Source organism: Streptomyces sp. SN-593, assembly GCF_016756395.1.
Classification (GTDB): domain Bacteria; phylum Actinomycetota; class Actinomycetes; order Streptomycetales; family Streptomycetaceae; genus Actinacidiphila; species Actinacidiphila reveromycinica.
In genome coordinates, this window is the sequence record NZ_AP018365.1 from 1,257,934 (window position 1) to 1,486,691 (window position 228,758).

General features: G+C 74.5%; 198 protein-coding genes and 3 pseudogenes (2 of these 201 only partly in view). 106 read left to right on the forward strand and 95 right to left on the reverse strand.

Going from position 1 to position 228,758, the window contains the following annotated elements; translation table 11 throughout:
* A protein-coding gene (locus RVR_RS05290) for a YybH family protein (protein ID WP_202232729.1) crosses the window boundary here: on the reverse strand, positions 1–55 show its 5' portion. 332 nt of this gene lie to the left of the window's left edge; 55 of the gene's 387 nt are visible here — the first part of the coding sequence; its start codon is at positions 53–55; its stop codon lies beyond the left edge, outside the window.
* A gap of 125 nt (positions 56–180) precedes the next feature.
* Between RVR_RS05290 and RVR_RS05295 the strand changes: the two genes are divergently transcribed.
* Positions 181–1,107 (forward strand): LysR family transcriptional regulator, encoded by a 927-nt coding sequence (locus tag RVR_RS05295; protein WP_202232730.1) that lies wholly within the window; start codon positions 181–183, stop codon positions 1,105–1,107.
* Here RVR_RS05295 and RVR_RS05300 read toward each other — a convergent pair.
* Entirely contained in the window at positions 1,089–1,781 is a 693-nt protein-coding gene (locus RVR_RS05300) for a response regulator (protein ID WP_202232731.1), read from the reverse strand. The genes RVR_RS05295 and RVR_RS05300 overlap by 19 nt on opposite strands.
* The gene (locus tag RVR_RS37340) at positions 1,778–4,531 is read right to left on the reverse strand and encodes a DUF4118 domain-containing protein (protein ID WP_272933055.1); all 2,754 of its coding nucleotides are present in this window, start codon (positions 4,529–4,531) and stop codon (positions 1,778–1,780) included. Before RVR_RS37340 ends, RVR_RS05300 begins: the two co-directional genes overlap by 4 nt.
* Positions 4,532–4,824: 293 nt before the next feature.
* Between RVR_RS37340 and RVR_RS05310 the strand changes: the two genes are divergently transcribed.
* From RVR_RS05310 to RVR_RS05325, 4 genes are all read left to right on the forward strand, one after another.
* Positions 4,825–6,822, forward strand: a complete 1,998-nt coding sequence (locus tag RVR_RS05310; protein ID WP_202232732.1) for an APC family permease — start codon at positions 4,825–4,827, stop codon at positions 6,820–6,822.
* Positions 6,823–6,861: 39 nt separating this feature from the next.
* Positions 6,862–7,455: a TetR/AcrR family transcriptional regulator gene (locus tag RVR_RS05315; protein WP_202232733.1), complete on the forward strand. Its 594-nt coding sequence runs from the start codon at positions 6,862–6,864 to the stop codon at positions 7,453–7,455.
* Between the two features lie 70 nt (positions 7,456–7,525).
* Entirely contained in the window at positions 7,526–7,903 is a 378-nt protein-coding gene (locus RVR_RS05320) for a DUF6221 family protein (protein ID WP_202232734.1), read from the forward strand.
* Between the two features lie 556 nt (positions 7,904–8,459).
* Positions 8,460–10,037: an MFS transporter gene (locus tag RVR_RS05325; protein ID WP_202232735.1), complete on the forward strand. Its 1,578-nt coding sequence runs from the start codon at positions 8,460–8,462 to the stop codon at positions 10,035–10,037.
* A 100-nt stretch (positions 10,038–10,137) separates the two neighbouring features.
* Here RVR_RS05325 and RVR_RS05330 read toward each other — a convergent pair whose 3' ends face one another.
* A complete protein-coding gene (locus RVR_RS05330; protein WP_202232736.1) occupies positions 10,138–10,305 on the reverse strand; it encodes a hydrophobic protein in 168 nt (55 codons plus the stop codon).
* A 103-nt stretch (positions 10,306–10,408) separates the two neighbouring features.
* On the opposite strand from RVR_RS05330, the gene RVR_RS05335 reads away from it, so the two are divergent.
* Entirely contained in the window at positions 10,409–11,179 is a 771-nt protein-coding gene (locus RVR_RS05335) for an AraC family transcriptional regulator (RefSeq protein WP_202232737.1), read from the forward strand.
* Here the strand turns inward: RVR_RS05335 and RVR_RS05340 are convergent.
* On the reverse strand, positions 11,166–12,221 hold the full coding sequence (locus RVR_RS05340; RefSeq protein ID WP_202232738.1) for an ABC transporter substrate-binding protein: 1,056 nt from the start codon (positions 12,219–12,221) through the stop codon (positions 11,166–11,168). The genes RVR_RS05335 and RVR_RS05340 overlap by 14 nt on opposite strands.
* Positions 12,222–12,648: 427 nt before the next feature.
* Between RVR_RS05340 and RVR_RS05345 the strand changes: the two genes are divergently transcribed.
* The 4 genes from RVR_RS05345 to RVR_RS05360 all read left to right on the forward strand — a co-directional run bounded on the left by RVR_RS05345 (position 12,649) and on the right by RVR_RS05360 (position 18,673).
* A complete protein-coding gene (locus tag RVR_RS05345) occupies positions 12,649–13,767 on the forward strand; it encodes a FecCD family ABC transporter permease (protein ID WP_202232739.1) in 1,119 nt (372 codons plus the stop codon).
* The gene (locus tag RVR_RS05350) at positions 13,768–14,910 is read left to right on the forward strand and encodes a FecCD family ABC transporter permease (protein ID WP_202232740.1); all 1,143 of its coding nucleotides are present in this window, start codon (positions 13,768–13,770) and stop codon (positions 14,908–14,910) included. It abuts the gene before it with no gap.
* A 64-nt stretch (positions 14,911–14,974) separates the two neighbouring features.
* A complete protein-coding gene (locus tag RVR_RS05355; RefSeq protein ID WP_202238403.1) occupies positions 14,975–15,817 on the forward strand; it encodes an ABC transporter ATP-binding protein in 843 nt (280 codons plus the stop codon).
* Positions 15,818–16,291: 474 nt separating this feature from the next.
* Complete coding sequence (locus tag RVR_RS05360) at positions 16,292–18,673, forward strand: phosphoketolase family protein (RefSeq protein WP_202232741.1); 2,382 nt, start codon at positions 16,292–16,294, stop codon at positions 18,671–18,673.
* Positions 18,674–18,747: 74 nt separating this feature from the next.
* Here RVR_RS05360 and RVR_RS05365 read toward each other — a convergent pair whose 3' ends face one another.
* The 3 genes from RVR_RS05365 to RVR_RS05375 all read right to left on the reverse strand — a co-directional run bounded on the left by RVR_RS05365 (position 18,748) and on the right by RVR_RS05375 (position 21,950).
* Positions 18,748–19,647, reverse strand: a complete 900-nt coding sequence (locus RVR_RS05365; protein WP_202232742.1) for a substrate-binding domain-containing protein — start codon at positions 19,645–19,647, stop codon at positions 18,748–18,750.
* Positions 19,648–19,869: 222 nt separating this feature from the next.
* Entirely contained in the window at positions 19,870–20,952 is a 1,083-nt protein-coding gene (locus RVR_RS05370; RefSeq protein WP_202232743.1) for an ABC transporter substrate-binding protein, read from the reverse strand.
* A gap of 41 nt (positions 20,953–20,993) precedes the next feature.
* Entirely contained in the window at positions 20,994–21,950 is a 957-nt protein-coding gene (locus RVR_RS05375; RefSeq protein WP_202232744.1) for a DMT family transporter, read from the reverse strand.
* A 39-nt stretch (positions 21,951–21,989) separates the two neighbouring features.
* On the opposite strand from RVR_RS05375, the gene RVR_RS05380 reads away from it, so the two are divergent.
* Positions 21,990–22,520, forward strand: a complete 531-nt coding sequence (locus RVR_RS05380) for a MarR family winged helix-turn-helix transcriptional regulator (protein WP_202232745.1) — start codon at positions 21,990–21,992, stop codon at positions 22,518–22,520.
* A 400-nt stretch (positions 22,521–22,920) separates the two neighbouring features.
* Here RVR_RS05380 and RVR_RS05385 read toward each other — a convergent pair whose 3' ends face one another.
* Positions 22,921–23,436 (reverse strand): hypothetical protein, encoded by a 516-nt coding sequence (locus tag RVR_RS05385; RefSeq protein ID WP_202232746.1) that lies wholly within the window; start codon positions 23,434–23,436, stop codon positions 22,921–22,923.
* 241 nt (positions 23,437–23,677) lie between these two features.
* Here RVR_RS05385 and RVR_RS05390 point away from each other — a divergent pair, with 241 nt between their 5' ends.
* Positions 23,678–24,733, forward strand: a complete 1,056-nt coding sequence (locus RVR_RS05390; RefSeq protein WP_202232747.1) for a LacI family DNA-binding transcriptional regulator — start codon at positions 23,678–23,680, stop codon at positions 24,731–24,733.
* Here RVR_RS05390 and RVR_RS05395 read toward each other — a convergent pair.
* Positions 24,696–25,214 (reverse strand): ArsI/CadI family heavy metal resistance metalloenzyme, encoded by a 519-nt coding sequence (locus RVR_RS05395; RefSeq protein WP_202232748.1) that lies wholly within the window; start codon positions 25,212–25,214, stop codon positions 24,696–24,698. The genes RVR_RS05390 and RVR_RS05395 overlap by 38 nt on opposite strands.
* Positions 25,215–25,294: 80 nt before the next feature.
* Between RVR_RS05395 and RVR_RS05400 the strand changes: the two genes are divergently transcribed.
* From RVR_RS05400 to RVR_RS05410, 3 genes are all read left to right on the forward strand, one after another.
* A complete protein-coding gene (locus RVR_RS05400) occupies positions 25,295–25,669 on the forward strand; it encodes an ArsR/SmtB family transcription factor (protein ID WP_202232749.1) in 375 nt (124 codons plus the stop codon).
* Positions 25,670–25,746: 77 nt separating this feature from the next.
* Positions 25,747–26,760 (forward strand): ACR3 family arsenite efflux transporter, encoded by a 1,014-nt coding sequence (arsB, locus tag RVR_RS05405; protein WP_237405242.1) that lies wholly within the window; start codon positions 25,747–25,749, stop codon positions 26,758–26,760.
* The gene (locus tag RVR_RS05410; protein WP_272933056.1) at positions 26,753–27,181 is read left to right on the forward strand and encodes an arsenate reductase ArsC; all 429 of its coding nucleotides are present in this window, start codon (positions 26,753–26,755) and stop codon (positions 27,179–27,181) included. Before arsB ends, RVR_RS05410 begins: the two co-directional genes overlap by 8 nt.
* Positions 27,182–27,286: 105 nt before the next feature.
* Here RVR_RS05410 and RVR_RS38850 read toward each other — a convergent pair whose 3' ends face one another.
* The 6 genes from RVR_RS38850 to RVR_RS05440 all read right to left on the reverse strand — a co-directional run bounded on the left by RVR_RS38850 (position 27,287) and on the right by RVR_RS05440 (position 34,253).
* A complete protein-coding gene (locus tag RVR_RS38850; protein WP_202232750.1) occupies positions 27,287–28,615 on the reverse strand; it encodes a GH25 family lysozyme in 1,329 nt (442 codons plus the stop codon).
* Positions 28,616–28,936: 321 nt separating this feature from the next.
* Positions 28,937–30,667, reverse strand: a complete 1,731-nt coding sequence (locus tag RVR_RS05420) for a penicillin-binding transpeptidase domain-containing protein (RefSeq protein ID WP_202232751.1) — start codon at positions 30,665–30,667, stop codon at positions 28,937–28,939.
* A gap of 283 nt (positions 30,668–30,950) precedes the next feature.
* Positions 30,951–31,427, reverse strand: a complete 477-nt coding sequence (locus RVR_RS05425) for a pyridoxamine 5'-phosphate oxidase family protein (RefSeq protein WP_202232752.1) — start codon at positions 31,425–31,427, stop codon at positions 30,951–30,953.
* A 261-nt stretch (positions 31,428–31,688) separates the two neighbouring features.
* Entirely contained in the window at positions 31,689–32,447 is a 759-nt protein-coding gene (locus RVR_RS05430) for a WbqC family protein (RefSeq protein WP_237404582.1), read from the reverse strand.
* Positions 32,448–32,466: 19 nt separating this feature from the next.
* The gene (locus tag RVR_RS05435; RefSeq protein ID WP_202232754.1) at positions 32,467–33,135 is read right to left on the reverse strand and encodes a YdcF family protein; all 669 of its coding nucleotides are present in this window, start codon (positions 33,133–33,135) and stop codon (positions 32,467–32,469) included.
* On the reverse strand, positions 33,132–34,253 hold the full coding sequence (locus tag RVR_RS05440) for a hypothetical protein (protein WP_202232755.1): 1,122 nt from the start codon (positions 34,251–34,253) through the stop codon (positions 33,132–33,134). Before RVR_RS05440 ends, RVR_RS05435 begins: the two co-directional genes overlap by 4 nt.
* 67 nt (positions 34,254–34,320) lie before the next feature.
* Between RVR_RS05440 and RVR_RS05445 the strand changes: the two genes are divergently transcribed.
* The 4 genes from RVR_RS05445 (at position 34,321) to RVR_RS05460 (ending at position 37,268) form a co-directional block, all read left to right on the forward strand.
* On the forward strand, positions 34,321–34,926 hold the full coding sequence (locus tag RVR_RS05445; RefSeq protein ID WP_202232756.1) for a hypothetical protein: 606 nt from the start codon (positions 34,321–34,323) through the stop codon (positions 34,924–34,926).
* Entirely contained in the window at positions 34,856–35,977 is a 1,122-nt protein-coding gene (locus tag RVR_RS05450) for an adenosylhomocysteinase (protein ID WP_202232757.1), read from the forward strand. The genes RVR_RS05445 and RVR_RS05450 overlap by 71 nt, the downstream gene beginning before the upstream one ends.
* Before the next feature lie 5 nt (positions 35,978–35,982).
* Complete coding sequence (locus RVR_RS05455) at positions 35,983–36,525, forward strand: NUDIX hydrolase (RefSeq protein WP_202232758.1); 543 nt, start codon at positions 35,983–35,985, stop codon at positions 36,523–36,525.
* A 581-nt stretch (positions 36,526–37,106) separates the two neighbouring features.
* On the forward strand, positions 37,107–37,268 hold the full coding sequence (locus RVR_RS05460; protein ID WP_202232759.1) for a hypothetical protein: 162 nt from the start codon (positions 37,107–37,109) through the stop codon (positions 37,266–37,268).
* A gap of 200 nt (positions 37,269–37,468) precedes the next feature.
* Here RVR_RS05460 and RVR_RS05465 read toward each other — a convergent pair whose 3' ends face one another.
* Positions 37,469–37,918: an SRPBCC family protein gene (locus RVR_RS05465; protein ID WP_202232760.1), complete on the reverse strand. Its 450-nt coding sequence runs from the start codon at positions 37,916–37,918 to the stop codon at positions 37,469–37,471.
* Positions 37,919–38,012: 94 nt separating this feature from the next.
* A complete protein-coding gene (locus RVR_RS05470) occupies positions 38,013–39,479 on the reverse strand; it encodes an SDR family oxidoreductase (protein WP_202232761.1) in 1,467 nt (488 codons plus the stop codon).
* A gap of 618 nt (positions 39,480–40,097) precedes the next feature.
* On the opposite strand from RVR_RS05470, the gene fahA reads away from it, so the two are divergent.
* Together fahA and RVR_RS05480 are read left to right on the forward strand one after the other, a co-directional pair.
* Positions 40,098–41,333, forward strand: a complete 1,236-nt coding sequence (gene fahA, locus RVR_RS05475; RefSeq protein WP_202232762.1) for a fumarylacetoacetase — start codon at positions 40,098–40,100, stop codon at positions 41,331–41,333.
* A 436-nt stretch (positions 41,334–41,769) separates the two neighbouring features.
* On the forward strand, positions 41,770–42,009 hold the full coding sequence (locus RVR_RS05480) for a DUF6059 family protein (RefSeq protein WP_202232763.1): 240 nt from the start codon (positions 41,770–41,772) through the stop codon (positions 42,007–42,009).
* Between the two features lie 114 nt (positions 42,010–42,123).
* Here RVR_RS05480 and RVR_RS05485 read toward each other — a convergent pair whose 3' ends face one another.
* Entirely contained in the window at positions 42,124–42,648 is a 525-nt protein-coding gene (locus RVR_RS05485) for a COG4315 family predicted lipoprotein (protein ID WP_202232764.1), read from the reverse strand.
* A 269-nt stretch (positions 42,649–42,917) separates the two neighbouring features.
* Here RVR_RS05485 and msrA point away from each other — a divergent pair, with 269 nt between their 5' ends.
* Positions 42,918–43,433: a peptide-methionine (S)-S-oxide reductase MsrA gene (gene msrA, locus RVR_RS05490; protein ID WP_202238406.1), complete on the forward strand. Its 516-nt coding sequence runs from the start codon at positions 42,918–42,920 to the stop codon at positions 43,431–43,433.
* A 41-nt stretch (positions 43,434–43,474) separates the two neighbouring features.
* Here the strand turns inward: msrA and RVR_RS05495 are convergent, their stop codons facing one another.
* The 3 genes from RVR_RS05495 to RVR_RS05505 form a co-directional block, all read right to left on the reverse strand.
* On the reverse strand, positions 43,475–44,362 hold the full coding sequence (locus tag RVR_RS05495) for a discoidin domain-containing protein (RefSeq protein ID WP_202232765.1): 888 nt from the start codon (positions 44,360–44,362) through the stop codon (positions 43,475–43,477).
* Between the two features lie 8 nt (positions 44,363–44,370).
* Positions 44,371–46,029 (reverse strand): alkaline phosphatase D family protein, encoded by a 1,659-nt coding sequence (locus tag RVR_RS05500; RefSeq protein ID WP_202232766.1) that lies wholly within the window; start codon positions 46,027–46,029, stop codon positions 44,371–44,373.
* A gap of 204 nt (positions 46,030–46,233) precedes the next feature.
* The gene (locus RVR_RS05505; RefSeq protein ID WP_237404583.1) at positions 46,234–48,006 is read right to left on the reverse strand and encodes a glycosyl hydrolase family 28-related protein; all 1,773 of its coding nucleotides are present in this window, start codon (positions 48,004–48,006) and stop codon (positions 46,234–46,236) included.
* A gap of 397 nt (positions 48,007–48,403) precedes the next feature.
* Between RVR_RS05505 and RVR_RS05510 the strand changes: the two genes are divergently transcribed.
* Both RVR_RS05510 and RVR_RS05515 read left to right on the forward strand, forming a co-directional pair.
* A complete protein-coding gene (locus tag RVR_RS05510; RefSeq protein ID WP_202232767.1) occupies positions 48,404–49,054 on the forward strand; it encodes a VOC family protein in 651 nt (216 codons plus the stop codon).
* A gap of 754 nt (positions 49,055–49,808) precedes the next feature.
* Positions 49,809–50,006 carry a DUF397 domain-containing protein gene (locus tag RVR_RS05515; protein ID WP_237404584.1) on the forward strand — a complete coding sequence of 66 codons (198 nt, stop codon included), beginning with the start codon at positions 49,809–49,811 and terminating at the stop codon, positions 50,004–50,006.
* Between the two features lie 332 nt (positions 50,007–50,338).
* Here RVR_RS05515 and RVR_RS05520 read toward each other — a convergent pair whose 3' ends face one another.
* The 4 genes from RVR_RS05520 to RVR_RS05535 all read right to left on the reverse strand — a co-directional run bounded on the left by RVR_RS05520 (position 50,339) and on the right by RVR_RS05535 (position 54,885).
* Complete coding sequence (locus RVR_RS05520; RefSeq protein WP_202232769.1) at positions 50,339–51,097, reverse strand: hypothetical protein; 759 nt, start codon at positions 51,095–51,097, stop codon at positions 50,339–50,341.
* Positions 51,098–51,149: 52 nt separating this feature from the next.
* Positions 51,150–52,007: a helix-turn-helix domain-containing protein gene (locus RVR_RS05525; RefSeq protein ID WP_202232770.1), complete on the reverse strand. Its 858-nt coding sequence runs from the start codon at positions 52,005–52,007 to the stop codon at positions 51,150–51,152.
* A gap of 474 nt (positions 52,008–52,481) precedes the next feature.
* On the reverse strand, positions 52,482–53,702 hold the full coding sequence (locus tag RVR_RS05530) for an IS110 family RNA-guided transposase (RefSeq protein WP_202232771.1): 1,221 nt from the start codon (positions 53,700–53,702) through the stop codon (positions 52,482–52,484).
* 286 nt (positions 53,703–53,988) lie between these two features.
* Positions 53,989–54,885: a LysR family transcriptional regulator gene (locus RVR_RS05535; protein WP_202232772.1), complete on the reverse strand. Its 897-nt coding sequence runs from the start codon at positions 54,883–54,885 to the stop codon at positions 53,989–53,991.
* Positions 54,886–54,960: 75 nt separating this feature from the next.
* Here RVR_RS05535 and RVR_RS05540 point away from each other — a divergent pair, with 75 nt between their 5' ends.
* The 3 genes from RVR_RS05540 (at position 54,961) to RVR_RS05550 (ending at position 58,777) form a co-directional block, all read left to right on the forward strand.
* The gene (locus tag RVR_RS05540; protein WP_202232773.1) at positions 54,961–56,478 is read left to right on the forward strand and encodes an MFS transporter; all 1,518 of its coding nucleotides are present in this window, start codon (positions 54,961–54,963) and stop codon (positions 56,476–56,478) included.
* A gap of 186 nt (positions 56,479–56,664) precedes the next feature.
* Entirely contained in the window at positions 56,665–57,561 is an 897-nt protein-coding gene (locus tag RVR_RS05545) for an NAD-dependent epimerase/dehydratase family protein (protein ID WP_202232774.1), read from the forward strand.
* 505 nt (positions 57,562–58,066) lie between these two features.
* A complete protein-coding gene (locus tag RVR_RS05550; protein WP_202232775.1) occupies positions 58,067–58,777 on the forward strand; it encodes a G1 family glutamic endopeptidase in 711 nt (236 codons plus the stop codon).
* Positions 58,778–58,990: 213 nt separating this feature from the next.
* On the opposite strand, the gene RVR_RS05555 is transcribed toward RVR_RS05550, so the two are convergent.
* Positions 58,991–59,782: an SDR family NAD(P)-dependent oxidoreductase gene (locus RVR_RS05555; RefSeq protein WP_202232776.1), complete on the reverse strand. Its 792-nt coding sequence runs from the start codon at positions 59,780–59,782 to the stop codon at positions 58,991–58,993.
* 261 nt (positions 59,783–60,043) lie between these two features.
* Positions 60,044–60,712: an SGNH/GDSL hydrolase family protein gene (locus tag RVR_RS05560; RefSeq protein ID WP_202232777.1), complete on the reverse strand. Its 669-nt coding sequence runs from the start codon at positions 60,710–60,712 to the stop codon at positions 60,044–60,046.
* 309 nt (positions 60,713–61,021) lie between these two features.
* On the opposite strand from RVR_RS05560, the gene RVR_RS05565 reads away from it, so the two are divergent.
* A complete protein-coding gene (locus RVR_RS05565) occupies positions 61,022–62,077 on the forward strand; it encodes a zinc-binding alcohol dehydrogenase family protein (protein WP_202232778.1) in 1,056 nt (351 codons plus the stop codon).
* 128 nt (positions 62,078–62,205) lie between these two features.
* On the opposite strand, the gene RVR_RS05570 is transcribed toward RVR_RS05565, so the two are convergent.
* Together RVR_RS05570 and RVR_RS05575 are read right to left on the reverse strand one after the other, a co-directional pair.
* The gene (locus tag RVR_RS05570; protein WP_430393216.1) at positions 62,206–62,928 is read right to left on the reverse strand and encodes an alpha/beta hydrolase family protein; all 723 of its coding nucleotides are present in this window, start codon (positions 62,926–62,928) and stop codon (positions 62,206–62,208) included.
* Between the two features lie 501 nt (positions 62,929–63,429).
* Complete coding sequence (locus RVR_RS05575; RefSeq protein ID WP_237404585.1) at positions 63,430–64,170, reverse strand: flavodoxin family protein; 741 nt, start codon at positions 64,168–64,170, stop codon at positions 63,430–63,432.
* A gap of 127 nt (positions 64,171–64,297) precedes the next feature.
* Between RVR_RS05575 and RVR_RS38540 the strand changes: the two genes are divergently transcribed.
* Both RVR_RS38540 and RVR_RS05590 read left to right on the forward strand, forming a co-directional pair.
* Positions 64,298–65,185 (forward strand): LysR family transcriptional regulator, encoded by an 888-nt coding sequence (locus RVR_RS38540; RefSeq protein ID WP_272933057.1) that lies wholly within the window; start codon positions 64,298–64,300, stop codon positions 65,183–65,185.
* A 249-nt stretch (positions 65,186–65,434) separates the two neighbouring features.
* Positions 65,435–65,758, forward strand: a complete 324-nt coding sequence (locus RVR_RS05590; RefSeq protein ID WP_202232780.1) for a helix-turn-helix domain-containing protein — start codon at positions 65,435–65,437, stop codon at positions 65,756–65,758.
* A gap of 175 nt (positions 65,759–65,933) precedes the next feature.
* On the opposite strand, the gene RVR_RS05595 is transcribed toward RVR_RS05590, so the two are convergent.
* The 3 genes from RVR_RS05595 to RVR_RS05605 form a co-directional block, all read right to left on the reverse strand.
* Entirely contained in the window at positions 65,934–66,725 is a 792-nt protein-coding gene (locus RVR_RS05595) for a hypothetical protein (protein ID WP_202232781.1), read from the reverse strand.
* Positions 66,726–67,093: 368 nt separating this feature from the next.
* The gene (locus RVR_RS05600; protein WP_202232782.1) at positions 67,094–67,876 is read right to left on the reverse strand and encodes a hypothetical protein; all 783 of its coding nucleotides are present in this window, start codon (positions 67,874–67,876) and stop codon (positions 67,094–67,096) included.
* Complete coding sequence (locus tag RVR_RS05605) at positions 67,854–68,450, reverse strand: sigma-70 family RNA polymerase sigma factor (RefSeq protein ID WP_237404586.1); 597 nt, start codon at positions 68,448–68,450, stop codon at positions 67,854–67,856. Before RVR_RS05605 ends, RVR_RS05600 begins: the two co-directional genes overlap by 23 nt.
* 759 nt (positions 68,451–69,209) lie before the next feature.
* On the opposite strand from RVR_RS05605, the gene RVR_RS05610 reads away from it, so the two are divergent.
* On the forward strand, positions 69,210–70,769 hold the full coding sequence (locus tag RVR_RS05610) for an MFS transporter (RefSeq protein WP_237404587.1): 1,560 nt from the start codon (positions 69,210–69,212) through the stop codon (positions 70,767–70,769).
* Positions 70,770–71,056: 287 nt separating this feature from the next.
* Here RVR_RS05610 and RVR_RS05615 read toward each other — a convergent pair whose 3' ends face one another.
* Positions 71,057–71,989: a LacI family DNA-binding transcriptional regulator gene (locus RVR_RS05615; protein ID WP_202232784.1), complete on the reverse strand. Its 933-nt coding sequence runs from the start codon at positions 71,987–71,989 to the stop codon at positions 71,057–71,059.
* 352 nt (positions 71,990–72,341) lie between these two features.
* Positions 72,342–73,547, reverse strand: a complete 1,206-nt coding sequence (locus RVR_RS05620) for an IS110 family RNA-guided transposase (protein WP_202231855.1) — start codon at positions 73,545–73,547, stop codon at positions 72,342–72,344.
* A gap of 211 nt (positions 73,548–73,758) precedes the next feature.
* Between RVR_RS05620 and RVR_RS05625 the strand changes: the two genes are divergently transcribed.
* The 4 genes from RVR_RS05625 (at position 73,759) to RVR_RS05640 (ending at position 78,038) form a co-directional block, all read left to right on the forward strand.
* Positions 73,759–75,105: an aminomethyltransferase family protein gene (locus tag RVR_RS05625; protein WP_202232785.1), complete on the forward strand. Its 1,347-nt coding sequence runs from the start codon at positions 73,759–73,761 to the stop codon at positions 75,103–75,105.
* A gap of 24 nt (positions 75,106–75,129) precedes the next feature.
* A complete protein-coding gene (locus tag RVR_RS05630; RefSeq protein WP_202232786.1) occupies positions 75,130–76,002 on the forward strand; it encodes a methylenetetrahydrofolate reductase in 873 nt (290 codons plus the stop codon).
* Entirely contained in the window at positions 75,999–76,907 is a 909-nt protein-coding gene (purU, locus tag RVR_RS05635; RefSeq protein ID WP_202232787.1) for a formyltetrahydrofolate deformylase, read from the forward strand. Before RVR_RS05630 ends, purU begins: the two co-directional genes overlap by 4 nt.
* Positions 76,908–77,174: 267 nt before the next feature.
* The gene (locus RVR_RS05640; protein WP_202232788.1) at positions 77,175–78,038 is read left to right on the forward strand and encodes a bifunctional 5,10-methylenetetrahydrofolate dehydrogenase/5,10-methenyltetrahydrofolate cyclohydrolase; all 864 of its coding nucleotides are present in this window, start codon (positions 77,175–77,177) and stop codon (positions 78,036–78,038) included.
* A 57-nt stretch (positions 78,039–78,095) separates the two neighbouring features.
* On the opposite strand, the gene RVR_RS05645 is transcribed toward RVR_RS05640, so the two are convergent.
* The 5 genes from RVR_RS05645 to RVR_RS05665 form a co-directional block, all read right to left on the reverse strand.
* A complete protein-coding gene (locus tag RVR_RS05645; protein WP_202232789.1) occupies positions 78,096–79,061 on the reverse strand; it encodes a LysR family transcriptional regulator in 966 nt (321 codons plus the stop codon).
* 115 nt (positions 79,062–79,176) lie between these two features.
* A complete protein-coding gene (locus tag RVR_RS05650) occupies positions 79,177–80,007 on the reverse strand; it encodes an aldolase/citrate lyase family protein (RefSeq protein ID WP_202232790.1) in 831 nt (276 codons plus the stop codon).
* Positions 79,992–80,777 (reverse strand): fumarylacetoacetate hydrolase family protein, encoded by a 786-nt coding sequence (locus tag RVR_RS05655; protein WP_202232791.1) that lies wholly within the window; start codon positions 80,775–80,777, stop codon positions 79,992–79,994. Before RVR_RS05655 ends, RVR_RS05650 begins: the two co-directional genes overlap by 16 nt.
* A complete protein-coding gene (locus RVR_RS05660) occupies positions 80,778–81,473 on the reverse strand; it encodes a GntR family transcriptional regulator (protein ID WP_237404588.1) in 696 nt (231 codons plus the stop codon).
* On the reverse strand, positions 81,470–82,888 hold the full coding sequence (locus RVR_RS05665; RefSeq protein WP_202232793.1) for a fumarylacetoacetate hydrolase family protein: 1,419 nt from the start codon (positions 82,886–82,888) through the stop codon (positions 81,470–81,472). The genes RVR_RS05660 and RVR_RS05665 overlap by 4 nt, the downstream gene beginning before the upstream one ends.
* A gap of 29 nt (positions 82,889–82,917) precedes the next feature.
* Here RVR_RS05665 and RVR_RS05670 point away from each other — a divergent pair, with 29 nt between their 5' ends.
* Positions 82,918–83,577, forward strand: a complete 660-nt coding sequence (locus RVR_RS05670; RefSeq protein WP_202232794.1) for a GntR family transcriptional regulator — start codon at positions 82,918–82,920, stop codon at positions 83,575–83,577.
* 8 nt (positions 83,578–83,585) lie between these two features.
* Here the strand turns inward: RVR_RS05670 and RVR_RS05675 are convergent, their stop codons facing one another.
* Entirely contained in the window at positions 83,586–85,094 is a 1,509-nt protein-coding gene (locus tag RVR_RS05675) for a DUF3500 domain-containing protein (RefSeq protein WP_202232795.1), read from the reverse strand.
* A 26-nt stretch (positions 85,095–85,120) separates the two neighbouring features.
* Positions 85,121–86,170: an amidohydrolase family protein gene (locus RVR_RS05680; RefSeq protein ID WP_202232796.1), complete on the reverse strand. Its 1,050-nt coding sequence runs from the start codon at positions 86,168–86,170 to the stop codon at positions 85,121–85,123.
* 155 nt (positions 86,171–86,325) lie between these two features.
* Here RVR_RS05680 and RVR_RS05685 point away from each other — a divergent pair, with 155 nt between their 5' ends.
* From RVR_RS05685 to RVR_RS05710, 5 genes are read left to right on the forward strand one after another with little or no spacing between them, the layout of a single operon-like run.
* Positions 86,326–87,126 (forward strand): dienelactone hydrolase family protein, encoded by an 801-nt coding sequence (locus tag RVR_RS05685; protein WP_202232797.1) that lies wholly within the window; start codon positions 86,326–86,328, stop codon positions 87,124–87,126.
* A gap of 42 nt (positions 87,127–87,168) precedes the next feature.
* Positions 87,169–88,929 (forward strand): FAD-dependent monooxygenase, encoded by a 1,761-nt coding sequence (locus RVR_RS05690; protein WP_237404589.1) that lies wholly within the window; start codon positions 87,169–87,171, stop codon positions 88,927–88,929.
* A complete protein-coding gene (locus tag RVR_RS05700; protein ID WP_202232798.1) occupies positions 88,926–89,774 on the forward strand; it encodes a fumarylacetoacetate hydrolase family protein in 849 nt (282 codons plus the stop codon). Before RVR_RS05690 ends, RVR_RS05700 begins: the two co-directional genes overlap by 4 nt.
* 3 nt (positions 89,775–89,777) lie before the next feature.
* Entirely contained in the window at positions 89,778–90,290 is a 513-nt protein-coding gene (locus tag RVR_RS05705) for a RidA family protein (RefSeq protein ID WP_237404590.1), read from the forward strand.
* A gap of 38 nt (positions 90,291–90,328) precedes the next feature.
* On the forward strand, positions 90,329–91,513 hold the full coding sequence (locus RVR_RS05710) for a DUF3500 domain-containing protein (protein WP_202232799.1): 1,185 nt from the start codon (positions 90,329–90,331) through the stop codon (positions 91,511–91,513).
* 147 nt (positions 91,514–91,660) lie between these two features.
* On the opposite strand, the gene RVR_RS05715 is transcribed toward RVR_RS05710, so the two are convergent.
* Complete coding sequence (locus tag RVR_RS05715) at positions 91,661–92,461, reverse strand: TetR/AcrR family transcriptional regulator (RefSeq protein ID WP_202232800.1); 801 nt, start codon at positions 92,459–92,461, stop codon at positions 91,661–91,663.
* A 292-nt stretch (positions 92,462–92,753) separates the two neighbouring features.
* On the opposite strand from RVR_RS05715, the gene RVR_RS05720 reads away from it, so the two are divergent.
* Complete coding sequence (locus RVR_RS05720) at positions 92,754–94,982, forward strand: MMPL family transporter (RefSeq protein WP_202232801.1); 2,229 nt, start codon at positions 92,754–92,756, stop codon at positions 94,980–94,982.
* 69 nt (positions 94,983–95,051) lie between these two features.
* On the opposite strand, the gene RVR_RS05725 is transcribed toward RVR_RS05720, so the two are convergent.
* On the reverse strand, positions 95,052–95,513 hold the full coding sequence (locus RVR_RS05725; RefSeq protein WP_202232802.1) for an RrF2 family transcriptional regulator: 462 nt from the start codon (positions 95,511–95,513) through the stop codon (positions 95,052–95,054).
* A 254-nt stretch (positions 95,514–95,767) separates the two neighbouring features.
* On the opposite strand from RVR_RS05725, the gene RVR_RS05730 reads away from it, so the two are divergent.
* Both RVR_RS05730 and RVR_RS05735 read left to right on the forward strand, forming a co-directional pair.
* Complete coding sequence (locus RVR_RS05730; RefSeq protein WP_202232803.1) at positions 95,768–98,494, forward strand: FAD/NAD(P)-binding protein; 2,727 nt, start codon at positions 95,768–95,770, stop codon at positions 98,492–98,494.
* A 160-nt stretch (positions 98,495–98,654) separates the two neighbouring features.
* The gene (locus RVR_RS05735) at positions 98,655–99,707 is read left to right on the forward strand and encodes a ParB/RepB/Spo0J family partition protein (protein ID WP_202232804.1); all 1,053 of its coding nucleotides are present in this window, start codon (positions 98,655–98,657) and stop codon (positions 99,705–99,707) included.
* Between the two features lie 184 nt (positions 99,708–99,891).
* Here the strand turns inward: RVR_RS05735 and RVR_RS05740 are convergent, their stop codons facing one another.
* The gene (locus tag RVR_RS05740; RefSeq protein ID WP_202232805.1) at positions 99,892–100,713 is read right to left on the reverse strand and encodes an AfsR/SARP family transcriptional regulator; all 822 of its coding nucleotides are present in this window, start codon (positions 100,711–100,713) and stop codon (positions 99,892–99,894) included.
* 702 nt (positions 100,714–101,415) lie between these two features.
* Between RVR_RS05740 and RVR_RS05745 the strand changes: the two genes are divergently transcribed.
* Complete coding sequence (locus tag RVR_RS05745; protein ID WP_237404591.1) at positions 101,416–103,596, forward strand: MMPL family transporter; 2,181 nt, start codon at positions 101,416–101,418, stop codon at positions 103,594–103,596.
* A 193-nt stretch (positions 103,597–103,789) separates the two neighbouring features.
* Positions 103,790–104,242 (forward strand): carboxymuconolactone decarboxylase family protein, encoded by a 453-nt coding sequence (locus RVR_RS05750; RefSeq protein WP_202232806.1) that lies wholly within the window; start codon positions 103,790–103,792, stop codon positions 104,240–104,242.
* Positions 104,243–104,310: 68 nt separating this feature from the next.
* Here the strand turns inward: RVR_RS05750 and RVR_RS38545 are convergent, their stop codons facing one another.
* Positions 104,311–104,436: a hypothetical protein gene (locus RVR_RS38545; RefSeq protein WP_272933058.1), complete on the reverse strand. Its 126-nt coding sequence runs from the start codon at positions 104,434–104,436 to the stop codon at positions 104,311–104,313.
* A 211-nt stretch (positions 104,437–104,647) separates the two neighbouring features.
* Here RVR_RS38545 and RVR_RS05755 point away from each other — a divergent pair, with 211 nt between their 5' ends.
* A complete protein-coding gene (locus RVR_RS05755) occupies positions 104,648–104,893 on the forward strand; it encodes a DUF6059 family protein (protein WP_237404592.1) in 246 nt (81 codons plus the stop codon).
* Positions 104,894–104,948: 55 nt separating this feature from the next.
* Here RVR_RS05755 and RVR_RS05760 read toward each other — a convergent pair whose 3' ends face one another.
* The 3 genes from RVR_RS05760 to hemG form a co-directional block, all read right to left on the reverse strand.
* Positions 104,949–105,395 carry a YdeI/OmpD-associated family protein gene (locus RVR_RS05760; RefSeq protein WP_237404593.1) on the reverse strand — a complete coding sequence of 149 codons (447 nt, stop codon included), beginning with the start codon at positions 105,393–105,395 and terminating at the stop codon, positions 104,949–104,951.
* A gap of 216 nt (positions 105,396–105,611) precedes the next feature.
* Positions 105,612–106,220, reverse strand: a complete 609-nt coding sequence (locus tag RVR_RS05765) for a mycothiol-dependent nitroreductase Rv2466c family protein (RefSeq protein WP_202232807.1) — start codon at positions 106,218–106,220, stop codon at positions 105,612–105,614.
* Between the two features lie 47 nt (positions 106,221–106,267).
* Positions 106,268–107,740 carry a protoporphyrinogen oxidase gene (gene hemG / locus RVR_RS05770; protein ID WP_202232808.1) on the reverse strand — a complete coding sequence of 491 codons (1,473 nt, stop codon included), beginning with the start codon at positions 107,738–107,740 and terminating at the stop codon, positions 106,268–106,270.
* Between the two features lie 204 nt (positions 107,741–107,944).
* Between hemG and RVR_RS05775 the strand changes: the two genes are divergently transcribed.
* On the forward strand, positions 107,945–108,721 hold the full coding sequence (locus RVR_RS05775; protein ID WP_202232809.1) for an alpha/beta fold hydrolase: 777 nt from the start codon (positions 107,945–107,947) through the stop codon (positions 108,719–108,721).
* Between the two features lie 216 nt (positions 108,722–108,937).
* On the opposite strand, the gene RVR_RS05780 is transcribed toward RVR_RS05775, so the two are convergent.
* The 5 genes from RVR_RS05780 to RVR_RS05800 form a co-directional block, all read right to left on the reverse strand.
* A complete protein-coding gene (locus tag RVR_RS05780) occupies positions 108,938–109,813 on the reverse strand; it encodes an NmrA/HSCARG family protein (RefSeq protein WP_202232810.1) in 876 nt (291 codons plus the stop codon).
* Between the two features lie 173 nt (positions 109,814–109,986).
* Positions 109,987–111,765 carry an FAD-dependent monooxygenase gene (locus RVR_RS05785; protein WP_202232811.1) on the reverse strand — a complete coding sequence of 593 codons (1,779 nt, stop codon included), beginning with the start codon at positions 111,763–111,765 and terminating at the stop codon, positions 109,987–109,989.
* 173 nt (positions 111,766–111,938) lie between these two features.
* Entirely contained in the window at positions 111,939–112,718 is a 780-nt protein-coding gene (locus RVR_RS05790) for a gamma-glutamyl-gamma-aminobutyrate hydrolase family protein (RefSeq protein WP_202232812.1), read from the reverse strand.
* Positions 112,715–113,038, reverse strand: coding sequence for a non-heme iron oxygenase ferredoxin subunit (locus RVR_RS05795; protein ID WP_202232813.1), 324 nt, complete (start codon positions 113,036–113,038; stop codon positions 112,715–112,717). Before RVR_RS05795 ends, RVR_RS05790 begins: the two co-directional genes overlap by 4 nt.
* 193 nt (positions 113,039–113,231) lie before the next feature.
* Entirely contained in the window at positions 113,232–113,981 is a 750-nt protein-coding gene (locus RVR_RS05800; RefSeq protein WP_202232814.1) for an SDR family oxidoreductase, read from the reverse strand.
* Between the two features lie 495 nt (positions 113,982–114,476).
* Between RVR_RS05800 and RVR_RS05805 the strand changes: the two genes are divergently transcribed.
* From RVR_RS05805 to RVR_RS05850, 10 genes are all read left to right on the forward strand, one after another.
* The gene (locus RVR_RS05805; RefSeq protein WP_202232815.1) at positions 114,477–114,923 is read left to right on the forward strand and encodes a carboxymuconolactone decarboxylase family protein; all 447 of its coding nucleotides are present in this window, start codon (positions 114,477–114,479) and stop codon (positions 114,921–114,923) included.
* A 146-nt stretch (positions 114,924–115,069) separates the two neighbouring features.
* Positions 115,070–115,774: a sulfotransferase family protein gene (locus tag RVR_RS05810; RefSeq protein WP_202232816.1), complete on the forward strand. Its 705-nt coding sequence runs from the start codon at positions 115,070–115,072 to the stop codon at positions 115,772–115,774.
* A 438-nt stretch (positions 115,775–116,212) separates the two neighbouring features.
* The gene (locus RVR_RS05815) at positions 116,213–117,775 is read left to right on the forward strand and encodes an alpha/beta fold hydrolase (RefSeq protein WP_202232817.1); all 1,563 of its coding nucleotides are present in this window, start codon (positions 116,213–116,215) and stop codon (positions 117,773–117,775) included.
* Between the two features lie 181 nt (positions 117,776–117,956).
* Positions 117,957–119,480, forward strand: a complete 1,524-nt coding sequence (locus RVR_RS05820; protein ID WP_202232818.1) for an FAD-dependent monooxygenase — start codon at positions 117,957–117,959, stop codon at positions 119,478–119,480.
* 2 nt (positions 119,481–119,482) lie between these two features.
* Positions 119,483–120,970 (forward strand): FAD-dependent monooxygenase, encoded by a 1,488-nt coding sequence (locus tag RVR_RS05825; protein WP_202238415.1) that lies wholly within the window; start codon positions 119,483–119,485, stop codon positions 120,968–120,970.
* A 107-nt stretch (positions 120,971–121,077) separates the two neighbouring features.
* Positions 121,078–121,614, forward strand: a complete 537-nt coding sequence (gene cysC, locus RVR_RS05830; protein WP_202232819.1) for an adenylyl-sulfate kinase — start codon at positions 121,078–121,080, stop codon at positions 121,612–121,614.
* Complete coding sequence (cysD, locus tag RVR_RS05835) at positions 121,611–122,558, forward strand: sulfate adenylyltransferase subunit CysD (protein WP_202232820.1); 948 nt, start codon at positions 121,611–121,613, stop codon at positions 122,556–122,558. Before cysC ends, cysD begins: the two co-directional genes overlap by 4 nt.
* Before the next feature lie 2 nt (positions 122,559–122,560).
* Complete coding sequence (locus RVR_RS05840; RefSeq protein ID WP_202232821.1) at positions 122,561–123,898, forward strand: sulfate adenylyltransferase subunit 1; 1,338 nt, start codon at positions 122,561–122,563, stop codon at positions 123,896–123,898.
* A gap of 52 nt (positions 123,899–123,950) precedes the next feature.
* Positions 123,951–125,291, forward strand: coding sequence for a ParB N-terminal domain-containing protein (locus RVR_RS05845; RefSeq protein ID WP_202232822.1), 1,341 nt, complete (start codon positions 123,951–123,953; stop codon positions 125,289–125,291).
* Positions 125,292–125,380: 89 nt separating this feature from the next.
* A complete protein-coding gene (locus RVR_RS05850; RefSeq protein ID WP_202232823.1) occupies positions 125,381–125,797 on the forward strand; it encodes a pyridoxamine 5'-phosphate oxidase family protein in 417 nt (138 codons plus the stop codon).
* 142 nt (positions 125,798–125,939) lie between these two features.
* Here RVR_RS05850 and RVR_RS05855 read toward each other — a convergent pair whose 3' ends face one another.
* Positions 125,940–126,401 (reverse strand): nuclear transport factor 2 family protein, encoded by a 462-nt coding sequence (locus RVR_RS05855; protein WP_202232824.1) that lies wholly within the window; start codon positions 126,399–126,401, stop codon positions 125,940–125,942.
* Positions 126,402–126,575: 174 nt separating this feature from the next.
* Between RVR_RS05855 and RVR_RS05860 the strand changes: the two genes are divergently transcribed.
* The 11 genes from RVR_RS05860 (at position 126,576) to RVR_RS05910 (ending at position 137,992) form a co-directional block, all read left to right on the forward strand.
* Entirely contained in the window at positions 126,576–128,039 is a 1,464-nt protein-coding gene (locus RVR_RS05860; protein ID WP_202232825.1) for an FAD-dependent monooxygenase, read from the forward strand.
* Positions 128,040–128,091: 52 nt separating this feature from the next.
* The gene (locus tag RVR_RS05865; protein ID WP_202232826.1) at positions 128,092–128,787 is read left to right on the forward strand and encodes an antibiotic biosynthesis monooxygenase family protein; all 696 of its coding nucleotides are present in this window, start codon (positions 128,092–128,094) and stop codon (positions 128,785–128,787) included.
* A 108-nt stretch (positions 128,788–128,895) separates the two neighbouring features.
* A complete protein-coding gene (locus tag RVR_RS05870) occupies positions 128,896–129,225 on the forward strand; it encodes a TcmI family type II polyketide cyclase (protein WP_202232827.1) in 330 nt (109 codons plus the stop codon).
* A complete protein-coding gene (locus RVR_RS05875) occupies positions 129,222–130,493 on the forward strand; it encodes a beta-ketoacyl-[acyl-carrier-protein] synthase family protein (RefSeq protein ID WP_202232828.1) in 1,272 nt (423 codons plus the stop codon). Before RVR_RS05870 ends, RVR_RS05875 begins: the two co-directional genes overlap by 4 nt.
* Positions 130,490–131,701: a ketosynthase chain-length factor gene (locus RVR_RS05880; RefSeq protein WP_202232829.1), complete on the forward strand. Its 1,212-nt coding sequence runs from the start codon at positions 130,490–130,492 to the stop codon at positions 131,699–131,701. The genes RVR_RS05875 and RVR_RS05880 overlap by 4 nt, the downstream gene beginning before the upstream one ends.
* Before the next feature lie 87 nt (positions 131,702–131,788).
* The gene (locus tag RVR_RS05885) at positions 131,789–132,058 is read left to right on the forward strand and encodes an acyl carrier protein (RefSeq protein ID WP_202232830.1); all 270 of its coding nucleotides are present in this window, start codon (positions 131,789–131,791) and stop codon (positions 132,056–132,058) included.
* Positions 132,059–132,072: 14 nt separating this feature from the next.
* Positions 132,073–132,858, forward strand: a complete 786-nt coding sequence (gene fabG, locus RVR_RS05890; protein ID WP_202232831.1) for a 3-oxoacyl-ACP reductase FabG — start codon at positions 132,073–132,075, stop codon at positions 132,856–132,858.
* 41 nt (positions 132,859–132,899) lie between these two features.
* Positions 132,900–133,844: an aromatase/cyclase gene (locus RVR_RS05895; protein WP_202232832.1), complete on the forward strand. Its 945-nt coding sequence runs from the start codon at positions 132,900–132,902 to the stop codon at positions 133,842–133,844.
* Between the two features lies 1 nt (position 133,845).
* Positions 133,846–135,393: an FAD-dependent monooxygenase gene (locus RVR_RS05900; RefSeq protein WP_202232833.1), complete on the forward strand. Its 1,548-nt coding sequence runs from the start codon at positions 133,846–133,848 to the stop codon at positions 135,391–135,393.
* Positions 135,394–135,554: 161 nt separating this feature from the next.
* Positions 135,555–137,087 carry an FAD-dependent monooxygenase gene (locus RVR_RS05905; protein ID WP_202232834.1) on the forward strand — a complete coding sequence of 511 codons (1,533 nt, stop codon included), beginning with the start codon at positions 135,555–135,557 and terminating at the stop codon, positions 137,085–137,087.
* Positions 137,087–137,992, forward strand: a complete 906-nt coding sequence (locus RVR_RS05910) for an alpha/beta hydrolase (protein ID WP_237404595.1) — start codon at positions 137,087–137,089, stop codon at positions 137,990–137,992. The genes RVR_RS05905 and RVR_RS05910 overlap by 1 nt, the downstream gene beginning before the upstream one ends.
* Positions 137,993–138,073: 81 nt before the next feature.
* Here the strand turns inward: RVR_RS05910 and RVR_RS05915 are convergent, their stop codons facing one another.
* Positions 138,074–138,943 (reverse strand): sigma-70 family RNA polymerase sigma factor, encoded by an 870-nt coding sequence (locus RVR_RS05915; protein ID WP_202232835.1) that lies wholly within the window; start codon positions 138,941–138,943, stop codon positions 138,074–138,076.
* A 249-nt stretch (positions 138,944–139,192) separates the two neighbouring features.
* On the opposite strand from RVR_RS05915, the gene RVR_RS05920 reads away from it, so the two are divergent.
* Entirely contained in the window at positions 139,193–139,645 is a 453-nt protein-coding gene (locus tag RVR_RS05920) for a carboxymuconolactone decarboxylase family protein (RefSeq protein WP_202232836.1), read from the forward strand.
* Positions 139,646–139,727: 82 nt separating this feature from the next.
* Here the strand turns inward: RVR_RS05920 and RVR_RS05925 are convergent, their stop codons facing one another.
* Complete coding sequence (locus RVR_RS05925) at positions 139,728–140,192, reverse strand: VOC family protein (protein ID WP_202232837.1); 465 nt, start codon at positions 140,190–140,192, stop codon at positions 139,728–139,730.
* 208 nt (positions 140,193–140,400) lie between these two features.
* Between RVR_RS05925 and RVR_RS05930 the strand changes: the two genes are divergently transcribed.
* The 8 genes from RVR_RS05930 to RVR_RS05965 all read left to right on the forward strand — a co-directional run bounded on the left by RVR_RS05930 (position 140,401) and on the right by RVR_RS05965 (position 149,869).
* Positions 140,401–140,727 (forward strand): 4Fe-4S dicluster domain-containing protein, encoded by a 327-nt coding sequence (locus RVR_RS05930; RefSeq protein ID WP_202232838.1) that lies wholly within the window; start codon positions 140,401–140,403, stop codon positions 140,725–140,727.
* The gene (locus tag RVR_RS05935; protein ID WP_202232839.1) at positions 140,724–142,712 is read left to right on the forward strand and encodes a hypothetical protein; all 1,989 of its coding nucleotides are present in this window, start codon (positions 140,724–140,726) and stop codon (positions 142,710–142,712) included. The genes RVR_RS05930 and RVR_RS05935 overlap by 4 nt, the downstream gene beginning before the upstream one ends.
* Complete coding sequence (locus tag RVR_RS05940) at positions 142,709–144,106, forward strand: amidase (RefSeq protein ID WP_202232840.1); 1,398 nt, start codon at positions 142,709–142,711, stop codon at positions 144,104–144,106. The genes RVR_RS05935 and RVR_RS05940 overlap by 4 nt, the downstream gene beginning before the upstream one ends.
* Before the next feature lie 3 nt (positions 144,107–144,109).
* Entirely contained in the window at positions 144,110–145,618 is a 1,509-nt protein-coding gene (locus RVR_RS05945; RefSeq protein WP_202232841.1) for a type I glutamate--ammonia ligase, read from the forward strand.
* A gap of 113 nt (positions 145,619–145,731) precedes the next feature.
* Entirely contained in the window at positions 145,732–147,021 is a 1,290-nt protein-coding gene (gene purB / locus RVR_RS05950; RefSeq protein WP_202232842.1) for an adenylosuccinate lyase, read from the forward strand.
* Positions 147,005–147,484, forward strand: a complete 480-nt coding sequence (locus RVR_RS05955) for a GNAT family N-acetyltransferase (RefSeq protein WP_202232843.1) — start codon at positions 147,005–147,007, stop codon at positions 147,482–147,484. Before purB ends, RVR_RS05955 begins: the two co-directional genes overlap by 17 nt.
* A 63-nt stretch (positions 147,485–147,547) precedes the next feature.
* Complete coding sequence (locus RVR_RS05960) at positions 147,548–148,282, forward strand: response regulator transcription factor (RefSeq protein WP_202232844.1); 735 nt, start codon at positions 147,548–147,550, stop codon at positions 148,280–148,282.
* Between the two features lie 69 nt (positions 148,283–148,351).
* Complete coding sequence (locus tag RVR_RS05965; protein WP_202238417.1) at positions 148,352–149,869, forward strand: DHA2 family efflux MFS transporter permease subunit; 1,518 nt, start codon at positions 148,352–148,354, stop codon at positions 149,867–149,869.
* Positions 149,870–150,041: 172 nt separating this feature from the next.
* Here the strand turns inward: RVR_RS05965 and RVR_RS05970 are convergent, their stop codons facing one another.
* From RVR_RS05970 to RVR_RS06010, 9 genes are all read right to left on the reverse strand, one after another.
* A complete protein-coding gene (locus RVR_RS05970) occupies positions 150,042–151,127 on the reverse strand; it encodes a methyltransferase (protein ID WP_202232845.1) in 1,086 nt (361 codons plus the stop codon).
* A 148-nt stretch (positions 151,128–151,275) separates the two neighbouring features.
* Positions 151,276–152,763 carry a nitrosuccinate lyase gene (locus RVR_RS05975; protein ID WP_237405245.1) on the reverse strand — a complete coding sequence of 496 codons (1,488 nt, stop codon included), beginning with the start codon at positions 152,761–152,763 and terminating at the stop codon, positions 151,276–151,278.
* Positions 152,764–152,873: 110 nt separating this feature from the next.
* Entirely contained in the window at positions 152,874–154,997 is a 2,124-nt protein-coding gene (locus RVR_RS05980) for an FAD/NAD(P)-binding protein (protein ID WP_202232846.1), read from the reverse strand.
* A gap of 718 nt (positions 154,998–155,715) precedes the next feature.
* Positions 155,716–156,885 (reverse strand): bifunctional 3-oxoadipate enol-lactonase/4-carboxymuconolactone decarboxylase PcaDC, encoded by a 1,170-nt coding sequence (gene pcaDC / locus RVR_RS05985; RefSeq protein ID WP_202232847.1) that lies wholly within the window; start codon positions 156,883–156,885, stop codon positions 155,716–155,718.
* On the reverse strand, positions 156,882–158,243 hold the full coding sequence (pcaB, locus tag RVR_RS05990) for a 3-carboxy-cis,cis-muconate cycloisomerase (RefSeq protein ID WP_237404596.1): 1,362 nt from the start codon (positions 158,241–158,243) through the stop codon (positions 156,882–156,884). Before pcaB ends, pcaDC begins: the two co-directional genes overlap by 4 nt.
* Positions 158,230–158,763, reverse strand: coding sequence for a protocatechuate 3,4-dioxygenase subunit alpha (gene pcaG, locus RVR_RS05995; RefSeq protein ID WP_237405246.1), 534 nt, complete (start codon positions 158,761–158,763; stop codon positions 158,230–158,232). The genes pcaB and pcaG overlap by 14 nt, the downstream gene beginning before the upstream one ends.
* A 107-nt stretch (positions 158,764–158,870) precedes the next feature.
* On the reverse strand, positions 158,871–159,668 hold the full coding sequence (pcaH, locus tag RVR_RS06000; RefSeq protein ID WP_202232849.1) for a protocatechuate 3,4-dioxygenase subunit beta: 798 nt from the start codon (positions 159,666–159,668) through the stop codon (positions 158,871–158,873).
* Positions 159,669–159,814: 146 nt separating this feature from the next.
* Positions 159,815–160,591 (reverse strand): CoA transferase subunit B, encoded by a 777-nt coding sequence (locus RVR_RS06005; RefSeq protein WP_202232850.1) that lies wholly within the window; start codon positions 160,589–160,591, stop codon positions 159,815–159,817.
* Between the two features lie 3 nt (positions 160,592–160,594).
* Positions 160,595–161,374 carry a CoA transferase subunit A gene (locus RVR_RS06010; protein ID WP_202232851.1) on the reverse strand — a complete coding sequence of 260 codons (780 nt, stop codon included), beginning with the start codon at positions 161,372–161,374 and terminating at the stop codon, positions 160,595–160,597.
* Between the two features lie 425 nt (positions 161,375–161,799).
* On the opposite strand from RVR_RS06010, the gene RVR_RS06015 reads away from it, so the two are divergent.
* From RVR_RS06015 to RVR_RS06025, 3 genes are all read left to right on the forward strand, one after another.
* Positions 161,800–163,983 (forward strand): outer membrane protein assembly factor BamB family protein, encoded by a 2,184-nt coding sequence (locus RVR_RS06015; RefSeq protein WP_202232852.1) that lies wholly within the window; start codon positions 161,800–161,802, stop codon positions 163,981–163,983.
* Between the two features lie 113 nt (positions 163,984–164,096).
* The gene (locus RVR_RS06020; protein WP_202232853.1) at positions 164,097–165,206 is read left to right on the forward strand and encodes a TIM barrel protein; all 1,110 of its coding nucleotides are present in this window, start codon (positions 164,097–164,099) and stop codon (positions 165,204–165,206) included.
* Positions 165,207–165,355: 149 nt separating this feature from the next.
* The gene (locus RVR_RS06025) at positions 165,356–166,126 is read left to right on the forward strand and encodes an IclR family transcriptional regulator domain-containing protein (RefSeq protein ID WP_202232854.1); all 771 of its coding nucleotides are present in this window, start codon (positions 165,356–165,358) and stop codon (positions 166,124–166,126) included.
* 112 nt (positions 166,127–166,238) lie between these two features.
* On the opposite strand, the gene RVR_RS06030 is transcribed toward RVR_RS06025, so the two are convergent.
* The 6 genes from RVR_RS06030 to RVR_RS06055 all read right to left on the reverse strand — a co-directional run bounded on the left by RVR_RS06030 (position 166,239) and on the right by RVR_RS06055 (position 173,162).
* Entirely contained in the window at positions 166,239–167,837 is a 1,599-nt protein-coding gene (locus RVR_RS06030) for an MFS transporter (protein ID WP_202232855.1), read from the reverse strand.
* A 74-nt stretch (positions 167,838–167,911) separates the two neighbouring features.
* Positions 167,912–169,360, reverse strand: a complete 1,449-nt coding sequence (locus RVR_RS06035; RefSeq protein ID WP_202232856.1) for a right-handed parallel beta-helix repeat-containing protein — start codon at positions 169,358–169,360, stop codon at positions 167,912–167,914.
* Positions 169,361–169,800: 440 nt separating this feature from the next.
* Positions 169,801–170,235, reverse strand: a complete 435-nt coding sequence (locus RVR_RS06040; RefSeq protein WP_202232857.1) for an ATP-binding protein — start codon at positions 170,233–170,235, stop codon at positions 169,801–169,803.
* Positions 170,236–170,344: 109 nt separating this feature from the next.
* Complete coding sequence (locus tag RVR_RS06045; RefSeq protein WP_202232858.1) at positions 170,345–170,515, reverse strand: hydrophobic protein; 171 nt, start codon at positions 170,513–170,515, stop codon at positions 170,345–170,347.
* Positions 170,516–170,563: 48 nt separating this feature from the next.
* Entirely contained in the window at positions 170,564–172,459 is a 1,896-nt protein-coding gene (gene dxs, locus RVR_RS06050) for a 1-deoxy-D-xylulose-5-phosphate synthase (RefSeq protein ID WP_202232859.1), read from the reverse strand.
* A gap of 76 nt (positions 172,460–172,535) precedes the next feature.
* Positions 172,536–173,162 (reverse strand): TetR/AcrR family transcriptional regulator, encoded by a 627-nt coding sequence (locus RVR_RS06055; RefSeq protein WP_202232860.1) that lies wholly within the window; start codon positions 173,160–173,162, stop codon positions 172,536–172,538.
* Between the two features lie 173 nt (positions 173,163–173,335).
* Here RVR_RS06055 and pdhA point away from each other — a divergent pair, with 173 nt between their 5' ends.
* Genes pdhA through RVR_RS06070 form a run of 3 tightly spaced genes read left to right on the forward strand, consistent with a single transcriptional unit; the run spans position 173,336 to position 177,044 of the window.
* Positions 173,336–174,589: a pyruvate dehydrogenase (acetyl-transferring) E1 component subunit alpha gene (gene pdhA, locus RVR_RS06060; protein WP_202232861.1), complete on the forward strand. Its 1,254-nt coding sequence runs from the start codon at positions 173,336–173,338 to the stop codon at positions 174,587–174,589.
* Positions 174,586–175,578 carry an alpha-ketoacid dehydrogenase subunit beta gene (locus tag RVR_RS06065; RefSeq protein WP_202232862.1) on the forward strand — a complete coding sequence of 331 codons (993 nt, stop codon included), beginning with the start codon at positions 174,586–174,588 and terminating at the stop codon, positions 175,576–175,578. The genes pdhA and RVR_RS06065 overlap by 4 nt, the downstream gene beginning before the upstream one ends.
* Before the next feature lie 26 nt (positions 175,579–175,604).
* Positions 175,605–177,044, forward strand: a complete 1,440-nt coding sequence (locus RVR_RS06070) for a dihydrolipoamide acetyltransferase family protein (protein WP_202232863.1) — start codon at positions 175,605–175,607, stop codon at positions 177,042–177,044.
* 97 nt (positions 177,045–177,141) lie between these two features.
* On the opposite strand, the gene RVR_RS06075 is transcribed toward RVR_RS06070, so the two are convergent.
* The gene (locus tag RVR_RS06075) at positions 177,142–177,498 is read right to left on the reverse strand and encodes a hypothetical protein (RefSeq protein WP_202232864.1); all 357 of its coding nucleotides are present in this window, start codon (positions 177,496–177,498) and stop codon (positions 177,142–177,144) included.
* Between the two features lie 156 nt (positions 177,499–177,654).
* Positions 177,655–178,224, reverse strand: a complete 570-nt coding sequence (locus RVR_RS06080; RefSeq protein WP_202232865.1) for a hypothetical protein — start codon at positions 178,222–178,224, stop codon at positions 177,655–177,657.
* 1,012 nt (positions 178,225–179,236) lie between these two features.
* On the opposite strand from RVR_RS06080, the gene RVR_RS06085 reads away from it, so the two are divergent.
* Positions 179,237–179,407 (forward strand): DUF5670 family protein, encoded by a 171-nt coding sequence (locus RVR_RS06085; RefSeq protein WP_202232866.1) that lies wholly within the window; start codon positions 179,237–179,239, stop codon positions 179,405–179,407.
* 197 nt (positions 179,408–179,604) lie between these two features.
* Positions 179,605–179,790: a CsbD family protein gene (locus RVR_RS06090; protein WP_202232867.1), complete on the forward strand. Its 186-nt coding sequence runs from the start codon at positions 179,605–179,607 to the stop codon at positions 179,788–179,790.
* Between the two features lie 108 nt (positions 179,791–179,898).
* Here RVR_RS06090 and RVR_RS37355 read toward each other — a convergent pair whose 3' ends face one another.
* Positions 179,899–180,231, reverse strand: coding sequence for a hypothetical protein (locus RVR_RS37355; RefSeq protein ID WP_237404597.1), 333 nt, complete (start codon positions 180,229–180,231; stop codon positions 179,899–179,901).
* Between RVR_RS37355 and RVR_RS39070 the strand changes: the two genes are divergently transcribed.
* The 7 genes and pseudogenes from RVR_RS39070 to RVR_RS06130 form a co-directional block, all read left to right on the forward strand.
* Positions 180,140–180,865 carry an LLM class flavin-dependent oxidoreductase gene (locus RVR_RS39070; protein ID WP_430393217.1) on the forward strand — a complete coding sequence of 242 codons (726 nt, stop codon included), beginning with the start codon at positions 180,140–180,142 and terminating at the stop codon, positions 180,863–180,865. The genes RVR_RS37355 and RVR_RS39070 overlap by 92 nt on opposite strands.
* A 195-nt stretch (positions 180,866–181,060) precedes the next feature.
* Positions 181,061–181,297 (forward strand): annotated as a pseudogene (locus RVR_RS06105) (thiol-disulfide oxidoreductase DCC family protein); the annotation flags it as partial.
* 684 nt (positions 181,298–181,981) lie between these two features.
* Positions 181,982–182,548, forward strand: a complete 567-nt coding sequence (locus tag RVR_RS06110; RefSeq protein WP_202232870.1) for a DUF5819 family protein — start codon at positions 181,982–181,984, stop codon at positions 182,546–182,548.
* 25 nt (positions 182,549–182,573) lie between these two features.
* On the forward strand, positions 182,574–183,707 hold the full coding sequence (locus tag RVR_RS06115) for an HTTM domain-containing protein (protein WP_202238420.1): 1,134 nt from the start codon (positions 182,574–182,576) through the stop codon (positions 183,705–183,707).
* Positions 183,708–184,303: 596 nt separating this feature from the next.
* The gene (locus tag RVR_RS06120; protein ID WP_202232871.1) at positions 184,304–184,462 is read left to right on the forward strand and encodes a hypothetical protein; all 159 of its coding nucleotides are present in this window, start codon (positions 184,304–184,306) and stop codon (positions 184,460–184,462) included.
* An 8-nt stretch (positions 184,463–184,470) separates the two neighbouring features.
* Positions 184,471–184,647 (forward strand): annotated as a pseudogene (locus RVR_RS38855) (electron transfer flavoprotein subunit beta); the annotation flags it as partial.
* Positions 184,607–184,870 (forward strand): annotated as a pseudogene (locus RVR_RS06130) (adenine nucleotide alpha hydrolase family protein); the annotation flags it as partial. The pseudogenes RVR_RS38855 and RVR_RS06130, both read left to right, overlap by 41 nt.
* A 334-nt stretch (positions 184,871–185,204) precedes the next feature.
* On the opposite strand, the gene RVR_RS06135 reads toward RVR_RS06130, so the two are convergent.
* Positions 185,205–185,918, reverse strand: a complete 714-nt coding sequence (locus RVR_RS06135; RefSeq protein WP_202232872.1) for a G1 family glutamic endopeptidase — start codon at positions 185,916–185,918, stop codon at positions 185,205–185,207.
* A gap of 178 nt (positions 185,919–186,096) precedes the next feature.
* Here RVR_RS06135 and RVR_RS06140 point away from each other — a divergent pair, with 178 nt between their 5' ends.
* On the forward strand, positions 186,097–186,453 hold the full coding sequence (locus RVR_RS06140) for a hypothetical protein (RefSeq protein ID WP_202232873.1): 357 nt from the start codon (positions 186,097–186,099) through the stop codon (positions 186,451–186,453).
* 473 nt (positions 186,454–186,926) lie between these two features.
* On the opposite strand, the gene RVR_RS06145 is transcribed toward RVR_RS06140, so the two are convergent.
* Complete coding sequence (locus RVR_RS06145) at positions 186,927–187,892, reverse strand: pirin family protein (protein ID WP_202232874.1); 966 nt, start codon at positions 187,890–187,892, stop codon at positions 186,927–186,929.
* 7 nt (positions 187,893–187,899) lie between these two features.
* Positions 187,900–189,924: an acyclic terpene utilization AtuA family protein gene (locus RVR_RS06150; protein ID WP_430393218.1), complete on the reverse strand. Its 2,025-nt coding sequence runs from the start codon at positions 189,922–189,924 to the stop codon at positions 187,900–187,902.
* Positions 189,925–190,066: 142 nt separating this feature from the next.
* On the opposite strand from RVR_RS06150, the gene RVR_RS06155 reads away from it, so the two are divergent.
* Positions 190,067–190,675, forward strand: coding sequence for an NUDIX hydrolase (locus RVR_RS06155; RefSeq protein WP_202232875.1), 609 nt, complete (start codon positions 190,067–190,069; stop codon positions 190,673–190,675).
* A gap of 52 nt (positions 190,676–190,727) precedes the next feature.
* Here RVR_RS06155 and RVR_RS06160 read toward each other — a convergent pair whose 3' ends face one another.
* From RVR_RS06160 to RVR_RS06175, 4 genes are all read right to left on the reverse strand, one after another.
* Entirely contained in the window at positions 190,728–191,741 is a 1,014-nt protein-coding gene (locus RVR_RS06160) for an alpha/beta hydrolase (protein WP_202232876.1), read from the reverse strand.
* A gap of 157 nt (positions 191,742–191,898) precedes the next feature.
* A complete protein-coding gene (locus RVR_RS06165; protein WP_202232877.1) occupies positions 191,899–197,061 on the reverse strand; it encodes a type I polyketide synthase in 5,163 nt (1,720 codons plus the stop codon).
* Between the two features lie 217 nt (positions 197,062–197,278).
* Positions 197,279–199,144, reverse strand: a complete 1,866-nt coding sequence (locus tag RVR_RS06170) for a fatty acyl-AMP ligase (RefSeq protein ID WP_202232878.1) — start codon at positions 199,142–199,144, stop codon at positions 197,279–197,281.
* 189 nt (positions 199,145–199,333) lie between these two features.
* Positions 199,334–200,881 carry an acyl-CoA carboxylase subunit beta gene (locus RVR_RS06175; protein ID WP_202232879.1) on the reverse strand — a complete coding sequence of 516 codons (1,548 nt, stop codon included), beginning with the start codon at positions 200,879–200,881 and terminating at the stop codon, positions 199,334–199,336.
* A gap of 319 nt (positions 200,882–201,200) precedes the next feature.
* Here RVR_RS06175 and RVR_RS06180 point away from each other — a divergent pair, with 319 nt between their 5' ends.
* From RVR_RS06180 to RVR_RS06190, 3 genes are all read left to right on the forward strand, one after another.
* Positions 201,201–202,409 (forward strand): PucR family transcriptional regulator, encoded by a 1,209-nt coding sequence (locus tag RVR_RS06180; RefSeq protein ID WP_237404598.1) that lies wholly within the window; start codon positions 201,201–201,203, stop codon positions 202,407–202,409.
* A gap of 291 nt (positions 202,410–202,700) precedes the next feature.
* Positions 202,701–203,645 carry an acyl-CoA desaturase gene (locus RVR_RS06185; RefSeq protein ID WP_202232880.1) on the forward strand — a complete coding sequence of 315 codons (945 nt, stop codon included), beginning with the start codon at positions 202,701–202,703 and terminating at the stop codon, positions 203,643–203,645.
* 300 nt (positions 203,646–203,945) lie between these two features.
* The gene (locus RVR_RS06190; RefSeq protein WP_202232881.1) at positions 203,946–204,461 is read left to right on the forward strand and encodes a gluconokinase; all 516 of its coding nucleotides are present in this window, start codon (positions 203,946–203,948) and stop codon (positions 204,459–204,461) included.
* A gap of 7 nt (positions 204,462–204,468) precedes the next feature.
* Here the strand turns inward: RVR_RS06190 and RVR_RS06195 are convergent, their stop codons facing one another.
* On the reverse strand, positions 204,469–205,806 hold the full coding sequence (locus tag RVR_RS06195) for a glucarate dehydratase family protein (protein ID WP_202232882.1): 1,338 nt from the start codon (positions 205,804–205,806) through the stop codon (positions 204,469–204,471).
* 142 nt (positions 205,807–205,948) lie between these two features.
* Here RVR_RS06195 and RVR_RS06200 point away from each other — a divergent pair, with 142 nt between their 5' ends.
* Together RVR_RS06200 and RVR_RS06205 are read left to right on the forward strand one after the other, a co-directional pair.
* Positions 205,949–207,010: a phosphotransferase family protein gene (locus tag RVR_RS06200; protein ID WP_202232883.1), complete on the forward strand. Its 1,062-nt coding sequence runs from the start codon at positions 205,949–205,951 to the stop codon at positions 207,008–207,010.
* 6 nt (positions 207,011–207,016) lie between these two features.
* Complete coding sequence (locus RVR_RS06205) at positions 207,017–208,231, forward strand: acyl-CoA dehydrogenase family protein (protein WP_202232884.1); 1,215 nt, start codon at positions 207,017–207,019, stop codon at positions 208,229–208,231.
* Between the two features lie 137 nt (positions 208,232–208,368).
* On the opposite strand, the gene RVR_RS06210 is transcribed toward RVR_RS06205, so the two are convergent.
* The 7 genes from RVR_RS06210 to RVR_RS06240 all read right to left on the reverse strand — a co-directional run bounded on the left by RVR_RS06210 (position 208,369) and on the right by RVR_RS06240 (position 217,911).
* Entirely contained in the window at positions 208,369–209,352 is a 984-nt protein-coding gene (locus tag RVR_RS06210) for an NADPH:quinone oxidoreductase family protein (RefSeq protein WP_202232885.1), read from the reverse strand.
* Positions 209,349–210,044: a TetR/AcrR family transcriptional regulator gene (locus tag RVR_RS06215; protein ID WP_202232886.1), complete on the reverse strand. Its 696-nt coding sequence runs from the start codon at positions 210,042–210,044 to the stop codon at positions 209,349–209,351. Before RVR_RS06215 ends, RVR_RS06210 begins: the two co-directional genes overlap by 4 nt.
* A gap of 57 nt (positions 210,045–210,101) precedes the next feature.
* Positions 210,102–211,841, reverse strand: a complete 1,740-nt coding sequence (locus RVR_RS06220) for an AMP-binding protein (protein WP_202232887.1) — start codon at positions 211,839–211,841, stop codon at positions 210,102–210,104.
* Entirely contained in the window at positions 211,838–212,656 is an 819-nt protein-coding gene (locus tag RVR_RS06225; protein WP_237405248.1) for an SDR family oxidoreductase, read from the reverse strand. The genes RVR_RS06220 and RVR_RS06225 overlap by 4 nt, the downstream gene beginning before the upstream one ends.
* A gap of 273 nt (positions 212,657–212,929) precedes the next feature.
* Positions 212,930–215,704 (reverse strand): penicillin acylase family protein, encoded by a 2,775-nt coding sequence (locus RVR_RS06230; RefSeq protein WP_202232889.1) that lies wholly within the window; start codon positions 215,702–215,704, stop codon positions 212,930–212,932.
* Positions 215,705–215,860: 156 nt separating this feature from the next.
* Entirely contained in the window at positions 215,861–216,604 is a 744-nt protein-coding gene (locus RVR_RS06235; RefSeq protein WP_202232890.1) for an SAM-dependent methyltransferase, read from the reverse strand.
* Between the two features lie 209 nt (positions 216,605–216,813).
* A complete protein-coding gene (locus RVR_RS06240; protein ID WP_202232891.1) occupies positions 216,814–217,911 on the reverse strand; it encodes an SDR family oxidoreductase in 1,098 nt (365 codons plus the stop codon).
* A gap of 152 nt (positions 217,912–218,063) precedes the next feature.
* Here RVR_RS06240 and RVR_RS06245 point away from each other — a divergent pair, with 152 nt between their 5' ends.
* Complete coding sequence (locus tag RVR_RS06245; protein ID WP_202232892.1) at positions 218,064–219,062, forward strand: helix-turn-helix domain-containing protein; 999 nt, start codon at positions 218,064–218,066, stop codon at positions 219,060–219,062.
* 149 nt (positions 219,063–219,211) lie between these two features.
* Positions 219,212–219,673: a MaoC family dehydratase gene (locus RVR_RS06250; protein ID WP_202232893.1), complete on the forward strand. Its 462-nt coding sequence runs from the start codon at positions 219,212–219,214 to the stop codon at positions 219,671–219,673.
* 147 nt (positions 219,674–219,820) lie between these two features.
* On the opposite strand, the gene RVR_RS06255 is transcribed toward RVR_RS06250, so the two are convergent.
* Both RVR_RS06255 and RVR_RS06260 read right to left on the reverse strand, forming a co-directional pair.
* Complete coding sequence (locus RVR_RS06255; RefSeq protein WP_202232894.1) at positions 219,821–220,438, reverse strand: TetR/AcrR family transcriptional regulator; 618 nt, start codon at positions 220,436–220,438, stop codon at positions 219,821–219,823.
* A gap of 167 nt (positions 220,439–220,605) precedes the next feature.
* Positions 220,606–221,754 carry an acyl-CoA dehydrogenase family protein gene (locus RVR_RS06260; protein ID WP_202238423.1) on the reverse strand — a complete coding sequence of 383 codons (1,149 nt, stop codon included), beginning with the start codon at positions 221,752–221,754 and terminating at the stop codon, positions 220,606–220,608.
* 68 nt (positions 221,755–221,822) lie between these two features.
* Between RVR_RS06260 and RVR_RS06265 the strand changes: the two genes are divergently transcribed.
* Both RVR_RS06265 and RVR_RS06270 read left to right on the forward strand, forming a co-directional pair.
* Positions 221,823–222,467 carry a TetR/AcrR family transcriptional regulator gene (locus RVR_RS06265; protein WP_202232895.1) on the forward strand — a complete coding sequence of 215 codons (645 nt, stop codon included), beginning with the start codon at positions 221,823–221,825 and terminating at the stop codon, positions 222,465–222,467.
* A 33-nt stretch (positions 222,468–222,500) separates the two neighbouring features.
* The gene (locus RVR_RS06270) at positions 222,501–223,040 is read left to right on the forward strand and encodes a DUF402 domain-containing protein (RefSeq protein WP_202232896.1); all 540 of its coding nucleotides are present in this window, start codon (positions 222,501–222,503) and stop codon (positions 223,038–223,040) included.
* Positions 223,041–223,123: 83 nt separating this feature from the next.
* Here the strand turns inward: RVR_RS06270 and RVR_RS06275 are convergent, their stop codons facing one another.
* From RVR_RS06275 to RVR_RS06285, 3 genes are all read right to left on the reverse strand, one after another.
* Positions 223,124–224,206: a zinc-binding dehydrogenase gene (locus RVR_RS06275; RefSeq protein ID WP_202238424.1), complete on the reverse strand. Its 1,083-nt coding sequence runs from the start codon at positions 224,204–224,206 to the stop codon at positions 223,124–223,126.
* A 34-nt stretch (positions 224,207–224,240) separates the two neighbouring features.
* Positions 224,241–225,623 carry an aldehyde dehydrogenase family protein gene (locus tag RVR_RS06280; RefSeq protein ID WP_202238425.1) on the reverse strand — a complete coding sequence of 461 codons (1,383 nt, stop codon included), beginning with the start codon at positions 225,621–225,623 and terminating at the stop codon, positions 224,241–224,243.
* 280 nt (positions 225,624–225,903) lie between these two features.
* Positions 225,904–226,536 carry a TetR/AcrR family transcriptional regulator gene (locus tag RVR_RS06285; protein ID WP_202232897.1) on the reverse strand — a complete coding sequence of 211 codons (633 nt, stop codon included), beginning with the start codon at positions 226,534–226,536 and terminating at the stop codon, positions 225,904–225,906.
* A 283-nt stretch (positions 226,537–226,819) separates the two neighbouring features.
* Between RVR_RS06285 and hmgA the strand changes: the two genes are divergently transcribed.
* Both hmgA and RVR_RS06295 read left to right on the forward strand, forming a co-directional pair.
* Entirely contained in the window at positions 226,820–228,142 is a 1,323-nt protein-coding gene (gene hmgA / locus RVR_RS06290) for a homogentisate 1,2-dioxygenase (protein ID WP_202238426.1), read from the forward strand.
* Between the two features lie 5 nt (positions 228,143–228,147).
* Positions 228,148–228,758, forward strand: partial view of a GntR family transcriptional regulator gene (locus RVR_RS06295; protein ID WP_202238427.1) — the 5' portion only. It continues 136 nt past the right edge of the window; the window shows 611 of its 747 coding nt (coding positions 1–611); the start codon lies at positions 228,148–228,150; the stop codon falls past the right edge of the window.

Below are 228,758 nucleotides of genomic sequence, written 5' to 3' on the forward strand. Positions count from 1 at the left end.
CGACGAACAGGCGGGTGAGGTCCTCGGGCCGCATGGCCCGGGCGTACTGCGTCATGGTGTTCCTCCTCGCGTACGGCGCCGGGGCGCCGCTCCTGCGGACGTGTTCCTCTCCCACCAGCCTGGTTCGGCCCCGATGAGAAGTCCAACAGATGGTTCTGATGCGAACTAGAATCACCGGTCATGGATCTCAGGCAGCTGGAGTACTTCGTCGCGGTCGCGGAGGAGCGGAACTTCACGCGGGCGGCCGCGCGCGTCCACATCAGCCAGTCGGGGGTGAGCGCGCAGGTCCGCCGCCTGGAACAGGAGCTGGGCGCGGAGCTGTTCGACCGCTCCGCGCGCACCGTGGCGCTCACGGTCGCCGGCAAGGCCGCCCTCGACCACGCGCGGGCCGCCCTCGCGGCCGCAGGCGCCGTGGCACAGGCGGTCGGCGAGGTCACGGAGGTGATCCGGGGGCGGTTGGCGGTGGGGATGGTCATCGGCTGCACCCTCACCCCGCTCTTCGACGCGCTCGCCGCCTTCCACCGCGCCCACCCCGGCGTCGGGATCTCGCTGCTGGAGGAGAACTCCGAGCTGCTGGTCGAGCAGGTCCGGTCCGGCGCGCTCGACCTCGCGCTGGTCGGCACGGCCAGCGCCGCGCCGGACGGGCTGGAGGCGCTGACCGTCGTCGGCGAACGGCTGGTCGCCGTGGTCCCGGCCGGGCACCCGCTGGCCGGCCGGCGCCGGCTCGCGCTGCGCGACGTCGCCGCGCACCCGGTCATCTGCATGCCGCCGGGGACCGGGCTGCGCACCGTTCTGGACCGGGCGTGCGCCGCGGGCGGCCTGCGCCCGGTGATCGCCTTCCAGGCGAGCGCGGCCGACGCGATCGCGGATCTGGCCGCGCGCGGGCTCGGCGTGGGGGTGCTCAGCGCGTCCATGGCCGCGCGCTACCGCGACCGCCTGGAGGCCCACCCGATCGACGGCGCCGCCGACCCGGCGTACCTCTGCCTCCTCTGGCGCCCCTCCCCCGCGCCCGCCCTGCGCGCCCTGCTCCCGCACGCCCGCGCCGCCTTCGGCGCGGGCGCCGGTCCCGCAGGCACCGCTCCCCCGGGCTACGGCTCGAAGCGGTAGCCCATCCCGGGCTCGGTGATGAGGTGGCGGGGCCGGGCCGGGTCCGGTTCGAGCTTGCGGCGCAACTGCGCCAGGTAGACCCGCAGGTAGTTGGTCTCGGAGCGGTAGGAGGGGCCCCACACCTCCTGGAGCAACTGCGTCTGGGTGACCAGCCGTCCGGGGTTGCGGACCAGGATCTCCAGCAGGTGCCACTCGGTGGGGGTGAGGCGCACGTCGGCCCCGCCGCTGCCGTGCACCTTCTTCGCGGCCAGGTCCACGGTGAACGCGTCGGTGACCACGACGGCCTGGTCGTCCGCGCCCCCGCCCGTGCCGGGCTCGGCGCGGCGGACCGCGGCGCGCAGCCGGGCCAGCAGCTCGTCCATGCCGAACGGCTTGGTGACGTAGTCGTCGGCGCCCGCGTCGAGTGCCTGGACCTTCTCCTTGGAGGCGTGCCGGGCCGACAGCACGATGATCGGCACCCGGGTCCAGCCGCGCAGCCCGCGGATCACCTCGGCGCCGTCCATGTCGGGCAGGCTCAGGTCGAGCAGCACCACGTCGGGGTTGTGGGCGGCGGCCAGCCGCAGCGCGCCCGCGCCGTCCGGAGCGGCGTCCACGTCGTAGTGGCGGGCCCGGAGGTTGATCACCAGCGCTCGGACGAGCTGGGGTTCGTCGTCCACTACCAGGACCCGGGTCATCGTTCGGGCTCTGCCTCTCGCAGGTCGGGATCGGGGGTGGGGCCGGGGGCGGCGGGCAGTGTGAAGACCATGCTCAGGCCGCCCCCGGGGGTGTCCTCGGCGGTCAGGGTTCCGCCCGTCGCCTCGGTGAAGCCGCGGGCGACGGCCAGGCCGAGGCCGACACCGGTCCCGGCGGTGGGCGCGTCGCCGTAGCGCTGGAACGGTTCGAACACCAGGTCCTTCGCCTCCTCCGGCACGCCGGGGCCGCGGTCGATCACCCGCACCTCCACCCGGGTGCCCTCCGGCAGCGCCACCGGGTCGGCCCGGATCACCACCGGGCGGCCGGGCGGGCTGTACTTGACGGCGTTCTCCACCACGTTGGCCACCGCCCGCTCCAGCAGCCCGGCGTCCACCCGCACCAGCGGCAGCGCCTCCGGGAGTTCCAGGCGTACGGTGCCGGCCGGCACCTCGGCGAGCGCGGCCGGCACCACCTCCTCCAACGCGACCTCCCGCAGCAGGGCGTTGACCGCGCCGGTGCGCAGGCGGCTCATGTCGAGCAGGTTGCCGATGAGGTGGTTGAGGCGGTCGGCACCGGTCTCGATCCCGGCGAGCAGTTCCGCCTCGTCCTCGGCGCTCCAGTCCACCTCGTCGGAACGCAGCGACGTGACCGCCGCCTTGATGCCGGCGAGCGGGGTGCGCAGGTCGTGGGAGACCGCGGCGAGCAGCGCGGTGCGGATGCGGTTGCCCTCGGCGAGCCGCCGGGCCCGGGCGGCCTGCTCGGCCAGCCGCCTGCGCTCCAGCAGCGCGGCGGTCTGCGCCGCGAACGCGACCAGCACCCGGCGGTCCTGGGCGGGCAGCACCCGTCCGTTGAGGGCCAGTACCAGCCGCTCCCCCGCCGGCACCTCCACGTCGGCCGCCTCGGGCTCCACGGCCGGGTTCGGCCCGACCGACGCGGCGGTGGACCACCCGCCGCTCCCCGACCCGCCCTCGACCGGGCCCGCGCCGGACCCCGACCCGCCCCCGACCAGGCCCACGCCGGACCCCGACCCGCCCCCGACCAGGCCCGCGCCGGACCCGGCGGACCCCTCCGCGGCGCCCGTCCGCGCCTCCCCGCCCGCGCCGCCGGAGGCCGCCGCCTGTCCCGGGTCGGGCTCCCCGGTGAACTCCAGCAGCGCCGCCGACTCCATGGCGAAGGTCTCCCGGACCCGGTCCAGCAGTGCGGTGATGCTGTCGGTGCCGTCCTCCCCGCGGAGCACGGCGCCGGCGAGGTACCCGAGGATCTCCGTCTCCGCGCGGCTGCGCGCGGCCTGGTGGGCGCGCCGGGCCGCGAGGTCGACGACGGAGGCGACCGCGATCCCGACGGCGACGAAGATCGCCAGCGCCAGCAGGTTCTGCGGGTCGGAGATGGTGAACGTGTGGGTGGGCGGCGCGAAGAAGTAGTTGAGCAGGAGGGAGCCGAGCAGCGCGGCCGCGATCGCCGGGAAGACCCCGCCGACGAGGGCGGCGGCGACGGTGAGGGTGAGGAAGAGCAGCAGCGGCGTGGTGAGCCCGGGGGTGCCGGTGCCGGCCCGCAGCAGCAGGGTGAGCAGCGGCGGGCCGCCGAGGCCGACCAGCCAGCCGCCGACCGCGCGGGCCCGCCCGAGCCCGATCGGCAGCCGCCCGGGCAGCCGGGGGCGGCCGCCGGCCACGTGCTCGTGGGTGACGATGTGCACGTCGATGTCGCCGGACTCGCGGGCCACCGTCGCGCCGACGCCGGGCCCCAGGACGTACTGCCACGCCTTGCGGCGGCTGGAGCCGAGCACGACCTGCGTGGCGTCCACGCCGCGCGCGAAGTCGAGCAGCGCGGCGGGGATGTCGCCGCCGACCACGGAGTGGTAGCTGCCGCCCAGGTCCTCGACCAGCCGGCGCTGTCCGGCGAGGTCGCCCGCGGCCGGGCCGGCCAGGCCGTCGGAGCGCACCACGTGCACCGCCAGCAGTTCGCTGCCGGAGCCCTTCGCCGCGATCCGGGCGGCCCGCCGGACCAGGGTGGCGCCCTCGGGGCCGCCGGTCAGGCCGACCACGATGCGCTCGCGGGTCTGCCAGGTCGCGGCGATGCCGTGCTCGGCGCGGTAGCGCAGCAGGTACTCGTCGACCCGGTCGGCGGTCCACAGCAGCGCCAGTTCGCGCAGCGCGGTGAGGTTGCCGGGCCGGAAGTAGTGCGACAGGGCGGCGTCGACCCGTTCGGGGGTGTAGACGTTGCCGTGCGCGAGGCGGCGGCGCAGCGCGTCGGGGTCCATGTCCACCAGGTGGATCTGCGCGGCGCGGCGCACCACCTCGTCGGGCACGGTCTCCTGCTGCCGCACCCCGGTGATCCCCTCGACCACGTCGCCCAGGGACTCCAGGTGCTGGATGTTGACGGTGGAGACCACGTCGACGCCCGCCCGCAGCAGCTCCTCGACGTCCTGCCAGCGCTTGGCGTGACGGCCGCCGGGCACGTTGGTGTGGGCCAGCTCGTCCACCAGCGCGACCTTGGGGCGGCGGGCGAGCACCGCGTCGAGGTCCATCTCGGTGAACTCCGCGCCGCGGTGCGTCACGCGGCGCCGGGGCACGGTCTCCAGCCCGGCGAGCAGTTCGCGGGTGCGCGGCCGGGCGTGGTCCTCGACGTACGCGGCGACCACGTCGGTGCCGCGGGCGATGCGGCGGTGCGCCTCGCCGAGCATGGCGTACGTCTTGCCCACCCCGGGTGCGGCGCCGAGGTAGATCCGCAGACTGCCGCCGTGCGACGTGCCCACCGCTGCCTCTCCCTTCCGACGACGTGGCCGGCGGCGCTGCTGCGTACCGCGCGGACACCTTGAGCATAGGCCGCCCGAGGGCGCCGCAGGGCCCTTGACCAGCAGCGGGGCGGGGGCGGGGCGGCCGGTTCGCGCCCTGCCCGCGGCGGCGGGCGGCCCGGGGACGGAGCGCCAGGCGGAAAGGCGTTAAGGACGCGCTAAGATCCCGGGCCCGCACCGCCGGATGTCCGTTTCGCCCCGACTGCGTGCAGTACTCATGAGGAGGCCAGAACTCCTTCCCGAACGGACCGCCCATGCTGTCGTCCTCCACCCGGCCCGCGGCCGCGGCGCTGCCCGAGAGCCCCGGGTACCGGGTGAAGAAGCACCTGCTGGGCAGGCCGCTGGTCACCGAGCAGTTGTCGGCCGAGCGGCTGTCCAACCCGATCGCGCTGGGCGTGCTCGCCTCGGACTGCATCTCCTCGATGGCCTACGGCTCGGAGCAGATGCTGGTGGTGCTGATCCCGGCGATCGGCGTCGCCGCGTTCACCGCGCTCATACCCCTGACCGCCGCCATCCTGTGCGTCCTGCTGCTGCTGACGCTCTCCTACCGCGACGTGGTGACGGCCTACACCCGGGCCGGCGGGTCCTACGTCGTGGCGCGGGAGAACTTCGGGCCGCGGGTCGCCCAGGTCGCGGCGGTCGCCCTGCTGATCGACTACATCGTCACCGTGGCGGTCCAGGCGGCCGCGGGCACGGACGCGCTGGTCTCGCTGGTCCACCTGCTGTGGGGCGACGGCCGGCTGACGGCCCTGGACGACAACAAGCTCCTCATCACCGTCGGGGTGGTGCTGCTGCTGTGCTGGGGCAACCTGCGCGGCATCCGTGAGGCCGGCCGCTCCTTCGCGCTGCCCGCCTACCTGTTCATGAGCGCGATGGCCCTGCTCGTCGTGACCGGCTTCACCCGCTTCCTGCTGGGCGACCACTCCCGCATCGACGTCCACACCCCGGGCATGGTCGGCCTCGGCGGCGACACCCACGGCTTCTTCTACGGCGCGTCGCTGCTGATCCTGCTGCGCGCCTTCGCCAACGGCGGCTCCTCGCTGACCGGGCTGGAGGCGATCTCCAACGGCGTCAGCGTCTTCCGCAGCCCGCAGGGCCCCAACGCCCGCCGCACCATGGTCGCGATGTCCTGCATCCTGGGCACCGGGGTGCTCGGGGTCTCCCTGCTCGCGCACATCACCCACGCCACGCCCTACGTCGCGCAGACCCCGACCGTCGTGTCGCAGGAGGCGCGTTGGGCCTTCGGCGAGAGCTGGTACGGCACCGCGGGCCTGGTCTTCGTGCAGTTGGCGACGGCGCTGATCCTGTACATGGGCGCGAACACCTCCTTCAACGGCTTCCCGTTCCTGGCCAGTTTCGTCGCCGAGGACTCCTTCCTGCCCCGCCAGCTCACGCGCCGCGGGCACCGGTTGGCGTTCTCCAACGGCATCGTGGTGCTGACCGTGGTGTCGCTGACGCTGCTGGTCGCCACCAAGGGCAGCCTCAACTCGCTCGTCGGGCTCTACGCGATCGGGGTGTTCTCCGGGTTCACCATGGCCGGGGCCGGCCTGGTCCGGCACCACTGGCGGTCGCGCGCGGGCCGGTGGCGGGCGAAGCTCGCCCTCAACGGCCTGGCCTGCGGGGTGTCGCTGCTGGTCGCGCTGATCTTCGCGGTCACGAAGTTCACCGAGGGCGCGTGGGTGGTGGTGCTGGTCTTCCCGGTCGGCGTGTGGGCGCTGATCAAGGTGAACCAGCGCTACCGCGAGGAGGCCGCGGCGCTGGCGGCCGCACCCGCGGACGCGACGGTGCCGGGGGCCAGCACCCAGGTGATGTACATCCTGGTGGACCGGGTGGACCTGGCCGTGCTCAAGGCGATCCGGTACGCCCGCGCGCTGCGGCCGGCCGAGATCCGCGCGGTGCACGTCATGGTCGACGCACAGGAGGCGAGGCGGCTGGCGGCACGCTGGGACCGCACCGAGGTCGGCGACCTGCCGCTGGAGATGGTGGAGTGTCCCGACCGCCGGATCAGCCGCGCGGTGCTCGAACTGGTCGACCGCCGCGTCCGCGAGCAGGGGGCTCAGGTCACGCTGCTCATCCCCGAGCGCACCTACTCGCCGGTGCTGGGGCGCCTGCTGCACCGGCGCACCGCCGACCACATCGCCCGCGCGGTCGGCCGGCTCCCGGACGTCGTGGCCACGATCGTCCCGTTCGACGTCGCCGAGCCGCACGAGCGGCGCGCGCCCGACGGTTCGGCCGCCGTCCGCCGCGGCTGACCGCGGGCCCGGGCCGGCCGGGGCCCGTACGATGGCGCCATGGCGACCGCACGGACCCGGCCCCAGCCCGGACGGCCGGCCCAGATCAGCCGGGAGCAGATCGTCGCGGCCGCCCTGGAGGGCAACCTCGACACGCTGACCATGCGCGAGCTGGCCGCGCGGCTCGGCGTCACGCACAGCGCGCTGTACCGGTGGGTGCGCGGGCGGGACGAACTGCTCGACATGGTGGGCGAGTCGATCGTGGCGCGGGTGCTGCCCGCCGACGAGCCGGACGCCCGGACCTGGGCGGACTGGCTGCGCCGGCTCGCGTGGGCGATGCACGACGAGTTCCTGGCGGTCCCCGGCTACGCCACCCGCACCGCCCGCCCGCACCGGCACCACCCCGAGGCGTTCGACCGGCTGCGCTCTGGCGTCACCGGGGCGTTCACGGCGGCCGGCGCGCCGCCCGATCTCGCCGAGCAGAGCTGGTACGTGTTCGGCACGTGCCTGGTGAGCTGGCTCGCCGGGCAGGAGTCCTCGCTCGGTCTGGGCGCCGCCGCGCCCCGCTTCGACCTCTTCCTGGACGCGCTGCTGCGCGGTCTGCCGGTGCGCGAACCGGCCGTCGCCCGCCCCGGGCAGGCGCCGCCGGCGTAGCGTGTCCGGGCACGCGCCGCGTCGGGGGCCGCACCCGGTCGCCGGCGCGCGGAACCGTGGAAGGGGCACCGTGATCGAGGAGTTGGCGGCCTTCGTGCGCGCCCGGCTGACCGAGGACCTGGCCTACGCGTGGGGCGGCGCCGTGGCGGGCGGCCGGTGGACGGCCGAGGGGACGCGGCTGGTCGTCGACTCCGGCGCCGCGTTCGAGGTGGGCGCGCCGGTCGCCGCGCACGCCGCCCACCACGACCCGGCCCGGGTGGTCCGCGCGGTCGCGGCCAAGCAGGCGCTCCTCGCCCGGTGCGAGCGCCACCTCGCGCGGCCGGAACCCGGGGACGGCACCCGCGACGGCGACCTCCTCGTCGCCCAGATCCTGGTCGCCCTGGCCGCGGAGTGGGCCGCCCACCCCGACCACCGCGAGGAGTGGACCGGCTCGCCACCCGAGCAGTAGCCGCGCCGGAGCGCGACCCGCCGTGGCCCGTCCCCCCATCCCGGCGCCACCGCGCCCCGTGTCGGCGGCCGGGGTCGTACGACGCGCCTCCGTGAACAGCCCGGCCCGCCCGCAACCGCCCACCCGCCCGCGGCATGTCGCCCGCGCGGTCCCAGCCGGAGGTCAAGTTCCCCCGAGCCCGGCGGCACCCGCGCCGACCGGGTACAGCGGGGTGCCGGCCCGCCCGGAGGCGATGCCTGCCGACGCCCCGGGCCCCGCGGCACGCGGCCGCTCCGCCGTGACCGAGCGCGAAGTGACGTCGCCGCGACCGCCCATGAACCGGCGCCCGACCCGACCCGCCCGACCCCGAGCCGACGCCCGCCTGCGCCCGTCGGTACCCGGGCGCGGCGCCTCGGTTCGGCCTGAGCGCCACGAAGGCCGTCGGCGAGCGGTCCGAGGCCCGACAGACCGCTCCCACCCAGCAGCTTAGGTAAGCCTTACATATTAGTGACCATTGGTCTTATACTCGGGGCCCGCGCGGCCGCGCTGCCGCTTCCCCGATCCGAAGGGCACCCCCATGACCTCTCCGCAGCGGCACCCGGCCGACCGGACCGCCCCACACCCCGCCGCCCCCGACCAGGCCCCGGACCCGGCCGGGGGCCGGCACCCCGCCGGACGCTTGGCCGTCGCGGCGCTGCTCGCCGCCGCGTTCGGCGTCAGCCTCGCCCAGACCGTGGTCATCACCGCGCTGCCCGCCCTCCAGGGCGACCTGGACACGTCGTCGACCGGCGTCGCGTGGGTGCTGACCTCCTTCATGCTCGCCAGCGCCATCGCCACCCCCATCGCCGGCCGGCTGGGCGACGCCCGCGGCTACCGCCGGGTCCTGGTGTGGTGCCTGGGCTCCTTCGCGGTGGGCGCGCTCGTGGCCGCGCTCGGCACCCGCGCCGGTTCGCCCGGCGTCCTGGTCACGGGCCGGGCGCTGCAAGGCGTGGCGGGCGGCGTCTTCCCGCTCGCGGTCGGCATCGTCCGCACGTCGGTGGCCGCCGCGCGCGTGCCGCGCGTCGTGGCGGTGCTCAGCGCGATGTTCGGCGTCGGCGGCTCGGCCGGGATGATCGTCGCCGGCCCGCTCGTGGACGCGTTCGGCACCCAGGCGCCGTCCTGGACCACGCTCGCCCTGGCGCTCGCCGCGCTGGCGGGTGTGCGCGTCCTGCCGGCCGGAGCGCCCGCCGCCGTGTCCACCGCCGCGTCCGGCGCCCCGTCGCCGCACGGGCGGCGCACGGCGGGCGGCGCCGTCGGCGGGTCCGTGGACCTGGGCGGCGCCGGGACGCTGTCGGCGGCACTGGTCTGCCTGCTGCTGGGCATCAGCCAGGGCAACGCGTGGGGGTGGGGCTCGCCGCGGGTGGCGGGCCTGCTGGCGGGCGCGGCCGTCCTGCTGTGCGCGTTCGGCGCGGTCGAACTGCGCGTCGCCGATCCGCTGGTGGACCTGCGGCTGCTGCGCCGCCCGGCCTTCGCCGCCGCGAACGTGCTCGCGTTCCTCGTCGGCGGGGCGATGTTCGGTTCGATCACCCTGATCCCGCGCTTCGTCCAGACCCCGGCGGACAGCGGGTACGGCTTCGGGGCGTCGCCGACCGGCGCCGGGCTGGTGATGGTGCCGGTGGCCGCGCTGATGCTGGCCTTCAGCCCGCTCGCGGGCCGGATGACCGTACGGTTCGGGGCGCGGGCACCGCTCCAGGCGGGTGCGGGCTGCGCGGTCGTCGCGTTCTGCTGGCTGGCCGCCGCGCACGGCAGCCGGTGGGACTTCTACCTGACGGGGGCGCTCATCGGCGCGGGGTACGGGCTGGCCTTCGCCGCGCTCGGCAACCTCGTGGTGGACGCGGTCGAGCCGCGGTCGACGGGCGTGGCGATCGGCGTCAACACCATCGCCCGCACCGTGGGCGGCGCGCTGGGCGCCCAGGTCGCCTCCGCGCTGCTGACCTCGCGCAGCAGCAGCGGCGACGGCGGGACGGCGGGCGCGGCGCTGCCGTCCGAGTCGGGTTACACGCTCGGCTTCGTCGTCTTCGCGGCGGTGGCCGCACTGGCCCTGGCCGGCGTACGGGTCATGCCGGCCGCAGGCGCGCCGCGAGCGGGAGCCCCGGCGGGGGCCACGGCACCGTAGGGCTTGTCCGTACGGACGGCGGTGGGCCGCCCCGGGTTGATCGGAGCGGCCCACCATGGCGCGCGGAACGCCTACGCCGGAGCGTCGGCCCGCGCGCGTCTCACCACCGGTACCAGCGGCCCCGGCCCGAACCGGACCCCGGCCGCACCAGGAATCCGAGCAGCCAGACCACCAGGACGACCACCGCGACCCACCAGAGGATCTTGACGGCGAACCCGATGCCGAAGAGCAGCAGCGCCAACAGAAGAACAGCGAGCAACGGTCCCATGGTTATCAGCCTCCTTGACGACCGCTTGCCCCTGTTCGCAGGGCCTACGCAGGGCCGCACCGGCGGGTTCGGCCGTGGCCGCCATGCGCTATGTTCGGTGACCATGTCGCCGAACAGCCAGCCCGCCCCGCGCTCCGCGGCCCCGCCCGCCGAGGCGCTGCGGGTGATCAACTTCGACCTGGCCCGCGGCCAGCGGTTCGGCGAGCACGAGCACAGCACCCACCAGCTCGTCTGGTCGCCGGCGAGCGTGCTGACCGTGGACATCGGGGACCACTCGTGGGTGCTGCCGCCGACGCTGGCACTGTGGATACCGGCCGGGGTGCCGCACACCACGGGGGCGACCCGGCAGGCGCAGATGCGCAGCGTCTACCTGCTGCCGGACCGCTGCCCGGTGCGCTGGACCCAGCCGACGGTGGTCGGGGTGCCGCCGCTGCTGCGCGAGCTGATCACGCACCTGGGCGACCCGGACGTCGGAGCGCAGCCGCGGGCCCGGGCCGAGGCGGTCCTCTTCGACCTGGTGCGGCCGGTGGCGGTGACCACGATCGAGCTGCCGATGCCGGTGGACGCGCGGGCCCGCAAGGTCGCCGAGGCGCTGCTGGCCCGCCCGTCGGACCACCGCGCGCTGGAGGAGTGGGGGCGGGAGGTGGGCGCCAGCGCCCGTACCCTGGCCCGGCTGTTCAGCGCCGAGACCGGGATGTCCTTCGGCCGCTGGCGCACCCGGGCGCGGCTGCGGGCCGGGCTGGAGCACATGGCGGCCAACCGCCCGCTGGCGGCGGTCGCCCACCATGTCGGCTACACCACCCCGAGTTCGTTCATCGCGGCCTTCCGCCAGGAGACCGGCCGTACCCCGGGCGCCTACTTCACAGCGCGGTGAGCGCCTTCTCGAAGTCGCCGAGCGCCGCGATCGCGTCCTCGTACCCGCCGGGCAGGAAGTAGATGCTGCCGTAGAGGTGGTCGGCCTTGGTGGCGGCGAGCTGCTGGAAGGACTTCTGGGCGAAGAGCTTGGGGCCGAGGTTGGCGGGCTTCCCGTCGTTGGTCGTGTAGTAGAAGATCGCGTCGGCGTCCGCGAGCTTGCCCGTCACCAGCTCGTAGGAGACGGACTGCTGGACCGCGAGCCGGGCGCTGCCGGTGGCGAAGACCGCGCCGGCGTCCGCGAGGATGCCGCCGATCGGCGAACCGTGGCCGTACAGCCACCAGTTGCCCGCGTCGAAGCCGCCCTGGAGCAGGTCCCAGCGGGTGCGGGCGAGCACGGCGGCGTGCGCCTTCCTGATGGCCGCGGCGCGGTCGGCGTAGCGCTTCTTGAGCCCGGCCAGCGCGTCCGGGACGCCGAGGACGGCCGCGGTCTGGTCGGACATGTCGCGCCAGGGCGCCTTCGACTTGCTGAACGGCAGCAGGACGGTGGGGGCGAGCGCGGTGAACTGGTCGTAGGGGACGGTGGTCTGGGCGTCGATGCCGATGATCAGGTCGGGCTTGAGTTCGGCGACCTTCTCCACCTGGATCGCGCCGCCGACGCCGTCGGAGACCTTGGGGATCGCCTTCCAGCGGGCGAGGTCGCGCTGCGGGACGTACTCCTCGCCCGCGTCGAACACGCCGGCCGGGGTGAGCCCGAGGTCGAACATCGCGGACATCGGGAAGTCGTTGATGGCCACCACGCGCTTGGGCGAGGCCGGCACCTTCACCGGGCCCTTGGCGGTGTCCACGGTGCGGGTGCCCGAACTCTTGGCGGACTTCGCGCCGGACCCCGAGCCGGAACCGGACGTGGAGCCGGAGCCGCAGGCGGCCAGCCCGAAGAGCGCGGCCCCGGCGGCGCCCGCGGTGAGCAGCCCGCGCCGGGTCGGCCGGCCGGAGGGGCGCCCGGATCCGGGCGCCGGAGCTGCGGCGGGGGGCTCGGCGAGCGGGCGGGACGGCAGGGACATCGGGACCTCCGGTACGGCGACGGGCCAGGCCGACGAGCGGACCGAGCCGGGACTTAGGGTGACCTAACTTTGGCCACCCTAAGTGGCCTCCGCGCCGACGAGATCTCGACCAGGACGCGAAATGTCGCCAGAAGGACACCTCCGCCGCAGGCCGACGCCACCGCGGGGCCGACCCGGATTCCGGCAACACCCCCGCGCCGCAAGACCTTTCACCCCCGATGGAGGCCGGTCCACACCCGCCCGCCCCGGCCACCCCACCTCCGGTTCCCGCGCCGACGTGTCCGTTCGGCGACACATTATGGCCGCCTGTCGCGGGAAGGACGCCGCCTCCCGCGGCACCGGGCGAGGGGAGGGTGCGGACGGCCGCGAAATTGTAGGTTAGCCTCCCCTTACTTCCCAGCGAGGGAATTCCGCCGAGGAGAGCTTCATGAACGTCTCGCGCGCCCGTGTCGGGCCCGCCCCGGCCGCCGGGTCCGACGGGTCCGCAGGCCCCGGCCGGCGCGCTCCCGCCGCGGCCCGGGCCGCGGCCCCGGCCCCGGGGCGGCACCGCGCCGCCACCTTGTCCGCAGGGCTGCTGGTCGCCGCCGCCGTCCTCCTCCTCGCGGTCCTGGCCAGCCTCGCCATCGGCGCCAAGTCGGTTCCGGCGGGCACCGTCTGGGACACCGTGTTCCACCACGACCCGAACAACCCCGACCAGATCATCGTCACCTCGCTGCGGCTGCCGCGCACCGTGATCGGGCTGCTCGCCGGGGCCGCGCTGGGCCTGTCCGGCACCCTCATGCAGGGCCTGACCCGCAACCCGCTCGCCGACCCCGGGCTGCTCGGCGTCAACGCGGGCGCCTCGCTCGCCGTGGTCGCCGCGATCAGCGTCTTCGGCGTCACCTCCTTCACCGGCTACGTGTGGTTCGGCTTCGTCGGCGCCGCGGCCGCCGCGCTGCTCGTCTACGCCGTGGGGTCGCTCGGCCGCGAGGGCGCCACCCCGGTCAAACTCGCCCTCGCCGGGGCCGCGGTCAGCGCGGGGCTGTCCTCGCTGACCACCGCGGTGCTGCTCACCGACACCGCGACCTTCGACCAGTTCCGGTTCTGGGAGGTCGGCTCGCTGGCCGGGCGCGGGCTGTCCACCGCCGCCCAGGCCGGGCCCTTCATGCTCGTCGGCGCGGTGTGCGCGCTCGGCTCCGGACGGCTGCTCAACACCCTCGGCCTGGGCGACGACACCGCGCGCGGCCTGGGCCAGAACGTGGCGGCGGCACGGCTGTTCTGCGCGCTGTCGGTGGTGCTGCTGTGCGGGTCGGCCACCGCGCTGGCCGGCCCGATCGCCTTCGTCGGCCTCACCGTTCCGCACACCGTGCGCTTCTTCACCGGGCCCGACCACCGCTGGATCCTGCCGTACTCCCTGCTGATCGCGCCCGCGCTGCTGCTCGTCTCCGACGTGGTGGGCCGGGTCGTCGCCCGCCCGGGCGAGGTGCAGGTCGGCATCGTGACGGCCGTGATCGGGGCGCCGGTCCTCGTCGTCCTGGTACGCCGCAGCCGATTGGCGGGACTGTAGATGGCCGCGAACACCTCCGGCGGCAGCCGGACCGGTCCGCCCGCGCGGGCCCTCGGCGCGGGCGCGGGCAAGCCGTCCGGCGGCGGCGCGGCGCGGGGGCGGGGTGCCTCCGCCGAGGCGCTGCGCACCGTACGGGCCGCGCGCCGTCGACCGCGGGCGCGGGCGACCGCGGTCACGGCGGTCATGGCGGTCGTGGTCTTCGCGCTGTTCTGCGCGTCGCTGTCGGTGGGCAGCTTCCGCATCCCCCTCCTGGACGTGCTGCGCACGCTGGGGGGCGGCGGCGACGCGGGGACGCGCTTCATCGTGGTGCAGGTGCGCATGCCGCGCGCGGTGACCGGGGTGGCGGCGGGCGCGGCGTTCGGGCTGTCCGGGGCGATCTTCCAGTCGCTGATCCGCAACCCGCTGGCGAGCCCGGACGTCATCGGGATCACGGCGGGCGCGAGCGCGGCGGCCGTCGTCTCCATCGTGGTGTTCTCGCTGGCGGGCACCGCGGTCTCGCTGACCGCCGTGGCCGGCGCGCTGCTGACCGCGCTGCTGATCTACCTGCTGGCGTGGCGCAGGGGCGTGACCGGCTACCGGCTGGTGCTGGTGGGGATCGGGGTCGCGGCGGCGCTGTCCAGCGTGGTGTCCTTCCTGCTCACCCGCGCGGACGTCTACACCGCGCAGCAGGCGCTGCTGTGGCTGACCGGCAGCCTCAACGGGGCGGACTGGCCGCGGGCGCGCGAGGTGCTGTACCCGCTGGTGGTGCTGCTGCCGGCCGCGTACCTCGCCGCCCGTACGCTGCCCGCGCTCGGGCTCGGTGACGACAGCGCGCGGGGCCTGGGCGTACGCGTCGAGCGCGGCCGGCTCGCGCTGATCCTGGCCGGGGTGTGCCTGGCCGCCGTCGCCACGTCGGCCGCCGGGCCGGTCGCGTTCGTGGCGTTCCTGTCCGGGCCGGTCGCCCGCCGGCTGCTGCACGGGCGCGGCCCGGCCCTGGTGCTGTCCTCGCTGACCGGTGCCGCCCTCATGCTCGGCTGCGACTTCGCCGGGCAACACCTGCTGGGCCCGACCGAGTTCCCGGTCGGCGTGATCACCGGGGTGCTGGGCGCGCCCGGCCTGCTGTGGCTGCTCGCCCGTGCCAACCGCGTCGGCCAGGGAGGCTGAACTCTTGAGCAACACCGATACGGACGCGGGTACCGCGGGCGCCGCGGGTTCCATCGGCCCCAAAATCAAGCCGGACCCGAAGACGCCCACGGGACCGGCCCCCGCCGGGCCGCCCAGTTCCCTCGCCGCCCGCGGGCTGCACCTGGGGTACGAGCAGCGGACCGTCGTCCGCGGCGTGAGCGTCGAGATCCCCACCGGCCAGGTGACGATGATCGTCGGGCCGAACGCCTGCGGGAAGTCCACGCTGCTGCGCGGTCTCGCGCGGCTGCTGGCCCCCAGCGCGGGCGAGGTGCTGCTCGACGGCCACAGCATCCACGCGCTGCCGACCCGCCAGGTGGCCGAGCGGCTCGGCATCCTCCCGCAGACCCCGGTCGCCCCCGACGGTATCCGGGTCGTGGACCTCGTGGGGCGCGGCCGCTACCCGCACCAGGGCTGGTTCCGGCGCTGGACGGCCGAGGACGACGAGGCGGTCGCGGAGGCGCTGGCCGCGACCGACACGCTCGACCTCGCGGACCGCTCCGTGGACGAACTGTCCGGGGGGCAGCGCCAGCGGGTGTGGATCGCGGTGGCGCTCGCGCAGCGCACCGGCGTCCTCCTGCTCGACGAGCCGACCACGTATCTCGACCTGCCGCACCAGGTCGAGGTGCTGGACCTCGTCACCGACCTCAACCGCGAGCGCGGGGCGACCGTCGTCACGGTCCTGCACGACCTCAACCTCGCCTGCCGGTACGGCGACCACCTCGTCGCCATGAAGGACGGCGTGGTCTGCGCGGAGGGGGCGCCGCGGGACGTGGTCACCGCGGAGACGGTCCGGGAGATCTTCGGCATCGACTGCCGGATCGTCTCCGACGAGGTGTCGGGCACGCCGCTCGTCCTCCCCATCGGCCGCCACCACTGCAATCCCTGACCCCGCCCTGCCCGGGAGCCCACGGCGTGCCGTGCCCCCGGGCCGCGTCCGCCCGCCCGCGTCCGCCCGGTCCACGTCCGCCCGCCCGCGTCCACCCGGTCCACGTCCGCCCGCCCGCGTCCACCCGGCCCGTCCCGCCGCACCGGCGGCGCGCGCCGGAGCGGTCCGTACGCCGAACGGGGCCGGGACTGCGACCAGTTGCCGTCCCTCCGTCGCCCCGGCGCGCATGAGCACCGCGGCCGGACGGCCGCGCCCAGGAACCCCGGACCCCCACGGCTGCGGCCCGAGGAGGGCCGGGGACGTGTGCGCTCCGGCCCACCGAGGGGCGGAACCCCGCGGATGACAGGCGCCCGGGGGCGGGAAACGGACCGAACTCCCGGAGGGCATCGCCCGGATGGCCGTACGGCACCCCCCGGCGAAGGGGGTACCCCTCAGACGTACGAGCCAAGCGCAAGCGCCCCGCAAAGGACCCCCATGCCAAGCGGCCTGACCGACGAGGAACTGTCCGCGCTGGACGCCCACTGGCGTGCCGCGAACTATCTGGCCGTGGGCCAGATCTACCTGCTCGACGCCAACCCCCTCCTCACCGAACCCCTGCGCCCGGAGCACGTCAAGCCGCGGCTGCTGGGCCACTGGGGCACCTCCCCGGGCCTGAACCTGGTCCACACCCACCTCAACCGCGTGGTCAAGGCCCGCGACCTGGACGCGATCTGCGTGTGGGGCCCGGGCCACGGCGGTCCCGCCGTCCTGGCGAACTCCTGGCTGGAGGGCAGCTACACCCACACCTACCCGGACATCACCCGGGACCGTGACGGCATGGGCCGGCTCTTCCGCCAGTTCTCCTTCCCCGGCGGGGTGCCCAGCCACGTCGCCCCGGAGACCCCGGGCTCGATCCACGAGGGCGGCGAGCTGGGCTACGCCCTCTCGCACGCCTACGGCGCCGCCTTCGACAACCCCGACCTGCTGGTGACCTGCGTGATCGGCGACGGCGAGGCCGAGACCGGCCCGCTGGCCACCTCCTGGCACTCCGACAAGTTCCTCGACCCGGCGCACGACGGCGCCGTCCTGCCGGTGCTGCACCTGAACGGCTACAAGATCGCCAACCCCACCGTGCTGGCCCGCCTCCCCGAGGACGAGCTGGACGCGCTGCTGCACGGCTACGGCCACGACCCGATCCACGTCACCGGCGACGAACCCGCCGCGGTGCACCGCGCGATGGCCGCGGCGATGGACACCGCGCTGGACCGGATCGCCGCGATCCAGCGGGCCGCCCGCGGCGGCGGGGCCCCGGCGGCGGACGGCGCGGACCGGCCGCGCTGGCCGATGATCGTCCTGCGCACCCCGAAGGGCTGGACGGGGCCCGCCGAGGTCGACGGCCTGCCGGTCGAGGGCACCTGGCGCGCCCACCAGGTCCCCCTGTCCGAGGTCCGCACCAACCCCGACCACCTGCGCCAGTTGGAGGAGTGGCTGCTGTCCTACCGGCCCGCCGAGCTCTTCGACGACGCCGGCCGCCCCCGCGAGCAGGTGCTCGCCTGCGTGCCGTCCGGCGAGCGCCGGCTCGGCGCGAACCCGCACACCAACGGCGGCCTGCTGCTGCGCGACCTGCCTGTGCCGGACCTGGACGGCTTCGCGGTGCCGGTGGAGCGCCCCGGCACCGGACTGCACGAACCCACCCGGGTGCTGGGCCGGCTGCTGGAGGAGGTGATGGCCCGCACCGCGGAGCGCCGCGACTTCCGGATCGTCGGCCCCGACGAGACCGCGTCCAACCGGCTCGACGCGGTCTACGCCGCCTCGGGGAAGAGCTGGCAGGAACGGCTGGTGGACACCGACGAACACCTGGACCGGCACGGCCGGGTGATGGAGATCCTCTCCGAACACACCTGCCAGGGATGGCTGGAGGGATACCTGCTGACCGGCCGGCACGGCCTGTTCTCCTGCTACGAGGCGTTCGTCCACATCGTCGACTCGATGGTGAACCAGCACATCAAGTGGCTGCGCACCACCCGCCGGCTGCCCTGGCGGCGTCCGATCGCGTCCCTCAACTACCTGCTCACGTCGCACGTCTGGCGCCAGGACCACAACGGCTTCTCGCACCAGGACCCCGGCTTCATCGACCACATCCTCAACAAGTCCCCCGAGGTGGTCCGCGTCTACCTCCCGCCGGACGCCAACACCCTGCTGTCGGTCGCCGAACACGCCCTGGCCTCACGGGACTACGTGAACGTCATCGTCGCCGGCAAGCAACCCTGCTTCGACTGGCTGCCGATGGACGCCGCCCGCGCCCACTGCGCCCGCGGCGCGGGCATCTGGGAGTGGGCGGGCACCGAGGACGGCGGCCGCGAACCGGACGTCGTGCTGGCCTGCGCCGGCGACGTGCCCACCCAGGAGGTGCTGGCCGCCGCCCAGTTGCTCAGGCACCACCTGCCGGAACTGGCCGTGCGGGTGGTCAACGTCGTGGACCTCGCCCGGCTGCTGCCGGAGAAGGAGCACCCGCACGGCATGTCCGACGCGCAGTACGACGCCCTGTTCACCGCGGACCGGCCGGTCATCTTCGCCTACCACGGCTACCCGTGGCTGATCCACCGGCTCGCCTACCGCCGTACCGGCCACCGCGACCTGCACGTCCGCGGCTACAAGGAGATCGGCACCACCACCACGCCGTTCGACATGGTGGTCGGCAACGACCTGGACCGCTACCGCCTGGTCATGGACGTCATCGACCGGGTGCCGGGGCTCGCCGTCCGCGCCGCCCCCGTACGGCAGTTGATGGAGGACACCCGGCTGCGGCACCGGGGCTGGATCCGCGCCCACGGCACCGACCTGCCGGAGGTGGCCGACTGGCGCTGGGACGGCTGAGGCGCCGGGGCCGGCCCCGGTCCGGACGGACCGACGCGGGCCCCGCCGCCGGCTGCCGGCCCCCTGCCGCCGGCTCAGCCGGACACGTCGGCCTGGGCCCGCAGCGCGTCCGCGACCGCGCGCAGGAAGGCGGCGTACGCGCCCGGCGCGGGCGGCAGTTCGGGGTTCCAGGGCAGCACCTGGGCGGTGAGGGCAAGCCGTTGCCAGGCCGGTACGCCGTCGAGAGCGGCGAGCGGCACGGCGTTGGCGCGGGCGTCGGCGAGCACCACGCCGGCGCCGCCGACCGCCGCCAGCGCCTCGTCCCAGTCGGTGCTGCGCCAGTTGACGCCGGGACCGGGGCCGGGGTCGGCCATCCGCACCCCGAGGTCCGCGAGGTGCCGCAGCTCCGGCCAGGTGTCCGGCCGGGCCAGGTGCACCTGCTCGGGCCCGGCCGGCGACAACGCGATCACCCGGGCGGTGCCCTCGCCGGCCGCCAGCGCGCGCACCTCCTCCTCCGCCGCGCTCAGTTCGCCGCCGGCCGCGTCGGCCGGCGCGCCGAAGGCCGCCGCCAGTTCGGCGAACCGGCCCAGGAGCGTCCGCAGCGGCTCGGTGCCCCCGACGCCGAGCGCGACCACCGGGACGCCCGCCGCCTCCGCGACGCTCTCCGCGAGGGCGTACGGCGCCTTACCGTCGTAGGTCACGTCCACCACCACGTCCGGCCGCAGCTCCCGCAGCGCCTCCGGCGTGACGTCCGCGCCCCCGCCCAGGTACGCCACCTCCCGCGGGTCGAGCCCGCCGAGCTTCGCCGGGTCGGCCTGCGCGCCGCTGTCGTGGCCGGACCCGTAGACCGCCACCGGCCTGACGCCGTACTCCCACAGGGCCGCCCCGGCGCGTACGTACGCCACCACCCGGGGCGGAGCGTCCGGCCCGGACGCGGTGCTGCCACGGTCGTCGGTGAACTCCCAACCTGTCTGCCGCGCACTGTCGTTCGTCATCACCGGCACCCCCTTCACGTTCCGCGTCGGACGTCTCGCTCGTCCAGGTCACTCGCACCGGCGGGCCCCGCGGGGACGCGCGCCGCGCGCGCCTTCCACCCTGCGCCCCCACCCGCCCCCGCGACAAGGACGCGTGCGCCGACGGCCCCCGTACGGCGGCCTGTTGACCGATCACCCGCATAACGCGTCCCAACGACGGGGTCGCCTGCGCGCGGCGGGCGGTCAGATGCGGGTGGCCAGTCGGGCGCAGACCTTGCGGACGTCGGCGAGCAGCGCGATGGCGATGCCGTAGCTGGCGGGGAAGAACAGGTCGCTGGTGAAGACGTCGGAGTGCTGCACCGCGGGGAGCTTCTTGAAGACCTGCTCGGTGCGGAGCTTGGCGAGCGAGACGCCGGTGGTGAAGAGCACGTCGGTGCCGCCGAGCAGGCTGGACATGTCCTCCAGGGAGTGCTCGACGAAGCCGTCCTTCTGCGTCGCCCCGGCGGCCAGCCGCACCCCGGCGTCCACGAGGACCCGGCCGTGCGAGGAGTTCGGGCCGTACAGGTCCCACACCGAGCCGTTGCCGTCGACCAGGTCCCAGCGGGTGGCGGCGAGCACCTTGGCGTACTGCGAGCGGATCGAGGCGCACGCGTCCGCGTAGGACTTCTTGAGGGCGTCCAGGCGCGCGGTGCGGCCGACCGCCGCCGCGGTGGCCACGGCCTCGGCGCGCCAGTTGCCCGCGGCCTTCTGCCACTCGAAGACCAGCGTCGGCGCGATCTCCGCGAGGCGGGCGTAGGGCTGCTGCTGCAGCTTGGGGTCCTTCCAGTCCGAGGTGATGATCAGGTCGGGGCGCAGTCCGGCGATCTTCTCCAGGTCCGGGGCGCCGGAGGTGTCGACGACCCGCGCCACGGAGGCGTCGGCCTTGGTGTAGGTGTCGAACGCGGGCATGTAGTCGGGGCGTCCGACGTACCGCACGCCGACGTCCAGCAGGGCGCACGCCTCGGGGAACTGGAGGGCCACGATGCGCTGCGGGTCGGCCGGGACCTTCACGTCGCCGTGCAGCGTGGCGACGGTGCGCGACCCGGAGGCGTGGCCGCCGGTCGGGGAGGACGAGGAGGCCGGGGAGGACGACGAGCCGCAGCCGCTCAGGCCGAGGAGCGCCGCGGCGCCGGCCGAGGTGCCGAGGAAGCCCCGCCGGCTGAAGTGGCCGCCGGTCGCGCCGAGCTTGTCGAGCCCTTCGGATCCGGCCCGCGGCGGACGGCCACCGGCCGCCTGGCGCGCGGGGGGCGGCACTGGGAGGTCACGGGACTTGAGGAGAGGGCTCACGGGTTCCACCACTTCGGTCGGTCGACGAACTTAGGTAAGCCTTACTTTACCCGTGGGGGTGCCACCCGTGGAGGGGCACCCCGGACTCCTCGCAGGTCCCGCAGCCGCCCGAGCGGCCGCCAGGGCGACCCGGCCCGCGGCCGACCGGGCTCCGGCGGTGCCGGACGGCCGAGCAGCACCCCGGCCAGGACGAGCGGGAGGCCGGCCAACTGCCGGGCGGTGAGCGGTTCGTGGGCGACGGCGGTGCCCAGCAGCACCCCGGTCACCGGGTTGAGCAGACCGACCAGACCGACGGTCGCCGCGGGCAGCCGGCCCAGCGCGGCGAACCACGCCGTGAACGCCAACGCCGTGGCGACCACCGCGACGTAGCCGAAGCCGAGCAGCGCCCGGCCGCCGAGGGCCGGCGGCGCGCCCTCGAACACCGCGGCGAACGGCAGCAGCAGGAGCCCGCCGGCGAGCAACTGCCAGCAGGTGGAGGCGAGGACGTCCGCGCCGGCGCCCCAGCGCTTGGCGAGCACGTAGCCGAGCGAGGACAGCAGCATCGCGCCGGCGGAGGCCGCCACGCCCAGCGGGTCGGCGCCGCCCGACCCGCCCCACAGCATCAGGCACACCCCGCCGACTCCGACGCCGGCGCCCGACAGGTGGGCGCCGCGCGGCCGTTCGCCGACCAGCGGCCACGCGATCAGCGCCATCACCAGCGGCGACGCGGCCATGACGGTCGCGGCGGTGCTGGTCGGCAGGCGCTGCGCGGCGAGGTAGACCAGGGCGAAGAACCCGCCGGCGTTGAGCACCCCCAGTACCGCGGACCGCCACCACCAGGCGCCGCGCGGGAGCCTGCGGCGCAGCCCGAGGAGCAGCAGACCGGCCGGCACCGCCCTGATCGCGCCGCCGTACAGCGGGTCGCCCGGGGGCAACGCCGCCTTGGTGACGTAGTAGTTCGCACCCCAGGCCACCGGGGCGACCGCCGCGAGGAGCACCCAGCGCAGATTGGCTTCCATGGAAGCTACTATGCCTTCCTCGGAAGCTATAGTGAAGCCATGCCCGCAGAACCGGCCGGCTCCGGCCCCCCGCTCGACCACATCGCCCGCATCCAGGCCGAGTGGGCCCGCGAGCGGCCCGAGGTCGACGTCTCCCCGCAGGGCGTGATCGGCCGGCTGCACCGGATCGCGGGAATGCTCACCGAGCAGTTGTGCGTGGTCTACCGCCGGTTCGGCCTGAGCGAGGGCGAGTTCGACGTGCTCGCCGCCCTGCGCCGGGCCGGGGCGCCCTACGAGCGGGCGCCCGGCGAGCTGGCCGCGCACACCATGGTCACCACCGGCGCGATGACCAAGCGGATCGACCGGCTGGAGCGCGGCGGGCTCGTCACGCGCCGCCGCGCCCGCGACGACGGGCGCGGGCGCGTGGTCGGACTCACCCCGGCCGGACGCGAGTTGGTCGACCGGGCGTTCGCCGAGCACATGCGCAACGAGCGCCGCCTCCTCGACGCCCTCCCGCCCGAGGAGGCCGCCCACCTCGAAGCCCTCCTGACGTCCTGGCTGGCCCGCCTGGAACCGCCGCGCGACGCGTAGGCGGCGACGCGACCCGTGGACGTCGGGACGGCGGGACGGGTGGACGGGTGGACGGCGGGACGCGTAGGCGGCGGGACGCGTAGGCGGGCGTTGCCCAGGCCGGGTGACGCCCAGGCCGGGTGACGCGCGAGTCGGACCAGGCGCAAGCCCGGAGACGGGCCGGCCGGGAGACGCCGAGCGCTCGGCGCGACCGTACGGGCCGGGGCCGGGGCGGGCACCGGCCGAGCCGAACGCCGGCGGCGACGCCGCCCCGGACCGATCACGCGACCGGCGCGCGGCGCCCGGACCAGCCGTCGAGACGCCTCACGCGGGCCGGGAGGGCTGTCGAGCACGCCCGCGAGGAGCCGCATCGGGCGCTTCGGGCCCTGGACACGGGCCGGCCGGCGCCGATGCGTCGCCGTCAGTCGGGGGTGTCGTCCGGAGGGGAGCCGGGACCGGCACCGGAACCCGGATCGGGGGCGGGGTCCGGCCGGGGCGGCTGCTCGGCGGGGGGCCAGGCCCCCAGCGTGACGGCGCCGTTGATGTCCCTGCCCTGGATGACGGCGCCCTGGGTGCCGCCGCTGATCATGCTGTGCACCACGCTGATCGTGCCGCCCCGGGCCGGCGTCGCGCCCAACTCCGCCAGCAGCGTGCGCAGTTCCGTTGCGGCGTCGGGGTCGGCGCGCAGCACGCGCCGCAGCCGGGCCCGCCACTCCTCCTCCACGTCGGCCGCCGTGCCGGCGTCGCCGGCCTGCCGCGCGGCCACCAGTTCCGCGCGAGCGGCGTCGAGTTGGCCGCCGACCGCGCCGCCGTCGCCGCCGCCCCGGGCGAAGAACGCGGCGAGCCGGCCGCGGAGGTGCCCCCAGGTGTCCTGGACCATGAGCTGCACCAGCGTGGTCGCGCCGGAAGCCGCAAGTGCGGTGAGTTCCGCTTCCACCCGTCCCTCCCCCGTAGCGCCCGCGTCCGGCCCCCTCCGGCCGCCGCCGTCCCCTCCCACGGTAGGCCAACGGCGGCCGGACCGCGGGGGGTTCGACGGGCGCCGGGTCCACCGGGCAACGCCGTGCCCGGGGGGCTCGGCGCGCGCCGGGAGCGGCTTGCCGCACGGCGCCGCGCCGGGTTCGCGATACTGCTCCGACGAGGCGGGTGCGGCCAGGCCGCGGGCGAAGGGCACGGGATCGATGGCGCGGGACACGGAACCCGGGGAAGCGGGCGGCGCGGGCGGGCTGGCGAGGGTGGCCGCCGAGGCGGGCGTGTCCGTGTCCACCGTGTCGAAGGTGCTGCACGGGCGCTCGGACGTCGCCTCGCGTACCCGGGCGCGCGTGCAGCGGCTGCTGGAGCAGCACGGGTACGGTGCCGCGCCGCGCGGGCGGGCCGTGCCGACCGCGCTCGCCGCCGGCGGGCTGATCGACTTCGTGATCGGCGAGCTGGACGGGCCCTGGGCGGTCCAGTTGGTGCGCGGCGCCGAGGAGGCGCTGCACGCGGTCGGCATGGGACTGGTCGTGTCGGCGACGCACGAGGGCGACGGCGGGCAGGCGCGGAACTGGCTGGACGCGCTGGCCGAGCGGCCGACCCGCGGTGCGGTCCTGGTGGTGCCCGCGCTGACGGACGCGCAGCGGGCCGGACTCGCCCGGCTGGGGCTGCCGTTCGCCCTGATCGCGCCGGCCGAGGAACCGCCGCCGGGCGTGCCGTGGGTGGGCGCGACCAACTGGCCGGGCGGGCTGGCTGCCACCCGGCACCTGGTCCGGCTGGGCCACCGCAGGATCGCGGTGATCGGCGGCCCGCCGGACCGGCTCGCCTCCCGGGCCCGGGTGGACGGGTACCGGTCGGCGCTCGACGAGGGCGGGCTGCCCTTCGACCCCGAACTGGTCCGCTACGGGGACTTCTCACACGGTCCCGCCCACGACCACGCGCTCGACCTGCTGCGCCTGCCGGACCGGCCGACGGCGGTCTTCGCCGGCAGCGACCAGCAGGCCCTGAGCACCTACCGCGCCGCCGACCGCCTCGGGTTGCGCGTGCCCGCCGACGTCAGCGTGGTCGGGTTCGACGACCTCGACTTCGCGGACTGGGTCACCCCGCGACTGACCACCGTCCGCACCCCGCTGCCCGAGATGGCGGCGCTCGCCACCCGCATGGTCCTCCAACTCCTCGCCGGCGAGACCCCGGAGACCACCCGTGTCGAGGTCGCCAGCGAGCTGGTCATCCGCGACAGCACCGCCCCTCCCCCGCCCCGCTGACCGGCCTGTCGACCGGCCTGTCGACCGGCCCGTCGACCGGCACTGCCCCCGCCTCACCGACCGGCACCGACGGACCGGCGGCGGGCACGTCGGTGCCGGACCGTCCCGGGGTGTCCGCGTCGGCCTTGACCACGTACACCTCCCAGGGTTCGCGCCCCGGGCCGTGGACCCAGACCTTGTCCTGGAGGGCGTAGCAGCAGGAGGTGTCGCTCTCCTCGAAGGTGGCCAGCCCGGCGCTCCGGAGCCGCTCGGTGGCGGCGTCGACCTGGCCGGTGGTGCCGACCTCGACGCCGAGGTGGTCGAGGCGGGTGTCCTGGCCGGGCTCGCCCTCGATCAGGACGAGCTTGAGCGGGGGGTCGGTGAGCGCGAAGTTCGCGTAGCCGTCGCGGCGCTTGGCCGGTTCGGCGCCGAAGAGCTTCGTGTAGAACGCGATCGACGCGTCGAGGTCGCTGACGCGCAGCGCGAGTTGGGCGCGTGACATGGCACGGCTCCCATCCTTCGTGTATCGATATCCGTCAATACAGTGTTGCGCCGTGAATCGATGGATGTCAATATAGAAGAATGTCGAAACACGAGCTTGTGGTGCTGGGCCAGGAGCCCTCCGCCCCCGCGTGCTGCCCGGGGCTGCTGGCCGCACCCCTCGACGAGGAGCAGGCGGGCGAGCTGGCCCGGGTCTTCAAGGCCCTCGGCGATCCGGTGCGGCTGCGCCTGCTGTCGATGATCGCCTCCCGTGCGGGCGGCGAGGTCTGCGTGTGCGACCTGACCCCGGCGTTCGACCTGTCGCAGCCGACGATCTCGCACCACCTGAAGCTGCTGCGGCAGGCCGGCCTCATCGACAGCGAGCGGCGCGGCACCTGGGTCTACTACCGGCTGCTCCCGGAGATGACCGACCGGCTCGCCGGCGTCCTCACCCGGCCTGCGGGCTCCGCCTCGTGAGCGGGCCGGAGGGCGGGGGCGTGGCGGCGCGGCTGTCCTTCCTCGACCGCGGCCTGGCCGTCTGGATCCTGGCCGCGATGGCCGCCGGGATCGGGCTGGGACGCGCGGCCCCGGGGCTCGGCGACACGCTCGCCGAGGTCACCGTGGCGGGCGTGTCCCTCCCGATCGCGCTCGGCCTGCTGGTGATGATGTTCCCGGTGCTGGCGAAGGTCCGGTACGACCGGCTGGGCACCGTCACCCGGGACCGGCGCCTGCTGGTGCCGTCCCTGCTGCTGAACTGGGTGGCCGGGCCGACCCTCATGTTCGCGCTGGCCTGGCTGTTCCTGCCGGACCTGCCCGCCTACCGCACCGGGCTGATCGTCGTCGGCCTCGCCCGCTGCATCGCCATGGTGATCATCTGGAACGACCTGGCCTGCGGCCACCGCGAGGCCGCGGCGGTCCTGGTCGCGCTCAACTCCGTCTTCCAGGTGGCCGCGTTCTCCCTGCTCGGCTGGTTCTACCTGTCCGTCCTGCCCGGCTGGCTCGGCCTGGGGCAGACCGGCCTGGACATCCCCGTGGGGACCGTCACCCGCAGCGTGCTGGTCTTCCTCGGCATCCCCCTGGTGGCCGGCTACCTCACCCGCCGCGTCGGCGAGCGCGCCAGGGGCCGCGCCTGGTACGAGGCCGTCCTGGTCCCGCGCGTCGGCCCCTTCGCCCTGTACGGCCTGCTGTTCACCGTCGTCGTCCTCTTCGCCCTCCAGGGCCGCGCCATCACCTCGCACCCCCTTGACGTCGCGCGCGTCGCGCTGCCGCTGCTGGCGTACTTCGCGCTCATGTGGACCGGGTCGATGGCCCTGGGCCGGGCGGTCGGGCTCGACCACGCCCGCGCGACGACCCTGGCGTTCACCGCGGCCGGCAACAACTTCGAGCTGGCGATCGCCGTCTGCGTCGCGACCTTCGGCGCGTCCTCCGGCCAGGCGCTCGCCGGTGTCGTCGGGCCGCTGATCGAGGTACCCGCGCTGATCGGCCTGGTCCACGTCGCCCTGCGCGCCCGGCGCTGGTTCGCCGCGCCGGCCGTCCCCGTTCCCCAGGAGGAGCCCGCCCGTGCCTGACGCACCCTCACCCGACGCCGCCGTCCCCTCCGTCCTCTTCGTCTGCGTGCACAACGCGGGCCGCTCCCAGATGGCGGCCGCCTTCCTCGCCCGGCTCGCCGGCGACCGGGTCCGGGTGCGCTCGGCCGGCTCCGCGCCCGCGGCCACCCTCAACCCGGTCGTCGTGGCCGCCATGGCGGAACGCGGCATCGACCTCGCCGCGTCGCACCCGAAGGTCCTCACCCCCGACGCCGTACGGGCCTCGGACGTGGTGGTCACCATGGGGTGCGGCGACACCTGCCCGGTCTTCCCCGGCAGGAGGTACCTCGACTGGGACCTGCCCGACCCGGCCGGGCAGCCCCTGGACTCCGTCCGCCCGATCCGCGACGACGTCGAGCGCCGCGTCCGCGCCCTGCTCGCCGAACTCGGCGTCCGGGTCTGACGCGGCGACGCCCCGGCCCGCGGGGTTACGGCGGGTCGGGGCGTCGCGGGGGGCCGGTGGGCCGTGTCCCAGTGGGCTGCCCGGCCAGTGGGCCGGTGGGTGGGGCTACGAGCCCACGAGCGCCTTCCAGGTGGCCGGGCCGACGATGCCGTCGACCACCAGGCCGTGCGCGGACTGGAAGGAGCGGACCGCCGCGGCCGTGGCCGGACCGAACTGCCCGTCCACGGCCAACGCGGCACCGTGGGCGTTGAGTTCGTGCTGCACCGCCGAGACCGCGGAGCCGGTGGCGCCCTGGCTGACCGTGACGATCAACGATCCCCAGGTGGCCGGGCCGACGATGCCGTCGACCACCAGGCCGTGCGCGGACTGGAAGGAGCGGACCGCCGCGGCCGTGGCCGGACCGAACTCCCCGTCCACGGCGAGTGCGGAGCCGTGCGCGTCGAGCAGGTACTGGATCGCCCGGGTGGACTCCCCGGCCGCCCCCTGCTGCACCAGCGGCCAGCCGGCCGACGGCGGCGGGGGCGGAGGCGGGGGCGGCGCCCCGCCGGTGCCCTTGGCGAAGGCGGTGAGGGCGGCGGCGCTGCCGTTGAAGCTGTCCTGGTCACCGGGGAAGGTGCCGCCGTCGGCGTACTGCCAGATGGTCTGCGCGGACCAGCCGGCCGGCAGCGTCCCCGGGCCGCTGGCGTAACGGGCCTCCCACAGCGGGTTGGTGGCGCCGAAGCTGCTGTTGTTGCCGGTGCAGGTGGTCCACCAGTCGGTGGTGGTGTAGATCGCCGGGTAGCGGCCGGTCCTCGCGTGGACCTCGTCGCTGAAACTCCTGATCCAGGACACCATGGCGCTCTGGCTCAGGCCGTAGCAGGTGGCGCCGTAGGGGTTGTACTCGATGTCCAGCGCCGGGGGCAGGGTCCTGCCGTCCGCGGACCAGCCGCCGCCGTGGCTGACGAAGTAGTCCGCCTGGGCCGCGCCGGTGGAGTTGTTCGGGATCGCGAAGTGGTAGGCGCCGTGCACCAGTCCGGCGTTGTAGGCGCCGGTGTACTGCGAGCTGAAGTACGAACTCGTGTACGTGGTTCCCTCGGTGGCCTTCACGTACGCGAAGGTGGCACCGGCGCTGCGGACCGCGGCCCAGTTCACGGACGGCTGGTAGCCGCTGACGTCGAGGCCGGGCAGGCCCGCGACGGCGGGGGTCACGGCGGGCGCCGCCACGGCGTCGGTGCGCGCGGCCGCGCCGGCCTCGCGTTGGAGTCCGGCGCCCGCGAAGTCCGCCTCGGGATGGGTCAGTACGGTCGGCGCGGGGGCCGAAGCGGAAGGCGCGGACGCGACGGAGGGGCCGGCCGCGGTAAAGAGGAGGGCGCCGGCGAACAGGGAGGTGGTGACACCGAGCACGAGGCGTGAGGGGCTCGGTCTGCGCCGGGGAGCGCTGCTGGTCAGGGGCATGGGGGTCCCTTGGGGTGGGGGTGAACTGGCCATGTCACCAAGGATGTTACGCGCGTAGCGCACCGTGCGGGAAGCGTCACTTGAACGATGCCGGGGCGCCCGGAAGAGGAGGTTCCGGAGGGGCCGCGCGGGCGGGGGACGCGGGTGGGGCCACGGGGGCGCGGTGACGCGGACGGAATGGGGCGGACGGAATCGTGCGGACGGAATCGTGCAGGCAGGGCGCCCGCGGCCGTACGGCTGAGAGGGGGCCGCGGCCGCACGCCGGGTGAGAGTCGTGCGGCCGCACGGGGGAAGGGGGCCGTGCGGCCGCGCGCCGCCCGGTCAGGACGCCCGCAGCACCTGCGCCACGATCGGGCCCGCCGAGGTGTTGCCGAACCCCGCGTCATGGACGACCGCGGCCACCGCCACGTCTCCGGCGAACGCCGTGAACCAGCCGTTGGTGGCGGCCTGGCCGTCCACCTCCGCGGAGCCGGTCTTCGCCCCGGAGTCGGCGCCGAAGCCGCTCATCACACCGGTGGCCGTACCGGCGGTGATGGCGCCGCGCATCAGCTCGCGCAGGTCGCCCGAGACGCGCGAGCCGACGCCGGCCGCGGAGATCCGGCCGTCGATCATGCTCGCCGCCACGATCCGCGGCTCGTGGAAGCTGCCGGTGGCGGCGGTGGCGGCGACCGACGCCATGATCAACGGGTTCGCGACCACCCGGCCCTGCCCGATCATCTCGGAGGTCAGTTCGTCGGCCCCGCTGCCGTCGGGGAAGCCCGGCTGGTCGTCGGGGGTGGCGGTGCCGATGTTCCACGGCTGGGTGAGGCCGAACTGGGCCGCGGTGTCGCGCAGTCCGCTCGCGCCGAGCTTGGGTGCCTGCGTGATGAAGCCGGTGTTGCAGGAGTTGGCGAAGTCCCAGAGCAGGTCGGCGTCCGCGTTGTGCAGGCTCGGCGAGTCGTTGTGGTAGATCCGGCCGTTCTGCACGTTGTCCGTGCTGTTGCACGGAGCCGGCGAGCCGGGGCCCATCCCGCGTTCGATCAGGGCGGCGGAGGTCACGATCTTCATGGTGGAGCCGGGGGCGTCCGCGCCCTGGAGGGCGATGTCGGTCCCGCTCGGGTCGCTGTTGGCGACGGCCAGGATGGTGCCGTCGTGGATGTCGAGCGCGGTGACCCCGGCGCCGTTTTTGCCCTGCACCGCCTTCTCCGCGGCGGCCTGCACGCCGGCGTCCAGCGTCGTGGTGAGCTTCCTGGCCTTTCCCTTGCGGAGGACCTTCAGCACCTTGCCCGGAGACCCGTCGCCGTGCTGCACGTACGTCTCGACGTCCGGGGTGCCGCCCTTGACCTTGTCGCCGTCGCGGGACCTGATGTCGTCGATGATCCTGGTCAGCGAGGGGTAGCGGGTGCCGGTGAGCACCTTGCCGTTCCGGTCGGTGACGTCGGTCTCCGGGTCCGCGCCGGTTCCCGTGACGACCGAGTCGCCTTCCGCCAGGGCCGGGTTGACGACGGACGGGTGCCAGGTGACGACCGCGGCGCCGGTGCTGTCGTGGTCCACGGTGAGCGACGAGGCGTACGTCCAGGTGGAGGTGACGCCGTCGGCGGACAGGTGGGCGGTGACCGTGAAGTCGGCTCCGCCCGGGCCGGCGGGGGTGGTGGGCGCGCTGGGCGCCGTACCCGTGGCGGCTGTCGTGGAAGGCGTGGCAGGCGTGGCGGGCGTCGACGCCCCCTTGGGGGTCGGGACGATGCCGGTGATCGCCAGCGAGGTGACGTGGCCCTGGGTGCGGAAGTTGGTGAGGGCCGCCGTGGCGGTCTGCGGCGAGTCCGTGAGGGCCGCCGCCTTCGCGATCTCGCCCCCGGCCCACGCCGTCAGGAACGCGTCCGCGGTACGGGCGACCTGCTTGGCCGTCAGCGGGCCCGGCGCCGCATCCGCCCCACCCGAACCGGATGCGGTGTGCCCGCCCCCCGAACCGTCCAGTCCCGTGTACACGTTGTACGCGCCGTAACCGGCGACGCCGAACATTCCCGCGCAGACGACGCCTATGACGCCGATCTTCACGCCTCTCGCAACGGGCATGGCCCCGTTCCCCCCTGTGTCTGCGCATGTGTCTGCGAACACCCCCGCGCGGCCACTGCGACGCGCGCCCTCAGCGTAGGGCCCGACCCGGGACGCCCCGCCCCGGGGTGCCCCCTCGGATGCCCACTGACCAGGAAGATCCGCTCGCGGCGGCGGATTCGGTGTGCGAGGGCGCGGATCGCGCCGCCCCGGCGCCTGGGCACCCGGGCACCCGGGCACCCGGGCACCCGAAACCCTCCCGCCCCGTGTACCGGGAGCCGTGCGGCCGTCGGACAGGTGACGGTCAGGGGCGGTCGCCGGCGTCCCGCCACACCCCGTCGCGCATGATGAGCCTGCCACGCAGCTCCGGCTCGCCCCGCCAGGCCCGCACGGTCTCCGGCAGGACGCGCACGTACACGAAGGAGCCCTCCTCCGCCCGGGGGTCCCACCCGAACTTGGCGGCGAACGCGTCCGCCGCCTCGTCGGGAACCTCCCGGTCGGGGTGGCACTCCGCGTCGCCCTGGAGCATCACCACGTCGAAGGTGTCCGCCAGCGCCAGGCGCACCCGCGGGTCGGCGCGCAGATTCCGCACGGTCGCGGAGGCGGCGCCGGTGCACACCCACACCGCGTGCCCGTCCCACAGGAACCACAGCGGTACCTGGTGCGGCCCGTGCTCGGGGTGCGCCGTCGCCACCCACATGTCCCGCTCGGCGCGGAGCCGTTGCAGCGTGTCGCGCCTGCGCACCGCCGCCGAACGGCGCGCGTCCCCCGTGCTCCCCATGATCCCGACCCTAGCGAGCCCCCCACCCGGGCACATGGGCCGAGCGACCTACGCCCCCGGACCGACGGGCGCCTCGGCGGCCGCGCCCGCCCCCGGCACGGGGTCCCACCGGACCGGCACCCGGGTGCCAACGATCCGGCCGACGCCGACGTCACAGCGGGGTGGTGGACGTCCAGCGTTTGCGTTCCAGCGCGACGAGGGGGCAGTTGAGGAGGCCACCAAGGCCCGGCAGCTCATCTCCCGCGAGTTCCTCACCCGTACCTACGAGGAGGAGGGCACCCCGACGGGCACCGAACCGTCCACCACCCGCCCGCGACAGGTCGTCGTGAGAGGGACGGCGAGAGCCCGCAGGCGAGCTGCCACGGTGTCCGGGCCCATGGTGGCCAAGGCCCACAGAGCACTGAGGCGGCGGCCGGAAGACCAGATGCCGGTGGTGGGCGGCCGGAACGAGGCCACGGCGATGTTCTGAACCGTGAACGGGGCGGGGTCGAGATAGGCCATCCCACCGGTCCCGCACAAGTACGCGCGGGCGCCGGTCGCCGCGGACAAGTCCGCGAGCCTGACGCAGCGGCCCGGCCGGGCCGGCAGGCGGCTGCTGGTGAGGACCTGGCCCTTCCAGCCCAGCAGGTCCAGCAGGACACGGGTGGATGTCTCGGCAACCGTCGCTGTCTTGCCGGTGTCGAATGCGTCCAGCACCGGATGCAGGGCATCGGCGAGGGCGGGCCAGTGAGGGCTGGCCCCGTAGCGCTGCCGCAACATCCCCGCGGTCCGTCGACGGGCCAGGTCCGGGTCGTCGATCACGGCGTCGCGGATGAGGGTGTGCCGTCCGCTCGGCAGGCGGGTCGCGATGGTAAGCCACCGCAGAGCGGCCGGGTCGTCGAGGTTCGCGAGGCGGGCACGGTGCTGGTAGTCGCGGCGGGTGAACTGGACGTCGTCCAGGGCGATCCAGTAGTCCGCCGCGAACAACTTGGCCAGCGTGGTCAGCCGGGGCAGGAGATTCGGCTGGTGGATGGCGCACAACCCGCCCGGCTCGGGCAGGTCAGGAGTTGATGAGGCGACTGGTGAAGCCGTCGCGGATGAGGCAGTCGTACGCTGCATGCACGTCCTCCGGGACCTCCTGCTCGATGGCGAATCCGAGCTTGGGATACTCGATGATCCGCTGGAGGTCGCCGACGAGCATGTCCAGGACGAGTTTCTCGTCGCCGATGGACTTCAGATAGTCGTCGAGCTCCAGCGGCTCCGACGCGCAGAGGATCTCGACGTCGGGCCACAGCTTGCGGGCGGTCGCGAACGACCGCCTTTCCATGTAGGGCTTGGAGACCAGCAGAACCGACGCCGGGCTGATGCCTGCGGCGACGAGGACCGCACGCGAGAGGGTGATGTTCTGCCCGGTATTGCCCGCGTTCGGTTCCAGCAGGATCGCCTCGGCGGGGACGCCGAGGTCGATGGCGTGCTCACGGAAGTGGACGGCCTCTCCGCGCGGGAAGACCTTGGCTGTGGTGGGACTGTTGCCGCCGGTGAACACCAGGGTCGGGAAGAGCCCGGAGCGGTACAGCTCGGCGGAGTGGGCCGCGACGCCGAGATCGTGGCTGCCCAGCCCGATCGCCACGTCGACGGGCCGCAGCTCGTGATGCATCCGGTGGTGGTTCCAGATCAGCTCGGCCTGGCACCACTGGTCCTCGGTGATGCCCTGCTGGTCGTTGCTCACGCATTTCTCCCTGATCGCCGTTGCCGGGGGCCTGCCGCCCCCGCGCCCGTGGCCCTGACCCCCTCGATACTGCGCAGTTGGTGCACAAGTCCGTACTGCGCGGCGACCTTGGCAGCCTGGTCGAGGACGAGGAGTCCATCCTCCCGGGTCGCCGCATCGGAGAGCAGGATGTGGCCATGAGCGGTGTCCAGGCGCACGCGTTGCATAGGTGAGTCGGTCGTCCCGCTGTTGCGGGCGATGTCGATGAAGTGCAGGGCCTGGCTGAGGTCGCCGGCGCCGCGGCGGGCGAGGGCGAGTTTCTGGTGGGCCACCGACCAGTCATCCGGTTCGGTGAGGCCCTCGAAGTCTCGGGTCGCCGCCTGCATGACGCGGGTCGCATGATCGTGTTGGCCGTCCTTGCTCAGCGCGGTCCCCACCCACAGCCTCGCGCGGGCACGGTCGCGGCGGGAAAGCCGGTCATCGACGGCGAGAGTCTCGTAGTTGCGGGCGGCGATCTCCAGTTTCCCGGACATCTCGGTGACGACCGCGAGGGACAGGTCGAGCTGAGCGACGCGGCGGGGGATGTCGAGCTGGATGAAGGCAGCTCGGGCACCGGCATAGGAGTGCTGGGCGGACAGCGGACCCAGGACCATGCCCTGGTCGCGCTTGAGGTCGCCGAGCAGGGCGGTGGAACGGGCGAAGAGATACAGGCCCTTCTCGTCCAGCTCGGGGGCCTCGAATCGGCTCAGCCACCGGGTGAGGAGGTTGTCGGCGAAGGCGAAGTTCTGCCGGGAAAGGGCGACCACGACGCGGTCGAGGTCGTCGGCCCAGGACTCATACTCCCAGGCCCGGGGGCAGTACGCGCTGACGCGGCCTCGGCTGGTGGTCTGCACCTGGCTGGCCATCTCGGACAGGAGTGTTTCGAACCGCAGGTGGACAGCGGCGTCCGCGCGGCCGAGGGCGGTGTCGAGGATGGCCTGGGTGTCGGGTCTGGGCTCGGTGCCGGCGAGTTTGCCCTCCCACTTGGACACGGTCGCGACTGCCAGGCCGAGTTGCTGGGCGAAGGCCCGCACGCTCAGTCGCAGGGCGAGCCGCAGGGCCCTGGCCTCCAGGCCGGTCCACTGATGCACGGTCGCCACACGTCGCTCCCTTCCACCGGTCATCGAAGCAGATCCGTGCAGCTGGCGGGACGGAAGTGGAACAAAAGTGGAACAGCTGGTTATTGGCCGCGAGTCGGCCGGACGCCATGATCAGAGCGTCACCACTTGTCGAGTCGCTCGGGCGGTGCTGAACATGGAATCCCTCACGCAGCACAGCGCGGTCAGCGGCCCGGTCGTTTACGGCTTCGTGCGGCCGGTACGGGTCTCCCCAGTGCGGCAGGACGCGCTGGTCGCCTCGCTCGCGGAGTACTGCCGTACCCACGAAATGCATGTGTCCGGCGCCTTCACCGACCGCGACGCGTCCGCCGGGCCCGTCTCAGCGGCGTTCACCAGGCTACTGGCCGTGCTCGTGCTGCCGGACATCTACGGCGTCACCGCCCCGGCCATCTCGCACCTGGGACCCAAGGCCACAGCCGCTGAGCGCGGGCGGCGCATCGAGGCGGTCGCCCGGGCATGGTCAAGGCCGACGCCTACCTGGACGCAGCCCTTGCCGCCGACCGGCTGCCGTTCGGACCCGCCCTACCCGCTGAACCCGCATCTCCTCGCACAGCCCCCGGACGGAACGGATGAGAGGGACTGCCATGGAAAATTTCGAACGCGCCCGGCTGGACGCTTACTTCGCCCGGATCGCCGCCCAGTTCACCCCGGGTGAGCAGGCGTCGTCGTTCCTCATCACGCACCTGCTGGCCGAACGTCCTGCGTTCGTCCGCGCGGTCGCCACGATGACCCGGCTCACCGCAGTGCTGCCCAAGCCGAAGTCTGTCCACCCGGACGCGAAGCGCGAGGTCGAGCAGACGCACATGGTCGACGCCCTCACCCGCGAAATGTTCGACCGGGCCGACGGCGCTCTGGACTACCTCGAATCCCGTGCCGCCGGCCAGACGGTCGCCCTGCTGGACGTCGGCGGCTACTTCGCCCCCAGCCTCGCCGACGTCCACAACCGCTTCACCGGCCACCTCGCCGGGGTGATCGAGGACACCGAGAACGGGCACCGCCGCTACCAGGACCTCGACAAACTGCCCTGCCCCGTCATCTCCGTCGCCCGATCCCCCCTGAAGGACCCCGAGGACTTCCTCGTCGGCCAGTCCGTCGTCTTCTCCACCGAGGCCGTCATGCGCGATCGCGGCGACATCCTCCACGGCCGTCCGGCCCTGGTGATCGGCTTCGGCAAACTCGGCTCGTCGATCGCCCGCCTCCTGCACGCCAAGGGCGTCCAGGTCACCGTCTTCGACATCGACCCGGTCCGCCGCACCCAGGCCCTCTCCCAGGGCTTCACCGTCGCCCGCGACCGTGAAGCCGCGCTGCCAGGGGCCGGCTTGGTGCTCTGCGCGACCGGTGCTGCCTCCCTGGGCGGCGAGGACTTCTCCCACCTGCGTAACGGCGCCTACGTCGCCACCGTCACCAGCAGCGAGGACGAACTCGACCTCGCCGGGCTCCCCCACGTCTACACCCGCAGCCAGGTCGGCGACCACGTCACCCGCTACCAGACCACCGGCCACTACTTCTATCTGGTGAACGGCGGCAACGCCGTCAACTTCATCCACGGCGCCAGCGTTGGACCTTTCATCTTCCTGGTCCAGGCCGAGATCCTCGCCGCGATCAGAATGCTCACTCGCGGCGACCTCGCCCCCGGTCTCCATGAGGTCCCCGCACACGACCGCGAAGCCATCGCGGCGACCTGGCTTTCCTACTTCAACAGGTGATCACCATGACCATCACGGCCAACCACATCCGCACCACCATCGCCGCCTACCTCGACGAACACCCCGAGGACAAGCGCGAACTCAGTGTCGTCCTCGGTCGCCTCGACGGCGACGACGACCTCACCAACCGCAAGACGCTGCCCAGCCACGTCACCGCAGGAGCCATCCTCGTCGGCCCTGACGGCCGTGTCCTGCACATCCTCCACAACGTGACCCAGAAGTGGCTGCTGCCCGGCGGTCACCTGGAGCCCTCGGACGAGACGCTCCTCCAGGCCGCCGCCCGCGAACTCGCTGAGGAGACCGGCATCCCGCCCCACGTCGTCGTCCCGCACGGCGAGACGCCGCTCCACATCGACATCCACCCCATCGAGGCCAACCCCGCCAAGGGCGAGCCCGCCCACCGGCACGTCGACTTCCGCTTCCTCTTCCGCACCACTGCCGACATCGGCGAACTCCAGGCCGAAGAAGTCTCCGGCGCTGCCTGGCGAACGGTCAACACCCTGCACGACGAGAGGTTGGGGCAGCGCGTCGCCCAGGCACTGGGTTGACCCCGAGACCGGGCCCCCTGCGCCCGCGATCCCCGACGCTCGGGGGCGGCCTCCAAGCCCGTCCAGTGACAGGCCATTAAGAGTGATCTGGCCATCGCCGCACGGAACCGGGCTCTGGCCCTGATGGGAGGTGTGTTCCCCCGAGCCCACCCGCCAAGCCATCGCTTCGCTTCGCACACCCCCTGACTACCGGCGACGCGGCATATCCGGGGTGTTCGAACACCCCGACGCGCGGAAGAATACTGGCCAAGCACGCATCAACAGGCCGATGAAGGAAACCGCACGCGAGTGGGAGGAGGAGACCGGCCCGACCGTGGAGCCCGAGGCGCTGGAGTCGCCCAGACCATCCATGGCGCATGGGGTGTCGATGACTTCGTGGTCACGACCGGCAGCGCGTTGCAACCGTACCTCACCGGTGATCCCGGACGGCTGGCGGCAGTGGGCGGGAAGAAGGGGGTTGGGGTGGGGGCGGACGGAGCGCGTGGCTGGGGCTGCTTGCTGGGGTGGCGGGTGCTCGCGGTCGGACCGTCGGAGTGCCGTGTCCGGACTGCGGCGCCGCGCGGGTCGGGGTGCGGTACATCGTGGATCCAGACAGCCGTGTCGGTTACGGACTGCTGTGGTGCGGGGCGTGCCTGTGCGGCATCACGGTCTCGCGGGTCCGCGCGCCGGACGGGGCGCCGACGCGGGCCCTCAGTGACCCGGAGGCGAGCGCCGGGGTGCCGGACTTCGTCCGGGTCGACTGACCCGGTGGCAGGAGGCGGGTGGGCCCGGGCAGAGGGGGTTCGGGATGACCGTCACCGCGTGGGACCAGATCGTGTGGCTCGGTGAGCCGGGCGGGCCGAGTTGGCGGCTGCCGGCCTGACCCACCCGCGGGACTTCCCGACCGGCACCGCCACCGCTTCGGGAATCGGGCCGCCCCGCTTCCGCCGCGCACCCGGGGGCGTCAGGCGGGGTCGGCGAGGAGGGTGGTGAGGGCGCGGGCGAAGAGCGGGCGGGCGGTCAGCGCGGTGGGACGGGAGAAGAGCGCGTCCGGCAGGCCCCGGACACGGAGGTCCTCGCGCCAGCGGACCCGGGAGCCGGCGGTGTCGGGGAGGGGGCGCACCTCGATCTCGGCCCAGCCGAGGACCACCCGGCCGGTCTTGACCAGCCGGCACCGCGCGTACCCGTCGGGGCCCGGCGGCTGCCACTCCTCGACCCGCATGGGATCGGCGAAGCCCACGCCGCCGATGCCCGTGCGCGCCACGAACGCCGTGCCGACCCCCGAGGGCGGCGGGGTCAGCACCTCGATCCGGGTCAGGGGCACCGTGGCGGTGTGCCGTTCCCACGTGGTCAGGCGCCGCCATGCCTCGGCCGGCGGTAGGGCGGTGGTGCGTTCGACGAGGAAGAGGGCCACCCGGCGAGCGTAGGCCTTGCCGGTGCCGGCAGCCCGTCGTACACGCCCCGTACCCCCCTCACGCCGGGAGCGCGTCACCCATGCCGCGGCGGCGTCACCAAGCCGACGGGCGGTAGTCCTTCAGGAAGCAGCCGTACAGGTCCTCGCCCTGCTCCCCCCGCACCACCGGGTCGTACACGCGCGCGGCGCCGTCGACCAGGTCCAGCGGGGCGTGGAAGCCCTCGGCGGCGAGCCGCACCTTGTCGGGGTGCGGCCGCTCGTCGGTGATCCAGCCGGTGTCGACCGCCGTCATGAGGATGCCGTCGGTCTCCAGCATCTCCTGCGCGCTGGTGCGGGTGAGCATGTTGAGCGCGGCCTTGGCCATGTTGGTGTGCGGGTGGCCGGGCCCCTTGTAGCCGCGGCTGAACTGCCCCTCCATGGCGGACACGTTGACGACGTACTTGCGCCGGGCCGCGGCCGCGGCCATCGACGGCCGCAGCCGGCTGATCAGGACGAACGGCGCGGTGACGTTGCACAGTTGGACTTCGAGCAGCTCCACCGGATCGACCTCCCCGACGGTCTGCACCCACGTGTTGCTCGCGTCGAGGTCGGGTACGAGGCCGCCGGCGTCGATCGCGGTGCCCGCCTCGATCCGGGCGAGCGAGGCCGACCCGCTGACCAGGGCGAGGCCGGTGACGTCGTCCGGGGTGAGGAGTTCACCGCGCGGTGAGGGCAGCGCGGCCGCGGTCTGGGCGCCCGACCCGAACGCGCCGATCACCTCGGCGGCGGGCAGCTCACCCGCGGGCAGCGGCGCGCCCTCGGCGGCGACCAGTTCGCTGTAGGCGCGCGGCGAGCGGCGCACCGTCTGGGCCGCGTTGTTGATGAGGATGTCCAGCGGTCCGGCGGCCGCCACGGAGTCGGCGAGCGCGACCACCTGCGCCGGGTCGCGCAGGTCGATGCCCACGATCTTCAGCCGGTGCAGCCAGTCCGCGCTGTCCGGCATCGCCTTGAAGCGGCGAATCGCGTCGTTGGGGAAACGCGTGGTGATCGTGGTGTGGGCGCCGTCGCGCAGCAGCCGCAGCGCGATGTACATGCCGATCTTGGCGCGGCCGCCGGTGAGCAGCGCGCGCCGCCCGGTCAGGTCGGTGCGGGCGTCGCGCCGGGCCCGGTTCTCGGCCGCGCACGGCGGGCACAACTGGTGGTAGAACGCGTCGACCTCGACGTAGCGGGTCTTGCAGACGTAGCAGGAGCGCGGCCGCTCCAGGATGCCGGCGAGTTCGGTGGTCACGGAGGTGCTGAGCTGGACGCCGAGCGTCTCGTCGTCGATCCGGTCGGCCGCGCCGGTGGCGGTGGCCTCGGTGACGGACTTGTCGTTGGCGGTCTTGGCGGCCCGGCGCTCCTGGCGGCGGCGCTGCTTGACCGTGCGGTAGATCCCGGCGGTGGCGCGGCGTACGGCGACGGCGTCGGGGTGGTCGATCGGAAGGTCGTCCAGCTCGGCGAGCACGGCGAGGCACAGGGCGAGGCGGTCGGGGTCGATGCCGGGGGCCTCCGGCGGTTCCCCGGAACCGGGAACGGCTCCCACCGGTCCACCGGGACCCGGAACGGCCTCCGCCGGTCCACCGGGACCCGGAACGGCCTCCACCACGACCCCCACCGGTTCCCCGGAAGCCGGTCCACCGGACGGCGGTCCCCCGGTCTCGGCCCCCGCGGCCCGTGGCCCTGCGGTCTCCGGTCCCCCGACCTGGCGGGGCACCGCACCCGCCACCCGGCCCGCGGCGGCCGCGCCGTCCCGGGCGGGCCGCGCGGCACGCGCATCCCGGGCGTCCGGGGCGCCCTGGGCGGGCGCGCCCGCGCCGCCGGGGGCCGGGTCGGGCCCGGGCCCGTACAGGTCCTGCGTGGTCGCCGTCATGAAACCGCTGCTCTCCGTGTGATCCCCGTGGGTACCGGGCCCTCGTCCCCGCCCGGTCATGGGGCGAACTTTACGTTTGCCGCGCGGACAGCTCCAAACCCGTTCCCGCAGCGCGCACCCGCCGCGCTGCTCCGCACCACCCCGCCCGCACCGCGCCGCACCGCACCGCCCACCCCACACCGCGCCACACCGCCGCCCCGCCTGGCCCCGGACGCCGCCGGTACCCTCGGGACGTTTCCGCGATCACGCCCCGCGCCCCGTCGCCGCCGCCCGCCACCCCGTGGAGGTCCGTTGAGCCCCGCCGACCCGTTGGACCTCCCGCACGACGCGCCGTTCGGGGTGCACAACCTGCCCTACGGCGTCTTCAGCACGGCCGGCGACCCGCGGCGACGGCTCGGCGTGCGCTACGGCGACCACGTGCTCGACGCCGGCGCCGCCGCCCGCGCCACCGGCGCGCCCGCCGACCTCGCGGAACTGCTGGCCGCACCCTCGCTCGGCCCGCTGCTGGCGGCGGGCCGCCCCGCCTGGACCCGGGTCCGCGCGGCGCTCACCTCCTGGCTGACCGACGAGCGGCACCGCGCCGCCGTCGCGCCCTGCCTGCTGCCGCTCGCGGACACCGCGCCGCACCTGCCGTTCGAGGTCGCGGACTACGTCGACTTCTACGCCTCCGAGCACCACGCCTCGAACGTCGGGCGGATCTTCCGCCCGGGCGCCGAGGCGCTCCCGCCGAACTGGAAGCACCTGCCGATCGGCTACCACGGCCGGGCGGGCACCGTGGTGGTGTCGGGGACCGACGTCGTACGGCCCTGCGGGCAGCGCCGGGAGCCCGGCGAGCAGGCGCCGTCGTACGGCCCCTCCCGGCGGCTCGACATCGAGGCCGAGGTCGGCTTCGTGGTCGGCACGCCCTCCGCGCAGGGCGACCGGGTCGCGCTCGCCGGCGCCGACGACCACGTCTTCGGGCTGTGCCTGCTCAACGACTGGTCGGCGCGGGACATCCAGGCGTGGGAGTACGTCCCGCTCGGGCCGATGCTCGGGAAGTCCTTCGCCACGTCCGTCTCGGCGTGGGTGACGCCGCTGGACGCGCTGCGGCACGCCCGCACCGCACCGCCGCCGCGCGACCCGGCCCCGCTCCCCTACCTCGACGACCGCGCCGAGCCGGTCCCGTACGGCCTCGACCTCGCGCTCGAGGTGCGGCTCAACGGGCACGTCGTCGCCCGGCCGCCGTTCGCCACCATGTACTGGACGTACGCGCAGATGCTCGCCCACCTCACGGTCAACGGGGCCTCGCTGCGCACCGGCGACCTCTTCGGGTCGGGCACCGTCAGCGGGCCCGGGCGCGACACCCGGGGGGCGTTGATCGAGCTGACCTGGAACGGCGAGGAGCCGCTGCGGCTGCCCGACGGCAGCGGGCGGGGGTTCCTGGAGGACGGCGACGAGGTGGCCGTCACGGCGACCGCGCCGGGCCCGGACGGCATCCGGCTGGCGCTCTCCGAGGTGCGTGCCCGCATCCTGCCGGCCCGCCCCTGACCTCGGCGGCCGCGCCGGCGGGACGGGCCGCCGGAACACCGCCGCAACACCGCCGCCACGAAGCCGTATCGGGGCTCGATCCGCGCGCAAGAAGCGGTTGGGACCATGATGCGATGGGGCAGACAGAGATCGTGAACAGCGCGTGGTTACGCCGGTGCCGCACGCCGGCGCCCGAACGGTCAGGCCCCGCACGCCTGCCGCACTCCGGTGCCCCGACGGGTGTCGGTGCCCCCACGGGTGTCGGTGTCACCGCGGCGGCCTGCGGCGCGGGGCGCGGCGGGCGGGCGCGCGGCAGACGGTGGTGTCGGTGAGGCGCGGCCGGGGCCCGCGGCGGCGGAACGCGGGCGCGTTCCGGTGGGCCGGGGGGCGGCGGAAGCGGTGGGCCGCGGGGCCGGGGCGGAGCGAACGGTCGTGGCGGGATGCGCTGTGGCGTTTCGTGGCGGAGGCCCACGACGCCCTGGCCTGCCTGGCCTGGTGCAGCGGCGTCACGCTCCTGCTGACCTCCCACGGGTCGGACCCGGAGGACGGCGACGAGGTGCCGGCCCGCGCCGGCGGCCCCGGCCACCGCGGGGGGCCGCCGCCCGGCCACCCCGAGCGGCTCGTCCGCGACCAGCCGCTGTCCGCCGCGGAGGCGGCCCTGTGGAAGCAGATCCTCCCCGAGGACCCGGCCGCGTGAGACCCGGCCGGGTCGGACGGGAGAGGGTGGGCCGGGTCGGACGTGACGGGGCCGGCCGGGGCACGGTCGGCCGGGAGAGGGTGGCACGGGCCGGGGCGGAGCGATCCGCTCGGGTCAGCCCGTGACCTGCTTGCCCTTGGCGTCCACGACGTACCACAGCGCCCCGAACTGTTCGAGGCCCTGCCCGTTGGTCTGCCCCGCCTCGGTGTCGCCGAGGTAGCGGTACAGGGGGTGGCCGTTGTACGTGACCTGGGTGACGCCGCCGGCGCGCTCGGTGGTGCCGAGCAGGCCCTTGTCCGCGCCCTTGCCCGGCTTGGCCGCGCCCTTGGTGGTGACCAGGGCGGGCCAGGCGGCGATGCAGGCGCCGGTGCAGGTGGCGGTGTTCTTCTTGTCGGCCTGGAACAGGTAGAGGGTGCGGCCCTTGCCGTCGACCAGGATGGTGCCGAGCTTCCCGGCGCTCTTGGTGGCGACGGTGGCCTGGCCCTTGGCGATCAGCTTGCTGGCGGAGGCGGAGGGCCCGGCCGGCCTCGCCGCGGGGGCGGCGCTGCCGCCGGAGGAGCCGTCGGAGGAACAACCGGTGAGCACGGCGGCGGTCAGGACTGCGACGGCGCAGGTGGCCGCCCTGGCGGTGCGCTTCATCAGGGGCTCCGGGAGGTGAGCTGGGGAGGGGAATCACAGCGTCGCGCCCGCGCCGCCGCCGTCCCGTGCCCGGCACACCCGCGGGCCGCCCGGTCCACCCTGACGGCGCACGCCCGCGCCGCCGCCCGCCCCCGTGGTGGCGCAACCCCCTCTCCCGGCGGGGACGGGGGCCCTCCCGGGCAGGGGACCACCGGACCCCGGAATCGCGCGGCACCGGAAAGCGTTGACGTCCGTGCAGGATCGCCATGACCACGAGTGGGAGGACCGAGATGGCCGCGCAGACGCAGAGGGCCGTACTGGCCGGCGGGTGCTTCTGGGGGATGCAGGACCTGATCCGCCGGCAGCCGGGCGTGATCGCGACCCGGGTCGGCTACACCGGTGGCGACGTGCCGAACGCCACCTACCGCAACCACGGCACGCACGCGGAGGCCGTCGAGATCCTCTTCGACCCCGAGCGGACCGACTACCGCGCGCTGCTGGAGTTCTTCTTCCAGGTCCACGACCCCAGCACGAAGAACCGCCAGGGGAACGACATCGGCCTCAGCTACCGCTCGGCGATCTACTACGTGGACGACGCGCAGAAGGCGGTCGCCGAGGACACCATCGCCGACGTGGACGCCTCGGGCCTGTGGCCCGGGAAGGTGGTCACCGAGGTCGAGCCGGTGGGCCCGTTCTGGGAGGCCGAGCCGGAGCACCAGGACTACCTGGAGCGGTACCCCGACGGGTACACCTGCCACTTCCCGCGGCCGGACTGGAAGCTGCCGGCGCGCGCCGCTCGCGGCTGAGCGCACCGCCGGCGGGGAGCCGCCGCGGCGCCGCGGGCGGCTCAGGACGCGTACGCCTCCAGTTCCACGACCCGGGAGTAGGTCACGCCCTCGTTGTTCGCGAGGGTCACCACCCGCAGGGCCGTCGCCGTCTGTGCGGCGAAGGCGGAGCTGACCTCGCCCGCGGTGTTGTCGCGCACCTGGGCCACGGTCTGCCAGGCGCCGCCGACCTGGAGTTCCACGTCCCAGGCGGACAGTCCGTACCTGGCGGCGGGGTACTTGGCCGAGTCCAGCGTGTAGAGGTCCACCCTGCCGACCGCGACGGGCGCGTCGAAGGTCACCTGGAGCCAGTCCGGGAAGCTGCCCTTGGTGGCGTCGTTCCACCCGGTGGTGACACCCCAGTCCGCGGAGTCGCGGTCGCCGTCGACCGCCCCGCAGGCCGGGTAGTGCGGCAGGTTCTCCGACGACGCGGAGACGGGCATGTAGCGGACCAGGTTGCCGGTGTCGTTCACCGGCGCGGGCTCGACCTGGACCGGCAGGGACATCCGCTGGTCCCCGGCGCGCACGGTGATCGTGTAGGCGCCGGGCGGCGTCGTCCGCGGCGCGGACACGTCGATCTCGACCTTGAGGGTGTAGCCGGCGGGCAGGTAGCTGGAGACCAGCGACCGGGAGACCGTCAGCGGCGCGGGCGCGTCGATGAACGCGTCGGCGTACACGGCCGACGATCCCGCGTTGCCGAAGCGGAGCTGGAAGCCCTGGACCGCGCAGGGCACCGGGTCCACATCCACGTGGTCCACGTCGGACCCGAGCGTGAGCTGCTGGGCGGCGGCGGCAGGTACGGCGGCGGGTGTCGCGGCCGGTGCGGGGGCCGCCGCGCCGAACACCGCGAGCACCAGGGCGGAGGCGGCGACGGCGACCGCGCGCGCCACCATGTGGGACGTCTTCGGCATGGTCTCCCCTACGCCGGGTTGAGGCCGGGGTTCCCGGCCTCCACGGTGAACTTCCTGATGGTGCTGATCGGCGCGCCGGTCCGGTCGATGTACGGCACCGCGCGGTACGCCGCGTGCAGTTCGTGCGGGGTCAGCTCGACGACGATGTAGCCGCGCCGCTCGTTGACGAGTTTCAGGTGCGGGTTGTGGTCGAGGAAGTTCTGGCCGTTGACCGAGACGTCCACGCCGTTGCCGCCGCTGCTGATCGAGGTGCCGACGAGTTCGACGCCGATGGTCGGCGAGTCGGGGTCGTCGAAGTCGCGCTTCATGTCCATCGCGTACGCGGCGTGCACGTCACCGGTGACCACCACGGGGTTGCGGGCGGTCAGCCCCGCCAGGCCGTCGAGGAGGGCCGCCTGCTCGGCCGCGTAGCCGTCCCAGGCGTCCATGTTGTAGGTGGGGGTGCCGCTCGCGTCCAGGTCCATCCTGCTCATCACGACCTGGTTGGCGAGCAGGTTCCAGGTGGCGCGGGAGGCGCGCATGCCGTCGAGCAGCCAGCTCCGCTGCTGGGCGCCGGCGAAGGTGCGGGCCGGGTCGTCGCGGCCCGGGTTGTCCGGCTTCCACAGGTCGCCGTCGGCCTGGTCGGAGCGGTACTGCCGGGTGTCGAGGACGTTGACCTCGGCGAGGCGGCCGAAGGTGAAGCGGCGGTAGAGCAGGTAGTCCGGGCCCTGCGGCGCGGGCGTGCGCAGCGGCATGTGCTCCCAGTAGGCGCGGTAGGCGCTGGCCCGGCGGACCGTGAAGTCCTCGACCGGGTCGAGGGCCTTGGAGTACACGCCGGCGTAGTTGTCCTGCACCTCGTGGTCGTCCCAGGTGCCGATCCACGGCGTGTTCTGGTGGGCGGCGCGCAGGTCGGGGTCGGACTTGTACAGCGCGTACTGGAGCCGGTAGCGGTCGAGGGTGTCGGCCTCGGTGCGGAACTGGTCGGGCACCGGGTCGGCGGTGTTGCGCAGGCCGCCGGCGGCGGAGATCCCGTACTCGTAGATGTAGTCGCCGACGAACAGCACCGCGTCCACCTCCTCGGCGGCGAGGTGGGCGTGCGCGGTGTAGTAGCCGTCCGGCCAGGACTGGCAGGAGGCCACGGCGAAGGTGAGCCGGTCCGGGCGGTCCCCGGGCGCGGGCGCGGTCCTGGTCCGGCCGACCGGGCTGAGGTGGCCGTCGATCCTGAACCGGTACCAGTAGTGGCGGGCGGGCCGCAGCCCCCGCACGTCGACGTGCACGCTGTAGCTGTACTCGGGTTGCGCGGTCGCGGTGCCCGAGCGCACCACCTGCCGGAACCGCTCGTCGGCGGCGACCTGCCACTCCACCCGCACCGCCTGGTAGGGCATGCCGCCCAGCGGTTCGTACGGCTGCGGGGCGAGCCGGGTCCAGATCACCACCGCGTCCGGCAGCGGGTCGCCGGAGGCGACGCCGAGGGTGAACGGGTCGCCGGGCAGCGGGGTGGCGGCGCCCGCCGATGCCGCGTGCGCCACGTTGACGCCGAAGGCGAGCGCGGTCGCCGCGCCCGTCACCGTGAGGAACCGCCGTCTGGTGTGCCGTGCCGCCTGCCGTGGGAACTCGTCGGATGTCACGCGTGGGGCTCCTTCCAACGTCCGGCGGCCGGCCCGGAGCCGGGTCGGCCGCCTGTCCATTAGCAAGGTGCCATATGGCGGCCGTACGACCAGTCGCCGAGCGGAAGATGTCTGGAATACGTCCGAACGCACCCGTTTCCGGCGCCGTTCGCGCAGCGCCGCCCGTGGAGGTTCACCCGGTCGCCCGCGCGGCGGTCCGCGACGGTGCCGCCGGGTGCGTGGTCGCACCCGGCGGCACCGGGGAGGGCGTCGCGGAGCAGCCGGTCAGGACGCGAGGTCCGGGGTCGGCCACGGGCCACAGAAGGGGGTGCCGTCGATGCCGGAGTTGCCGCCGCCGTCAGTGACCGCGAAGTTTCCGCCCTCGCAGTTGTAGACCGGCGAGGGGGCGCCGACGCCGGTGGCGGTGACGTTCGTGAACTTCGCGGCGCCGCCGGTCTGCTCCTGGAGCGCGAAGGTGCCGGTGCCGTCGATCGTGACGTCGTCGAGGCTGACGCCGCTGATGGTGCCCTCGACCCACTGCACGGCCTCGTACGGGCTCTGCTGGATGAGCGTGTCGGAGACGTTGATCGGGCCGGTGACGGCGCCCTGGCTGCCGTCGAACCACAGCGCACCCACGCCGAACTGCCAGTTCGGGTCGAGGCTGCCGTCCCGCACGAGCGTGTTGTCGCTGATCGTGGTGGTGCCGACCGGCGTGGAGGTGAAGCGCTGGCCGACGTGGATGCCGCCGCCCTGGGCGAGTCCGGTGTCCTGGACCAGGTTGCCGGTGACGGTGTTGTCGTGGCCGCCGTAGATCGCGATGCCGTTGGCCAGCGTCTGGAACTGGACGGTGTTGTTCGAGATCGTGTCGTTCGCGTCGGCGCCGAGCGCGGAGTCCGCCCAGGTGGCGATGCCGTCGTCACCGGTGTTGCGGATGTCGCTGCCGGTCACGGTCGAGTTGGTCACCCCGCCGTGGAAGTTGATGCCGTCGGCGGTGGTGTCGCGGATGCGCATCCCGCTGAAGGTCAGCTTGTCCATCGGGCCGTCCATCCAGGCCCCGACCTTCATGTGGTCGATCCACACGTCCGCGACCGACGAGTCGCTCATCGCGCCGCCGATCCCGTTCACCTGCGCGTTGTCGTCCCGCTCCTGCACGTCGCCGAAGATCGCGAAGTCCTTCAGGTGGACGTTCGTACTGGGTGACGGCGCGGAGTTGCCGTAGAAGCCGGGGGCGGCGCCGGTGACGGTGGAGTACCACATGCCCGCGCCCGCGACGGTGACGTCGTTGACGGCGATGTGTCCGGGGACCTTGAAGGTGCCCGGCGGTATCCACACGGTGCCGCCCGAACCGGCCGCGGCGATCGCGGCGTCGAACGCCTCGGTCGAGTCGGCCGCGCCGGTGGGATCGGCACCCTCGTCCACCACCGACACGGACCCCGAGGGCTGGGCCTGTGCCGCGGCGACCTGCTCGAAGTCGGCGGAGTCCAGGGTGTAGGAGGAGGCGGTGTCGCCGGCGTCGACCTGGAACGTGAAGGTGGTGCCGGCCGGGTAGGTCTGGCCGAACAGCCGGTGCGCCTCGTCGTAGAAGTGGTGCTGGTTGGTGCCCGGCGCGTTGGTGAACGGGTAGCTGCCGTAGTACCAGGAGTAGGCGTTCGTCAGCGTGAAGTCCGGCTGCTTCGTGCCGTCGACGTACAGCGACAGCGGCGCGGTGTACACCGAACCGCTCGCGGTGTCGGGGATGCTGTAGCGGAAGTCGATCGAGTTCGTCGCCACCGGCGTGGTGAAGGTGACGTACTTCCCGGAGCCCTGGAGCGTCACCGCCTTGCGCTGCGACGCCTCGTCGGCGAGGTTGCCCGCGGCGTAACTCGGGCCGATCACGGTGCCGTTGGTGGCGGAGTTCTCCGCCTGCACCTCGGTGTAGGGGAGGTTCGCGCCACTGCCGCCGGTGGCGGCGGCCGCCGCCGGCGGGGCGTTCAGCGCGAGGGCGCCCGCCGAGGCGAGCAGCGCGGCGCAGCCGCCGAGGGCGGCCGTCCGCCGGAGATGTCGAAGGGGTCGGGACATGTGTTGCTCCTTTCCGCACACCGCCCGGGCCTGTTCCCCACCGGCCGCACCACGCGCCCGCCTCGGGACGGCGGGCAGGGTGGGACGCACGTGGCCAGTGGGGGTGGGGGGACTGGTGTGGTGTGGGTCACGACGCAGAGGACCGTAACCCGTCGGATACGGAGCCGCAATATACGAATCCATTTTCGTTGATTCCTTGCAGTCTTCTGCAAGAGTCGGTGTGCCGGATTCGGGTGAGGGTGTCGTGAGGCCCGCGTGCGCGGCCGTGCGGGAAGTGTGTGGGCCGCGTGCCGGCCTCCCCACCAGGCCGCCGCCCGGGTGGAATCGAGCAGGCCCGCGGCAGGCCCGCCGCCCCGCGGGGGGTCGGCCCCGGGACGGCGGTGTTACGTTGCCGCGCATGGTCGAAAGCATCACACCGAGGCAGTTCCACGAAGCGGCCGGAGTCGATGACTGGCGGGTGCTCTTCGCGGGGGCGAGCGCGTATTTCCGCACCGGATCGTTCGCGCGCGGCGTGCGGTTCGTGGAGGCGATCGGCGCACTGGCCGACGCGGCCGACCACCACCCGGACGTGGACCTGCGCTACCCGGGGGTGACGGTCCGTCTGACGACGCACGAGGTGGGCGGGTTGAGCCGGCGCGACGTCGAGCTGGCCCGGGCGATCTCGGCGGCAGCGCGGGAGTTGGACGCGCCGGCCGACCCGACGGCGCTGAAGTCCGTACAGGTCACGGTGGACGCGCTCGTCGGCTCGCGGGTGATGCCGTTCTGGCGCGCCCTGCTCGGCTACCGGGCGGAGGGCGACGAGGACCTGGTGGATCCGAACGGCGGCGAACCGCCGTTCTGGTTCCAGCCGATGGACGCCCCGCGCCCGGGGCGCAACCGGCTGCACATCGACGTCTCCGTCCCCCACGACCAGGCCGAGGAACGGATCGCCGCGGCCATCACCGCGGGCGGTCGCCTGCTGTCGGACACGCACGCCCCGGCGTGGTGGACCCTGGCCGACCCGGAGGGCAACGAGGCGGACGTGGCGACCTGGATGGGTCGCGACTGAACAGAGCTTGACGACAAGCTCGGCAGCAGGCTCGGTGCAGGAGCACTGCGGGAGCCTTCCGGACGAGGGGAACGGCGTCCCTCCGGCGCGCCGCGGACCGCACGGCGCCGGGCCCACCCGCCGGGCGGCCGGCGGGCGAGGCGGGGCACGCGCATTCCATCCCTCCCCCACCGGAATTACCTTCCGCGATCATCCGCGCACGCTTGGCAGTTCCGTTCGGCTTATCGGCATAGTCATACGACAAATGACCGCACGATTACCCGGGGGCGCGGGTTCGCCCGCGCGGCGTTCCGCGCACAGGGATGAGCCGAATTCGTGCAGCGGCGGCCAGATTCACCCCGGGCACCGCCGAATAGGCGTCAAGCATGCCCCATCTGTACGGGCGCGCGGCACCATGGGGCGTCCGGTCGTGCGCCGGCTCACGGAAGGCGTCCGGGCGCACCTGAGCGGGCGTTCGTCGCCTTCGGACGACGGCAACGGCCGCCCCCGCGCACCGCACATGCCGTTCGGTATGCTTCTTGCCACCGGCTGACCCCGTGCTTTAGCGTTCAACGCGGGCCGGGTTGTGTCTCGTCACCGCAAACTGGGTATCCCCCTCATTCGGAGGCGCGGCACAGTACGGGCCGCTCGGCTGTGCGGAGACGGGTACCGCGGAATTCCGCCGCCCCGTCCGCTCATCCGGGCGATCCGGGCTGCGCGGCGCGCGGCTGCGTGACCGGCCCACGACCGGCCGGTTCGGGGGAGGATGATCGTCGTGTCCGACACACCCGCCGGATGGCGCAAGAGCAGCTTCAGTGGAAACGAGTACGAGTGCGTGGAAGTCGCTCTCCAAACGGACCAGGTGCGGGCTCGCGACTCGAAGGACCGCACCGGGCCCCAACTGGTGTTCGGGGCCCAGGCCTGGCGCGAGTTCGTCGCGGCCGTGGTGACCGGGCAGTTGGGCGCCCCGTGATGCTCCCGGCGAGCGGTGGAGAGGCGGACCCGTGGGCAGCACCGACGGCGAGGACGGCGTGAAGCACTCCCGTGCCCCCTTACCGTCCGCGCCCGGCGCGACCTGGCGGGGTTCGCGGCGCCGGCTGGCGCTGGCCGCACTGGGCACGGGCAGCGCCGCGTTCGTGCTGGTGGCCGCCGGTTCGGCGTCGCTGCTGGTGAGCGGGCGGGCGGCCCGGACCGCGGTGTGGCTGGCGACCGCGGTCGTGCTCACCGTCGTGCTCTGCCTCGGGGCGGTCGCGGCCCGGCGGGCCCGGGAGGGCCGTCGCGCCGATTCCCCTCCCCCGCCGGACGTCACCGCGCGGACGGCCCACCCGGCTCCCGTTCCCGCTCCGGCCCCTGATCCCGACGCGGGCCGCGACCCGGTCGCGGGCGGTCGTACGGACGCCGGACCGGCGCTTCTTCCGCCGGAGCAGCAGTGCGTCCCTCCGGCTCGACCGGCGTCGCCGCCGAGCCGCCGTCCGTCGACGGGGTGGTCGGCCCGCTGACCGCCTCCCCCGGACCACCGGCGGAAGCGGGGGCCGCCGAACCGTCCGTGCCCGAACGGGTGCCGTTCCGGCGGAACAGACCTCCGAGGGCGCGGGGGACCGACGGCCATCCCGCCCCCGCCGCGCACGCGGACACCGCGACGGCGATGACCGCCGCCGCCACGGCCCCCGCGATCCGGCCGGGCGGGAGCATCGCGTAGTGGTACAGCGCGCCCACCAACGCCGTCATCGACAGGCCGCCGAGGACGACGTACTGGAGCAGCGCGACCAGGAGTGCGGTGCGGCGCCGCTGCTCGGCTCGGGACACCTCGACCCGCCGGACGGCCTCGGCGTCCGCCCGGGTGCGGAGTTCGTAGGCGGCCGTCTCGGCGCTCGTGCGCGTGAGCGACCGTTCGTGCTCGCGGTTCTTGAACTCCATGAACCGCTCGAAGCGCTCCGGGTCGTCCAGCGCGCTCAGCAGCACGTCGTTGTCCGTGGCGTGTCCGGCACCCGGGCAACCGGCACCGGACTCCTCGCCCGTACCGGCATCGCCCTCGGTGCCGCCGTTCTGCGCAGTACTCCGCATAGTCGGGACCTGGATCTTTCTCGATCTGCGGCAGGAAGCCGATCGCAGCCGGTCAGCTCCTGCCGATCTCCCCCTTGGCCCGCTCGATCAGCGCGCAGGCGTCCTGCCCGTGCAGCGCTCCGGCGGTGAGCGCCTCGAAGCACTCCTGGTAACGGGCCAGCAGCGAGAGGTCGTTGCCCGTGGTGACGCTGCCGGTGGCGTGCTCCAGGTAGAGCAGGTCGGCGTCGTCGCTGAAGCCCAGCAGGACGAAGCCGCCCATCGTGCTGTAGTGCGCGCCGAAGTCCAGCGGCAGGACCATGAGGTCCACCCGCGGGAACTCGGCCACCTCCAGCAGCCGGTCCAACTGCCCCCGCATCACCTCCGGACCGCCGATCCGGCGGCGCAGCGCGGCCTCGTCGATCACGAAGGAGAGGCCCGCCGTCCCGCCGGAGTCGAGCATGTGCTCCTGCCGCTCCGCGCGCAGCCGCGCCAGCCGCGCCGCGCGGGCGGGCTCGACGCGCGGGGCGAGCAGCGCCTCGGCGTAGCCGCAGGTCTGCACGTGCCCGGGCACGACGACCGGGTGGTAGACGGACACGCCGTTCGCCGCGCCCTCCAGACCCAGGTACTGGCCGAACGACGCGGACAGCACGTCGTGGTACTTCGCCCACCAACTCGACTTCCTGCTCTCGCGGGCGGCCTCCACCAGCTCGTCCACCTGCTGCTGTTCGGTCACGCCGTACAGATGCGCCAGGGCCCGCGCGTCGGTGACCGAGACACCGACCTGCCCGGTCTCGATCCGGATCACCTTCGACGGCGACCAGTCCAGCGTCCTCGCCGCCTCGCGCTGCGTCAGGCCGGCGCGCTCCCGCGCCCTGCGCAGCTCCATCCGGAGTTTGCGCCGGGTCACGCTCGGGTCCACAGTTCGGGTCATCTCACTCCTTCGGGCAACTCGCCGCGCATACAGTGATGTCAGCACACCTCGTGGCCAACTCGTCACTCTGCTAGGCGCATTGTGCGACTAGCTATTCGTCGCACTCTAGCCGACACATCCGTCACCGGACGCCCTACTCCCGCCCAGGACGGCATGAATCGGGGCGGCGGGGGCGTTCCGGTCCGACCCGGCGGCGGTACGGCGGCGGTACGGCGGCGGCGTGTACGGACAGGAGGGCGGCCGGCCCGGGACAGGTGCGGGCGGGCGACCCGGTGGACGGCACACGCGGGGCGGCCGGCGGGGAGAGGGCACGCGCGTCCGGCGCCCGCACTGCCGTGCGTCGCTCGGGGCAGCCCGTGCGGAGCAAAGGGGCGCCGCCTGCGCGCGGGCCACACGTGGCCCACCTCGGCGCCGGTGGTGGGGGGCGGGCGCCACCTGCGCGCGGGGGCCCGTGTGAGTTTCCTGAGTCAACCTCTATGCCGCCAGGGGGGCGTCGGCGGTCGTGTTGATCTTGTTGTTGGCTTGGTGGATGTCGGGGTCGTAGCAGGTGCCGGTGCGCCAGCAGGCCCACATCACCCGGAGCCAGGATCGGGCGAGGATTCGGACGGCGTGGGGGTGCCGCTTTTTGCGGGCCCGGGCGTCGTCGTAGATCTTGGCGGCCCACTGGCTGCCGTGTCGGCTGTTGTCGGCGAAGGTCGTGAGCGCGACGCGGGCTCTGCGGTTGGTCGCGAAGCGGAAAGCGACTGTGCGGGACTTGCCCGAGGCGCGGGTCACGGGGACGACGCCGGCTTCGGCGATCAGCTGTTCGCAGGTCTGGGCGCGTTCCAGGAGCGGGCCGATCTCGCCGATGACCTGGCCGAGGCTGATCGTGCCGATGCGCGGCAGGGTGGCGAACAGCGGCGCGTAAGGGTGCGTGGCGGTGGCCTCGGTGATGGCCTTGTCCAGGGCGCGGATGGTCGCGCGTATGCCGTGCACGAGCTGGACCTGGACACGGATGAGGTGCTCGACGACCGTCTCGCTGAGGCGGGAGGCGGCTGTGGGGGCCGAGCGCAGGCGTTCGATGAGGACGCTGCCGGGCTTCTTGCCGCAGTAGCCACGGCGTTTGCACCAGGTTTCCAGGCGCCCCGCGGTGAGCTTGGCGGCGGAGGCCGGGGTCGGGTAGCGCTCCAGGAAGGCCTGGGCGATGTCGCTGTCGAGCTTGCCGAAGACTGCCTTGCCGCCGGGCCAGTGTTCGTCCAGGAGCGCGGCGAGTTGGTTGACGGCGGCGATGCGGGCCTCGATGTGGTCGGCGCGCTGGCGGGTGAGGGCCTGCAGGTCGAGAGTGGCCGGCTCGGTGGGCTCCAGCCGGGGCAGCAGGTGGCCGTCGGTGCGCAGGTAGTCGGCGAGTTTCATGCTGTCGCCGGCGTCGGTCTTGGCTTTGGAAGCGCCCCAGCGTGCCCGCATCGCGTGAAAGGCGTTCGGGTGCACCGGCACCACCGGGTGCCCGGCGGCCAGGAGCCGGTCGACGGCCAGGCCCCTGGTGGTCTCGATGGCGACCGGCAGGTCCGCGGGATCTGCGTGCTTGCGCAGCCGGGCCAGGGTCTTGGCGAACCCTTCCTCGGTGTGGGTCGGTTCCCACCGGTCGATGCGTTTGCCGGTGTCGTCCATGACCGTCACGTCGTGCGTTTCGGTCGCCCAGTCCCATCCGATGAACACGTGCGTCGTACTCCTGTACCGCTGGCGGAGCACCTGCCCGGTGGTGAGGTCGTCTGCCGGGAGCTCATTAATCGGCCCTCTGCGGGGCGTGTCCCTGAAGCCGATCAGACGGCCTCGGCCCGGCAGGGCTGGCAGAACTCACGCTGGCCGTCGAACGGCTCGCGACGATGGCCATGCACCCGCCGGGACCGAGAGGTCACAACCCTACCGAAGAGGGCTGCAGAAGGGATGGTCCTCTAATGAGCGGCGTGGGCCGTCCCGGCCGGGCTTCGCCCCGGCCCCGGCGTCACCGCAGGGCGGCCCGGATGGTGTCGCGCAGCCAGCGCTGGGGCGGGTCCGCGTCGAGGCGGGCGTGCCAGAAGAGGCGCACGTCGAGTTCCGGCAGGTCCGCGGGGACGGGGAACCAGCGGATGCCCAGGGCCGGGCCGTACTGCTCGGCGAGGCGCTGCGGGACGAGCCCGACGTAGCCGCTCGACGCGACCAGCAGCGAGGCCACCGCGAAGGTCGGCACCACCGCGGCGACGTGGCGGCGCAGGCCCGCGGCGTCGAGCACCTCGTCGAGGGGGCCGCGCACGCGGCCGCGGCGGGAGGCCGAGACGTGCGGGTGCCGGCACAACTGTGCGAGTGTCGGGCGGCGGTCGCGGCCCAGCGGGCTGCCGGCGCCGACGATGCCGACCAGCCGCTCGCGGTAGAGCACCGCGGCGCGGATGTCGGGGGCCGCGACGTCGCCCACGCCGATGTCCAGGTCCACCGACCCGTCCCGCAGCGCCTCGACGCTCTCGCTGCCCTCGGCCACGAAGCGCAGGACGACCCCGGGGGCGGCCGCGGCGGTGGCCTCGACCGCCGCGGTGGCGAGGGTGGCGGCCACCCCGTCGTTGATCCGGATCGTGAAGGTGCGCTCCAACTCGGCGATCGGGACCTCGCGGTCGCCGAGGACCAGCGCCGACGCCTCGTCGAGCAGCGACCGCACCCGAGGCGCGGTGCGCAGCGCGAACGGCGTCGGCACCATCCCGCGGCCGGCCCGTACCAGGATCGGGTCGTCCAGCGCCCGCCGCAGCCGCCCCAGCGCGCGGCTGGTCGCGGGGATGGACAGGTGCAGGCGCTCGGACGCCCCCGTCACGCTGCCCTCCTCCAGGAGCGCGTCGAACACCCGCAGGAGGTTCAGGTCGAGCTGCTCGGTCATGGTTGCATCCTACGCAACGTGTTGTTACGCAAGTTGCGTGGCACGGAAGGGGCCCGCCTCCCTAGCGTCGTCGGTATGCCAATCCACGCAACGATCAGCGGCCACGCACCGGCGGCGGGCGGCCGGCCGGCACCGGGGTCCGCCGCACCGCGCGGCCTGACGGCGGTCATGTGCGCCTGCGTCGTCCTCGTCGTCGGCATGGTCGCCGCGATCAACCTCGCCGTCCCGCTGCTCGCGTCGAGCGGGCTGCACCCGTCCGCCTCGGCGCTGATCTGGATCGTCGACACGTACGTGGTCGTCTTCGCCTGCCTGGTGATCCCCGGCGGGGCCGCGGGCGACCGGTTCGGCCGCAAGGGTGTCCTGCTCGCCGGCCTGGTGCTGTTCGCCGGGGGCGCGCTGCTCTCGGCGGTCGCGCCGGACATGCCGCTGCTGCTGGCCGGCCGGGCGGTCACGGGCGTCGGCGCCGCCGCGGTGCTGCCCAACACGCTCGCCGTCCTGCTGCTCGCCGTGCCAGCGGAGCGCAGGGGCGCGGCGGTCGCCACCTGGGCGTCGATGACCGGGATCGGCGGCGTCGTCGGCAACGTCGGCGGCGGCGCCGTCCTGACCGGAGGCTCGTGGCGCTGGCTGTTCGCGGCCGCGGTCCCGGTCGCGCTGCTGCTCGCCGCGCTCACCGGCCGGGTCGCACCGGTCTCGGCGCGCCATGACCGGCGGCTGGACCCGCTCGGCGCCGCGCTGCTGGTGGCCGCGTCGGTCGCGCTGCTGCTCGGCATCGTGCAGGGACCGGAGCAGGGTTGGGGCAGCCCGGTCGTCGTGGCCGGATTCGCCTGCTCCGCCGTGCTGTTCGCGGTCTGGACGCTCGTGGAGCTCAGGGCCCGGCAGCCGCTGCTCGACCCCCGGCTGCTGCGCGTCCCGGCGCTGCGCAGCGCCTGCCTGGGCATGACGGCGGTGTTCTTCGGGATGTTCGCGCTGTTCTACGTCAACGCGTCGTTCCTCCAGTACGGCAAGGGGTACGGGGTGCTGCGGACCGGGCTGGGGATCGTCCCGCTGACCGTGCCGATCGTCGTGGGCGCGCGCCGGAGCGGCCACCTGGCGCGGCGGATCGGCCTCGACGCCACGCTCGCGCTCGCCTTCGCCTGCGTCGGCGGCGGGCTGCTCGGGCTGTCCACGAGCGGCGCGGACACGTCGTACGCCGCCTACGCCGGCTGGCTGCTGGCCACCGGCGCCGGGGTGGCGCTGGCGCTGCCGACCCTCTCGGGCGCCATCGCCGGCTCGCTGCCGACGGCACAGGCCGGCGTGGGCGCCGGACTCCAGGCGACCACACGGGAGTTCGGCAGCGCGCTGGGCGTCGCCGTGATCGGCACGGTGCTCACCGCGCGGTTCACCGCCGCGCTCCCCCCCGACGTCCGGTCCGCCGGCCACCCGCACACCGTGGCGCAGGCGCTGGCCGCCGCTCCGGCCGACCGCGCGCCCGCCGTGGTCACGGCCTTCACCTCGGCCGCGGACGCGGGGCTGCGGGTGATCGGCGTGGCGGTGCTCGTGGCCGGCGCGCTCGTCCTGCTCCAGTCCCGGTCGGCGGGCCGCGCCACCCGCTGAACACCTGGCGCCTGCCCGCTCACGAGGGCCCCGGGGGCCCGCGGCCGGTGCTTCCGGCCGGTGCCGCCCGCCCTCACGCGAACCCGTCCGGGACCATCCGAACCCATCCGAACCCATCCGTACCCGTCACCACCCATTCGCACCGCGACGTGGACACGCCGCGGACCGACACGAAGGAAGAACGACATGCGCGTATTCGTCACCGGAGCCACCGGCTGGATCGGCGCGGCCGTCGTGGACGACCTGCTCGACGCCGGACACGAGGTCGCCGGCCTCGCCCGCTCGGACGCCTCCGCCGCGGCGCTCGCGGCCAAGGGCGCCCGGGCCGTGCGCGGCGACCTCGACGACCTGGACGGCATCCGCGCCGCGGCCGCCGCGGCCGAGGCCGTCGTCCACCTCGCCAACAAGCACGACTTCGCCGACCAGGCGGGCACCAACAAGGCCGAGCGCGGCGCCGTACAGGCCATCACCGACGCGCTCGCGGGCTCCGCCCGGCCGCTCGTCCTCGCCTCCGGGCTGGCGTTCCTGACCCCGGGCCGCGCCGCGACCGAGCAGGACCGGTCGCCGTTCCACGGCGTGGACTCCCTGCGCGGCGGCAGCGAGAACCTGGCCCTGGAGGCCGTGGAGCGAGGCGTCGGCACGGTCGTCACCCGTTTCGCCCCGACCGTGCACGGCGCCGGCGACCACGGCTTCCTCGCCGGGATCGTGGCGACCGCCCGGGCCAAGGGCGTCTCGGCCTACATCGGCGACGGCACCGACCGCTGGGCGGCGGTCCACCGCGGCGACGCGGCCCGGGTGGTGCGGCTCGCCCTCGACCGGCGGGTGCCGGCCGGCACCACCCTGCACGCCGCCGCCGAGGAGGGCATCCCGACGCGGCGGATCGCCGAGGCGGTCGGGCGCGGCCTCGGCCTGCCGGTCGCCTCCGTCCCGGCGGAGGAGGCGGCCGCGCACTTCGGGTGGCTCGCCAAGTTCTACGGCACGGACATGGCGGCGAGCAGCGACGCCACCCGGGCGCTGCTGGGCTGGACACCGGAGGGCCCCACGCTCGTCGACGACCTCGACAGCGGCTGCTACTTCGCCTGACCTGCGTCCGACCCCGACCCCGACCCCGATCCCGACGGCGCCGGACGCCCGCGGTCCTCCCCCGCGGGCGTCCGGCGCGCCGTGGGAAGGCGCCGTGCGGCGCGCCCGCCGACGCCCCGTCCGCACCCCCGCGCCCACACCGCCCGCGCGGCGCGAAACGCCTGGTCGGCACGGCAGTTCGGCCGTAGCCGGTATCAGCACTCCGCCGTACCGGGAGGACCGGCGGGCGGCGTACGGGGTTTCGACGGCCGAGCCGCGCCGCGCGGGAACTCCCCCGCCGACCACGTCACTTCGCCGCCCGGGCTGTCACCACTCCGAGTGGTTGTCATGTTCACGCCATTGCGACATCCGGTAGCAGTCCGCCCCTTCCGACCCACCCGTCACAGCGCGCAGCATCGCTCCAGCGGCCTGATCGGCCGGCTCCCCCCACCACCTCACGGATCGAGGACGGCCGGCCGACTCCCCCCACCACCCTCGCAACTCCCCCACCATTGGAGTTCACCGGATGCACAAGTTCCGCACAGCCGCCCCCGCAAGGGCGGCCGCCGCCGCACTGCTCGCGCTGTCCTGCGCCTCCCTCGCCGGACCCGCGAGCGCGGTCGCACCCAGCGTCGAGTTCGGCACGGCGCACTACGCCCACCCCCTCGCCGGCTTCTCCGGCGACAGCAACTGGGGCGGCTACGTCGCCCGGGGCTCGGACCTCACCGACATCTCCGGCTCCTGGACGATGCCCCAGGTCACCTGCAACTCCACGAACGACCTGTACGCGCCCTGGATAGGCATCGACGGCTACGGCTCGCAGACCGTCGAGCAGACCGGCGTCCAGGTCGACTGCTCCAGCGGCAGCCCGGAGTACTCGGCCTGGTACGAGATGTACCCGGCGGCACCGGTGTACTACGACGAGTCGGTCGACGCCGGCGACGCGTTCACCGCCAGCGTCGTGGACAACGGCGGCGGCGCCTACACCCTGGAGCTGTCCGACACCACCAAGGGCTGGTCGAAGACCACCCAGAAGTCGCTGTCCGCGGACGACGCGAGCGCCGAGGCGGTGATCGAGTCGCCGACCGGCAGCTACCCGTCCTTCGACGAGCAGGACTTCAGCGGCATCACCGTCAACGGGCAGTCCTTCGACGCCTACGGCCCCGAGGCCATCGACAGCGGGCAGTACACCGAGACCGCCCTCGACGGCGGCTCGTTCTCGATCATCCCGGGCTGATCCTCCGTCAGTTCCGCCTGCGATCCCCCCACCTGGGAACGGACGCGTCCACCCGGACGCCCACGGCCGGTCCGGTCCCGCGCCACGCCGGTCCCCGGAGCCGCACCCGGCTCCGGGGACCGGCGTTGCCGTGTCGCGCGGACGTGCCGCGTTGCCGTGCCGCGCGGCCGTGCCGCGCGGCCGTGCCGCGCCGCCCGCCGGAGTGCGGCTCCCTCAGGCGCCGGCGCCGCCGTCGACCGGCAGGATCGCCCCCGTCACCATCGAGGCGCGGTCGCTGAGCAGCCACGCCGCCGCCTCGGCCACCTCCCGGGGCTCCGCCATGCGGCCGAGCGGGGTCCTGGCGTTGATCGTCTCCACGACGCCCGGGGTGGCCGCCTCCCACTGGTCGATCATCTCCGTGGCGGTGCCGCCGGGGGTGATGCCGTTGACGCGGATGCCCTGCGGGCCCCAGGTCACGGCGGCGCTCTCGGTGATGCTGTTGAGCGCGCGCTTCATCGCCCCGTACGCGGGCAGCGCCGGGTTCGCCCGGCGGCTGCCGATGCTGGAGGTGTTCACGATCGCCCCGCCGCCACCGCGTCGCATCAGCTCGGCCTCGGCCTTCATGGCGATCCAGTGCGCCCGGAAGTTCACCTGGAACTGGGCGTCGATGTCCTCCTCGCCCGTGGCGTCGAGCGGGCCGGGCTGCTGGATGACCGCGCCGTTGTTGAAGGCGCCGTCCAGCCGCCCGTGCAGCCGCGCGACGTGGTCGACCGCCGCGCGGACGCTCGCGTCGTCGGCCAGGTCCAGGGTGACCGCGTCGGCGACCCCGCCGGCGCCGCGGATCCCGGCGGCGATCCGCTCCAGGGCGTCGGTACCGCGGGCGGCCAGCACGACCGCGGCGCCCTCGGCGGCGAAGAGCCGCGCGGCGGCCGCCCCGATGCCGCGGCTGGCCCCGGTGATGAGCACGACCTTGCCGGTGAGCAGGCCGATCGGGGCGATCTCGATGGTGTCCGGATTGTTCGTCATGGCTCCAGCGTCGATCAGGTCGCCGGCCGGATACAGGCACAGCCGGTACCAGGCTCGGACGCCGCGTCCCCCGCGTTCCTGACGTAGGGGCGGCGGGCCGGCGCCCTACCCCGCGCCCGTGCCCGCCGTATCGCCGGACCCCGTGCCCGCCGTATCGCCCTGCCCCGGGCGCGGCACGCGCCGCGTCCGGGGCAGGGCCCGTGCGTCGGCGCGGGGCGGCGGCGCGGGCGGCGGTGTCCCGGGGCCGGGCGCCGCCCACCGTCAGCCGGCGTGGGCGTCGGCGGCCGCCAACCCGGCGAACACCGCGAGGAACGCGCGGGCGATCACCGCGTGCCCCGCCAGCACCGGGTGCACGCGGTCGCCGGCCCAGTCGGCCGGCGCCGTGTGGGCGAGCACCCGGTCGAAGGCCGCCTGCACGTCGACCAGGGGCAGCCCCTTCGCCCGCGCCACCTCGCGGGCGGCGGCCACGTAGCGGTCGGACTCGATCCGCCACGGGTCGGACCGGTCGCCCTCGATGAGGTAGGGGGTGGCGACGACCAGCCGGCAGCCGGTGGCCGACGTCGCGCGGTCCAGCAGCGCGGCCAGCGTCTCCTGGTACTCGGCGACGGGAACGGCCTCGTCGGCGTTGCCCTCCATGCCCCGCCAGCAGTCGTTGATGCCGATCTTCACGCACAGCCAGTCCGGCCGCTCGTCCAGGACGTCGGCCTGCCAGCGCGAGGCGAGGTCGCGCACGGTGTTCCCGGAGATCCCGCGGTTGGTCCAGCGCAGGGCGAGTTCGGGGGCCTGCGCGGTCACGAGGGCCTGGATCAGGCCCACGTAGCCGCCGCCGTACGGCGCCCTGTCCGCGGTGCGTCCGGCATCGGTGATGCTGTCGCCGGTGAACAGCACATGGCTGCCCTTCTCGAAGGGAAGCGGGAGGTCAGCGGACATCGTTCGTCGGCTCCTGTCGGTGCGCTCGGTCGGTGCTGCGGTCGGTGCTGCGGTCGCGCGGCGCGAGGTGGGGCCCGCCGCCCGTGCTGTGACCGTAGCGCGCGGCGCCGCCGCGCCGTACGGGGGCGGAGCCGGTACCCGCGGCGCCCGCGCGTGACCGGCCCGGACGCGTACGCGCCCCCGCCGGCGGCGCCGTACGGCCGGTGGACGGTTCCGCGCGGGCGGTGAGCGCGCCCGCGGCGGCTGGGGCGCCTCCGGTCCCGGGCCGTCCGGATTGCCGGGGGCCTCGGGCGGGCGCAGGCTGGAGGCATGGCGTTCGAGTCCGCGGACGCGGGGGACCTGGGCGGTTGGGCGGTGGACGAGCCGGGGCCGATCGCCACGGGACCGCTGCGCCGCACACGGCGGAAAGCACCGCGGCCGGGTCCGGGCGAGGTGCTGGTGCGGGTCGAGGCGTGCGGGGTGTGCCGGACCGATCTCCACCTCGCGGAGGGGGATCTGCGCCCGCACCGCCCGATGACCGTTCCGGGCCACGAGATCGTCGGCAGGGTCCTCGGCTCGGGGCCGGGGACGGGCCGTTTCGCGCGCGGCGACCGGGTGGGCGGCGCCTGGCTGCGCGGCACCTGCGGGGTGTGCCGCTACTGCCGGTCCGGCCGGGAGAACCTGTGCCCGTCGTCGGTCTACACGGGCTGGGACGCGGACGGCGGCTTCGCCGAAGTGACGGTCCTGCCCGAGGAGTTCGCGTATCCGCTGCCCGGTGGGGCCGACCCGGCCGAGCTGGCGCCGCTGCTGTGCGCGGGCATCATCGGCTACCGCGCGCTGCGGCGCAGCGCGCTCCCGCCGGGCGGCCGGCTCGGCCTGTACGGCTTCGGGGGGTCCGCGCACCTGGCCGCGCAGGTCGCCCTCGCCGAGGGCGCGACCGTCCACGTGCTGACCCGGTCCGCGGCGGCCCGCCGGCTCGCCCTGGACCTCGGGGCGTCGTCCGCCCGCGGCGGCTACGACGCGCCGCCCGAACCCCTGGACTCGGCGATCCTCTTCGCGCCGGTCGGCGACCTGGTGCCGGTCGCGCTGGCGGCCCTCGACCGCGGCGGCACCCTCGCCGTCGCCGGCATCCACCTGTCGGACATCCCGGTGCTGGACTACCAGCGGCACCTGTTCCAGGAGCGCGAGCTGCGCAGCGTCACCTCCAACACCCGCGCCGACGGCCGGGACTTCCTGGAGACCGCCCGGCGGGTCGGCATCCGTCCCACCATCACCCGCTACCCGCTGGACCGGGCCGACCGCGCGCTGGCCGACCTCGCCGCGGACCGCGTCAACGGCGCGGCGGTGCTCGTCCCGCCCACCGCCCCTTCCCCCACGGCCGGTTGATCCGGGCTTCCGCCGGCGCGGGAGCCCGAGCCGGCGGCCCGGCCTGACCCGGCGCCCGGCCCGACGGCGCCCGGATCACGGGCCGGCCGCCGGGCCGGTCCCGCGAGCCGGGTGCCGAATCAGGCCGGTCAGGCGTCCGGCGCGGCCTTGGCGCCGAGGTGGCGGGCGAAGAACCGCACGGCGCTGTCCGCCTCGAACCTCGGCAGCTCCTTGTGGCGGCCCGCGTTGGCGTGCAGCGACTTCTCCCGCGACGCGAAGGCGTCGAAGAGCGCGAGCCCGGCGGCGCGCGGGATGTGCTCGTCGTCCCACTGCAGGTCGAACTCGACCGGGACGGTGATCCGCCGCGCCGCCTCGGCGAGCGCGTCGGGCCAGTGCAGTCCGAAGACCGCGGCGTCGATCCTGGGGTCGTCCGCCACCAGCGGCACCCCGATCGCGGTGCCCATGTTCAGGCCGAGGTAGCCGACCGGCCCCCGGTCCCCGATCTCGGGCAGGGTCCGGAGCGCGTCGAGGGTCGCCCGCCACTCCGGCACGGCCCGCTCGGCGAGGTGGGCGTTGTAGCGGACCACGATCGGGCCCTCGGGCTCGCCCGCCGCCCTGGCCCGGTACAGTTCCGCGATCTCCCGCTCGTCGTGGGCGGTGCGCGGCCGGCCGCCGTGGCCGGGCGCGTCGATGGCGGCGACGTGGAAGCCGCAGCCGGCCACGATCCGCTGCGCGCGGCCGGACACCGCCGGCGCCTTCTTGTGCATGCCGCCGCCGTGGCCCACCAGCACCAGCGGGGCGCGCCCGGCGCCGGCCGCCGGCGACCAGAGCACGCCGGGGACCCCGCCCACGGCGAAGTCGCGCTCGATCATGCCGTCCGACGACGACTCGGCGGTGAACTCGATTGTCTTCAAGGGATGTTGCCTCTCGGGAGTGCCTCTTGATGTCCAGGCGCTCCCGGTGGCGGCTGTGTCAGCCGCCGAACCGTGGCAGGAAGGGGAGCACCCGCGTGGATCGAACGTGCACGGGTCCCACCTCCTTCGTCCGGTGTCACGGTCGCCGCAAGCTACCAGCCGCACTGCTCCCCCGCCCAGCGGTTTTTCGTCGGCGGCGGCCAACTCGGCTCTACGGAGGCATGGTTGCCCTCCCCGCTGCGCGATCGGGTGACCTGCTCCCGCGCCGCCCGGGCCTCGGGAGTGTCACGGCCCCGCCGCGCACGACGATCGTTATGTTGGACGTGTCGGTCCTTCGCGGGCGCACCCCTGACAGCCGCGCCCGCGAAGGCCCGCCCACCCGTGGACCGTTGGCCCGGTGGGCCGACCGGCCGGATGGTCGGACCATCGGACACGCCGGACGGTCGTACGGGTCGGCGCTCAGACGGTCAGCGCGGGCGGGGCGGAGTGGCCGGCCCGGAGGTCGGCGGAGAGGGCGCGGGCCTCGTGCTCGGTCATCCGCGGGGTGTCGTAGGGCACCGCGTTCACCCAGCGCTGGGTGAGGCGGGCGATCCGCTCCCCGTAGCGTTCCGCGGTGACCAGGTCGCCCGGCGATCCGGCGTTCTCGGGCCCGAGGTCGGAGTGGCTCTGGCCCATCAGCCCCAGCCACGAGCCGAGCCGGTTGAGGTCGTCGCGGGAGCCGCCGCTCCAGTTGTTGCCCGGCATGTCACCGACACCGATCCACTGCATGCCCAACTGCGTTGCGAACACCGCCAGTTGCTGGAGCACCGCCAACTTGTCGCCGCTCTGGGACGCGGACATGGTGAAGCCGCCGGCCAGCTTGTCCTTCCACCGCTGCGTGGTGAAGGCGGTGAACGCCGCCTCCATGAAAGCCTTGAAGACCGCCGACGCGCTGCCCATCAGCGTCGGGCTGCCGAAGACGATCGCGTCGCAGCCGTCCAGCAGCGCCAGCGCCTCGGGGTCGCGCCAGCGCCCGGCGTTCACGTCCTCCGCCCGGACCTCGACGAGGTGCACCCGGGTGCCCGGGACCCGCCGCGCGCCGTCGGCGAGGTGCTCGGCCAGCACCCGGGTGTGGCCGTGCACGGAGTGGTGGACCACCGCCACCGTAACCTCCGGTACGTCGTCCTGTGCACGGTCGATGCCGTCGACTGCCATGGCCATCTCACTGCTCCCAATCGTGGGGTTCTCCGCCTGCCCTGCCATCCCACCGCGCGGGCGGTACGCCATCAACGCCGAACTTCACCACCCAGCGATCGGTGCGACCGATCGAAGGCGTTAACGTGAGGAGGTGGACAGGATCGAGCTGGAGGCGTTCGTCGCCGTGGCGGAGGAACTCCACTTCGGGCGCGCCGCCGAGCGCCTGCACCGGGGGCAGCCCACCGTCAGCGACGCCGTACGGCGGCTGGAGACCGCCCTCGGCGGACGGCTGTTCCACCGCACCAGCCGCCGGGTGGCGTTGACCGGACTGGGCGAGGAACTGCTGCCCGACGCCCGCGCCGCCCTCGCCCAGCTCCACCGCTTCCAGCAGCGCGGGCGCGCGCTGGCCGCCGGAGACCGGACCCGCACGAGCCTCGTCGTCGCACACGCCGAGTACACCGACCACCAGCTCCTGCTGCGCTGCCTGCCGCGCCTGCGCGAGCGGTGCCCCGACGTGATGATCGTGCCGGAGGCGATGCCGACCACCGCCCAGGTCACCGCCCTGCGCGCCGAGACGATCGGGCTCGGCATCGGCTGGGCGACCGACGGCGTCTCCGGCGTACGCGCCAGGGTGCTGTCCACCGAGCGGTTCGTGGCGCTGGTGCCGGCCACCCATCCGCTCGCCGCGCACGCCGAGCTCAGCACGGCCGAGCTGTCCACCACCGGGCTGCTCACCTGGCCGCACCAGATCAACAGCGGGCTCTGCGACCGGCTGCTGGCCGCCTTCCACAGCGGCGGAGCCGACCTGCGCATCATCAGGACCGCCGGCAGCGTGCACGACATCGCCGCCCACGTCGCGGCCGGCACCGGCATCGGGATCACCGTCGGGTCGGCGCTCGACCACCAGCCGCCCGGCCTGCGCGTCATCCCCCTCACCGGCCCCTCGACCACCGCCGACCAGGTCGTCCTGACGCCCGACGCGCCCTCACGCACCGCCGCCGCGCTGCGCGACCTGCTGCTGGACGCCTCGGCCGGCTGACGGCCGCGGCCTGCCGGGCGCCTCGGTCCGACGCCTCGGCCCGACGCCTCGGCTGGACGCCTCAGCCGGACACCTCGGCCCGACGCCGGCCCCGACCGCACGCGCGGTGGCGCCCGCGGGCCGTACGGCCGCCGTCCGCGCGGTGCGACTTCGACCGTTCCCGCCTTTAGCCGGAGCTAAAGGTGTCATGCTGCGTGCAGGGCAACGGCTGGCAGCCGGCGACACAGTGGGGGGCACACCATGGGCTTCATGGCGCGGGGCGGGAGCAGCGCCGCCGACGTGGCGGGGGCGCGGCTGGCACGGGAGGCGACGGCGTCGCTCGCGGGCGTGCTGGCCGGGCTCGGCGTGTCGCAGTCGGAGCTGGCGAGGGCGATGTCCGTCAGCCCGGGGCGGGTCAGCCAGATCATGTCGGGGGACGCCAACCTCACGGTGCGCAGCCTCGCCGCGGCCGCCGAGGCGATCGGCGCCCGGGTGGAGATCACGTTCCACGCGCCGCCGCGGGACGCCGCCGTGCAGCCCCGGGACGGCGCCGCGCCGGTGTACGGCAGCGGGCAGGCCCCCGCGTGCCGGTAGCGGTGGCGGCGTCCGCGGGAGCGGCGAGCGGTCCCGGCGGGTCCCGCGGGGCCGTCCCGGGGATGCCGCCGTGCGGGCTCGGGGCCGAAGGCAAGGGGTGGGGGCGGGGACGGTCCGTCGGCGCCCGGTGCGCACGCCGTGCTTCCCGCGCGCGGGTGCCCGCGGCCCGGGGCGGTCATCTCCCCTGCCGCAGGGCGCCCGTGGACCGGTAGGCGTCGGGCGGGACCACCGCGTCCCGGAGCCGCTCGATCTCCGGCCGCTCCGAGCGGCGGCCCTGGCAGTAGGCGAACCGCAGCAGGTGCGCGCACATCGCCCGCGCCTCGTTGAAGGCGATCACGCACCTGGCCTCCTCGTCCGCGCTGCGGGCCCGCCGGAACTCGGCCACGCCCGGCGGCGCCGGGGTCCGGCACGCCTCCTCCACGCGGGTCTGGACGTCGAGCGCGGCGTCGAGCCTCCGTTCCGCGTCCTCGTGGCAGGCGCAGACCGCCTTGTTCGTCACGGTGCTGTGCGGGCGGTCCAGCAGGAAGCGCTTGAGGCCGTGGATGAAGATCCGCAACTGCCGCACCTCCTTGAACCGCTCCATGAAGCTGTCGCACCAGGTCTGGGCGTCGGTCGCCAGCCGGTACTCAAGGCGTTCCAGCAGCCAGCCGATGCCCAGGGTCATGAAGCGCAGCAGGGGTTGGGCGCCCTCGTCCTGCCGCCTGCCGCGCGGCGCGACGGCGAAGCCGGTGGCGACGCCCGCGGCGGCCGGCGGCACCTGGCCCAGGTGCGGCAGGAGCAGGCCGGCGCCGACGGACGTCGCGCCCATCGCGAGCAGCACGAGCGCCGACAGGCAGGCGGACCGCCACGTCCCCAGCAGGCGGCCCCTGCCCGCGAAGCGGCGCAGGAGGCACAGCCAGGCGATGGCGGTGCAGGCGGCGGCCGGCGCGGCGTACGCGGCGCACCAGGTGTGGCTGTACCAGGTCATGAACGGCCCCAGGGTGTCGTGCCACTGCTGCTGGACAGGAACGGCCGCCGAACGGGCCGCACGGCCCGCCCCGTTCCGCCCGCGGACCCGGTGCCCCGGGCCGGCGAGCCGGGCAGGCCCCGGCCACCGGGCCGGGCGGACCGGCGGACACGGCCGCATCGGAACGACGGACCGGACCGGCACGAGCCGACGGAACGGCCCGGCCGACGGGGCCGGGCATGGCCACCCCGCCCGGCCGACCGGCGCGAGCCGACGGAACGGCCCGGCCCGGCCCGGGGTGCCGGGCGGGGCCGGCCCCGCGGGCGGCGCCCGGGGGCGCCACCGGGCCACCGTCAGGTCGTCGCCGTCAGACCGCCGTCAGGCCGCCGTCAGGTCGTCGCCGTCATCTCCTCGATCTTCTCCGCGAACCCGTCCGCGGGCAGCGGCAGGTCCACGGCCTCGTCGACGAACCGCACGGCGGACCTGACGTAGCCGACGACGGCGGTGGCCTCGTCCGGCACCGTCTTGCGGCGCGCCACCGCGTGCAGGCAGGTCGCGGCGGCCGCGGTCTCCCGGTCGCGGCCCTCCCGCACCGCGCGCGCCCACAACTCCCGTCCCCGGCGCGGGATCTGGTCGTGCCACCAGTTGGCCTCCTGCACCTCGCCGAGCGCCAGATGGTGCAGGAACAGGCAGAACTTGGCCTCGCCGTCGTCGGCGCCGGAGGCGAACTGCCACCAGAAGCGGGCGCTGTCCTCCCGGCCGGCCAGGTGCAGGACGCAGGCCAGCACCCGGGCGCCCTCGGGTTCGAGGATCCGGCTGGGGTCGTCGGCGGACTCCACCGACCCGCTGACGAAGGCGGACATCGTCTGGAGGGCCTTGGCCTGGGTGATGACGATCTTGCACAGGTGCCGCAGGTCGTCCGCCGCGTCCAGGCGTTCGCGGTCCGCGGTCTCGCCGTGGTGGTGGGGCTCCCAGCGGCTGGGCCGGACCGGCTCGCACCACAGGTCGCGGCTGGTGGCGTCGTCGAAGGTGAGCGCGCCGGTCATGATCTGCTGCATCGTGGCGGCCGCGGCGAGCCGGGCCTGCGCGGCGACCAGCTCCTCACGGGTGTACTCCGGCGAGCGCAGCCGCGCCTTGGCCAGGATCTCCTCAAAAGGCATCGACACGGGCATCTTCGCGTCCCTTCAGCTCGGGGTCCAGCGCAGCGGCGAGGCGGCGGCGCGCGTCGCGGGCGGTGGAGCGGACGGTGGCCTCGGTGATCCCCAGCAGGTCCGCGGTCTGGCGGGTGGTGTAGTCGAGGCTGTAGCGCATCAGGAACACGTCGTGCTGGCGCTCGGGGAGGGCGTCGATGGCCTCCCACAGCGCGATGCTGACCTCCAGCGCGCCGATCGGGTCCACGGTGTCGTGCGCCAGCTCGGTGGCGAAGATGGCGTCGGCCATCTTCTGCCGGCGGGTGCGGGCACGGGCCGCGTCGCGGACCCGGTTCTTCACCAGCCACCAGGCGTAGGCGGCCGGTTCGGGCTGTTCCAGGGCCTTACGCCAGTGCCGTAGCAGTTCCACCATGGCCTCGTGGACCGCGTCCTCGGCGTCGGCCCGCGAGCCGAGGTACATCTGGGCCCAGCGCACGTACGCGCCGCGGTACAGCGCGTGGAACGCCTGGAAGTCCAGCGGCTGGGCCGCCGGGTCCGGGTCCTCGTCGGCCTTCGCGCGGGGCAGGCGGTCGCCGTGTGCCTCGTCGTGGTTCACCGGGTCTCTCCCCGTCCGTCGCTGGAGTCGCGGGTACGGCGTACGGTCCCGGCCGCCGCCGTGGGCACGGCTTCGATCTGATGGGTCGTCACGGGCCTTGCCGGTCCTCTCGCTTCGAGCTCGAAGCGCCCACCCCCGTGTGCACTCCGGGACCGCACCGTCGCGGTCCTGCCTACATAGCGTTCGGAGCCGCCCAAACGTGCACCCGAAACACGGCCGATAAACGCACTAACAGGTACCGACCGGTCGGTTGCGCAACGGCGGGCCCCCTCGCCGACCGGGCGCCGCGCCGACACCGTGTCGGCTACCAGGGCGAACGCCGCACCCCCGGCGCGGACGCCCGTCCTCCGGTACCGCACCCCGCCGATCCGGCCGCCCTACAGCGTGACGAACGCCACATTCCCGTACTCGGCGCCGCGCCGCCCGGCACCGGCCGCCACCCCCGCGGAAGCCCACCGCCCGCCCGCCGACCGCCCGGCAGCGGAACCGGCGGCTCCGGCGGGAGCACTGCCCCCAGAACCGTTCAGCTTATGTTGCGCGCCTGGGGTCATCTCAGGCGCGCGACCTCGGTATACGGTCCCCCGAAACCTCCTCTTCACATATGGCTCACACACCGCGCAGCACCCCCGGGCCGGCCCTCGCCGTCCGCCCTCCGCTCGTCACATCCCGCAACCATCGTTAGAGGTGCCCATGTCGGCAACGGCTTCTCCTGCCTCGTCGCAGCCTTCTGCAGCGCTGAGCAGTGCTCGGAACACCAGGGTGACGATCCTGCTGGCCTGTATCGGCGTGTTCGCCTCCTACCTGCCCGTCGTCGGCGTCTCGGTGGCGCTGCCGGTGATCCAGCAGGCGCTCGACGCCTCCACCGCCGAACTCCAGTGGGTCACCGACGCGTTCATCCTGCCGACCGCGGCGCTCCTGCTGACCTGCGGCGTCCTCGGCGAGCGGTACGGGCGCAAGAAGGTCTACCTGGCCGGCCTGGCCGTCTTCTGCGCCGGCTCCCTGCTGTGTCTGAGCGCGCAGGACGTCGTCCTGGTCTGCGCCGGGCAGGCGCTCGCCGGGGTGGGCACCGCGGCCCTGCTGCCGTCCACACTGGCGCTGATCGGCCACGTCTGCCCCGACCACCGCGTGCGGGCCCGGGCCATCGCGCTGTGGACCGCCTCCCTGGGCCTGGGGCTGACCCTCGGGCCGATCATCAACGGCGTGATCGTGGAGCACCTGAGCTGGCGCTGGATCTTCCTGCCCGCCCTGGTCATCGGCGCCGTCGTCGTGGTCGTGGGCGCCTTCCTCCTCGACGAGACGAAGGCCAAGCGGGCGCCGCACCTGGACGTGCCGGGGCAGGTCCTGGCCGTCGTCACCATCACCGCGCTGGTGTACGCCGTGATCGAGGGCGGCAGCGGCGACTGGTCGGCCGCCAAGGTCGTCGCCGCCTTCGCCGTGGCCGCCGCCGCGCTCGTCGCGTTCGTCACGATGGAGCTGCACTCGTCCGGCCCGATGCTGGACATGCGCCTGTTCGGCTCCCGCGTCTTCTCCGGCGCCGCGTTCGTCATGGGGATCACCCTCTTCGCGCAGGTCGGCCTGGTCTTCGCGCTGAGCGAGTACTTCGGGCTGGTCCACCACGCCTCGACCCTCGACATCGGGATACGGCTGCTGGCCCTCAACGGCATCACCGTGGTCCTCGGCCCGTTCGTCGGACGCCTGATGAACCGGACCGGTCCCGGGCCGGTCCTGGTCGCCGGGCTCGTCTTCGGCGGCGTCGGCGCGCTGTGCGTGTGCTCCTTCCACGCCTCGACCGGCACCGCGAACGCCGCCCTGCTGATCGCGGTCCTGGGCATCGGCATCGCCCTGGCGCTGGCGCCGATCACCACGATCGCCATGAACAGCGTCCCCCGCGACCTCGCCGGCACCGCGGGCGCCGCGAACAGCGCGCTACGGCAGATCGGCAGCGCGCTCGGCCCGGCGGTCTTCGGCGCGATCCTCACCGACCGCACCGTCGCGGCACTGCCGGGGCACCTCGCCTCCTCCGGGCTCGGCCCGGCCGACCAGGGCAAGGTCGGCGGGCTGGTCTCGAACGTCGGCATCCAGGCGGGAGCGTTCCTGCGGCTGGACACCCCGGCGGCGACCGGGCGGGCGATGTCTGCCTACGGCGCGAGCTTCACCGACGCGCTGCACGTGTGCGCGCTGGTCAGCGGGATCGGGATGCTGGTCGCCGCGGGCGTCGCCGCCGTGGTGATCGGCTTCCGCAACCACGCGCCGCAGGACGCGGCGCGCCCCGCCCCGGCGCAGCCGACGGTGCCGGTCGCCGCGGCCGACCACGGCTGACCTTCCCCCGACGGCCACGCCCCCTCCAGGCCGCCCCACGTCCCACCGGACGTGGGGCGGCCTCGGCGCGGGCCGGCGGATGTGGCCGGACGCCCCGGCCACGGTCCGCTCGACCGACGGCCCCGGCACCACCCGCCCGAGCTGCCTCGGCGTGGATCGGCGGGAGCGGCCGTACGGTCGGCAGGACCGGCGTACGCCCCGCCCATGGCCGCCGCGCCGGTCCCGGACCCGTCACGCGGCCGCGCGGGGCCGTGCGCGCCGCCCGCGCGACGGAGGACGGCAGCCGCTCAGACCGAGGCGCGGACCACGACCCGCGCGGGCGGCGGGAGCAGCCCGCTCGTGTCGAGCCGCAGGGCGAGGCGGGCGCTGAGCCGGCCGTGCGCCTCGGCGTCGATCGCGATGGTGGTCAGCCCGGGAGTGGTGAACGCGCCGTAGCCGTTGTCGTCGAAGCCGATGACCGCGACGTCCTCGGGGACCCGTCGGCCGAGGTCGCGCAGGGCCGCCAGCACGCGCAGCGCCACGTCGTCGTTGAACGCGGCGATCGCGGTGACCTCCGGCCGGCGGTCGAGGTGGGCCGCGACCGCCTCGGCGCAGGCGGCCGGCTCCTGCGGGGCGGCGAAGGAGTCGGGGACCGGGATGCCCAGGTCCCGGGCGGCCTGCCCGGTGAACTTCAGGCGGGTCGCGGCGAGCGGCGAGCCGCCCTCCGGGACGGCGAGGGCGATCCGGGTGTGGCCGTGCTCCACCAGGTGCCGCACCTGGAGCGCGGAGTGGGCGGCGAGGCCGTCCCGCCAGCCGCCGCCGGCGTCCTCCAGCTCGTGGCCGGTCAGGTAGGTCTCGCCGAACGCGATGACCGCCCGGGGCGCGATGACGTCCAGTAGCTGCTGGGTGGTCTGCGGGGTGTGGTGCCCGTAGCGGACGAGCAGGACGTAGGCGTGGGCGCGCAGTTCCGCGTCGAGGCCGTGGACGTAGCTGTGCGAGTAGTGGCCCTCCAGCCCCTCGTCGATGGTGAGGACGACCGTGCGCGAGGTGCCCTCGCGCAGCGCCCGGGCGACGCCGTGCGGCACGTAGCCCAGCTCGCGGGCGGCCTGCTTGACCCGCTCGCGGGTGGCCGCCGAGATCCGCTGCTCGTGGTCGTCGTTGAGGACGAAGCTGACGGTGGCGCGGGACACCCCGGTGGCCGCCGCCACGTCGTTCAGCGTCACTCTTCGGGAAGTGCCCATCGCCCCTGCTCTGCCGCGGCCGGCGTCCGCTCCCGGCGGGACGGCGCCCGCCCATTCTAGTGCGGCGACCGGGAACGCCCGCCGGGAAGCGGCGCCCCCGGCGGGGGTACCGCACCTGCCCCGCGGGGGTCGGACAGAAAGTGGAGCCGAAGGGCTAGAACGATTTAGCAAGCGGCGGTAACCTGCCTGGCATATCGATTTAGCACGCCGCCGTCGGGACCGGCGGCCCGTCCTCGGCGCGGGCTCCCCCACGTCCGCGACCAGGTTCTCCGTCTCCGCTAGATCGATCTAGCACTCCGGGCCCGGCGCCGCCGAGGCGCCCCGCCCCCAGGAAGGAATCTCAATGACGAAGTCAAGCCGCTTGTGTGACCGGTGGGGCGGAGGTGAACGGCTTTCCGTCACGCAGCATCGCCCACAGCACGTCGACTCGGCGGCGGGCGAGCGAGAGCAGGGCCTGAGTGTGCAGCAGCCCCTCGCCTCGCTTCCTGAGGTAGTAGTCCCGGGACGGGCCCGGCCGCATCATCGCGGACTGGGCAGCCATGTAGAACACCCGGCGCAGGCGCCGGCTGTAGCGTTTGGGCCGGTGGTAGTTGCCGGTGCGGCGGCCGGAGTCCCGTGCGACCGGGGCGAGGCCGGCGTGCGAGGCGAGGCTGCCGGCGTCGCGGTAGCCGGACAGGTCGCCGACGATGGCGATGAACTCGGCGCCCAGGATGGGCCCCATGCCGGGCATGGACTCTATGATCTCGGCGCGGTCGTCGGTGTGGAAGGTCTCACGGATCTCCCGGTCGTTGTCCTTGATCCGCTCGTCCAGGGCCAGGAGCTGGTGGGCGAGGTCGCAGACCAGCTTCGCCGACCGTTTCTCGCCGGGCAGTGCGATCTGCTGGGACTGGGCGGCCTCGACCGCCTTGGCGGCGACGTCGGCGGCGCTGCGGATCTTGCGGCGTTCGAGCCAGGTCGTCAGACGCTTGACGCCGATGCGGCGCAGGGCAGCCGGGGTCTGGTACTCGGTCAGCATGACGACCGGGCCTTTGGCCGCGGAGTAGTCGAAGGCCCGCTCCAGGGCCGGGCAGATGCCCACCAGCAGATCGCGAAGCCGGTTGATCAGCCGAACGCGGTCGGCGATCAGGTCGGTCCGGTAGTTCGTCAGCACCCTCAGGCTGGTGACCAGCTCAGGAGGCGTGTCCAAAACGGCGAAGCCCTTCGGGCGCATGCGTGCCTGATCGGCGATGACCCGCGCGTCCTTGGCGTCGGTCTTCCCCTCGCCCTTGTACGCGCCGGTCATCCGGTTGACCGTGCGGCCCGGCACGTAGACCACGCTCTGTCCGTGGGCGACCAGCAAGGCCAGCAGGAGCGTGGAAGCTCGGCCGGAGATGTCCACCGCCCAGCGGATCTCGTCGGCCCGCTCTCGGGCGGTCTCGATGAGAGCGAGGATCTGGGCCTCGTCGTTGATCACCTTCGTCGAGAACAGCGTCTCGCCGTCTGCGTCCAGGGCCACCGCCCAGTGGTGCCCCTTGCCCGCGTCGATGCCGACCCATATCCGGCCCTGTCGAGTGCTCAACCCGTCGCTTCCATTCCACCGTGACCAGCACTTCCGTGGCCCGAAGAACACTCCGCCGACAGGTCCCTAACCAGCGATGGCCGCAGTTCTCAATCAGTGGTCGGAGCGTCCCGGAGGACCGGGCGGCCATTCCTTCGGAGCCATCAACGGCAGAACCCCATCAGCCATACCCGGTCCTCCCGGACCGCCAACCATTCTTAGGGAAGACCCCATGACCACTCCCAGCCTCCAGGACGGCATCGACAAGGCCGGCTCGCCCGTCGGTCTGCTGTGGCAGCCCGGCGCGGACCCGTGGACCCCCGAGGTGGTCGCCCGCGAGTACGCCGGCTGGCGCGTGGAGCAGCGCGCCTGGCACGAGGGCGTGGCGCTGCTGAACCTGTCGCACCACATGTACGACATGTGGATCGAGGGCCCTGACGCCACCCGGGTCCTGGCCGAGTACGGCGCCAACAACTTCGAGAAGTTCGCGGTCGGCCAGGCGAAGCAGTACGTCCCGGTCACCCGGCACGGCCACATCGTCACCGACGGCATCCTCGCCCGGGAGGCCGAGAACGCCTACCTCCTCAGCGGCGTCCCCGCCGCCCAGCACTGGGTGCAGTACCACGCGGAGAAGGGCGGCTACGACGTCTCCTTCACCACCGACCCCTCCTCGGCCTTCCGCCCCGGCGGCGGGGACCCGAAGCTCTTCCGCTACCAGATCCAGGGACCGCTGGCCCTCGACCTGATCGGGAAGGTCTTCGGCGGCCCGATCCCGGAGACGAAGTTCTTCCACTCCACCCCGGTCACGCTGGACGGCCGGTCCTTCAAGGCGCTCCGGCACGGCATGGCCGGGCAGGCCGGGTACGAGTTCATCGGCCCCTGGGAGCACGCCGCGTACGTGCACGAGGCGTTCCTGCGGGCCGGCGAACCGCTCGGCCTGGTCCAGGTCGGCGCCCTGGCCTACACCACCCCGAGCGTGGAGAGCGGCTGGATCCCCTCGCCGGTCCCGGGCGTCTACTCCGACCCGGAGCTGGCGGAGTACCGGGCGTGGCTCCCGCTGTTCGGGATCGAGGGCAAGCGGCCGCTGAACGGCAGCTACTTCTCGCCGGACATCGAGGACTACTACGTCTCGCCGTACGAACTCGGCTACGGGAAGATGATCCACTTCGGCCACGACTTCCACGGCCGGGACGCGCTGCTGGCGGCCAAGCAGGACGAGAGCCTCCGTACCAAGGTGACGCTGGTCCTCGACCCCGAGGACGTGCGCCGCGTCCTGGGCGCCGGGGACGACCCCGGGTTCGTGCTCAGCTACGCCCGCAACCGGGTGGAGGGCGCGGACGGCCTGGTCGGCGTCACCATGCAGACCGCCTCGATCGACCCGGTCGGCACCGTGCTCGCCCAGACGCTGGTCGACCCCGCCCACGCCGCGCCCGGCACCGAGGTCGCCGTGGTGTGGGGCGAGCACCCGGGCCCGGGCACCGACCCCGGGGCCGACCTGGGGTTCCCGCGCATCCGCGCCACCGTCCAGCCCAGCCCGTACGACCGGCACGCGCGCACCGCGTACCGGCACGACGCCTGATCCGCACGGCCCGACAGGAGCACGATGAACCCCCTCAGCACAGCCCCCACGGCGGCCGGCACCTCGCTGCTGGAGGACTTCTCCCTGGAGATGACCGGCAAGGACGTGTCCAAGCTGGAGGACGCCGCCGAGCTGATCCCGCCCGGCACCCGGATCAACGTCACCTTCCTCGGGAACGAAGACCTGCGGATGCGGCTGGAGGCGGCCCGGGCCGTCAAGCGCCTCGGTTTCCGGCCCGTGCCGCACATCTCCGCGCGGCGGCTGGGCTCGCGGGCCGACTTCGAGCGGTTCCTCACCGGCCTGCGGGACGACGCCACCGGCGCCGAGGTCTTCGCCGTCGGCGGCGACCCCGCCCGTCCCGAGGGCCCCTACGCCGACTCGCTGGCGCTGATCGAGTCCGGGCTGCTGCCCGGCCACGGCGTCCGGCACGTCGGCATCAGCGGCTACCCGGAAGGCCATCCGGCCATCCCCGACGACGTCCTGCGGGCGGCGCTGCGGGACAAGAGCGCGGCGCTGGCCGCCCAGGGGCTCGACGGCGGCGTCATCACCCAGTTCGGCTTCGACGTCGACCCGGTGCTGGCCTGGGTCGAGCGGGTGCGGGACGAGGGGATCACGCTGCCGGTGCGCATCGGCGTCCCCGGCCCGGCGGGCGTGCGCCGGCTGATGGGCTACGCGGCCCGGTTCGGCGTGGGCACCAGCGCCTCCATCGCGAAGAAGTACGGCCTGTCCCTCACCAACCTGATGGGCACCGCCGGCCCGGACAGGTTCCTGCACGCCCTCGCCGACGGGTACGACCCGGCCCGGCACGGCGACGTGAAGATCCACTTCTACACGTTCGGCGGCCTGCGGGCCACGTCGGAGTGGGTCGCCCGATTCAGGAAGGAAGCCCTCGCATGACCGCCACCCAGACCGCGCCGGCACGCGCCACCCGCGGGAGCGGGACGACCGGGCACCAGGCGTCGCTGATCGTCCAGGGCGCCGACGCCACCGGCATCGTGGCCGCCGTCGCCTCCGTGCTCAGTCGGCGCGGCGCCAACATCGTCGCGCTGGAGCAGTACTCCGACGATCCGGAGGGCGGCGCCTTCTTCCAGCGCACCGTCTTCTCCCTGGAGGGGCTGCGGGCGGCCCTGCCCGCGCTGCGCGCCGACCTCGACGCGGAACTGGTCGGGAAGCACGGCCTGGCCTACACGCTGCGGGACATGTCGGTGCCCAAACGGGTCGCGGTCTTCGCCTCCAAGTCCGACCACTGCCTGCTCGACCTGCTCTGGCGCCACCGCCAGGGACAACTCCCCGTCACCCTCGCCATGGTCGTCTCCAACCACCCCGACGTCGCCGACGAGGTCCGCTCCTTCGGCATCCCCTTCTTCCACGTCCCCTCCGCCGGACCCGACAAGACCGCCGCCGAAACCGAACACCTCCGCCTCCTCAAGGACAACGTCGACTTCGTCGTCCTCGCCCGCTACATGCAGATCCTCTCCGCCGACCTCATCACCCGCCTCGACGTCCCCATCATCAACATCCACCACTCCTTCCTCCCCGCCTTCATCGGCGCCGGCCCCTACGCCAAAGCCAAGGAACGCGGCGTCAAACTCATCGGCGCCACCGCCCACTACGTCACCGAAGACCTCGACGAAGGCCCCATCATCGAACAGGACGTCGTCCGCGTCACCCACGCCGACACCACCGCCGACCTCGCCCGCCGCGGCGCCGACGTCGAACGCGCCGTCCTCTCCCGCGCCGTCCTCTGGCACGCCGAGGACCGCGTCATCCGCAACGGCAACCACACCATCGTCTTCACCTGACACCCCCACCACCAACCACCACCCCTACCCCCGACCACCCCTACCCCCGGCCACCACACCCGCCCGGAACGGGCGCGGGGCGCCGTCGCACGCGTGCCGCGCGAGCCCCGGGGCGGCGCGGGCGGCGGGCACCCGGTGCGCCCCGGTGCCCACCGCCGCCCCGGTCCGCGGTGCCGTGCACGAAGCACGTATTCTTGGGCCCGGTACCCCCGCACGCAGTCCTTGCCACCGGGTGAATCGTCCGCCGACAGAAAGCGGTTCGCCACCATGACACGCAGAATCAAGGGCGCCGAGATCGCCCGCGCCATCACCACCCGGGTCGCCGCGCGCGTGGCCGAGACCGCGCCCGGCGGCCGGGTGCCCGGTCTCGCGACCATCCTGGTGGGCGACGACCCGGCCAGCGACGTCTACGTCGCCGCCAAGCGCCGCGCCATCCGCGAGGCCGGCATGCGCGACGTCCACCACCACCTGCCGGCGACCGCCACCCAGGACCAGGTCGCCGCCGTCATCGACGCCCTGGCCGCCGACGAGGACGTGCACGGCATCCTGCTCCAGCTCCCCCTGCCGGCCGGGCTGCACCCCGCGCCGCTGATCGACCGCATCCCCGTCACGAAGGACGTGGACGGCCTGACCACCGCCAGCGCCGGCCGGCTGGCCCGGGGCGAGCGCGGCCTGCGGCCCTGCACCCCCAGCGGCGTGGTCGAACTGCTGGACGCCGAGGGCATCGAGCTGAGGGGCGCCTGCGTGGCGGTCGTCGGCTGGAGCGAACTGGTCGGCCGCCCGCTGGCCCAGCTTCTGCTGCACCGCGGCGCCACCGTCACCGTCGCCCACCAGTACACCGCCGACCTCGCGGCCGTCACCCGGCCCGCCGACGTCGTCGTGGTCGCCACCGGGGTACGCGGCCTCATCGGCCCCGAGCACATCAAGCCCGGCGCCACCGTCATCGACGTCGGCATCCACCGCACCCCCGAGGGCCTGCGGGGCGACGCCCGCACCGACGAACTCGACGGCATCGCGGGCCGGATCACCCCCGTGCCCGGCGGAGTCGGCCCGATGACCATCGCCATGCTGCTGGCCAACACCCTCCAGGCCGCCGAGTGGGACGCCGAGCACGAGGCGGTCCCCGCGTAGGCGCGCGCCCGCCCGCCGCGCCCCGTTCCGGCCGGGCGCGACGGGCGGCGGCGCGGGTCAGCTCGCGTCGCGCTCCCGTACGCCGTCCGGCCGCGGGTCGGCGGGGGCGGCGAGCAGGTGCAGCGTGGTGGGCCGGTGGTCCTTGAACCAGGCGGCCAGGAACTCCAGGAAGACGCTGACCTTGCGGGGCACCGCCTCGCCCGGTCCGTAGATCGCGTACAGCGGCCGCTCGGGCACGCCGATCTGCGGGAGCACCTCGCGCAGCCCGCCCGACCGCAGGTCGTCGTCGGCGACCGTCTGCGGCAGCAGCGCGACGCCGCGGCCGTGCACGGCGGCCTTGCGCAGCGCGAGGTGGGAGTTGGAGGAGTACACCACGTTGCGGACCCGGAGCTGGACGGCGGCGCGGCCCTGGCCGAGCCGCCAGGTGGGTTCCTCGGTGTGGACGACGCAGTCGTGGTCGGCGAGGTCGTCCGGGCGGGCCGGCGCCCCGTGCCGGGCGAGGTACTCCGGCGAGGCGCACAGCACGAAGGGCAGGGCGGCGACCTTCCGCAGCCGGACGCTGGAGTCGCGCAGGTCCCGCGCGTGCAGGGCGACGTCGAAGCCGCTGTCGAGGAAGTCGTACATCCGGTCGGACAGCCCGCCGAGTTCGAACCGCACCGAGATCCTGGGGTAGGCGGTGGAGAAGGCGGCCATCGCGTCGCCGAGGTCCAGGCTGCCGATCCACTGCGGGGCGATGACGCTCAGGTGCCCCTCGGCCCGGTCGTGGATGTGCGAGATGCTGGCGTCCTCGGTCTCGATCTCCTTGAGGATGCGGGCGGCGAACTCGGCGTAGCGCACGCCGTGTTCGGTCAGGCTGATCGAGCGCGCGGTGCGGTTGACCAGCCGCACGCCGAGTTGGCGCTCCAGTTCCGCGACGTGGCGCGAGACGAGGGAGCCGGAGAAGTTGAGCGTCTTCGCGGCGCCGCTGAAGCTCCCGATCCTCGCGACGGTGACGAAGCTGTGCATGAGCGACATGCGGTCCAACGGTCCTCCTCCTCCCGTCCTGCAACGGCGGCTCGGCTGCGGCTTGTGCGGGTCCTGCGGTTTGTACGGGTCCTGCGGGCTCCGGCATGCGTGCGGGTCCTGCGATGCGTGCGGGTCACGTCCCGGCGGCGGGCGCGGCCCCGGCCGGGGCGCCGTCGGGGCCGGTGAAGCGCCGGCCGAAGGACTCGGACGCGCGGGCGAGCACCGTGACGTCGGCACCGACCAGGACGAACGACGCGCCCGCCGCGACGTAGGCGTCGGCGACCGCCGGGTCGAAGGCGTTCACGCCGGCCGGGACGCCCGCGGCGACCACGTCGGCGATCGCGCGCCGTGCCGCGGCCGTCACGTCCGGATGGGTCTGCTGCCCGAGCAGGCCCATCGAGGCGGCCAGGTCGGAGGGCCCGACGAACACCCCGTCGATGCCGTCGACCGCGGCGATCTCGGCGGCCGCCGCCACCGCCTCGACCGTCTCGACCTGCACCAGGACGCAGACGTGCTCGGCCGCCCGGGCCAGGTAGTCCTCGACCCGGTTCCAGCGGCCGGACCGCGACAGCGCGGAGCCCACGCCGCGCCGGCCCCGGGGCGGGTAGTGCGCGGCGGCGGCGACCTCCCGCGCCTGGGCCGCCGACGACACCATCGGCACCAGGACGGTGCGCGCGCCGAGGTCCAGGACCTGCTTGATGACCACCGGGTCGTCACTGGGCACGCGCACCACGGCCTCGACCGGGTGGCCGGCGACCGCCTGGAGCTGGCTCAGCACCGACTCCAGTCCGTTGGGGGCGTGTTCCATGTCGATGAGCAGCCAGTCGAGGCCGCCGCCCGCGCAGATCTCGGCGACCAGCGGGCTGCCGCTGCACACCCACATGCCGGCGAGCGGTCCGGAGGCGGCGGCCAGGCGGTCGCGGAGCGTGGAGGGCGCCGGGGTCGGCGTCACCGGAATCGGCATGAGATCGTTCCCATCGGTCCGTAGTCGCACAGGACGGTGTCGCCCTGCGACACCCACATCGGTCGGGTGAAGGAGCCGGCGAGCACCAGTTCGCCGGCTTCGAGCCGCCCGCCGTGCTGGTGCAGCTTGTTCGCCAGCCACGCGATGCCGCGCGCCGGATGGCCGAGCACCGCGGCCGCGACGCCGCTCTCCTCGACCGTCTCGTTGCGCTGGAGGAGAGCGCAGACCCAGCGCAGGTCCACCGCGTCGGGCCGGACCGGGTTGCCGCCGACCACGATGCCGCCGTAGGCCGCGTTGTCGGCGATGGTGTCCACGATGGTGCGGCCGTCGAGTTCGTAGTGCGAGTTGAGGATCTCCAGCGCCGGCACGACGTACCGGGTCGCGTCGAGCACGTGGAAGAGCGTGCAGTGCGGGCCGGCCAGCGGCCGGTCGAGCAGGAACGCCAGCTCGACCTCGATCCGCACGTTGGAGTAGGCGTCGAAGTCGATGACGGCGCCGGTGTCCCACACGGTGTCGTCGAAGATGACGCCGTAGTCGGGCTCGGTGATCCCGGTGGCCGCCTGCATGGCCTTCGAGGTCAGTCCGATCTTGCGGCCGACCAGGCGGTGTCCCGCGGCGATCCGGGCGTCGCGCCAGGCGCTCTGGACGGCGTAGGAGTCCTCCACGGTCGCCTCGGGGTGGCGGGCGGTGATGCGGGGCACCACCGAGCGCAGCCGGTGCGCCTCGGACAGCTCGGCGGCCAGCGCGCTGATGGTCTGGGGCGGCAGCATTCACGCTCCTTCGGGGAGGGACAGGTCGCAGGGGTTCAACTCGGGGTGCCGCACGGCCAGGTCGGCGGTGAGCGAGGCCGACCGGTGGCGGCGGGCGGCCCGTTCGACCTCGTCGGGGGCGGCGCCGCCCGCGATGAGGTCGATCAGCGCCTCGTGCTCCTCCACCGCCTCGGCGGCGCGGCCGGGCGCGATGCCGGAGGCCGAGCCGCGCAGGTGGCCGAGCCGGACCCACTCGCCGCGGATGATGTCGAGCAGCCGCGGGTTGGGGCACTTCGCGTACAGGGTGCCGTGCAGGGCCTGGTTGACCTCCCGGAAGACCCGGGGGTCCAGGTCGGGCAGGCCGCGGCGCACCACGTCGTTGAGCCGGCGCGCCCGGGCGATGTCGTCCGCGGTCAGGAAGGGCGCGGCCAGCGCGGTCGCGGCGCTCTCCAGCATGCAGATCGCCTGCATGGTGAAGCGGTACTGGCTGCCGTCCACGTGGGCCACCCGCGCGCCGACGTTCCGCTCGAAGGTCACCAGCCCTTCGGCGGTCAGGGCGCGCACCGCCTCGCGGACCGGGACGACGCTCATCGACAGGTCGCTCGCCAGCGAGCTGAGCACCAGGCGGTAGCCGGGGCCGTAGACCCCGGCGGCGATGCGTTCGCGGATCCACCGGTAGGCCGCCTGCGACTTGCTCTCCCCCGCGGGCGTGCTCAACGGCCGCCCTCCTCTCGCCGCTCGTAGCGGGCCCGCCACGCGGCGTTCATCGGGAACAGGCCGCCGACCGGGTGGCCGGCCCTGACCTGCTCGGCGATCCAGGCGTCCTCGTCCTCCTGGGCGAGGGCGGCGTCGACGACCTCCTCGACCAGCGCGGGCGGGATGACGACCGCGCCGTCGGAGTCGGCGACGACCACGTCGCCGGGCCGGACGGTGGCACCGCCGCAGGCGATGGCCAGGTCGTGGTCCCAGGGCAGGTGCCGGCGGCCGAGCACGGCGGGGTGCCGGCCGGCGGCGAAGACCGGGAGGCCGACCTCCGCGACCGCGTCGGCGTCGCGCACCGCGCCGTCGGTGACGATGCCCGCGGCGCCGCGCACGTGCGCCCGCAGCGCCAGCACGTCGCCGAGGGTCGCCGCTCCCTGTTCGCCGCGCGCCTCGATCACCAGGATCTCGCCGGGGGCGACCGCGTCGAAGGTGCGCTTCTGGGCGTTGTAGCCGCCCGCGTGCGCGGCGAAGAGGTCCTCCCGGTTGGGCAGGAAGCGCAGGGTGCGGGCGGTGCCGACGGCCTTGTCGCCGGCGACGAGCGGCTGCGGGCCCTGGATGCAGACGTTGTCGAGTCCGCGCTTGCGCAGTTGGGCCGACAGGCCGGCCACCGGGGCGCGCATCAGCTTGTCGCGCAGTTCGGGGGTCAGGCCGGCGGGCGGCGCCGGCACGGCGCCGAGGTCCGCGTCCAGGGGCACGTCGCCCTGGACCACGGTGGTGCGCAGCCGCCCGGAGCTCGGCGCCGCGGCCGCCTGCGGGGCGTCCACCTCGACCTCCACGACGTCGCCGGGGGCGAGCACCCGCGAGCCGGCCGGGGTGCCGGTGAGGATGACGTCGCCGGGTTCGAGGGTGAGGTGCTGGGAGAGGTCGGCGACGATCTGCTCCAGCGGGAAGAGCAGGTCCGCGGTCGTGGCGTCCTGCACCACCTCGCCGTTGACCCAGGTGCGCACCCGCAGCCCGGCCGGGTCCACGCTGCCGGCGTCGATCAGCTCCGGGCCCAGCGGTGTGAAGCCGTCCCGGCCCTTCGCGCGCAGCAGGGAGCCGTGGTCGTGGTCGCGCAGTTCGCCGACGCCGAGGTCGTTGGCCGCGGACACCCAGCTCACGTGCAGCCATGCCTCCTCGCGGCGGACGCGCCGGGCCGGCGAGCCGATGACCAGGGCGATCTCGCCCTCGCAGGTGAGCTGCTCGGTGCCGGCCGGGCGTTCGACCTCGCCGCCGGACGGCGCCACCGAGCTGGCCGGCTTGAGGAAGTACGACGGGTGTTCGGGCCGCTCACCGCGCTCCGCGGCGCGCGAGGCGTAGCCGGCGTGGACCGCGATGATCTTGCCCGGGCGCCACGTCTGCGGGTCCTCCGCCCTCCCGAGTCCGATCACCGTGGGCTCCTCTCAGTAGGATTTGTTGTATGCAGACCAAAGCCGATCAGGCCTTCCGGATCCTCAAAGAGCGGATCATGGACGGCACGTACGGGCCTGGCCACCGCTTGGTCATCGACCAGCTCGTGCGCGAGTACGGCATCAGCTCCGTGCCGTGGCGGGAGTCCCTGCGCCGGCTGGAGGCCGAGGGCTGGGTGCGGATCGTCCCCAACGTCGGCGCGCTGGTGCGCACCTTCGACACGGACGCCTGGCAGCAGGGGCTGAGCCTGCTCGCCCGCATCGGGGGCTACGCGACCGCGCTGTCGGCCCCGCACCTGACCGCGGAGGACCTGAAGACCGCGCGGGTGCTGAACCGGCGGATGGGCGAGGCGCTCGACGCCTTCGACCCGACCCGGTTCGGCCGGCTCAACCGCGAGTTCCACGAGCTGCTCGCGTCGCGCGCGGGCGACGACCGCCTGGTCACCATGGTCCGCAACGAGTGGGCGCGGCTGGAGGTGATCCGCAAGTCGGCCTTCTGGTACGCGCCGGGCCGCGCGGAGGCGTCGCTGGCCGAGCACGACGACATCCTGCGGCTGATCGAGTCCGCGGCCGATCCCGAGGCCATCGAGACCGCCGCCCGGCAGCACGAACTGCGGACGGTCGACGCCGTGACCCGCTACGAGGCGGAGCTGCCGCGCGACGCGGTCTGACCCGCCGGTCACCTCGCCCGCCCCCGCGCGGGCCCGCCTGCGCGCCCGCCCTCGGCCTCGCGGCCGCCGTCGCTCCCACGGCCGCCCTCGCGCTCGCGCCAGCGGGCCACGAGCGCGCGGCCGTAGTCGTTGCCGTTCGGGTACCGCAGCGTGGTGTGCACGTGGAAGCGGGCCGGCAGCCGGTTGCTCAGCCACACGCCCGCGTGGTGGTCGAGTTCCGCGATGACCACCGGGCTGTGGACCCGCAGGTAGAAGGGCTGGGAGCCGTCGGTGGCGCCGTACCAGGCGAACCAGGTGTCGTCGAGGTGGGCGTCGTACCCGGCGAGTGTCGCCTCGCGCTGGGGTTCCTTGGGCAGCAGGAGGAAGTCGGCGACCACCGCGCGCAGCAACGCGCTCTGCTCCGCGGTGAGTTCGCCGGCAGGTATCCCCTCGTAGGGGATCACCCGGTTGTCCTGGAAGGCGCCGGCGACATGGCGCTCGTCGGCCGGGTGCAGGCGGCCGGCGGGCATGGCGGGGTCGAGCACGGAGGCGTAGACCACCGCGCGCTCCCGCTGGCGGGCGGTGAGCGAGCCGGCGAGGGCGAGCGCGGTCGCCTCGCGCCCGGCGAACAGCGGCGGGTGCTCGTCGGTCAGCGCGGGCTCGCCGCCCAGGAAGACCGGGGCGATGACGTGCCGGCCGCCGACGGAGACGAAGTTGACCGCCACGTGGTGCCCGAAAAGCTGCCATCCCCACGGCTCCAGCGGGTCGGGGGTGCCGAACAGCGAGAACCAGTAGCTGCGTGCGTTCATCACCGCCGGCAGGTCCACCAGCTCGCCGAGGGCCGCGTTGAGCTCCATCGCCCCGGTGACCCGGGCGTAGCCCTCGGGGCTGAGCGAGGCGCGCACCACCCCGAGGACCGCCGCCACCGTCGCCTCCGCCAGGTTCTCCAGGCGCAGGCCGACGCGGTGGACGACGAACTCCGGGTTGCTCCACGCCCGCCACTCGCGGGCGGTGACCGGGTGGGTCAGGGAGCGGCGCTCCTCGTCGGTGACGACGGCCAGCAGGCGCTGCGCCGCCTGCTGGGGCGCCGGGTCGGTGACCGGGTGCTCCGGCAGGTCGTAGAGCCCGGGGCGGACCACGCCGTCGGACGTGACGCCGGTGAAGGGCTCGTCGTACAGCGCCCGCCAGGAGGCCAGCAGCTCCTGGAGGAAGGGCGCCTTGTAGCGGTCCCGGGTGAACTCCTCGTAGTCCATGCCGCGGACCGAGGTGAGTTTCGGGTCGTCCAGGTCGAAGAGGAAGCGGGTGTGGCCGTCGGTCGGCAGCTCGACCGCCTCCGGCCGCGCGGCGACGCGCGCGGTGGAGAAGAAGCCGTCGATGTCCTGGTCGCCGGTGTCCCGCCCGCCGGTACGGCCCGCGCCGGAGTCCGGGCCGCCGGAGTCCGGGCCGCCGGAGTTCAGGCTGCCGGAGTTCAGGCCGCCGGAGTCAGGGCCGCCGGCGGCCCGGCCGCGCCCGCCGTCCGGGGCCGCGTCGTGGCTCATTGGGTGTCTCCCCTCGCCGGCCGTCGTCAGATCGGCAGCCGGAACAGGCGCTTGGCGTTGCCCGACAGGACCTGCTCGCGCTCCTCGTCGGTGATCTCGACGGTCTTCTGCATGAACTCCACGCCCTGGCTCATCCAGCCGTAGAAGACCGGGAACGACGAGCCGAACATGTAGTGGTCGGCGCCGTTGACCTTCAGCGCGCACTCGACCTGGTCCTTGCCCCAGGAGTGCGGGTGGGTCAGGTCGAAGAAGATGTTGTTCTCCAGGTAGCTGTGGATCTTGTCGCCGCCGGTCGGGTCGAGGCGGGTGATGGCCTCCTTCTTGTTCGACCGGTGCGGGGTGGTCAGCGCGGTGTTGGCGAACCAGTTGCCGCCGAGCATCGTGTGCACGAAGCGCAGGCCGGGCATGCGGTCGAACATCCCGCTGAACAGCTCGCGGCCGACGGCCGTGGCCTGGTCCACGATCCGGCCGAACTCCCGGCGCAGGTTGGTGTAGTCCACGACCGTGCGCCACTCGACCGGCAGCGGGGTGTGGTGCGCGATGACCGGGATGTCGAGCTTCTCGATGACCTTCAGGTACGGCTCGAAGACCGGGTCGTCCAGGTAGAGCTGGCCGTAGTGGCAGGCGAGCTGCACGCCCACCACGCCGAGTTCCTTGACGCAGCGCTCCAGCTCGTAGATGTTCTCCTTGCCGCCCCACGGCGGCACGCAGGCGGTGGCGAAGAGCCGGCCGCCGGAGCGCTTGACGATCTCGTGGGCGTTGTCGTTGACCTCACGACAGGTCTCCAGCGGCAGCCACTCCTGCCAGACCGGGACGCGCATGATGCCGTAGTCGACGCCGGCCTCGTCCATGGCCGCGAGCTTGGCCTCAGCGCTGTAGTCGCCGTCGACGTAGTTGAGGTTCTGGAAGCCCGCGGGCTTCTCCAGGATGAGCTGCTTGCGGCCGTCCTCCAGCTCGGCGACCCGGGCGATCTCGCCGAAGCCGCGCGGGGCGCTGTCGAGGAAGCCGTTGAGGATCCTCGGGTTGGAGAACAGGTCCTCCGGCAGGTGGTGGATGTTGATGTCGACAACGGTCATGGAGTGACCCTCTCGAATCGTGTACGAAATCTGATACGGACGCTAGCCGAGCCGCGTCCCTTAACGCAAGAGACTTCGTAATTGAAATCGTACACGATCTCGTTTACGGTCTCGTGTGTGGCGAGCCGCCCAGGGAGCCGTCGAGAGGGACACCCGTGACATCCGCACCAACCGCGACATCCACGCCGTCAGACCGGTCCGCCCCGTCCGCCCCGGCGCCCGCCGTCACCGCGCGCGACGTCGAGTACCGGCACGGCGCGACCCGCCTGATCGGCCACCTGTGCGTACCGGCCGGGGGCGCCGCCGGGCCGGCGGTCCTGCTGCTGCCCGACGCCTACGGCGTGAGCGGGCACATGACCGGCCTCGCCCGCCGGCTGGCCGGCCTCGGCCACGCCACCCTCGTCGCGGACCTGTGGGGCGACGGGCTCCTGCCCGCCGACCAGGCCGAGTTCGGGCCGCTGATCGGCGCGATGGCCGCCGACCGCGCGCACTGGACCGGTCGGGTGCGCGCCGCCCACGAGGCGCTGCTGGCGCAGGAGGACGCCGACACGGCGGCGGTGGTGGCGCTCGGCTACTGCTTCGGCGGCTCCTCCGCGCTGGAGTACGCCCGCACCGGCGGCGAGGTGGCCGGCGTCGTCAGCGTCCACGGCGGGCTGGACATCCTCGCGTTCGACTGGTCCGCCGCCCACCCCGCGCCGGTGCTGGTGTGCACCGGCGCACAGGACCCGATGGCCACCCCCGGGATGCGCGCCGACCTCACCGCGGCGATGACGGCGGCGGGCCTCGACTGGCAGGAGCACGTCTACAGCCGCACCGTCCACGCCTTCACCTCGCCGACCTCGAAGTCCTCGGCCCGGCCCGACGTCGTCGCGTACAGCGCGCGCAGCACCGCCCGGGCGTGGGACGCGACCCTGCGGTTCCTGCGCGAGGTCGGCGACCCGCGGTCCGCGGCCTGAGCCCCGACCACCGCCCGGCCCTCCCCTACCCCAAGGACCCCCATGACCAGCAACCCGCTCGACATCGCGATCATCGGCGCCGGCCCGGCGGGACTCGCCGCCGCGCTGCGCCTGCACCAGCGCGGCTTCCGCCCCCGGATCTACGAGAGCGTCGCCGAGCTGAGGCCCCTGGGCGTCGGCATCGACGTCAAGGTGTACGGCAGCAAGGAACTCGACGAGCTGGGCCTGCTGGAGGAGTTCAGGGCCATATCCGTCGACGCGCGGGACTCGATCTTCTACAACAAGTACGGCCAGGAGATCTACGCCGAGCTGTGCGGCGTGCACATGGGCTACCTCTACGAGCAGCGCTTCGTCCACCGCGGCCGGCTCCAGATGCTGCTGTACCGCACGGTGCTGGAGCGGCTCGGCGCGGACGCGGTCGTCCAGGGCACGCGCTGCACCGGCTACACCAACCACGACGAGCGGGTGACGCTCGACCTGGTGGACCAGGACGGCACCGCCTCGCAGGTGACGGCCGACCTCGCGATCGCCGCGGACGGCATCAACTCCGCGCTCCGCCGCCAGATGCACCCCGACCACTCCGAGCCGGTGTACTCCGGCATCACCATGTGGCGCGGCACCACCTTGATGGAACCCTTCGGCAGCGGCGGCACCATCCTGCACATCGGCGCGCCGCAGAGCTCCAGCATGATCGTGTACCCGATCGCCGACGACTTCGAGGGCACCGGGAAGGTGCTGGTGAACTGGGTCGTCGAGGCCACCCGCGAGGAGTCGGTCGAGGACTGGAACCAGCTCGGCAGCGTCGACGAGATCATGCACTACTACGACCAGTGCGACATCGTGCACCTGGACGTCCAGGAGATGCTGCGCAACGCCCGCGAGGTCTACCTCTTCCCGCTCATCCGCCACGAGCCGCTGGACACCTGGACGGACGGCCGCGTGGTCCTGATCGGCGACGCCGCGCACGCCATGTACCCGCGCGGCGGCAACGGCGCCTGCCAGGCCGTCGTCGACGGCGGCGCGCTGGCCGAGAAGCTCGCCACCGTCGAGGACGTGCCCGCGGCCCTGAAGGCGTTCGAGGAGCAGCGGTTGAAGGCCGTCAACGGCATCGTCATGGCCCACCGCGGCGAGGGCTACGAGGTGATCCGCCGGATGGTCGAGGAGCGGACCGGCGGTGAGCGGTTCACCGACATCGAGGAGGTGCTGCCGCTCGCCGAGGCCGACGCCATCTTCAGCAAGTACCACGCCCTCGTGGGCCAGCCCCGCCCCGGCCACGAGGCCGGGGACACCACCGGCTTCCGCACCAAGGACGCCTACCGCAACACCCGCCCGCGCGGCGTGGTGGACGCCGACGACGCGACCCGGGCGCAGATCCTGGCGGTGGAGGAACGGCGGCGCGCCGCCCTGCTCGCCGTGGACCTCCCCGCGCTGGACGACCTGTTCGACGCCTCGCTCGTGCACACCCACGCGCCCGGGCTCACCCACGACAAGGCGCAGCTGCTGGAGCACGTGGCGACGCGGAAGGCGTACCTGGACATCTCCCGCGGTCCGCTGACGATCCGCCTGATCGGCGACGTGGCGGTGGTGACCGGCCGGATCGAGAACCGGCTCGACAGCCCCGACGGCGCCGAGCGGCTGGTGCGCGGCCAGGTCATCCAGGTGCTGCGGCGCTGCGAGGACGGAGCCTGGCGCTTCGTCAGCTTCCAGATGACCCCGGACGGGGAGCACGTCTGGCCCGCCACGGACGCGGAGAAGGCCGCGCTGGCGCAGACGTCGATCGGACAGAAGGGCGCACAGGCATGAAGCTCGCACGGTTCCGCGTCGGGGACGGCCCCGTCCGCCTCGGCCGGGTGGACGGCGACCGCGTCACCGACGTGTCCGGGCAGGTCGGCACCTCGCTGCGGGCGATCCTGCCCGACCTGCCCGACCTGCGGGGGCGGATCGAGGCCGCGCGCGGTCCGATCCACCTCCTGGCGGACGTCACGCTGGACGCCCCGGTCGACGCCCCGCAGAAGTACCTGGGCATCGGCATGAACTACCGCGAGCACGCCGAGGAGGCCCGCCAGGCGGGCATCCCCGTGCCCGAGCACCAGATGTGGTTCAACAAGCAGGTCTCCTGCATCGTCGGCCCGACCGCCGACGTGGTGAAGCCGGACCTGTCGGACCAACTGGACTACGAGATCGAGTTGGGGGTCGTGATCGGCCGGCGCTGCAAGCACGTCGCGGCCGAGGACGCCGGTTCGGTGATCGCCGGCTACCTCGTGGCCAACGACTTCTCGGTCCGCGACTGGCTCCAGAAGCGCTCGCCCACGTTCACCCTCGGCAAGTCCTTCGACACCCACGGCCCGATCGGGCCCTGGCTGACCACGGCCGACGAGGTGCCCGACCCGCACGCGCTGCGGATGCGGCTGACGGTGAACGGCGAGGTGCGCCAGGACTGGCCGACGGACGACATGATCCACGACGTCCACCAGCAGATCGCCTACCTGTCGCAGGTCTTCACCCTCATGCCCGGTGACGTCCTCGCCACCGGGACGCCCTCGGGCATCGGGGCACCGACCGGCTCCTTCCTGCGGGTCGGCGACGTGGTGCGCGCGGAGATCGAGGGCCTCGGCGCCCTGGAGAACCACATCGTCGCGGAGGGCTGAGCCGTGTCCGAGGCAGTGGGCGCCGAGCGGCCCGGCACGCAAAGCGGCGGCACGGCGGCGGACGGCGCCGGGCCCGGCGGTGCGACCGGCGGTGGGCCCGGCGGTGGGGAGCCGGGTCCGGCGCGGCGGGTCAGCGTCGAACTGCCGGGGTTCGCGCACGCCAACCCGATCCCGGCGGCCAGCCGGATCGGCCCCTTCCTGGCGTCCGGCGCGATCACCGGCCGCGACCCGGTCACCCGCGCGATGCCGCCTGAGCTGGCACGGCAGTGCGCCAACGTGTTCACCCACGTGCGGGCGCTGATGGCGGCGGTCGGCGGCAGCACCGACGACATCCTGAAGATGACCTTCCGCCTGGCCGACCCGCGGGACCGCGACGCGCTCAACCGCGAGTGGCTGGCCATGTTCCCCGACCCCGCGCGCCGGCCCGCCCGGCAGTCCCTGGCGGCCGAACTCGACGGAGCGGCGCTGGTGCACTGCGACCTGCTCGCCGTGCTCGCCGCCGCGCCGCGCGGATGAACGCCCCTCCCCCCGGCGGCCCCGACGCAGGAGGTCCCATGCCGCAGCACCCTTCCATGCAGTACGAAGCACCGGTCGCCATCAAGCGGATGCTCTTCTCGACCTGGGCACTGCTGGACTCGCTCACCCCCGACCTGCGGGCCCGGATGCACCTCCCGGACATGGACGACCCCCGCCGCGTCGACTGGGACTTCATCCCCAAGCCCGACCGCACCGGCGTCCCGCTCGGCGACCTCGACGGCCACCAGCGCACCCTGGCCCACACCCTGCTGAAGTCCGGGCTCAGCATGCGCGGCTACAGCCAGGTGCTGGCGGTGATGGCCACCGAGAACATCCTGCGCGAACTCGACGTCATCGAGCGCGGGTTCGGCGTGTTCGCCGGAGCGTTCCGCAACCCGGACGCCTACTGGTTCACCGTCTTCGGGCGGCCCGGCTTCGAGGACACGTGGGGGTGGCGCGTCATCGGGCACCACCTGTCGGTCAACTTCACCGTCGTCGCCCAGCGGTACCTGACCGTCACCCCGCTGGCGATGGGCGCGATGCCCGTGCCGGCCGGCGCCCTCGACCCGCTGGGCGGGCACGCGCGCCGGGCGTTCGCCGTCCTGGAGTCCCTGTCCCCCGACCTGCGGGCCGAGGCGGTCGTCCACGACGTCGCGCCCGCCGACTTCGTGACCCGCCAGGTGCCCCGCGTCGGCGCCGAGGAGTGGCCCGACCCCGTCGACCTCGGCATCGTCGGCTACTCCATCACCGACGAGGACCGGCGCAAGCTGCGCTTCAGCCGCCACGCGCCCTCGGGCGTCAGCGGCGCCGACCTCGACGGCGCCCAACTGACCGCGCTGCGCGAGCTGCTGCTGCGCTACGTCGAGACCGGCCCGGAGGAGGTCACCGCCCGCTACCGCGACCAGGTGTTCCGGGAGCACCCCTCCACCCTGCGCTTCGCGTGGGCCGGCGGCACCACGCCCGACACCGCGCACTACTACCGGGTCTCGACCGACCACCTCCTGGTCGAGGCGGACAACGCCGTGGCCGCGGGCCAGCACATGCACACCGTCTGGCGCGACCTGGACAACGACCTGGGCCACGACCTCCTGCTCGACCACTACGCCCGGCACGGCCCCGGCGGCGAGCACCTCGACCGACGCCTCACCTCCAACCGCCCCGAGTCCTCCAGCCCGTTGCGGACGGCGGCCTGGTACCCGCCGGAGGTGTACGAGAAGCACTGACCGGTACCGCGGCGGCGACGCCGGCCCGGTCCGCCGCCGGTCCCGTGCGCACCGACGCCGACGTCATCCGCCCTGGCCCGCCCGGCTCCTGACCGCGCCTCAGGGGCGGCGGGCCGCTCTCGCAGGTGCCCTGCGGCAAGCGGCGGCTCAGGCGCCGGCCGACGGCGGGCCGGCCTCCGCACCTGCGCCCGTACCCGTACCCGCGACCCCGTCCGCGCGCGCGGGGATGCGGCGGTGGACGTCCTCCAGCAGACGCAGCATCGACACGCGGAAGACCTCGGCCTGGTGGTCGCCGATGAAGGAGGTGTGCCCGAACACCTCCAGCACGACGAGACCGTGCAGCCGCCCCCATGCGTCGAGGAAGAGCGCGACCGCGGCGGGCGGCAGCTCCCCCGGCCCCTCGGGCGGCAGGCCGTCCAGGTGCGCCAGCAGTCCGGGCGGGAGCGCGGAGGGGTCGGCCGCGGCCAGTTGCTCCGCGCCGAACCCGTCGAAGAGTTCGCGGTGGAAGATGGTGCCCATCCGGCGCACCGCCTGCGTGGTGGCGCCCTCGGCGGGGGCGGCGTAACCGCGCAGCGGCGTGCCGAACAGGAGCTGGAACCGCTCGGGGTGGGTGACCGCCCAGCGGCGGTAGCCCTCGGCCGCCACCACCAGGCGCGGCAGGTCCGGTCGGTCCGGCGCGCCGTCGAGCGCGGCCTGCACCGCATCGGCCAGGTCCTCGTACTCCTTGGCGATGAGCGAGGTGACCAGGGCGTCCCGGTTCGGGAAGTAGTGGTAGAGCGCCTGCACGGTCATGCCGAGGCTGCGGGCGACCGCCCGCAGGGACAGCGCCGCGGGGCCGTGCCCGGCGATCCGCCGCTCGGCGGCCTCCAGGATCTCCCGGACCGCGGTGGCCCGCCGCCGCTCGCGCAACGAGCCTGCGGCCTGGGGGAGTTGATCGTCCTCAAGCATGCGGTGACCCTACCGCTGTCGGCCTGGCGGCTGTCGGGGAGGCGAACACTGTCAGGTAAATCTCACACTGCCAGCGCCCGGGTCCGGTCCCCTACGGTCGTGGCGGCGACGGAGCGTGCCGTCCCGGCACCGCACCCGGTCGCGTCGGGATGTCGAGCCCGTGCCGGGCGCCACCGGTCCCCGCGTGCCCGGTCGTCCGATCCCGCGGCGCCGGCCCCGGTGTCCGATCCTTCCTGCTGCCCGGCCGCTCCCCCGCCGTTTCACCGCACGTACGCAATCAAGGAGATCTCGCGTGTTCGAACGCATAGCCGAACTGGCGATCCGCCGGTCCCGGCTGGTACTCGTCGTCGCCGTCGTGGTGACGGCCCTCATGGGTGCCGCGGGCAGCGGCGCATTCGCCAAGCTGCTGGGCGGCGGGTTCGACGACCCCTCCTCCCAGTCCACCCGGGCACGCGAGGTGATCGACCAGAAGTTCGGCGGCGAGACGAACCTGGTCCTGCTGGTCGCCGCCGACGGCGGCGGACGGATCGACACCCCTGCCGCCGAGCGCGGCGGCCGGGCGCTGGAGGCGCGGCTGAAGCACGAGAGCTCGCTCGCGAACGTCGTCTCGTACTGGGACACGGGCGACCCCCGACTCCGGTCGCAGGACGGGCGGGAGGCCATGGTGGTGGCGCACGTGGGCGGTGACGAGACGCAGCAGAAGAAGAGCGCCGAACACCTCGTCGACACCTACAGCGGCACCTTCGACCACACGCTCACCGTCCGGGCCGGCGGCGCGGCGGCGGTGAACGCCGGGATGTCGAAGCAGGTGGAGAGCGACCTGTTCCTCGCCGAGAGCATCGCCATCCCGCTGACCCTGCTGCTGCTCCTGGTCGTGTTCGGCAGCGTGGTCGCGGCCCTGCTGCCGCTGGCCATCGCCGTCGTCGCGGTGCTGGGCTCGTTCGCCCTGCTCTTCCTGCTCGGCAGCCTCACCAGCGTCGCCGACACCGCGACCAACCTCACCACGGCCCTCGGCCTCGGGCTGGGCATCGACTACTCCCTGCTGATGGTCAGCCGCTTCCGGGAGCAACTGGGCACCGGGGCGGGCGTGGAGGACGCGGTCCGGCGCACGGTGCACACCGCCGGCCGTACCGTCGCGTTCTCCGCGGCGACCGTGGCGGCCGCGCTCGCGGCGCTCCTGGTGTTCCCGCAGTACTTCCTGCGTTCGTTCGGGTACGCCGGGGTCGGAGTGGTCGCCATCGCGGCGCTCAGCGCGCTGTTCGTCATGCCGCCGCTGCTCGCCGTGCTGGGCCACCGGGTCAACAGCGGGCGGCTGCCGTGGGCGAGGTCCGCGCCCGCCGGCGCCCGCGTCTCGGTGTGGGCACGGCTGGCGCGCTTTGTCATGCGGCGGCCCGCGCTCACCGCGCTGCCCGTGCTGGCGGTCCTGCTGGTCGCGGCGAGCCCGCTGCTCGGGATCTCCTTCGGCACGCCCGACGAGCGCGTGCTGCCCACGGACGCCCAGAGCCGCCAGGTGTCCACGGCGCTCCAGCAGGACTTCGACGGGGACGACGCCACGGCCATGCAGATCATGGTCGACCGGCAGGTGGCCCCGGCGGCCCTGGAGTCGTACGCGACGCGGCTGTCCCGGCTCGCGGGCGTGGCGCGGGTGGAGACCAGCGCCGCGACCTACGCCGGCGGGCGCCGTTCGGCGGCCGCCGCCGGCAGCGCGGGCCTCGGCCGGGCCGACGCCCAGCGGATCACCGTGGTCACCTCCGCGGCACCGCGCTCGGACGCCGCGCAGGACCTGGTCCGGCAGGCGCGGGCGCTGGCCCCGCCCGCCGGGACGCACCCGCTGGTGGGCGGGCAGGACGCCGAACTCGTCGACGCCAAGCACGCCGTCAGCAGCCACCTGCCGCTGGCCATCGGCCTGGTCGCCCTGACCACCTTCGTGCTGCTCTTCCTGTTCACCGGCAGCGTGGTACAGCCGCTGCGTGCCCTGGTCCTCAACCTGGTCACCCTGGTGACGACCCTCGGCGCCATGACGTGGATCTTCCAGGGCGGCCACCTGTCCTCCGTGCTGGGCTTCACCGCCCAGCCGATGGAGGTCTCGATGACGGTGCTGATGTTCTGCATCGTCTTCGGCCTGTCGATGGACTACGAGGTGTTCGTCACCAGCCGGATCAAGGAACTCCACGACCAGGGCGCGGACACCGGGTCGGCCGTGGCCGACGGCCTGGGGCACACCGGCCGGATCGTCACCGCCGCGGCCTGCCTGCTCGCGGTGAGCTTCTTCGCGTTCGGCACCGCGAAGGTCAGCTTCATGCAGATGTTCGGCCTCGGCAGCGGGCTGGCCATCCTCATCGACGCCGTCGCCATCCGCGGCGTCCTGGTCCCCGCCGCGATGCGCCTGCTCGGCGGTGCGGCCTGGTACGCGCCCGGGTTCCTGCGCCGGCTGCACGACCGGATCGGGCTGAGCGAGGGCGGGAGCGCGCCCGCGCCGGCCGTGCCCGCGCCGTTGGCGAAGGACGCGACGAGCGTCTGACCCCCCGCGCCGACGGCGCCCGTCGCCCCGCTCGCACCGGGTCGGCGGGCACCGTCGAGCGGGGCGGGCCTACGGCCTGTCGTCGTGGGTGTCGGCGAGGTAGGCGTCGGCTCGGGCGCGGACGACGTCGGGCAGGTCGCCGGAGGCCAGGTCGGAGAGCCTGGTCGTCTCCAGCACCTCCCGCAGGCTGGTGCGCACCGCGCGCCAGACGTCGGGCAGGGGCGCGGCGGGGCCCGGGTAGCTCAGGCCGGTGAGGCTGAGGTCGCGCACGTTGGCGAGCGGGCCGTCCACCACCCGGATCACGTCGGCGAGGGAGATCTCGGCGGCGGGCAGGGCCAGGGCGTACCCGCCCTCGGGGCCGCGCATGCTGTGGACGAGGCGGTTCACGCGCAGTTCGCGCAGGATGCCGAAGAGGAAGCGGACCGGGATGTCCTGGCGGGCCGCCAGTTTCTCCGCGGTGAGCGGCACGTCGGAGGCCGCGAGTTCGGCCATCGCCCGCACCGCGTAGTCGGTCTTGGCTGTGATCCGCACCGCACAACTGTCTCACACCGGCGCCGGCCCGGCGCCGGCGAGCGGCCTCCGCCTCCCCGGCGCCGGGCGCGGAACGCAACGGGAGGAAGCGGGACTCAACCAACGATATCCACCGCAGCTCCACTTGAGTCCGAGTGGAGTACGAGTGGATGTGCCGCAATGGCCTTGCTTAGTGCAGGTAGTTCACTGAAATAGTGGATTGGCGGGTCCCGGCCCGCCCCGAGTCGTCCTCGCAGCGCAGCAGGAGGCATCGCATGACGTCAGGACATTCCCCCCGGACGGTCGCGGTCGTGGGGGCCGGCGCGGCGGGCACCATGGTCGCGATCCAGTTGTGCGAGGCGGGCGCCCGCCGCCGGTTCCGCTTCGACCTGGTGCTCGTCGACCCGGCCCCGGAGGCCGGCCGCGGCACCGCGTACGCCACGCGCGACCCGCGCCACCGGCTCAACGTGCCGGCCGGGAAGATGAGCTGCCACCCCGACGACCCCGGGCACTTCGTCCGCTGGCTGTGTCGCCACGGCGAGGGCGACGTCGGTCCGGAGGACTTCGCCACGCGGTACCGCTTCGGGGCCTACCTGGCCGACACGCTCGGCCAGGCCGTGATCGCGGCGCGCGGCACCGTCGGGGTGCGGCGCCTGCGCTCCCGGGTGACCAGGTGCTCCGCGGCCGGCGCCCGCGCCCGGCTCGAACTGGCCGACGGCACCACCCTGGACGCCGACTGCGTGGTGCTCGCCACCGGCCCCGCCGCCTCCGACGCCGCCTGGGCGCCCGACGCGCTCGCCGCGGACGGGCGGTTCGTCGCCGACCCCTGGGCGCCCGACGCGCTCGCCGCGCTGCTGGCCGAGGGGAACACCGACGACGTCCTGCTGGTCGGCACCGGCCTGACCGCCATGGACCTGGCCATGACGCTGGACCGGCCCGGCCGCACCGTGCACGCCGTGTCCCGCGGCGGCCTGCTGCCCCGGGCCCACGCGCTGGCGCCGCTGCCGCCCGCCCCGCTGCCCCCGGCCCTGCGCGGCGACCGCCCCGCGGACCTGCCGCTGGCCGAGGTCCGTTCGGCCGTGCGCCGGTACGTCGGCGGCGCCGTCCGCGCGTACGGGGACTGGCGGCCGGCGCTGGACGGGCTGCGCCCGGTGACGGCCTCGCTGTGGTCGTCGTTCACGGTGGACGAGCGGGTCGAGTTCCTGGCGCACGACAGCGCGCTGTGGAACGTCCACCGGCACCGGATGTCGCCGGCCACCGCGGAGCGCGTGGCCCGGATCACCCGGGCCCGCCGGCTGCGCACGCACCAGGGCCGGGTCGCGGCCGTGGACACCGCCGACGGCCGCCCCGGCGGGCTGGGCGTCACCCTCGTCGACGGCCGCTCCCGGCGGGAGCTGACGGTGGGGTGGGTGGTGGACTGCACGGGCCCGGGCCGGCTCCGGGACCCGCTGTGGCTGGGCATGCTCGCCGACGGCACCGCGGTGCCCGATCCGACGCGGCTCGGCGTCGCCACCGAGGACGGCAGGCTGCGCGACGCGCTCGGCCGGGCGGACCGGCCGGTGTGGACGCTCGGGTCGCCACGCCGGGGCGAGTTGTGGGAGACCACCGCGGTCCCGGAGATCCGCGCGCAGGCCGCGGCCGTGGCCGAGGCGGTGTTCGGCGAACTGGCCGGCGGCCGGGCGGACGTCCGACCCGCGCGCCGGGTGCGGCGGCCGGGTGACGGCGCGGGGTTCGCGCTGTCCACCGGCGCGGCTGCGGCCGCGGCCTACCGCTCCGGGGTCTCCCGGCTGCTGAAGGTGTGCTCCGGCGCGGAGGACGCCTTCACCCGCGCCACCGCGCTCGACCCCGGCTTCGCGCTCGGCCACGCCGCCCTCGCCCTGATGGGCCACGAGACCGGCGCCGACGTGGACGTCCCGCGCGCGCTCGCCGCCGCCGAGCGCTCGGCCCGCGACCGGGCCGACGACCACGAGCGGTCCTTCGTGCACGTCGTCTCCCGCCGGGTGCGGGGCACCGCCGCCGACGGCGACGCCGCCCTCGTGCGGCACCTGGCCGCCTATCCCGGCGACGCGCTCGCCCTGGCCGTCGCCGTGCCGACCATCGCCTTCTCCGGGCTGCACGACCTGGAGGAGACCAGCGCCCTGCGCCTGGTCGAACAGACCGCCGGGGCACAAGGGGGGCACTGGTTCCACACCTCGCTGCTCGCCTTCATGCGCCAGGAGCAGGGTCGTTACGACGAGGCGGGCGCGCTGGCCGAGCAGGCCCTCGGCGCCGAGCCCGCGTCCGGCCACGCCATGCACGCCCTGGCCCACGTCCACTACGAGTGCGGCGACCACGAGGCGGGCCGGATCCGGCTGGACGAGTGGCTGGCCTCCCGCGGCCGCGGCAGCGCCCACCGCGCCCACTTCTCCTGGCACGCGGCCCTGCACGAACTGGCGTTGGAGGACACCGGCGCCGTACGCCGCCGCTGGGCGGTGCAGTTGGCGCCGGCCAAGGTGCGCGGGGTACGGGCGCTGGTGGACTCCGGCTCGCTGCTGTGGCGGGCGCGGGTGACCGACAGTTGGACGGGCCGGGTGCCGATCGACGGCGTCATCGGCGCCGTCGGCGCCGAGATCCTGGAGCGCCCGGCCACCGCCTTCACCGCGCTGCACGCCGCCATCGCGCTGGCGGCCGCCGACGACCTGGCGGGCCTGCGCCGGCTGCACGTCCACGCGTCGGGCGCGGACACCGCGCAGCGCGAGGTCGTCGCCCCGCTGTGCGAGGCGCTGGTGTGCGTCGTGGAGGAGCACTGGGCGGAGGCGGCCCGGCGCCTGGAGCGCATCCTGCCGGCGCTGCGCAGCGTCGGCGGCAGCGCCGCGCAGCGCGAGGTGGTGGAGGAGACCATGCTGTACGCACTGGTGTCGGCCGGTCAGCACCACGCCGCCCGGCTGCGGTTGGAGGAGCGGCTGGCGCGCCGTTCCTCGCCGCAGGACGATCGGCGGCTGGCCGCGCTGCCGGTGGGGTGAAGCCGGTCCGCACCCGGTCACCGGCGTGAAATCGATCTTCACGAAATGGCTCCGCCGAACACGACTGTGACCGAAGAGAGCCACGCACCGCCCGGTTCAGGACCGAAGCCCGTGGGTATTTGCTGTCCATGGCGTTATTGCTTCGGGAAAGGACAGTGTGGTGATCAGTGCGTCGGGGGATGCCTCCGCCGGGTCCGAACCTCCTGAAGGCCGGACCCTTCGGCCTGCGGACCGTGACCGGCCCGCGCGGCTTTCCGAGTCGATCTTCCGCATTCCCGTCACCATGCTGCGGGACGCGGACTCGCCCCGGTTGGAAGGCATAGACCGCAATCACGTACGCTCCCTGGTGGCAACGGACGGAAAACTCCCTCCGATCATCGTGCATCGTCCGACAATGCGGGTTGTCGACGGTATGCACCGGCTGCACGTCGCGCGATTGAACGAGCAGCAGGAGGTGGAGGTCCGCTATTTCGACGGAACCGAGTGGGAGGCTTTCCTGCTGGCCGTCGAGTTGAACATGCGGCACGGTCTGCCGCTGACCTTGTCGGATCGCAAGAAGTCGGCCATGAAGATCCTTGAGGGCTGCCCCGAGTGGTCCGACCGGGGCATCGCGGCCAGGACCGGATTGTCCGGCAAGACGGTGGGCGCGCTGCGCCGCAAAGCCGCGGGCCGCATCGCCCAGGCCCCGGTCCGGGTCGGACGGGACGGCAGGGCGCGGCCGTTGCACCGCGAGGAATCCCGCCGCCCGGCGCTCGGGCTTCCCTCCGGTCGGGCGGAAGGCGCACCGCTCGACCGGTTCTCCGGGCAGAACGACAAGTCCCGGCCGGAAGAGGTCGGGACGGGGTTGTTTCCTGCACCACGGACCCGTTTCACCCCGCAACTCGTCGGCGGCGAAGGGGCGGACGACGTCGGGGGTCCCGGACCGGGTATTCCGCCGGCCGTCCGCGCCCTGGGTGAATACGCCGACCCGGCCGCGCAGTTGGCGTCACTGAAGCGCGATCCGGCCGTGAAGTACAGCAAGGACGGCCGGGCGATGATCCGCTGGCTGGAGACGCACATCGTGCGAGACGCGGATCTCGGCCAGGTGCTCCAGGCGCCCGCCCACCAGGCGCGGAAGATCGCCACCCTGGCGCGGACCTGCGCGGCGAGCTGGAACGGGATCGCCATGCGGATGGATCTCGCCGCCGACGACATCTCCTCGACGTCGGGCTGAACCTCCTGCCCGGTGCGCCCCGCCCGCGGACCACAGCGGCCCGGTGTTCGTGTCGACTGAGGAATCTCCTCAGTCGACACGCACACCGGGCCGCTGTGCGCGGGTGTCGGGCCTCGCGCTCCGCGCCCCGAGCGCGGAGCGCCGCGGCGGGGCCGGCGCGGAAGCCGGGCCGCCCCGCCGCGGGTCAGTTCGCGTACCAGCCGAAGGTGGAGGAGGGGCGGGGGCCGGCGGCCACGTCCAGGCGCGGATCGACGCTGAGGATCGCGTGGTGGAGCCGCTGCAACTGCGGCGAGGGGTCGACCCCGAGGTCCTCCACGAGGCGCGCGCGCAGGCGCTGGTAGACGTCGAGGGCGGTCGCCTGCCGGCCCGAGCGGTACAGCGCCACCATCGCCTGGGCGTGCAGCCCCTCGTGCTCGGGGTGGCGGGCGATGAGGTCGGTGAGTTCCGCGATGAACTCCCGGTGGCGGCCCAGGCGGAGTTCGGCGTCGATGCGCCGCTCGACGGCCACCAGCCGGCTCTCCTCCAGCCGGGCGGCCTCGATCTCCAGCACGGGCCCCATCCGGACGTCGACGAGCGCGCCGCCGTCCCACAGGTCGAGTGCGCGGCGCAGCAGGTCGGCGGCCGTGACGTCGTCGCCGACGTCGAAGGCGCGCTGGCCGGTGGCCACGAGGCGCTCGAACTCGTGGACGTCCACGTGCTCGGGCCGGATCTGGAGCAGGTAGCCGCCGTAGCGGGTCACCAGGACGTCCTTGGCGGTGCCCGGCTCGTCGGGGCCCATCGCTCTGCCGAGCCGCCGGCGCAGTTGGAGTATGTACGTCTGGAGGGTGGTCAGCGCGCTCGCCGGCAGGTCGCTCCCCCAGATCTCCTCCATGAGCGTCGAGATCGGGACGACCCGCCCCGGGTAGAGCGCCAGCAGCGCCAGGATCTGGCGGGGCTTACTCGCGGTGGGAACGACCGTCAGGCCGTTGACATCGACCTGTAACGGGCCCAGGACCTTCACTCTCACAGGTTCCTCCTCGAGACCGCCGGCCGTACCAGGACGAGCCGGCACCGAATCCGATCCGTAGTGCATGTCGCACGGGCAAACTCCACAGCCTCCCTCTGCGAAACGAGCCGTTGAGTACGTAACCACCGGCACGACCCGGCTCCACAGGTTGTCCGCCACTGCTCAGACGGTTCTCAGGCGCCGCATGAGGCGTTGTCGAACCGCGGCGGTCGGACCAGCGGGATTCTTGCGACCGCCCGCCGGAGGGGCAAGTGCGTCTCTGACGTACTGTCAGAGCGCACCCACTGTCCGTCACGGGCCGGTCGAGCGGCTCTTGAGTCGGGTGGGGGGCAGGGAAAAGGGTGGGGCGGGTGGGATGCCCCCGCGGGAGTCCGGCACACCGCCGCGTCGTCCGAGGCGGCCGGGGAGTCGCCGTCCGTGACAACCCCCGGGGGGCGATTTCCCGCCGCCCACCCTTTCGGGGGTGCGCCCAAAGGGCCCGATCCCCTGCCCGATCCCCTGCCCGACCAGCGCCCGCGCGGCCGCCTGTCACATGTTCCCACCGGCAGCCGTCATAGCAGTGACCAACAGGACCGCCGGCCGCTCGGCGGCGGTGCTGCGACCGTACGCGGCGGGCGATCACGCGCCGCCGCCCTATGCGTTCGCCCCAGAATGCCGACCGGAGCCGTGGAGAGCGGGCTCCCCGACCCCTTGCGAGCAGGCATGACTACGATGAAGGAACAACCGGTCACTCCACGTGGCGACAGGGGGTCCGACGCCGGATTCACCGCGGGCTACGCCCGGCTGGTCAGCGGGCGCCGCTCGAAGTGGGCGGTGCTGGTGATCTGGCTGGTGCTGATCGCGGCCGGCGGATCGCTCGGCTCCAAGATCGGTCACGTCCAGAACAACGACCAGGAGACCTGGCTGCCCTCCAGCGCCCAGTCGACCCGGGCGGTCAAACTCGCGGAGCAGCACTTCGCGGACCGGCACACCAGCGGCGCCGTGATCGTCTACACCCGCGACAGCGGCCTCACCGCCGCGGACCGGGCCAAGATCACCGCGGACGCGGGCGCCCTCAAGGCCGTCGCCGTCGGCACCGTGTCCGCGCCGGAGGTCTCCGGCGACGGCAAGGCCGCCTTCGTCAGCCTTCCGCTGCGCACCAGCCCCAGTGACAACAACGTGCTCACCCACGCCGTGGACCGGTCGGAGAAGATCGTCCGGGACGGCGCGCCGGCCGGGCTGGAGACCAGGGTCTCCGGCGAGGCCGGCAGCATCCGGGACTTCGCCGACGTCTACAGCGGGATGGACGGCGCCCTGCTGGGCGCGGCCCTCGCCGTGGTCGCCATCCTGCTGCTGCTGACCTACCGCAGCCCGGTGCTGTGGCTGGTGCCGCTGATCTCGGTCTTCCTGGCCGCCGAGGTCGCCAGCGGGGTGGTGTACCTCCTCGCCGCCCACGCCGGCCTGCTCGTCAACGGCCTGAGCACGTACATCCTGATGATCCTCTGCGTGGGTGTCGGCACCGACTACGCGCTGCTGCTGATCGCGCGCTACCGCGAGGAGCTGCACCGGCACGAGGACCGGCACGAGGCGATGCGGATCGCGGTGGGCCGGTCGGTCTCGGCGCTGTCCGCCTCCGCGGCCACGGTCGTGCTGGCCTCGTTGTGCCTGGTCTTCGGCAAGATGAACTCCACCCAGGGCCTCGGCCCGGTGGTGGCCATCGGGGTCGCGGTGGTCTTCCTGGCCATGACCTCGCTGCTGCCGGCGCTGCTGGTCGTCCTGGGCCGGTGGACGTTCTGGCCGTTCGTTCCGCGCCACACCCCCGGCCACGAGGCGGGCACGGAGCAGGAGCACGGCGTGTGGGCCAGGGTGGCCGGCACCGTCGCCCGCCGGCCGCGCGTGGTCTGGGCCTGCTGCATCGTCGTCCTGGCCGCGCTGGCGGTCGGCACCGCCACGGTGGAGACCGGCCAGACCCAGGCGCAGCAGTTCACCAAGTCCGTCGGCTCCATCGAGGGCCAGAAGATCCTTGCCGCGCACTTCCCCGCCGGCGCCTCGGAGCCCGCCGACGTCTACGTGCCCGCCGCGGGCGCCGACAGCGCGCTCCAGGTCGTCCGAACGGTGCCCGGCGTGCAGTCGGCGGCCGTCGACCGGTCCGCCGGCGGCTGGACCCACATCACCGCCGTGTTCAAGGACGCCCCGGACACCCAGGCCGCCCGGGACACCGTCCACCGCATGCGCACCGCCCTCGACCAGGGGCCGGCCGGGGCGTCCGACGCGGTCGTCGGCGGCCAGAGCGCCGTCGCGCTGGACACCGCCAACGCGACCAAGGACGAGGAGATGCTGCTCATCCCGCTGGTCCTGCTGGTCGTCCTGGTCATGCTGATCCTGGTGCTGCGCTCGGTGGTCGCCCCGATCGTGCTGCTGCTGTCGGTGATCCTGTCCTACGCCGCCGCCATCGGGGCCGCCTCGCTGCTCTTCCACGCCATCGGCCACCCGCACATGGACCGCAGCCTGCTGCTGATCGGGTTCCTGTTCCTGGTCGCCCTCGGCGTGGACTACACGATCTTCCTGATGGCCCGGGTGCGCGAGGAGGTCCGGCACCGCGGGCACCGCGACGGCGTGCTCACCGGCCTGACCGTCACCGGCGGCGTCATCACCTCCGCCGGGATCGTCCTGGCGGCCACCTTCTGCGTCCTGGCCACCATCCCGACCGTGTCCTCGCTCCAGGAGGGCCTGCTCATCGCGGTCGGCATCCTGCTGGACACCTTCCTGGTCCGCAGCCTGCTGGTGCCCGCCCTGTCCCTGTCCCTCGGCCCCGCCATCTGGCGCCCGGGGCACCCCGAGACGGAGGCGCCGCCCGAGGGCGAGCGTCCCCTGGAGACCACCCGCGCGGACGTCGGCGCCTGACGACCGCGTGGGGGGAGAAGGGGCGTCGCGCCGACCCCCGCGGTGCGGCGCCCCACTCGTGGCGGACGACGCCGGCGGCGGGCGGCCCTGAGGGCCGCGCCGTCACTCCTGTCACACTCGCGGGCCGCCGGACGTCATAGGAGTGACGCCCGCCCCGCGGCGGCGTCATGCGTTCCCCACGAAAGGAAAGACCATGGAAGCGCGCATGAAGAACCCGGCGATGATCCTCAACGCCACCCAGTCCGTCCAGGACATGTACAAGGCCATCTACGCCGGCGGCGTCCCGAAGACGACGCTCGACCTGGTCCACCTGCGCGCAAGCCAGATCAACGGGTGCAGCTCGTGCGTGGACTCCGGTTCGCGCGGTGCCCTCAAGAGCGGCGAGAGCGCGGAGCGGCTGTTCGCGGTCGCCGCCTGGCGCGAGACCACCCTGTTCACCGACGAGGAGCGGGCCGCGCTGGCGCTGGCGGAGGCCGCGACCCGGCTGTCCGACCGCAGCGACGCGGTGCCGGACGACGTCTGGGACGCGGCCGCCGACCACTTCGACGAGAAGGGCCTGGCCGCCCTGGTGCTGATGGTCGCCCTGACCAACTTCTTCAACCGGCTCAACGTCACCACCAAGCAGATGGCCGGCGACTGGGGCTGATCCGCCCCCGACCGTCCCGCCCCGGTTCCCCGCTCGGCGGGGGGCCGGGGCCGCACGCGTCGGCCCGGTCAGTCGATCCCGCGGACGATGTGCGGCTCCGCCGGCTCGTCCTCGTCGTCCACCCCCGCCAGTCTCAGCAGCGGCGTCGGCCAGCCGCCGTCGGACTCCCACCACTCGCCTGCGGCATCGCCCACCGGACTCTCCTCCCACGTCCACGCGCCGTCGCGTCGACCGCGGGGCCCGCGCCCCACCCCGCCACCTTGGCAGGTCCCGCTGAGTTCCCTCTGGAGGCCGGACGGAGCCGTGCGTACTCGAGCGCGCTTCCAGCCCGCCTCCAACCGCGGCAGGGACAGTAGCGTCACACGCCCGCGCTCCGGCGAGGCACGACGCGAAGGGAACCCGTCCATGGCCGCCCTCGCCCTCCTCAGGCGCTTCGTCGGCGAGATGTGCAGGTCCCTGGGCGCCTACGGGGCCATGCACGCCCTGGGGCTGTGGGTGCCCGGCTGGCCGCCGGACGAGGAGCCCGAACCCCTCGACGGGCCGCCGCCCGCGCACCCCGAGCGGCTGCGCCCGGATACCGCCCTCACCCCGCTGGAGCGGGCGCTGCTGCGGCAGTGGCGGCGGGAGGAACGGCGGCGCCAGAAGCGCTGAGCACCGCCCTCCCGCCGCCGCACGGGGCTTCAGGACGGGGCCTCGGAACCGGGCTTCAGGACAGGTCCTGCTCCCGCAGCGTCACCAGCGCCTTCGCGATGCGGCGGGCCCGCGTCTCGGGCTTCTTCGCGCTCTCGATGGCCCGGATGTGCTCGCGTTTGCGGCTCTGGGTCAGGCTCTTGTAGGCGGTGGCGGCGACCGGGTCGGCCTTGAGGGCCGCCGCGAAGTCCTCGGGCTCGACCACCGTGCGGGGCGCGGTGTCGAGTTCGAGCTCGACCTCGACCTCCTCCCCGGTGTCGACGCCCGCCGCGGCGCGGTTGGCCTTGCTGAAGCCGATCAGGTGCCGGCCGCGCATGATCGCCAGCCGGCTGCGCCAGGAGTGCCCGTTGACGGTGATGGTCACGGCGGGGCGCGCGCCGCCGTCGAGCTCCTCCACGACCTCGGGCGGCACCTCCAGGCCCCGCATGGGCTCCGGGGGCTCGACCTGGGTCCGAAACTTCATCGTCTGCTCCTGTAGGCGTGGGTGGCGTCCGGGGCTGGACCGGGGCGAGGCGACGGGCGGTGCGCACGGACCCGCGACCGTCGTCCCCAGTGTCGCGGTCCGACCGCCGGGGCGCCGCCCCGTCTGCCGTGTCCGAGCATTATGGCCAGGACGCGTGCCCCGCCCGCAACGGCGGACGGGGCACGGCGTGTACACGGCGCCGGGCGCCGCCGGAGGTCAGTCGAAGCTCGGCTTGCGGTCGCGGGTGCGCTTCAGCTCGAAGAACCCGTCCGTGGCGGTGACCAGCAGGACGCCGTCCCACAGGCGGGCCGCCGCCTCGCCGCGCGGCACCGGTGTCACCACCGGTCCGAAGAACGCGTTCCCGGCCACCGAGATCACCGGGGTGCCGACGTCGTAGCCGACCCGGTCCATGCCGTCGCGGTGCGACGCGCGCAGCGCCGGGTCGTACTCCGTGGCGTCCATCGCGTCGGCCAGGCCGCCGTCCAGGCCCGCGGCCCGCAGCGCCGCCGCCACGGTCCCGCGGTCCCGCGGCGCCTTCTCGTGGTGGAACCGGGTGCCCATCTCGGTGTAGAGCCGGCCGAGCACCTCGGGACCGTACTTCTGCTCGGCCGCGACGCACACCCGCACCGGGCCGAAGCCGCTCGCGTCCCGCCAGCGCGGCGGCAGCTCCCGCCCCTCGTTGAGGACGGCAAGGCTCATCACCCGCCAGCGCAGCTCCACGGGCCGCAGGAGCGCCACTTCGTGCATCCAGCGCGACGCGATCCACGCCCAGGGGCACTGCGGATCGAACCAGAAGTCGACAGGGGTCGGGGTGCCTTGCGCCACGTCGGGCCTCCAAACGGACGGAACGGGGATGCGGTCGGGGACGGCGCTCAGTCCTGGGCGGGCACGGCGGCCGGCACGGCCTCGCGCAGCGAGTCCAGCACCTGGTCGACGGCCTTGAGCGCGCTGACCACGCACTGGCCGATGCCCACGCCGTCGTACAGGGCGCCGCACACCGCGAGGGAGGGCTGCGCCGCCACCGACGCGCGGATGCGCTCCACCCGGTCGAGGTGGCCGACCGTGTACTGGGGCACCGCGTCGGCCCAGCGGGTCACGCGCGACGCCACCGGGGCGCCCGCCACCCCGGCCGCGCCGGCGACCTCGGCCGCCGCGAGCGCGACGAGATCGGCGTCGTCGCGCCCCAGCACGTCGCCGTCGCCGCTCCCCCCGGCCTGGCAGCGCACGATCTCCACCTCCCCGGCCATGTGCGGCCACTTGACGGTGGAGAAAGTGACCACCTTCATCGGCCGCCCGTCCACCGCGGGCACCCGGTAGCCGCTGTGGCCCCGGGCGCGCATCGCGGCGAGCGCGTCCCGCGGGTAGGCGAGGGTGATGATCACCGAGCCGGCGTGCGGGACGGCGGCGAGCGCCGCGGTGGCGTCCGCGGTCCCGGGGAGCCCGGCGAGCAGCCGGCCGGTCGCTCCGGCCGGCGCGGCCAGGACGACGGCGTCCGCGTCGACGGTCCCGGGGCCGGCGGCGCCGTCCACGCCCAGCCGCCAGCCCTGCGCGCCGCGGGCGAGGGTGCGCACCGCGGCGCCGGTCCGCACCACCGATCCCGGCGACTGCGCCAGCAGGGCGTCGGCGAGCACCCGCGGCAGCCTGCCGAGCCCGCCGACCAGGGTGGAGATGCCCGTCGGCGGCCGCACCCCGTCCTCAGGCAGCGGCGGGATCAGCGCGCCGGCCGCCTGCGCCAGGGAGGGGTGCCGGCGGGCGGCGCCGACCAGCGGGGACAACGTCGCCGCCAGCGACAGCTCTTCGGCGCGGCCGAAGTAGGCGTCGGCCAGGAACGGGTCGACCAGCCGGTCCACGACCTCGCGGCCGAAGCGTCCCCCCACGAACTCCGCCACGGAGACGTCGCCCTGCGGCGCGGCCATGGGCAGCACGGCGTCCTCGCGCGCCCGCTCCACCGCGGCCTCGGACAGGATGCCGGACGCGGCCAGCTCGTCCATGTCGCAGGGCACGCCCATGAACTGGCGGTCCGGCAGCGGGCGGACGGCGTCCCCGGTCCGGATCCCCATCGCCTTGGTGCCCGCCGAGACGACCCGGTCGTCGAGCCCGGCCTCCCTGAGCAGACGGGCGGTCTTGGGGCGCCGGGCGTACGTCGACTCCGCGCCCTCGTCGATGACGGTGCCCGCCAGTTCCGAGACGGCGAGCTGCCCGCCGATCCGCGACGATCCCTCCAGGACCGTCACCCTTACCGGTTCGTTCCGCAGGAAGAACGCCGCCGCCAACCCCGCGACTCCGCCCCCGACGACGACCACGTGCGGAACTCCGCGCGTCTGAGCCATTCCGTTGTCCGCCATTCCGCCGGCTCCCTCATGGATGGGTGTGGCCCCAGTGTGGGAAGGGGGGCCGGCAGTTCCGGTCGAGTCCGGGTGGACCCGCGCGCCGGCCCCGCCGGGGTGCTGCGGACCCGCGGGGGTGCGATCCGCACTCGACCGGCCGTCCACCGGGGTGCCGGACATTGGCGGTACCGACCACCACCAGCCCAGCGTGAGGAGAGCGCCATGCGGAAGGTCGTATCGCGGGACGGCACGACGATCGCCTACCGGAGCGCGGGCGAGGGCCCGCCGATCATCCTGATGAACGGCGCGTTCCGCGACCACACGATCTTCGACTCCCTCGTTCCCGAACTGGCGCCGCACTGCACCACCTACGTCTACGACCGGCGGGGGCGCGGCGAGAGCGGGGACGCTCCCGCGTACGCCGTCGAGCGGGAGATCGAGGACCTCGCCGCGCTGATCGAGGAGGCCGGCGGCGAGGCGGTCGTGTTCGCCGGGTCCACCGGGGCCAACCTGGCACTCGAAGCGGCCATGGCCGGCGTGCCGATCACCCGGCTCGCGCTGCACGAACCGTACTTCCGCACCGGCGGCCATCCGAAGCCCCCGGCCGACTGCATGGAGGTCCTGCGCGGGCTGCTGGAAGACGGCCGCCGCGGCGAGACCGCGGAGTACTGGCTCTCCGAACTGCTCGGCCTGACCCCCGAGGTCCTCGTGGAGTGGCGGCGCGGCCCGCTGTGGGCGACGAACGAGGAGAACGCCCACACCCTCGTCTACGACACCACCATCCTGGGCGACTTCGACGTGCCGACCGAGCGGCTCGCGCGGCTGCGGGTGCCGGCCCTGGTCGTGTACAGCGAGAACACCGGCGACTGGCTGCGCGACGCGGCCCGCGCGACCGCGCGCGCCCTGCCGAACGGGTGGGGCATGGGGCTGCCCGGCTCGTGGCACCGGGTGCAGACCGACGTCCTCGGCCGGGTCCTCGCCGGGTTCGCCCTGGGCTGACCGGCCGTGGGCGGCGGCGGGCACGGCCCGCGGACCTGGTCCGCGGGCCGTGCCGTGCCGTGCCCGCCGCGCCCTTCCCGGGCGCGGCAACGCGCCGCGCCTCCGAACCCGCCGGGCGCGGGGAGAGGGCAGCCGCTCCCGCCCACCCGCGGCGCGCGGGGGGCCCGCCACCGCTGCCGCGGTGGCGGGCCCCCGGCGCTGCCGCGCCGCCCCCGGTCAGTGCCCGGCGCCGGCCGGCGGGGTCCAGTTCGCCCGCAGCCAGGTCTCCAGGCCGACCAGGTCCGGCCTGACGCGCCGCAGCGCGGGCAGGTCCGCGCGGTACCCCTCCCGGTCCAGCCAGTCGAACATCAGGGCCAGGTCCGCGCGGGCCGCCCGCAGCGGCCCGAAGGACTGCTGCGCGTACCGGGTCGGGATGCCGGAGACGCGCTCGAACGCCGCGGCCATCTGCGGCCCCGTCAGCTCGTCGCCGGCGATCTCGACCTGCCGGCCCAGCCACGTGTCCGGGTCGTCGAAGGCGTCCGCCGCGAAGGCGCCGATGTCGCTGGTCGCGATGACCTGCACCGCGACCTCGGGGCGCAGCCACAGGCCCAGCACGAGCCCGCCGTCCGCGGGACGCGGCCCGATGTCGCGCAGCACGTCGTGGAACATGGTCGGCCGCAGCACGGTCGCCGGCAGGCCGAGCTTCTGGATGTGCTGCTCGATGTTCCACTTGCTCTCGAAGTGCGGGATGCCGCTGGAGCGTTCGGCGCCGCCCACCGAGCTGTACACGAAGTGGGCGACACCCTCCGCCGCGGCGGCGTCCGCCACCGCCTTGCCGTGCCGCTCCTCGGCCGCCGACCCGCCCGGCGTGCGGAAGGTCTGGACGCTGAACACGCCCCGCACCCCCGCCATCGCCGCGCGCAGCGACGCCTCGTCCTCGAAGTCGCCGGGCACCAGGGCCGCGCCCGCCGCGGCGAGCGCCCGGGCCGCCGGGGACTCGGGCGCGCGCACCAGCGCGCGCACCGACCGCCCCCGGCGCAGCAGTTCGCGGGCCGTGGCGCCGCCCTGCTTGCCGGTTCCGCCCAGTACCAGGACCGTCCCGTCCACCGTCACCGTCTGCCTCCGTCTCGGCTGCCTCAACCGCCTGGTAGATGTGGGTGCCCGGCGGCACCCGGGAACCGCGGTACCGCCCTGCTTCCGAACTGCCGTGGTGCCGTGGTGCCGTGATGCCGTGATGCCGCGTTGCGTCGGGCGCTTCGGGCGCTTCGGGCGCTTCGGGCGCGTGCCTAGGCCGTGGCCCGGTCCGCGCCGGTGCCGGCGAGGACGCGGGAGAGCGCGTCGGCCAGTACGGCCGCCGGGTCCTCCGCCGCGGTCGCGGCGCGCCAGGCGACGTGGTTGTCGGGGCGCACCAGGACCGCGCCGTCCGCGGCGGTCTCCCTGACGGCCGCCCACCCGCCGTCGACGTCGGCGTACTGCGCGCCGGTACCGATCCGGACCGCGGTGACCGGCACGCCGAGCTTCTCCGCCGCCTGTGCGGCCGCCTCGCACCACGCGGTCCCCTCCGCGCCGGTGAACAGGACGAAGCCGCGGGCGGGGCCGGCCAGGTCGTGGGTCGACACGCGCCGGCCCTCGTGCTCCAGCCAGGCGTGCGGCAGCCGGTGGCCCGGCCGGGTGGTCGGGTGGTAGACGTCGCGCATCGGGGTGCGCGGCGGCGGCGCGCTGCCGTCGGGGACGACCGCGCCCTGCTCGTAGGCGAAACCGACCTCCAGGTCGTGGGCCTGCCCGCCGGCCCGGTGGGTGTCGAGGATCTCCGCGGTCCGCGCCCGGACCACCTCGCCGATCGGGGACTGCTCGAAGAACCTGGCGAACATCCGCTCCCGGCGCTGGGCGGGGGCGTGCGGGCCGAGGCCGACGGTCTCCAGCACCGTCTGGTGGTGGGAGGCCGCGGACACCGCCCAGTCGACGTTGTGCCGGCACACCGGCCGCCGCTCCGCCTCATAGGTGTCGAGGAGGCTGTCGCCGGCCCGGCCGGACAGCACCGCGGCCAGCTTCCAGGCGAGGTTGTGGGCGTCCTGGATACCGGAGTTGAGGCCCAGCCCGACGGTCGGCGGCTGCCGGTGCGCGGAGTCGCCGGCCAGCAGCACCCGGCCCTTGCGGTAGTGCTCGGCGACCAGTGCCTCCACCGTCCAGTTCGTCACGTGGTGGAGCGTCAGTTCCAGGTCGGGCACCCCCAGCAGCTCCCGGATGCGGGCGGTGACCGCCTCCTCGTCGAGGCGGCCGTCCGGCATCGGCGGGAAGTGCAGCACCCACTCCTCGCACGCCTTGCCCCAGCTCGGGCCCATCTCGATGAGGTTGCTGCACAGGTCCGGGTCGTAGGCGTTGAGGAAGTGGGTGAGGAGGGTGCCCTCCTGCCACCAGGGCGACAGGTCGGCGGCGAAGTAGGCGGTGGTGACGTCGAGGAGGCCGTGCAGGCCCTGCATCTCGATGCCGAGCGCGCTGCCGACCGTGCGGCCGCCGTCGGCCCCGATGAGGTACTGCGCGGTGACGGTGGTGGTCTCCCCCGTGGCCACCTCGCGGATCTCGGCGACGACCCGGTCGCCCCGGTCCTCGAAGCCGGTCATCTCGTGGCCGAACAGCACGCGTCCGGGATTGCGCTCCTGCGCGGTGCGGCGCAGGATCGGCTCCAGCCTGACCTGCGGCAGCTTGACCGGCAGGACGGGGCCGGCCGCCGCGTACCTCTCGCGCAGCACGCCGCCGCCGAAGGCGTCCATCTCGTGGATCAGCCGCGCGTCCATCTCCCCGCCGCCGGTGAGCGAGGTGAGCCAGCGCAGGCCGCCGAACAGCTCCAGGGGCGCGCCCTGTTCGACCATCGGCGCGTCGAGTCCGTGCTGCCGGAAGATCTCCATGGTGCGCTGGTTGAGGTAGTGCGCCTTCGGCACGTGGGCGGTGTCCGCGTGCCGTTCCACCAGCAGGTGGGCCACGCCGTGGTCGGACAGGAAGTTGGAGGCGGCCAGGCCGCATCCGCCGCCGCCCACGATCAGAACCGGTACCTCGACTGCTGCCATTGTGGTCCTTCCTGGAGGTGCAGCCTCACGATCACGGGGCTGCCGCACGGGCCGGGCCGCCGGTCGCCGGTCGGCCCGCCGCGTCCTGGCACTGACGCGGACTGGGGTGGTGCTCAGCGGTGCTCTTCGGACGCGCCGCTCTCGTAGCCTGGCGACGGTGTCTGTAGCCGCGGTCAAGGACGGGTGGACAGGCCCGCGCGGCGGCGGGCCGCCTCGGCGAGCGCCCGGTGGAAGCGGTCGTCCTCGGTCTGGCCCACCTCCCACTGCACGCCCACCGCGAAGGGGCGGCCCTCCGCCTCGACCGCCTCGACGGTCCCGTCCGGGGCCCACGCGGTGGCGGCCAGTCCGGTGCCGATCCGGTCGGCGGCCTGGTGATGGTGGCAGAACGACTCGGCGGCGCCGTCGCCCAGCACCTCCGCGACGCGGCTGCCCGGCCGGAGCTCCAGGGCGTGCCGGCCGAAGGTGAAGTCCGCCGTGGCCGGGCGGTGGGCGTCGCCGCCCGTGGTGTCGGGCAGGTGCTGGTGCAGGGTGCCGCCGCACCGGACGTTCAGGAGCTGCATGCCGCGGCAGACGGCGAGCAGCGGCAGTTCCGCCTCCAGCGCGGCGCCGATCAGCGCGAGTTCGGCACGGTCCAGGTCCGGGCGGAAGGCCCGGGTCGCGCGGTGCGCGTCCTGGCCGTACAGCGCCGGGTCGACGTCCGGCCCGCCGGGCACCAGCAGGCCGTCGAGCGTGCCGACGAGGTCCTCGGCGCCGTGCCCCGGCGGCAGGACCACCGGTACGCAGCCCGCGGCCGCGAGGAAGTCCACGTGCGACTGGAGTGCCAGGCTCACCGTCATCGCCGCGCCCTGGAGGGTGACCGGCGCCGTCCGCGCGCAGATCCCGACGACCGGGCGCCGCTCCCGCCGCTCCGCCGCCCGCGATCCGGCCGGCGGCTGTTTCGCCGCGGCCCTCACGCCGGGGCCCCGGCGTCGGGTGCGACGTGGACGTAGCCGTCCTCGACCTTCACCCGGTAGGTGGTGATCGGGCGGGTCGCGGGCGGGTTGGAGGGGGCGCCGGTGCGCAGGTCGAAGCACGACCCGTGCAGCCAGCACTCGATGGTGCCGTCGTACACCTCGCCCTCGGCGAGGGACACCTCGGCGTGCGAGCACAGCTCGCCGACCGCGTAGACCGTGCCGCCGCTGCGGGCCAGCACGATCGGGGTGCCCTCGACCTCGACCGCGATCGCGCCGTCGGCCGGGACCTTCTCTTCCGGGCAGACCTTCACGAAGCTCATCGGTCCGGCTCTCCTCCTTCGTCGAATCGGCGGCCGCTCGGCTCCCGCCGCCCCGGGGTCCCGCGGGCGGGGGACCGGCCGCCCGCCACCCTGGTCGCCGGTCCTGGAGGACCGGCCGAGGAGGGCACGAGGACCGCTGTAGCGGCACGCGGGGCACCCCCGCGCCGCGCCCCCGCGCATGCGGCGCGGGCCCTCACCACGGCACCGGGCCGTCCTCCGACAGCGACGCGCCCGTCGGCCCGTCGGCGTCCAGCAGGGCCAGGCGGACGGCGATCACGGCGCCCTGCGCGGGGGTCCGCCCGCCGCGGTGGTGGTTGATGTCGGTGGCCACCACGCCGGGGTGGGCCGCGTTGACCTTGACCGGCGTATCCCGCAGTTCCTTCGCGTACGCCAGCGTGAGGGCGTTGAGCGCGGTCTTCGAGGACTGGTAGGCGATCATGTTGACCGACGCGACCGGGGAGTCCGGGTCGGCGTGCAGGGTCAGCGATCCGATGTGGCTGGACATGTTGACGACGCGGCCCGCCGGGGAGCGGCGCAGCAGCGGCAGCATCGCGTTGGTCACGGTGACCACGCCGAAGACGTTGGTCTCGTAGACCGCGCGCAGGTCGTCGGCCGTCGCCTGGCTGGGGGCGCCGGTGAAGCCGCCGGCGACGCCGGCGTTGTTGACCAGGATGTCCAGGCGGCCGTGGTGCCGCTCGATCCCGGCGGCCGCCTCGGCCACGCTCACCGGGTCCGTCACGTCCAGGCGCAGCGGCACCGCGCTGACTCCCAGCGCCGCCAGCGCGTCGGCCGCCCGCTCGCCCCGCACCTCGTCCCGGGCGCCGACGAGCACGAGGGCGCCCCGCTCCCCCAGTTGGCGTGCCGTCTCGTAGCCGATCCCCTTGTTGGCGCCCGTGACGAGCGCGACCTTGCCGGTCACCTTGGCGGTCACCTTCCCGGTCATCGCGGCGTGTCCCCTCTCCGGTCTCTGGCGGTCCGATCCCCGGCGGGCCGAGCCCCTCGGCCCGTCCGGTGCCCCGGTGCGCCCGGTCTCCTCGACCGCGCGTGCGGGGCCCCCTTCCTCCCGTCGGAGGGGTCCCCCAGACTGTGCGCACCGGGGCCGCGGTTGTCGACGGCGGGCACGTTCAACCGCGCAACTCCGCGGTCGAGCAGACCGGGTGGCGCGGTGCCGTCCGGTCGGCGCGACCCCGTCGGGGCGGTGGCCGCCGCCCCCGTGCGGTGCCCGCACGCACGGGACCCGCACGCACGGGACCCGCCGGCCGCTCACCGCCGCCGCGGCGTTCACTTGCCGGAGCGGCGCCCCGGGCGGCAGCCTGGGGCGCGGCATTCACCGCAGAGCACCCCCTCGCGCCCGGCTCCGCCCCCGCCTCCCCGCCGTGCCGCCCGCGGGAGCGCGCCGCGTGGCGGGGAACGGCCCCGACTCCCAGGAGATGACCCGATGCCACCCCGGATGAACAACCCCTCGCTCGTCGTGCCGGACGCCCTCCAGCCGCTGCTCGACCTGTCCAAGGTCATCGGCGGGACCGGCGTGCCGCAGCGGACGCTCGACCTGGTCCGGCTGCGGGTCAGCCAGATCAACGGCCGCCTCTACACGCTCCCGGCCGACCTGGGGAAGGCCGTGGAGGCCGACGACCGCCTGCCCCAGGTGGCCGACTGGCGCGCGGCGTCCTGCTTCTCGGACGCCGAGCGCGCCGCGCTGGCACTGGCCGAGAGCACCACCGAGATCAGCGGCCAGGAGGACCCGGTGCCCGACGCGGTCTGGGAGGACGCCGAGCGGCACTTCAAGGAGCAGGAACTCGCCGCGCTGGTCCTCCACATCAGCCTGGTCAACCTCTGGAACCGGGTCAACGTGTCCACCCGGCAGGTGCCGGCCGACTGGCGCTGACGCCCGGCCGGCCCCGTCTCGGCCCGCCCCGTCTCGGCCCGCCCCGCCCCGCCCGGCCAGATCTCGTCCGCAGGGCTGTTGACTCGCCCGGAGGCGCGGGAAAGCATGCTGCCGGCCGACCGTACCGATGGAGGGAACACATCGCGATGCTGAAGCTCATCAACGCCGGCTTAGGCCGGACCGGGACGACCTCGCTCCAGGTGGCGCTGGAGCGGCTCGGACTGGGACCCTGCTACCACATGTTCGACATCGTGGGCGACGAGAAGCGTCTCCAGCAGTGGGAGGGCATCGTCTGCGACGGCGACAGCCCCGACTGGGACGCGGTGTTCGACGGCTACACCTCCGCCGTGGACGGCCCGCCCTCCTTCTACTTCCGCCCGATCACCGAGGCGTTCCCCGAGGCCAAGGTCGTGCTCACGGTGCGCGACGCCGAGGGCTGGTACGAGAGCACGTACAACACGCTGTACCAGTTCGTCCTGAGGGGACGGGACAACCCGCCGCCGGAGGGCTCACGGCAGGCCCGGGTGCTGCGCATGACGACCGTCATGACGTGGGACGGGCTGTTCGACGGGCGGTTCTCCGACAAGAGCCACGCGATCGAGGTCTACCACCGGCGCAACCAGGAGATCATCGACTCGGTCGCCCCGGACAAGCTGCTCGTCTACGACGTGAAGCAGGGCTGGGAACCGCTGTGCGAGTTCCTCGGTGTCGAGGTGCCGGCGGACGGCTTCCCCCACGTCAACACCACCGCGTCCATGCGCGAGCGGATGCAGCAGATGGGCCGCGCGGGCGGCCCGATCGCCCCCGAGGGCGTCGACGGCCCCGCGGCCCCGGGCTCGGGGCCGAGCTAGGGCCTGTCCGGCGCGCGGCGCCGGAGGACACGTACGCACGCAACGGCGGCGCCGGCCGGGCCGGGGCGCGGGACCGACCCGCCTCCCGACCCGGCCGGCGCCGCTTCGTGCGTACGGGGGCGGACCGTACGGCGGTGGCCGGCCCCCCGTAGCCGTACCGCGCTGGTCCGTACGACGGCGACCGGCCGCAGGACAACCGGCAACCGACGACCGGCAACCGGGCCGTACCCGGCGGATTCCCTGCCCCGCGGCGCCCGTGCTCAACCGCGAGCGTGCTCAACGACGGCGGTTCTTCCGGCCACCGCGATCTCGGTACTCTTCCGCAGATCCTTCGACGCGACCCGTGCAGCGGGCACGTCGACATGCCCACGAAACCGGCCCCCGACCTGCCCGTTCGCCGGGCACGCCGGCGGGCCGCGCGACACGATGGGGGAATCCGTGCAGAGAAGAAGACTCGTCGCGGCGGTGGCGGCGGCAGCCGCCCTCGCGGGTGTGGCCGCGGCCGCACCGGCGCAGGCCACCGCCACGACCGCCACGACCACACCGAAGACGGCGGCCATCAGCTGGTCGCCCTGTCCGGACAGCGACCCGCTGGTCGGGACCCTGCTCAAGGGGCTGGAGTGCGGCTCCCTCCAGGTGCCGCTCGACTACAGCCGGCCGAACGGCCGGAAGATCACCCTGGCGCTGACCCGGGCGGAGCACACCGCGCCCGCCGACCAGTACCAGGGCGTCGTCCTGCTCAACCGGGGCCAGTGGCCCGGCCAGTTCGGACGGGACCTGCCCACGCGGTTCGCCACCGGCACCTCCGGGCTGCCGACGGCGGTCGGCGCCCAGTACGACTGGATCGGCTTCGACCCGCGCGGCACCGGGGCCAGCGAGCCGATGGTCACCTGCGACCCGTCCTACCTCTGGCCGGGCCAGGCCCGCCCGGACTACGTGCCGCGCACCGCCGCGCAGGAGAGCGCCTGGGTCGCCCGGGCCCGTGAGTTCGCCCAGAGCTGCGGCAAGGCGTACGGCGACGTGCTCCCCTACCTCGGCACCAAGGACGCCGCCCGGGACATGGACTCCATCCGGCAGGCGCTCGGCCAGCGGCAGATCAGCTACTTCGGCTACGACTACGGCACCTACCTGGGCTCGGTCTACGCCTCGATGTTCCCCTCCCGGGTGCGGCGGATGGTGCTGGACACCGTGGTGGCGCCGGACGGCACCTGGTACGACACCGACCTGGAGCAGAGCGCCTCGTTCGAGAAGAGCGCGGGCACCTACTTCTCCTGGATCGCCTCCAATGACGCGACCTACCACCTGGGCACCACCAAGGCCGCGGTCGAGGCGAACTACTACAAGGGCATGGCCGCGGTGCGGAAGGCGCCGATCGGCGGGCAGATCGGCCCGTCGGAGTACTCGGACTTCTTCCTCGTCAGCCTCTACCGGCGCTCGTCGTGGACCACCGACGCGGCGGCGCTGTCGGACTGGGTGCTGCGGGGGGACCCGTCCGAACTCCAGGCCGGCTTCGGCGTCCCGGGGACGCCGACCCAGAACAAGCAGGCGATGTACAACGCGGTGCAGTGCGTCGACACGCCCTGGCCGCGTGACTGGAAGACCTGGGAGAAGGACTACGCGGCGCAGTACGCGGCGGGCGACCACGTCATGACCTGGTCCGACGCCTGGTACGCCGCGCCCTGCGCCTTCTGGCCGGTGGCGGCCGGCACACCGCAGAAGATCGGTGACCGGAACGTCGACGTGCTGCTGCTCCAGGGCGACGGCGTCGGCAACTCCCCGCTCTCGGGCGCGCTGCGGATGCACGCCGAGTTCCCCGACTCCCGACTGGTGGTGGAGCGCGGCGGGTTCGAGCACGAGACGTCCATGTCCCGCAACGCCAACGCCTGCATGAACTCCTACGTCAGCGCCTTCTTCGCCGACGGCACCCGCCCGGCGTCCGCCCGGGGCGTCGACGCCTCCTGCGCGGCCAATCCGGCGCCCGTTCCCCCTGCCGCGAGCTGACCGCGGCGCACCGCAAAAGAACACGCTTGGCCTTCAACCGCGGAGATTCCGCGGTTGAACGCTTTTCCGGGCACCCGCCGAACGGCCTTTTCTCCGCGCCCTGATCACGCCATTGCACCCGAACGGTGCACTGTGTACGTTGAGCTCGACGATTTCCCAGCCGCCCCCGTGGGAGGGCTTTATGGAAACTGGCGTGATAATTGTCGGGGCCGGGCCGGTCGGCCTGTTATTGGCCGGCGAACTCCATCTCGGCGGAGTGGATGTCATCGTCTACGAGAAAAACTCCGCCCGGTCCGGTGAATCCCGCGCCCTCGGATTCAACCGGCGCGCCGCGGAAACCTTGGAACAGCGCGGACTGCTTTCCCGGCTGGACCCGTTCCGCTGGGGCCCGATGGGGCACTTCGGCGGTGTCCGATTCGATCTCGGCATGCTGGACGAGAACCACAGCGGGGTACTGGGACTCTCCCAGGCCCGGACCGAGGAAATGCTGGAGAACTGGTTGACCGAACGCGGGGTCCCGGTGCGGCGCGGCCACGAGGTGACCGGGCTGCGCGAGACGCCGGACGGCGTGACCGTGGCCTTCGAGGGACCGGACGGCCCCGGCGAGGACACCGCCGCCTACCTGGTCGGCTGCGACGGGCCGCGCAGTGCCGTCCGCGCGGCGGCCGGCGTGCCCGTGACCGGCCGGGACTCCACGCGGGGCATGTACACCGCCGAGATCACCGACGTCACCCTGCGGCCGCGGCCGATCGGCGAGCGGCTGCCCGGCGGCGACATGGTGGTGTGCACCCCGCTCGGCGACGGCCGCTACCGCGTGGTGATCCACGACCGGAGCCTGCCGCCCGACCCGGACCCCGGATCCCTGACCTTCGCCGAGGTCGCCGACGCGTGGCAGCGGCTGACCGGCGAGTCGCTGCACGACGCCCGGCCGCTGTGGCTGTGGGCCTGCGGCAACGAGGCCGCGCTCGCCGACCGCTACCGGCAGGGCCGGGTCCTGCTGGCCGGCGACGCGGCGCACGCGATACCGCCACTGGCCGCCTGGGGGCTGAGCGCCGGCCTCCAGGACGCCGCGAACCTCGGCTGGAAGCTGGCGGCGGTGCTCGCCGGCCGGGCCCCGGAGGAGCTGCTCGACACCTACCATGCCGAACGCCACCGTGTCGGCCGGGAGTTGGTGCGCAACGCCCAGGCGGCGTCGAGGCTGTACCTGGGCGACGACACCATGGACCCCGTCCGCGCGGTGCTGGGCGAGCTGGTGGCGGGCAAGGACGCCGCGGGACACCTGGCCGGCATCGTGAGCGGACTGGGCATCCGCTACGACGTCGGCCCCGGCGACCACCCCCTGCTCGGCACGCGCATGCCCCCCGACGACGAGATCGTGCGGGAGGACGGCAGCCGCGTCCGCGTCGCCGACCTGCTGCACACGGCCCACGGCCTGCTCCTGGTCACCGGCCACGGCAAGGCCGCCACCGCCGCCGAGGGCTGGACCGACCGCGTCGACGTCGTCACCGGCGCCTGGCACGAACCGGCCCTCCCCGCCCTCGACGCCGTCCTCGTGCGCCCCGACGGGTACGTCGCCTGGACCTCGCCCGGCGCCGCGCACGACCTCACCGACGCCCTCACCCGCTGGTTCGGCGCCCCCCGCACCACCACACCGGCGGCGGCCGCGGTCCGTTCCGCGGCCGGCGACGACCGGACGGGGGCGTGACGATGGCACGGGACGTGATCGTCGTCGGCGCCGGCCCGGTCGGGCTGATGGCGGCCGGCGAACTGCGCCTGGGCGGCGCCGACGTGGTCGTCCACGAGCGGCTGTCGTCTCCGGCCCGGGAGTCGCGCGGCGCCAGCCTGACCCGGCGGGCGGTCGAGAGCTTCGACCAGCGGGGGCTGCTCGGTGAACTCGGCGCGACCGAGCCCGCCGACGCCCACTTCGGCGGCGTGCCGATCGACCTGGGCCTGCTGGAGGAGAACCACTACGGCGCCAGGGGCGTCCCGCAGTACCGCACCGAGCGGATGCTTCAGGAGTGGGTGACCCGGCTCGGGGTGCCGATCCTGCGCGGCCACGAGGTGACCGGGCTGCGCGAGACGCCGGACGGCGTGACCGTGGCCTTCGAGGGACCGGACGGCCCCGGCGAGGACACCGCCGCCTACCTGGTCGGCTGCGACGGGGGCCGCAGCACCGTACGCCGGCTGCTCGGCGTCGGCTTCCCCGGCCCCGAGCCCACCCGCGGCTTCTTCACCGCCGACGTCACCGGGATCGAGACCCGGCGCCGGCGCATCGGCGAGAACCTGCCGGACGGCAGCATGATCATGGCCATGGACCTGGAGAGCGGCGTCACCCGGGTCGTCGTCTACGAACGGGGCACACCGCCGAAGGACCGGGACGCGCTCACCTTCACCGATCTGGCGGACGCCTGGCAGCGGTTGACCGGCGAGTCCATCCACCACGGGGAGTGCCGCTGGATCAGTTGCTTCACCGACGCCTCCCGGGTGGCCGCCGAGTACCGGCGCGGCCGGGTGTTCCTGGCCGGCGACGCCACGCACGTCCAACCCCCGGCCATGGCACAGGGGTTGAGCGTCGGCGTGCAGGACGCGGTGAACCTCGGCTGGAAGCTGGCGGCGGTCGTCGCCGGCCACGCGCCCGAGGAGCTGCTCGACACCTACCACGCCGAACGCCACCCCATCGGGGCGCAGTTGGCGCGCAACGCCCGGGCCGCGATCGAACTGCGGCTCACCGGGCAGGAGATGCAGCCGGTGCGCGAGGTGCTGGGCGAACTGGTGGCCCAGGAGGGCGCGGCCGCCCACATGGCCGGCGTCCTGAGCGGGCTGGGCATCCGCTACGACGTCGGCCCCGGCGACCACCCCCTGCTCGGCACGCGCATGCCCCCCGACCAGGAGATCGACCGCCCCGACGGCACCCGCGTCCGCGTCGCCGACCTGCTGCACACGGCCCGCGGCCTGCTCCTCGTCACCGACGACGCCAAGGCCGCCACCGCGGCCGAGGGCTGGACCGACCGCGTCGACGTCGTCACCGGCGCCTGGCACCGGCCCCTCCGTCCCGCCCTCGACGCCGCCCCTGACGCCGTCCTCGTGCGCCCCGACGGGTACGTCGCCTGGACCTCGCCCGGCACCGCGCACGACCTCACCGACGCCCTCACCCGCTGGTTCGGCGCCACCCGCACCACCACCCGGCTGGGCTGAGCGGCCCGCCCCGGTGGCGTCGCGCCGCCGGGGCCCGGCCCGCCCCCGCCCGTCCGGCGGGCACCGGCCGTCCGTCACGGCGACCACCAACCCCCCAGGAGGCACACGTGACACGCGGAGCGACCGTCTGGTTCACGGGTCTGCCGAGCGCCGGCAAGACCACCCTCGCGTACGCGCTGGCCGAGCGGCTGCGCGGCGGGGACCGCCGCGTCGAGGTGCTCGACGGCGACGAGATCCGCGCGTTCCTCTCCAGCGGCCTCGGCTTCACCCGGGCGGACCGGGACACCAACGTCCGGCGGATCGGCTTCGTCGCCGAACTGCTGGCCCGCAACGGCGTCCTGGCCCTGGTGCCGGTGATCGCGCCGTACGCCGACAGCCGGGCGGCGGTCCGCGAGCGGCACGCGGACACCGGCACCCCGTACGTCGAGATCCACGTCGCCGCGCCGGTGGACGTCTGCGCGCGGCGCGACGTCAAGGGGCTCTACGCCCGCCAGGCCGCCGGCGAGATCACGGGCCTGACCGGTGTGGACGACCCGTACGAGGAGCCCGCCGCGCCCGATCTGCGCATCGCGTCCCAGCACCGGACCGTGCCGGAGTCCGTGGCGTCGGCGCTGGCCCTGCTGACCGAAAGGGGACTCGCATGAACCCGCCCCGCACCGGGGTACCGGGCAACGGACAGGACGCGGGCCGGGAGTTCGCGCTCACGCACCTGGACGCGCTGGAGTCGGAGGCGGTGCACATCTTCCGCGAGGTCGCGGGCGAGTTCGAGCGGCCGGTGATCCTCTTCTCCGGTGGCAAGGACTCGATCGTGATGCTGCACCTGGCGCTGAAGGCGTTCACGCCCGCGGCGGTGCCCTTCGCGCTGCTGCACGTGGACACCGGCCACAACTTCCCCGAGGTCCTCGACCACCGCGACCGGGCCGTGGCACGGCACGGGCTGCGGATGCACGTGGCCCTCGTGCAGGACTACATCGACCGCGGGGTGCTCAAGGAGCGCCCGGACGGCCTCCGCAACCCGTTGCAGACCGTGCCGCTCACCGACACCATCCGCGAGCTGCGCTTCGACGCGGTCTTCGGCGGCGGCCGGCGCGACGAGGAGAAGGCCCGCGCCAAGGAGCGGGTCTTCTCGCTGCGCGACGAGTTCTCCCAGTGGGACCCGCGCCGCCAGCGCCCCGAGCTGTGGAACCTCTACAACGGCCGGCACGCCCCCGGCGAGCACGTGCGGGTCTTCCCGCTGTCCAACTGGACCGAGCTGGACGTGTGGCAGTACATCCGGCGGGAGTCCGTGGAACTGCCCGAGATCTACTACTCCCATGAGCGCGAGGTGTTCCTGCGCAACGGCATGTGGCTGACCGCGGGGGGCTGGGGCGGCCCCGCGGAGGGCGAGACCGTGCAGAAGCGGCGGGTGCGCTACCGCACCGTCGGCGACATGTCCTGCACCGGCGCGGTCGACTCCGACGCCGACACCCCCGACAAGGTCGTCGCCGAGATCGCCGTCTCCCGCCTCACCGAGCGCGGTGCCACCCGCGCCGACGACAAGATGTCCGAGGCCGCGATGGAGGACCGCAAACGCGAGGGGTACTTCTAGCCATGACCACAGCCACCGATCCCGCCGCGCCGCCGTCCCCGGCGGGCGGCCCCGCCACCACGCTGCTGCGGTTCGCGACCGCCGGCTCGGTCGACGACGGCAAGTCCACCCTCGTCGGACGCCTGCTGCACGACTCCAAGTCCGTGCTCACCGACCAGCTCGAAGCCGTGGAACGCGCCTCCCAGGTCCGCGGCCAGCAGGCACCCGACCTCGCCCTGCTCACCGACGGCCTGCGCGCCGAACGCGAACAGGGCATCACCATCGACGTCGCCTACCGCTACTTCGCCACCGCCCGCCGCCGCTTCATCCTCGCCGACACCCCCGGCCACGTGCAGTACACCCGCAACATGGTCACCGGCGCCTCCACCGCCGAACTCGCCGTCGTCCTCGTCGACGCCCGCAACGGCGTCCTGGAGCAGACCCGCCGGCACGCCGCGATCGCCGCCCTGCTGCGCGTCCCGCACGTGGTCCTCGCCGTCAACAAGATGGACCTGACCGGCTACGAGGAGCCGGTCTTCACCGCCATCGCCGAGGAGTTCGGCGCCTACGCGCGGCGGCTCGGCGTCCCGCGGGTGACCGCCATCCCGATCTCCGCGCTGGTCGGGGACAACGTGGTGGAGCCCTCGGCGCACATGCACTGGTACCACGGGCCCACCGTCCTGGAGCACCTGGAGACGGTGGCCGTCTGCCACGACCCGGTGCCCGGCCCGGCCCGGCTGCCGGTGCAGTACGTCATCCGGCCGCGGACCGCCGAGCACCCCGACTACCGCGGCTACGCCGGCCAGATCGCCTCCGGCTCCTTCCGCGTCGGCGACGAGGTCACCGTGCTGCCCTCCGGCCGCACCTCGCGGATCAACGGGATCGACCTGCTCGGCGAGCCCGTACCGGCCGCGTGGGCGCCGCAGTCGGTGACGCTGCTGCTCGCCGACGGCCTCGACGTCTCCCGCGGCGACCTGATCGCCCCGACCGCCCACGCGCCCGCCACCAGCCAGGACGTGACGGCGACGGTCTGCCACGTGGCCGACCGGCCGCTCACCGTCGGACAGCGGGTCCTGCTCAAGCACGGCACCCGCACCGTCAAGGCGGTCGTGCGGGACATCCCCTCCCGGCTCACCCTGGACGACCTGTCCGCGCACCCGGCGCCCGGCCGGCTGGTGGCCAACGACATCGGCCGGGTCAGCATCCGCACCGCCGAGCCCCTGCCGCTCGACTCCTACGGCGCGTCGCGGCGCACCGGCTCGTTCATCCTGCTCGACCCCCACGACGGCGCCACCCTGACCGCCTGCATGACCGGTCCGACGGGGGTGGACACCCGTCAACCGACTCTCGACCGCGGCTAGAGATCCCGCTGCGACGCTCGTCGGGGACGGCGACAGGAAGGAGCCACGGCGGATGGCTGACAACGGCGGGCGGGCTACGGTGATCGCGGACGGCCGCGCGCCGACGGGGGCGGGTCACGGTGGACCGCCGGTCGGCGCCGGGCGCCGCGGGAACGTCGTGGGGCTGGCCCCGGCCGGCCCACGGGGGGCCGCGGCGCGGGCCGACAGACCGCGGGCCGACGGACCGCGGACGGCCGCGGCGCGCGCCGACGGACCGCGGAGCGCCGATACGGGCGACCTCGACCTGCGGGCCGTCGAGCGCCTCCCGGCGCAGCGGCTGCCGGTGCGGGCGCTGTCGCCCGAACTGCGGCTCCGCCGGGGCGGGGTGGACACCGCGCACGTCCAACTGCTCGCCGACGTCTCGGGCCACGCGCCGCTGCCGCCCATCCTGGTGCGCAGGAACGGCTGGGGCGTCATCGACGGCCTGCACCGGCTGGAGGCCGCCAAGCTCCGCGGCGACCGGGACATCGCCGCGCGCTTCGTCGAGTGCTCGGACGCCGAGGCGCTGGTCCTGGCCATGCGGGCGAACAGCGCGCACGGCCTGCCCCTGTCGCGGGCGGACCGGCTCGCCGGCGCCGAACGCGTCCTGACCGCGCACCCCGACTGGTCCGACCGCGCCATCGCCGGCATCAGCGGGCTGAGCGGGAAGACCGTCGCGGCCCTGCGCGGGCGGACGGCCGGCGAGGCGGCCGCCGACGGCAAGCGCCTCGGGGCGGACGGACGGCTGCGCTCGGTGGTGTCCGGGGAGGGCCGGCGGCGCGCCGCGGCCTACCTCCAGGCCCACCCGGACGCCACACTCCGGGAGGTCGCCCGGGAGACCGACGTGTCCGTGGGCACGGTCCACGACGTCAGGACCCGGCTGCGGCGCGGGATCAGCCCGGAGCGCGACGGGGGCCGGGGACCGTCCGGGAGCCGGCCGGCCGGCGGTCCGGCGGGCCCGCACCCGGGTGCGGACGGCGCCGGGGCGGGCGACGGGACCGGGGAGGGGGACGGCGCGGCGGACGCCGCTCGCACCGGCGGGGCCGCACCCGGCGTGCACGCCGTGCCCGACCCGGACGGGGCACCCGGTACGGACGGCGCCCAGGCGCGCTGCCGCAGCCACCCGGACATGCCGCTGGCCTGGGCGGCGGTGTCGGCCAAGGTGGCCAACGACCCCTGCGTCCGCTACACCGAGGGGGGCAAGGAGTTCCTCCAGTGGATGGCCCTGCACGCGTCGGACCCGGACCGCTGGCAGGAGCTGATCGGCGCGGTGCCGGCCCACTGGCTCGGGGTGATCGCGCCGATCGCCGAGAGCATCAGCAAGGAGTGGGGCCAGTTCGCCGAGCGGCTCAGGAGCCGGCAGGAAGCGGTGTGAGGGGCGTGCCGGCCGCGACGCCGGCCCGAGCGCTCCGACGACGACGGCGGGGCCCAGGGCGCCGCCAACCGAAAGGGGAATCCCACACGATGACGCTCCCCCCGCAGCACAGCGGTGCGACGGCGGTCCCGTCCGCGCTCGACGCGTTCCTCACCCGGCCGCACACGGCCGTGCTGACCACGCTGCGACCGGACGGCTCCCCCCACCTGGCACCGGTGCGGTTCACCTGGGACCCGCGGGCGCGGCTGGTCCGCGTCCTGACGGTGCGCACCACCCGCAAGGTCAGGAACGTGCTCGCCACGCCCGGCGCCCGGGTCGGGCTGTGCCAGGTGGACGGCTTCCGCTGGGTCACCCTGGAGGGGACCGCCCGGGTCCTCGACGCCCCGGAGCGCATCGCCGAGGGGGCCCGCCGCTACGCCGAGCGCTACTGGTCGGCCCCGCCCAGCCCGCCGGGGCGGGTGGTCGTCGAGATCGCGGTGGACCGGGTGTCGAGCCTGAACTGCTGAGCCCCGGAGCACCCGGCACCAACCGCCCCGGGCGCCCACCGCCGCTTCCACCGCCGCCCTCACCGCCGCCCCCACTGCTGCCCCCACCGCCGGGCCCCGGCCGCCGCCTCGCGACGGTCGGGGCCCGGTCCCCGTCGTCCGGTCACCCGGCGGGCGGGACGGGGCTGCCCTGCCGCCAGACCAGGTCGAACGACAGGCGGGTGAGCTTCCAGCCGGCCGGGGTGCGGCGCGCCCGTCCGGCCACCGACGTGCCGGTGACGAAGAGCGCGGCGTGCTCGTCGCCGGGGCGGTGGACGTGCGTGGAGACGAGGTTGGCGCCGAACTCCGCCTCGTCGCCCGCGCACTCCACCACCGCCGGTGAATTCAGGTGCTGGGTGCGGGCGAATTTCTCCAGCGAGTGGCGGTGCCATTCCGCGAGTCCCACGATTCCCTCGTAGGTGGCCATCGGAAAGGAGACGACGGCGTCCGCGGTGAACAGGCCGCGCGCCCATGCGTCGTCCAGTCCCCCGCTGTCGAGTGCCAGCAGGTACCGGTTCAGCAGACCGCTCACCGTGGCGGCGTCATCCGTCTCCGGCGCGGTTTTCTCTACGTGAGTGGAGGTCATGCCCAAGAATCGCCCCGGGCCGCCCGCTCGACCAAGCCCGCCTGCAAAGATCTGACATTGACGGAGAAACTCTGTACTGGCGTGCAGAAGACCTGTCCTGAACTCCCTTTACCGCCCGCTCCGGCGCTGTCCATACTCGTGGGACATCAACCAGAAAAGGGCGGATGGGCGACGATGGACAATTATGACGCGGACGTGATCATCGTGGGCGCCGGTCCCACGGGACTCATGCTCGCCGGCGAACTCGGCCTGCACGGAGTTTCCGTGACCGTTCTCGACCGGCTCGCCGAACCGATGCGGCAGTCGCGCGCGCTCGGGTTCTCCGCGCGCACCATCGAGGAGTTCGGGCAGCGCGGACTGCTGTCCCGGCTCGGCGACGTGGACGTGATCCCGGTCGGGCACTTCGGCGGCGTCCCGCTGGACTACCGGGTGCTCAGCGGCGGTTCCTACGGCGCGCGGGGCATCCCGCAGTCGCGGACCGAGGCGATGCTCGCCGGCTGGGCGGCCGAGAAGGGCGCCAGGACCCTCCGGTCGGTCGAGGTCACCGGCGTGGCCCAGGACGGCGACGGGGTCACGGTCAGCGCGTCCGGCGTCGACGGCGGCACGCTGCGCGCCCGGTACGTCATCGGCTGCGACGGCGCCCGCAGCACCGTGCGCAGGGCCGCCGGCATCGACTTCCCCGGCACCGGGCCCACGGTCGAGCTGCGCTTCGCCGACGTCTCCGGCGTCCGGCTGCGGCCCCGGTTCTCCGGCGAGCGGGTGCCCGGGGGCATGGTCATGGTGCTGCCGCTCGGCCCCGACCGCTGCCGCATCATCTACTACGACCGCGACGAGCCGCTGCGCGCGGGCACGGAGCCCATCACCTTCGACGAGGTCGCCGCCGCCTTCCTGAAGCTGTCGGGCGAGGACATCCACGCGGCCACCCCGTCGTGGGTCAGCTCGACCACCGACGTCAGCCGGCAGGCGGCCGCCTACCGCAGCGGGCGGGTGTTCGTGGCGGGCGACGCCGCGCACGTCCACCTGCCGATCGGCGCCCAGGGCATGAGCGCGGGCGTCCAGGACGCGGTGAACCTCGGCTGGAAGCTGGCACTCGTCCTGGCCGGGCAGGCCCCGGACGCGCTGCTGGACACCTACCACGCGGAGCGGCACCCGGTCGGTGCCCGCATCCTCACCAACACCCTGGCCCAGCGCACCCTCTACCTCGGCGGCGACGAGGTCACGCCGCTGACCGACGTGTTCGCCGAGCTGGCCCGGTACGAACCGGTGCAGCGCCGCCTCGTCGGCATGGTCACCGGCCTCGACATCCGGCACGACGTGGGGCCGGGCGCGCATCCGCTGCTCGGCCGGCGGATGGAGGACGGCGAGCTGACCGCCGACGGGCGGCCGACCCGCGTGCACGCGTTGCTGCACGCCGGCCGGGGCGTCCTGCTCGACCTCGGCGGCGACGGCGCCCTGCCGGACGCCGCCAAGCCGTGGGCCGACCGCGTCGACACCGTACGGGTCGGACACGGCGAGAACCTGCCCGAGGTCGACGCGATCCTGCTGCGGCCCGACGGCTACGTCGCCTGGATCGCGCCCGACCAGGGCGGAAACACCCTGTCCGAAGCACTGGAGCGCTGGTTCGGCCCCGCCGGCTGAGGCCGGCCGACCGCGCAGTCCGCATCCACTCCTCCCAGGAAGTGACCACGCCATGCCTCGAATCTCCCCCGCCGACGACTACCTGACCGTTCTGAACCTGTTCACCACCGACCAGCCGGACAAGCAGGAGACGCTGCTCCAGGAGATGGGGAAGATCGTCAACGCCGCGGCCTACGAGGGCTGGATCTCCTCCACGGTGCACGCCGGGCAGGAGAGCCCCGGCACCGCCAACTTCATCCAGTGGCGCAGCGGCGAGGACCTGGAGAAGCGGTACGCGGGCGAGGAGTTCCAGCACCGCACCATGCCGGTCTTCCAGGAGATCACCACCTCGATCCGGCTGTTGCAGTGCCAGATCGTGTACACCCACCGGCACCCGTCGCAGGGCGACACGACCGAGATCTCGCCGCAACGCGACGACTACACCGTGATCGAGATCTTCAAGGTCGCCGAGGGCGACCGCGACGAGCTGGTCACGGAGCTGGGCGAGGGCCGCGGCTGGCTCGCCGACGTGCCCGGCTACCGGTCGCACAGCGTCTTCAAGGGGCTGCGCGCCCGCTTCCTCGACGGCCCCTTCGCCGTCATCTACTCGCAGTGGGCCGGCAAGGACGCGTACGACGCCCACCGCGCGCAGCCGGAGTCGGAGAAGTCCGAGGCGCGGCTGAAGTCCGAGGCCCGTGTCGAGGCGCTGAAGACCGGGAGCGACTGGAACGGCTACCGCGTGGTGCACACGCGCGCGGCCGGCGAGTAGCAGCACCGCCCCGCCGGGTCCGGTCCGTCCGGGCCGGACCCGGCGGACCGGGCCCCCGCGCGGGGCCACCCTTCCGCAACGCCCGAGGCCCACCGCAAGGAGCGAGGTATGCACAGCACGCTGATCGTGGCCCGGATGGCCATCGAGTCCAGCCGCGACGTCGCGCGGCTGTTCGGCGAGTTCGACGACACGGACATGCCCCACCGGATGGGGACCAGGCGCAGGCAGCTCTTCTCCTACCGCGGCCTGTACTTCCACCTCCAGGACTTCGCCGCGGACGACGGCGGCTCGCGGATCCAGGAGGCGAAGGACGACCCGCGCTTCGTCGGGATCAGCGCGGACCTGAAGCCCTTCATCGAGGCGTACGACCCGGCGACCTGGCGCTCCCCCGCCGACGCCATGGCCACGCGCTTCTACCACTGGGAGGCCGGCGCATGACGGAGCGTCGGGTCGTCATCACCGGCCTGGAGGTCCTCGCCCCGGGGGGCCTGGGCCGGGAGGGCTTCTGGCGGCTCATCAGCGAGGGACGCACCGCCACCCGCGGCATCACCTTCTTCGATCCGTCGCCCTTCCGTTCCCGGGTGGCGGCCGAGGCCGACTTCTGCGGGCTGGACCACGGGCTCAGTCCGCAGGAGGTGCGGCGGATGGACCGGGCGGCGCAGTTCGCGGTGGTCACCGCGCGCAGCGCGGTCGCGGACAGCGGCGCCGAACTGGCCGCGCTCGCACCGCACCGGATCGGCGTGGTCGTGGGCAGCGCGGTGGGCGCCACCATGGGACTCGACGAGGAGTACCGCGTGGTGAGCGACGGCGGCCGGCTGGACCTGGTCGACCACCGCTACGCCGTCCCGCACCTGTACGACTACCTGGCGCCCAGCTCCTTCGCCGCCGAGGTGGCGTGGGCGGTGGGCGCCGAGGGGCCGGCCACGGTGGTCTCCACCGGCTGCACCTCCGGCATCGACGCCGTCGGCTACGGCGTGGAGCTGGTCCGCGAGGGCACCGTCGACGTCATGGTCGCCGGCGCCGCGGACGCCCCGATCTCGCCGATCACGATGGCGTGCTTCGACGCGATCAAGGCGACCACACCGCGGTACGACGACCCCGAGCACGCCTCGCGGCCCTTCGACGGCACCCGCAACGGCTTCGTGCTCGGCGAGGGCTCCGCCTTCTTCGTACTGGAGGAGTGGGAGCACGCGGTGCGGCGCGGCGCGCACGTCTACGCCGAGATCGCCGGCTACGCCACCCGGTCCAACGCCTACCACATGACCGGACTGCGGCGGGACGGCGCGGAGATGGCCGAGGCCATCCGGGTCGCGCTGGCCGAGGCCAGGACCAACCCCGAGGACATCGACTACGTCAACGCCCACGGCTCCGGCACCCGGCAGAACGACCGGCACGAGACCGCCGCGTTCAAGAAGAGCCTCGGCTCGCACGCCTACCGCACCCCCGTCAGCTCGATCAAGTCGATGGTGGGGCACTCGCTGGGCGCCATCGGCTCCATCGAGATCGCCGCGTGCGCCCTGGCGATGCAGCACGACGTGGTGCCGCCCACCGCCAACCTGCACACCCCCGACCCCGAGTGCGACCTGGACTACGTGCCGCTGACGGCACGCGAGCAGCCGGTCGGCTCGGTGCTGACGGTGGGCAGCGGCTTCGGCGGATTCCAGAGCGCCATGGTGCTCACCACCGCGCGAAGGAGCACCGTATGACCTCGGTCGTGGTCACCGGCATGGGCGTCGCCGCCCCCAACGGGCTGGGTGCCGCGGACTACTGGGCGGCCACCCGCGGCGGGAAGAGCGGCATCGGCCGCATCACCCGGTTCGACCCCTCCGGCTATCCGGCTCAGCTCGCCGGGGAGATCCCCGGGTTCGAGGCCGCCGACCACCTGCCCGGCCGGCTGCTGCCGCAGACCGACCGGGTCACCCGGCTGTCGCTGGCGGCGGCGGACTGGGCGCTGGCGGACGCCGGCGTGGACCCGGCGTCGTTCGACCCGCTGGACATGGGGGTCGTCACCGCCAGCCACGCGGGCGGCTTCGAGTTCGGCCAGGGCGAGCTGCGCAAACTGTGGTCCCAGGGCAGCCAGTTCGTCTCCGCCTACCAGTCCTTCGCCTGGTTCTACGCGGTCAACAGCGGCCAGATCTCCATCCGGAACGGGATGAAGGGGCCCAGCGGCGTGGTGGTGAGCGACCAGGCCGGCGGCCTGGACGCGCTGGCGCAGGCCAGGCGGCTGGTCCGCAAGGGCACCCCGCTGGTGGTGAGCGGCGCGATCGAGGCGTCGCTGTGCCCCTGGGGCTGGGTGGCCCAGCTCTCGGGCGGGCGGATGGCCACCGACGACGAACCGGCCCGGGCCTACACGCCGTTCGACCGGGACGCGCACGGCTACGTGCCCGGCGAGGGCGGGGCGATCCTGATCCTGGAGTCCGCCGCCGCTGCCCGCGCGCGCGGCGCCCGGGTGTACGGCGAGATCGCCGGACACGGCACGACCTTCGACCCGCCGCCCGGCAGCGGGCGCGGCTCCACCCTGGGCACCGCGATCCGCATCGCGCTGGACGACGCGGGGGCCGCCCCCTCCGACGTCGACGTGGTCTTCGCCGACGGGGCGGGTGTGCCCGAACTCGACCGCGTGGAGGCCGAGACGATCAGCGGAGTCTTCGGGTCCGGCGGGGTCCCGGTCACCGTGCCCAAGACGATGACCGGCCGCCTGTACTCGGGCGCGGCGCCGCTGGACGTCGCCTGCGCGCTGCTGGCGATGCGGGCGGGGGTCATCCCGCCCACCGTCCACGTCGACCCGTGCCCGGAGTACGACCTGGACCTGGTGCTGCACCAGCCGCGCGCGGCGGTGCTGCGCACCGCCCTGGTGGTGGCCCGCGGCCACGGCGGGTTCAACTCCGCGATGGTCGTGCGCGCCGCCGCCTGACGGCCCGGCGGACGGACGAAGCGCGCGCCGGCGGCCGGGCACCGCGCCGTGCCGCCGGCCGCACCCCGAGACGAAGGAGACAGACCCATGACGGACAGCCGATTCACCTTCGACGACCTCAAGCACATCCTCCTCAAGGCCGCCGGCGCCGAGGAGGGCCTCGACCTCGACGAGGACATCCTCGACACCACCTTCGAGGACCTGGGCTACGAGTCCCTCGCCCTGCTGGAGACCGGCGGCTGCATCGAGCGCGAGTACGGCATCGCGCTCGACGACGAGGCCCTGACCGACTCCCTGACGCCCCGCGAACTGATCTCCACCGTCAACGAGTTGCTGGCCGCCGGCCGCGCGGCCTGAGAGGACACCCCGCCATGTCACAGTCCACCTCCCGCGTCGCGCTCGTCTCGGGCGCCACCAGCGGCATCGGCCTGGCGACCGCCCGGCTGCTGGCCGCCCAGGGCCACCGGGTCCTCCTCGGCGCGCGGACCGGCTCCGACCTCGACACCACCGTGAAGTCGCTTCGCGCCGACGGCTTCGAGGCCGCCGGGCAGGTGCTCGACGTCCGCGACGGCGCGTCGGTCACCGCGTTCGTACGGGCCGCGGTCGAGACGTACGGCCGGGTCGACGTCCTGGTCAACAACGCCGGCCGGTCCGGCGGCGGCGTCACCGCCGACATCGCCGACGACCTGTGGAACGACGTCATCGACACCAACCTCAACAGCGTCTTCCGGATGACCCGGGCGGTGCTCACCGACGGCGGCATGCGGGAGCGCTCGCACGGCCGGATCATCAACGTCGCCTCCACCGCGGGCAAGCAGGGCGTGGTGCTCGGCGCGCCGTACTCCGCCTCCAAGCACGGCGTCGTCGGCTTCACCAAGGCGCTCGGCAACGAGCTGGCGCCGACCGGGATCACCGTGAACGCGGTCTGCCCCGGCTACGTCGAGACGCCGATGGCGCAGCGCGTCCGCCAGGGCTACGCCGCCGCCTGGTCGACCAGCGAGGAGGCGGTCCTGGAGAAGTTCCAGGCCAAGATCCCGCTCGGCCGCTACTCGACCCCCGAGGAGGTCGCGGGCCTGATCGGCTACCTGGCCTCCGACACCGCCGCCTCCATCACCTCGCAGGCGCTGAACGTCTGCGGCGGGCTCGGCAACTTCTGACCGTCCCGCAGCGGACCCGGACCGGACAAGGAGCAGTGCCCATGACGACGCGTGAGGTCGAGCACGGGATCACCATCGCCGCGCCCGCCACCACCATCTACCGGCTGCTGGCGGACGTGCGCCACTGGCCGCAGATCTTCCCGCCCACCATCCACGTCGAGCAGGAGGACACCGGCGCCCGGACCGAGCGCATCCGGATCTGGGCCACCGCGAACGGCGAGGCCAAGAACTGGACCTCGCGCCGCACCCTGGACCCGGACGGCCTGCGCATCGTCTTCCGGCAGGAGGTCAGCACCCCGCCGGTCGCCGCGATGGGCGGCACCTGGATCATCGAGCCGCTGGACGCCGACTCCGCGCGGGTCCGGCTGCTGCACGACTACCGGGCCGTGGACGACGACCCGGACGGCCTGCGGTGGATCGACGCGGCGGTGGACACCAACAGCACCTCGGAGCTGGCCGCGCTGAAGGAGAACGTCGAGCGGGTGCACGCCGCCGAGGCGCAGGACCTGGTCTTCTCGTTCACCGACACCGTGGAGGTCGAGGGCGCCGCCAAGGACGTCTTCGACTTCGTCAACGAGGCGGGCCGCTGGCCCGAACGGCTGCCGCACGTGGCCACCGTGCGCTTCGACGAGCCCTCCCCGGGGCTCCAGACCTTGGAGATGGACACCCGCGCCAAGGACGGCTCGGTGCACACCACCAAGTCCTACCGGGTCGCCTTCGAACCGGACAAGATCGCGTACAAGCAGGTCACGCTGCCCGCCCTGATGACCCTGCACACCGGCGTGTGGACGTTCACCGACACCGGCCGCGGCACCACCGAGGCCGGATCGCAGCACACCGTCTCGATCAACACCGCCAACATCGCGGCGGTCCTGGGCGAGCAGGCCACCGTGGCGGACGCCCGGGCCTACGTGCACGAGGCGCTGAGCACCAACAGCCGCGCCACGCTGGGCCACGCCAAGGACCACGCGGAACGGAAGAGCTGACATGGCCGCCCCGCACACGGGCCCCGGCGCCGGCCCCGCCGAGGTGACGCGGACCCAGGTCATCGTCGTCGGCGCCGGGCCGGTGGGGCTGATGCTGGCGGCCGAGCTGTGCCTGCGCGGCGTCGAGGTGTCCGTCGTCGAGCAGCGCCACCGGCCCACCACCGAGTCGCGCGCCTCCACCCTGCACGCCCGCACCATGGAGATCCTCGACAGCCGCGGCCTGCTGCCGGACGTCGGCTCGCCGCCGAACGAGCCGCGCGGCCACTTCGGCGGGGTGCCGCTGGACCTCACCCTGCCCGGTCCGCACCCGGGCCAGTGGAAGGTGCCGCAGACCAAGACCGAGTCGGTGCTGGAGGAATGGGCGCTGTCGCTGGGCGCGGACATCCGCTGCGGCCACCGGCTGCGCCTGCTCGACCTGAGCCAGGACCCGGACGCGGTCGAGGTGGAGGCCGTCGGCCGCGACGGGCGCCCGGTCCGGCTGTGCGGCCGCTACCTGGTCGCCTGCGACGGCCAGGACTCCACGGTGCGCCGGCTGACCGGGGCGGACTTCCCCGGCCGGCCGGCCGGCCGCGAACTGCTGCGCGCCGACGTGGACGGCATCGACATCCCCGACCGGCGCTTCCAGCGACTGCCGCGCGGCCTGGCCATCGCGGCCCGCCGGCCGGACGGGGTGACCCGGGTGATGGTGCACGAGTTCGGCAGCGCGGCGCGCGAGCGCACCGGCCCGGTGCGCTACGAGGAGGTCGCCGCCGCCTGGCGGCGGGTGACCGGCGAGGACATCGACGGCGGCAAGCCGCTGTGGGTCAACCACTTCGACGACGCCAACCGGCTGCTGGCGCGGTACCGCCACGGCCGGGTGCTGTACGCCGGCGACGCGGCGCACCGGCAGATGCCCACCGGCGGGCAGGCGCTCAACCTCGGGCTCCAGGACGCCTTCAACCTGGGCTGGAAACTCGCGGCCGAGGTCCAGGGCCACGCGCCCGAGGGGCTGCTCGACACGTACCACGAGGAGCGCCACGCCGTGGGCGCCGCCGTGCTCGCGAACATCCGCGCGCAGGTGGCCCTGCTGCTCGGCGGCCCCGAGGTGGAGCCGGTGCGCGCGGTGCTGGCCGAACTCGTCGCCGAGGAGCCGGCCCGCGCCCGGCTCGCCGGCATGATCAGCGGCCTCGACATCCGCTACGCCACCTGCGGCGACGGCCATCCGCTGGTCGGCGCGCGGCTGCCGTACGCCCGGCTGCGGGTCGACGGCTCCCCCCGCACCACCTTCGAACTCCTGCGCTCCGGGCGCGGCCTGCTGCTCGGCTTCGGGGGGCCGCCGCCGGCCGCCGGCGGGCCGTGGGCCGACCGGGTCGACCTCGTCACGGCCGACCCTGCACCCGGCATCGACGAGGCGGCCGGCCCCGGCGCGTTGGACGGGGTGACGGCGGTGGCGGTGCGCCCGGACGGCCACGTCGTGTGGGCGGGGGCGCACCCCGGCGCCGGCGCGGACCGGGAGGACGGCGAGGGGCTGCGGGCCGCGCTCGGACGGTGGTTCGGCGCACCGAGCTGACCCGGGCCCCGCGGCGTACGCACCGCCGCGTGGCACCTGGCGGGCCGCACGTGCCGGCCCGGCGCTCCGTGACGCCTCGTCACGCTCCGCGGCGCCTCGCGGGCCGCACGTGCGCGCCGCGCACGACCGACCAGACCAGAGCGAGAAGAGGGAGGACAGCCATGCCAGATTCCGTGCGCGACACCGACGTCGTCGTGGTGGGGGCCGGGCCGACGGGGCTGATGCTCGCGGGCGAACTGCTGCTGGGCGGCGCCCGCGTCGTCGTGGTCGAGAAGCTGGAGCGGCCGACCGGCCAGTCCCGGGGCCTCGGCTTCACCGCCCGCGCGATGGAGGTGTTCGACCAGCGCGGGCTGCTGCCGGGGTTCGGGCAGGGCGAGACGCTCCAGACCAGCCCCATGGGCCACTTCGGCGGGGTGCAGTTCGACTACACCGCCCTGGAGGACGCCCACTTCGGCGCCCGCGGCATCCCGCAGAACGAGACCGAGGCGGTGCTGGAGGAGTGGGCCCGCGCGCTCGGCGCCGACATCCGGCGCGGCTGGGAGGTGGTGGAACTGGCCGACGGCTTCCTGCACGGCGACACCGTCGAGGCCGTGGTCCGCACCCCGGAGGGCACCCGGCGGCTGCGCGCCTCCTACCTGGTGGGCTGTGACGGGGGGCAGAGCCGCGTCCGCCGGCTGGCCGGGTTCGACTTCCCCGGGCTGCCCGCCACCCGCGCCATGTACCTCGCCGACGTCGTGGGCTGCAAGCTCGCGCCCCGCTTCCTGGGCGAGCGCCTGCCGCACGGCATGGTGATGGCGGCGCCGCTGAAGGAGGGCGTCGACCGGATCATCGTCTGCCCGCACGGCACCCCGGCCAGGGAGCGGGACGACGACGTCACCTTCCCCGAGGTGGCGGCGGCCTGGCAGCACATCACCGGCGAGGACATCAGCGGCGGCGGCGCCGAGTGGGTCAGCTCCTTCAGCGACGCCAGCCGGCTGGCCGGGGAGTACCGGCGCGGCCGGGTGCTGCTGGCCGGCGACGCCGCACACGTCCACCTCCCGGCCGGCGGCCAGGGCCTGAGCACCGGCGTGCAGGACGCGGTGAACCTGGGCTGGAAGCTCGCCGCCGCGGTGCGCGGCAGCGCCCCGCCGGACCTGCTCGACACCTACCACCGCGAGCGCCACGCGGTCGGTGAGCGGCTGATGATGAACACACACGCGCAGGGCGTCGTGTTCCTCGGCGGCGAGCAGTCGGACGCGCTGCGCGCCCTGTTCGCCGAGCTGATCGGGTACGACGTGGTCCGGCGGCACCTGGCGGGGATCGTCAGCCACCTCGACATCCGCTACGACCTGGGCGGGCCCGAGGAGGGGCCGGACACCGCTGCGCACCCGCTGCTGGGGTGCCGGCTCCCCAAGCGGCCGATCAGCGGGGCCGGCGGGAAGAGCGACACCTTCCGCCCGCTGCGCGCCGGGCGGGGCGTCCTGTTCGACCTGGCCGACAGCGCCGCGCTGCGCGGGGCCGCCGGCCCCTGGTCCGACCGGGTCGAGGTGGTCACCGCCGCCGCCGAACCGGTCGAGGGCACCGCCGACCCGCTGGCCGGGCTCGCGGCGGTCCTCGTCCGCCCGGACGGCCACGTGGCGTGGACCGGACGGGGCACGCCCGACGGGCTCGCCTACGCCCTCGGCCGGTGGTTCGGCGACGGGCGAGCCGCGTAGTGGACGCCGCCACCGGGGCGCCGCCGGCCGGGACGGTCCGCCCGGTCGTGCTGGAGGGCGCCGGGGTCGCCCTGTCCGCGCTGCTGGGCGAGCCGGCCGGTGGCGCCGCCCCCAGGGCCCTGGTCGTGGCGGTGCACGGGGGCGGCATGACCGCCGGGTACTTCGACGCGCGGGCCCGGCCCGGCCTGTCCCTGCTGCGGCTCGGGGCGCGCCTGGGCTACGCGGTGCTCGCGGTGGACCGCCCCGGCTACGGCAGGTCGGCGGCGGCGCTGCCGGAGGGCCTGGGGGTCGCGGAGCAGACCGCGGTGCTGCGTGCCGCCGTGGCCGGGTACGCCGACCGCCACCCGGTGGGCGCGGGGGTCTTCCTGGTGGGGCACTCCTTCGGCGGCAAGCCCGCGCTGGACTGGGCGGCGCGCGCGGAGGCCGGCGACCGCCTGCTCGGCGTGGACGTCTCCGGCTGCGGCCGGCGGTACGCGGCGCCCGACGGCCACGCGCCGCCCCTCACCGGCCCCGGCGACCGGCGGCGGCGCTGGGGGCCGCTGCGGCTCTATCCGCCGGGCACCTTCCAGGAGTGCGCCGGCGTGGTCGCCCCCATGCCGGCCCGCGAGGCCGCCGAACTCGCCGGCTGGACCGCGTCGTTCGCGCGGCTGGCGCCGCGGGTGCGGGTGCCGGTGCGGTTCACCTTCGCCGAGCACGAACTGCTGTGGCGCCACACGGACGCGGACCTGGCCGAGCTCGCGGCCGGCTTCACCGCGTCCCCGCGGGTCGTGCTCGACCGCCAGCCCGGCGCCGGCCACAACCTCAGCCTCGGCTGGGCGGCCCGCGCCTACCACCTGCGGGCCCTGGCCTTCCTGGAGGAGTGCCTGGTCCCGGCCGCCACCGCGCCGGGCTCCCCCGTACGGTGACGGGCGGCGGCCCCGTACGGTGACGGGCGGCGGGCCGCGCGGGCCGCCCGCCGCGGCCCCGGGGGAGCCGGCCGCGGGACGTCAGTCGCCCAGCACCACGATGTCGAGCTCCCGCAGCCGCTCGGGGTCGCCGACCAGGTCGATGGCGGTGATCACACCGTCCCGGATCGTGAAGTCGAAGGCGACGACCACCCGCTTCTTCGCCTTCCACACCGCTCCCACGGAGCTGTCGATGAGGGCGACGCGGGCGGCCTCGGCCCCGCCGGAGAACACGCCGGCCACGCCGCGGGCGCCGTGGGTCATCGGGGCGGCGCCGATCCGCACCGCGGTGTCGTCGGCGTGCATGGTGACGTTGGGGGCGAGCAGGGTCAGCAGCCGGTCGAACTCGCCGCTGCGCGCCGCGGTCAGGAAGGCGTCCACGACCTCGTGCTGACGGCGCAGGTCGTGCATCGGGGAGGCGCCGTGGACGCGCCGCCGGGCGCGGCTGGCGAGTTGCCGGGTGGCCCCCGGGCTGCGCCCGATGACCTGGGCGATGTCGGCGAACGGCACCGCGAACATGTCGTGCAGCACGAAGGCGAGCCGCTCGTCCGGTTCGAGCGTGTCGAGGATCACCGACAGCGCCAGTCCGACCGAGTCGGCGAGCATCGCCTCCTGCTCGGGGTCGGCGTTCTCCTCGGTGGGCACGGGCGCCGACGCCTCGGTGTGCTCCTCGAAGAACTCCTCGCGGCGGCTGCGGGCCCGCAGCAGGTCCAGGCAGACCCGACCGACCACGGTGGTGAGCCACCCGTCGAGGTTCTCCACGGCCTCCGCGTCGCTGCGGTGCAGCCGGATCCACGCCTCCTGCACCGCGTCCTCGGCCTCGTCGGTGGAGCCGAGCATGCGCTGGGCCACGGCGTGCAGCCGTGGCCGCTTCTCCTCGAAAGCGCGCGCGAGCTCGTCGTTCTCGTCCATGGCCACCGTCGTTCCCTTCGCTGTCCGCGGTGCGTGACCGCCGCCGGGTCCATCTTCGCTCCGAGAGCCCCCGAAGCTGTGACGAACGGGACCGTCCGCGTGTGACGGCCCCAGGCGACCGGCCCGCCGCCTCGGGGCCGCCGGGCCCTGCCGGGCCGCCGGGTGTCACACTCGCCCGCCGCCGCTCGTCGTAGGAGTGACGCACGCCGACGCGCGTGCGTCACTTGCGTTCCGTAGAAAGGGATGAACATGGAAGCGCGCCTCAACAACCCGGCGATGATCCTCAACGCCACGCAGTCCATCCAGGACATGTACAAGGCGATCTACTCCGGCGGTGTCCCGAAGACCACCCTCGACCTGGTGCACCTGCGGGCCAGCCAGATCAACGGGTGCGGCCCCTGTGTGGACTCCGGCTCGCGCGGTGCCCGCAAGGGCGGCGAGACCGAGGAGCGGCTGTTCGCGGTCGCCGCCTGGCGCGAGACGCCCTACTTCACCGACGCCGAGCGTGCCGCGCTGGCGCTGGCCGAGCACGCCACCCGGCTGTCGGACCGCAGCGACCAGGTGCCGGACGAGGTCTGGGACGCGGCAGCCGAGCACTTCGACGAGAAGGGCCTGGCGGCCCTGGTGCTGATGATCGCCCTGACCAACTTCTTCAACCGCCTGAACGTCACCACCAAGCAGGTGGCCGGCGACTGGGGGTGACCGACCCCGGACGGCTCGGGCCCGGCCCACCCCGTGGTGGGCCGGGCCCGAGCCGTCGGACGGGCGGCGGCGCCCGCCGGCGTCAGCCCCGCCGCGCCCGCCGGGACGGGGCGAGGTTGATCCGCCAGGAGACCCCGAAGCGGTCGGTCAGCCAGGCGAACCGGGCGCTGAACTCGTAGGCGTCGGGCGGCATGATGTCCTCGCCCTTCTCCACCAGGGCCGCGTGGAGGCGGTCGAACTCCTCCGCCGTCTCGCACTGCACGTAGATCGCCGTCGCCGGCGAGAAGGCGTACGCGTCCCAGTCCGCCAGTTCGTGGCCCTTCGCCCCGGGCGGCGGCATGTTGGTGCACATGAACGTCTGCCCGTGGAGCGTGAAGAGCGCGTGCTGGAGGGTCCCCTCCGGCCACCCCTCCTCCCCGGCGCGGGCCCGGACCACCCGGTGCACGGCCGAGTCGTCGAACAGCGCGGTGTAGAAGTCCAGGGCTTCCTCGGCGTCGCTCCTGAACGCCAGGAACATCATGAGCTTGGGCGCCTGTGTGGGAGGCATCGTGGGTGCTCCTGTTCGTGGTCGGGTCCCCGCTTGTCGCCACGGCCGACGGTAGCCGTCCGGCCCGTGCTCAACCGGGCCCGCGCCCGGTTGAGCACGCCGGTCGAGCCCGCCACCACCGACGCTCCGCGCCCGGTCCAGACGGCACGGCGAGCATGTGTCGACATCAGTGACGGACGTGTCGAAGTGACCCGGAGGGTGAGTGCCCGTGAGCGAGAACGCACTGCCGGCGGACCGGTCCGCCCGTTCCGAGCGGATCGCCGCACGGACCCGCAACAGCGACTGGCGGAAGCCGCCACGTCGCATCGAGACCGCCGAGTGCATCACCTGCGACAGTTGCCTGCGCGGCTGTCCGGCGGAGTTCGGCGCCATCGTCGACCGCGGTCTCGACGTCGTGATCATCCCCGAGCTGTGTTCGGGCTGCCCCGCCTGCGTGCTGGAGTGCCCCGTGGACTGCATCTACGTCGACGAGGACTGGAGCCCGTCCGACGACAGCCTGTGGAACCTCGTCGAGTTCCCCGCGGAGACCCGGTGACCGGGTCGGCGGGGCGCGACAGCCGCCGCGCGGTCAACGCCAGGAAGCGGATCAGCCGCCGTCCCAGCAGGCTCGGCACGCCCGCGGGGAGCGCCCCCGGACCGGACCGGCGGCGCGAGCCGGCCGCCGGGTTCCCCGGGCTGCTCGACCGCGTGTGGGAGCGGGCGCGGGCGGCCGGCGACCCGCGGGAGGCCCTGGAGGTGCTGCTCGGCCTCGACGGGCACGTGCCGCGGGACGTCCAACTGCGCGCCCTCGGCACCTCCGACGAGGCCGCGGTCATGGCGCTGTGGGGGGTGTCCTGGCGGGCCGCCGACCTCACGGCGCGGGCCCCCGCGCCCGGCGCCGACCCGGGCAACGACCCCGCCCCCGACCCCGCACGCGACGACGAGCGGGTCTTCCTCGGCGAGCTGGGGCTGGCCACCAGCGGCCGGATCGTGCTGCGCGCCCCCTCGCAGGGCCCCCTGGACCGGGCCGAACTGGTCGGCGGGGTGCTGCGGGTGCCGTGGTCGCGGCGGGCCGCCCGGGTCCACCGCGACCTGACGGCCGGGGCGGCCGCGAGGACCGCCCGGGCCCTCGCCGACTGCCGCGGGTGGCTGGACGGGCAGGGTGGCAAGGGCCGCGACGAGCTGGTCGAGCAGGCCAAGGAGGCCGCCCTGCGCACCGCCCCCTTCGTGCTGTACCAGGAGGACCGGCAGTACACGAACTTCCGGGACCAGAACACCATCACCGGCAAGACGCTGTGGCCGGGCCACCCCGACTGCGTGCTCAGCGGCCTCCGGGGACTGCCGCTGGACCTGTGGTCCGACAGCGACGTGCAGATGCTGATCGCGCTGACCCTGCTGGTCCGGTCGGCCGGCTTCGGCCGGGTCGAGGAGGCCAACGGCACCCAGCTCGGCGTGGACCACGTCGCCGCCATGCTGGAGCGGGTGCGGCGGTCCTACGCCGCGGTGCCCGGCGGCGCGGCGGTCGCGCCGGCCGGGTCGCACCGCGTGGAGGACCTGATGGCGCTCGCCGAGGCGCTGGGCGCCCGCCGCCGGGAGGTGGCGGGAACCGCCCAGCTCTACCGCGAGATCCACGGCGCGCTGATGCACAAGATCGAACGGGTGGCCACCGAGACCGACGCGGTGCGGACCCTGGACGCGCGGATCAGCGCGCGGCTGGTCGCGCGCCTGCCGCTGGCCGGCGACGACCTGGCCGGGCTGGGGCTGGCCGGCACGGCGCCGCCGCTGTGGCTGGCGGAGCCGCACGGGCAGTTCGCCACCGGCCTGGAGTCGCTCGTCCACGAGACCGTGGCGGCCTGCGCCGAGGAGTTCCGGGCCGACTTCGCGATGAGCCGCGGGATGCGGTCGCTGCCGGAGCTGATCGACCGGATGCGGGCGGAGCGCTGGGCGGAGATCTGCGACTGGGACATCACCCGCTACTTCTGCTGCGTGGTGCCCCGGCCGGAGGCGCGCGTCCACTTCGGCGGCTCGGCCGCGACCCTCGCGGACACGGCCTGGGCGATGTCGTCGCGGATGCAGTACAACTCCTGGCACTTCGTGCCCGGCAACCTGCCCCGGGACCCGGCCGTGGTGGCCCGGGACCACTTCGTGCCGCCCACCATCCCCGACATCGCGTTCTTCTCCGACCAGCACCACCACGGCCACGTCGCCAACAAGGTCCGCTTCTCCATCCGTTCGCCGCAGGCCGTCGAGGTGGCCGGGCGCGTCTTCAACGGGTTCACGGACCTGCGGCTGCTGCGCTGCGCGGGCGAGCCGTTCGACGAGCGGGACCTGCTGGTCGCGCACCGCGTGTCGGGGTTCCTCGCCCGCGCGACCGGACTGGCCGCGCGACTGGCCGCGAGGGGCGTGCCGTTGGCGGTCACCTCCTTCGACGCCGCGTGGCACTGGCGGACCATCGCCGGGGACGACGGGGACGGCGGGGACGGCGGTCCGGCCGGGCGCGGCGGCGCGGTCCGCTCCGGTCCCGCGGGCGCCGTCCGGTGACCGGCGAGGGGTTCGGCGCCCTCAAGGGCCGCCTGCGCCGGCGCGAGACCACGGTCGTGGAGCACGTCGGGTCCGTGCTGGCCGCCGCGCGGGAGAGGGACCGGCTGGGCGCGTTCGTCGCGGTCGCCGGCGACGAGGCGCTGCGGGCGGCCGAGGAGGCCGACCGGCGCATCCGCGAGCGCGGCGACGACGCGTGGACCGGGGCGCCGCTGCTGGGCGTCACCGTCTCGGTCAAGGACCTGCTCCAGACCCGCGACCTGCCGACCGCCCGCGGCTCGTTCCTGGAGAACCGGCGGGAGCGGGCGGACGCCCCGGCCGTCGCCCGGCTGCGGGAGGCCGGAGCCGTCGTCATCGGCAAGACCACCACCTCCGAGTACGGCTGGAGCGCGTCCACCGTCAGCCGTGTCGCGCCGCCCACCGGCAACCCGTACGACCCCGCGCGCACCGCCGGCGGTTCCAGCGGCGGGGCGGCCGCGGCGGTGGCGACCGGGCTCGGCGACGGCGCCCTGGGCACCGACGGGGCCGGCTCGATCCGGATCCCGGCGGCGTTCTGCGGCGTGGTCGGCTACAAGCCGTCCTACGGCCTGATCCCCTACGTCCCCGGGTGCGCCGACCGGCTGGCCCACCAGGGCACGCTGGCCCGCGGTGTCGCCGAGGCCGCCGCGCTGGCCGCCGCGGTCCGCGGCCCGCACCCCGGCGACCCCGACTCCGGGCTCGGCTCGATCGACGCGGCCGCGCCGGCCGGCTCCGGGCGCGTCGGCTGGATCGAGTGGGAGGGCACCAGCGACGAGGTCCGCCGGGTCGCGGAGCGGGCGCGGTCCGCGCTGGTGGACCTGGGCCACCGGGTCGAACCGGTCGAGGTGCGGTGCAAGGACCTCTACCCGGCCCTGGTGGACATCCTGGCCGCCTCCGAGGCGGCCGGCACGGCGCCGGAGGACGAGGAACTGTGCGACCCGGGCCGGCTGGAGGTGGTCCGCCACGGACGCCGCCTCACCGGCGCCGCGGTGATGCGCGCCGAGGAGGTGCGCCAGCGGGTGCGGGTCCGGCTGCGCGCGGTCATGGCCCGGTACGGGCTGCTGGCCATGGCCACGGTGCCCGTCGAGCCGTTCGGCGTCGGGGCCATCGGGCCGGCCTGGGCGGCCGACCCCCGGGACCTGCTCTGGCTGGCGTGGTCGCCGGCCACCTACCCGTTCAACCTGACCGGCCAGCCCGCGGTCACCCTGCCGGCCGGGCTGACCGGCTCCGGACTGCCGGTCGGCGTGCAGCTCGTCGGCGCCTTCGGGGCCGACCAGCCGGTCCTGGCGGCAGCCCGCCGCCTGGAGTCCGCGCTCGGCCCGCTGCCCGCGCCCCGCGCCCCGCACGAGCTGGTCGCCGCCACCGAAAGGACCCTCTGAACCGTGTACACCCGGTCATGGCGCTCCGTGTCCGCCGAGGACAGCGTCGGAAGCCCCTCCTTCGTCTCCGACCACGGACTGTGGAGCGACGAGCAGTTCGCGGTCGCCGAGCGGATCGAGGCCGGCCTGCGCGAGGTCGACCTCGTCCGCCTGGTCTTCCCGGACCCGCACGGGCTGGCCCGCTCCAAGACGCTCACCGCGGACGCGTTCCGCTCGGTGCTGCGCAACGGCATGAACTTCAGCCCGGGCCCCTTCGTCTTCGACACCGGCCACGCCATCGCGGTCGACTTCCTCGGCGAGCCCGGCATCGGGGTGGAGGAGATCTCCGGCGCGGGCAACTTCATCCTGGTGCCCGACCCGCTCACCTTCCAGGTCCTGCCCGGCCCCGGGCCGCGCACCGCGTGGGTGATCGGCGACGAGTACCTGCGCGACGGCACCGCGCACCCGCTGTCCTCGCGGGCGGTGCTGCGCCGCCTGGAGGCGGAGTACGCCGGGCGCGGCCACGCGCCGGTGATCGGGCTGGAGGTCGAGTGGTACCTCACCCGGCTGCTCGACGGCGAACCGGGCAACGCCGGGAACGGGTTCGGCCTCCAGGGCCCCGCGCCCCGTGCCGCGGCCGTCAACGCCGGCTACCAGTTCAACCTGGACGCCCGCTACGACTCCGTGGCCCCGGTCACCGACCCGCTGGCGCTGCACCTGCTCGAACTCGGGCTGCCGCTGCGCTCGGTGGAGCACGAGTCGGGCCCCGGCCAGGTCGAGTGCACCTTCAGCCCCATGTCCGCGCTCGACACCGCCGACGCGATGCTGCTGTTCCGCACCGCCACGAAGCGGTGGTGCGCGCGCAGCGGCCACCACGCGTCCTTCATGTCGCTGCCGCTGCTGGACTCCTTCGACCCCAGCGGCTGGCACCTGCACCAGTCGGTGCGCGACACCGCGACCGGGCGCAACCTCTTCGCCGCCGAGGGGCCGGCCGGCGGCCTGTCCCCGCAGACCAAGGCCTACGCCGACGGGCTGCTGGCCTGGAGCCGGGAGCTGTTCCTGCTGTCGGTGCCCACGGTCAACGGCTACCGGCGGCTGGGCCCGCGCCACGCCCTGGCGCCGACCCGGCTGGACTGGAACGAGGAGGACCGCAGCGCCATGCTCCGCATGGTCGGCGGCGGCAGCGGCGCGCACATCGAGAACCGCAGCGCGGAACCCTGCGCCAACCCCTACCTCGCCCTCGCCGGCCAGCTCTTCGCGGGCCTGGAGGGACTCGACGGCGCGGCGGAGGCCGGCGGGGTCCCCCGCGCCGAGGGCGCGGCGCCGGCACTGGTGCCGCAGTCCCTCGCCGAGTCGCTCGACGCCTTCCGGGCCGGGCGCGCCGAACGGTTGCTCGGCGGGCCCCTCAAGGCGTGCCTGGTCAAGCTCAAGGAGAGCGAGCTGCGCCGGTTCGAGGGCTGGTGCGCGGCCACCGGGGCGGACCCGGGCCAGGTCACGGACTGGGAGCAGCGCGAGTACTTCGAGGTGTACTGACCCGCCGACCGGCGCCCGCCGACCGCTGCAAGGCCCGGCCGCCCGGCGCCCGCCGACCGCTTCAGGCCCACCGACCCTTCGAGCCCACGGACCACCGGAGACGAGGTCGTTCCATGATCCCCCGTTACACCCTGCCCGAGATGTCGGACCTCTTCACCGACCAGGCGCGGTACGCGACCTGGGCGCGTGTGGAGATCCTCGCGACCGAGGCGCAGGTGCGGCTCGGGCACGTGCCGCAGGACGCCCTCCGGGACATCCGCGCCGCGCGGGTGCCGCGCGCCGAGCGGGTCGCGGAGTTCGAGAAGGAGCGCGACCACGAGGTGCTGTCGTTCCTCGCGGCGTACTGCGAGGACATGCCGGAGTCCTCGGCGCGCTGGGTGCACCTCGGCATGACCAGCTACGACCTGGTGGACACCGCGCTGGGCCACACCCTGGCCCGGGCCACCGACCTGCTCACGGCGGCCGGGCGGCGGCTGCGCGGGGTGCTCGTGGGCCGCGCGCTGGAGCACTGGGACACCCTGATGATCGGCCGCACCCACGGGGTGCACGCCGAGCCCACCACCTTCGGCCACAAGCTCGCCGTCCACGCCTTCGCCGTGGACCGGTCGCTGCGGCGGCTGGCCGCGGCCCGCGAGGCCGTCGCGGTGGGGACGGTCTCCGGCTCGGTGGGGACCTACGCGCTCATCGACCCGTTCGTGGAGAGCCACGTGTGCCAGGCGCTGGGCCTGGGCGTCGAGCCGGCGCCCAGCCAGGTCGTCGCCCGCGACCGGCACGCCCAACTGCTCCAGGCGGTGGCCGCCCTGGGGGCCTGCGTGGAGCAGATCGCCCTGGAGCTGCGGCTGTTGCAGCGCACCGAGGTGGCCGAGGTCGAGGAGGGCCGGTCGTCGGCCTACCAGGGGTCGAGCGCCATGCCGCACAAGCGCAACCCGACCACCAGCGAGCGGCTGTGCGGCCTGGCGCGGCTGCTGCGCACCTACGCCACGGCCGCGCTGGAGAACGTCGCCCTGTGGCACGAGCGGGACCTGGCCCACCAGTCGGTCGAGCGGGTCATCCTGCCCGACAGCCTCTGTGTCGGCCACTTCCAGGCGACCAGGGCCGCGGACCTGGTGGCCGGGCTGCGGGTGCACCCCGATCGTATGCGGGCCGCGGTCGACCGCACCGGCGGGCTCGTGCACAGCTCGGCCGTCCTCTTCGACCTCCTCGGCGAGGGAGCCGAACGCGAGCGGGCCTACCGTTCGGCCCAGGCCGCCGCGAACCGCACGGCCACCACGGGCAGGCCGTTCGCGGACACCCTGGCCGAGGAGGGCATCACGCTGCGGGAGGAGCTGCGGCCCGAGCGTTTCCTCACCCACCACGACGTCGTACGCCGGCGATTGGAGAAGCTCGATGAGCGGGAAGACTGAGCGGGACTGGAAGACCGAGCGGGTCGACGGGCGCGACCTGGACCTGGACGAGGTGCTGGAGGTCTACCACTCCTCGGGGCTGGGCGAGCGCCGGCCGGTCGGCGACCGGGCGCGGATGGCGGCCATGGTGCGCGGGGCGAACCTCGTCGTCGTGGCCCGGGACGCGGACGGCGCGCTCATCGGCATCGCCCGCAGCGTCTCCGACTTCTCCTACGTCACCTACCTGTCGGACATCGCCGTCGCGGGCCGCCTCCAGCGGTCCGGGGTGGGCCTGGCGCTGCTGGAGGAGACCCGGCGGCAGGCCCCGGACGCGAAGGTGGTGCTGCTCTCGGCGCCCGCCGCGGCCGGCTACTACCCGCGCGTGGGCTTCACCCGGCACGAGTCGGCGTGGGTCCTCGCCCCCGGGCAGCCCCTGGCCGGCTCGCGCCCCGAGCCGCAGGAGGACCCGGTCACCCGTCCGTAGGCCCGGCGCCCGGAGCGGGCCGGCCGGCACCGCGGCGAGCGGAGCACATCCCCTGGGGAAGGCATGAGTCAGATTCCGTCACGGGCACTGCTGGAACCCCGTGCTCCCGCCGGCGCGGTGCCCGCGGCCACCGCGCCGGCCGGGCAGCGCGTCCTGGTGGTGGACGCGGACCCGGACCGCGCCGGTTCGCTCACCGCGCAGCTCCGCCGGCACGGTCACGACCCGGTCGGCGTCGGGCACGGCAGCGCCGCCCTCCAGGCGTACGAGGACGTCGAGATGGTGCTGCTCGATCTCGACCTGCCCGACCTCGACGGCCTGGAGGTGTGCCGCGCGCTGCGGGCGGTCAGCCGGGTCCCGATCATCATCGTGACCTCGCGCCGCTCGGAGCTGGACTGCGTGCTCGGACTGCACGCGGGGGCCGACGACTACGTCACCAAGCCCTACGGGTTCCGGGAGCTGATGGCGCGGATGGAGGCGGTGTTGCGGCGCACCCGGTGGGAGCCCGAGGCGGCCCGGGACATCCGCCGCGGCCGCCTGCACATCGACGTCGACTCGCGCGAGGTGCGCGTGGACGACGAGCCGGTGGCGCTCACCCGCAAGGAGTTCGACCTGCTGTGCCTGCTGGCGTCCCAGCCGGACACGGTGATCCCGCGCAAGCAGCTCCTCCAGCAGGTGTGGGGCGACTCCTGGTCGCGCCGCACCATCGACACCCACGTCAGCAGCCTGCGCGGCAAGCTCGGCGGCAACGGGTGGGTCGTCACCGTGCGCGGAGTGGGCTTTCGACTCGGCACCGGCTGAACGGCGGCCCCACGGCGCGCCACTCGCCGGGCAACGCGTTTCCGACTGGAGGTGGCGCCCGTGGGCGTGATGACCGGTGAGGCCGAACGGACGTCGTGGGAGGGACCGCGGCCGGGCCTGCGGCTGGCCCTGGTGCCGCTGCTGCTCGCGATGCTGCCCACCTCCCTGGGCACCACGATCGTCGCCACCTCGATGCCGACGATCGCCGGCGACCTGGGGGGAGTCGAGCACCTGTCCTGGGCGGTCAGCGCCTACGCGCTCGCGGCCGCGGCCTCCACCCCGGTGTGGGGCCGGCTCGGCGACATGTACGGGCGCAAGCGGTGGCTGATGACCGCCATGGCGGTCTTCCTGACCGGGTCGGCGCTGAGCGGACTGGCCGGGACGATGGGGCAGTTGATCGCCGCCCGCGCGGTGCAGGGCCTCGGCGGCGGCGGGGTCGCGGTCTGCGTGATGGCGGTGATCGGCGAGCTGATCCCGCCGCGGGAGCGCGGCCGGTACCAGGGCATGATCAGCAGTGTCATGGTCTTCTCCATGATCGTCGGACCGCTGGTCGGCGGTACGGTCACCGACAACCTCGGCTGGCGCTGGGCGTTCTGGTTCAACCTGCCGCTCGGCGGGCTCGCCCTGGCCCTGGTCGCCCGCTTCGTGCGGGTGCCGAGCCGGCGCCGGCAGGCGCACATCGACTACGTGGGCGCGCTGCTGCTGGTGCTCTGCATCACCTCCCTGGTCCTGGTGCTCACCTGGGGCGGGACGCACTACGCGTGGGGCTCCGGCACGATCCTGGTGCTCACCGCCGCCTCGGCCGCGGCGCTGGCCGGCTTCGTCCTGGCCCAGTCCCGGACCGCCGAGCCGGTGCTGCCGCCGCACCTCTTCCGCAGCCGCAACTTCACGCTGATGTCGGTGCTGAGCTTCACCAACGGCTTCGTGATGTACGGCGCGGTCTTCTACCTCCCGCTCTACCAGCAGGCGGTGAACGGCGCCTCGGCGGTCGGCTCCGGCCTGTTGCTGCTGCCGATGCTCGGCTCGCTCGTCGTCGTCTCGCAGTCCTCCGGGCGGTTCCTGGCGCGCACCGGCAACTACCGGGTCCTCCAGGTGGGCGGTTCCGCGGCCATGCTGGCGGGTGCCCTGCTGCTCGCCCGGGTGGACACCACGACCTCGCGGCCGACCATCGAGCTGTCCATGGCGCTGCTGGGCGCCGGCATGGGGTCGCTGGGGCAGAACGTGGTGACGGTCGCCCAGAACAGCGTCGACCTCCAGGAGGTGGGCGTCGCCGCGGCGGCGATCACCCTCTTCCGCACGCTGGGCAACTCGGTCGGCGTCGCCCTCATGGGCACCCGTTTCAACCACCGGGTGCGCGAGGTGATGGCCGAACGGACCGGCGGCGCGGCGGGCCTGCACCAGACCAGGCTGGACGCGAAGGGCATGGACCGGCTCACACCGGCGGTGCGCGCGGGCTACGAGGCGGCGGTCGCCGGGGGCGTCCGGGACGCGTTCGTGCTCGCCTCGGCGGCCGCGGCCCTCGCCTTCGTGACCGCGCTGCTCGTCCGGCAGGTGGCGCTGCGGTCGGTGCGCGGGCGCCGTTCCTGACGGCGGCGCTCCCGACGGCCCCGGTACGCCCGGCCCGCACCGACCGCACGGACCGCACGGCCCGCCCGACCCGCACGGTACGACCGGCCCGCACCGACCCCCCGACCCGCGCACACGAAACCGGCCCCGCGCCCTTTCGGGTCGCGGGGCCGGTCCTGCGCCGCCGGGGGCGTCAGCGCACCCTCGCCTCCACCACGGACAGCGCCGAGGGCGTCTCCACGACGCGCTCCAGCTCGAACCCGGCCTTGGCCAGCAGGTCCGCGTACTGCGCGCGGGTGCGCTCCTTGCCGCCGACCAGCAGCATCAGCCACAGGTCGGTGAGCTTGCCCGCGTGGGCGGCGTTGCGCTTGTCGGGGATGACCATCTCCATCACCAGCACCCGGCCGCCCGGGTTCATCGCCTTCCGCACGTTCGTGAGGATCTCCACGGCCTGCGGCTCCGGCCAGTCGTGCAGGATGTGCTTGAGCATGTAGGCGTCCCCGCCGGACGGCACCGGGTCGAACAGCCCGCCGTCCGCGATCGAGCAGCGCTCGGACAGGCCCTGCTCCCGGAGGTAGGCGGCCGCGCCGTTGGTGCCCACCCGCGGGTCGGAGAGGATGCCGCGCGCCGAGGGGACCTTCTTCAGCACGCCGGCCAGCAGGTCCCCGCGGCCGCCGCAGAAGTCGACCACGGTGCCGAAGCGCCCGAAGTCGTATGCCGCGAGCAGCGGTTCGGTCTCGGTGGCGGACATCGCGCCCATGCCGGCGGTGAAGACGGCGCCGTACTCGGGGTTGGCCTCCAGGTAGTCGAACGCGCCCATGCCGCGCAGCTTGGGCAGGCTCGGCTCCCCGGTGCGCACCGCGTCGACCAGGCAGCCCCAGTCCTCCCAGTGGATGGGATGGCCCATGAGCACCGCGATGCCGCGCATGGACATCGGCGCGTCCTCGACGAGCGCGCGGGCCATCGGGGTCAACCCGAAACGGCCGTCCTTCAGCTCGGTGAAGACGTCGTAGCTCGCCAGCAGCCGCAGCACCCGGTGCAGCGTGTCGGGGTCGGAGCCGGTGCGCTGCGCGATCTGCTCCGGTCGCAGCGGCCCGTCGGTGAGGGTCTCCGCGACCCGCAACTCGGCGGCCACGTACAGGGCCTGGCTGACCATGGCCCCCTGGACCAGTTCCAGAAGCGCGAACGGCGGCGGTGCGAACTTGCGGGTGAGGCCCTGAAGGGCCGAACGCACGCCTTCGATGGCGCGGACGACGCGGGCGGGCGGCAGTGGCGGCATGGAATCCTCCGGCTGGGGCGATGGGAATGCGGGCGGGTGCGCCGGTCGGCGCGGTGGCGCCGGGCCGGCACGTGGCGGGGCCCGGGGCTTCGGGAACGGACGGCGGGGGTCGGCGCGGGCGGGGTGCCCGCGGGCGGCGGGCGCCGTCTCACGCGCGCAGGGCCCGGTCGACCAGGGGCCCGGCGACCCCGGTGTACCGCTCCGGGTCGAGCAGTTCGGCCAGCTCCTCCCGGTCCAGGACGCCGCCGGCCGCGGGCAGTTCGGCCAGCACCTCGCCGAGCGGGCGGCCGGTCCGGCGGGCCCGCCGCGCGGCGTCGGTGAGCAGGTCCCGGGCCGCGGCCCTGCCGAGCCGGGGCGCCAGGTAGGCGGAGACCCGCTCGGAGACGATCTGCCCGGCGGTCGCGTCGAGGTTGCCGCGCATCCGCTCCGGGTGCACGGTCAGGCCCGCGGCCAGTTCGGCGGCGGCGTGCGCGGCCCCGCCGGTCAGGCGCAGGCACTCGCGCAGCGGCTGCCACTCGGCGTGCCACAGGCCGGCCGAGCGCTCGTCCTCCGCGGGCATGCAGTGCGCCAGGACGGAGCCGAGCGCGGGGACCTGCACCGCGGCCGAGCGGATGAGCGTCGCCAGCACCGGGTTGGCCTTGTGCGGCATCGCCGACGACGCGCCGCGCCCGGCCCCGCCGGGCTCGGCGACCTCGCCGATCTCGGTGCGCGCCATGACCTGGACGTCCGCGGCCATCTTGCCCAGCGCGCCCGCGGTGTGGGTGAGGGCCGCGCCCAGGTCGGCGATCGGGGTGCGCAGGGCGTGCCAGGGCAGGACCGGCCGGGCCAGGCCCGTCTCGGCGGCGAAGGCGTCGACCAGGGCGTCCAGCGCGTCGTCCGGAACCGCTCCCCCGGCCGCGCCGATGTCCGCGGCCGCACCGCTGCCCCCGGCCGCGGCGCTGTCCCGGGCCGCGCGGGTGGCCGCGGCCGCCCCCGTCGCGTACTGGAGGTAGCCGGCCAGGGTGCCGGCCGCGCCGCCCAGGGAGACCGGCAGCCCGCCGTCGGCCACCCGCTCCAGGCGGGCGACCGCGTCCAGGACGAGCTGGCGCCAGCCGGCCGCCTTCAGCCCGAAGGTGGTCGGCACCGCGTGCAGGGTCAGCGTCCGGCCGGCCATCGCCGTGTCCCGGTGCGCGGCCGCGAGGACGGCCAGCGAGCCGGCCGTGGCCCGCAGGTCCGCCAGCAGCGGGCGCAGCGCGCGCGAGGCGACCAGCATGGCGCCGGTGTCGAGGATGTCCTGGCTGGTGGAGCCGCGGTGCACGTACTCGGCGGCCTCGGGTGCCTGCCGGGCGACCTCCCGGGTCAGGGCGGCCACCAGCCCGACCACGGGGTTCGCCGTGCCGCGCGCGGCCAGCGCCAGCGCCCGCACGTCGAACAGCTCGGCCCGGGCGGCGGCGGTGATCGCGGTGCCGGCCCGGGCCGGCACCGTGCCGCACCGGACCTGCGCCCTGACCAGGGCGGCCTCGGCGTCGAGCATCGCCTGCAGCCAGGCGGTGTCGCCGACCGCGGCCTCCACGGCGGTTCCCGCGCGGACCGGGGAGAGCAGCCCGGAGTCCGGCTGCGCGGCGGCGGCCTCCTCCGGAGCGGCAAGGGCGTCCACGGAGGCGGCTGCGTCGAAGCCCCCGGCGCCTCCGGCGGCGACGGCCCCGACCCCGACCCCGGCTCCCGCTCCCGCTCCCGCTCCGGCGGACGCGCTGCGCGGTGGTGTGCTCACGGCTGCACCTCTCTCGTATGGGTGGCGGTGGGCGGCGTGCCGGGTGCCCCGGGAGCGGCCGGCGCGGGGGCGCCCCCGAGGGCGTCGGCGCGGGACATTCCGCCGGTGGGCGTGCCCGCCGTGTCCGGCGCGGCGGGGCCGTCCGCCCGGTGCGCCCCGGCGCCTGCCGGGCCCGACGGGGCGGGCAGCGCCAGCACGGTGCCCGCGATGGCGTCGGAGTCCTCCAGCGTCACGGAGCCGACCCCCGGCCGTATCCCCGCGGCCGTGACCCAGTGCACCGACTCGGTGGGCACGCCGTAGGCGAAGCGCCGGGGATGCGCGGTGCCGTCGGCGCCCAGCAGGTGGTAGGGCCGGGCCGAGACGGCGAGCCCCCCGGTCTCGTGGTCGCCGTCCCGCCCCGGGATGCGGTACGGGCGGCACTGGCCGGCGTCCAGCAGCCACCGCAGCAGCGGGTCGGCGGTGCGGCGCAGGTCCACCGCGCACAGCCGCGCCTCGATCAGCACGCCGGCCCGGACCCGGACCCCGGGCACCGCGCTCGACGTGGCGACGAAGCCCGCGCCCCGCGTGCCGCCCCCGGCGTCGGGGGCGATCCGCATGCCGGGGCCGGTCAGTTCGAGCACCCCGGCGTCCAGCAGCGCGATCATCTCCTCCACCCTGCGGGCGGGCGGGCCGATGGACAGGTAGGCGTTCAGCGGCGTGTACCACGCGTCCAACTCGTCGCGGTACGAGGCCCCGTCCAGCCCGCCGTGGTCGACCGCGAGCCGGATCTCGTTGCGCAGGTCCCGCAGCACGTCCAGCGCGGCCTTGAGCGGCCCGCGCACATTGCCGCGGTGCGCCTCCCGCACGTCCCGTACGAGGTGCTCGCGCACCCAGCCGCGGAACTCCTCCGGGCCGGCGAAGACCCGGGAACCGTACGGGCGGGTGACGACGTCCCAGTCCCAGCGTTCCGCGGGGCCGATCCCGGCGGCGTCGAGCACGGCGTCCTCCGCCTGCTCCGTCGCGGCCCGCAGGAAGCCCGGGGTGAACCGCTCCGCGCCGGCCCGGTCCCCCCGCGCGGTCAGCAGCGTCTCGTAGTAGACGCCGCGCACCTCCTTGGAGATCAGCGGCCACAGATCGGTGCCGAAGCGCAGCGGCTCCGCGCCCGGTGCGCGCAGTTCCGCGACGTGCTCGGCGGTCAGCAGCCGCGGGGTGTGCCGGCCGTGGGCGCCCTTCTCGTTCTCACCGCGCGAGTGGTACGGGACGCCGCGCCGGGAGCCGGCGTACATCTTCGGCTCCCGGCCCGAGGGGTGGTAGACGAGCCGGCCGCCGGCGCGCTCGAACCTGCCGCCCCTGCCGTGGGTGAACAGCGACATGTAGTCGAAGAAGTTGAGGCCCAGCCCGCGCAGCAGGACCGGCTCGCCCGGAGGGACGCGGGACAGGTCCACGTCCGCGGGGTTGCCGGGGGCGATGTACAGCAGGCCGTGGCGCGCGGCGAAGTCCGCCGTCGCGCGCCCGGGTACGTCCGGGTGGCCGGCCACGTGGCCCTGCGCGAGCACCACGGCGGACAGGCCCGTCAGCCGGGTGCCGTCCTCCAGCAGCACGCGCTGCGGCGGAGCGGTGTCCGGGCCGTACGGTGCGGGCGCCTCGTCCTCCAGGGCCACCGCGCGCGCCCGGTGGGTCCTGACCTCCACGTGGGCCGGGGCGTTGGCCACGACCTGGTGGAAGGCCCAGGTCAGGTAGTGGCCGTACAGCGAGCGGGTGGGGTAGGTGTCCGGGCCGAGCGCGCGGGCCTCGGCCAGGACCCGCGGCGCGGTCGGGGTCGCCGGTCCCGGTGCGAGGGTGCCCAGGCCGAGCGCCCGGGCCCAGGTGTGGAGGCTCGGCCCCTCCTCCAGCGGCCCGCGGATCCGGACGCTCTCGTCCGTGTACACGGTGACCTGCGAGGCGACGGTGTTCATCAGCAGGTGGGGCGACTGCGACGGCCGCCACACCCGGCCCGCGCCGGCCGGCTCCGGATCGACGACGTGCACGGTCAGCCGGTCCCATCGCGGGGACTTCCGCTCCTGCGCGCACAGCCGCTCCAGCACGGAGAGCCCGCGCGGTCCGGCCCCGACGAGGCACACCCGCGTACCCCGGCCGCTCACCAAGACGCTCCGCCCGGCAGTGGATCGTGCCTCAGAAGGCCCGTTGGCATGGTCGCGTTCTCCTTGTCACGGAGGGGAAGCCGGCCGGCCGTGCAAGCTGTCGCCGTGCGGCCCGCTCCACACTCCTCACCCGCCGGGGAGGAACGCTGGACCTGCGCTCGCGTCCCGTTGGAGGCCCCGCGGGCCCACCGGCGGTCGAGCCGGACCCCAACCGCCCTACGGCGGCGGGCCGCACCGTGGCGGGAGAGCCGGGAGGTGTGCTGTGGAGCAGTCGGCGGGCGGGGCTGTGCGGGTGGAGCGCGGATCGGCGGACGCGGAGGAACCAGGGCCTGTCCGGCGGATCGTGCCGGTCGGGCTCGCGGCGTCCGGCGCCGTGCATCACAAGGCGGAGAAGCACCCTCGTACCGCGTCGTGCGTGGATGATCCGAGAACTCAGGGAGGTGCGGTGCCGGGCGCCGTGAGCCCGGCAGGATCCGCCGGACGGGCCCAGGCGCTGCCGACCGTCGTGTTGCTGTCGGCGTTCGGCCGGCCGCGGACGACGGCGGGCGCGGCCGACCCGCCGCGGTCCCCCACCGCGTGGCACCGCGTGGCACCGCTGGGACCGCGCTCCGGTCCACCGCTCACCGCGGAGCCGGCAGGCGCCACCGCGGACGTGAGGCGCGGACGTCGGACGAACCCGCGCCCCGCCCACGTACCACCGCGCCCCGGTGGGATTCCGCTAGGCGTCGAGGTCGGCCAGCACCCGGGCGGCGATGGCGAAGGCGGTGTTGGCGGCGGGGACGCCGCAGTAGATCGCGGACTGGAGCAGGACCTCCTGGATCTCCTCGTCGGTGAGCCCGTTGGTGCGGGCGGCCCGCACGTGCATGGCCAGCTCGTCGTGGTGGCCGAGGGCCACGAGGGCGGTGAGCGTCATGCAGCTTCGGGTGCGGCGGTCGAGTCCGGGCCGGGTCCAGATCTCGCCCCAGGCGTAACGGGTGATGAGGTCCTGGAAGGGCGCGGTGAAGGCGGTGGTCGCGGCGCCCGCCCGTTCGACGTGCGCGTCGCCGAGGACGGCGCGGCGGACCGCGGCGCCGGCGGCGTGGGTGGTGGCCGCGTGGCCTGCGGCGGGGCGGCTTTCGGCGCCGAGGTGGTCGAGGAGTGCGTGCAGCACGCGTTGGGGCTGCTCTGCGGGGGCCAAGTGGGCCGCGGCGTCGAGTTCCAGCAGGGTGGACCCGGCGATGGAGTCGGCGAGCAGGCGGGCGTCCTCGGGCGGGGTGGCCCGGTCCTGCCGGCCGGCGATCACGAGGACGGGCGCGGTGACGCGGTGCAGTTGGTCGCGGACGTCGAACGCGGCGAGGGCCTCGCAGCAGGCGGCGTACCCGGCGGGGTCGGTGTGCCGGTGGTCGTCGATGAGGGCGCGGGCGGTGCCGCTGGTGCGGAAGGCGGGGGTGAACCAGCGCTCGGGGGCGGAGTCGGCCAGTGCGCCGAGGCCGTGCGCGCGCACCTGGGCGGCCCGGTCGTGCCAGCCTTGCGGGTCGCCGAAGCGGGCGGCGGTGCACACGAGCGCGAGGGACGTCAGCCGGTCGGGGTGGTGGAGCGCGAGCCAGGTGCCGACGGCGCCGCCCAAGGAGTCCCCGGCGTAGGCGAAGCGGCCGATGCCCAGGCTGTCGGCCAGGTCCAGGACGAGGCCGGCCAGCGCGGCCACCGTCGGCGGCCCGGTGATCCCGGTGAGCAGGGCGGACGGCGAGCCGCCGTGCCCGGGCAGGTCGTAGCGCACGACGCGGTGGCCGCGGGCGAGGGCGGGGACCTGGGCGTCCCACAGGTGGAGCGAGGTGCCGAGCGAGGGGCCGAGCAGGAGCGCGGGCGCGTCGGCGCGGCCGTCGGTGACGTGGTGCGGGAGGGAGGTCATGGCGTCCTTGTCCGAGGGGTCCGGGAGGTCCGGCCGGTACGGCGCAGGGCGCGGTCCGTGAGCGCGGGGGCGGCGCCCAGGTACCCGGTGGGGTCGAGGAGTTCGCGCAGCGCGTCGGCGGTGAGCACGCCGTTCAGCTCGGGACGGCCGGCCAGGACGTCCGCGAGGGGGAGCCCGGTCCCGCCCGCGTGCCGGGCGGCGGTCGCGAGCAGGTCGCGGGCGGGCCCGGCACCGAGGCGCGGCGCGAGTGCGGCGAGCAGGCGCTCGGAGCTGATCAGGCCGGCGGTGAGGTCGAGGTCGGCGCGCATGCGGTCGGCGTGGACCTGGAGTCCGGCGGTCGCGGCGGCGGTGTGGTGGCCCGCGCCGCCCGCCAGCCGCAGGGCCTCGCGCAGGGCCTGCCACTCGGCGTGCCAGGCCCCGGCGGGGCGTTCGTCCTCGGCGGCCATGGAGGCGAAGAGCGTGGCGGCGAGGGCGGGCAGCGGACGGGCGGCAGCCGCGGCGAGGGTGGCGTGGACCGGGTTGGACTTGTGGGGCATGGCGCTGGAGGCGCCGCCGCGGCCCTCGCTGAGTTCGGCGGTCTCGGTGCGGGCCAGCAGCAGGACGTCGGCGGCGATCTTGGCCAGCGCGCCGCCGGTCAGCGCGAGCGCGCCGCCGAGGTCGGCGACCGGGGTGCGCAGCACGTGCCAGGGCAGGTCCGGGGCGTCCAGGCCGACCGCGCGCGCGTAGCGGGCGGGCAGGTCGGGGTCGGCGCCGAGCGCGGCCAGGGTGCCGGCGGCGCCGCCGAGTTGGGCGGGCAGCCGCAGGGCGGCGAGACGGTCGCGCGCGTCGAGGACCAGGGAGCGCCAGCCGGCGGCCTTGAGGCCGAAGGTGGTGGGCACGGCGTGCTGGGTGAGGGTGCGGCCGGGCATCGCCGTGTCCCGGTGCGCGGCCGCGAGGACGGCCAGGTGGTCGGCGGCGGCGTCGAGGTCGGCCAGGATCAGCGGCCGGGTACGGGAGGCCACCAGCATCACGGTGGTGTCGAGGATGTCCTGGCTGGTGGCGCCGCGGTGCACCCAGCCGGCCGCCTCGTCGTCGAGCCCGGCGCGCAGGTCGGCGACGAGCGGGATGACGGGGTTGCCGCCCGCCCGGGCCCGCAGGGCCAGGTCGCGGACGTCGAAGCGGCCGGCCCGGGCGGCGCCGCGCAGGCGGGCGGAGACCTCCTCGGGGGCGCCGAGGGCGCGGCTGAGGGCGGTCTCGGCGTCGAGCATCGCCTGGAGGAACGCCGCGTCGCCGGTGGCCTCCTCCGCGGGGGTGCCGGCCCACGCGGGGGCCAGCAGCCCCAGGTCGGCGCCCCGGTGGTCGTGGTCAGCGGAACTCAAGGAAGACCGTCTCCTGCGCGTCGTCGCCCTGGATGCGGATGTCGAAGCGGTACACGCCGCCGTCCTCGTGGCGCGCGACCAGGGTGGCCCGCCGGGCCGGCGGCAGGGAGGCCAGCAGGGCGTCGTGCGGGGCCTCGGGCAGGTAGGCGCGGGTGTGGAGGTGGTGCAGCAGGCCGCGGGCGAGGAGCAGCACGCCGAGGTACGGGGCGCCGGCCGGCGGGCGCAGGGTGCGCACCGCGTAGTGGCCGTCGGCGTCGGTGGGGACGCGGCCCCACCCGGTGAAGGTGACGCCGTCGCGGCCCGCGTCGCGGCCGGTGGAGTGGTCGCGGCGCATGGAACCGGGCGCGGCGGGGGGCCGCCCGTCCGGGCCGGCCTGCCAGAACTCCAGCAGGGCGTCCGGGATCGGCGCGCCGTCGCCGTCCAGGACCCGGCCGTGCAGGGTGACGGTGTCCGCGGCTGCGCGGGGGGCGATGTCACCGCCGCCCGCGAAGGGCAGCGCGTGGCCGAAGAACGGGCCCACGGTCTGGGAGGGCGTCGGCCCGGCCGCGGGGGCGGGGCCCGTGTCGGCCGCGGGAACGGCGTCGGTGGCGGGGGTGGGAACGGCGGCGGTGCGGCGGTCGGCGGTGGTCAACGGCTCTCCCCGTGCTCGGCGTGCTCGGCGTGCGAGGTGTCGTCGGCGTTCTCGGTCCAGGTGGCGGCCGGGCCGTCCAGCACGATGTCCCATCGGAAGCCGAGGGAGAACTCCGGCTCGGACAGGTCGTGGACGTAGGCGGCGACGAGCCGTTCGCGGGCGGCGGCGTCGGTCACCGACTGCATGATGGGGTCGTAGGGGAACAGCGGATCGCCGGGGAAGTACATCTGCGTGACCAGGCGCTGGGTGAAGGCGGTGCCGAAGAGCGAGAAGTGGATGTGCGCGGGCCGCCAGGCGTTGCGGTGGTTGCCCCAGGGGTAGGGGCCCGGCTTGACGGTGGTGAAGCGGTAGCGGCCCTCGTCGTCGGTGAGGCAGCGGCCGGCCCCGGTGAAGTTCGGGTCGAGCGGGGCGGGGTGCTGCTCGCGCTGATGGGCGTAGCGGCCGGCGGCGTTGGCCTGCCAGACCTCCACCAACTGGCCCCGCACCGGCCGGCCTGCGCGGTCGCGCACGACGCCGCTGACGGTGATGCGCTCGCCGATGGGCTCGCCGGTGTGCTGGCGGGTGAGGTCGCCGTCGAGGGCCGTGACATCGGTGGTGCCGAAGACGGGCCCGGTCCGCTCGACGGCCTCGGGGTCCTTCACCACGACGAGCCGCTGCCGGGGGTGGCGCAGCGCGGTGCTGCGGTAGGGGTCGTAGGAGCGCGACGGGTGCGCGCGGCCGGCCCCGCTGCCGGCGAGCGCGGCGATCCGCGCGTCGATGCTCTTCTGGTCGGGGAGGGGCTGTCGCGGTGTCATGGGTCCTCAGCGCTCCTTCACGGGGGCGGGTGCCCGGCCCGGGCCGGTGCACGGTGTGCCCGGGCCGGTGCCGGGACCGCCCGGCGGCCGGTGGGCGGCGGGGCGTACGGCGCCGGCGGCGCGGGTCCCGTGGACGGTGCCGGCGGTCACCGGCCGGTCCTCCGGGGTGCGGTGCCGGGGGACGGCGGGGTGGGGGCGCCCCCGGAGCGCGGGGTGGGCCCGGGGCGCGCGGTGGGCCCGGCCCCCTCGTCCGGATCGGCGAACTCGGCCGGATCGGCGGGCCCGTCCTGCTCCGCGTCGAGGACGGCGGCGCCGGTGCGCGCGCGCAGTTCCCGGGCCGTCACGCCCGGCGCCAGTTCGGCCAGGCGGAGGCCGCCGGGGGTGACGTCGAGCACGCCCAGGTCCGTGATGACCCGGTCGACGCAGCCGCGCCCGGTCAGCGGCAGCGTGCAGCTCTCCACGATCTTCGGGCTGCCGTCCCGGGCGCAGTGCTCCATGACCACCAGGACCCGGCGGGCGCCGTGCACCAGGTCCATCGCGCCGCCCATGCCCTTGACCATCTTCCCGGGGATCATCCAGTTCGCCAGGTCGCCGCGTTGCGAGACCTGCATGGCGCCGAGCACGGCGACGTCGACGTGGCCGCCGCGGATCATCGCGAAGGAGGCCGCGGAGTCGAAGGAGGCGGCACCGGGCCGCAGCGTGACGGTCTCCTTGCCGGCGTTGACCAGGTCGGGGTCGACCTCGTCCTCGAACGGGTAGGGACCGACGCCCAGCAGCCCGTTCTCGGACTGGACCACCACGTCCACGCCGGGCGGCAGGTGGTTGGGGATGAGGGTGGGCAGGCCGATGCCCAGGTTGACGTAGGAGCCGTCGGCCAGTTCGCGGGCGGCGCGCGCCGCCGTCTCCTCGCGGGTCCAGGGCACGGGTCACCGGCTCCTCTCGGTCGCGGCGCGCGGGGTGACCGTGCGCTTCTCGATGCCCTTGTCGGCGGCCTGCCGCGCGGTGAGCGGGAGGACCCGCTGCACGAAGATCCCGGGCAGGTGGACCTCGTCGGGGTCGATCGCGCCGGGCTCGACCAGTTCCTCGACCTCGGCGACGGTGACCCTTCCGGCCGTGGCGGCGAGGGGGTTGAAGTTCCGGGCGGCCCGGTGGAAGACCAGGTTGCCGTGGCGGTCTCCGCGCGCGGCCCGCACCAGGGCGAAGTCGGTGGTGACGGCGCGCTCCAGGACGTACGCGCGTCCGTCGTACTCGCGGACCTCCTTGGGCGGCGAGGCCACCGCCACGCTGCCGTCCGGGTGGTGGCGCCAGGGCAGGCCCCCCTCGGCGACCAGGGTGCCGACCCCGGCGGGGGTGAAGAACGCGGCGATCCCGGCGCCGCCCGCGCGCAGCCGCTCGGCCAGCGTGCCCTGCGGGGTCAGCTCCAGTTCCAGTTCCCCGGCCAGGTACTGGCGGGCGAACTCCTTGTTGTCGCCGACGTAGGAGGCGGTGACCCGGGCGATCCGGCGTGCCGCGAGGAGCAGCCCCAGACCTCCGCCGTCGACCCCGCAGTTGTTCGAGACCACCGACAACCGCCCGGCCCCGCGCCGCAGGAGGGCGCCGATCAGCACGTCGGGTATGCCGCTGAGCCCGAAGCCGCCGACGGCGAGGGACGACCCGTCGCCGATGTCGGCGACGGCCTCGTCGGCCGACAGGACCACCTTGTCCATCAGTCCGTCCGATCTGCGCTCCGGCGGGGGCGCGACGACGCTTGCGTGTTCGCGGAGTGAACTAAGGTTCACCCGGCTTCGGCGAGTTTCGCCCCGACCCTCACGCGCTGTCAATGGTGCGCTCCGCGCCCACCGCGAGTCCACGCCCGGGCGCCGACCGACTCCCGCCGCCCGCGGGCCCGTCGAGCGCCCGACCGCGAGGCCACCGCGCGCCCGCCGCCCGGCTCCCGCACCCGGCGGGCGGAGCGCCGCCGCGGCAAGAACCCGGCGCGCGGGTCTTGTGGCGGCTCCGCCGGAGTGCCTAGGGTCCTGCAACGTGTTCGTCATACGCTCACAAGTTCACTGGGCGAACGACGTATGCGTCGGGCCGGCCGCCGCCGAGGGGCGGCGGGCCGGCCGCGGAGGCTTTGCGAAAGGACTGGCTCTTGAGATTCCTGAACCGACGATGGCGTCCGGCCCTCGTGGCCGTGACCGCGCTGGCCGCCGTCGCAGGCGGCACGGCGGGCGCGTCCGGAGCGCCGAAGGACTCGCTGGCCGAGTACCACGCGCTGCTGGGCCGGTACGCGAAGGAAGCGGACTCCACACCCGGCACATCGGTGCCCGAGCCCGACCAGGCCGCGTCCTGGGGCACGCCGACCGGTACCGACTACCCGAAGCTGGGCGGGAACCTCGGCAACACCGACTACTCCTCGCTCACCCAGATCAACACCGGGACCGTCAACCGGCTGGGCGGCGCGTGGGAGACGCAGTTGGAGCAGGGCAACACCCCGGCCGCCCAGGAGAGCACGCCGATCGTCTCCGACGGCGTGATGTACGTGCAGACCACCCAGCAGGACCTGTACGCCCTGGACGCCACCACGGGCACGGTCAAGTGGGAGTACAAGTCCGGCTACCCGGCCCAGTACCCGAACTCGCTGCGCGGCGCGACGGTCGGCGACGGCCTGGTCTTCTCCAGCTTCGGCCAGGAGCACGTCACCGCGATCGACCCGGCCACCGGCAAGGCCGTGTGGAACGTCCAGCTCGGCAACGGCGACTACGGCCTGCCGGAGGCGATGGACTTCTACGACGGCAAGCTGTTCGTCGGCACCTCCAACGGCGGCGGCTCGGGCGGCCGGGCCACGGTGTTCGAGCTGAACGCCCGTACCGGCGCGGTGATCTGGTCGCTGGACACCACCCCCGGCCCCGGCCAGCCGGGCAACGACACCTGGGCCGGGAACTCGTGGGCGGTCGGCGGCTCGGACGCCTGGATGCACCCGGCGGTCGATCCGGACGCGGGCCTGGTCTACTGGACCTTCGGCGATCCCGAGTCCCGCTCGGACGGCTCCACCCGGGCCGGCGACGACGACTTCTCCGACTCGCTCGTCGCCGTCGACATCGCGACGGGCAAGGTCGCCTGGCACTACCAGTCGGTCCACCACGACATCTGGGACTACGACAACGTCATGGCCCCCGTGCTGGCGAACATCCACGTCAGCGGCAAGGAGCAGCCGGCCGTCTTCTACGGCAGCAAGTCCGGCACAATGTTCGTGCTCAACCGGCTGACCGGCAAGCCGATCCTGGGCGTGGACGAGGTCCCGGTCCCGCAGGACCCGGCCCAGAAGACCGCGGCCACCCAGCCGTTCCCCGTGGGCCAGCCCTACGTGCCGCTGTGCCCGACGGCGGGCACGGCCAGCGAGGCGGTCCCCGGCTACCAGAGCGGCTGCATCTTCACCCCGTTCGACGCCGCGCCGGTGCTCAGCTCACCGGGGACCGGCGGCGCGGCCAACTGGGGCGCGGACTCCTTCGACCCGCAGACCGGCCTGCTGTACATCGGGGCGTCGCTGGTGAACTCCGCCCACACCAACGGCAGCGACATGTCCGACATCTTCCGCCCCGAGGGCGAGAAGACCTCCGGCCGCCTGGTCGCCCTCGACCCGCGGACCAACACGGTCGCCTGGAAGATCGACACCGACCAGCCGGCCTCCGAGGGCGAGGGCATCGTCACCACCGCCGGCGGCCTGCTGCTCCAGGGGCAGACCGACGGCCAGTTCGTCATCCGCGACGTCAGGACCGGACAGAAGCTGTGGAGCTTCCAGACCGGCGCGGGCATCAACACCACCGCGACGACCTACTCCGTGGACGGCACCCAGTACATGTCGGTGTTCGCCGGCGGCGACACCATCGGCACCACCTCACCGGTCGGCGCGAACCTGTGGACGTTCAAGCTCGGCGGCACCGTGAAGGAGGGCGCCTCTCCGCAGGTCCCGACCCGGATCACCGTCCCGGGCGCCAAGGTCTACGGCGCCACCGAGCACGACACCGTCACCCTGGGCCGTGACTGGCAGGCCGCCACCGGACAGCCCGGCACCACCGAGGACCTGTACGGCATGACCGCCGAGTCCCCCGCCAACCTGGTCGTCCCCCCCGGCACGAAGGTCACCTTCACCAACCCGGCGGGCAACAAGGAGGAACACGGCGCCCAGGCGTTCTTCGACCCGCGGGACTTCTCCACCGGCCTGCTCCGGCCGGGGCAGTCCGCCACCGTGAAGCTCACCGAACCGGGCACGTACTACTACCACGACCCGGCCCACCCGCAGAGCACCGGCACCATCACCGTCGCGGACGACTGACCCGCCGCGCCCGGTAGCCGCCCGGCCGGTGCCGGGCCCCGCCCCGCCGGCGGAGCCCGGCACCGGCCTCCCGCATGTCCCCCGCACGCACCGACCCGCAGAAAGCGACACCCATGGACCGCAGAAGATTCCTCCGGACCGCGGCGGCCACCTCCGCGGGCACCGTCGGGGCCCTGACGGCCACCGGCACCGCGCACGCCGCCGCCCCGTCCGCGCCGTCCGCCCCTCCCACCCTGTCCGCCCCGTCCGCGCCCGCCGCGCACGGGGCAGCCGCACCCCGGCTGACCTGGACCGTCTTCTCCCGGCACCTGCAATGGCTGACCACCCAGGCCCACGCCTGGTCCCACCCGAAGGACACCGGGGCGCTCATCGGCGAGACCGCCGCCGGCCTGGGCTTCGCGGCGGTCGACCTGACCGTCCGCTCGGGCGGGCACGTCGAGCCGGCCCAGGTCGGCACCGCCCTCGCCCCGATGCTCGCCGGCATCCGCGGCGCCGGCGTGGAGTGCGACCAGATCACCACCGACATCGCCACCGCGGCCGGCCCCTACGCCGAACAGGTGCTGGCGGCCGCGGCGGGGTCCGGTGTCCGGCTGTTCCGCTGGAGCTCCCTGGCCTATCCCCCGGGCGCGCCGGCCTTCGGCACCGCCGCGGTCCGCCGGCGGATCGCCTCGGTGCGCGCCGAGGTCGCGGCGGTGGCGGCCCTGGCCGACCGGCACCACCTCGTCGGCATCTACCACCCCTTCTCCGGCGGGGCGGTGGGCTCCGCCCTCTGGGACCTGGTGGACCTGCTCGCCCCGTACTCCCCCCACTCCCTCGGCATCAACTACGCGACCGAGCACATGTTCGCCGAAGGAGCGGTCAGCGCCTGGAAGTTCAACCTCCAGGCGGCGGCCCCGCAGGTCCTCGGCGTGGCGCTGGCGGACATGACCCTGGTCCGCGGTGCCGCCGGCGGCGCGTCCGAGAGCGGCGCCTTCCCCGGCACCGGCCTGGTCGACTTCGCGGCGCTGTTCACCCTGCTGCGCCAGGCGGGCTTCCGCGGCCCGGTCGAGGTGCTGACCGAGTACGTCCACCAGGGCGTGAACCTCAACTCCACGTTCTGGGCCGACAGCCCGGGCTTCACCCTCACCCCCGCCCAGATGCGCGCCACCCTCGCCGACGCCCTCGCCGCGTACCGCTCCTTCGCCACCGCCGGCGGCTGGACGGCGGCCGAGCAGCGCGCCTGAGCCGGCCACGCCCCGCCCGGCCTCCCGGCCTGCCGTCATCCGCAGGATGTCCGCAGGTCAGGGACGGCCGGGACGGGAGCGGCCGGACAGTACACTGGCCGGGCGGGTGCGCCCACCGGGGGCTCCCGGCGGGCGACGGGAGTGCGGTGATGGCCGAGCGGGGCGACTACTTCGTGCAGTCCCTGGCACGGGGACTCGCCGTCGTCCGGGCCTTCGACGACCGGCATCCGCGGCTCACCCTCAGCGACGTGGCCCGGCGCTGCGCCATGACCCGGGCCACCGCCAGGCGGTTCGTCCTGACCCTCACCGACCTCGGCTACCTGCGGGCCGAGGGCAACACCTTCGAGCTGACCCCCAAGGTGCTGGAACTCGGCTACGCCTACCTGTCCGGGCTGTCCCTGGCCCAGATCGCCGCGCCGCACCTCAAGGAGCTGGTGGCACGGCTCAACCGGACCGCCTCGCTGTGCCTGCTCGACGGCGGGCACGTCGTCAACGTCGTGCGGGTGCCGAGCAACCGGATCATCCGGGACAACCACAGCGTCGGCTCCCGCAGTCCCGCCCACGCGACCGCGGCCGGCCGCGTGCTGCTGGCCGCCCTCCCGGTCGGCGGTCCGCTGCCGCTGCCCGACGCCATGCCGGCGCTCACCCCCAAGACCCTCACCACCCGCGAGCTGGTCGAGGCGGAACTCGTCCGCGTCCGGCAGGACGGCTGGGCCCTGGTCGAGCAGGAACTCGCCGAGGGACTGCGGTTCCTGGCCGTCCCCGTGCGCGACCGCGACGGGCAGGTCGTCGCCGCCGCGAACCTCAACTGCTCCCAGGTCGGCCCGGACGCGAGCGACCAGGAGTGCCTGGACGCGCTGCGCTCCACCGTCGAGCACATCGAGGCGGAACTGCGGCTGACCGGCGGCCGGCCCGCCTGACGGCGCCCCGCCGCCGGTCGGCGGGCCGGTGCCGAGCGGCGAGCCGGTGCGGGTCGGCGGCCCCGCCCCGCACGGCCCCGGGTGGCGGGCGAGCGGGACCGGGCCGCCGATGTCACGCGGGGAGCGCGGACTCCACCATGGCGATCTCCTCCTGCTGTTCGTGGCGCCCGCCGAGCAGGGCGACCGTGACCGCGGCACAGGCCAGCGCGGCGATCCCGCAGACCGCGAACCCGATCGAGTAGCCGTGGTGCAGGGCGTCCACGGCCAGGGGTGCGGCCTTGCTGAAGGGGACGTCCGGCGGAACGGAGTTGGTCGCGACGGGTCCGGCTCCCGCGGCGGGCCCGGTGACGCCGGCGGGCAGGGTGGAGCCGGCCAGTGCGTGGTGGAAACTGGTGCCCGCCTTGCTCAGCGCGACGGCGCCGATCAGGGCGGGGCCCATGGCGAAGCCGAAGTCGCGGACCATGCTGGTGGCCGCCGCGGCCATCCCGGACAGCTTCGGCGGCACCGTGTTGACCACCGTCGCGGTCACCGACGAGACGGCGAAGGAGAAGCCGACCCCGACCAGGCCCATCGGCACGATCAGCGAGGGCAGCGACGCGTCGGAGATCGGCAGGTTCGCGGCCAGGAGCTGTCCGACCCCCATCAGCAGGAAGCCGCCGCCGAGCACCCAGCGCGGCTGGAGCCGGGCCATGAGGAAGGACGTCAGCGGCAGCAGGAAGATCGTCAGGCCGCTGAGCAGGATGAACGCGAACGCGGTGCGCATGGCGCTCTGGTGCTGGATGACCTCCATCCGGATGCTGATGGCGTAGGCGGTGCCGAGGAAGGAGAACATGCCGACCACGGTCACCGCGGAGGCCAGCGCGAAGGCTCTGTTGCGGAACAGGTCCATCCGCAGCAGGGGGTTGGACACCTTCAGCTCGATGACGACGAACGCGACGAGCAGGACGGCCGCGACGGCGAAGGAGCCGACGATGGTGCCGCTGCCCCAGCCGGCGGTCGGCCCCTCGATGACGGCGTAGAGCAGCGCGAACAGCGCCAGGCCGATCGCGCACTGGCCGCCGACGTCGAGCGAGCGGCCCTCGGGCGAGCGGGAGTCCGCGGCGAAGAACCAGCTGAACGCGGCGTCGGCGGCGGCGAGGACCATGATGACGAAGAACGCCCAGCGCCAACTGGTGTAGGTGGCCGTCAGTCCGCCGAGGAGCGGGGCGACGAAGTTGCCGGTGGACAGCAGCGCGGCCCACAACGCGATCATGCGGGCGCGCTGGGCGTGGGTGCGGCTGCCGGAGGCGATGATCGCCAGGGTGGTCGGGAACAGGGTCGCGGAGCCGAGGCCCGCCACGAACTGGCCGACGTACATCTGCGCGACGCCGGACGCGGTACCCGAGACCAGCTCGCCGACGAACAGCAGGGCGGCGCCGGCCACCAGCAGCTTCTTGCGGCCGAAGAGGTCGCCCAGCACGCCGAAGGTGAGTTCGAGGGCCGCGATGGGCAGCAGGGTGCAGTCGGATATCCAGTCGAGCTGGGAGGCGCCGGTGGGGTGCAGGACCGTCTGGAAGGTGCCGTTGAGGGTGGCCGGCACCGCCAGCCCGATCTGGGCCAGGCAGACGGCGAAGCCGACCGCCACGATCGTGGCCGTGTCGAGGGTGGTCGCGCGCGCGGCGGAGGAGGGTCGTTCGGCGGCGGCACCGGGCGCCGGAAGCGGTGAGGACATGGGAGGACCTGCTTCTTTCGAGGTCGTGGAGGGGTCAGTGCCGGTCGGGACCGGTCAGCACCGGTCGGGCCCGGTCAGCGCACGGCCACGGAGGCGCTGAACTCGGAGGTGCTGCCGGTCGTCAGGTCGGTGGCGGTCGCGGTGACCCGTCCGCCGTCGGCGGTGATGTGCCGCACCGCCGAGGTGGGCAGCGCGAGCTTCGCGTTGCCCTTGCCATCGGTGGTGACCACCGCGGAGGTCAGGTAGGTCCGCCCGTCGCCGTACCCGGAGGGGTTGGCCTTGCGGTCGGCGTAGAACTCGATGCGGTAGCGGGTGGACGGCCGGGAGGCCAGGGTCGCGGTGACGGAGGTCGTGTTCCGGCTGGTCGCGGTGGTGATGACGGGGAAGTTCTGGATGCCGTCGGTGTCGCCGGCGTCGTCGGGGGTGACCCCGCCGGCACCGCGGTCGATGCCGAGGACGTCGGTGGGGTAGGCGGGGTCGGTGGCGCAGATCCCGCCGGCGTTGCAGGCGGAGACCGGGGCGCCGTCGCCGGAGATCTCGTTCCGGGTGAGTGTGGTCGACGCGCCGCTGACGACGATGCCCTCGTGGTTGCCGGTGAGGGTGTTGTCCTCGATCAGCTGGTGCGTGCCGCCGGCCTGGATCGCCTCGGCCTGGTGCGCGAAGAGGTTGTCCCTGACGACGTCGCTGTCGCCGGACAGTTGCAGGCCGTCGGAGAAGCCGCCGAGGAACGTGTTCCCCGCGATCAGGTTGCCGTTGTCCCCGTCGCCGGCAAACTCGATGTCCTGCGAGGGCAGGAACCCGCCGGGCGCGTCGCGCGGGGCCTCGAAGACGTTGTCGGTGATGGTGCCGTCGGAGGTGCCGCGGGTGTACTCCATGCCGTCGCCGTTGTTGACGAAGGTGTTGTGCGCGACGGTGTTGCGCACGCTCAGGCCCGTGGTGGAGTTGCCCGCGCCGTCGTCGCCGGTGACCTCGATGCCCGCGGCGCCGACGTTGTTCGCGAGGTAGTTCCCGGCGAAGGTGTCGTCGTGGCTGCGCAGCGCGAGCAGGCCGATGCAGAAGTTCCGCACGGTCAGCCCGGAGATCGTCACGTTCCCGCTGTCCTCGACGGCGAGGCCCGGCGCATGGATCGACCGGACGTTGGGCCCGCTGCCGGACGTCCACCCCGGGCAGGAGTCCATCGTCGAGGTGTCGATGAAGGACGAGCCGTCGATGCCGACCACCGGGTGCCCGGCCCGGTCGGTGCCCGCGCCGGTGATCGTCACCGCGTGGGTGATGACGGGCAGCGGCGAGGTGATCCGGATGATGCCGGCCGGCTTCCCGATCTCGATCCGGTCGGTGCCGTCGGCGGCGTTGCTCTGCTCCAGCGCCCAGCGCAGGGTCCCGGGCCGCCCGGTGTCCTCGGTACTGGTGACCCGCAGCACCCGGCCCTTCGCGGGCGCGGCCTGCGCCGGGGCCGCGCCGAGCACGGCGCAGCACGCGGCCGCCGTCGCGGCCGCCAGCAGGACTGTTCTCTTCTTGCTCATCGTGCGGACCTCTCTGTCCGTCGGGGCGTCGCCCGGCCTCACGTAGGTGTTCGCCTGATGAACCAATGCGCGTATGACGAACACACGAGGCGACCCTAGGAGCCCGGCGGGCAGGTGACAAGACCCGCGGGCCCCTCGACCTGGCGGCGGACGGCCGCGTGTTGCCGCAGGTGCGGCGGGACACGCGGGAGGAGGGAGGGGCGCGGGGGGCGGTGGTCCGGGCGATGCTCGCGGCCGGCGCCGCAGGCGCGTCAGCCGCGATCGGTCCGACGGCGTCCGGCCGTACGGCGTCCGGCCGTACGGCGGGTGGCCGTACGGCGGGTGGCTCTGCGGCGCGCTCTATGGCGCGGCTCGACCCCGGGCGGTGCCAGGGCGCGCGGCTCCATGCCGGGAGGCTCTGTGCCGGGCGGTGCCCTGCCGGGCGGATCGGCTCCGGCCGCTCAGGGGCGGGAGCGCGGGCCGGGCACGTGGGGGTGCGGCCTGAAACAGGCGGTGACGTCCTTGCCCCGGGGGCAGGGGCGGGTGTCCCAGGTGTCGGCCAGCGCGTCGACGAGGAACATGCCCCGCCCACCGAGGGCGTCCTCGGAGGCGGGGCGTGGTTCGGGCAGGTGCGGGGAGTCGTCGTGCACGGTGACGTGCAGGCACTCGTGGTCCCAGGTCAGCACCAGTTGCGCGGCGCTGCGGGCGTGGCGGTGGGCGTTGGTGACCAGTTCGGAGACGGTCAACAGGACCGCGTCGGCGGTGTCGGGGTCGCTCCCGAGCCATCCCAGCGTGGCCAGGTGCGAGCGGGTCCAGTCCCTGGCCGCCTTCGGCGCGCTGCTCAACGGCAGCGAGCGCGCCCATCCCACGGCCCTCAGCGACGGGTCGTCCGACATCGTCCCTCCTTCGGCCCGGATGGGAGCCCGCGGTGGTGTCGTGGTGTCCGTACGCGGCGGGCCGGTCCGTACACGCACGGGTGTCCGTACGCGAGGGGCCGGCCGTCCGCTACCAGCGGTACCAGCGGCCGCGGCGCCCGCTGGAGTGCGTACCGCGCATGACGAAGCCGAGCAGCCACACGACGAGGGCGATGACGGCGACCCACCACAGAAGGTGGAGTGCGAAGCCGGCGCCGAAGAGGAGAAGCGCGAGGACGAGGACGACGAGAAGGGGAACCATGATGTATCAACCTCCATTCACCACGCCGTGTGCCCGCCTTCCGCACACTTACGCGAAAGTCCGTTCGGCACCTCCGAGTCGGGACACCAGCGCGGTGACCCGGCGGGCGATGTCGGGCGCCGTCAGGCCGATCTCCGCCATCAGCTCCCCTCGGGAGGCGTGCGGCAGGAAGCGCTCGGGTATGCCGAAGTCGCGCAGCGGCACGTCCACTTCGGCGTCCCGCAGCGCCTGGGCGACGGCCGCGCCCACGCCGCCGGTGCGGACGTTGTCCTCGACGGTGACCACCACCCGGTGGCGCGCCGCGAGCGGGACCATCTCCTCGTCGACCGGCTTGACCCAGCGCGGGTCCACGACCGTGCTCGACACGCCCTGCGCGTCCAGGAGGTCGGCGATCTCCAGGCACATCGGGGCGAGCGCGCCCACGGACACCAGCAGGACGTCGGCCGGGCCCGCGGCGGCCGGCCGGCGCAGGACGTCCATGCCGCCGATCCGCCCGACGGCCGCGACCGCGGGCCCCACCGCGCCCTTGGAGTACCGCACCACCGTCGGCGCGTCCTCGACCCGGACCGCCTCGCGCAACTGCGCGCGCACCTGGTCGGCGTCGCGCGGGGCCGCGATCCGGAGGCCGGGCACGACCTGGAACAGCGACAGGTCCCACATGCCGTGGTGCGAGGCGCCGTCGGTCCCCGTGATGCCGGCCCGGTCGAGCGCGAAGGTCACCCCGCAGCGGTGCAGCGCCACGTCCATCAGGACCTGGTCGAACGCGCGGTTGAGGAACGTCGCGTACACGGCGAAGACGGGGTGCAGCCCCGCCGTGGCCAGGCCCGCGGCGAGGACCGCGCCGTGCTGCTCGGCGATGCCGACGTCGTGGACGCGGTCGGGGAACGCCTCGGCGAACGCGGTCAGCCCGACGGAGTCCTGCATCGAGGCGGTGACGGCGACGATGTCCTCGCGCTCCCGTCCCAGCCGCAGCATCTCCTCGCCGAACACCGACGTCCAGTCCGCGCCGCCCGCCGCGAGCGGCAGGCCGCTGTCGGGGTCGATCGGGCCGATGCCGTGGAAGCGGTCCGCCGCCGCCTCGGCGGGGGTGTACCCGCAGCCCTTCTCGGTGACGCAGTGCACGATGACCGGGCCGCCGAAGCGCTTCGCCCGCCGAAGCGCCGTCTCGACGGCCGCCACGTCGTGGCCGTCGATCGGGCCGGTGTACTTCAGGCCGAGGTCCTCGAACAGGCCCTGCGGCGCGACGACGTCCTTCAGCCCCTTCTTGGCGCCGTGCAGCGTCTCGTACAGGGGCCTGCCCACGACCGGTGCCCGCTCCAGCAGGTCCCGGCCGCGGGCGAGGAAGCGCTCGTAGCCGTCCGAGACGCGCAGGGTGGCCAGGTGGTCGGCGAGGCCGCCGGTGGTGGGCGCGTAGGACCACGCGTTGTCGTTGACGACGATGACGAGCGGCCGGTCCTTCGCCGCCGCGATGTTGTTGAGCGCCTCCCAGGCCATGCCGCCGGTCAGCGCGCCGTCGCCGATGACCGCGACCACGCTGTCGTCCCTCCCCAGCAGCCGGTTGGCCGCGGCCAGGCCGTCGGCCCAGCCCAGGACGGTGGAGGCGTGCGAGTTCTCGATCACGTCGTGCGGGGACTCGGCGCGCGACGGGTAGCCCGACAGGCCGCCCCGCGCCCGCAGCCGGCGGAAGTCCTGACGGCCGGTCAGGAGCTTGTGCACGTAGGTCTGGTGGCCGGTGTCGAAGAGGATCCTGTCGTTCGGCGAGTCGTACACCCGGTGGAGGGCGATGGTCAGCTCCACCACCCCCAGGTTCGGCCCGAGGTGGCCGCCGGTCCGCGCGACCGCGTCGATGAGGAACGCCCTGATCTCGCCGGCGAGTTGCGTGAGCTGATCGGAGTCGAGCCCGTCCAGGTCCCGGGGATCCCTGATGTGCGTCAGCAGTGACACCGTGCCTCCTTCGCGAATGGGCCGGTCGGCGCCGCCGTCCGGCCGATGGTGGTTCCGCCCCGTGGCGCCCGCCGGTTCAGGCCGCGGGTCCTTCCGGCGGTACGGGGCGGACCAGCCGCCCGACCGCGCTCCTGGCGTGGGCGGCCGCCGCCTGCCGCGTCGGCGCGGGGGCCAGCCCGAGCAGCCGCCGGCGGTGCGGTTCGCCCAGCAGCAGGGCGAACAGGGCCTCGGCTGTCTCGGGGTCGGGCGGGGTGAGGCGGTCGGCGAGCGCGGCGACGTAGCCGCGCGGCCCGTCGTCGTAGAAGCGGCGGGCGAGGTCCGGGAAGCGGTGGGCTTCGGTGATCATCAGCCGGTGCAGGCCGACGGCCTCGTCGCCGTGGAGCGCGAAGACGATCTTCGCCGCGAGGTCCACCAGGCCGTCCTCGCGCACGGGCTGTTCGAGGGCGCGCTCCCGGAGCCGTTCGACCGCCGCGAGGAAGATCTCGGTCCGGTCCCCGACGTAGGCGTAGATGGTGCGCTTGGTCACGTGTGCCCGCGCGGCGATGTCGTCGAGCGTGACCTGCTCGAACCCGCCGGCCACGAACAGGCGGACCGCGGCGTCGAGGATCTCGTCCCGGCGCTGGGCGCGCTCGGCCGCGGTCGGGCGGCCGCGCTTGCGCGCCGTCTGCGGCGCGGCGGCGCCCTCGTTGTCCCTCGCAGTCATCGCGCACCCTCCGTGGTCGACAGCGTCCGGGCCCCGATCCTATAATGAACCGAAGCTCGTATCATTAATGAGGTGACCGCCCCGCACCCGCGGGGCGGAACGACGGCCCCCGCGGTCCGGCCGGACCGGCCGGCAGGCGGGCGCGGTCCGTCAGGGTGAGAAGGAGATCTCGTATGCCCCCGACTACCAGGGCCTCAGCGGCCGGGAACCCGCCGGACCGGGGCGCTCGCGCACAGGGCGGCGGGAGGTCCGGACGCCGCAGGGCGGCCGCGGGGACGGCCGGGCCCGGGGCGCCCGCGGCGGAGGGGGAGGTCCGCGCGGGTTCGGGCGGGGAAGCCCCCGCGGACGCGGAGGCCGGCCCCGGTACGGGCGGAGAAGCGCTCGCGGACGCGGAACTGCTCGCCTTCTACCGGCAGATGGTGCTGGTCCGACGGTTCGAGGAGCGTGCGGCCCGCGCCTACACGGAGGCGAAGGTCGGCGGCTACTGCCACCTGAACCTCGGCGAGGAGGCCACCGTCGCCGGGCTGATGGCCGCGGCGCGGTCGGAGGACTACGTCTTCACCAACTACCGGGAGCACGGCTACGCCCTCGCCCGGGGCATCGCGCCGGAACGGGTCATGGCCGAGCTGTACGGGCGGACCGACGGCGTCTCGAAGGGCTGGGGCGGGTCGATGCACATGTTCGACGTCGCCTCGCGGTTCATGGGCGGCTACGGGATCGTCGGCGGCCAGGTCCCGCTGGCCACCGGGGCGGCCCTGGCCGTCGACTACCGCGGCGGCACCGAGGCCGTGGTCTGCCTGATGGGCGACGGCACGACGAACATCGGCGCCTTCCACGAGTCGCTGAACATCGCCGCGCTGTGGGGGCTGCCCGTCGTGTACGTGGTCGTCAACAACGGGCTGGGCATGGGCACCACCGTCGAGCAGTCCTCCGCCGAGCCCGAGCTGCACAAGAGGGCGGCGTCGTACCGGATGGCCTCCGCCCGCGTGGACGGCAACGACCCGGTGGCCGTCTTCCGGGCCGCCCGCACCGCGCTGGACAGCGCCCGGGCGGGGCGGCCGTACCTGCTGGAGACCGTCTCGGGACGCCTCAAGGGGCACTCCGTGGTCGATCCCGCCCGGTACCGCACCCGCGAGGAGGCCGAGGCGCTGCGCGCGGCCGATCCGATCGCCGCCTACGCCGTACGGCTGCACCGCCAGGGCGTGTTGACCGACGAGCTCATCGAGCGGATCGACGCCGAGGCCACCGCCGCGGTGACCGCCGCCGCGGCGTTCGCCGACGCCAGCCCGCACCCGGACGTGTCCACCCTCTTCGACTACACCTACGCCACCCCGGTGCCGAACGACTCCCGGCGCCTGCCGGGCGAGGCGCTGTTCCCGGCGCCGCCGCGCCCGGTGGGCGCCTCGCCCGCGGGGGTGCCGGCATGAGCGTGATCAGCTACCGCCAGGCCCTGCACGCCGCCCTGCACGACGAGATGCTGCGCGACGAGCGGGTGTTCCTGATCGGCGAGGAGATCGGCCGGTTCGAGGGGTCGTACAAGATCACCGCGGGCATGCTCGACGCCTTCGGTCCGCGGCGGGTGCGGGACACCCCGATCGCCGAGGAGGGGTTCACCGGGGCGGCGATCGGCGCGGCCATGGTGGGGCTGCGGCCGGTCGTGGAGATCATGACGATCAACTTCTCGCTGCTGGCGCTGGACCAGATCGTGAACCACGCCGCGAAGGTCTACGGCATGTTCGGCGGCCAGGCGCGCGTCCCGCTGGTGATCCGCACCCCCGGCGGAGGAGGGCAGCAACTTGGCGCCACGCACTCGCAGAACATCGAGCTGTACTACGCCTTCGTCCCGGGCATGAAGGTGGTCGCGCCGTCGAGCCCGGCGGACGCGAAGGCGCTCATGCTGGCGGCGATCCGCGACGACGACCCCGTCCTGGTGCTGGAGAACCTCGCCCTCTACAACACCACCGGCGAGGTCCCCGACGACCTCGGGCCCGCGCCGATCGGCCGGGCCGCCGTCACCCGGGAGGGCGCCGACATCACCGTGGTCGCGTACTCGCGGATGGCCGCCGTGGCCCTCCAGGTGGCCGAGCGCCTCGCCGGTGAGGGGATCGACGTCGAGGTGGTCGACCTGCGCAGCCTCCGCCCGCTGGACCGGGAGTCGATCGTCGCGTCCGTGCGGAAGACCGGGTGCGCGGTCGTGCTGGAGGACGACTGGCTCACCTACGGCATCGGTGCCGAGGTCGCCGCCACGATCGGCGACGGGGCGTTCGACTGGCTCGACGCCCCCGTCCGGCGGGTCGCCATGGCCGAGGTCCCGCTGCCGTACGCGAAGACCCTGGAGACCGCGGCCCTGCCCTCGGCCGACGACGCGGCCGCCGCCATCCGCGAGACGCTCGACGCCGTCGCACGGCGCCGCTGAGCCCACGGAACGACAGAAGAGACGCCATGATCGACATCCTCATGCCCCGCCTGTCCGACACCATGACGCAGGGGGTCGTCGCCGCCTGGCTCAAACAGCCCGGCGACACCGTGAGCCCGGGCGACGTGCTGGTCGAGATCGAGACCGACAAGGCCCTCATGGAACACGAGGCGTACGACGCCGGCACGCTGGCCGAGATCCTCGTCCCCGAAGGGGGGAGCGCGCCCATCGGCGCACCCATCGCCCGGCTGGACGACGGTGCGTCCGTGGCGGCCGGTGCGGGGGCCGACGCCATGGGCGACGGTGCCCGGGCCGGTGCCGGTACCGGTACCGGGGCCCCGGGTGATGCCGCCGGTGGTCCCGTCGGTGGTGCCGGTAGCGTCACCGGCACCGGCACCGGCGGCAGCGGCGGCAGCGGGAGCGGCGGCACGCCAGGCGCCGCGGGGGCCTCCGGGCCGGGGCCGGCCGCGGCCGAGGATCACACGGAAGCCGGGTCGCCGTCAGGGCCGCCCACGACCGCGCCCGATCTGCCGGAGCGCCGGGCGGCGACGCCACTGGTGCGCCGGCTGGCGCGGGAGCGCGACATCGACCTCGCCACGGTCGCCGGCACCGGTCCGGGCGGCCGGATCGTGCGCGCCGACATCGACGCGCTCGACACGCTCGCCGCGCTCGCCGCGCCGGAAGCGCCGGGCGGGCAGGGTGCGGTGGACGCCGTGAACGCCCTGGACGCGGCGGCCGCCCCGGGTACCGCGAAGACGCCGGACGGGCGGGAACCGCGGCCGGTGCCGTTCGACCCGATCCGCCGGGCGATCGCCGCACGGCTGACGGAGAGCGGCACCACCGTCCCCACCTTCACCGCGACCGCCTCCGCGGACGTCGGCGACCTGCTCGCCCTGCGCGGGCGGATCAACGCCTCCCGCGCCGAGGACGGGGTGAAGGTCAGCGTGAACGACCTCCTCGTCCGCGCGGTCGCGCTCGCGCTGCGCGGGCACCCCGGCGTCAACGCGTCGTACTCCCCGGACGGTCAGGGGCAGACGCTCCTGCACGGGCGGGTGCACGTCGGCGTCGCCGTCGCGTCACCCGCCGGCCTGGTCGTCCCCGTCGTCCGCGACGCGGACCGCGCGTCGGTCACCGCGATCGCCGCCGCGACCCGGGACCTTGTCGCGAAGGCCGCGGAACGGCGGCTGGCCGCCGCGGACATGGGCGACGGGACGTTCACGGTCAGCAACCTCGGGATGTACGGCGTGGAGCACTTCACCGCGATCATCAACCCTCCCCAGGGCGCGATCCTCGCCGTGGGCGCCGCCGGCGACGAACTCGCCCTCGCCGGCGGTGAGGTGGTGACGCGCAAGCGGCTGCGGTACACGCTCACGGCCGACCACCGCGTCATCGACGGGGCCCTGGCGGCGCAGTTCCTCAAGACGCTCACGGAGCTGCTGGAGAACCCCCTGCGGATCGTCGCCTGAGCGGGCGCCACCGCCGGTACGCACCAGCGACGTGTCACCGCCGGGAGGTGGCGGTGACACGTCGCCGTCGGATGGAGGCGGCGGGCGCCGCCCCCCGTCAGAAGCTGACGACCGTGGCCTGTTCGAGGGTGAAGCGCACGAACTCGTCGCGGGCGACGCGCAGGCGCAGGCCGCGCCCGGTGAGCAGGTCCTCGACCCCGTCGGCGCGGGCGGAGTTGACGCACGCCCCCACCACGACGCCCGCCGCGACCAGTTCGTCGATCTGCCGGTTGAAGGTCAGGACGGCCGCCGAGCCGCCCTCCTCCCCGAGCCGGCGCTGGGCGGGCCCGAAGCAGAAGACCTCGACCTCGCTCCCCCGCTCCTGTGCGACCTCGTGGATGCGCTGGGCCACCCGCGTTCCGGTGGCCAGCGCGTCATCGTCGTCGTGGAACACATGAATGACCGTCTTGGGCATCGCGCACTCTCCGCTCGTCCACTGCCTCCAGGGCACTGCGGAGCCTAGTGAACTTCTCAACCAACGAGACGTCTTGTCTCATCATGCGAACGGCGTGACGCTGGGAGGGCCGGGGCGCCGGGCACCGGGCGGCGGCGCCCCGGGCCGGACGGAGGCTCAGGAGGCGATGTAGAGGCTGGGACTGTCGACCTCGGGGCTGGCCCAGTAGTAGCCGTCGGGGAAGGTGATCCCGGTGACCGCGGCCGTGATGTACGTCCCCGCGCCGTGCGGCGTGTCGGTGGTCTGGCCGCCCAGGTTGGTGCTGTACGAGTAGCGCACCGTGCTCCGGGCCACCACGGAGCTGTTCTTCACCAGCGCCACCTGGACCGCGATGGTGTTGACCAGGTTGTTGCACTGGACGCTGCCGATGGCCTCCACCCCGCCGCCCGGGTACGCGCCCCCGTAGTAGCGCAGCGGGTCGCTGGCGGTGAGGGTGCAGGTGATCGTGTAGTACGGCGCGGTGGTCGAGGTGTGGGTGAAGCTGGTCGTCGCCACCGCCGGGGACACCACCGTGGCGGGCGCCGCGTGGGAGGCGGACAGGTACCCGGCGGCCGACCGGTCGGCGTTCGGGGCCGCGGCGCCCGCGGCACCGGCGGCGCCCACGGTGGTCGCGAGGGCCAGCGCGGCCCCCGTCAGCAGCCGCGCGGTACGGCGGCCGGATCTCTTTCGGCCGTGTTCCTGGGACATCGGAGTCTCCCTGTGTCGTCGGTGAGGTGCCGGACGGGCGCGGGCAGGCGCGAGCGCGCCCGGGACGTGCCGTCCGGGTGTACGGGGCTTGCTTCGTGGTGGTGCTCGCGTGCCGTGCCGCGCCGTGCCGCGCCGCGTGCTGTGCCGTACGCCGTGCCGTGCCGTACGCCGTGCGCGGGCCGGTGCCCGCCGCGGCGCGCCGGCGTGGTGCCGTCGTGCACGGCGGCGCCCCGGCCGTCCGCCGCCCCGTGGCGGGCGGGGCGCGCCGCGCCGTGGTCACGTCACGGCCGGGCACCGGGCCGAACCGCCGCGGCGAACGCGGCGGGAGGAACGTGTGGTGTGGCTCAGCATCACCGGAAGCCCACACTCCGTCAATGAGCGCCGGAGAAGAGGCGAGATACCACCATAAGGGAGGCTGGCCGGTCCGCTACGGTCCCGGCGCCCCATCCGGCCACCCCGGACGGGGCACCCCGGCCCGGCCGCCCGGCGGCACCGCCGGGACCACCGCCCCCGCGGACGTGGGCGTACGCGCCAGGGCGCCACACGCCCGGGCACGCTCCCCGCACGGCCCGAGGGCTCGGCTCCTCCGCCGGCTTCCGCCCGGCCGTCCTGAACACGGCGTCCGCCGGGCCGTGTTCGCGCCACCGGCCGGCCCCGTACGGGCGGCGGCCCGGCCACCCCGGGAACGCCGGCCGGAGCGGCCCGCTTCCGCGTGACCGGCGCACTCCCCCGGACACGGGAAGCCGCCTTCCGGCAATTTTCGGACTCCGTATGCTTTTCCCGCCCATCAGACCGTATGGACACCCGCGAACCCCTACACTCCGGACCCCGCCGGACCACGCGCCGCCCGACCCGCCACGCGCCGCCCGACCCGACCCCGTACCGGCCGCGCCGTACGCCACCGACCGGCCCCACCGGATGTGCGGCATCACCGGGCGGGGATACACCGCGCGCATATTCTCGGCATGATCGGGTCGGCGGTGGGAAAGCGGCGGCTCGGAGGTTGATAATCATGGGACCGTTGCTCCTCGTTCTTCTGCTGGCTCTGATCCTCTTCGGTGCGGGATTCGCGCTGAAGATTCTCTGGTGGGTCGCCGTGGTCGTGCTGGTGGTCTGGCTGCTGGGCTTCGTGGTCCGCTCCACGCACTCCGGCGGTGGGCGTAGCCGCTGGTACCGCTGGTGACGCGGCGAGTGCACGCCGTATCGCCGTATTGACGTCGCCGCCGGGGGAATACATCCCGCATTCGGGGAAAGGCGCCGTGAAGTCGGGGCGTGTGATCGCGTGACCGTTTCCCCGGTGGCGCCGAGCGCATCCCCTTCCCGGATTTCTGCGGGACCTGCGCGGCAGGTACATCCGCAGCGCGAGAAAAAGGAGTTGTGATGAGCACCGATGACAAGACCAAGGCCAAGGTCGAGCAGGGCAAGGGCAAGCTCAAGGAGACCGCCGGCCGCGCGGTCGGCAACGAGCGGCTGGAGGCCGAGGGCCGCGCGGAGCAGGCGAAGGGCGATGTCCGCGCCGCGGGCGAGAAGGCCAAGGACGCCGCCAAGGACGCTTTCGGGAACTGACCCCGTCCTCGGTCCGCCCCGGACACGACGGCGGCGGCCCACCGCGATCGACGCGGTGGGCCGCCGCCGTCGTGTCACACCCGCACGACCCGGCGGAGGCCGGGGACGTCAGCCGTCGCACCCGACCAGTCCGGCGAGTGCCGCGTCGAGGATCGGCTGCCGGTACTCCGGGGTGCCGGCGATCTTCGCGACGGCCACCACGCGATCGAGGATCTGGTCGAGGTCGACGCGCGGCGCGCCGAGGAGGCCCTGCGTCGACCGGATCAGCGTCACGGACCACGTCCGGCAGATGCCGACGCTCGGACCGCCCGAGCACGAGATGCGGGAGGCGTACACGAGGCTCGGTTGGCTGGCGGCGAAGACCGAACGGGTGAAGCTGCTCGCGCTGGTGACCGCGGTCGTCTTCCGCGAGCCCGGGCTCCTCGCGAAGGCCGTGACCACCCTCGACGTGCTGTCCGGCGGCCGGGCGGTCCTCGGCATCGGCGCGGCGGCGCACGCGGACACGCACGCGGACGCGGCCGGCCCTTCCCGCCGGTCGCCGAGCGGATCGAGCGGCTCAGGAGGCGCTGCGCGTCGTCCGGCACATGTGGAGTGGTTAGGAGGGCCCGTTCGACGGCCGGCACTACCGCCCGGCCCGTACGCCCAACTCCCGGCAGGCGCTGTCCCTCCGCACCCGACGATCCTGGTCGGAGGCGAGGGCGGGAGGAAGACGCTGAAGCGCGTCGCCCGCCACGCCGGCGCGTGCACCATCGGCGTGTACGACCTCGACGCGACGCCCGCCAACTGGACGTCTTCCGCCGGCACTGCGCCGACGAGGGCCGCGATGACGACCGGATGGATAAGACGGCAGGGCATCGCTTCGACCTGGGGAGGAACGGCGAGACGTCAACAGGACGTCGAGCACCTGCACGCGGTCGCCGAAGTGGCATCACCCAGCCCCACGGCCCCCTGCTCCGGGTCGGCGAACCCGGTCGGCTCGACCCGTTCGGCGAGCGGGTCGTCCCCGCCGTCGCGACGTTCCGGCCGACGGTCCCGACGCGGAAACCCATGCCGGATGCCCGACTGGCCCGGGTGAGCGAACTGCGAGCGACCGAGACGTCGTGCGGTCGGAGAGCGGCCGTCGCCTCGCCGGTCCCGGCATACCGCCGCGCATGGATGACGGGCTTCCCGCGCGTGCTCCTACGTCGCGCGCGTGATGCTTCGCGGGCAGCCGGTGCCGGCGCGGGCGCGTTGTCCTCGGCGTTGGGACTCGGCATTGGATGATCGCGGTATGCGTACCCGACCGGTAGTGGTCTTCGATGGGGACTGTGCCTTCTGCACGGCCTCGGTTCAGTTCGGCGAGCGGTGGCTGCGGCCCCGTTGTGATTTCACGCCGTGGCAGCGCGCGGATCTACGGTCACTGGGGCTCGAGCAGCAGCGAGCTGAGTACGAAGTGCTCTGGGTGACGCCCGCAGGCGTGGTGTACGGAGGCGTCCAGGCCGTCGCGCAGCTGTTGCTCAGTTTCGGCAACACCGTCGGCGGCAACACCGTGGGCGGTGGCAACACGATCGGCGGTGGCAACACCGTCGGGGGTGGCAACACCGTCGGGGGCAGCACCGTCGGCGGCAATACGGCCGGCAACACCGCTGGCAACACCGGCGGCGACCACGGGAAGCCTCCGCACGAGGAGAAGCCGCCGCAGCACGGCAAGCCCCCTTACGACGAGAAGCCCTCCTACGGCGACACCCCTCCCTCTGAGGGCAAGCCCACGTACGGCGACAACCCGACGTACGGCGACAACCCCTCGTACGGAGACACGCCGCAGCAGTCGGACGATGACTACCCCTGGGCGCAGAAGGCGAAGGAGCAGGAACAGGAGAGCTAGGCCCAGGAGCACTGATGCATCAACCCGTCCTGGCCCGGCCGACGCTGCGACGCGTCTGCCGGGCCGGGCCTCCTGGCTCTCCAGGTACGGGGAAGTTCAGCGGAACGTTGTGAGAGGAGGGCCGGGATGACAACGACTGGCCCAGAAGGCGTACTGAGCGGGGGCCGGCCGGTGGACGTGAAAGCGCCGGACGCCGCCTCGTCGCGCGGCCACGGCACTGTGCCCACCGCGCTGCCGGACCGACGAGGAGACAACCCACCCGGAGGGCCGGACGCGCCTGCCGCCCTGCCGCCTGTACTGCGGAAGGCGACCAGGAGCATCTCCGTCATGCTGGTGTGCTTCGCTCTCCTGCACCTGTTCTTCCTTTTCCTGCACGTCGCGCCAGAGAACCAGATCTCCCGGCGCTACGCCGGGCAGATCCAGAGCTGGGTCTTCCCGTTCTTCGAGCAGAACTGGCGCCTGTTCGCCCCCGACCCCGAGTCGGCCGTCCCCCAGATCTCGGTCCGCACGGCCCACACCTCCGCAGACGGTCACTACCAGGTCAGCGCCTGGTTCGACCTCACAGCGATCGACAACGCAGGCGTCAGGCACAACCCCTTCCCGAGCCACACCACGCAGAACATGCTCCGCAGGGCATGGACCGGCTACCTCGACTCCCACAGCACCAGCGACGTGTCCTACACCGACCGCGCGAAGATGTGGCAGGAATACCTGCGGAACATCGCCGTCGACCGTGTCGACACGCGGCCCGGCGCCGTCGAATGGGTCCAACTCCGCGTCCGCACGAGCCCGGTGCCCAACTACGACGCCGCCGGTCACACTCACCCGCTGCCGCCCTCGGCGGTCGACACCCGCAAACTGCCCTGGTGGAAGGTGACCGCCCATGACCACTGACCGGAACACGACACCCCGGCCTGCCATGAGCACCGGCCCCGGTCTCGTGCGGGCAGCCCGGGCCAGTCTCGGCGGCTTGATCACCCTGCTCACCACCCGCCATGTCTCGCTCTACGCGGCGGCGGTCCTGCGCTTCGGCTACGGCCTGTGCTATCTCGTGTTCCTGCTCCGCGAATTCCCGCACCGAGACGAGATCTGGGGTCCCGACTCCCCGTGGACCCCGGCGCTCGCGCACCAACTCTTCGCTCAAACCGGCTGGTTCAGCTTCCTCACCCTCTCCAACAGCCTGATCTACTTCGACTTCTGCTACGCGGCGGCCATCATCGTCTGCGCGCTGTTCCTGCTGGGCTGGCGGACCCGGGCCATGTCCGTGGCTTTCGCCCTCGTCGTGGCCTCATTCCACGCGCGGGCCATCTTCATGACCGACGGAGGGGACAACCTGGTTCTCCTGATGGCCTTGTACCTCACCGCGACTGCCTGCGGCCGACGCTGGTCGCTGGACGCGCGGCGCGAAGACCGTCGGGTACGACCCCGCGGCCGGGCCCCACGGCAGGCCGGCAACGACGTGTGGACCCCGCTCAGCCTGGCCCGGCAACCGGTGGTCACAGCCCTCCACAACTGCGGCATGTTCGTCATCTGTGCCCAGGTGTGTCTCCTTTACGGCTCCGCGGGCCTGTACAAGGTGCAGGGCAGTTCGTGGCAATCGGGAACCGCCCTGCACTACGTCGTGAACCTCGACCTCTTCAGGCCCTGGCCCGCGCTGTCCGCGCTCCTCGACCACTACCCCCTCCTCCTCGCGGTGCTCGGCTACCTCACCGTGCTGATCCAAGTGGCCTTCCCCTTCGCCCTGTTCAGCCGCCTGAAATACGTGCTGCTCGTCATGCTCCTGGCCATGCACCTCGGCATCGCCGTCCTCCTCGGGCTCCCGCTCTTCTCCGCCGCCATGATCGTCGCCGACGCCGCCTTCCTGCCTGACCGCTTCTACCGCGCGGCGGCACACACCGCCCGCCGCGTCCTCGACCGTCTGCGCACCCACGCATCCACCACGCCCTCCCCGCACGTGGCGATGGTGCCGTCGCAGCCGGGGGAACCCGGTCTTCCCAGGTCCGGAGACGACCCGGCCCTCCCCGCCGGCGTCCGCGCACGCGGTCAGAAGTAACCGGCGGGGTCCAGTGACGGGCATCGCCGCCCGGCCCGGTCGCTACCGTGCTCGTGCCGCGGGGACCGTGGCCGTTCTCCCCGCTGATGACGGCCTGACGGGCGCGCTTGTTCAGCGCGATGACACGCACGTGCCAGTGGTGAGCGGTTTCGGCACAAGCGATCGCGGAGTCGAGCAGGCGCGTGGCCCGTTCGGCGTCGGGCGCGGTCGGGCTCAGTGAAGGGGTGGGATGAGGGTGCGGACGCCGATCGTGGAGGTGGCGTGGGCGGTGTTCTGCGGGCCGTTCTCCGGCGGCCAGATCCCCCGGTCGTCGTGGGACTCCTTGCGGATCTCCAGCCGTGCGTCGAGGTCGGAACGGCCAGATGTGCGTGATCCTGGGGATACCGTCCAGGCCGTACATGGCCGCGGTCAGGGGGTACATCCGGGTCCGTTCGGGCACCGCTATCCGCCAGCCGTTCATCGTGGGGGTCAGGCCGCCCAGCCGCAGGTGGTAGGTGCGGAACTCGTACACGCCGCCGTAGCCGCCCGTGGTGACCTCCGGGAGGAACGGGAACATGCGGTAGGTCTCCACCGTGAAGTGGTCGAGGTGATCGCCGATGCCGAACGGATCGGTGCTGGTGAGCAGGCGCTCGCGCTCCCGCGCCAGTTCCGCGGCGTCCTCGAAGCCCCGCAGCACCAGCAGGCGGCGCCCGAAGATCTCGCCGCGCTCGGTCTCCCAGCAGCCCAGCAGCACCCCCGGCGCACCGGCCGCGTAGGACTCCAGCTGCGCAAGGCGCTGTCGATGGGTGCGGACAGGGGCGTGCACGTGGAGGACGACGCGCTGCACGGCACCGATGTGATCGGCACGTCCCTGGTGCTCGCCAAGGCGGTCGAGCACGTGGGCTTCGACCTGGTCGTGACACGGGGCGGTCCGGGTGCTGGCCGCGGACGCGCCGGAGTTCGCGGACTATCTGGTGGTGCCGAAGGTGGACGCGTTGCAGGCGGCGGTCGCGGCCGTCGAGCCGCTGGCGGTGCTGGTGCCGTCGTCGGCGGAGGGCAAGGAGGTCGCCGCGCGGCTGGCGCTGCGGATCGGTCCGGGCATCCTCACCGACGCGGTCGACGTGGAGGCCGGCGGGGAGGGGGTGGTGGCCACGCAGTCGGTGTTCGCCGCCGCCTTCACCACCCCGAGAGCGCGCGCGGAGTCGCGCGCTTCGGGGACGTCGGCCAGCTCCCTGTGTTCGGTCTCGATGTGCTGGGCGTCGTCCCTCCGGCTCAAGTCCACGCGCATCAGCGGGAACAGGTGCACCTGGGAGCGGATCGCCTGCCATGCCCCCTCGGGGCGGCCATGGTGCGCGGCAGTGTAGGCAGCGTCGTGGAACTCGAAGCGGTCCAGGCGGACGTCCTGCACGGGCTGAGCCTGGAGGGTCGGTGGTCGAACATCCGGCCGGAGGGGTGCGGGTGCTGGACACGGCCTGGGGGCGTGCGCTGGGGCGGGGTGCCGCCCCAGCGCCGGCGCGACTACTCCCGCAGGTACGTCTCGCTGAAGCTGGTGCCGCTGGTGCCGAGCGCGCTGGTCCGGGCCTCGTACGCGCCGTTCGACGGGTCGAGCGCGGTCGGGCCGTAGGAGCCGAGGGAGCTCCCGTTGACGGTGGCCGAGGTGAAGTTGAGGGTGCCGAAGTTCGGGTAGGCCCCGGTCGGCGACTCGATGATGACCTCGGCGCTGGCCCGTTGGGCGGAGAGGGACTTGTTGATGCTGTAGGTCCAGCCACGCGTGGAGTCGGTCAGCTTCAGCGCGTACGTGCTGCCGCTGGTGTTGGTCACCGAGGCGGTGATGTGGTCACCGGCCGCGACCGGGTACGAAGTGCGGCTGAGGTAGACCGGACTCGCCGGGTACATCTCGTACCAGGCCTGGTGAACGGGGCTGCCGCTGGAGCAGTCGGTCGCCACGCCTGTCTGCTCCACGGTGGACGAGCCGTACCCGTCGATGCCGACCCAGGGGGCGTAGAGGTCGTTGGTGGAGTTGCAGGTCGCGTTCGCTTCGGTCCAGGCGGCCGAGACCGAGGTGAAGCCGCTGCCCGTGGCGGCGTACCCGCCCCAGTTGTAGCCGTTGATGTTGTAGTGCAGGGGGCGGAAGGACAGTCCCGGTGCGGCCGCCGCGGTGGCCGGAACGGCCGGAGCGGCAAAGGCCGCCGCAGCCGCGACGGTGGCGACGCGTATCAGGAATCTGCGCATGCTGGCTCCTTCGTGGGGGGTGCAGGATGCTCAAACCGCCGGCCTTGGGGGTGTGCGGGACGCGGCGCGGCAATTCAGAATCATCGATAGTCATGGACCTGTCAATATGGCCTCTGTGGACCTACCACCCTCCCCGGCAGGAGGCCGGACGCGCGCTCGGCGGGTGCGGCGAGCGGCGTTGGCGTACCCCGGGGACAGCGTCGAGGCGGACGAAGTGGCCGACGCCGTCGGGGGCGAGGTGCCGGTAGAGGGCAACCGCCAGTGCGGCACCGAGGACCATGGGGAGCAGCAGTCCGGTGAGGCGGACCGCGGCCACGGCGCCGCGGGCGATGCGGCCGCCGCCCAAGGGATCGAGTTGTCCCCGCGCAGCCCCCGGGCGATCCGGCTCTGGGCGAAGGGCCGCGCCCGTGCACTCGCCCGGCAGGGCGACTGCGCCGGAACGGCACGAGCGATCGGCCGAGCACTCGACCTGACGACCACGGCGTCGGCACCGCCCGCGGCAGTGATGGCCAGGTTGCGAACCCTCAAGGGCTGATGACGGCTACCAGCGCACGGGGCTCCCGGAGGTGTCCAGGTGCTGTTGCGAACCATCCAGTGCTGATGACGACCTGTACGACGTCGCCGCCGTCCTGGAGGACCCACCGCGGGACGGCGTGCCGGACTTCACCCCCGTCGAGTCCCACGCCCCGGCACATGGCGCGTGTTTCGGCCCCGGGGCGACGTTTGTCCGGGAGTCCACCAGCTGTCCCGGCACCGCGGAGGAGGAGGCGCCGGGCCGGACGCGAAGCGCCCGAGAGCGCTGCTGACTACCGGTCAGCAAACTCGGCATGAGGTCAGCATCCGTCCTGGCACACCCTGTCACACGCGGACGCACAGGCGAATCCGCGACCGCGCCGACCACGCTTTCCGAGCCTCGCGAGCGCGGGTGGTGGACGGCGTGCGGCGCCGTCACCCGCCCGCTCGGGCGCCCTCGGTCAAGGGCACGGGTGGCATCGGCGTTCTTGCAGGTCAGCGCTCGCGGCCGCGCGGTTTGAGGGGGGTGGGCGGGAGCTCCGGGGCCAGGAGGCGGTCGCCGTCGTAGCCGTGGACCTCGCCGAAACGGTTCCCGGTGTGCCAGTCCTCACGGGCCTGGGCGATGTCCTCGCCGGTGCGCCCGACGAAGTTCCAGAACATGACCAGCTTCTCCGCGAAGGGCTCGCCGCCCAGCAGCATGAGGGAGGCGGAGCTGTCGGCCAGGAGGGACAGGTCCCGGCGCCCGGCGCCGAGGTAGAGGAGCGACCCCGGGGTGACGGCCACCCCGTCGACGTCCACCCGCCCGGACATCGCCAGCGCGGCGTACTCGAAGTCCGGCTGGAGCGGCAGCCGCGCGGCGGTGCCCTCGGCGAGGGTGAGGTCGGCGCCGACCAGGGGCGTGTGGACGGTACCGGGCGACACCGCACCGTCGAGCTCGCCGAGGATCACCGTGGCGTGCAGCCCGTGCGCAGTGACCTCGGGCAGCTCCGCGTGGTGCTCGAACGCGGGCTCCGTGTTCCGGTGCGCGTCGGGCAGCGCCACCCACAACTGGGCGCCGTGCAGGTAGCGGCCGTGGTCGCGCGGCGACTCCTCGGAGTGCGAGATGCCCCGCCCGGAGGTCATCAGCCCCAACTCCCGTGGCCGTACGGTCTGCTTGCTGCCGAGGCTGTCGCGGTGCAGCACCTCGCCGTCGTGCAGCCAGCTCACGGTCTGCAACCCCGTGTGCGGGTGCGGCGGCACCTGCATGCCCGGTTCGCGGGCGATGTCGTCGGGGCCGTAGTGGTCGACGAAGCACCACGCGCCGATCATCCGGCGGCCGAGGTTGGGGAGCAGCCGGCGCACCCGCGTGCTCTCACCGAGGGGCGTGATGCGGCCGGTGAGCAGTTCGCGGACCGGGGCGGCGGACACGTCCTCGCGGCCCCCGCAGACGCTCGCGGACGGTTTCACATCGAGATTGCTCATGGTCCGATCATGCACCGGGTTGCGGCCGGGGCGCCCGAGGCGGCTCCACCAGCCGTTCCGGGATGTCCGCCAACCGGCCGCGCAGCCGCTCCCCGAGCGCCTTCGCCTGGGGGTCGGCACGGGTGGACGCCGCCACCCCGTCGCCGAGCAGGTCGTGCACGACGAAGTTCAACGCCCGCAGGTTGGGCAGTTCGTAGCGGCTGACCGGCAGCCGGGCCGCCTCGGGCAGCAGCGCGCGCAGCCGGGGCACGTCGAGGTACGTACGCAGCCAGGCGTAGGCGTCGTCGTCCGCGACCCACAGGCCGACGTTGGCGTCGCCGCCCTTGTCCCCCGACCGCGCGCCGACCAGCGTGCCCAGCGGCAGGCGTACGGTCCTGCCGGGCTCCGCGCCGGTCCGCCCACCGTACGGCTCCGCGCGCTCGGGCCGCGGCGCGCCCGCGACCGGGGGCGGCGGCGGGGGCACGGCGTCGGGCCTCACCCCCGGCGCGACGCGCCCCGGCAACAGCCCGCCGCCCGGCCCGCCCCCGACCGCTACGGCACCGGGCGGTACGGCACCGGCCGCTACGGCACCGGGCGGTACGGCACCGGGCGGTACGGCACCGGACGCTGCGCCTTCGGCCCCGGGCCCCTCCGCCCCCGACCGCCCCGGGCCGCCGGCCCTCGGCACCGCCAGCCGCGTACCGTCCGCGAGCACCGCGACCTCCGCCACCTCTTCCGCCGGGACCAACGCCGGCCAGTACACGCCGTACTCGGTCGGGCGGGCGGTGGCGTGCTCCAGGTAGAGGCCGGGGTAGCCGGCCAGCGCGGTGCCGGCGACGGCGGAGAAGAAGCCGCGGCCGACCTTGCCGGGGTCGGGGTCCTTCACCGTCAGGGTGAGCCGGTCCACCTCGTGGCCGTGCTCGCGCCGCAGGTCGTACCCGGCGAACGCGGCCGGGCCCCCGGTGGCGTCGCGCAGCGCGGCCTCGGCGAAGTCGGCCTTGGCGTCGAGGTCGAGGCCGGTGAGCACGAACACCGCGGAGTTGCGGTGGCCGCCGACGTGGTTGACGCAGACCTTGAGGGTGTCGGGCGCCGGTTCGCCGGTGACCGGGCCGACCGCGACCCGGTCGGTGCCCTCCTGGGTGAGGCGGACGGTGTCGAACCGGGCCACCACGTCGGCGTTGAGGTAGGCGGGATGGCCGGTCTCGTAGAGAAGTTGGGCGGTGACGGTGCCGACGGTGACGGCACCGCCGGTGCCAGGGTGCTTGGTGATGACGCTGGAGCCGTCCGGGTGGACCTCGGCGATGGGGAAGCCGGGGTGCACCGGGTCGGGGATCTCGGTGAAGAAGGAGTAGTTGCCGCCGGTGGCCTGCGTGCCGCACTCGATGATGTGGCCGGCGGTGACCGCGCCGGCCAGCGCGTCCCAGTCGTCGGGCGCCCAGCCGAACGCCCACGCGGCGGGCCCGACCACGAGCGACGCGTCGGTGACGCGCCCGCAGACCACCACGTCGGCGCCCGAGCGCAGCGCCCGCGCGATGCCCCAGCCGCCGAGGTAGGCGTTGGCGGTGACCGGCTCGACGCCCGCGGCGGCCAGCGGGCGGCCGGTGGCGAGGTGGGCGAAGGCGTGGCCCCGGGAGCGGAGTTCGGGCAGCCGGCCGAGCAGGTCGTCGCCCTCGACGTGGGCGACGGAGGGCCGCAGCCCCGCCGCCGCGGCGAGTTCGCGGAGCTTCGCGGCGAGCCCGGCCGGGTTGAGGCCGCCGGCGTTGACCACGACCTTGATGCCGCGCTCCAGGCAGGTGCCGAGCACGTCGTGCATCTGGGCGAGGAAGGACAGCGCGTAGCCGCCGTCCGGGTCGCGCCGCCGGGCCTTCCACAGCAGCAGCATGGTGAGTTCGGCGAGGTAGTCGCCGGTGAGGACGTCGATCGGGCCGCCCTCGACCATCTCGCGGGCGGCGGCGAGCCGGTCGCCGTAGTAGCCCGAGCAGTTGGCGATCCGCAGCGGTGCGGTGCGCCCGCGGCCGTGGACCGGCTCGCCGGCCGGAGCGGTCGTGCCCACCGGACCGTTCGCCGCACTGGTCACCGTACTCTCCCGTCACTTCGCCCCAGGGTCACCGGCCCCGGCGATCATCGTGCCGATGCCCGCGCCGCGCAAGACCCCGTGAGGGCGGGGATCGGACGGCCGGTGGTTGAATCGCGGGATGAACCAACCTCCCGCGCGCCCCGATCCGGCCGAACGCCCCGATCCGGCCGAACGCCCCGACGCCGGCGCGCCCGACGACGACGGCGGCCCGCTGTCCGTGCACGAGGTCATCGACATCGTGGACGAGGACGACCACGTCGTCGGCACCTCGCCGCGCGGCGAGGCGTACGCGCGCGGGCTGCGGCACCGCTGCGCGTTCATCCTGGCCCGCGACGACCGCGACCGGATCTTCGTGCACCGCCGCACGTCCCGCAAGCTCGTCTTCCCGTCCCTGTACGACGTCTTCGTCGGCGGCGTCGTCGGGGCGGGCGAGTCCTACGACGAGACGGCCCTGCGCGAGGCCGAGGAGGAGCTGGGCGTGTCCGGACTGCCGCAGCCCACCCGCCTGTTCAAGTTCCTCTACCGCCAGGAGAACGGCCCCGGCGGCTGGTGGTCGACGGTGTACGAGGTACGGGTCGACGGTCCGGTGCGGCCGCAGCCGGAGGAGGTCGCCTGGCACGCCTTCGTGACCGAGGAGGAGCTCGAAACGCGGTTGCGCGAGTGGGAGTTCGTGCCGGACGGGCTGGAGGCGTACCGCCGGCTGGCCCGCTGGCGGGCGGAGCGCTGAGGCCGTCCGGCGGGTCGTGCCGGGTCCCGGGGCCGGTCCCGCCCGCGGCTTCTCAGGTCAGGCCGAGCGCCTGCGCGATCACCGGCCACGACGTCTTGTACTCCTGCTTCCAGTACGTCCAACTGTGCGTGCCGCCGGTGTAGAAGTGGGTCTGGACCGGGAGGCCGAGCAGTGCCAGCCGCACGGCGAACGCCTGCGAGCCGGGCCACAGCGTGGTCTCCAGCGCTTCGGCGCTCAACTCGCCGTTCCCGCCCACGACTCCGGTCCCGGAGGAGAGGAAGAGCTTGGTGCCCTGGAGGCCCGAGGCGAGCGCGAACGGGTTCTCGGCGTTCCACAGCGGGAAGTTGAGGACGGGCGAGCCCCACAGCGACATCGGGTCCAGTCCCTCGCGGGCGACGATCGCCTCGACCACGGTCGGCATGCCCGGCATCGTGGTGTCGAGCACGCCGCTGTAGGAGGCCGCGGCGGCGAAGGTGCCCGGGTGCCGCGCGGCGAAGGCCATCGCCGCCCAGCCGCCGGTGGACACCCCGCCGATCGCCCGGGTGGCGCCGGCGCGGTAGTCCTGCTGGAGGAGCTGCATCAACTCGGTGACCTGGAAGGTCTCGTAGTCCGGGTGGCCGCTGCCGTAGTTCCACCAGGCGCTGGGGATGCCGGTGGGACCGGACGACGGCATGGCGACGATCACCTCCTTGTCGGCGGTGAACTGCTCGATGTCGGTCTCGCGCGTCCACGAGGTGTAGTCGTCGTGGGCGCCCTGGAGCAGGTAGAGCACCGGCCAGGTGCGGCCGGCCTGGGCCGACCAGTCGGCCGGCAGCAGCAGGCGGGTGGAGACGGTGCCGCCGACCGCGGGCGAGGAGATCCGCAGGTCCACGGTGCGCGCGTCGAGCCAGGTCTGGGAGACGACGGACGCGCCGTCCGCGGCGGTGCCTGCGGGTACGGCGGCGGCACCCTCGCGCGCGGTGGCGGCCGGTGCCGGGCCCGCGGGGCCGAGGACCAGCGCCGCGCTGGCCGCGAGCGTGACGGCCAGTGCCGCGGCGGCCCCCGGAAGACGGCGGTGCGTGTGCATGGGACACCTCATGTCGTAGGCGGTTCGGGGCGGAAGGGGTTCATGGCGTGGGGAGTTCGCGGCGGACGGTCCACCGGCGCGGACACCCGGGTTCGGGGTGCCGGGGACGGATCCGCCCGGTGCGGACGTGCCGGGGGCGGACCCGCCGGGTGCGCGTTCACCGTTCGCCCGGCTCGGGCCGCGGGGGCTCGGTGGCGCCGCCGGCCAGGTCGCGGGCCAGGAGTGCGGCGAGTTCGTCCACCACGGGCGGGTCGAGCAGCGCCAGGTGGTGGCCGGGCAGCGGGCGGACGGTCAGGTCCCGGCAGTGGGCGTCCCAGCCGAGCGCCGGGTCGTCGCGGTCGTAGCGGGGATCGCGCACCGTGTGCGGGGCCGGCTCGGTGGCGCGGTAGAGCAGGGTCCGGCCGGCGTAGGGGCGCGGGGTATGCCGCTCGGCGCTGCGCAGGTCGAGGTACGACGCGCGCTGGTGCTCCAGCACGGCCGCCGGCAGATCGGCCGACCGGGCGAGGGCGCCGACGACGAGATCGACCTGCCCGGCGTCGTCGAGTGCCGCCAGCCGGTCGTAGGGCAGGTCGAGCCGGGCGCCGTAGGTCTCCTCGACGTACCGGGCGAAGCCGGAGAAGCGCCGCAACGCCTCGTCGCGCGGGGTGAGTCGGGGCGCGGGCAGCGGCAGCACGCTGTCCACCAGCACCAGCGCGGCCACCGCCCCGGGCGTCGTACGCCGCCGCGGGTCGCGGTGCGGCTCCGGGGCCGTGTCCTCGGGGGCGGCGAGCAGCCGGGCGGTCTCCTGCGCCAGCAGCCCGCCGTACGACCAACCGCCCAGCACCCAGGGTCCGTTCGGCCGGACATCGCGGATCGTACGGGCGTACGCGCGGGCGCGGTCGCCCACGTCGGCCAGGGCGGGCAGCCGGTCCAGGCCGTAGCAGGGGCGGTCGGGGCCGAGCCGCCGGACGAGGCCGCCGTAGACCGCGGAGGAGCCGCCCGCCGGGTGGAAGAGGAAGAGCGGCGCACCGGTGCCCGCGGCGCTGAGGGTGCGGACGGGGCCGCCGGTCGCCGACTCCAGCCGTGGGCGCAGGAGTTCGGCGACCGCGGAGACCGTCGGCGGACGGGTCAGCAGCTCCCCCGGCGCCACCCTGTACCCGCTGCGCCCGGTCAGCTCCGCGGCGAACCGCGCCACGTCGTCGAACGGCCGGCCGGGCAGCCCGAGATCGTCCTCGGCGCCGGGCGGCGGACCGCCCGCGACGGTGGCCCAGGCATGGGCGACCAGCCGCTCGGCGGCGTCGCGCGGCTGGATACGACGCCGGCGGCCGTTCTGCCCCGACCGGGCGGGGGCGGCCGCGTCCTCCGACGGCCGTGTGGAGGCGGCGGGTTCGGTCACCGGCGGGGTGGGCGGCACGGGCACGGGCGGCGCGGTGTCCGCCAGGACTCCGGTCGCGGCGTCCGCCGGGGCTCCGGTCGCGGCGTCCGCCGGGGCTCCGGTCGCGGCGTCCGCCGGGGCTCCGGTCGCGGCGTCCGCCGGGTCGTCGCCGTGGCGCGCCAGCCAGGCCGCCAGCGCCTCCACGGTGCCGTGCCGCAGCAGCACGCGCGGCTCGACGGCGACGCCGAAGTCACGCCCCACGGCGGCGAGGATGCGGGCCGCCATCAGCGAGTCGAGGCCGAGGTCGGTGAGCGGGGTGCGGGGGTCGATGTCGGTCGGGGCGTAGCCCATGACCTGGGCGACGTGGCCGAGCAGGCGCCCGAGGACGGTCGGGGCGCCCGACGCCGCCACCGCGCCGCCCGCGCCGGGGGAACCGGCAGCGGGCTCGGAAGGGGGTCCGGAAGGGGGTCCGGAAGGGGGTCCGGAAAGGGGCTTGGCGGCAGCCCCGGCAGTGAATCCGGCGGCAGGCGCGTCCCCGTCCGTACCTGTGGCCGCCGCGCCGAACTCGCCTGGGGCGGCGGCCGGTTCGGGCCCGCGCCGGTGCACCGCCGTGGCCGTCTCCACCCAGTACCTGCGGTGCCGCCAGCCGGCCGAGGGGACGTCGGCGGGCCGGGCCCCCGGGTGGAGCAGGTCCCGTGCGACCGCCGTGCCGTGCAGCAGGTGTGCCGCCAGGCCCGTGCGGAAGGTGCGGGCGTCGTCCGTGTTCCGGCGCAGCGTCGGCAGCAGTACCGCGCCCTCGATCCCCTGGGCGGCCAACGTCTCGGCGAGCGGGTGCAGTTGGGTCGGGTGGGCGGAGATCTCGACGTAGGTCCGGTGGCCGTCCTCGGCCGCGGCGGCGACCGCCTGCGCGAAGCGCACCGGTTGGCGCAGCCCGGCGGCCCAGTAGCCGGCGTCGAAGGCGGGCACCTCGCGCGGGTCGTCCAGGACGGTGCCGTAGAACGCGCGGCCCGGCACGGTGTGCGGCACCTCGCCGAGTTGGCGGGTGAGCGGCGCCAGCAGCGGGTCCACCTGCGGGGAGTGCCCGGCGGCGACCACCCGCAGCGGGCGGGCCAGCCCGCCGAGCCGCCGCACCATGGCGACCAGGTTGTCGATGTCGGCGGCCGTCCCGGTCACGACGCTCTGCGCGGGCGAGGAGTGCACCGCGACCCGCACGCTCGGGAAGGTCGCGGCGTGCCGGCGCACCTCGGCCGCCGACAGCTCCACCACCGCCATCGCGCCACCGGACAGCCCGTCGAGCAGCCGCGCCCGGGTACCGATGACCCGCGCGCCGCTCTCCTCGTCGATCGCGCCCGCGACGACCGCGGCGGCCACCTCCCCCATCGAGTGCCCGATGACGGCGGCCGGTTCCACGCCGTACCACCGCCACAGGCCGGCCAGCGCGACCTGGAGCCCGAAGAGCACCGGCTGCACCACGGAGGGGGTCGCCAGGTCGGCGTCCGGCCGCAGGTGCGCGCGCAGCGAGAGTCCGGCGTGGCGTTCCAGCAGCGGTTCCAGGCGGTCCACGGCCGCGGCGAACGCCGGCTCCGCGGCCAGCAGCCGGCGGCCCATCCCGGGCCACTGCGAGCCGTAGCCGGAGAAGACCCACACCGGCCGGGGCGCGCCGCCGTTCGACGGGCTCGGCGGGTAGGCCGGTCGGGGGCCGTCGGGTGGCGGCGGGGCGGGGCGTGCCAGGGCCGGGTGCGGCCGGCCGGTGGCCAGGCGGGCCAGCGCGGCGGCGGCCTCGTCGTGGTCCGCGGCCACGGCGGCGGCGCGGTGCCTGCCCCGCCCGGTACGGCCGTGCAGGGTGCGGGCGAGGTCGCGCAGCGGCACCGCGCGGCCGGGCGGGGAGGCCAGCCAGCGGGCGAGTGCCTCGGCGGCGGCCCGCAGCCGGGCGTCCGACGGGGCGTCCAGCACCAGGACGGCGGGCGGCGGTTCGGCGACGACCACGGGCGCCGGCCGGCGAGCGGCTGCGGTCACGGGCTCCGGCCAGCGAGCGGCGGCGGCCGCGGTCGCGGGTTCCGGCCCGGGAAGCGGAGCGGTCGCGGCGTCCCCGGGGGCGGCCGCGGTCACGGGTTCCGGGGTGGGCGCGGAGGACGGCGCGGCGGCGGGGCCGCTCGCGTGGGCCGGTCGGTGGAGGGCCGCCGGGGGGCAGGGCCCGGTGGGCCGGTACTCCGCCAGCGTGACATGGGCGTTGGTCCCGCCGAATCCGAACGCGGAGACACCCGCGGTCGCGGTGCCGGAGTAGCGCGGCCAGGGTTCCGGCGCGGTCACGACGCGCAGCCCGAGCGCGTCGAAGTCGATCAGCGGGTTCGGCTCGGTGAGGTGGAGGTGGGCGGGCAGCAGGCCGTGGTGCAGCGCCAGCACCGTCTTCGCCAGGCCGACCATTCCCGCCGCGGCCTCCAGGTGCCCGAAGTTGGTCTTGGCCGAGCCGATCAGCAGCGGCTGGTCCGGGTCCCGGCCGGTGCCGAGCACGGCGCCCAGCGCCTGCGCCTCGATCGGGTCGCCGAGCGCGGTGCCGGTGCCGTGGGCCTCCACGTAGTCGAGCAGCGCGCCCCGCGGGCCGTGCGCCTGGCGCAGCAGGGCGCGCTGCGCCGCCGGGTTGGGGGCGAGCAGCCCGTTGGAGCGGCCGTCGGAGTTCACGGCGGTGCCGTGGACCACCGCCAGCACCCGGTCGCCGTCCCGTTCGGCGTCGGCGAGGCGCTTGAGCACGGCGACGACGCAGCCCTCGCCGCGCACCATCCCGTCGGCCGACGCGTCGAAGGTCTTGCAGCGGCCGTCGGGCGCGAGCGCCCCCGCGCGTTGGAACGCGAGGGTCAGCGCGGGGGACAGCAGCAGGTTGACGCCCGCGGCGAGCGCGGTGTCCGTCTCGCCGGTGGCGAGGCTGCGCACCGCGTGGTGCACCGCCACCAGCGACGACGAGCACGCGGTGTCCACGGCCATGCTCGGCCCGCGCAGGTCGAGCGCGTACGACAGCCGGTTCGCGGCGATGCTCAGCGCCGCGCCCGGCGGGGTCCACGCGTCGACCGCGCCGAGGTCGGCGGTGGTCAGCGACGCGTACTCGTTGCCGCTGATGCCGACGAAGACGCCGGTGGCGGTGCCGGCCAGTTCGGTGGCGGGGATCGCCGCGTGGTCCAGGCCCTCGCGGGCGACCTCCAGGAGCAGGCGCTGCTGCGGGTCCATCCGCACGGCCTCGTGGGGGGAGATCCCGAAGAACTCCGCGTCGAAGGCGGCGATGTCCGGCAGGAACGCGCCGTGCCGGCTGACACCCTCCAACCCCGGTCCGCCCGGCCCAGGTTCGCCGGGCCCCGATGCGGACTCCGCCCCGCCGGTGGCGCCTTGGCCCCCCGGAGCCGCACGATCCGGCTGCGCCAGGTTCACCCCCGGTCCGCCCGCCCCCGGGCCGCCCGGCCCCGGCTCGCCGGGCCGTCGGCCGGCACGGCTGCCGACGGCGGGCGGGAGGAACGGCGCCCAGCGGTCGTCGGGCACGGTGCCCACCGCGTCCCGCCCCTCGCGCAGCAGCTCCCACAGTGCCGCGGGCGAGGTGGCGCCGCCGGGCAGGCGGCAGCCGAGCCCGACGACGGCGACCGGGACGGCGGCCGGACCTCGCCCCGGCCCCGGCTCCGGGGCCCGCTCCGAGCCGTGCTCCGGACCTCGGCCAGGCCCCCCGGCCGGACCGGGGACGGACAGCTCCGGCCGGGGGTGTGCGGCCGCGTCCTGCGCGGCACCGCCTTCGGCGAGCGCCCCGAGCAGCCGGCCGAGCGTCGTGGCGTCCCACAGCGCGGTCGGTGCCAGCGGCACCCCGGTCAGGGCCCGCAACTCGCCGCTGAGCGCGACCGCGTCCCGCGAGGTGAGCCCCAACTCGGCGAACGGGCGGTCGTCGTCGATGTCGGAGGGGTCGAGCCCGTACCAGGCCCCCAGCCGCGCCACGATCGCCTCCCGCACCTCCGCCCCCGCCTGGCGCCCGCCCCCGCCGCCGTCCCCGGCGCCCGGTGCCGGTGCACCTGCGACACGGCCTTCCCCGACCGGGGCGGGCGGCGGGCCCGCGGCCGTACTGCGTCCCGCTTCGGACGCCGCGGGCACGGCGAGGGACGGGGTGGACGCCGGGACCGGGGGCTCGGCCGGGCCGGGCGGCGGAGTGGGGTGGTCAGGCACCGGGTGCGGCCTCCTTCGCGAGGGAGCCGGTCAGATAGCGGTCGCGGCAGGCCGAACGGGAGACCTTGCCGCTGGACGTGCGGGGCACCGCGCCCGGGGGCACGAGCACCAGACGGGCGAGCCGCACACCGTGGCGGGCGGACACGGCGGCCCGCGCGGCGCCCTCGGCGGCCGTACGGTCCTGGGCGGTGGGCCCGGCGCCGCGCCGGTACTCGGCGACGGCGACGATGTCGGGGGCGGCGTCGGCGTCCCGGGCGCCCCGCGCCGGCGGCACCGCGAAGACGGCGAGGCGGTCCCGGCGTACCACGGGGAGCGCCGCCTGGACGGTCTCCTCCAGGTCCTGCGGATAGTGGTTGCGGCCGTCCACGACGAGCAGGTCCTTCAGCCGGCCGGTGACGTACACCTGCCCGTCGTGGAGCGCGCCGAGGTCGCCGGTGCGCAGCCAGTCGCCGTACTCGCCGGTGATGCGGGCGGCGAAGGACTCCGCGGACCGGTCGGCGCGCTTCCAGTAGCCGAGGCCGATGTTGGGGCCGCGCAGCCGGATCTCGCCGACGTGTCCGGTGGGCAGCGGGCGCCCGGTGCGCGGGTCGGTGATCCTCAGCACCTGGCCGACCGGGATGCCGCAGCCGACCAGCGTCACGGGGGCCGGGCGGCCCTCCACGGCGCCGGCCGCCTCCCGCTCGCTCCCCCCTTCCGCCGCGCCGGCCGGCGTCCGCTCGCCCGTCGCCTCCGCCGCCCCGACGTGCTCCTCCGCGCCCGCCGGCACGATCCGGCCCTCCGCCAGCGCGTCGGCGTCGCAGGCGAGCGTGCGCGGCGGGGCGGTCGGCGGGTCCGTCGTGGCGAAGACGGTGGCCTCGGCCAGGCCGTAGGAGGGGCAGTGCGCCTGCGGGCGCAGCCCGGCGTCCGCGAAGGCGGCGTGGAAGCGGCCGACGGTGCCGGGCCGGACCGGCTCGCTGCCGTTGATCAGCGCGCGGACCCCGTCCAGCCGCAGCCCCGCGGCCTGCTCCGCGGTGATCCGGGCGGCACAGTAGTCGTACGCGAAGTTGGGCGCCGCGCTGATGGCGCCCCGGTAGGTGGAGAGCAACCGCAGCCAGCGCACGGGCTGTTCGAGGAAGGCGACCGGGTCGGTGAGGACCGAGGGGAAGCCGCCGACGACCGGCGCGGCGACGCTGAGCACCAGGCCCATGTCGTGGAAGAGCGGCAGCCATCCGACGGTGGTCGTGTCCTCGGGCGTGGCGGCGAACGCGTCGATCGCCTGCTGGGCGTTGGCGACGACGTTCCCGTGGCTGATCATCACACCGGCGGGGACGCGGGTGGAGCCCGAGGTGTACTGGAGGTAGGCGATGTCCTCGGGGTCGGCGGTCGGCCACGGGATCCGGGGCGGCGGCTCGGCCCCGGGCGTCCGCTCGACGTGGAGCACGGGTACCGGCGGGATGCCGTGCTCGGCGAGGAACGCGTCCACCGCGGGCGCGGTCGCGGCGTCGGTGAGCACGCAGCGGGGCTCGCAGTCGCCGAGCACCGCCGCGAGCCGGTCCGCGTGCCCGGGCAGGTCGGGGCCGAACAGCGGCACCGCGATCACCCCGGCGTACAGGCAGCCGAGGAACGCCGCCACGTAGCCGAGCCCCTGGGGCAGCATCAGCGCGGCGCGCTCGCCGGGTCCGACCCGGCCGCGCAGCCGCAGCGCGATGTCGCGGGCGTGCTCGTCCAGCCGCCGCCAGGTGAGCGTCCGCGCCCGCCCGGGCGAGTCGGGGTCCGGGTAGTCGACGAAGGTGAACGCCCGCTGCCCGCCGCGCTCCGCCGACCAGCGGCGCAGCGACTCGGTCAGCGGGACGGGACGCGCGGGGGGAGGTGTCGGCACGGGCACTCCTGGAGAGGGGTAGCGGCACGGGCGCACGGGGCCGGCCGGGTGTGCGGGAGATCGGGGCGCGGGGCGGAGCGGAGCGGACGGCGGGGGCGGATCAGGGGGCGCGGGGAGGGGGCGCGGGGAGGGGCAGGAGACGGGGCAGGGGGCAGGAGGGGGCGGGTCAGGTCAGGTCAGGTCAGGGGATCAGAGCGGGATGTTGCCGTGCCGGCGCTGCGGCAGGGCCAGTTCCTTCGTCCGCAGCGCGCGCAGCCCCCGGACGATCCGGCCGCGGGTCTCGTGCGGCATGATCACGGCGTCGAGGTAGCCGCGCTGCGCGGCCTGGAACGGCGTGGCGAAGTCGTTCTCGTACTCCTCGACGAGTTGCTTGCGCAGCAGTTCGGGGTCCTCGGCCTCGCTCAGCGCGCGGCGGTGCAGGATCGCGACGGCGCCCTGCGCGCCCATGACGGCGATGCGGGCGGTGGGCCAGGCGAGGTTGAGGTCGGCGCCCAGGTGCTTGGAGCCCATGACCGCGTAGCCGCCGCCGTACGCCTTGCGGACCACGACGGTGACGGTGGGCACGCTCGCCTCCGCGTACGCGTAGAGGAGTTTGGCGCCGCGCCGGACGATGCCCTCGTGTTCGAGCCGGACCCCGGACAGGTAGCCGGGGACGTCCACGAAGGACAGCAGGGGGATGCCGAACGCGTCGCAGAACCGTACGAACCTGGCGGCCTTCTCCGACGCGTCGATGTCGAGCGCACCGGCCGAGTGCAGCGGCTGGTTGGCGACGACGCCGACCGAGGAGCCCTCGACGCGGGCGAAGGCGCAGATGATGTTGGGTGCGAACAGCTCCTGTACCTCCAGGAGTTCGGCGTCGTCCACGACGCGGCGCAGGACGTCCCGCATGTCGTAGGCGCGGCCGGGGTCCTCGGGCACGATGGCGTCGAGTTGCAGGTCCCGCGCGGTGACCGAGGGGTCGGCGCGCAGGCCGTAGTCCGGGGGCGCGTCGCGGTTGTTGGCGGGCAGGTAGGACAGCAGCACGCGGACGAAGTCGAAGGCGTCCGCCTCGTCGTCGGCGACGTAGTGGGCGGTGCCGCTGACCGTGCCGCTGGTGTGGGCGCCGCCCAACTCCTCGGCGGTGGTGACCTCCCCGGTCACCGAGCGGATGACGTCGGGGCCGGTGACGAACATGTGCGAGGTGTCGCGGACCATCACGGTGAAGTCGGTGAGCGCCGGCGAGTAGGCGGCGCCGCCCGCGCACGGGCCGAGGACGAGGGAGAGCTGGGGGACGACGCCGGAGGCCCTGACGTTGCGGTGCACGAGTTCGGCGTAGTGGGCGAGGGCGACGACACCCTCCTGGATGCGGGCGCCGCCGCCGTCGTTGAGGCCGATGACGGGACAGCCGACCTTGACCGCGTGGTCCATCACCTTGGCGACCTTCTGCCCGAACGCCTCGCCCATGCTGCCGCCGAAGACGGTGGCGTCCTGCGCGAACACCGCGACCTGCCGGCCGTCCACGGTGCCGTGGCCGGTGACGACCCCGTCGCCGTCGGGCCGCCGGGAGTCCATGCCGAACGCGGTCGCGCGGTGCTGGACGAAGGCGTCGAACTCGGTGAACGACCCCTCGTCCAGGAGCGCGTCGAGGCGCTCCCGGGCGGTCAGCCGGCCGCGGGCGTGCAGGCGGGCCACGGCCTCGGGCGGACCGCCGCGCAGCAGGCGGGCGCGGCGGGACTCGAACTCGGCGGTGCGCGTCATGCGCGGTCCTCCTCCGGCCAGGGATGTCGTGGACACCACAGGCTCCGCTCGGCCGGGTGGGCGGGGGTAGTGCGGGGCCTGACAGCGGGCGGCACGGGCGCTGTCACTTCGGTGACAAGGCGGTCGGAGCGCCGGGCGGGGTGTGCGGGGGCCGCGGCGGGAGCGCTGAGGTCGGTGAGCGCCCGGGCCGGGCCCGCTGTCATCCGGATGACAACGCAGCGGCCGCCGCCCGCACTGTCCGGTTCACCACTGGTGCAGGTGTTGCTACCGGAGAGTAAGGTCACGGCACTCCACCCGATCGAGCGGAAGGGGCCGTTCCGTGGTGAGACATGGGGCCGTACTGGCGGAGGAGCCGTTCCACCGGTTCTCCGCCGACCTCGCCGAGCACCTGCGCCCGCTGACCGAGGACATCCGGCGCGAGGTGGTGAACGCCATCCTCGCCGGCATCCCCGAGTACGCCCGTCCGACCAACGCCGCCTACACCACCACCATCACCACCGGCGTCGAACTCGGCCTGAACCTCCTGCTCGACCGGCTCACCGCGCCCGGCATCGGCGCCCGGGAGGTCTTCGACATCTACCACGCCATCGGCCGCGGCGAGGCACGCGAGGGGCGCACCCTCGACTCCTTCCAGGGGGCGCTGCGCATCGCCGCCCGCATCACCTGGCGCACCATCAGCACCCTCGCCGACTCCGACACGCTGCCCCGCCAGGAGCTCGCGCTGCTCGGCGAGGCCGCGCTGGTGCACCTGGACGAGATCGCCGCCGCCACCTCGGCCGGCTTCGCCGAGGCCCAGGCCCACCTCGCGGACGAGCCGCGCCGCCGCCGGCTGCGGCTGCTCGACATGCTCACCGACGAGCAGCCGCCGACCGCTCAGGCCATCGCCACGCTCGCCCCCGCCGCCCGCTGGCCGGTGCCCTCGCGGATCGCGGTCGCGGTGCTCGACGGCCACTGGGAACGGGAGGAGTCGCGGCCGATCCTGCCGCCCGACCTGCTCGCGGACTTCGACCGCAAGCCGGTCCGCGTGGTGGTGCCCGACCCCGAGGGCCCCGGCCGGGCGCGCGCGATCGAGGCGGCGCTGCGCGGCCACCGCGCCGCGCTGGGACCGACGGTGCCGCTCACCGAGGGCGCCAGGTCGCTGCGGTGGGCGCTGGACGCACTGGGTCTGGCGCGCCGCTCCGTGCTGCCCTCGCGCGGGCTGGTGCGCTGCTCCGACCACCTCACCACGCTCCTGCTCTTCCAGGACGAGGACCTGGTGGACGCGCTCGGCACCCGCCACCTGGACCCGCTGGAGCGCATGCCCCGCCCGTACCGCGACCGGCTCGCGGAGACGCTGCTGTCCTGGCTGCGGTGCAGCCGCAACGCCAGCGAGGTCGCGGTCAGGCTGGGCATCCACCCGCAGACCGTCCGCTACCGCTTACGCCGCCTCGACGACCTGTTCGGCGACCGGTTGCAGGACCCGGACGTGTGCTTCGAGATGGAACTCGCGCTGCGACTGCGGCAGATGCGGCCGCGGCAGGCCGGTTGAGCCGGAGCGCGCCGCGCCGCCCGCTCCGGCCCTCGCCCGTCGGAACGGACCGTGGGAACCGCCCGTCGGAACGGACCGTGGGAACCGACCGTGGGCCGTGGGCTGCACCCGCGGGAGGCGCCCGCGGAATGCGCCCGCGGACCGTCGACGCGGCGCCGTCCCGGGCGCGTTGTCAGCCGGGTGATGACCGAAGGCCGCACGGTGCGCACACGGTGCGTAGCCGAGGTGACGGACCGTCAGTAGGCTGCGAGCCGTCCGAGCGCAGGCCCGAGCGTGCCCAGGAGGCTTTTGATGGCAGCGAGTTCGGCGGAGGCGGCGCCCTGGGGTGAGCCGATGCGCACCTCCGACCGGGTGGTGGTCGGCCTGTTCGTCGGCGTGCCCTTCGCCGCGGTGATCGCATCCGTGGCGGTGCTGTGGGGCTGGGGCATCGGCTGGCACGACGTGGTGATCGGCGCGGTGGCGTACGCGGTGGCCGTGCACGGCGTGACGATCGGGTACCACCGGCTCTTCACCCACCGGGCCTTCCGCGCGGCCCGCCCGCTGAAGATCCTGCTCGCGGTGGCCGGCACGCTCGCGGTGGAGGGCGACGTGATCACCTGGTGCGCGGACCACCGCCGCCACCACCAGTTCGCGGACCGGCCGGGCGACCCGCACTCACCGTGGCGCTTCGGCACGTCGGCGGCCGCGGTGGCCAAGGGCATGGTGTGGGCGCATATCGGCTGGACCTTCACCAACGAGAAGACCAACCAGGCCCGTTACGTGCCCGACCTGCTCGCCGACCGCGACCTCGTCCGGGTGGCGAGGTGGCAACCCCTGGTCGTGGCGGCCTCGTTCGGGCTGCCCGCGGTGGCCGGCGGGCTGTGGGGGCCGGGCGGCTGGGACGGCCGGGCCGCGCTGTCGGCGTTCTTCTGGGCCGGCCTGGTGCGGATCGGCCTGCTGCACCACGTCACCTGGTCGATCAACTCGATCTGCCACGTGGCCGGTGCGCGCCCCTTCCGCTCCCGCGACCGCTCCGGGAACGTCTGGTGGCTGGCGCCGCTGTCCGGCGGCGAGTCCTGGCACAACCTCCACCACGCCGACCCCACGTCGGCCCGGCACGGGGTGCTGCCCGGGCAGATCGACTCCAGCGCCCGGCTGATCCGGATCTTCGAACTGCTCGGCTGGGCCCGCGCGGTGCGCTGGCCCGACCGCCGACGGCTGGCGGCCAGGGCGGTCCGGGACGGCGCCGAGGGGTGAACACCGGGACCACGGCGACCGGCGAACGGTGACCGGCGACCGGTGCCCGCGGGGTCCACGGGGGCCGGCGGCCGCGGGGTCCACGGCGGCCGGCGGCCAGCGGCCGCGCGGATCACGGACGCACCCGGAACGCCGGTGCGGCCTGAGGGCCTACCCGGCAGATCGTGGCGAGCCTGCGACGCCCGGCACGATCCGCCGGACAGGCCCCACCCGGCAGAACACCCCGGTATGGCGGCAATGTCCCCCGCCGCGCCGCCCCGGACTTGAACCGGGCCCGCGCCGGCGTGTTCAGTGGGCGCCATGACAGCCCGACCCGCCGCTCCGCTCCCCCTCGTCGTGATCATGGGGGTGTCCGGGTCGGGGAAGACGACGATCGGCGGCCTGCTGGCCGCGCGGCTGGGCGTGCCCTACGCCGAGGCCGACGACTTCCACCCGGCGGCCAACCTCGCCAAGATGGCGTCCGGCCGGCCGCTGGACGACGCCGACCGCGCGCCCTGGCTCGACACGATCGCGGAGTGGCTCGCCGGGCGCGGTCTGCGCGGCGGCGTGGTGAGCTGCTCCGCGCTGCGCCGCCGCTACCGGGACCGGCTGCGCGAGGCGGCACCCGGGCTGTTCTTCGCGCACCTGGACGGCACGCCGGAGCTGATCGCGGCGCGGCTGGCCGGCCGCACGCACCACTTCATGCCGCCGGCGCTGCTGGCCTCGCAGTTCGAGGCGCTGGAGCCGCTGGAGCCGGACGAGTCGGGCACCGCCGTGCCGATCGACGGCGACGCGGAGCCGACGGTGGAGCGCATCCTGGCGGCGCTGCCGGCCTGATCCCGGGCTACCAGCGGGGCACCGACGGCATGCGCCACTCCGGATCGGCCTTGCGCATCGCGGCGGCGTCGTCCCGGTCGCGCATCGTGCCGTCGTCGTCCTGCCAGCGGCGGTGCAGCCGGGCGAGGGCGTCGCGGTCGAGTTCGACGCCCAGCCCGGGGGTGTCGGAGACGGCGAGCCGCCCGCCGGTGAAGACGTGCCGCTCGGTGATGACGTCCTCGCTCTGCCACGGGTAGTGCGAGTCGCAGGCGTAGTCGAGGTTGGGCACGGTCGCGGCGACGTGGGTCATCGCGGCGAGGCTGATGCCCAGGTGGGTGTTGGAGTGCATGGACAGGCCCACCCCGAAGGTGCGGCAGATCGCCGCGAGGTGCTGGGTGTTGCGCAGCCCGCCCCAGTAGTGGTGGTCGGAGAGCACCACCTGCACGGCCCCCCGGGCGAACGCCTCCGGGATCTCCGGGAACGTCGTCACGCACATGTTCGTCGCCAGCGGCACGGACGTCTGCGCGGCGACCCGTGCCATCCGGTCGGTGCTGCTGGCGGGGTCCTCCAGGTACTCCAGCACGTCGCCGAGTTCGCGGGCGACCTCCAGCGAGGTCTCCACCGACCAGGCGCCGTTGGGGTCGAGCCGCAGCGGCTTGCCGGGGAACGCCTGCGCGAGCGCCCGTACGGCGGCGATCTCCTGGTCGGGCGGGAAGACGCCGCCCTTGAGCTTGAAGGAGCCGAAGCCGTACGCGTCGGCGAAGCGGCGGGCCTGGGCGACGACGCCGGCCGGGTCGAGGGCGGCGCCCCAGTCGTCCGCCTCGCCGGCGCCCTGCGGGTGCTCGGCGAGGCGGTAGAAGAGGTAGGCGCTGTAGTCCACGGCGTCGCGGACCTTGCCGCCGAGCAGCGCGTGGACCGGCAGGCCCACGACCTTGCCGAGCGCGTCGAGGCAGGCCACCTCGAAGCCGGAGATCACCGACAGCCGGAGCTTGTCCGCGGTCTGCACGCCGCGCAGGCCGCTGCTGGTGACGGAGTCGGAGACCTCCCCGGGGTCGCCGCACACCCGCTCGGCGAGGGTGAACAGCCCGTTCAGGTCGTCGAGCCGGTGGCCGGGCAGCGCCTGGGCCAGCGGCGCGGCCAGCCGCAGGTAGCCGGAGTCGCCGTACGTCTCGCCGACGCCGGTGGTGCCGTCGGAGGTGACCACCTCGACGATCAGACGCGGGGTGTAGGGCTGGTGAACGCCCTGGGTGTTGAGCAGCGGCGGATCGGCGATCAGGATGGGAGTCAGCCGCACCTCGGCGATGGTCGCCGAGGCGGCGCCGCTCGGAGCACCCGCCGTCTGTATATATGAATCGCGTTCACCCATGGAATCGAGCGTAGGCGGGCGGACCGGCGACCGTCAATGCGGCCCGCGGCGCGGCGAGCCCCCGTGGCCACCCGCGCGCGGTGGCGTCCGGAAGGGCGCCGGAGCACTGGACTGCATACCGACCAGTCGGTACGATCCCGGCATGACCGCATCCGCCAACCCGCCGGGCCTGGATCTCGACCGCCTCCGCCGCCACCTGGACCGGGAGCTCCCCGGCCTGGTCCGCGGCGGGCTGCGGGCCGATCTGCTGGAGGGCGGCCGCTCCAACCTCACCTACCGCGTCACCGACGGCGCCGGCACCTGGGTGGTGCGCAGGCCGCCGCTGGGCCATGTGCTGGCCACCGCGCACGACATGGGCCGCGAGCACCGCGTGATCAGCGCGCTCGCCGACACCCCCGTCCCGGTGCCGCGCACCCTGCTGCGGTGCGACGACCCGGAGGTCGTCGGCGCGCCCTTCTACGTGATGGAGTTCGTCCCCGGCACGCCCTACCGCAGCGAGGACCAGCTCCGGGAGATCGGCCCCGAGCGCACCCGGGCGGCCGTGCACACCCTGGTCGACACGCTGGTGGACCTGCACGCGGTGGACCCCGCGGCGGTGGGCCTGGCCGACTTCGGCCGCCCGGAGGGCTTCCTCGACCGGCAACTGCGCCGCTGGGGCAAGCAGCTCGACGCCTCCCGCAGCCGCGAACTGCCGGGCGTGGACGAGCTGCACGCCGCCCTCGGCCGCTCGCTGCCCGACTCCCCCGCGCCCGCGATCGTGCACGGCGACTACCGCCTGGACAACGTGCTGATCGACGCCGGCGGCCGACTCACCGCCGTGCTGGACTGGGAGATGTCCACCCTCGGCGACCCGCTCACCGACCTCGGGCTGCTGGTGATGTACACCGAGCAGCGCAGCAGCGACCTGCTCTCCGCGCCCGCCACCGGCGGCGCCCCGGGCCACCCCGGCGCCCGCGAGATCGTCGCGCGCTACGCCGAGCGGTCCGGCCGCGACGTCACCGCGGTCGACTGGTACACCGCGTTCGCCTACTTCAAGCTCGCCGTGATCCTGGAGGGCATCCACTACCGGTGGACCCTCGGCCAGACCGTCGGCGCCGGGTTCGACCGGATCGGCGACGTCGTGCCGGTCTTCATCGACCGCGGGCTGAACACCTTGCGGCGGTCCGGCGCCGGTCACCTCCCCACCACCCGAGACGAGGACTGAGCGCCCATGGACTTCGGCTACGACACCAGGACCGAGGAACTGCGCGCCAGGCTCTCGGCGTTCCTCGACGAGCACGTCCTCCCGGCCGAGCCGGTGTTCGCGCAGCAGCGCGAGCAGGCGGTCGGCGACGACCGCTGGACGGCTCCTCCGATCGTCGAACTGCTCAAGGCGGAGGCGCGCTCGCAGGGCCTGTGGAACCTCTTCCTGCCCGGTGAACACGGCGCGGGGCTGACCAACCTCCAGTACGCGCCGCTCGCCGAACTCACCGGCCGCAGCCCGCACCTGGCCCCGCCGGCCCTCAACTGCGCGGCGCCGGACACCGGCAACATGGAGGTGCTCGCCGAGTTCGGCACCCCCGCGCAGCGCAAGGAGTGGCTGGACCCGCTGCTGGCCGGCGAGATCCGCTCGGCGTTCGCGATGACCGAGCCCGAGGTCGCGTCGTCGGACGCCACCAACATCGAGACGCGTATCGAGCGCGACGGGGACTCGTACGTCATCAACGGCCGCAAGTGGTACATCTCCGGGGCGATGAACCCGAAGTGCGCCGTGCTCATCGTGATGGGCAAGACCGATCCGACGGCCGAGCGGCACCGCCAGCAGAGCCAGGTGCTGGTCCCCCGCGACACCCCGGGCGTCGACGTCCGCCGCGGCATGCGCGTGTTCGGGTACGACGACGGCGACCACGGCGGCCACGCCGAGATCGTCTTCCGCGACGTGCGGGTGCCGGTCGCCAACCTCGTCGGCGAGGAGGGCGGCGGGTTCGCCATCGCGCAGGCGCGGTTGGGCCCGGGCCGCATCCACCACTGCATGCGGCTCATCGGCATGGCCGAGCGGGCGCTGGAGTTGATGTGCCGGCGCGCGAACGCCCGTACCGCCTTCGGGAAGCCGCTCGCCGCGCAGGGCGTGGTGCAGGAGTGGATCGCCGAAGCACGCGTGGAGATCGAGCAGTTGAGGCTGCTGGTGCTGAAGACGGCGTGGCTGATGGACACCGTCGGCAACCAGGGCGCCCACACCGAGATCCAGGCGATCAAGATCGCCACGCCGGCCGCGGTGCAGAGGATCGTGGACCGCGCGATCCAGTTGCACGGCGCCGGCGGGGTGTCCCAGGACTTCCCGCTGGCGGAGCTGTGGGCGGCGGTCCGGACCCTGCGGCTGGCCGACGGCCCGGACGAGGTCCACAAGCGGTCGCTCGCCCGCCGCGAGCTGCGCCGCTACGCCTGACCCCGGGGCGGCGCGTCACACCGGTCCGGGGACGTCCCCCCGGCGGTGGGCCGGCCGCGCGGGTTCCCCCGCGCCCCTGGGTTCGGACGGCTTCCTCCGTGCGAGGGGCGGCACCCGCCCAGGGGCGCGGGGGAACCTCACGGAAGGACGACGAGCCGTCCCACCGTCGTGCCGTCGCTGACCCTCTGGACGGCGTCGGCGGCCGCTGTGAGGGGAAGGCGTTCGCTGACGAGCGGCTTGACCGCGCCCTTGGCGGCCAGGTCGGTGAGTTCGTCGTGGGCCCGCCGGACGGCCGCCGGGTCCTGCGTGTTGTACAGCCCCCAGTGCAGCCCGAGGATCGTGTAGTTCTTCACGAGCGCGTGGTTGAGCCCCGGCGCGGGGATCGTCCCGCTGGTGAAGCCGACCACCACGATGCGCCCTTCGAAGGCGATGCACTTCGTGGACCGGGTGTAGGCGTCGCCGCCGACCGGGTCGTAGACGACGTCGGCGCCGCGCCCGCCGGTGGCCTCCTTGACCACGGCCACGAAGTCCTCGCGGTGCCGGTCCACGACCACGTCGGCGCCCGCCTCGCGTGCGGCGCCGGCCTTCTCCGGCCCGCCGACCACGCCGATGACGGTGGCGCCGGCCGCCTTGCCGAGCTGGACGGCCGCGCTGCCGACGCCGCCGGCCGCAGCGTGCACCAGCAGCGTCTCGCCGGGGCGCAGCGCGGCGCGGCGGTGCAGGCCGAACCAGCCGGTCTGGTAGCCGATGTGCAGGGCGGCGGCCTCGGCGTCGTCGAGCGCCTCGGGCGCGGGCAGCACGCCGGCCGCGGGCACCACCGCGTACTCGGCGTACGCCCCCGCGGGCAGGGCGACCGGGCTGATGACGCGGTCGCCGGGGGTGAGCCCGGCCACGCCCTCGCCGGCGCGGACGACCTCACCGCACAGCTCGACGCCGGGGGTGAAGGGCAGCGGCGGCCGGACCTGGTACTGGCCGCGGCACAGCAGCGCGTCGGGGAAGTTGACGCAGGCGGCGCGCACCCGCAGCAGCACCTCGCCGGGGCCGGGCGCCGGGGTGGGTATCTCGTCGAGGCGCATCGCCTCGCGCGGTTCGCCGTTGTGGTGGACGCGCCATGCCTTCACGTGGGATCTCCCGGGGTCGCGGGCGGCCGCAACGAGTGCAGCAGCAGGTCGGAGAACTCGGCGGCGACCTGCTCGGCGGTGAGCGGGCCGTCCGCGTGGTACCAGGTGCCGAGGTGGTGCACCGAGCCGAAGAAGTAGTCCACCACCAGGTCGGGGCGGGGTTCGGGCCGCAGGAGGCCGTCGCGCTGCCCCTCCTCGATGAGCGCGCGGAACGTCTCGTGGTAGCGGCGGCGCTCGGCGCGCACCGCCTTCTGCTTCTCCGGACCGAGCTGGTGGATCGAGCGGAAGAAGATCTTCGTGTCGTCGAGGTTCTGGATGCTGGTGACGACGACGTCGGCGGCGGCCTCGGCGATCCGCTCGGTGACGGGGACCGGGCGGGCCGCGATCGCGTCGAGCCGTTCGGTCTGCAGCCGCAGCACCCGCCCGTAGATCTCGTGCAGCAGGTCGTCCTTGGAGCCGAAGTAGTGGTAGAGGGCGCCCTTGGTGACGCCGGCGGCCTCCACGATCTCCTGCACCGAGGTGCGGTCGTAGCCGCGCTCGGCGAACAGCCGGGTGGCCTCGGCGAGCAGCCGTTCGGGCACGGCCGCGGTCGCGCCCGGTGCGGTGGTGCCCGGTGCGGTGGCGCCCGCTCGCGCGGTGCCCGGTCCCGTACCGCCGCCACCGCTGCTGCCGCTCGTCGCCTTGCGTGCCATGGCTGCCCTCTCCTCGTGCCGTCCGGTCGGCCGGCGGCGTTCCGGCCGGTACGGACCCTATCCGGCCGCCGCCCTCAGTTCGCGGCGCAGGATCTTTCCGGTCGTGGTCTTGGGCAGCTCGACGCGCACCTCGACCTGCCGCGGGTACTTGAAGGCCGCCAGCCGCTCCCGGCAGTACGCGACCAGTTCCTCCGGCTCGACGGCGGCGCCCGGCTGGAGACTGACGTACGCCTTCACGCTCTCGCCGCGGTAGGCGTCGGGCACCCCCACGACGGCGGCCTCGCGGACGGCCGGATGGGTGTAGAGGACGTCCTCGACCTCGCGCGGCCAGACCTTGAAGCCGGAGGCGTTGATCATGTCCTTCTTGCGGTCGACGACGTACAGCCAGCCGTCCTCGTCCATGAAGCCGACGTCGCCGGTGCGCAGTTCGCCGCCGGGCAGGCCCGCCGCGGTCTCCTCCGGCTTGTTCCAGTAGCCGGGCACCACCATCGGACCGCTGACCGCGATCTCGCCCTGCTGCCCGAACGGCACCTCGGCGCCCGTGTCGTCGAGGATGCGGACCATGGTGCCGGGGCCGGGCACGCCGACCGCGAGGGTGCCCGACTCCGGGTCGACCGGCGCCTCCAGGCCCGGCGGCACGCTCGCGCACGGCGCGGTGCACTCCGTCAGGCCGTAGCCGTTGGCGAGGTAGCGGCCGCCGGAGCGGGTCCGGAAGGACTCGACCACGGCGGGCGGCAGCGGAGCGCCGCCCGAGGCGATATGCCGGAAGGAGGCGAAGTCGCCGGGCGCGGCGTCGGGCCGGGCGAGCAGCGCCATGAACGCGGTCGAGGGGCCGACGGTGAAGGCCGGGCGGTGCTCGCGGAACGCGTCGAGCACCACGCCGGGCTCGAAGCGGTAGGCGAGCGCCACGCTGTGGCCGCCGGCCAGGGCCGCGGCGAGCTGGCAGACCATGCCGGTGATGTGGAAGAGCGGTGCCAGCACGAACACCACCGCGTCGTCCGGGAGTTGCTGGAGGCGGACCTGGCGGTGGGCGTTGAAGGAGATGTTGCCGTGGGTGTTGAGGGCGCCCTTGGGGTGGCCGCTGGTGCCGGAGGTGTAGCTGACCAGCGCGGTGTCGTCCGCGGCGGGCAGGTCCGCGGCGGAGCGTACCGGGCTGGGCCCGGCGTGGGCGCGGGCGACGGCGAGGACGTCCGGCGGCACGCCGGGGCCGTCGGAGGCGGTTCCCGCCGGGGTGGAGCCCTCGGGGGCGGGACCGTCGGAGGCCGGGAGCTCTGACGTCCCGGGCCGGGGGCGCTGCCCGAGCACCCGGGCGTCGTCGCGGGTCTGCAGGTCGTGCTCGTCGGCGGTCAGCGCGATCCGGACCGGCGAGTCGGCCACGGTGTCGCGGACGTACGCCTCCCAGGCGGTGCGCGAGCACAGGATCGCGGCGGCCCCCGCGTCGTGCAGGATGTGGGCCAACTCCCCGCTCTTGTACATCGGGTTGACCGGGATCACGACGCCGCCCGCCTTCCACGCGGCGAGCAGGCCGATCACGAACTGCGGCACGTTCTGGAGCATGACCGCGAGGCGGTCGCCGGGGGCGAAGCCGCGCTCGGCGAGGTGGCGGGCGAGGCCGTCGGAGAGGGCGTCCAACTCGCCGTACGCCAGGGTGCCGTCGAAGTAGCGCAGCGCGGGGCGCTCGGGGGTGCGCCCGGCGACGGCGAGGAAGGTGTGCAGCACGGACGGCGGGTGCTCGCTCGCGGCGCGCTGCTCCTGCGTGAAGTGCTTCAGCCAGGGCTGGTCCGCGGAGGTCGTCATGCCCGTCCGCCCCTCTCCGCCCCGGCGGCGTCCGCCGGTCGCTCCTCCGCGGCGGCGAGTTGCTGCTCGTACTGGCGCTGGAGCTTGTTCATGCCGCCGAGCCAGCGCTCGGGTTCCGCGGCGCGGGCGGCGTAGTAGCCGGCCACCTCGGGGTGCGGCAGGATCAGGAACCGCTCGGCCGCGATGCCCTCGATCACCGCGTCGGCCACGTCCTCGGGCTCGATGGCGGTCGGCGCGAGCACCAGGTCGCCGGCGGGACCGGTGGTGGAGAGCATCGCGGTGCGCACCCCCTGCGGGCAGACCGCGTGCGCGCGGACGCCGCGGTGCCGGTAGGTGAGCGACAGCCACTCGGCGAAGGCGAGCGCGCCGTGCTTGGTCACGGAGTACGGTGCCGCGCCGATCATCGTCAGCAGGCCGGCGGCGGAGACGGTGGACACGAAGCGGCCGGAGCCGCGCTCCAGCCACTCCGGCAGCAGGTCGCGGGCGGCGCGGACGTGGCTCATCACGTTGACGTCCCAGGCCAGTTCCCAGGCGTCCTCGTCCGCCTCGGGACCCCCGCCGGTGCCGACGCCCGCGTTGGCGCAGAACACGTCGATGGTGCCGCCGAGCGCGGTCCGCGCGGCCGGCACCACGCCGGAGGCGTCGCCGGGCACCACCGCCGCGTCGATCTCGGCGGCGGTCGCGCGGGCGGCGTCGGCGTCGAGGTCGTTGACCGCCACCCGGGCGCCCTCGGCCGCGAACCGCCGGGCGAGTGCGGCCCCGATCCCGCCCCCGGCCCCCGTGACGACCACCCGGGCGCCGCTCAGCGCTTCCACGACCACGACGTGTCTCCTTCGACTCGACGGTGCGACCTTCTGCATACTAAGCGGTCGGTCACCGCTGCGGAAGGGCGGACGCGGCAGGGCCGGGCCCCGTCCGGGACCCGGCCCCACGCCGTACGGTCGGCGCCGCCGAGCGGCGCCTCACGTGTCCGGCGCGTCCGGCGCGTTCAGGCGCGCTGAGCACGTCCGGCGCGTTCAGGACATCCAACGCGATCAACGTGCTCGGCGTGCTCAGCGTGCTCAGCGTGCTCAGCGTGCTCAGCGTGCTCAGCGGTGCGAGGGGAACTCCACCACCTGCTGGTAGGTGGGGCGGTTCTGCCAGCTGATCCGGTCGTCGGTGATGCCGCCGAGCGGCCGCTGCACGATCGAGTCGGCGCACCACTGGTCGCCGGCCGCGCAGCCGCCGTCGTCGCCCGGGTAGACGGTGGTCGCCGGGGTGGCGGCCGCCTGCTTCAACGTGGACAGCAGGATGTTCCGGCAGGCCGAGAGCTGCCCGCCGCCGCAGTAGGTGTGCGCCAACGGCCCCTGCACGCTCTGCCCGAGCACCTTGCGCAGGTCCTTGTCGACGTACGACCACCAGCCGTACTGGAAGGAACTGCCCGCGTGCGAGCCGGTCGGCCCGTGCCCGGCCGACGGCGACTCGTCGATGGTCAGGTCCGCCGCCAGCGCGTTGTACAGGTCGGTGCCGAGCCCCGTCTGGAACTCGCCCTGCACCAGCAGCGGCCACCACGCGTCCATGGTCCGCACCGCGTCCGCGTCGGCGTACGTGTGCGAACCGGCCGAGGTCTCGGTGCGCTTGGTGCCGTCCGCCAGCCACGTGGTCAACTGCTGGACGGCGGCGGCCTCCTGGCTGTCGGTCACCGGCGCGCTCTTGATCACCTGGAGCAGTTCGGGCAGAACGTCCTCACCGCGCAGGTCGGTCAGCGACGCGCTCGACATCGCCTTGACCAGCGACGCCCGGGTCACCCCGCCGGCCTGGACCAGCGCCTTGACCCGGTCCTCCAGCAGGTCGGCCCGGTGCACCGAGCCGTTGCCGAAGCCCGCCGAGGTGTAGCCGGGGGCCTGCTTGTTGTTCCAACTGATGTAGTAGTCCTGGTCGACGGACTGCGGGTGCTGCGAAGGCGGCGTGTAGGTCGCCGTGTTGTGGGTCGGGTCCCAGCCCTGCCAGTCGTAGGCGCCGGTCCCCCACACCGGGAAGGACGCGTCCACCCCGGCCGCCCGCACCGGGTTGGTGCCGCTGTTGTAGTACGCGGTCTGCCGGGAGTCGGCGTAGAACCAGTTGAAGGTGTAGTTGATGTCCTGCGCCGCCTTCTGGAACGACGCCGCGTCGTGCACGAACCCCGGGTCGTTCAGCTCCTGGAAGCCGATGATCGAGTCCGCCTCGTGCATGTACGAACTGCGCAACTGCGTGTAGGCGACCGGTTTTCCGCCGACCGTGGCCCGGTAGATCACCGGCCCGTACGCCGTCCGCCACACCTGCATCCGGTACGACCCGGCGGGGGTGGAGTCCGCGAGCGTCGGCGTCCAGGAGTTGGTGCGCTCCAGCTTCTCCATCGGCACGCAGCTACCGTGCAGGATGTAGTGCGTGTCGTCCTGGCAGAGCTGGACCGCGTAGGTGTCGGTCACGTCCTGCGAGGCGGAGGTGGCGCTCCACGCGTAGTCCTGGCCGCGGCCGAGTTCGACGTACATGCCCAGCCCCGCGAACGACGCGCCGCGTGCGCTGATACCCGGGCCCTGGAGCTCCTGGAGCATCAGCAACTGCGGTGCGAAGTAGCCGGTCTGCGGGCCGAACACGGCGACCGGGTGGCCGCTGGCGGTGTGCGCGCCGCTCACCACCAGCGCGTTGGACATGCCCTTGCGGGGGTCGGAGAACATGTTCGAGGGCAGCACCCCCGGGCTCTTGGTGGTCGACTGGGTCGCCCCGCCGGTCGCGTCGTAGACCAGCGGCTCCGGCACCACCGAGCCGGGGTCGGGCAGCGCCTCGCCCTGCGCGCTGGCCGGCTTGCCCGCGTACGGGAACGAACTGCCGTCGTGCACGGTCGAGGTGGCCTCCGGGTCGTCCCGCTCCCGGAACGACTCCCACACGTTCGTGCCGTCCTGCACGCCGTACTTCTGCTGGGCGGCCAGCAGCGACAGCGCCGACTGCACCTCTCCCCCGCCGCCGGTGCCGAAGAGCGCGCCGATCACCGAGGCGAGCGCGATCAGGTCGGTGAGCTGGAACGGCTCGATGTCCCCGGCGTTGGTGATGGCGTTCACGTGCCCGGTCAGGTCGTACTCGCCGGGGAAGTACCGGCCGCTCTTCGCCGCGGTGATGTAGGCGTTGATGCCGTCGATGTAGTCCTGCGCGTCCGCGAGCGCCTGCCTGCCGCGGTCACCGCTGTTGTTGCTGAGCCAGTCGACCTGGGCCTGGAGGTCGGCCTCGGTGTAGGGCGCCTGCTGCCAGAACTCCTGCTCCAGGCCGCGGTTGGCCGCCGCGCCGCCGGCGAACGACGACAACTCCCCCCGGCCGACGTGCCGGAAGAGGTCCATCAGCCACAACCGGTCCTGCGCGGCGGCGTATCCCGCCCCGAACTCGGTGCCGTCCCGCGTGGTGCCCTTGATGTGCGGCACCCCGGTGGCCTTGTCGCGGGTGATCGTGACGTCGGAGCGCGGGCTGACCACCGAGGCGACCTGGTTCGAGGGCACCCCGAACGAGGACGAGTTGAAGAAGTTGCTCAGCGTCGCGTCCGTCAGGTTCTGGTACCCGGTCGCGAGCGAGGAGTACGGCCCGAGCTGGTCGGTCGTGTGGGCCGGGCGCGTACCGAACGCCTTGTTGGCGAGGATGTCGGCGAGGGTGGCGTTGCCGTTCTCGCCGGGCGGCAGGATGTCCGAGCACTGCCCGCCGCAGTAGTCGGTGGTGGGGTCCGCGGCGTGCGCGGCCATCGCGCCCGGCGCCAACAGGGTGGCGCCGAGGGCCAGCAGCGCGGCGGCGGCCGCGGTTCTCAGGGTGCCGATCCGCCTGCCGACGCGCGTGCCGATCCGTCGTGGGGTCCGTAGCGGCATGTCTGCTCCTTCCGGATACCGGTGCGCGGAGGTTACCGCCGGTACGGACTCCCCGGAAGATGAACATACGTCAGCTTTTCGTTTTCTCCGGCGCTCCATTTGGCGTGAACACGACGATACGTGCGCACATCGCCCGGACCCGCGGGGCCGCCGCCGTCACACGGCCCGCAGCACGAACACGCCCCACCCCAGGTAGCGGCGCTGGTACTCCAGATGGGTACGCCGGCTGTGGGCCAGGAACTCGCGCATGTCCGCCGCGTCCCGGTGGTCCGCCGGCACCGCCCGCAGCCAGTCCGAGATCGCGAACCACTGCTCGGCGACGTAGCGGTCCCAGCTGTCCCCGTCGGCCAGCACCATCTCCACCAGCTCCGTGCCGGCGGCCTCGAACCGGTCCAGCGTGCCCACCAGCGAGGTGAAGTCCTCCGGCTCGAACCCCATCGCCTCGAACGCCTCCTTGGGCGCCGGCTCGGTCAGGTACGGCTCGCCGACCAGCATCAGCCCGCCCGGCCGCAGCGCCCGCCGCAGCAGGTCGACGGTGCCGCCGAGCCCGCCGCCGATCCACGTCGCCCCCACGCAGGACACGACGTCGAACGCCGCCGGCTCCGCCTCGTACGCCCCCGCGTCGCCGCGTACGAAGTCCACCCGCTCGGCCACCCCCAGCTCCGCGGCCCGCAGCCGGGCCGCCGTCAGGAACACCTCGCTCAGGTCGACCCCGACGCCCCCGGTGCCGTACCGCTCCGCCCAGCGGGTCAGCATCTCCCCCTTCCCGCACGCCAGGTCGAGCTGCCGCTGCCCCTCCTTCAGGCGGCAGACCTCGCCGAGGAGCATCAGCTTCTCGTCCGTGATGGGGTTCAGGATGCGGTGCCCGGACTCCGCGATCTCGTGATGGCGCAGGCTCATGCGACTCCTCGGCCGTACAGGCCCCCGGCGGGGGCAGAACCCGCGCATCGTGCCTGATCCGGGGGCACGGGTGCCAGTCGATATCGCGCGGCCGGGGAGGAGGTGGAGCCGCAGGCCCGGCAGCCGGGACGCCTCGGCGGTCCGGGCCTGCTCCCGGGCCGGTCCGGCGGCTCCCCGCCGTGAGCCCGGCAGGATCCGCCGGACAGGCCCTAACGCCGGTCGAGCCGCAGCAGGCTCTCCGCCGTCGCGAGCACGGCCTCCTCGCCCGGCCGGGGCGCCCAGCCCAGCAGCCGTCCGGCCTTCGCCGCGCTCGTGCGGCGGATCGGGACCGGGCGCGCGGCCGCCTGGCCCGCCGGGTCCGCGTCCGCCGGGCCGGCCCCCTGCGAGACCTCCTCCGTCGGCACCCGCGCCCCGGCCGCGCCCAACCGCTCCTTGAGCAGCACCGCGACGTCGCGCAGGGACGTCACGTCCCCGGCCGCCGCCACGAACCGCTCACCGGCCGCGGCCGGGTCGGTCATCGCCCGCAGGTGGAGGTCGGCGACGTCGCGGACGTCCACCACCGCGAAGTACGTCCGGGGCACCGCCGTCATCCCGCCGTCCAGCAGTTGCCGGACCAGGCCGACCGAGGCGGAGTAGTCGGGCCCGAGGACCGGGCCGAAGACGCCCACCGGGTTGACCACCGCGAGTTCCGTCCCGCCCCCCTGCGTCGCGGCGAACTCCCAGGCGGCGCGCTCGGCCAGCGTCTTGGACTTCACGTACGCGCCGACGCCCGGGCCCTCGACGTCGGTCCAGGTCTCCTCCGTGAAGGGCGCGTCGGTCGGCGGGTGGCCGTAGCCGATCGCGCCGAAGGACGAGGTGAGCACCACACGACGGACCCCCGCGTCGCGCGCCGCCCGCAGCACCCGCAGGGCGCCGTCGCGGGCCGGGACGACCAGGTCGTCCTCGTGGGCGGGCTCGCCGGCCGGGAAGGGCGAGGCGACGTGCAGGACGTACGCGCACCCCGCGACGGCCTCGGCCCAGCCCTCGTCGGCGCCGAGGTCGGCGACGGCGAAGGTCAGGGTGCCGTCCGAGCCGTCCAGGACCGTCCCGTTCGGGGTCGTACGGTCCGGGGTCGTACGGTCCGCCGCGCCGCCCGCCGCCGCGCGTGCCTCGGTGCGGCCGGCCGCCACCATGGCGCGCACGTCCGCCTCGCGCGCCGGGGAGCGGACCGTGGCCCGTACCCGGTGGCCCGCCTCCAGCAGCCGCACCACGCAGTGCGCGCCCACGAATCCCGAGCCGCCCGTGACCAGTACCAGTTCGCCGCTCATGCCGTCCGCTCCCGTCTTCCCGGATCTCCGGCGGACGCCCGCCCGCCGGCACCGTCGATGATGCGGCCGCCCGTCACGGACAGTAAGACCCCGCGGACCCTGGTAACGCCAGGGACAGGATGAGCGGCGCGTCCCGCCGTACGCTGGGCCCCATGGACACGGTGGGTGAGCTGGGCGCGTACCTCCGGGCGCGCCGCGAGCGGCTGCGTCCGCAGGACGTCGAGCTGCCGCCGGGAACCAGGCGCCGGGTGCCGGGGCTGCGGCGCGAGGAGGTCGCGCTGCTCGCCGGGATCAGCGTCGAGTACTACCTGCGGCTGGAGCAGGGCCGCGACCAGCGCCCGTCGGACCAGGTGCTCGACAGCCTGGCCCGCGCGCTGCGGCTGGACGCCGACGCGGAGGGGTACCTGCGTACGCTCGCCCGGCCGCGGCCACCGGCGGCGCGGCGCCGACCCACCCGGCCGGAGCGGGTCGGCCCGGGCCTGCGCGCGCTGATCGACCAGTGGACCACCACGCCCGCCACGGTGGTCGGCCGCTCCCTGACGACGCTGGCGGCCAACCCGCTGGCCGTCGCGCTCAACCCGTACTTCGCGCCCGGTGTCGGCACGCTGCGCGCCGCGTTCCTCGAACCGGGGATGCGCGCGTACTACCGCGACTGGGAGACCATGACCGCGAAGACCGTCGCCCACCTGCGCTCCATGGTCGCGGGGGTGGACGACCCTCGTGTGCTGGAGCTGATCGGCGAGTTGAGCCTGCGCAGCGAGCGGTTCCGCACGCTCTGGGCCCGGCAGGACGTCCGCGTCAAGGCCAGCGGGGTCACGCTGCTGCGGCATCCGCAGGTGGGTGACCTCGACCTGCACTACGAGAAGCTGGCGCTGCCGGAGGCGCCCGGGCAGATGCTGGTCACGTACCACGCACAGCCGGGAACCGCGTCGTACGAGCGGCTGCACCTCCTGGCCCACCTCGCGGAACGGCCCGAGCAGGGGGCCCGGTGGCAGGAGGAGGAGCGGGCGGAGGAAGGACGGGCGGCGACGAGGCAGCCGGGCGCGGGTCGGCCCGGCGCAGGTCGGCCCGGCGCGCGGCAGCCGGAGGAGGGCGCGCGGCAGCCGGAGCTGGGCGCGCCGCCGGGGGATGCCGCGCCGCCGCTTCGTTGAGCGCCGGCGCCGTGGCGCGGACGGTGCGGACGGTGCGGACGGCCTGGAACGGCGGATACGGCGTGTCGGCCCCGACACGTTGACACGCCGAGGGGACGCAACGATCCTGAGCAAGCGCTTGGACAGCCGCACCCCAGGAGGTCACCGCCATGCCGCAGCCCCGCGTCTTCGCCTCGCTCGACGAGTTGCGCGCCGCCGTCGGCGAGCAGCTCGGCTGGTCGGACTGGATCGAGGTCGAGCAGGAGCGGATCGACCGGTTCGCCGAGGCGACCGGTGACCACCAGTGGATCCACGTCGACCCCGAACGGGCGGCGCAGGGCCCCTTCCACACCACCATCGCGCACGGCTTCCTCACGCTCTCGCTGATCCCGTCGCTGACCCCGCGGCTGTTCCGCGTCGAAGGGGTCCGGATGGGCGTCAACTACGGCGTGAACAAGGTCCGCTTCCCCGCGCCCGTGCCGGTGGGGTCGCGGCTGCGGGCCACCGCGACGGTCGCCGACGTGTCGGAGGCGGGCGGCGGCGTCCAACTCGTCACCCAGGTGACGGTCGAGCGCGAGGGCGGCGAGAAGCCGGTGTGCGTGGCGGAGACGGTGTCGCGGTTCTACCTCTGAGCGGCGCCGACGTGGCGCGGCTCGCGGGCAGGCGCGGCGGGTCGGCGCGGCAGGTCGGGCGGCGTATCGGCGTATCGACACATCGGTGTACCGGCGTACCGGGTCGTCGTGCGCGGCGACGGGTGACCGTGTCGACATGGCGACTGCTCAGTCGATCCGGCGGACCATCCGCAGCACGAGCCCGGCGTACAGGGTCCCGACCTCGTCGGGCGTGCGGCTGCCGTCCGGGCTGAACCAGCGCGCCACGTCGATGCAGAGCGACAGCACCGCGAGCGTGGTGCCGGAGACGTCGGGCACGTCGAACTCGCCGGTCGTCACGCCGTCCTTGACAATCGTCCGGATCGCGTCCTCGCTCCGGCGGCGCAGCACGACGATCTCGCGGTAGTGCTCGGGGGCGAGGGCACCGAGTTCGTACTGCACGATGCGGCCGGTGGTGTGGTGCTCGGCGTGCCAGCGGACGAAGACGCGGACCGCCGCCGCGAGGCGTTCGGCCGGTGCGCCCTCGGCGTCGCGGGCCTCCTCCAGCATGGCCAGCGAGCGGTGGTGGCCGACCTTGCTGATCTGGTAGAGCAGCTCCTCCTTGGTCTTGTAGTGGATGTAGAGCGCGGCGGGGCTCATCCCGGCCCGTCCGGCGATGTCCCGGGTGGTGGTGGCGTGGTAGCCGCGCTCCGCGAACGCCTCGACCGCGGCGATCACCAGCCGCCTCGCGGCGTCGGGGGTGATGTCACCCCACGCCTCGCCGGTTGCCGCCTCCGCAGCCGTCATCGCACGCTCCTCACACCCGTCACACCCATGTGGTCGACAGGGCCACACCCTACCGTCACGGGTGAGCAAGCGCTTAGCCGAAGCTCGGGAGGCGGGGGCGTGCAGGGGCCGTCCCCGCCGGCGGGGCGCGCGGCCCGGGCGCGCCGGGGCGCGCGGGCAGGCAGTGCCTAGAACGCGGAGATTCCGGTCAGCGCCCGCCCGATCAGCAGCTTGTGTATCTGGCTGGTGCCTTCGTACAGCGTCATCACCCGCGCGTCGCGCAGCAGCTTTCCCGCCGGGTACTCGTCGATGTAGCCGTAACCGCCGAACACCTGGAGCGCGTTGTTGGCGCAGCGCACCGCGGCCTCGCTGGCGTAGAGCTTGGCGACCGACGACTCGGTGGCGAAGGGCCGCCCGCGGTCGATGAGGTCGGCGACGCGCCAGGTGAGCAGCCGGGCGGCGTCCACGTCCACGGCGATGTCGGCGATCATCTCCTGGACGAGCTGGTGCCGGGCGATCGGCACCCCGAACTGCTCGCGCTGCCCGGCGTAGCCGGTGGCCGCCTCCAGACACGCCTGCGCGATCCCGACGCACCCGGCCGCCACCGACATCCGTCCCTTGGCGAGCGCGGACATGGCGACGGAGAAGCCCTTGCCCTCGGGCCCGAGCATCGCGTCGGCCGGGACCCGCACCGCGTCGAGCACCAGCTCGGCCGTGGCCTGGCCGCGCAGGCCGAGCTTGCCGTGCACCTCCCGGCGGGTCAGGCCCGGGGCGTCGGCCGGCACGAGGAACGCGCTCACCCCCCGGTGCCCCTCCCCGCCGGTGCGCGCGAAGAGCAGCACCACGTCGGCCCAGGTCCCGTTGGTGATGAACATCTTGCTGCCGGTGATCACGTACCCGTCGCCGTCGCGCACCGCGCGGGTGGTGAGATTGGCGGCGTCCGACCCGGTCCCGGGCTCGGTGAGGCCGAAGCAGCCGATCGCGTCGCCGGCCGTCAGCCGCGGCAGCCACGCCCGCTTCTGGGCCCCGCTCCCCCAGTGCGCTATCGACTTGGCGACAAGGCCGAGCGAGACCGACACGATCCCGCGCACCGCGGAGTCCCCGCGCCCCAGTTCCTCGGTGACCAGGCAGTACGCGAGGTGGTCGCCACCCGAGCCACCGTACTCCTCGCCGATGGTCAGGCCGAGGAAGCCGAGCGAGCCGAGCTTCTTCACGATCCCGCGGTCCACGCCCTCCGCCCGGTCCCACGCGGCGGCGTGCGGAACGATCTCCCGATCCGCGAAGTCCCTGGCCAGCGCCTTCACGGCAGCCTGTTCCTCGGACAGCTCAAGGTCCACCGCGGTCACCCGGCCCTTCTGGACTTCCCTAAACTACCGGCGCTAGTTTTTGGTCGGCAGCCTCTACTATGTGCCGCATGGCCCGCCCCCGCAAGCCCCTGCTCAGCCGCGACCGCATCGTGACGACGGCGCTCGCCCTCATCGACGAGGAGGGCCTCGCCGCGCTGTCCACCCGTCGGCTCGCGGCGGAACTCGGGGTCAGCGGGCCGTCCCTGTACAACCACTTCGCCACCAAGGAGGCGATCCTCGACGCGGCCGCCGACACGGTCATCGGCCAGGTCGACCTGTCGATGTTCGCCCCCGCGCCCGAGGGCCCGCCGGACTGGCGCGCCGCCCTGCTGGCCTGGGCCCGCTCCTACCGTGCCGCGCTGACCGAGCACCCGCACATCGTGCCCTTCCTCGCCACCGGCCCCGGGCTGCGGCCGGCCGGCCTGCGGATGGCCGACGCGGTGTTCGGCGCCATGGTCGAGGCCGGCTGGCCCGCCGCCCAGGCGACCCGGATCGGCGCGCTGATGCGCTACTTCGTCACGGGCTCGGCGCTCGGCTCCTTCGCCGCCGGCTTCGTCGGCGACCCGCAGGCGTACGACCCGGCCGACTACCCGCACCTCGGCCAGGCCCACCTGCTGGCCGGCCGCCGCGAGCGGATCGACGAGGCGGCGTTCGAAACCGGCCTGCGTGCGCTGATCGACGGACTGGCACTCCAATTCCGCTGAGCCCGCCGCACCCCGGGTGACAGGATGACCCGCATGCCCGCTTTCGACGGCACCGCCGATGATCTCGTCCAGGTCAACTACACCAAGTACGACGGCTCGTTGCACTGGAACCTGCGGATGCGCAGGCTCGGCGAGGACGAGCACGGCACGTGGCTCGGCCTCCCCGCGGACAGCACCACGCGCAAGGGCTACGACCTGACCATGACCCTTCCCGAGGCCCACATCATCCTCTTCCCCACCGACGCGTGGTGGACCGCCACCTTCAACGCCGCGCCGCACCGGACCGAGATCTACTGCGACATCACCACCCCGCCGCACTGGCCGGCCACGAACGAGGTGACCATGGTCGACCTCGACCTCGACGTCCTGCGCCGCCGCGGCACCCGCCTACCGATCCTGGTCGACGAGGACGAGTTCGCCGAGCACCAGGTGCAGTACGGCTACCCCGCCGACGTCATCCGCTCCGCCGTCCAGTCCGCGTCCTGGCTGATGAACGTGATCGGCGAGGGCTCCGGGCCCTTCGACGGCGCCCACGAACGGTGGCTGGCCCAGGTCGCCCAACCCTCGCCCTGACCCGCGCCGGTCCGGCCCGGCCGGTCCGCGGCGATCCGGACCGCGGCGATCCGGACCGCGGCGATCCGGTCCGCGGCGGCCGGTCAGAACACCACCAGGGCCCGGCCACCGCGTCCGGCGGTCATCGCCTCGAAGGCATCCGGTATGCCGTCGAGACCGATGCGGTCGGTGACCAGTGCGGACAGGTCGAGCCGCCCTTCGCGTGCGTGCCCGGCGAGGACGGGGAGATCCTTCGCCGGGTCGCAGTTGCCGTACACGCAACCGGACAACGTGCGGCCGAAGTAGAAGAGTTCCAGCGCGGAGAAACTCACCTGCTGGTCCTGCCCGCCGATGCCGACGACCGCGGTCCGGCCGCCCCTCCGGGTGGACGACCATGCCGTGCGGATCGTCTCGGCCCGGCCCACGCACTCCACCGCCGCGTCCGCGCCGTGGCCGCCGGTCAGCTTGCGGACCCGCTTGGCGGTGTCCTCGCCCGCGACCACGAAGTCCGTGGCACCCGCCGCCCTGGCCAGTTCCTCCTTGCCCGGTGCCACGTCGACCGCGATGATCCGCTCCGCCCCGGCGATCCTGGCCGACTGCAGCACGGCCAGACCGACCCCGCCCACTCCGTACACCGCGACCGACTCCCCGGGCCGCACCCCCGCCACGTGGTGCACCGCACCGTAACCGGTCAGCACGGCGCACCCGAGCAGCGCCGCGTCGCCCAACGGCACCCCCGCGGGCAGCGGCAGCACCGCGTTCGCCGCCACCACCGTCTCCTCGGCGAACACCGCGGTGCCCAACCCCGGGTACAGCTCGCTCCCGTCGGCCGCCAGCCTCGCGTACGGCGCTGCCGCCGCCGCGCCCGCGTTCGCGCACAGCCACGGCTCGGCCAACCCGCAGAAGTGGCAGCTCCCGCAGGCGGGCGCCCAGTTCAGCACCACCTCGTCGCCGACCGCCACGTGGGTGACGCCCTCGCCCACCTCCGCCACGGTGCCCGCGCCCTCGTGGCCGAGCACCGCCGGCACGGGCTGCCGCAGGGTGCCGTTGGACAGCGACAGGTCGGAGTGGCACACCCCGGCCGCCGCGAGCCGCACCCGCACCTGTCCCGGCCCGGGCGACGGCAGCTCGATGTCGGTGACCTGCAACGGGGCGTTCACTGCGGGCAGTACGGCGGCGCGGACCACGGTCACTCCTGGACTTCTCGCGGTGGATGGGGGGTCAGAACTGAAGCGACTTGGTCTGGAGGTACTCGGCCAGGCCGTGCGGGCCCAGCTCGCGCCCGACCCCGGACTGCTTGTACCCGCCGAAGGGGGCCCGCGGGTTGAACCGGCCGCCGTTGATGTCCACCTGGCCGGTGTCCATGCGTCGGGCGAACGCCACCGCCTGTGCCTCGTCCGCGCCCCACACCGCTCCGGCCAGCCCGTAGACCGTGCCGTTGGCGATCCGCAGCGCGTCCTCCTCGTCCTCGTAGGGTATGAGCGCCACGACGGGGCCGAAGATCTCCTCCTGGGCGATCGTCATCTCCGGTGCCACGTCGGCGAAGACGGTGGGGCGCACGTAGTACCCGGTGGCGAGGCCCTCGGGTGCCTCGGGCCCGCCGGCCACGATCCTCGCGCCTTCCTCGACGCCCTTCTCGATGTAGCCGCGGACCCTGTCCCGCTGCTTCGCGCTGACCACCGGACCCAGCCGACCGCCGGGCACGTACTTCGCGGCGGCGGTCGCGGCCAGCCCGACCGCCTCTTCGTACCGGGCCGCGTCCACCAGCATCCGGGTCCAGGCGCTGCACGTCTGGCCGGAGTTGGCGAAGACGTTCGCCACGCCGACGTTCACCGCGCGGGCCAGGTCCGCGCCGGGCAGGATCACGTTCGCCGACTTGCCGCCGAGTTCGAGCGCCACCCGCTTGACCGCCCCGCCGGCCGCCGCGCCGATCTGCCGGCCGACCGCGGTGGAGCCGGTGAACGACACCAAGTCGACGTCCGGGTGCTCCGCGAGCGCCTGGCCCGCGACCGGGCCGAGCCCGGTGACCAGGTTGAACACCCCCGCGGGCAGGCCGGCGGCGTCCAGCACCTCCGCCACAAGCTGGGCGACCAGCGGGGTGTCCTCCGCGGGCTTGAGGACCACGGTGCAGCCCGCGGCGAGCGCGGGTGCCACCTTGGCCACCACCTGGTGCAGCGGGTAGTTCCACGGCGTGATGGCTCCGACCACGCCCACGGGTTCGTGCAGCACCCGGGAGTTGCCGATGCGCTCCTCGAAGGGGTGCTCGGCGGCGAGGGCGGCGAACGACGCCATCACCGAAGTGGGCATGTCCGCGTGCACCGCGGTGGCGAAGGCGGGCGGCGCGCCGAGTTCGGCGGTGACCGTCGCCGCGATCTCGTCGCGCCGCCCGGCCATCAGCTCCGCCGCCGCGGCCAGCACCGCCGCCCGCTTCGCGGGTTCGGTCGACGCCCAGCCGGGCAGCGCCCGCCGGGCCGCCCGCACCGCCGCGTCCACGTCCCTGGCGTCCCCCGCCGGGACATGGGCGATGACCTGCTCGGTCGCCGGATCGACCACGTCGATCCGCCCCTCGGCCACCGCGGGCCGCCAGCCGCCGTCCACGTACAGCGCGTCGCGTCCCCGGTGGACGCGCGCGCCACCGCCTGCCGTACCCGTCCTGCCGTCCACGCTGCCGCCCTCCGGATCGCGCTTCGCCTGCGACGCCTAAACTAGCGTCGATAGTTTTATGTGACCAGTGCTCGCCCCGCCGCCCTGGGGCGCGCCCATGTGATCGGTGGCCACCCGCACCGCGCTCGCCGGTCCCGTCGATCCCGTCCGACCGGTGCCGAGCGGCTCCGACAACGACCTACCCGCCGGTATGCGCCGCCACCCTTCGAATGCGGGTTCGTTATTCGAGCACAGTCCCGAGATAGGCCCTGACCAGCACTTTCACTTCGGCGATGACGCGCGAATCACCCATTTGGCCGGTCCGGAAGGCGAGTTGCAGCGCGGCGTCGGCGGCTTCCACGGCGACGGTCAGGGCCAGCCGCAACCGCGGGTCCGCCGGGTCGGCGGTGAGGCGGTCGCCGAGCAGTTCCGGCAGCCGGTCGGCGAGGTCCTGGTTGGTCTCGCCCGGGGCGCTGAACTCCACCAGCGCGAACCCGGGCGCGGTCCGCTTCATGGCGGTGTACTCGTCGACCAGCACGTCGACCGCGGCACGCCAGTCCGCCCCGGTGCCCGGTCCCGCCAGCCGCGCCGCCGTGCGGTCGAGGAACTCGTCGAGGTTGCGGCGGCCCAACGCGTCGGCCATGGCGCGCTTGTCGGAGAAGAAGCGGTAGACGGAACCGATCGGCACCCCCGCCCGCGCCGCCACCGCCCGCGTGCTCAACCGCTCGTAGCCGACCTCGTCGAGTTCCCGGGCACAGGCGTCGAGGATGCGCGAGAGGCGCTCGGCGCTGCGGCGCTGGACGGGGACGCGGCGCAGCGCGCCGCGCGCGGACTCCGGCCCGGGCGCGGCGGGTCCGGTCCCTGGCCGCGGCATCGCACCTCCCGCCCCGCCCGCCGCTCGAACGGGCCCGCCTGCTGCTCACTCCACCCTAGCCAAGGCCGGTCCACCGCCCCGGCACCCGCGCACCGCACCCCCGCCGGTCCAGCCGGTCCGCGCCCCCTCGGCCGACCCGGCCCGACCGCCCCATCCGTCCGCCCCTCGGCCGACCCGGCCCGCCCCGTCCGCCACAACCGCCCCACAGGCACCGCCATGAGGCTTGCCGCCACGATTCCTATGGCCCAGCATAGGAATCACGATGGCGAGCGGGGAGTGGAGCATGGAGCTGCGGGACGCCGGGCACGGCGACGAGGGCAGGGACCTCGGCTACCAGCCGGGGTTCGGCAACGAGCACAGCACGGAGGCCGTACCGGGCGCCCTCCCCGTGGGGCGCAACGCCCCGCAGCGCGCGCCGCTCGGGCTGTACGCCGAGCAGCTCAGCGGCACCGCTTTCACCGAGCCCCGGGCGCACAACCACCGCAGCTGGCTCTACCGCATCCGCCCGTCCGCCGCTCACCCCCCGTTCCACCGGGTGCCGAACGGGGCGTTGCGCAGCGCGCCGTTCCACGACGTGGAGCCCGACCCCAACCGCCTGCGCTGGGGCCCCCTGCCGCTGCCCGACGAGCCCACGGACTTCGTCCAGGGCCTGGTCACCGTGGGCGGCAACGGCGACGTGCTGCGCCGCGAGGGCATCGGCATCCACTGGTACGCGGCCAACGCCTCGATGGACCGCCGGGTGTTCTCCTCGGCCGACGGCGAGTTCCTGATCGTCCCCCAGGAGGGCGCCCTGCTGCTGCGCACCGAACTGGGCGTGCTGCGCGCCGACCCGGGCCACGTCGCGCTCGTCCCGCGCGGGGTCCGCTTCCGCGTGGAACTCCTCGGGCCGACCGCCCGGGGCTACGTGTGCGAGAACTACGGCCGCCCCTTCCAGCTCCCGGACCTCGGCCCGATCGGCGCCAACGGCCTGGCCAACGCGCGGGACTTCCTCGCCCCGGTCGCCGCCTACGAGGACCGGGAGGAGGACACCGAGGTCGTCAACAAGTTCGGCGGCAACCTGTGGGCCGCCGTCTACGACCACTCACCCCTCGACGTCGTCGCCTGGCACGGCAACCACGTGCCCTACCTCTACGACCTGCACCGCTTCAACGTCCTGGGCTCGATCAGCTACGACCACCCCGACCCGTCCATCTTCACCGTCCTCACCTCCCCCTCGGACACCCCGGGGCTCGCGGGCGCGGACTTCGTGGTGTTCGCCCCCCGCTGGCTGGTCGGCGAGGACACCTTCCGCCCCCCGTACTTCCATCGGAACGTGATGTCGGAGTTCATGGGACTGGTCGAGGGCGCCTACGACGCGAAGGCCGAGGGCTTCGTCCCCGGCGGCGCCTCGCTGCACAACATGATGTCCGCGCACGGACCGGACCACACGACGTTCGACCGGGCCAGCACCGCCGAGCTGCGCCCGCAGAAGGTCGACGACGGCCTGGCGTTCATGTTCGAGACGCGCTGGCCGGTGGTGCCGACCGGGTTCGCCCTGGGCGCCGGGCACCGGCAGGAGGGGTACGACGCGGTGTGGGAGGGCCTGCGGAGGAACTTCCGCCCGTGACGCCGGTGAACGCCTTCGCCCCCGACTCCCTGGTGCTCAACCGCAGGCTGCCGCTGTGGTACCAGGTCTCGCAGTCCCTGCGCGCCTCGATACTGGGCCGGCGGCCGGACGCCCCGCTGCGGCTGCCCACCGAGGAGGACCTCGCCGCGCACTACGGGGTGAGCGTGCTGACCATGCGCCAGGCGCTGAAGGAGCTGGAGGCCGAGGGGCTGATATCCCGGCACCGCAGGCGCGGCACCTTCATCGAACCGACCGCGCTGCGCGGGGCGCCGGTACGCCTGCTCGGCTCGGTGGACGCCGTCGTCGCCCAGCAGTCCGGGGGACGTACCACGGTCCTGGCCCACGGCCCCGCTCCCCTGCCGCCCGAGGCGGCCGAGCACTTCCCGGACCTGACCGAGGCCGTCCGCTTCCGGCGGCTGCGCCACGACGAGTCCGGCGAACCCTCCAACTGGGCGGAGAACCACGTCCGTCCCGAACTCGCCGCCCGCATCGACCCCGCCGACCTCGAACGCTGGCCGATGACGAAGATCCTGCGCGACGTGCTGGGGGTGCGGATCAGCCGCATCACCGACACCCTGGAGGCCGGGCTCGCCGACCCCGGCACCGCCCGCCTGCT

Bases quoted from the DNA above. Each gene is read 5' to 3' on its own strand.
- arsB (WP_237405242.1), top strand. From the start codon at position 25,747: ATGGCCGCCGGGATCGGGCTGGGACGCGCGGCCCCGGGGCTCGGCGAC.
- RVR_RS05615 (WP_202232784.1), bottom strand. From the start codon at position 71,989: ATGGGCACTTCCCGAAGAGTGACGCTGAACGACGTGGCGGCGGCCACC.
- RVR_RS05400 (WP_202232749.1), top strand. From the start codon at position 25,295: ATGTCGAAACACGAGCTTGTGGTGCTGGGCCAGGAGCCCTCCGCCCCC.
- RVR_RS05420 (WP_202232751.1), bottom strand. From the start codon at position 30,667: ATGCCCGTTGCGAGAGGCGTGAAGATCGGCGTCATAGGCGTCGTCTGC.
- RVR_RS05820 (WP_202232818.1), top strand. From the start codon at position 117,957: ATGGAAACTGGCGTGATAATTGTCGGGGCCGGGCCGGTCGGCCTGTTA.
- RVR_RS06090 (WP_202232867.1), top strand. From the start codon at position 179,605: ATGAGCACCGATGACAAGACCAAGGCCAAGGTCGAGCAGGGCAAGGGC.
- RVR_RS05730 (WP_202232803.1), top strand. From the start codon at position 95,768: ATGACGTCAGGACATTCCCCCCGGACGGTCGCGGTCGTGGGGGCCGGC.
- RVR_RS05885 (WP_202232830.1), top strand. From the start codon at position 131,789: ATGACGGACAGCCGATTCACCTTCGACGACCTCAAGCACATCCTCCTC.
- RVR_RS05750 (WP_202232806.1), top strand. From the start codon at position 103,790: ATGGAAGCGCGCATGAAGAACCCGGCGATGATCCTCAACGCCACCCAG.
- RVR_RS05300 (WP_202232731.1), bottom strand. From the start codon at position 1,781: ATGACCCGGGTCCTGGTAGTGGACGACGAACCCCAGCTCGTCCGAGCG.
- RVR_RS05540 (WP_202232773.1), top strand. From the start codon at position 54,961: ATGCCAATCCACGCAACGATCAGCGGCCACGCACCGGCGGCGGGCGGC.
- RVR_RS05960 (WP_202232844.1), top strand. From the start codon at position 147,548: ATGAGTCAGATTCCGTCACGGGCACTGCTGGAACCCCGTGCTCCCGCC.
- RVR_RS06025 (WP_202232854.1), top strand. From the start codon at position 165,356: ATGGCCGAGCGGGGCGACTACTTCGTGCAGTCCCTGGCACGGGGACTC.
- RVR_RS05565 (WP_202232778.1), top strand. From the start codon at position 61,022: ATGGCGTTCGAGTCCGCGGACGCGGGGGACCTGGGCGGTTGGGCGGTG.
- RVR_RS05570 (WP_430393216.1), bottom strand. From the start codon at position 62,928: ATGATCGAGCGCGACTTCGCCGTGGGCGGGGTCCCCGGCGTGCTCTGG.
- RVR_RS05715 (WP_202232800.1), bottom strand. From the start codon at position 92,461: ATGCTTGAGGACGATCAACTCCCCCAGGCCGCAGGCTCGTTGCGCGAG.
- RVR_RS05870 (WP_202232827.1), top strand. From the start codon at position 128,896: ATGCACAGCACGCTGATCGTGGCCCGGATGGCCATCGAGTCCAGCCGC.
- RVR_RS05325 (WP_202232735.1), top strand. From the start codon at position 8,460: ATGACCTCTCCGCAGCGGCACCCGGCCGACCGGACCGCCCCACACCCC.
- RVR_RS06135 (WP_202232872.1), bottom strand. From the start codon at position 185,918: ATGCGCAGATTCCTGATACGCGTCGCCACCGTCGCGGCTGCGGCGGCC.
- RVR_RS06190 (WP_202232881.1), top strand. From the start codon at position 203,946: ATGACAGCCCGACCCGCCGCTCCGCTCCCCCTCGTCGTGATCATGGGG.
- RVR_RS06155 (WP_202232875.1), top strand. From the start codon at position 190,067: ATGAACCAACCTCCCGCGCGCCCCGATCCGGCCGAACGCCCCGATCCG.
- RVR_RS06175 (WP_202232879.1), bottom strand. From the start codon at position 200,881: ATGACGCGCACCGCCGAGTTCGAGTCCCGCCGCGCCCGCCTGCTGCGC.
- RVR_RS05925 (WP_202232837.1), bottom strand. From the start codon at position 140,192: ATGCCTCCCACACAGGCGCCCAAGCTCATGATGTTCCTGGCGTTCAGG.
- RVR_RS05755 (WP_237404592.1), top strand. From the start codon at position 104,648: ATGGCCGCCCTCGCCCTCCTCAGGCGCTTCGTCGGCGAGATGTGCAGG.
- cysD (WP_202232820.1), top strand. From the start codon at position 121,611: ATGAACCCGCCCCGCACCGGGGTACCGGGCAACGGACAGGACGCGGGC.
- RVR_RS06185 (WP_202232880.1), top strand. From the start codon at position 202,701: ATGGCAGCGAGTTCGGCGGAGGCGGCGCCCTGGGGTGAGCCGATGCGC.
- RVR_RS38850 (WP_202232750.1), bottom strand. From the start codon at position 28,615: ATGCCCCTGACCAGCAGCGCTCCCCGGCGCAGACCGAGCCCCTCACGC.
- RVR_RS06020 (WP_202232853.1), top strand. From the start codon at position 164,097: ATGGACCGCAGAAGATTCCTCCGGACCGCGGCGGCCACCTCCGCGGGC.
- RVR_RS06265 (WP_202232895.1), top strand. From the start codon at position 221,823: ATGTGCCGCATGGCCCGCCCCCGCAAGCCCCTGCTCAGCCGCGACCGC.
- RVR_RS05900 (WP_202232833.1), top strand. From the start codon at position 133,846: ATGGCCGCCCCGCACACGGGCCCCGGCGCCGGCCCCGCCGAGGTGACG.
- pcaH (WP_202232849.1), bottom strand. From the start codon at position 159,668: ATGACACCGCGACAGCCCCTCCCCGACCAGAAGAGCATCGACGCGCGG.
- RVR_RS06285 (WP_202232897.1), bottom strand. From the start codon at position 226,536: ATGCCGCGGCCAGGGACCGGACCCGCCGCGCCCGGGCCGGAGTCCGCG.
- RVR_RS05330 (WP_202232736.1), bottom strand. From the start codon at position 10,305: ATGGGACCGTTGCTCGCTGTTCTTCTGTTGGCGCTGCTGCTCTTCGGC.
- RVR_RS05380 (WP_202232745.1), top strand. From the start codon at position 21,990: ATGCCCGCAGAACCGGCCGGCTCCGGCCCCCCGCTCGACCACATCGCC.
- RVR_RS05670 (WP_202232794.1), top strand. From the start codon at position 82,918: ATGCAGACCAAAGCCGATCAGGCCTTCCGGATCCTCAAAGAGCGGATC.
- RVR_RS05775 (WP_202232809.1), top strand. From the start codon at position 107,945: ATGCGGAAGGTCGTATCGCGGGACGGCACGACGATCGCCTACCGGAGC.
- RVR_RS05865 (WP_202232826.1), top strand. From the start codon at position 128,092: ATGCCTCGAATCTCCCCCGCCGACGACTACCTGACCGTTCTGAACCTG.
- RVR_RS05495 (WP_202232765.1), bottom strand. From the start codon at position 44,362: ATGCCGAAGACGTCCCACATGGTGGCGCGCGCGGTCGCCGTCGCCGCC.
- RVR_RS06245 (WP_202232892.1), top strand. From the start codon at position 218,064: ATGGACACGGTGGGTGAGCTGGGCGCGTACCTCCGGGCGCGCCGCGAG.
- RVR_RS06045 (WP_202232858.1), bottom strand. From the start codon at position 170,515: ATGGTTCCCCTTCTCGTCGTCCTCGTCCTCGCGCTTCTCCTCTTCGGC.
- RVR_RS05675 (WP_202232795.1), bottom strand. From the start codon at position 85,094: ATGAGCCACGACGCGGCCCCGGACGGCGGGCGCGGCCGGGCCGCCGGC.
- RVR_RS06195 (WP_202232882.1), bottom strand. From the start codon at position 205,806: ATGGGTGAACGCGATTCATATATACAGACGGCGGGTGCTCCGAGCGGC.
- RVR_RS05295 (WP_202232730.1), top strand. From the start codon at position 181: ATGGATCTCAGGCAGCTGGAGTACTTCGTCGCGGTCGCGGAGGAGCGG.
- pcaDC (WP_202232847.1), bottom strand. From the start codon at position 156,885: ATGACCTCCCTCCCGCACCACGTCACCGACGGCCGCGCCGACGCGCCC.
- RVR_RS05855 (WP_202232824.1), bottom strand. From the start codon at position 126,401: ATGACCTCCACTCACGTAGAGAAAACCGCGCCGGAGACGGATGACGCC.
- RVR_RS05335 (WP_202232737.1), top strand. From the start codon at position 10,409: ATGTCGCCGAACAGCCAGCCCGCCCCGCGCTCCGCGGCCCCGCCCGCC.
- hmgA (WP_202238426.1), top strand. From the start codon at position 226,820: ATGGAGCTGCGGGACGCCGGGCACGGCGACGAGGGCAGGGACCTCGGC.
- RVR_RS06080 (WP_202232865.1), bottom strand. From the start codon at position 178,224: ATGTCCCAGGAACACGGCCGAAAGAGATCCGGCCGCCGTACCGCGCGG.
- RVR_RS06205 (WP_202232884.1), top strand. From the start codon at position 207,017: ATGGACTTCGGCTACGACACCAGGACCGAGGAACTGCGCGCCAGGCTC.
- msrA (WP_202238406.1), top strand. From the start codon at position 42,918: ATGGCCGCGCAGACGCAGAGGGCCGTACTGGCCGGCGGGTGCTTCTGG.
- RVR_RS05390 (WP_202232747.1), top strand. From the start codon at position 23,678: ATGGCGCGGGACACGGAACCCGGGGAAGCGGGCGGCGCGGGCGGGCTG.
- RVR_RS05310 (WP_202232732.1), top strand. From the start codon at position 4,825: ATGCTGTCGTCCTCCACCCGGCCCGCGGCCGCGGCGCTGCCCGAGAGC.
- RVR_RS05700 (WP_202232798.1), top strand. From the start codon at position 88,926: ATGAAGCTCGCACGGTTCCGCGTCGGGGACGGCCCCGTCCGCCTCGGC.
- RVR_RS05395 (WP_202232748.1), bottom strand. From the start codon at position 25,214: ATGTCACGCGCCCAACTCGCGCTGCGCGTCAGCGACCTCGACGCGTCG.
- RVR_RS05795 (WP_202232813.1), bottom strand. From the start codon at position 113,038: ATGAGCTTCGTGAAGGTCTGCCCGGAAGAGAAGGTCCCGGCCGACGGC.
- RVR_RS05745 (WP_237404591.1), top strand. From the start codon at position 101,416: ATGACTACGATGAAGGAACAACCGGTCACTCCACGTGGCGACAGGGGG.
- RVR_RS05690 (WP_237404589.1), top strand. From the start codon at position 87,169: ATGACCAGCAACCCGCTCGACATCGCGATCATCGGCGCCGGCCCGGCG.
- RVR_RS05650 (WP_202232790.1), bottom strand. From the start codon at position 80,007: ATGCCGATTCCGGTGACGCCGACCCCGGCGCCCTCCACGCTCCGCGAC.
- RVR_RS06075 (WP_202232864.1), bottom strand. From the start codon at position 177,498: ATGCCCAAGACGGTCATTCATGTGTTCCACGACGACGATGACGCGCTG.
- RVR_RS06055 (WP_202232860.1), bottom strand. From the start codon at position 173,162: ATGACTGCGAGGGACAACGAGGGCGCCGCCGCGCCGCAGACGGCGCGC.
- RVR_RS05955 (WP_202232843.1), top strand. From the start codon at position 147,005: ATGAGCGGGAAGACTGAGCGGGACTGGAAGACCGAGCGGGTCGACGGG.
- RVR_RS06040 (WP_202232857.1), bottom strand. From the start codon at position 170,235: ATGTCGGACGACCCGTCGCTGAGGGCCGTGGGATGGGCGCGCTCGCTG.
- RVR_RS05455 (WP_202232758.1), top strand. From the start codon at position 35,983: ATGACCATCACGGCCAACCACATCCGCACCACCATCGCCGCCTACCTC.
- RVR_RS05560 (WP_202232777.1), bottom strand. From the start codon at position 60,712: ATGTCCGCTGACCTCCCGCTTCCCTTCGAGAAGGGCAGCCATGTGCTG.
- RVR_RS05905 (WP_202232834.1), top strand. From the start codon at position 135,555: ATGCCAGATTCCGTGCGCGACACCGACGTCGTCGTGGTGGGGGCCGGG.
- RVR_RS05575 (WP_237404585.1), bottom strand. From the start codon at position 64,170: ATGGCCATGGCAGTCGACGGCATCGACCGTGCACAGGACGACGTACCG.
- RVR_RS06120 (WP_202232871.1), top strand. From the start codon at position 184,304: ATGCCGAACGGATCGGTGCTGGTGAGCAGGCGCTCGCGCTCCCGCGCC.
- RVR_RS05350 (WP_202232740.1), top strand. From the start codon at position 13,768: ATGGCCGCGAACACCTCCGGCGGCAGCCGGACCGGTCCGCCCGCGCGG.
- pdhA (WP_202232861.1), top strand. From the start codon at position 173,336: ATGCCCCCGACTACCAGGGCCTCAGCGGCCGGGAACCCGCCGGACCGG.
- RVR_RS05500 (WP_202232766.1), bottom strand. From the start codon at position 46,029: ATGGACAGGCGGCCGACCCGGCTCCGGGCCGGCCGCCGGACGTTGGAA.
- RVR_RS05525 (WP_202232770.1), bottom strand. From the start codon at position 52,007: ATGACCCGAACTGTGGACCCGAGCGTGACCCGGCGCAAACTCCGGATG.
- RVR_RS06215 (WP_202232886.1), bottom strand. From the start codon at position 210,044: ATGGCACGCAAGGCGACGAGCGGCAGCAGCGGTGGCGGCGGTACGGGA.
- RVR_RS05360 (WP_202232741.1), top strand. From the start codon at position 16,292: ATGCCAAGCGGCCTGACCGACGAGGAACTGTCCGCGCTGGACGCCCAC.
- RVR_RS06115 (WP_202238420.1), top strand. From the start codon at position 182,574: ATGAGCACCGGCCCCGGTCTCGTGCGGGCAGCCCGGGCCAGTCTCGGC.
- RVR_RS06145 (WP_202232874.1), bottom strand. From the start codon at position 187,892: ATGAGCAATCTCGATGTGAAACCGTCCGCGAGCGTCTGCGGGGGCCGC.
- RVR_RS06070 (WP_202232863.1), top strand. From the start codon at position 175,605: ATGATCGACATCCTCATGCCCCGCCTGTCCGACACCATGACGCAGGGG.
- RVR_RS05535 (WP_202232772.1), bottom strand. From the start codon at position 54,885: ATGACCGAGCAGCTCGACCTGAACCTCCTGCGGGTGTTCGACGCGCTC.
- RVR_RS06035 (WP_202232856.1), bottom strand. From the start codon at position 169,360: ATGAGCAAGAAGAGAACAGTCCTGCTGGCGGCCGCGACGGCGGCCGCG.
- RVR_RS05365 (WP_202232742.1), bottom strand. From the start codon at position 19,647: ATGACGAACGACAGTGCGCGGCAGACAGGTTGGGAGTTCACCGACGAC.
- RVR_RS05880 (WP_202232829.1), top strand. From the start codon at position 130,490: ATGACCTCGGTCGTGGTCACCGGCATGGGCGTCGCCGCCCCCAACGGG.
- RVR_RS05875 (WP_202232828.1), top strand. From the start codon at position 129,222: ATGACGGAGCGTCGGGTCGTCATCACCGGCCTGGAGGTCCTCGCCCCG.
- RVR_RS06240 (WP_202232891.1), bottom strand. From the start codon at position 217,911: ATGAGCGGCGAACTGGTACTGGTCACGGGCGGCTCGGGATTCGTGGGC.
- RVR_RS06250 (WP_202232893.1), top strand. From the start codon at position 219,212: ATGCCGCAGCCCCGCGTCTTCGCCTCGCTCGACGAGTTGCGCGCCGCC.
- RVR_RS05595 (WP_202232781.1), bottom strand. From the start codon at position 66,725: ATGACCTGGTACAGCCACACCTGGTGCGCCGCGTACGCCGCGCCGGCC.
- RVR_RS06160 (WP_202232876.1), bottom strand. From the start codon at position 191,741: ATGCACACGCACCGCCGTCTTCCGGGGGCCGCCGCGGCACTGGCCGTC.
- RVR_RS05345 (WP_202232739.1), top strand. From the start codon at position 12,649: ATGAACGTCTCGCGCGCCCGTGTCGGGCCCGCCCCGGCCGCCGGGTCC.
- RVR_RS05555 (WP_202232776.1), bottom strand. From the start codon at position 59,782: ATGACGAACAATCCGGACACCATCGAGATCGCCCCGATCGGCCTGCTC.
- RVR_RS05425 (WP_202232752.1), bottom strand. From the start codon at position 31,427: ATGGGGAGCACGGGGGACGCGCGCCGTTCGGCGGCGGTGCGCAGGCGC.
- RVR_RS05545 (WP_202232774.1), top strand. From the start codon at position 56,665: ATGCGCGTATTCGTCACCGGAGCCACCGGCTGGATCGGCGCGGCCGTC.
- RVR_RS05760 (WP_237404593.1), bottom strand. From the start codon at position 105,395: ATGAAGTTTCGGACCCAGGTCGAGCCCCCGGAGCCCATGCGGGGCCTG.
- RVR_RS05825 (WP_202238415.1), top strand. From the start codon at position 119,483: ATGGCACGGGACGTGATCGTCGTCGGCGCCGGCCCGGTCGGGCTGATG.
- RVR_RS05970 (WP_202232845.1), bottom strand. From the start codon at position 151,127: ATGCCGCCACTGCCGCCCGCCCGCGTCGTCCGCGCCATCGAAGGCGTG.
- RVR_RS06065 (WP_202232862.1), top strand. From the start codon at position 174,586: ATGAGCGTGATCAGCTACCGCCAGGCCCTGCACGCCGCCCTGCACGAC.
- RVR_RS06110 (WP_202232870.1), top strand. From the start codon at position 181,982: ATGCTGGTGTGCTTCGCTCTCCTGCACCTGTTCTTCCTTTTCCTGCAC.
- RVR_RS05655 (WP_202232791.1), bottom strand. From the start codon at position 80,777: ATGCTGCCGCCCCAGACCATCAGCGCGCTGGCCGCCGAGCTGTCCGAG.
- RVR_RS05895 (WP_202232832.1), top strand. From the start codon at position 132,900: ATGACGACGCGTGAGGTCGAGCACGGGATCACCATCGCCGCGCCCGCC.
- RVR_RS06220 (WP_202232887.1), bottom strand. From the start codon at position 211,841: ATGACGACCTCCGCGGACCAGCCCTGGCTGAAGCACTTCACGCAGGAG.
- RVR_RS05920 (WP_202232836.1), top strand. From the start codon at position 139,193: ATGGAAGCGCGCCTCAACAACCCGGCGATGATCCTCAACGCCACGCAG.
- fabG (WP_202232831.1), top strand. From the start codon at position 132,073: ATGTCACAGTCCACCTCCCGCGTCGCGCTCGTCTCGGGCGCCACCAGC.
- RVR_RS05840 (WP_202232821.1), top strand. From the start codon at position 122,561: ATGACCACAGCCACCGATCCCGCCGCGCCGCCGTCCCCGGCGGGCGGC.
- RVR_RS06255 (WP_202232894.1), bottom strand. From the start codon at position 220,438: ATGACGGCTGCGGAGGCGGCAACCGGCGAGGCGTGGGGTGACATCACC.
- hemG (WP_202232808.1), bottom strand. From the start codon at position 107,740: ATGGCGGACAACGGAATGGCTCAGACGCGCGGAGTTCCGCACGTGGTC.
- RVR_RS05810 (WP_202232816.1), top strand. From the start codon at position 115,070: ATGCTGAAGCTCATCAACGCCGGCTTAGGCCGGACCGGGACGACCTCG.
- RVR_RS05340 (WP_202232738.1), bottom strand. From the start codon at position 12,221: ATGTCCCTGCCGTCCCGCCCGCTCGCCGAGCCCCCCGCCGCAGCTCCG.
- RVR_RS05450 (WP_202232757.1), top strand. From the start codon at position 34,856: ATGGAAAATTTCGAACGCGCCCGGCTGGACGCTTACTTCGCCCGGATC.
- RVR_RS05625 (WP_202232785.1), top strand. From the start codon at position 73,759: ATGACCACTCCCAGCCTCCAGGACGGCATCGACAAGGCCGGCTCGCCC.
- RVR_RS06230 (WP_202232889.1), bottom strand. From the start codon at position 215,704: ATGCCGCTACGGACCCCACGACGGATCGGCACGCGCGTCGGCAGGCGG.
- RVR_RS05860 (WP_202232825.1), top strand. From the start codon at position 126,576: ATGGACAATTATGACGCGGACGTGATCATCGTGGGCGCCGGTCCCACG.
- RVR_RS05915 (WP_202232835.1), bottom strand. From the start codon at position 138,943: ATGGACGAGAACGACGAGCTCGCGCGCGCTTTCGAGGAGAAGCGGCCA.
- RVR_RS05600 (WP_202232782.1), bottom strand. From the start codon at position 67,876: ATGCCCGTGTCGATGCCTTTTGAGGAGATCCTGGCCAAGGCGCGGCTG.
- RVR_RS05550 (WP_202232775.1), top strand. From the start codon at position 58,067: ATGCACAAGTTCCGCACAGCCGCCCCCGCAAGGGCGGCCGCCGCCGCA.
- RVR_RS06235 (WP_202232890.1), bottom strand. From the start codon at position 216,604: ATGAGCCTGCGCCATCACGAGATCGCGGAGTCCGGGCACCGCATCCTG.
- RVR_RS05845 (WP_202232822.1), top strand. From the start codon at position 123,951: ATGGCTGACAACGGCGGGCGGGCTACGGTGATCGCGGACGGCCGCGCG.
- RVR_RS05965 (WP_202238417.1), top strand. From the start codon at position 148,352: ATGACCGGTGAGGCCGAACGGACGTCGTGGGAGGGACCGCGGCCGGGC.
- RVR_RS06270 (WP_202232896.1), top strand. From the start codon at position 222,501: ATGCCCGCTTTCGACGGCACCGCCGATGATCTCGTCCAGGTCAACTAC.
- RVR_RS05710 (WP_202232799.1), top strand. From the start codon at position 90,329: ATGCCGCAGCACCCTTCCATGCAGTACGAAGCACCGGTCGCCATCAAG.
- RVR_RS05485 (WP_202232764.1), bottom strand. From the start codon at position 42,648: ATGAAGCGCACCGCCAGGGCGGCCACCTGCGCCGTCGCAGTCCTGACC.
- RVR_RS06085 (WP_202232866.1), top strand. From the start codon at position 179,237: ATGGGACCGTTGCTCCTCGTTCTTCTGCTGGCTCTGATCCTCTTCGGT.
- RVR_RS05375 (WP_202232744.1), bottom strand. From the start codon at position 21,950: ATGGAAGCCAATCTGCGCTGGGTGCTCCTCGCGGCGGTCGCCCCGGTG.
- purB (WP_202232842.1), top strand. From the start codon at position 145,732: ATGATCCCCCGTTACACCCTGCCCGAGATGTCGGACCTCTTCACCGAC.
- RVR_RS05640 (WP_202232788.1), top strand. From the start codon at position 77,175: ATGACACGCAGAATCAAGGGCGCCGAGATCGCCCGCGCCATCACCACC.
- RVR_RS05505 (WP_237404583.1), bottom strand. From the start codon at position 48,006: ATGTCCCGACCCCTTCGACATCTCCGGCGGACGGCCGCCCTCGGCGGC.
- RVR_RS05800 (WP_202232814.1), bottom strand. From the start codon at position 113,981: ATGACCGGGAAGGTGACCGCCAAGGTGACCGGCAAGGTCGCGCTCGTC.
- RVR_RS05590 (WP_202232780.1), top strand. From the start codon at position 65,435: ATGGCGCGGGGCGGGAGCAGCGCCGCCGACGTGGCGGGGGCGCGGCTG.
- RVR_RS05805 (WP_202232815.1), top strand. From the start codon at position 114,477: ATGCCACCCCGGATGAACAACCCCTCGCTCGTCGTGCCGGACGCCCTC.
- RVR_RS06010 (WP_202232851.1), bottom strand. From the start codon at position 161,374: ATGGACAAGGTGGTCCTGTCGGCCGACGAGGCCGTCGCCGACATCGGC.
- RVR_RS05630 (WP_202232786.1), top strand. From the start codon at position 75,130: ATGAACCCCCTCAGCACAGCCCCCACGGCGGCCGGCACCTCGCTGCTG.
- RVR_RS05510 (WP_202232767.1), top strand. From the start codon at position 48,404: ATGGTCGAAAGCATCACACCGAGGCAGTTCCACGAAGCGGCCGGAGTC.
- RVR_RS05785 (WP_202232811.1), bottom strand. From the start codon at position 111,765: ATGGCAGCAGTCGAGGTACCGGTTCTGATCGTGGGCGGCGGCGGATGC.
- RVR_RS05520 (WP_202232769.1), bottom strand. From the start codon at position 51,097: ATGCGGAGTACTGCGCAGAACGGCGGCACCGAGGGCGATGCCGGTACG.
- purU (WP_202232787.1), top strand. From the start codon at position 75,999: ATGACCGCCACCCAGACCGCGCCGGCACGCGCCACCCGCGGGAGCGGG.
- RVR_RS06030 (WP_202232855.1), bottom strand. From the start codon at position 167,837: ATGTCCTCACCGCTTCCGGCGCCCGGTGCCGCCGCCGAACGACCCTCC.
- RVR_RS05315 (WP_202232733.1), top strand. From the start codon at position 6,862: ATGGCGACCGCACGGACCCGGCCCCAGCCCGGACGGCCGGCCCAGATC.
- RVR_RS06200 (WP_202232883.1), top strand. From the start codon at position 205,949: ATGACCGCATCCGCCAACCCGCCGGGCCTGGATCTCGACCGCCTCCGC.
- RVR_RS05850 (WP_202232823.1), top strand. From the start codon at position 125,381: ATGACGCTCCCCCCGCAGCACAGCGGTGCGACGGCGGTCCCGTCCGCG.
- RVR_RS05680 (WP_202232796.1), bottom strand. From the start codon at position 86,170: ATGACCGTTGTCGACATCAACATCCACCACCTGCCGGAGGACCTGTTC.